188 protein-coding genes and 5 tRNA genes (2 of these 193 cut by a window edge) are annotated in these 230,686 nt (G+C 43.1%); 107 read left to right on the forward strand and 86 right to left on the reverse strand.

From position 1 onward, the window contains the following. The 4 genes from B2746_RS19955 to B2746_RS19970 all read left to right on the forward strand — a co-directional run. Window positions 1-732, forward strand: partial view of an amidohydrolase family protein gene (locus tag B2746_RS19955; RefSeq protein WP_290798081.1) — the final stretch only. Its footprint begins 2,694 nt before the window's first position; the window shows 732 of its 3,426 coding nt (coding positions 2,695-3,426); its start codon lies off the left edge, out of view; the stop codon is at window positions 730-732. A 349-nt stretch (window positions 733-1,081) separates the two neighbouring features. After that, window positions 1,082-1,450 carry a PadR family transcriptional regulator gene (locus B2746_RS19960; RefSeq protein WP_290798084.1) on the forward strand — a complete coding sequence of 123 codons (369 nt, stop codon included), beginning with the start codon at window positions 1,082-1,084 and terminating at the stop codon, window positions 1,448-1,450. 28 nt (window positions 1,451-1,478) lie between these two features. Then, window positions 1,479-3,752 (forward strand): PspC domain-containing protein, encoded by a 2,274-nt coding sequence (locus B2746_RS19965; RefSeq protein ID WP_290798089.1) that lies wholly within the window; start codon window positions 1,479-1,481, stop codon window positions 3,750-3,752. 137 nt (window positions 3,753-3,889) lie between these two features. Then, window positions 3,890-4,567, forward strand: a complete 678-nt coding sequence (locus B2746_RS19970; protein WP_290798092.1) for a response regulator transcription factor — start codon at window positions 3,890-3,892, stop codon at window positions 4,565-4,567. Here the strand turns inward: B2746_RS19970 and ggpS are convergent. Together ggpS and B2746_RS19980 are read right to left on the reverse strand one after the other, a co-directional pair. Continuing rightward, window positions 4,542-6,797 carry a glucosylglycerol-phosphate synthase gene (ggpS, locus tag B2746_RS19975; protein ID WP_290798095.1) on the reverse strand — a complete coding sequence of 752 codons (2,256 nt, stop codon included), beginning with the start codon at window positions 6,795-6,797 and terminating at the stop codon, window positions 4,542-4,544. The genes B2746_RS19970 and ggpS overlap by 26 nt on opposite strands. A 10-nt stretch (window positions 6,798-6,807) precedes the next feature. Next, window positions 6,808-7,806: an NAD(P)H-dependent glycerol-3-phosphate dehydrogenase gene (locus tag B2746_RS19980; RefSeq protein ID WP_290798097.1), complete on the reverse strand. Its 999-nt coding sequence runs from the start codon at window positions 7,804-7,806 to the stop codon at window positions 6,808-6,810. A gap of 156 nt (window positions 7,807-7,962) precedes the next feature. Here B2746_RS19980 and gcvT point away from each other — a divergent pair, with 156 nt between their 5' ends. The 4 genes from gcvT to B2746_RS20000 all read left to right on the forward strand — a co-directional run bounded on the left by gcvT (window position 7,963) and on the right by B2746_RS20000 (window position 11,503). Further along, window positions 7,963-9,048, forward strand: coding sequence for a glycine cleavage system aminomethyltransferase GcvT (gene gcvT / locus B2746_RS19985; protein ID WP_290798100.1), 1,086 nt, complete (start codon window positions 7,963-7,965; stop codon window positions 9,046-9,048). A 114-nt stretch (window positions 9,049-9,162) separates the two neighbouring features. Further along, window positions 9,163-10,242: a mechanosensitive ion channel family protein gene (locus B2746_RS19990; RefSeq protein ID WP_290798103.1), complete on the forward strand. Its 1,080-nt coding sequence runs from the start codon at window positions 9,163-9,165 to the stop codon at window positions 10,240-10,242. A 30-nt stretch (window positions 10,243-10,272) separates the two neighbouring features. Beyond that, window positions 10,273-10,743 (forward strand): SRPBCC family protein, encoded by a 471-nt coding sequence (locus B2746_RS19995; protein ID WP_290798106.1) that lies wholly within the window; start codon window positions 10,273-10,275, stop codon window positions 10,741-10,743. Window positions 10,744-10,765: 22 nt separating this feature from the next. Next, the gene (locus B2746_RS20000; protein ID WP_290798109.1) at window positions 10,766-11,503 is read left to right on the forward strand and encodes a 2-phosphosulfolactate phosphatase; all 738 of its coding nucleotides are present in this window, start codon (window positions 10,766-10,768) and stop codon (window positions 11,501-11,503) included. Here B2746_RS20000 and B2746_RS20005 read toward each other — a convergent pair. Further along, entirely contained in the window at window positions 11,487-12,053 is a 567-nt protein-coding gene (locus B2746_RS20005; protein WP_290798112.1) for a GNAT family N-acetyltransferase, read from the reverse strand. The two genes, B2746_RS20000 and B2746_RS20005, sit on opposite strands and share 17 nt — an antisense overlap. 87 nt (window positions 12,054-12,140) lie before the next feature. On the opposite strand from B2746_RS20005, the gene feoB reads away from it, so the two are divergent. Next, window positions 12,141-14,252, forward strand: coding sequence for a ferrous iron transport protein B (gene feoB / locus B2746_RS20010; RefSeq protein ID WP_290798114.1), 2,112 nt, complete (start codon window positions 12,141-12,143; stop codon window positions 14,250-14,252). Here feoB and B2746_RS20015 read toward each other — a convergent pair. The 7 genes from B2746_RS20015 to B2746_RS20045 all read right to left on the reverse strand — a co-directional run bounded on the left by B2746_RS20015 (window position 14,249) and on the right by B2746_RS20045 (window position 19,803). Then, a complete protein-coding gene (locus B2746_RS20015) occupies window positions 14,249-14,860 on the reverse strand; it encodes a thioredoxin family protein (protein ID WP_290798117.1) in 612 nt (203 codons plus the stop codon). The two genes, feoB and B2746_RS20015, sit on opposite strands and share 4 nt — an antisense overlap. 16 nt (window positions 14,861-14,876) lie before the next feature. Then, window positions 14,877-15,281 carry an arsenate reductase ArsC gene (locus tag B2746_RS20020; RefSeq protein ID WP_290798120.1) on the reverse strand — a complete coding sequence of 135 codons (405 nt, stop codon included), beginning with the start codon at window positions 15,279-15,281 and terminating at the stop codon, window positions 14,877-14,879. Between the two features lie 8 nt (window positions 15,282-15,289). Further along, window positions 15,290-15,736: an arsenic resistance N-acetyltransferase ArsN2 gene (arsN2, locus tag B2746_RS20025; RefSeq protein WP_290798123.1), complete on the reverse strand. Its 447-nt coding sequence runs from the start codon at window positions 15,734-15,736 to the stop codon at window positions 15,290-15,292. Between the two features lie 10 nt (window positions 15,737-15,746). Beyond that, a complete protein-coding gene (locus tag B2746_RS20030; RefSeq protein WP_290798126.1) occupies window positions 15,747-16,592 on the reverse strand; it encodes an arsenite methyltransferase in 846 nt (281 codons plus the stop codon). Window positions 16,593-16,643: 51 nt separating this feature from the next. Next, complete coding sequence (locus B2746_RS20035; protein WP_290798129.1) at window positions 16,644-16,985, reverse strand: ArsR/SmtB family transcription factor; 342 nt, start codon at window positions 16,983-16,985, stop codon at window positions 16,644-16,646. A gap of 164 nt (window positions 16,986-17,149) precedes the next feature. Then, complete coding sequence (locus tag B2746_RS20040) at window positions 17,150-19,423, reverse strand: helix-turn-helix domain-containing protein (RefSeq protein WP_290798132.1); 2,274 nt, start codon at window positions 19,421-19,423, stop codon at window positions 17,150-17,152. A 29-nt stretch (window positions 19,424-19,452) separates the two neighbouring features. Further along, on the reverse strand, window positions 19,453-19,803 hold the full coding sequence (locus B2746_RS20045) for a single-stranded DNA-binding protein (RefSeq protein WP_290798135.1): 351 nt from the start codon (window positions 19,801-19,803) through the stop codon (window positions 19,453-19,455). A 193-nt stretch (window positions 19,804-19,996) separates the two neighbouring features. Between B2746_RS20045 and B2746_RS20050 the strand changes: the two genes are divergently transcribed. Next, window positions 19,997-20,422, forward strand: a complete 426-nt coding sequence (locus B2746_RS20050) for a hypothetical protein (protein WP_290798138.1) — start codon at window positions 19,997-19,999, stop codon at window positions 20,420-20,422. On the opposite strand, the gene B2746_RS20055 is transcribed toward B2746_RS20050, so the two are convergent. Further along, a complete protein-coding gene (locus B2746_RS20055; RefSeq protein ID WP_290798141.1) occupies window positions 20,369-20,827 on the reverse strand; it encodes a hypothetical protein in 459 nt (152 codons plus the stop codon). The genes B2746_RS20050 and B2746_RS20055 overlap by 54 nt on opposite strands. 122 nt (window positions 20,828-20,949) lie before the next feature. On the opposite strand from B2746_RS20055, the gene B2746_RS20060 reads away from it, so the two are divergent. Beyond that, window positions 20,950-22,221, forward strand: a complete 1,272-nt coding sequence (locus tag B2746_RS20060) for a serine hydrolase domain-containing protein (protein ID WP_290798144.1) — start codon at window positions 20,950-20,952, stop codon at window positions 22,219-22,221. Here the strand turns inward: B2746_RS20060 and B2746_RS20065 are convergent. After that, the gene (locus B2746_RS20065) at window positions 22,211-23,044 is read right to left on the reverse strand and encodes an amidohydrolase family protein (RefSeq protein ID WP_290798147.1); all 834 of its coding nucleotides are present in this window, start codon (window positions 23,042-23,044) and stop codon (window positions 22,211-22,213) included. The two genes, B2746_RS20060 and B2746_RS20065, sit on opposite strands and share 11 nt — an antisense overlap. 39 nt (window positions 23,045-23,083) lie before the next feature. Here B2746_RS20065 and B2746_RS20070 point away from each other — a divergent pair, with 39 nt between their 5' ends. From B2746_RS20070 to B2746_RS20090, 5 genes are all read left to right on the forward strand, one after another. Next, window positions 23,084-23,653 (forward strand): helix-turn-helix domain-containing protein, encoded by a 570-nt coding sequence (locus B2746_RS20070; RefSeq protein ID WP_290798149.1) that lies wholly within the window; start codon window positions 23,084-23,086, stop codon window positions 23,651-23,653. A 91-nt stretch (window positions 23,654-23,744) separates the two neighbouring features. Continuing rightward, on the forward strand, window positions 23,745-25,967 hold the full coding sequence (locus tag B2746_RS20075; RefSeq protein ID WP_290798151.1) for a heavy metal translocating P-type ATPase: 2,223 nt from the start codon (window positions 23,745-23,747) through the stop codon (window positions 25,965-25,967). A 10-nt stretch (window positions 25,968-25,977) separates the two neighbouring features. Further along, window positions 25,978-26,190 carry a heavy-metal-associated domain-containing protein gene (locus tag B2746_RS20080; RefSeq protein WP_290798153.1) on the forward strand — a complete coding sequence of 71 codons (213 nt, stop codon included), beginning with the start codon at window positions 25,978-25,980 and terminating at the stop codon, window positions 26,188-26,190. Window positions 26,191-26,193: 3 nt separating this feature from the next. Beyond that, window positions 26,194-26,652 carry a DUF3347 domain-containing protein gene (locus B2746_RS20085; protein WP_290798156.1) on the forward strand — a complete coding sequence of 153 codons (459 nt, stop codon included), beginning with the start codon at window positions 26,194-26,196 and terminating at the stop codon, window positions 26,650-26,652. Window positions 26,653-26,659: 7 nt separating this feature from the next. Next, window positions 26,660-28,837 carry a multicopper oxidase domain-containing protein gene (locus B2746_RS20090; protein ID WP_290798159.1) on the forward strand — a complete coding sequence of 726 codons (2,178 nt, stop codon included), beginning with the start codon at window positions 26,660-26,662 and terminating at the stop codon, window positions 28,835-28,837. Here B2746_RS20090 and B2746_RS20095 read toward each other — a convergent pair. Then, window positions 28,831-29,505: a VOC family protein gene (locus B2746_RS20095; RefSeq protein ID WP_290798162.1), complete on the reverse strand. Its 675-nt coding sequence runs from the start codon at window positions 29,503-29,505 to the stop codon at window positions 28,831-28,833. The genes B2746_RS20090 and B2746_RS20095 overlap by 7 nt on opposite strands. Before the next feature lie 101 nt (window positions 29,506-29,606). Between B2746_RS20095 and B2746_RS20100 the strand changes: the two genes are divergently transcribed. Further along, window positions 29,607-30,914: a M20 metallopeptidase family protein gene (locus tag B2746_RS20100; RefSeq protein WP_290798165.1), complete on the forward strand. Its 1,308-nt coding sequence runs from the start codon at window positions 29,607-29,609 to the stop codon at window positions 30,912-30,914. A gap of 55 nt (window positions 30,915-30,969) precedes the next feature. On the opposite strand, the gene B2746_RS20105 is transcribed toward B2746_RS20100, so the two are convergent. The 5 genes from B2746_RS20105 to B2746_RS20125 all read right to left on the reverse strand — a co-directional run bounded on the left by B2746_RS20105 (window position 30,970) and on the right by B2746_RS20125 (window position 41,336). Further along, a complete protein-coding gene (locus tag B2746_RS20105; RefSeq protein WP_290798168.1) occupies window positions 30,970-32,802 on the reverse strand; it encodes a GxGYxYP domain-containing protein in 1,833 nt (610 codons plus the stop codon). Window positions 32,803-32,832: 30 nt separating this feature from the next. After that, window positions 32,833-34,482 (reverse strand): RagB/SusD family nutrient uptake outer membrane protein, encoded by a 1,650-nt coding sequence (locus B2746_RS20110; RefSeq protein ID WP_290798171.1) that lies wholly within the window; start codon window positions 34,480-34,482, stop codon window positions 32,833-32,835. A gap of 18 nt (window positions 34,483-34,500) precedes the next feature. Next, window positions 34,501-37,512 (reverse strand): SusC/RagA family TonB-linked outer membrane protein, encoded by a 3,012-nt coding sequence (locus B2746_RS20115; RefSeq protein WP_290798174.1) that lies wholly within the window; start codon window positions 37,510-37,512, stop codon window positions 34,501-34,503. A gap of 23 nt (window positions 37,513-37,535) precedes the next feature. Next, window positions 37,536-38,633 (reverse strand): LamG-like jellyroll fold domain-containing protein, encoded by a 1,098-nt coding sequence (locus tag B2746_RS20120; RefSeq protein ID WP_290798176.1) that lies wholly within the window; start codon window positions 38,631-38,633, stop codon window positions 37,536-37,538. Window positions 38,634-38,795: 162 nt separating this feature from the next. Next, window positions 38,796-41,336 (reverse strand): hypothetical protein, encoded by a 2,541-nt coding sequence (locus B2746_RS20125; protein WP_290798179.1) that lies wholly within the window; start codon window positions 41,334-41,336, stop codon window positions 38,796-38,798. 156 nt (window positions 41,337-41,492) lie between these two features. Between B2746_RS20125 and B2746_RS20130 the strand changes: the two genes are divergently transcribed. From B2746_RS20130 to B2746_RS20140, 3 genes are all read left to right on the forward strand, one after another. Beyond that, window positions 41,493-42,107: a hypothetical protein gene (locus B2746_RS20130; RefSeq protein ID WP_290798183.1), complete on the forward strand. Its 615-nt coding sequence runs from the start codon at window positions 41,493-41,495 to the stop codon at window positions 42,105-42,107. Window positions 42,108-42,199: 92 nt separating this feature from the next. Continuing rightward, a tRNA-Phe gene (locus tag B2746_RS20135) sits at window positions 42,200-42,272 on the forward strand. Between the two features lie 274 nt (window positions 42,273-42,546). Continuing rightward, a complete protein-coding gene (locus B2746_RS20140) occupies window positions 42,547-43,341 on the forward strand; it encodes a hypothetical protein (RefSeq protein WP_290798186.1) in 795 nt (264 codons plus the stop codon). Window positions 43,342-43,358: 17 nt separating this feature from the next. Here the strand turns inward: B2746_RS20140 and B2746_RS20145 are convergent, their stop codons facing one another. Continuing rightward, entirely contained in the window at window positions 43,359-43,817 is a 459-nt protein-coding gene (locus B2746_RS20145) for a JAB domain-containing protein (RefSeq protein WP_290798190.1), read from the reverse strand. Between the two features lie 86 nt (window positions 43,818-43,903). Between B2746_RS20145 and B2746_RS20150 the strand changes: the two genes are divergently transcribed. Continuing rightward, complete coding sequence (locus tag B2746_RS20150) at window positions 43,904-44,164, forward strand: hypothetical protein (RefSeq protein WP_290798193.1); 261 nt, start codon at window positions 43,904-43,906, stop codon at window positions 44,162-44,164. 41 nt (window positions 44,165-44,205) lie between these two features. Here the strand turns inward: B2746_RS20150 and B2746_RS20155 are convergent, their stop codons facing one another. The 12 genes from B2746_RS20155 to B2746_RS20210 all read right to left on the reverse strand — a co-directional run bounded on the left by B2746_RS20155 (window position 44,206) and on the right by B2746_RS20210 (window position 58,308). Beyond that, the gene (locus B2746_RS20155) at window positions 44,206-45,219 is read right to left on the reverse strand and encodes a DUF3871 family protein (RefSeq protein WP_290798195.1); all 1,014 of its coding nucleotides are present in this window, start codon (window positions 45,217-45,219) and stop codon (window positions 44,206-44,208) included. Beyond that, on the reverse strand, window positions 45,203-46,081 hold the full coding sequence (locus B2746_RS20160; protein WP_349680620.1) for an AAA family ATPase: 879 nt from the start codon (window positions 46,079-46,081) through the stop codon (window positions 45,203-45,205). The genes B2746_RS20155 and B2746_RS20160 overlap by 17 nt, the downstream gene beginning before the upstream one ends. Window positions 46,082-46,376: 295 nt before the next feature. Further along, window positions 46,377-46,649 (reverse strand): hypothetical protein, encoded by a 273-nt coding sequence (locus B2746_RS20165; RefSeq protein WP_290798198.1) that lies wholly within the window; start codon window positions 46,647-46,649, stop codon window positions 46,377-46,379. A gap of 100 nt (window positions 46,650-46,749) precedes the next feature. Continuing rightward, on the reverse strand, window positions 46,750-47,325 hold the full coding sequence (locus tag B2746_RS20170; protein ID WP_290798201.1) for a hypothetical protein: 576 nt from the start codon (window positions 47,323-47,325) through the stop codon (window positions 46,750-46,752). A gap of 9 nt (window positions 47,326-47,334) precedes the next feature. Continuing rightward, window positions 47,335-47,778 carry a hypothetical protein gene (locus B2746_RS20175; RefSeq protein ID WP_290798204.1) on the reverse strand — a complete coding sequence of 148 codons (444 nt, stop codon included), beginning with the start codon at window positions 47,776-47,778 and terminating at the stop codon, window positions 47,335-47,337. Between the two features lie 12 nt (window positions 47,779-47,790). Further along, the gene (locus B2746_RS20180) at window positions 47,791-50,778 is read right to left on the reverse strand and encodes a type I restriction endonuclease subunit R (protein ID WP_290798207.1); all 2,988 of its coding nucleotides are present in this window, start codon (window positions 50,776-50,778) and stop codon (window positions 47,791-47,793) included. Between the two features lie 21 nt (window positions 50,779-50,799). Then, window positions 50,800-52,059 (reverse strand): restriction endonuclease subunit S, encoded by a 1,260-nt coding sequence (locus B2746_RS20185; protein ID WP_290798210.1) that lies wholly within the window; start codon window positions 52,057-52,059, stop codon window positions 50,800-50,802. A 606-nt stretch (window positions 52,060-52,665) separates the two neighbouring features. Beyond that, window positions 52,666-54,381: a type I restriction-modification system subunit M gene (locus B2746_RS20190; protein ID WP_290798213.1), complete on the reverse strand. Its 1,716-nt coding sequence runs from the start codon at window positions 54,379-54,381 to the stop codon at window positions 52,666-52,668. A gap of 435 nt (window positions 54,382-54,816) precedes the next feature. Beyond that, window positions 54,817-55,803, reverse strand: coding sequence for an AAA family ATPase (locus tag B2746_RS20195; protein ID WP_290798216.1), 987 nt, complete (start codon window positions 55,801-55,803; stop codon window positions 54,817-54,819). A 154-nt stretch (window positions 55,804-55,957) separates the two neighbouring features. Further along, window positions 55,958-56,353 carry a hypothetical protein gene (locus tag B2746_RS20200; RefSeq protein ID WP_290798219.1) on the reverse strand — a complete coding sequence of 132 codons (396 nt, stop codon included), beginning with the start codon at window positions 56,351-56,353 and terminating at the stop codon, window positions 55,958-55,960. 231 nt (window positions 56,354-56,584) lie between these two features. Beyond that, the gene (locus B2746_RS20205; RefSeq protein WP_290798222.1) at window positions 56,585-57,058 is read right to left on the reverse strand and encodes a hypothetical protein; all 474 of its coding nucleotides are present in this window, start codon (window positions 57,056-57,058) and stop codon (window positions 56,585-56,587) included. A gap of 125 nt (window positions 57,059-57,183) precedes the next feature. Then, a complete protein-coding gene (locus B2746_RS20210) occupies window positions 57,184-58,308 on the reverse strand; it encodes a tyrosine-type recombinase/integrase (protein ID WP_290798225.1) in 1,125 nt (374 codons plus the stop codon). A 67-nt stretch (window positions 58,309-58,375) separates the two neighbouring features. On the opposite strand from B2746_RS20210, the gene B2746_RS20215 reads away from it, so the two are divergent. The 3 genes from B2746_RS20215 (at window position 58,376) to B2746_RS20225 (ending at window position 59,761) form a co-directional block, all read left to right on the forward strand. Next, a tRNA-Phe gene (locus tag B2746_RS20215) sits at window positions 58,376-58,448 on the forward strand. A 255-nt stretch (window positions 58,449-58,703) separates the two neighbouring features. Continuing rightward, on the forward strand, window positions 58,704-59,168 hold the full coding sequence (locus B2746_RS20220; protein WP_290798228.1) for a mobile mystery protein A: 465 nt from the start codon (window positions 58,704-58,706) through the stop codon (window positions 59,166-59,168). Further along, window positions 59,159-59,761 (forward strand): mobile mystery protein B, encoded by a 603-nt coding sequence (locus B2746_RS20225; protein ID WP_290798231.1) that lies wholly within the window; start codon window positions 59,159-59,161, stop codon window positions 59,759-59,761. The genes B2746_RS20220 and B2746_RS20225 overlap by 10 nt, the downstream gene beginning before the upstream one ends. Window positions 59,762-59,764: 3 nt before the next feature. Here the strand turns inward: B2746_RS20225 and B2746_RS20230 are convergent, their stop codons facing one another. Beyond that, a complete protein-coding gene (locus B2746_RS20230) occupies window positions 59,765-60,904 on the reverse strand; it encodes a DUF4932 domain-containing protein (protein ID WP_290798234.1) in 1,140 nt (379 codons plus the stop codon). 170 nt (window positions 60,905-61,074) lie between these two features. Between B2746_RS20230 and B2746_RS20235 the strand changes: the two genes are divergently transcribed. The 4 genes from B2746_RS20235 to B2746_RS20250 all read left to right on the forward strand — a co-directional run bounded on the left by B2746_RS20235 (window position 61,075) and on the right by B2746_RS20250 (window position 65,179). Next, window positions 61,075-62,310: a hypothetical protein gene (locus B2746_RS20235; protein ID WP_290798236.1), complete on the forward strand. Its 1,236-nt coding sequence runs from the start codon at window positions 61,075-61,077 to the stop codon at window positions 62,308-62,310. Between the two features lie 369 nt (window positions 62,311-62,679). Further along, window positions 62,680-63,225, forward strand: coding sequence for a hypothetical protein (locus B2746_RS20240; protein WP_290798239.1), 546 nt, complete (start codon window positions 62,680-62,682; stop codon window positions 63,223-63,225). A 332-nt stretch (window positions 63,226-63,557) separates the two neighbouring features. Further along, the gene (locus B2746_RS20245) at window positions 63,558-64,622 is read left to right on the forward strand and encodes an XRE family transcriptional regulator (protein ID WP_290798242.1); all 1,065 of its coding nucleotides are present in this window, start codon (window positions 63,558-63,560) and stop codon (window positions 64,620-64,622) included. 35 nt (window positions 64,623-64,657) lie between these two features. Further along, window positions 64,658-65,179: a PIN domain-containing protein gene (locus B2746_RS20250; protein ID WP_290798245.1), complete on the forward strand. Its 522-nt coding sequence runs from the start codon at window positions 64,658-64,660 to the stop codon at window positions 65,177-65,179. A gap of 48 nt (window positions 65,180-65,227) precedes the next feature. Here B2746_RS20250 and B2746_RS20255 read toward each other — a convergent pair whose 3' ends face one another. Both B2746_RS20255 and B2746_RS20260 read right to left on the reverse strand, forming a co-directional pair. Next, window positions 65,228-65,572, reverse strand: coding sequence for a hypothetical protein (locus B2746_RS20255; RefSeq protein WP_290798248.1), 345 nt, complete (start codon window positions 65,570-65,572; stop codon window positions 65,228-65,230). A 199-nt stretch (window positions 65,573-65,771) separates the two neighbouring features. Next, window positions 65,772-66,623: a LysR substrate-binding domain-containing protein gene (locus B2746_RS20260; RefSeq protein ID WP_290798253.1), complete on the reverse strand. Its 852-nt coding sequence runs from the start codon at window positions 66,621-66,623 to the stop codon at window positions 65,772-65,774. Between the two features lie 96 nt (window positions 66,624-66,719). Between B2746_RS20260 and B2746_RS20265 the strand changes: the two genes are divergently transcribed. From B2746_RS20265 to B2746_RS20275, 3 genes are read left to right on the forward strand one after another with little or no spacing between them, the layout of a single operon-like run. Beyond that, the gene (locus B2746_RS20265; RefSeq protein WP_290798256.1) at window positions 66,720-68,063 is read left to right on the forward strand and encodes a proton-conducting transporter membrane subunit; all 1,344 of its coding nucleotides are present in this window, start codon (window positions 66,720-66,722) and stop codon (window positions 68,061-68,063) included. A gap of 9 nt (window positions 68,064-68,072) precedes the next feature. Next, window positions 68,073-70,307, forward strand: a complete 2,235-nt coding sequence (locus B2746_RS20270; protein ID WP_290798259.1) for a DUF2309 domain-containing protein — start codon at window positions 68,073-68,075, stop codon at window positions 70,305-70,307. A gap of 28 nt (window positions 70,308-70,335) precedes the next feature. Next, window positions 70,336-70,635: a hypothetical protein gene (locus B2746_RS20275; RefSeq protein ID WP_290798262.1), complete on the forward strand. Its 300-nt coding sequence runs from the start codon at window positions 70,336-70,338 to the stop codon at window positions 70,633-70,635. A 9-nt stretch (window positions 70,636-70,644) separates the two neighbouring features. On the opposite strand, the gene B2746_RS20280 is transcribed toward B2746_RS20275, so the two are convergent. Continuing rightward, complete coding sequence (locus B2746_RS20280; RefSeq protein ID WP_290798265.1) at window positions 70,645-71,775, reverse strand: RtcB family protein; 1,131 nt, start codon at window positions 71,773-71,775, stop codon at window positions 70,645-70,647. 149 nt (window positions 71,776-71,924) lie between these two features. Here B2746_RS20280 and B2746_RS20285 point away from each other — a divergent pair, with 149 nt between their 5' ends. After that, window positions 71,925-72,806, forward strand: coding sequence for a hypothetical protein (locus B2746_RS20285; protein ID WP_290798268.1), 882 nt, complete (start codon window positions 71,925-71,927; stop codon window positions 72,804-72,806). 58 nt (window positions 72,807-72,864) lie between these two features. Here the strand turns inward: B2746_RS20285 and B2746_RS20290 are convergent, their stop codons facing one another. From B2746_RS20290 to B2746_RS20315, 6 genes are all read right to left on the reverse strand, one after another. Beyond that, window positions 72,865-73,962 (reverse strand): slipin family protein, encoded by a 1,098-nt coding sequence (locus tag B2746_RS20290; RefSeq protein WP_290798271.1) that lies wholly within the window; start codon window positions 73,960-73,962, stop codon window positions 72,865-72,867. A 312-nt stretch (window positions 73,963-74,274) separates the two neighbouring features. After that, window positions 74,275-74,335, reverse strand: a tRNA-OTHER gene (locus tag B2746_RS20295). A gap of 178 nt (window positions 74,336-74,513) precedes the next feature. Beyond that, window positions 74,514-74,993 carry a ribonuclease H-like YkuK family protein gene (locus B2746_RS20300; RefSeq protein WP_290798273.1) on the reverse strand — a complete coding sequence of 160 codons (480 nt, stop codon included), beginning with the start codon at window positions 74,991-74,993 and terminating at the stop codon, window positions 74,514-74,516. Between the two features lie 29 nt (window positions 74,994-75,022). Further along, a tRNA-Ser gene (locus B2746_RS20305) sits at window positions 75,023-75,107 on the reverse strand. Between the two features lie 23 nt (window positions 75,108-75,130). Then, window positions 75,131-75,203 (reverse strand) — tRNA-Gln (locus tag B2746_RS20310). A 449-nt stretch (window positions 75,204-75,652) separates the two neighbouring features. After that, entirely contained in the window at window positions 75,653-77,209 is a 1,557-nt protein-coding gene (locus B2746_RS20315) for an MFS transporter (RefSeq protein WP_290798276.1), read from the reverse strand. 117 nt (window positions 77,210-77,326) lie between these two features. Between B2746_RS20315 and B2746_RS20320 the strand changes: the two genes are divergently transcribed. The 4 genes from B2746_RS20320 to B2746_RS20335 all read left to right on the forward strand — a co-directional run bounded on the left by B2746_RS20320 (window position 77,327) and on the right by B2746_RS20335 (window position 82,036). Next, on the forward strand, window positions 77,327-77,869 hold the full coding sequence (locus B2746_RS20320) for an NADPH-dependent FMN reductase (RefSeq protein WP_290798279.1): 543 nt from the start codon (window positions 77,327-77,329) through the stop codon (window positions 77,867-77,869). A 94-nt stretch (window positions 77,870-77,963) separates the two neighbouring features. Next, window positions 77,964-80,402 carry a TonB-dependent receptor gene (locus B2746_RS20325; RefSeq protein ID WP_290798282.1) on the forward strand — a complete coding sequence of 813 codons (2,439 nt, stop codon included), beginning with the start codon at window positions 77,964-77,966 and terminating at the stop codon, window positions 80,400-80,402. A gap of 18 nt (window positions 80,403-80,420) precedes the next feature. Next, window positions 80,421-81,383, forward strand: a complete 963-nt coding sequence (locus B2746_RS20330; protein WP_290798285.1) for an NAD(P)-dependent alcohol dehydrogenase — start codon at window positions 80,421-80,423, stop codon at window positions 81,381-81,383. A gap of 23 nt (window positions 81,384-81,406) precedes the next feature. Beyond that, complete coding sequence (locus tag B2746_RS20335) at window positions 81,407-82,036, forward strand: Crp/Fnr family transcriptional regulator (protein WP_290798288.1); 630 nt, start codon at window positions 81,407-81,409, stop codon at window positions 82,034-82,036. 37 nt (window positions 82,037-82,073) lie between these two features. On the opposite strand, the gene B2746_RS20340 is transcribed toward B2746_RS20335, so the two are convergent. From B2746_RS20340 to recQ, 3 genes are all read right to left on the reverse strand, one after another. After that, window positions 82,074-84,224, reverse strand: a complete 2,151-nt coding sequence (locus B2746_RS20340; protein ID WP_290798291.1) for a PQQ-binding-like beta-propeller repeat protein — start codon at window positions 84,222-84,224, stop codon at window positions 82,074-82,076. 43 nt (window positions 84,225-84,267) lie between these two features. Continuing rightward, window positions 84,268-86,937, reverse strand: a complete 2,670-nt coding sequence (locus B2746_RS20345) for an FG-GAP-like repeat-containing protein (RefSeq protein ID WP_290798294.1) — start codon at window positions 86,935-86,937, stop codon at window positions 84,268-84,270. 82 nt (window positions 86,938-87,019) lie between these two features. Beyond that, a complete protein-coding gene (recQ, locus tag B2746_RS20350; RefSeq protein ID WP_290798297.1) occupies window positions 87,020-89,308 on the reverse strand; it encodes a DNA helicase RecQ in 2,289 nt (762 codons plus the stop codon). Window positions 89,309-89,487: 179 nt separating this feature from the next. Between recQ and B2746_RS20355 the strand changes: the two genes are divergently transcribed. From B2746_RS20355 to B2746_RS20410, 12 genes are all read left to right on the forward strand, one after another. Continuing rightward, entirely contained in the window at window positions 89,488-90,456 is a 969-nt protein-coding gene (locus B2746_RS20355; RefSeq protein WP_290798299.1) for a KpsF/GutQ family sugar-phosphate isomerase, read from the forward strand. Beyond that, window positions 90,456-91,538: a mannose-1-phosphate guanylyltransferase gene (locus tag B2746_RS20360; protein WP_290798301.1), complete on the forward strand. Its 1,083-nt coding sequence runs from the start codon at window positions 90,456-90,458 to the stop codon at window positions 91,536-91,538. The genes B2746_RS20355 and B2746_RS20360 overlap by 1 nt, the downstream gene beginning before the upstream one ends. A gap of 108 nt (window positions 91,539-91,646) precedes the next feature. Next, a complete protein-coding gene (locus B2746_RS20365; protein ID WP_290798304.1) occupies window positions 91,647-92,033 on the forward strand; it encodes a RidA family protein in 387 nt (128 codons plus the stop codon). A 33-nt stretch (window positions 92,034-92,066) separates the two neighbouring features. After that, on the forward strand, window positions 92,067-92,990 hold the full coding sequence (locus B2746_RS20370; protein WP_290798307.1) for a helix-turn-helix domain-containing protein: 924 nt from the start codon (window positions 92,067-92,069) through the stop codon (window positions 92,988-92,990). 173 nt (window positions 92,991-93,163) lie between these two features. Continuing rightward, complete coding sequence (locus B2746_RS20375) at window positions 93,164-94,309, forward strand: methionine aminotransferase (RefSeq protein ID WP_290798310.1); 1,146 nt, start codon at window positions 93,164-93,166, stop codon at window positions 94,307-94,309. 13 nt (window positions 94,310-94,322) lie between these two features. After that, window positions 94,323-96,101, forward strand: coding sequence for a chloride channel protein (locus B2746_RS20380; RefSeq protein WP_290798313.1), 1,779 nt, complete (start codon window positions 94,323-94,325; stop codon window positions 96,099-96,101). A gap of 51 nt (window positions 96,102-96,152) precedes the next feature. Beyond that, window positions 96,153-97,502: a TIGR00341 family protein gene (locus B2746_RS20385; protein WP_290798315.1), complete on the forward strand. Its 1,350-nt coding sequence runs from the start codon at window positions 96,153-96,155 to the stop codon at window positions 97,500-97,502. Between the two features lie 91 nt (window positions 97,503-97,593). Next, window positions 97,594-98,283: a response regulator transcription factor gene (locus tag B2746_RS20390; protein WP_290798318.1), complete on the forward strand. Its 690-nt coding sequence runs from the start codon at window positions 97,594-97,596 to the stop codon at window positions 98,281-98,283. 1 nt (window position 98,284) lies between these two features. Continuing rightward, window positions 98,285-99,667: a sensor histidine kinase gene (locus B2746_RS20395; RefSeq protein ID WP_290798320.1), complete on the forward strand. Its 1,383-nt coding sequence runs from the start codon at window positions 98,285-98,287 to the stop codon at window positions 99,665-99,667. Between the two features lie 89 nt (window positions 99,668-99,756). Further along, the gene (locus B2746_RS20400; protein WP_290798322.1) at window positions 99,757-101,133 is read left to right on the forward strand and encodes an HAD-IB family phosphatase; all 1,377 of its coding nucleotides are present in this window, start codon (window positions 99,757-99,759) and stop codon (window positions 101,131-101,133) included. An 8-nt stretch (window positions 101,134-101,141) separates the two neighbouring features. Further along, on the forward strand, window positions 101,142-101,981 hold the full coding sequence (locus tag B2746_RS20405; RefSeq protein ID WP_290798325.1) for a universal stress protein: 840 nt from the start codon (window positions 101,142-101,144) through the stop codon (window positions 101,979-101,981). Window positions 101,982-102,004: 23 nt separating this feature from the next. Then, complete coding sequence (locus B2746_RS20410) at window positions 102,005-103,615, forward strand: tetratricopeptide repeat protein (protein ID WP_290798328.1); 1,611 nt, start codon at window positions 102,005-102,007, stop codon at window positions 103,613-103,615. Between the two features lie 71 nt (window positions 103,616-103,686). Here the strand turns inward: B2746_RS20410 and chrA are convergent, their stop codons facing one another. The 3 genes from chrA to B2746_RS20425 are packed head-to-tail and all read right to left on the reverse strand — an operon-like array spanning window position 103,687 to window position 111,139. After that, entirely contained in the window at window positions 103,687-104,934 is a 1,248-nt protein-coding gene (gene chrA, locus B2746_RS20415) for a chromate efflux transporter (protein ID WP_290798330.1), read from the reverse strand. Window positions 104,935-104,946: 12 nt separating this feature from the next. Then, the gene (locus B2746_RS20420) at window positions 104,947-107,880 is read right to left on the reverse strand and encodes a PD-(D/E)XK nuclease family protein (protein WP_290798332.1); all 2,934 of its coding nucleotides are present in this window, start codon (window positions 107,878-107,880) and stop codon (window positions 104,947-104,949) included. A gap of 16 nt (window positions 107,881-107,896) precedes the next feature. Next, window positions 107,897-111,139, reverse strand: a complete 3,243-nt coding sequence (locus B2746_RS20425; RefSeq protein WP_290798334.1) for a UvrD-helicase domain-containing protein — start codon at window positions 111,137-111,139, stop codon at window positions 107,897-107,899. Between the two features lie 98 nt (window positions 111,140-111,237). On the opposite strand from B2746_RS20425, the gene B2746_RS20430 reads away from it, so the two are divergent. Then, window positions 111,238-112,605, forward strand: coding sequence for a deoxyguanosinetriphosphate triphosphohydrolase (locus B2746_RS20430; protein WP_290798337.1), 1,368 nt, complete (start codon window positions 111,238-111,240; stop codon window positions 112,603-112,605). A 212-nt stretch (window positions 112,606-112,817) separates the two neighbouring features. Here the strand turns inward: B2746_RS20430 and B2746_RS20435 are convergent, their stop codons facing one another. From B2746_RS20435 to B2746_RS20445, 3 genes are read right to left on the reverse strand one after another with little or no spacing between them, the layout of a single operon-like run. Beyond that, window positions 112,818-113,717: a serine hydrolase gene (locus tag B2746_RS20435; protein ID WP_290798339.1), complete on the reverse strand. Its 900-nt coding sequence runs from the start codon at window positions 113,715-113,717 to the stop codon at window positions 112,818-112,820. A 33-nt stretch (window positions 113,718-113,750) separates the two neighbouring features. After that, a complete protein-coding gene (gene nadD / locus B2746_RS20440) occupies window positions 113,751-114,320 on the reverse strand; it encodes a nicotinate (nicotinamide) nucleotide adenylyltransferase (RefSeq protein ID WP_290798341.1) in 570 nt (189 codons plus the stop codon). A gap of 7 nt (window positions 114,321-114,327) precedes the next feature. Further along, on the reverse strand, window positions 114,328-114,585 hold the full coding sequence (locus tag B2746_RS20445; RefSeq protein ID WP_290798344.1) for a FeoA family protein: 258 nt from the start codon (window positions 114,583-114,585) through the stop codon (window positions 114,328-114,330). Between the two features lie 25 nt (window positions 114,586-114,610). Here B2746_RS20445 and ybeY point away from each other — a divergent pair, with 25 nt between their 5' ends. Both ybeY and mnmG read left to right on the forward strand, forming a co-directional pair. Continuing rightward, on the forward strand, window positions 114,611-115,054 hold the full coding sequence (gene ybeY / locus B2746_RS20450; RefSeq protein ID WP_290798347.1) for an rRNA maturation RNase YbeY: 444 nt from the start codon (window positions 114,611-114,613) through the stop codon (window positions 115,052-115,054). A gap of 557 nt (window positions 115,055-115,611) precedes the next feature. After that, the gene (gene mnmG / locus B2746_RS20455) at window positions 115,612-117,480 is read left to right on the forward strand and encodes a tRNA uridine-5-carboxymethylaminomethyl(34) synthesis enzyme MnmG (protein WP_290798350.1); all 1,869 of its coding nucleotides are present in this window, start codon (window positions 115,612-115,614) and stop codon (window positions 117,478-117,480) included. A gap of 70 nt (window positions 117,481-117,550) precedes the next feature. Here the strand turns inward: mnmG and B2746_RS20460 are convergent, their stop codons facing one another. Continuing rightward, on the reverse strand, window positions 117,551-118,690 hold the full coding sequence (locus tag B2746_RS20460) for a DEAD/DEAH box helicase (protein WP_290798353.1): 1,140 nt from the start codon (window positions 118,688-118,690) through the stop codon (window positions 117,551-117,553). Window positions 118,691-118,848: 158 nt separating this feature from the next. Next, window positions 118,849-119,865, reverse strand: coding sequence for a quinolinate synthase NadA (gene nadA / locus B2746_RS20465; RefSeq protein ID WP_290798356.1), 1,017 nt, complete (start codon window positions 119,863-119,865; stop codon window positions 118,849-118,851). Window positions 119,866-120,522: 657 nt separating this feature from the next. Between nadA and B2746_RS20470 the strand changes: the two genes are divergently transcribed. Both B2746_RS20470 and B2746_RS20475 read left to right on the forward strand, forming a co-directional pair. Beyond that, window positions 120,523-122,634 (forward strand): peptidylprolyl isomerase, encoded by a 2,112-nt coding sequence (locus B2746_RS20470; protein WP_290798359.1) that lies wholly within the window; start codon window positions 120,523-120,525, stop codon window positions 122,632-122,634. 97 nt (window positions 122,635-122,731) lie between these two features. After that, on the forward strand, window positions 122,732-123,235 hold the full coding sequence (locus tag B2746_RS20475) for a DUF2480 family protein (RefSeq protein WP_290798362.1): 504 nt from the start codon (window positions 122,732-122,734) through the stop codon (window positions 123,233-123,235). A gap of 111 nt (window positions 123,236-123,346) precedes the next feature. On the opposite strand, the gene B2746_RS20480 is transcribed toward B2746_RS20475, so the two are convergent. From B2746_RS20480 to dnaN, 4 genes are read right to left on the reverse strand one after another with little or no spacing between them, the layout of a single operon-like run. Then, window positions 123,347-124,075: a 3-deoxy-manno-octulosonate cytidylyltransferase gene (locus B2746_RS20480; RefSeq protein WP_290798365.1), complete on the reverse strand. Its 729-nt coding sequence runs from the start codon at window positions 124,073-124,075 to the stop codon at window positions 123,347-123,349. 28 nt (window positions 124,076-124,103) lie between these two features. Continuing rightward, the gene (locus tag B2746_RS20485; RefSeq protein ID WP_290798369.1) at window positions 124,104-124,922 is read right to left on the reverse strand and encodes a sterol desaturase family protein; all 819 of its coding nucleotides are present in this window, start codon (window positions 124,920-124,922) and stop codon (window positions 124,104-124,106) included. Window positions 124,923-124,977: 55 nt separating this feature from the next. Next, window positions 124,978-125,382 (reverse strand): DUF2007 domain-containing protein, encoded by a 405-nt coding sequence (locus B2746_RS20490; protein ID WP_290798371.1) that lies wholly within the window; start codon window positions 125,380-125,382, stop codon window positions 124,978-124,980. A gap of 9 nt (window positions 125,383-125,391) precedes the next feature. Further along, a complete protein-coding gene (gene dnaN, locus B2746_RS20495) occupies window positions 125,392-126,507 on the reverse strand; it encodes a DNA polymerase III subunit beta (protein ID WP_290798374.1) in 1,116 nt (371 codons plus the stop codon). 152 nt (window positions 126,508-126,659) lie between these two features. Between dnaN and B2746_RS20500 the strand changes: the two genes are divergently transcribed. Genes B2746_RS20500 through B2746_RS20515 form a run of 4 tightly spaced genes read left to right on the forward strand, consistent with a single transcriptional unit; the run spans window position 126,660 to window position 129,623 of the window. After that, window positions 126,660-127,139 carry a regulatory protein RecX gene (locus tag B2746_RS20500; RefSeq protein ID WP_290798377.1) on the forward strand — a complete coding sequence of 160 codons (480 nt, stop codon included), beginning with the start codon at window positions 126,660-126,662 and terminating at the stop codon, window positions 127,137-127,139. A 45-nt stretch (window positions 127,140-127,184) separates the two neighbouring features. Beyond that, complete coding sequence (locus B2746_RS20505) at window positions 127,185-128,042, forward strand: nitrilase family protein (protein ID WP_290798379.1); 858 nt, start codon at window positions 127,185-127,187, stop codon at window positions 128,040-128,042. Continuing rightward, window positions 128,035-129,135: an N-acetylglucosamine-6-phosphate deacetylase gene (gene nagA, locus B2746_RS20510; protein ID WP_290798381.1), complete on the forward strand. Its 1,101-nt coding sequence runs from the start codon at window positions 128,035-128,037 to the stop codon at window positions 129,133-129,135. Before B2746_RS20505 ends, nagA begins: the two co-directional genes overlap by 8 nt. A gap of 11 nt (window positions 129,136-129,146) precedes the next feature. Continuing rightward, complete coding sequence (locus tag B2746_RS20515; RefSeq protein ID WP_290798384.1) at window positions 129,147-129,623, forward strand: Dps family protein; 477 nt, start codon at window positions 129,147-129,149, stop codon at window positions 129,621-129,623. On the opposite strand, the gene B2746_RS20520 is transcribed toward B2746_RS20515, so the two are convergent. Genes B2746_RS20520 through B2746_RS20530 form a run of 3 tightly spaced genes read right to left on the reverse strand, consistent with a single transcriptional unit; the run spans window position 129,603 to window position 132,970 of the window. Then, complete coding sequence (locus tag B2746_RS20520) at window positions 129,603-131,108, reverse strand: S41 family peptidase (protein ID WP_290798387.1); 1,506 nt, start codon at window positions 131,106-131,108, stop codon at window positions 129,603-129,605. The genes B2746_RS20515 and B2746_RS20520 overlap by 21 nt on opposite strands. Window positions 131,109-131,150: 42 nt before the next feature. Then, the gene (thiL, locus tag B2746_RS20525; protein WP_290798390.1) at window positions 131,151-132,185 is read right to left on the reverse strand and encodes a thiamine-phosphate kinase; all 1,035 of its coding nucleotides are present in this window, start codon (window positions 132,183-132,185) and stop codon (window positions 131,151-131,153) included. Between the two features lie 5 nt (window positions 132,186-132,190). After that, on the reverse strand, window positions 132,191-132,970 hold the full coding sequence (locus tag B2746_RS20530) for an inositol monophosphatase family protein (protein WP_290798393.1): 780 nt from the start codon (window positions 132,968-132,970) through the stop codon (window positions 132,191-132,193). Between the two features lie 53 nt (window positions 132,971-133,023). Here B2746_RS20530 and B2746_RS20535 point away from each other — a divergent pair, with 53 nt between their 5' ends. Both B2746_RS20535 and B2746_RS20540 read left to right on the forward strand, forming a co-directional pair. Further along, window positions 133,024-134,109, forward strand: coding sequence for a glycosyltransferase family 2 protein (locus B2746_RS20535; RefSeq protein ID WP_290798396.1), 1,086 nt, complete (start codon window positions 133,024-133,026; stop codon window positions 134,107-134,109). A gap of 38 nt (window positions 134,110-134,147) precedes the next feature. Then, a complete protein-coding gene (locus B2746_RS20540; RefSeq protein ID WP_290798399.1) occupies window positions 134,148-135,665 on the forward strand; it encodes a GH3 family domain-containing protein in 1,518 nt (505 codons plus the stop codon). Here B2746_RS20540 and corA read toward each other — a convergent pair. Both corA and B2746_RS20550 read right to left on the reverse strand, forming a co-directional pair. Continuing rightward, on the reverse strand, window positions 135,662-136,825 hold the full coding sequence (gene corA / locus B2746_RS20545; protein ID WP_290798402.1) for a magnesium/cobalt transporter CorA: 1,164 nt from the start codon (window positions 136,823-136,825) through the stop codon (window positions 135,662-135,664). The two genes, B2746_RS20540 and corA, sit on opposite strands and share 4 nt — an antisense overlap. 23 nt (window positions 136,826-136,848) lie before the next feature. After that, on the reverse strand, window positions 136,849-137,508 hold the full coding sequence (locus B2746_RS20550) for a hypothetical protein (RefSeq protein WP_290798404.1): 660 nt from the start codon (window positions 137,506-137,508) through the stop codon (window positions 136,849-136,851). A gap of 234 nt (window positions 137,509-137,742) precedes the next feature. On the opposite strand from B2746_RS20550, the gene B2746_RS20555 reads away from it, so the two are divergent. Genes B2746_RS20555 through mtgA form a run of 3 tightly spaced genes read left to right on the forward strand, consistent with a single transcriptional unit; the run spans window position 137,743 to window position 139,726 of the window. Then, window positions 137,743-138,381, forward strand: coding sequence for a LysE family translocator (locus B2746_RS20555; RefSeq protein WP_290798406.1), 639 nt, complete (start codon window positions 137,743-137,745; stop codon window positions 138,379-138,381). Between the two features lie 15 nt (window positions 138,382-138,396). Beyond that, window positions 138,397-138,960: a hypothetical protein gene (locus B2746_RS20560; protein WP_290798408.1), complete on the forward strand. Its 564-nt coding sequence runs from the start codon at window positions 138,397-138,399 to the stop codon at window positions 138,958-138,960. A gap of 52 nt (window positions 138,961-139,012) precedes the next feature. Further along, window positions 139,013-139,726 carry a monofunctional biosynthetic peptidoglycan transglycosylase gene (mtgA, locus tag B2746_RS20565; protein WP_290798410.1) on the forward strand — a complete coding sequence of 238 codons (714 nt, stop codon included), beginning with the start codon at window positions 139,013-139,015 and terminating at the stop codon, window positions 139,724-139,726. On the opposite strand, the gene B2746_RS20570 is transcribed toward mtgA, so the two are convergent. From B2746_RS20570 to pnuC, 3 genes are read right to left on the reverse strand one after another with little or no spacing between them, the layout of a single operon-like run. Continuing rightward, the gene (locus tag B2746_RS20570) at window positions 139,727-141,412 is read right to left on the reverse strand and encodes an ArnT family glycosyltransferase (RefSeq protein WP_290798412.1); all 1,686 of its coding nucleotides are present in this window, start codon (window positions 141,410-141,412) and stop codon (window positions 139,727-139,729) included. Window positions 141,413-141,444: 32 nt separating this feature from the next. Beyond that, window positions 141,445-142,002, reverse strand: a complete 558-nt coding sequence (locus B2746_RS20575) for an ATP-binding protein (RefSeq protein WP_290798414.1) — start codon at window positions 142,000-142,002, stop codon at window positions 141,445-141,447. Beyond that, a complete protein-coding gene (pnuC, locus tag B2746_RS20580) occupies window positions 141,999-142,631 on the reverse strand; it encodes a nicotinamide riboside transporter PnuC (RefSeq protein WP_290798417.1) in 633 nt (210 codons plus the stop codon). The genes B2746_RS20575 and pnuC overlap by 4 nt, the downstream gene beginning before the upstream one ends. A 46-nt stretch (window positions 142,632-142,677) precedes the next feature. Here pnuC and B2746_RS20585 point away from each other — a divergent pair, with 46 nt between their 5' ends. Next, complete coding sequence (locus tag B2746_RS20585) at window positions 142,678-143,808, forward strand: saccharopine dehydrogenase family protein (RefSeq protein WP_290798420.1); 1,131 nt, start codon at window positions 142,678-142,680, stop codon at window positions 143,806-143,808. A 4-nt stretch (window positions 143,809-143,812) separates the two neighbouring features. Beyond that, window positions 143,813-144,229: an OsmC family protein gene (locus B2746_RS20590; RefSeq protein ID WP_414655288.1), complete on the forward strand. Its 417-nt coding sequence runs from the start codon at window positions 143,813-143,815 to the stop codon at window positions 144,227-144,229. Here the strand turns inward: B2746_RS20590 and B2746_RS20595 are convergent. The 6 genes from B2746_RS20595 to B2746_RS20620 form a co-directional block, all read right to left on the reverse strand. Then, entirely contained in the window at window positions 144,204-145,370 is a 1,167-nt protein-coding gene (locus B2746_RS20595; RefSeq protein ID WP_290798426.1) for an NRAMP family divalent metal transporter, read from the reverse strand. The genes B2746_RS20590 and B2746_RS20595 overlap by 26 nt on opposite strands. Next, a complete protein-coding gene (locus B2746_RS20600) occupies window positions 145,367-146,086 on the reverse strand; it encodes a 5-oxoprolinase subunit PxpA (protein WP_290798429.1) in 720 nt (239 codons plus the stop codon). Before B2746_RS20600 ends, B2746_RS20595 begins: the two co-directional genes overlap by 4 nt. Window positions 146,087-146,096: 10 nt before the next feature. Beyond that, complete coding sequence (locus B2746_RS20605) at window positions 146,097-147,074, reverse strand: biotin-dependent carboxyltransferase family protein (protein ID WP_290798431.1); 978 nt, start codon at window positions 147,072-147,074, stop codon at window positions 146,097-146,099. Continuing rightward, window positions 147,061-147,789 (reverse strand): 5-oxoprolinase subunit PxpB, encoded by a 729-nt coding sequence (gene pxpB / locus B2746_RS20610; protein ID WP_290798433.1) that lies wholly within the window; start codon window positions 147,787-147,789, stop codon window positions 147,061-147,063. Before pxpB ends, B2746_RS20605 begins: the two co-directional genes overlap by 14 nt. A gap of 10 nt (window positions 147,790-147,799) precedes the next feature. After that, window positions 147,800-148,396 carry a NifU family protein gene (locus B2746_RS20615; RefSeq protein WP_290798435.1) on the reverse strand — a complete coding sequence of 199 codons (597 nt, stop codon included), beginning with the start codon at window positions 148,394-148,396 and terminating at the stop codon, window positions 147,800-147,802. 98 nt (window positions 148,397-148,494) lie between these two features. After that, complete coding sequence (locus tag B2746_RS20620; RefSeq protein ID WP_290798436.1) at window positions 148,495-148,887, reverse strand: MerC domain-containing protein; 393 nt, start codon at window positions 148,885-148,887, stop codon at window positions 148,495-148,497. Between the two features lie 125 nt (window positions 148,888-149,012). Between B2746_RS20620 and B2746_RS20625 the strand changes: the two genes are divergently transcribed. Both B2746_RS20625 and B2746_RS20630 read left to right on the forward strand, forming a co-directional pair. After that, entirely contained in the window at window positions 149,013-149,660 is a 648-nt protein-coding gene (locus B2746_RS20625) for an SCO family protein (RefSeq protein ID WP_290798439.1), read from the forward strand. Window positions 149,661-149,669: 9 nt separating this feature from the next. Then, window positions 149,670-150,092: a Fur family transcriptional regulator gene (locus B2746_RS20630; RefSeq protein ID WP_290798442.1), complete on the forward strand. Its 423-nt coding sequence runs from the start codon at window positions 149,670-149,672 to the stop codon at window positions 150,090-150,092. A 234-nt stretch (window positions 150,093-150,326) separates the two neighbouring features. Here B2746_RS20630 and B2746_RS20635 read toward each other — a convergent pair whose 3' ends face one another. The 4 genes from B2746_RS20635 to B2746_RS20650 form a co-directional block, all read right to left on the reverse strand. Then, entirely contained in the window at window positions 150,327-152,042 is a 1,716-nt protein-coding gene (locus B2746_RS20635) for a M3 family oligoendopeptidase (protein ID WP_290798445.1), read from the reverse strand. A gap of 10 nt (window positions 152,043-152,052) precedes the next feature. Next, a complete protein-coding gene (locus B2746_RS20640) occupies window positions 152,053-152,682 on the reverse strand; it encodes a DUF5606 domain-containing protein (protein ID WP_290798447.1) in 630 nt (209 codons plus the stop codon). A gap of 61 nt (window positions 152,683-152,743) precedes the next feature. After that, entirely contained in the window at window positions 152,744-153,493 is a 750-nt protein-coding gene (locus tag B2746_RS20645; protein ID WP_290798448.1) for a LytR/AlgR family response regulator transcription factor, read from the reverse strand. A gap of 1 nt (window position 153,494) precedes the next feature. After that, a complete protein-coding gene (locus B2746_RS20650) occupies window positions 153,495-154,577 on the reverse strand; it encodes a sensor histidine kinase (RefSeq protein WP_290798451.1) in 1,083 nt (360 codons plus the stop codon). 58 nt (window positions 154,578-154,635) lie between these two features. Here B2746_RS20650 and B2746_RS20655 point away from each other — a divergent pair, with 58 nt between their 5' ends. Genes B2746_RS20655 through B2746_RS20670 form a run of 4 tightly spaced genes read left to right on the forward strand, consistent with a single transcriptional unit; the run spans window position 154,636 to window position 156,547 of the window. After that, window positions 154,636-155,049: a DUF1761 domain-containing protein gene (locus B2746_RS20655; protein WP_290798454.1), complete on the forward strand. Its 414-nt coding sequence runs from the start codon at window positions 154,636-154,638 to the stop codon at window positions 155,047-155,049. Between the two features lie 52 nt (window positions 155,050-155,101). After that, entirely contained in the window at window positions 155,102-155,485 is a 384-nt protein-coding gene (locus tag B2746_RS20660; protein ID WP_290798457.1) for a VOC family protein, read from the forward strand. Between the two features lie 47 nt (window positions 155,486-155,532). Continuing rightward, window positions 155,533-156,033 carry an SRPBCC family protein gene (locus B2746_RS20665; RefSeq protein ID WP_290798461.1) on the forward strand — a complete coding sequence of 167 codons (501 nt, stop codon included), beginning with the start codon at window positions 155,533-155,535 and terminating at the stop codon, window positions 156,031-156,033. 43 nt (window positions 156,034-156,076) lie between these two features. After that, window positions 156,077-156,547 carry a DUF6265 family protein gene (locus B2746_RS20670; protein ID WP_290798464.1) on the forward strand — a complete coding sequence of 157 codons (471 nt, stop codon included), beginning with the start codon at window positions 156,077-156,079 and terminating at the stop codon, window positions 156,545-156,547. Window positions 156,548-156,712: 165 nt separating this feature from the next. Here B2746_RS20670 and B2746_RS20675 read toward each other — a convergent pair whose 3' ends face one another. From B2746_RS20675 to B2746_RS20685, 3 genes are all read right to left on the reverse strand, one after another. After that, window positions 156,713-157,282, reverse strand: coding sequence for a DUF1579 domain-containing protein (locus B2746_RS20675; RefSeq protein ID WP_290798467.1), 570 nt, complete (start codon window positions 157,280-157,282; stop codon window positions 156,713-156,715). A 62-nt stretch (window positions 157,283-157,344) separates the two neighbouring features. Beyond that, window positions 157,345-158,271 (reverse strand): 1-phosphofructokinase family hexose kinase, encoded by a 927-nt coding sequence (locus tag B2746_RS20680; RefSeq protein WP_290798469.1) that lies wholly within the window; start codon window positions 158,269-158,271, stop codon window positions 157,345-157,347. 4 nt (window positions 158,272-158,275) lie between these two features. Next, window positions 158,276-158,929, reverse strand: coding sequence for a DsbA family protein (locus tag B2746_RS20685; protein WP_290798472.1), 654 nt, complete (start codon window positions 158,927-158,929; stop codon window positions 158,276-158,278). Between the two features lie 109 nt (window positions 158,930-159,038). On the opposite strand from B2746_RS20685, the gene B2746_RS20690 reads away from it, so the two are divergent. Then, entirely contained in the window at window positions 159,039-160,559 is a 1,521-nt protein-coding gene (locus tag B2746_RS20690; RefSeq protein ID WP_290798475.1) for a carbon-nitrogen hydrolase family protein, read from the forward strand. Here B2746_RS20690 and B2746_RS20695 read toward each other — a convergent pair whose 3' ends face one another. The 3 genes from B2746_RS20695 to B2746_RS20705 form a co-directional block, all read right to left on the reverse strand. Beyond that, window positions 160,560-161,168 carry a YdeI/OmpD-associated family protein gene (locus B2746_RS20695; protein ID WP_290798478.1) on the reverse strand — a complete coding sequence of 203 codons (609 nt, stop codon included), beginning with the start codon at window positions 161,166-161,168 and terminating at the stop codon, window positions 160,560-160,562. A 28-nt stretch (window positions 161,169-161,196) separates the two neighbouring features. Continuing rightward, complete coding sequence (gene polA, locus B2746_RS20700; RefSeq protein ID WP_290798481.1) at window positions 161,197-164,028, reverse strand: DNA polymerase I; 2,832 nt, start codon at window positions 164,026-164,028, stop codon at window positions 161,197-161,199. A gap of 133 nt (window positions 164,029-164,161) precedes the next feature. Next, window positions 164,162-165,358, reverse strand: coding sequence for an ATP-binding protein (locus B2746_RS20705; RefSeq protein ID WP_290798483.1), 1,197 nt, complete (start codon window positions 165,356-165,358; stop codon window positions 164,162-164,164). Between the two features lie 470 nt (window positions 165,359-165,828). On the opposite strand from B2746_RS20705, the gene B2746_RS20710 reads away from it, so the two are divergent. The 3 genes from B2746_RS20710 (at window position 165,829) to B2746_RS20720 (ending at window position 168,899) form a co-directional block, all read left to right on the forward strand. Then, window positions 165,829-166,146, forward strand: a complete 318-nt coding sequence (locus tag B2746_RS20710; protein ID WP_290708146.1) for a hypothetical protein — start codon at window positions 165,829-165,831, stop codon at window positions 166,144-166,146. Between the two features lie 190 nt (window positions 166,147-166,336). Beyond that, entirely contained in the window at window positions 166,337-168,073 is a 1,737-nt protein-coding gene (locus B2746_RS20715) for a DUF4091 domain-containing protein (protein ID WP_290798485.1), read from the forward strand. A 13-nt stretch (window positions 168,074-168,086) separates the two neighbouring features. After that, window positions 168,087-168,899, forward strand: a complete 813-nt coding sequence (locus tag B2746_RS20720; RefSeq protein WP_290798488.1) for a glycoside hydrolase family 16 protein — start codon at window positions 168,087-168,089, stop codon at window positions 168,897-168,899. A 90-nt stretch (window positions 168,900-168,989) separates the two neighbouring features. Here B2746_RS20720 and B2746_RS20725 read toward each other — a convergent pair whose 3' ends face one another. From B2746_RS20725 to B2746_RS20740, 4 genes are all read right to left on the reverse strand, one after another. Further along, window positions 168,990-169,424: a hypothetical protein gene (locus B2746_RS20725; RefSeq protein ID WP_290798491.1), complete on the reverse strand. Its 435-nt coding sequence runs from the start codon at window positions 169,422-169,424 to the stop codon at window positions 168,990-168,992. 15 nt (window positions 169,425-169,439) lie between these two features. Further along, window positions 169,440-169,928 (reverse strand): hypothetical protein, encoded by a 489-nt coding sequence (locus tag B2746_RS20730; protein WP_290798494.1) that lies wholly within the window; start codon window positions 169,926-169,928, stop codon window positions 169,440-169,442. 174 nt (window positions 169,929-170,102) lie between these two features. Then, on the reverse strand, window positions 170,103-170,750 hold the full coding sequence (locus B2746_RS20735; RefSeq protein WP_290798496.1) for a hypothetical protein: 648 nt from the start codon (window positions 170,748-170,750) through the stop codon (window positions 170,103-170,105). Between the two features lie 2 nt (window positions 170,751-170,752). Continuing rightward, entirely contained in the window at window positions 170,753-171,256 is a 504-nt protein-coding gene (locus B2746_RS20740) for an RNA polymerase sigma factor (RefSeq protein WP_290798499.1), read from the reverse strand. Between the two features lie 174 nt (window positions 171,257-171,430). On the opposite strand from B2746_RS20740, the gene B2746_RS20745 reads away from it, so the two are divergent. The 4 genes from B2746_RS20745 to B2746_RS20760 are packed head-to-tail and all read left to right on the forward strand — an operon-like array spanning window position 171,431 to window position 180,968. Next, window positions 171,431-173,920 carry a glycoside hydrolase family 95 protein gene (locus B2746_RS20745; RefSeq protein WP_290798502.1) on the forward strand — a complete coding sequence of 830 codons (2,490 nt, stop codon included), beginning with the start codon at window positions 171,431-171,433 and terminating at the stop codon, window positions 173,918-173,920. A 54-nt stretch (window positions 173,921-173,974) separates the two neighbouring features. Continuing rightward, window positions 173,975-176,914, forward strand: a complete 2,940-nt coding sequence (locus B2746_RS20750; protein ID WP_290798505.1) for an FAD-binding and (Fe-S)-binding domain-containing protein — start codon at window positions 173,975-173,977, stop codon at window positions 176,912-176,914. Beyond that, complete coding sequence (locus B2746_RS20755) at window positions 176,914-178,323, forward strand: hypothetical protein (RefSeq protein ID WP_290798508.1); 1,410 nt, start codon at window positions 176,914-176,916, stop codon at window positions 178,321-178,323. The genes B2746_RS20750 and B2746_RS20755 overlap by 1 nt, the downstream gene beginning before the upstream one ends. Window positions 178,324-178,340: 17 nt before the next feature. Continuing rightward, window positions 178,341-180,968 carry a glycoside hydrolase family 2 protein gene (locus B2746_RS20760; RefSeq protein WP_290798509.1) on the forward strand — a complete coding sequence of 876 codons (2,628 nt, stop codon included), beginning with the start codon at window positions 178,341-178,343 and terminating at the stop codon, window positions 180,966-180,968. Here the strand turns inward: B2746_RS20760 and B2746_RS20765 are convergent, their stop codons facing one another. Further along, on the reverse strand, window positions 180,969-182,267 hold the full coding sequence (locus tag B2746_RS20765) for a hypothetical protein (RefSeq protein WP_290798512.1): 1,299 nt from the start codon (window positions 182,265-182,267) through the stop codon (window positions 180,969-180,971). It abuts the gene before it with no gap. A gap of 426 nt (window positions 182,268-182,693) precedes the next feature. Here B2746_RS20765 and B2746_RS20770 point away from each other — a divergent pair, with 426 nt between their 5' ends. The 16 genes from B2746_RS20770 (at window position 182,694) to B2746_RS20845 (ending at window position 207,455) form a co-directional block, all read left to right on the forward strand. Further along, window positions 182,694-183,224, forward strand: a complete 531-nt coding sequence (locus tag B2746_RS20770; protein ID WP_290798515.1) for an RNA polymerase sigma factor — start codon at window positions 182,694-182,696, stop codon at window positions 183,222-183,224. Between the two features lie 53 nt (window positions 183,225-183,277). Continuing rightward, window positions 183,278-184,219 (forward strand): FecR family protein, encoded by a 942-nt coding sequence (locus B2746_RS20775; protein ID WP_290798518.1) that lies wholly within the window; start codon window positions 183,278-183,280, stop codon window positions 184,217-184,219. A 167-nt stretch (window positions 184,220-184,386) separates the two neighbouring features. Next, window positions 184,387-187,818 (forward strand): SusC/RagA family TonB-linked outer membrane protein, encoded by a 3,432-nt coding sequence (locus B2746_RS20780; protein ID WP_290798520.1) that lies wholly within the window; start codon window positions 184,387-184,389, stop codon window positions 187,816-187,818. An 11-nt stretch (window positions 187,819-187,829) separates the two neighbouring features. Continuing rightward, window positions 187,830-189,242 (forward strand): SusD/RagB family nutrient-binding outer membrane lipoprotein, encoded by a 1,413-nt coding sequence (locus B2746_RS20785; RefSeq protein ID WP_290798523.1) that lies wholly within the window; start codon window positions 187,830-187,832, stop codon window positions 189,240-189,242. An 8-nt stretch (window positions 189,243-189,250) separates the two neighbouring features. Further along, window positions 189,251-191,344, forward strand: a complete 2,094-nt coding sequence (locus tag B2746_RS20790) for a S9 family peptidase (RefSeq protein WP_290798526.1) — start codon at window positions 189,251-189,253, stop codon at window positions 191,342-191,344. Between the two features lie 22 nt (window positions 191,345-191,366). After that, entirely contained in the window at window positions 191,367-193,787 is a 2,421-nt protein-coding gene (locus B2746_RS20795; protein WP_290798529.1) for a serine hydrolase, read from the forward strand. A 134-nt stretch (window positions 193,788-193,921) separates the two neighbouring features. Further along, window positions 193,922-194,809 (forward strand): SMP-30/gluconolactonase/LRE family protein, encoded by an 888-nt coding sequence (locus tag B2746_RS20800; RefSeq protein ID WP_290798532.1) that lies wholly within the window; start codon window positions 193,922-193,924, stop codon window positions 194,807-194,809. Between the two features lie 14 nt (window positions 194,810-194,823). Then, window positions 194,824-196,536, forward strand: coding sequence for an IlvD/Edd family dehydratase (locus tag B2746_RS20805; protein WP_290798535.1), 1,713 nt, complete (start codon window positions 194,824-194,826; stop codon window positions 196,534-196,536). 14 nt (window positions 196,537-196,550) lie between these two features. Next, window positions 196,551-197,318 carry an SDR family NAD(P)-dependent oxidoreductase gene (locus B2746_RS20810; RefSeq protein ID WP_290798537.1) on the forward strand — a complete coding sequence of 256 codons (768 nt, stop codon included), beginning with the start codon at window positions 196,551-196,553 and terminating at the stop codon, window positions 197,316-197,318. A 9-nt stretch (window positions 197,319-197,327) separates the two neighbouring features. Further along, on the forward strand, window positions 197,328-198,158 hold the full coding sequence (locus B2746_RS20815) for a sugar phosphate isomerase/epimerase family protein (protein ID WP_290798540.1): 831 nt from the start codon (window positions 197,328-197,330) through the stop codon (window positions 198,156-198,158). A gap of 10 nt (window positions 198,159-198,168) precedes the next feature. Then, on the forward strand, window positions 198,169-198,942 hold the full coding sequence (locus B2746_RS20820) for an SDR family NAD(P)-dependent oxidoreductase (RefSeq protein ID WP_290798542.1): 774 nt from the start codon (window positions 198,169-198,171) through the stop codon (window positions 198,940-198,942). A 17-nt stretch (window positions 198,943-198,959) separates the two neighbouring features. Further along, the gene (locus B2746_RS20825) at window positions 198,960-199,814 is read left to right on the forward strand and encodes a fumarylacetoacetate hydrolase family protein (RefSeq protein WP_290798545.1); all 855 of its coding nucleotides are present in this window, start codon (window positions 198,960-198,962) and stop codon (window positions 199,812-199,814) included. A gap of 11 nt (window positions 199,815-199,825) precedes the next feature. Next, entirely contained in the window at window positions 199,826-202,639 is a 2,814-nt protein-coding gene (locus tag B2746_RS20830) for an FAD-binding and (Fe-S)-binding domain-containing protein (RefSeq protein WP_290798547.1), read from the forward strand. 108 nt (window positions 202,640-202,747) lie between these two features. Beyond that, the gene (ppsA, locus tag B2746_RS20835; protein WP_290798550.1) at window positions 202,748-205,186 is read left to right on the forward strand and encodes a phosphoenolpyruvate synthase; all 2,439 of its coding nucleotides are present in this window, start codon (window positions 202,748-202,750) and stop codon (window positions 205,184-205,186) included. 4 nt (window positions 205,187-205,190) lie between these two features. After that, entirely contained in the window at window positions 205,191-206,372 is a 1,182-nt protein-coding gene (locus B2746_RS20840) for a Gfo/Idh/MocA family protein (protein ID WP_290798553.1), read from the forward strand. 30 nt (window positions 206,373-206,402) lie between these two features. After that, entirely contained in the window at window positions 206,403-207,455 is a 1,053-nt protein-coding gene (locus tag B2746_RS20845) for a sugar phosphate isomerase/epimerase family protein (RefSeq protein WP_290798556.1), read from the forward strand. 14 nt (window positions 207,456-207,469) lie between these two features. On the opposite strand, the gene B2746_RS20850 is transcribed toward B2746_RS20845, so the two are convergent. After that, on the reverse strand, window positions 207,470-208,363 hold the full coding sequence (locus B2746_RS20850; protein ID WP_290798558.1) for a helix-turn-helix domain-containing protein: 894 nt from the start codon (window positions 208,361-208,363) through the stop codon (window positions 207,470-207,472). Between the two features lie 187 nt (window positions 208,364-208,550). Between B2746_RS20850 and B2746_RS20855 the strand changes: the two genes are divergently transcribed. The 13 genes from B2746_RS20855 to B2746_RS20915 form a co-directional block, all read left to right on the forward strand. Then, entirely contained in the window at window positions 208,551-211,892 is a 3,342-nt protein-coding gene (locus B2746_RS20855) for a beta-L-arabinofuranosidase domain-containing protein (protein ID WP_290798560.1), read from the forward strand. A 30-nt stretch (window positions 211,893-211,922) separates the two neighbouring features. After that, complete coding sequence (locus B2746_RS20860) at window positions 211,923-212,435, forward strand: hypothetical protein (RefSeq protein ID WP_290798563.1); 513 nt, start codon at window positions 211,923-211,925, stop codon at window positions 212,433-212,435. A gap of 125 nt (window positions 212,436-212,560) precedes the next feature. Next, window positions 212,561-215,716, forward strand: coding sequence for a SusC/RagA family TonB-linked outer membrane protein (locus tag B2746_RS20865; protein WP_290798565.1), 3,156 nt, complete (start codon window positions 212,561-212,563; stop codon window positions 215,714-215,716). A gap of 29 nt (window positions 215,717-215,745) precedes the next feature. Continuing rightward, entirely contained in the window at window positions 215,746-217,359 is a 1,614-nt protein-coding gene (locus B2746_RS20870; protein ID WP_290798567.1) for a RagB/SusD family nutrient uptake outer membrane protein, read from the forward strand. Window positions 217,360-217,385: 26 nt separating this feature from the next. Continuing rightward, a complete protein-coding gene (locus B2746_RS20875) occupies window positions 217,386-218,477 on the forward strand; it encodes a glycan-binding surface protein (protein WP_290798570.1) in 1,092 nt (363 codons plus the stop codon). Beyond that, window positions 218,477-221,530 (forward strand): PVC-type heme-binding CxxCH protein, encoded by a 3,054-nt coding sequence (locus B2746_RS20880; protein WP_290798573.1) that lies wholly within the window; start codon window positions 218,477-218,479, stop codon window positions 221,528-221,530. Before B2746_RS20875 ends, B2746_RS20880 begins: the two co-directional genes overlap by 1 nt. 27 nt (window positions 221,531-221,557) lie before the next feature. Continuing rightward, window positions 221,558-222,922 (forward strand): neutral/alkaline non-lysosomal ceramidase N-terminal domain-containing protein, encoded by a 1,365-nt coding sequence (locus B2746_RS20885; RefSeq protein WP_290798576.1) that lies wholly within the window; start codon window positions 221,558-221,560, stop codon window positions 222,920-222,922. A gap of 2 nt (window positions 222,923-222,924) precedes the next feature. Then, window positions 222,925-223,797: an endonuclease/exonuclease/phosphatase family protein gene (locus B2746_RS20890; RefSeq protein WP_290798578.1), complete on the forward strand. Its 873-nt coding sequence runs from the start codon at window positions 222,925-222,927 to the stop codon at window positions 223,795-223,797. A 2-nt stretch (window positions 223,798-223,799) separates the two neighbouring features. Beyond that, window positions 223,800-227,099, forward strand: coding sequence for a glycosyl hydrolase (locus tag B2746_RS20895; RefSeq protein ID WP_290798581.1), 3,300 nt, complete (start codon window positions 223,800-223,802; stop codon window positions 227,097-227,099). A 38-nt stretch (window positions 227,100-227,137) separates the two neighbouring features. Beyond that, window positions 227,138-228,070: a 3-hydroxyacyl-CoA dehydrogenase family protein gene (locus B2746_RS20900; protein WP_290798584.1), complete on the forward strand. Its 933-nt coding sequence runs from the start codon at window positions 227,138-227,140 to the stop codon at window positions 228,068-228,070. 17 nt (window positions 228,071-228,087) lie between these two features. Further along, window positions 228,088-229,503 (forward strand): GntP family permease, encoded by a 1,416-nt coding sequence (locus B2746_RS20905; protein ID WP_290798585.1) that lies wholly within the window; start codon window positions 228,088-228,090, stop codon window positions 229,501-229,503. A gap of 11 nt (window positions 229,504-229,514) precedes the next feature. Beyond that, window positions 229,515-230,288, forward strand: a complete 774-nt coding sequence (locus tag B2746_RS20910) for a 3-hydroxybutyrate dehydrogenase (protein ID WP_290798587.1) — start codon at window positions 229,515-229,517, stop codon at window positions 230,286-230,288. 13 nt (window positions 230,289-230,301) lie between these two features. Next, window positions 230,302-230,686, forward strand: partial view of a CoA transferase subunit A gene (locus B2746_RS20915; RefSeq protein ID WP_290798589.1) — the 5' portion only. Its footprint extends 338 nt past the window's final position; only the first 385 of its 723 coding nucleotides appear in the window; its start codon is at window positions 230,302-230,304; the stop codon falls past the right edge of the window.

Below are 230,686 nucleotides of genomic sequence, written 5' to 3' on the forward strand. Positions count from 1 at the left end.
GCCGCCCGTAACCAGGGTTTACATCCCACAACAGAAGGGGGATTGAATTTCAAATTGAATATGACCAACCTGATTGATGGTTATCCCGGCCACGAACATTCCTTACCAATATATCCGCTTTACAGGGATGTTACAGGTGCTATTGCGAAAGCCCAGATGGCAGTGACTCCAACCTTACTGGTTTCCTACGGTGGTCCCTGGGCAGAGAACTTTTATTTCCAGACAGAAAACCCCTACCATAATAAAAAGATGCAGCATTTCATGCCGTATGAAGAGCTGGCAGCTAAAACCCGTCGGGTTCAGGGCTGGTTTCTGCCCGAAGAGCATGTCTTTCAAAAACATGCGGAAAGCATGAAATCACTGGTAGAGCAGGGAGCCCTTGCAGGAGTTGGAAGTCATGGCGAATTCCAGGGACTCGGTTACCACTGGGAACTATGGTCCATGCAAAGCGGAGGGATGAGTACCCATAATGCATTAAAAACCGCTACTATTCTGGGGGCAAAAACTTTGGGACTGGATAGCAATCTGGGCAGTATCGAATCCGGTAAAATCGCGGATCTGGTAATTCTTGATTCCAATCCGCTGGAAAATATCCGGAACACCAATTCCGTGCGCTGGGTGGTTAAAAACGGGCGTTTATACGACGGGAATACAGCAGATGAGCTCCATCCCCGTCAAAAACCTCTCTCCCGTGAAGAGTTTTCTTATCCTACCCCAACCCCCCGCAACTAATTTCACCCGACCGGTGCCACCGGTCGGGTGGCACCGGTCGGGTGAAAGGGCGCGCCGTTTAACCCCGAAAAACGCCGTTCGTCGAATGGCATAAATTTTTCTGAAACTCAGTCAAAACGATAAAAGTCTTATCCAGACTGCATTTCGCGTTAAACCAGTTATTGTTCAATCAAGATTACCTTCGTTTGTCCGGTACTTTATTTTGCATAGTACTGAAACTTTCCATAGATTTGTGTTGTCAAAGGTATAGAACAGGGCTGGTGGCCATTGGCGAATGAACCTTATCCAAACACGTAAACCTTATCCCCTCGCCTTCACCGCCACCAGCCCTTTTAAAACAAAGAATGCCATGAACATAGAAAACACTCAAAGCCAAATGCGGAAAGGGATACTGGAATTCTGTATCCTGTCAATTATCCGCCGGGGTGAAGCCTATCCAAGTGATATTGTGGATGAGATGCGGGCAGCCAACCTCCAAATTCTGGAAGGCACGCTTTATCCACTGCTTACCCGCCTCAAAAATGCAGACATGCTCACCTATCGCTGGGTAGAAAGCAATTCCGGTCCTCCCCGGAAGTACTTCTCCCTCACCGAAAAAGGAGAGGCCTTCTACCAGGAACTGGAAGCAACCTGGATTGAACTGGCCAACGGTGTCAAGGCATTAACCAGCAAATCCGAATTACTTCCCAATATTCCTGATAACCCAACTACCAACTAATACTTCAACCTGCTAATACTTATCAATTATGAAAAAGGTCATCAATATAAACTTCCACGGTCGGGTGATTCCTATAGAGGAAACCGCTTTCGATCTGTTGAAGCAATATACCGAGAGCCTGCGTCGCTATTTCGCTAATGAAGAGGGGCGCGATGAGATCATCAACGATATCGAAGGCCGGATCGCCGAGTTATTCTCTGATCGTCTGAAAAAAGGTGCAGTTTGCATTACAGATGAAGACGTGAACACCATTATCGCCAGTATGGGACGTCCAGAAGAGCTGGAAGCAGCCGAAGCCGACGTCTTCACCGCAACCGGTATGGGAAGCAGCACCGGCTCTTCTGCCAATCAGTCTGCCGGATACCAGGGCAGCAGTTCCTCATCCGGCACAGGATCAACCTTTACAGGCAGTACCTATAGCAGTGGTAATTTCCGCAGAGGAAATCTTTACCGCAATGCAGATGATAAAATCCTCGGTGGTGTGTGTAGCGGACTGGCCAATTACCTTGGCATAGACCCTGTGATTATGCGAATCATCTTCGTATTGCTCGCCGGTGCGCTGTTCTGGGTATATATCCTGCTCTGGATCATTGTCCCCTCCCAATCACTCAGCTCCAATATCACCAAGCGCCTGTACCGCAATCCGGATGATAAAGTCATCGCTGGTGTAGCAGGAGGTCTGGCTGTATATTTCAATATCGCCTCCTGGATTCCCCGCCTCATTTTTGCCCTCCCCCTTATCCTGGGCATCATCGGCAGCGGATTCAATGCCTTCTTTTGGGATTGGGATTTTATGATTGGTCCACGTATCATTTCAGGCGGATTAGGCTCCACCCTGTTTGTTGTGTACCTCGTACTCTGGATCGCTGTACCCTATGCCACCACTGCCGCTGAAAAGCTGGAAATGAAAGGCGAACGCATCGACCTGAACTCTATCCGCGATACCGTTAAAGGGGATCTCGAGTCTTTTAAGACCCGCGCGCAAAACTGGGGCGCGGAAGTAAAACAAACCGCCCAACAGTTTAGCACCCACGGCAAAGCATTCGCTGAAGAAGCTGCTCCTGTTGCAAGAAGGGCCGGATCCGGATTGGGATATGCAATCGGTATGTTATTCAAAATATTCTTTTTTGTTATCGCCGCCATAGTTGCCATCTCCTTATTCTTTGCCCTGCTCGGAATTCTGTTTAGCGGGATGGCCATCTTCCCCATCAAGGATTTCTTCCTGGAAGGTTTCTGGCAAAACAGCCTCGCCTGGTCAAGTATCATTCTTTTCATGGGAGTACCCATCATTGCCCTGATTACCTGGCTGGTACGCCGCATCATGGGTGTGAAAAGTACCAATAATTACCTGGGTTACACCTTCGGCGGACTATGGGTGATCGGCTTGTTCAGCTTTATTTTTCTGGCGGGATTAATGGCTCGCAATTTTAAAAATCGCGCCGGTGTGGAACATACTGTTACCATGCAACAACCCAGCAACGACAAACTCTTTGTGGAAGCTGTTGGTAATAATATCCGCTACTATGGTGATGACTGGTTCGGCATCGAATGGGATGAAGATGCGCCTTTCTATGGTATCAACCGCGATAGCCTCATGCTTAAAACCGTTCGGTTAAACGTGGTGAAAAGCAACGATAGTAACTTTCATGCCTATACCATAAAATTCAGTCGCAGTAACACCAATAATAAAGCCAAAGAACTGGCAGAACATATCGAGTTTCCCATCAATCAACTGGACAGTGTATTACAATTGCCCAGAGGATTTGTAATCACCTCAGGAGATAAATTTCGTAATCAGCAGGTACTTGTTGTTATAGAAGTACCTATCGGAAAAAGAATTGAAATCGACCGCAGCATAGAAGACTTCGAATGGTTCAATGTAAACATGAACCGCAGAAGAGGTTTCAATGTAAGCTGGGATAATAACTGGGACGACTCCTATTCATGGGACAATAACATTGAATATGTAATGACCCGCGACGGATTGAAACGCGTAAGCGATTTCTCTGAAAAAGAACTGAAAGAAGGTAAGTTCAAATTTAAAATCGATGACAAAGGTGTAACCATCGAAGGAGAAGGTGAAATTATAGACAGCAACAAAGGGTATGAATATAAAGGCCCCGATAAAGACAAACCCGTTAAAAAAGATACTGGTAAAATAAAAGCAGAAATATCTGTTACAAAAAATGAAGATGATGAATCCAACTCCGGCTACCTGCCTTCTATGAATTCATTGCCCTCTTTGCCCAGTACAGATATTGATGCAAGTCCCCTGGTTATTTTAACCTCCTTGCTGAGATAAAAACACCCCTATTCTATATGCCAACCCGGCCGCCGCATCGATGAGATGGAAGGCGGGGTTGAAGTTGGAACATCCCCGCTTTTTCCAGGCGGGGATTTTTTTATTTTCTTGGCGATTTTACTTGACATTTGCCTTCTATGAATAATGAGCAGCCTGCCAACCTTCAGATTGCTATGATCGATGATCATAATCTCCTGCGCAACGGATTAGCCAAAATCATCAACGAATTTGATGGCTTCGAAGTAAGTATCCAGGCCAATAATGGCAGGGAATTTATTGATCTTATGTCTACCCGCAAAAAACCAGATATTGTACTGCTGGACATAAATATGCCGGTAATGAACGGATACGAAACAGCTAAATGGATTAATTCCCATTTACCCGGCACCAAAATGCTTGTATTGAGCATGCTGGATACCGATTACGCTTTTATCAGGATGATCCGCCTGGGTGCGCGTGGTTTTATGATAAAGGACAGCCATCCTGAACAATTTTATCGCGCACTGGTTCAATTACGTGATGAAGGCTTTTACATGAATGAGATTCTAACTCCCCGTATGGCGAATCGGCTGAAAGCTGACCATAGCCAGGATACCGGAATAACCCAGGATGGTCAGCCCAACCTATCAGCGAAAGAAATCGAATTTCTCAAACTGGCATGCACCGAAATGACCTACCGCGAAATAGCCGCTGCAATGGGCATCAGCATAAGAACTGTTGACAGCTATCGCGATGTTCTGTTTGATAAACTGGCCGTTACCACCCGCATCGGGCTGGTGCTTTATGCTATCAAAAATGGTATTGTAATGATCTGATGGATTCCATCTCCTGCATAAAATCATTACTCCAGTAACTGATATCATAATATTGAACCGTATCAAATAATCGACCCATTCGCATATCCCGTTCTTCCGGTTCCATCAGCAGAGCCTGTAACAATACCTCTTTCAAAGAACGTTTATCATATGGGTTGGTTCGAAGGGCATAGCCCATTTCCACCGATACTCCTGCAAACTCAGATATGATAAGTACCCCTTTGTCGGTTTCTTTCAATCCCTGTACTGCCACAAATTCTTTGGCTACCAGGTTCAGTCCGTCTCGCAGCGGTGTGATCCAGGCAATATCAGAAACAGCATAATAGGCTACCAGTTCTTCAAATGGAAATGATCGAAAGAAGAAATGGATCGGCGTCCATCCAATACGGGAATATTTCCCATTGATTTTGCCAATTGCCTGCTCCAGTTCCTGTTGAACCTTATCATATATCTTCATGCCCTTTGCCGGAGGAGTACAGATATTAATCAACTCCACTTTTCCATGAAACTCCGGATATTCTTCCAGGAATTCCTGGAATGCATAGATTTTTTCCAACGGACCTTTTACATAATCCAGGCGCTCCACACTAAGGACGATTTTTTTATTTTCCCCAACCTGATTCCTCAATTGCTGCACCAGGTTATTCCGTTGTGCTTTTTCAAAACAATCCTTGATATACCCGGTATGTACGCCGATCGGATGAGCCCCCAGCTTCACTTTCCTGGACCCTGCCTCAATCAGTCGGGGCATTTTTTCAATTCCTAACGGACAGCTATAGCTGAGAAAACGCTCGGTGCAGTTTTGCTCTTCCAGAACAGTTACAGGAAGCAGGCTCTTTACAACATCCACAAAATTTACTGCATAACGGGGAATATGGAATCCGATATAATCGCATTGCAACAGACTTCCAATAATATCACCCCGCCATGGAATGATATTAAATATATCTGCCGGTGGAAAACTGGTATGATGGAAAAAAGCAATGTTCAGATCCGGTCTTAACTGACGAAGAATTCCAGGAACCATCCACAGATTATAATCATGAATCCAGACATTCGCTCCATAATCCGCTTCACTCGCGGTTTTTTCTGCAAAGAGGCGATTAATCCTTACATAATGATCCCAATGATCATGATTAAAACTTGCTTTATCAATAAAAGAAAAAATTGTAGGCCAGAATGCTTCTTTTGAAAAGACTTTATAAAAGAGCTCAACTTCTTTTTTGGTTAGACCAATTCGTCCGGCCAGTAAATGCGGATATTTCTCTTCATCAATGTACATATTCCTCAACTTTGTACCGGTTTTCTCCACCTCTTCCCAGGCAATCCAGGTACCGGAACGGCCGCCACTGAAAAACCCCATTAGTGATGGAATAATACCATTCGGACTCGTTGGCGGAACATGTTTTTTCTCTCCGTTTACTTCCCTGATTTCATAGGGAAGCCGGTGATACACCATCAGCAACTGATTTTCTCCCGCAGCCGGCAATTCATTGCTTTCTTCTGCAGCAGGATCATATTGATTGAAGGCACCAAATGCACGGAATGCTTCCAGAATACCGCCACAACCCGCACGTTCTGCCTGATAGATGAGTGATTGTCCGGCTGTTGCTTCAATCAGCGCCGGTTCAGCAGCACCAACCACAACCCCTTTATAACCGGTTTGGTAGAGCGATAAGTCATTCAGTGTATCTCCCGCCACCAGAATCTGGTCTTCCGGTACATTCAACAATTTTACCAGGTGCTTTAATGTAAATCCTTTATTCACACCGGGGGGTAATACATCCAGAAATTTACCTGCAGATACCAGCACATCACAACCAAGATCGGCTGCTGAATGCTTCAGTTGTTCCATATCGGTTTCGTGATCGAAGAAATAAGAACTTCTTCGGGTCATTGGTACTTCCTGACGACGTAATCCGGGAATATCTTTGAGGCGATTATTTACAACCAGAGATCCTGGCCACCTGTTTTCTATTTCCGACTGAATGGGCTGAATGGGTTCCAATGTTCGGCCATTCACCACCGTTGCACCCACATCACAAATAATATAATCAGGATTGGGAATTACAGGATCATTCAGAAGAGGAATTACGGTTTCCAATCCTCTTCCGGTAACAAATACGAGTCGAATTGTTGGATTCTCGCGGATAACCCGGTACAATTGCTGTTTGTCAGCACTCTTCCCACCTAAAAATGTTCCATCCAGATCGGTCGCTAATAATAACATACTATCTATTTTATCTTAAATAATGTTCAAGCAGCCTCATTTCATTAAACGGTGAGGACTGCTTATATAATATCCGGTAAACCGCAGAAAGTAGCGGTAACTGGAGTTTGGCAGCTTTCGCTAACTGGTACAAACCTTTTGCTGCCGGATAACCTTCGGCCACCATTTGCATATGAGTTTGTGCCATTTGAACGGAATATCCCCGTCCTATTAATTGTCCGAATGCTCCATTCCTGCTGAATCCTGAATAGGCTGTCACCAACAGGTCGCCATAATAGGCTGAGTCATTCATATCTCTTGGGGCCGGATGAAGTGTGTCTATCAGGGTTTTTGTTTCTCTTAGGGCGTTACTTATAACCACAGCAAGAAAATTATCACCAAAATTCATACCCCTTACAATACCGGCAGCAATACCTACTACATTCTTCATAATCGCCGTTAATTCAACGCCCATCGGATCATCGTTGGTGATCACTTTCAGATAAGGCGATTGAATAGCAGCAGCTACATCATCCACGGTTTTTGTCGAATGGCCAGAAACCGTGAGATAGGTTCTTCTGCCCATGGCAATTTCCTCCGCATGACAGGGTCCGCCTAATACCAGGCAATCCCTTGGATTCATTCCCAGTTTTCTGGCCAGAAATAAGGATGGAATTTCTCCGTTTCCCGGAACCACTCCTTTAATTGAAACAAGTAATTGTTTCCCCCCCGGTAAAGGATCTTCCCAATCTGCAAGCGTGGCTTCCAGATAGGCCGAGGGTACGGCAAATAAAATATGGTCAGCGGCATCAATCGCAGTTTCAACCGATGAAACCGGATTAATTGTATCGAGATTAAGCGACAGGTAATTCAGATAATGTTGCGGACTCCGATGCAGTAATATATGATCCACATGGGCCGGCGACCGCAATAACCAGGTCACCTGAACACCGCTTTCTGAGAAAATTTTTACCAGGGCAGTTGCCCAACTTCCACTGCCAACTATACTGATTTTTTGTAATGCAGGCATGCCGCAAAGGTAGTCCAGAATGCCCGGTTTATCGGGATGCAATCCTTCTCTTAATTTATAAATATTTGATAATCAATTTAATAGACAGCTTATTTTAATGGTATTTTCATATAAAGCAGTTTCCCGCTACTTTTGCGCCACACCAACAGCAGGCCAATGAAAAATACCCCCTTTACAGCTAAACATCTGGCACTTGGTGCCAAAATGGCTCCCTTTGCAGGTTATAATATGCCCATCTCCTATACAGGCATCAATGATGAACATGCCGCCGTTCGCACCAATGCCGGCGTTTTTGATGTGAGCCATATGGGAGAATTTATCCTGAAAGGTTCCGGCGCGCTGGACCTGATTCAGCGGGTGACCACCAATGATGCCTCCAAACTCACCAAAGGCAAGGCACAATACAGTGCATTAACCAATGAAAATGGTGGTATCGTTGATGATCTTATAATTTACTGCATTGAAGAAAATCAGGTATATATGCTGGTGGTGAATGCCAGCAATATTGAAAAAGACTGGAACTGGATCAGCCGCTTTAATACGGAAGGGGTTGAAATGCACAATATTTCCGACAAAACCTGTCTGCTAGCCATACAGGGTCCCAATGCCACCAAGATTTTACAGTCTCTAACGGAGATGGATATCCTTAATTTGAAATATTACACGTTCGCAAAAGGAACTTTTGCCGGAGTTAAGAACGTCTTGATCAGCGCTACCGGTTACACCGGATCAGGTGGGGTTGAAATTTATTTTGAAGACAGCGATGGTGCTGCTGATAAAATCTGGGATGCCATATTTGAAGCGGGAGCCGCATCCGGAATAAAACCAATTGGCCTGGGCGCAAGAGATACCCTTCGCCTTGAAATGGGCTATTGTTTATATGGAAATGATATTGATGATAGCACTTCTCCGCTCGAAGGCGGTTTAGGCTGGATTACCAAATTCACCAAAGAGTTCACTGCCAAATCTATTCTCGAAGAACAGAAAGCAACAGGTGTTCAACGCAAATTGGTTGGATTTGAAATGATCGATAAGGGCATTCCCCGCCATGATTACCTGATCTCCGATGCGGAGGGAAATACAATCGGAAAAGTGACCAGCGGAACACAGGCGCCCAGCCTGCAAAAAGCCATTGGAATGGGCTATGTAACTACTCCTTTTGCACAACCGGACACAGAAATTTTTATCCTCGTTCGTGATAAAAAATTAAAAGCAAAAGTGGTTAAACTTCCTTTTAGTTAATCGTTAAGATCTCAATAGAAAGACCGCATCGCTCCTGTGTTGCGGTCTTTTTTTGTAAGTTTGCACCTACTACACCCACCGCCTGCCGTTTATTTTTCATTAAAAATTTCACTCATGAGAGAATTGCTGAACCAACGTTTTTGGGGTAATACGTACATGGCCTATATCATAGCAGCAGCCGGAATCCTGATTGCCTGGATAGTAGTGCGTATGATTAAAAAATATGCCATCCGCAAATTGCAAAAACTGGTATCGACTACTGATAATCAGTATGATGATATGATCATTGAAGGTGTGGAGAAATTTGTAATTCCCTATGCCTACCTGTTGATTAATTACAATATTATCACACATCTGATACTTCATCCCAACCTGGCAAATATTCTTCGGGTAGCTATCACTGTTATAACTCTTTATTATTTCGTTCGTCTGGTAAACCATGTACTGGAAGCCCTTATCAAAGGGTTTATGGAAAGAAGAAAAGAAAGTCCCGAACGAATCCGCCAGTTAAGAGGTGTTATGCTGGTATTAAAAGCCATCGTATGGTTCCTGGGTTTAGTATTATTGCTCGATAACCTTGGATACGATGTGGCAACTATCATTGCCGGTATGGGTATTGGTGGTATTGCCATTGCACTGGCCGCACAAACCATCCTGGGTGATTTGTTCAGCTATTTTGTCATCTTCTTCGATAAGCCGTTTGAAATCGGTGATTTTGTAAACGCAGAGGGAAAAATAGGAACTGTTGAATATATTGGTATCAAAACTACCCGGATCCGTAGTATCACAGGAGAGCAGGTAATCGTTTCAAATACCAAACTCACCAATTCAGCCCTTCATAATTTTAAACGCATGGAAAGAAGGAGAATCGCTTTCACCATTGGCGTTACTTATCAGACCTCCGCTGCCAAATTAAAAGAGATTCCGGGTATTATTGAAGCTGCTGTAAAATCGCAGGAGATTGCCGCATTTGATCGCTCGCATTTATCCGGCTTTGGTGATTTCAGCATCAATTTCGAAACCGTTTATTTTATTGATACTCCCGATTACCTGGCATATATGAATGCCCAGCAAGCAATTTATCAGAACATATTTGAAGTATTTGAAAGCAATCAGATCGATTTTGCCTATCCAACGCAAACACTCTTTCTGGAAAGAGCTAATCAGGATAAATCAGCCAATACAGTAGAGTAAAGCCCCGTCGATTTTGTATCTTTTCATTTTATGCCCAAAATTCATCTGACCTGTTTTATTCTGGCACCTGTTGAACGGGTATTTGACCTTGCCAGAAACATTGATCTGCATAAAAAATCGATGGCTCATTCGCAGGAGCAAGCAATAGCCGGTACAACAAATGGACTGATCCAATTAGGCGAAACAGTTACCTGGAAAGGAAAGCACCTCGGCAAAACCCGCTTTCATAAATCAAAAATCACGGCATTTCAGTCCCCAATTCATTTTACTGATGAAATGGTGGAAGGTGATTTCAAGTCCTTTGTTCACACACATCATTTCAAGAAAGTGGAAAACGGCACTATTATGATTGATGAGCTGATGTACGAAGTGCCCTATGGCCTGCTAGGCAGGTTGGTAGATCGGTTTTATCTTTTTAACTACCTTGTTAAGCTGTTGGAAACCAGAAACTTATTTATAAAACAAACCGCAGAATCCGAGAGATGGAGGCAATTTTTATAACAGCACCCTATCTTTGCACCCCATGAATAATCGCCCCAGCCTCTATACCTCTTTGTCACCAGCCCTTTTACACCTTTATGATGTAAGGGAAAGCATTGTTGTAATCATTGATGTCTTACGCGCTACCTCCACCATCGCAACAGTCCTGTACAATGGGGCCAGTTCGGTTATTCCGGTGGATTCCGTGCCACGTTGTATTGAGCTGGGCGGACAATTAAGCGCTATTACTGCAGGTGAGCGGGATGGAAAAGTGGCTCCCGGCCTGAGTTATGGAAACTCTCCTTTTGAATATCCCCGTTCCTTTGTTGAAAATAAAACCGTGGTGCTCACTACCACCAATGGAACCAAGCTCTTACATATGGCGTTGAATAACGGGGCACCAACCGTGATTACCGGTTCCTTCCCCAACCTCACTGCTGTATGTGATTTTCTTGTTGATCAGAAAAAACCTGTCATCCTGGGATGTGCTGCCTGGAAAGACCGCTTCAATCTGGAAGACACCCTTTTTGCGGGCGCAGTAATCAATCGCATTAAAGAACATTTTGATATTAATTGCGATTCTTCCCAAATGGCCGAATCTCTCTACCTGGAAGCGAAAGATGATTTATATGAATTCATGAAAACTAAAAACGCTTCCCATTACCACCGACTTACCGGATATGGCCTTGAAAAAGATATCCGATATTGCCTTCAACCGGATGGAGCCAATGTACTGCCGCTTTATGTGGAAGGTCGTCTGGTGGTTAAATCAGCGCTTTAGATAAAACATAAGTAGTTAACCCGACTGCTGAACTGCCGGATGCAGCTACACTAAAACCGGATTTTTCATAAAAGCCGATACTGTTCTCATTTTCAGTACTCAGCCAAAGTTCTTCCAGTCCCGCATCGCGGGCCTGTTCCGTGCAACTTTCGAGTAACCATTTACCATAGCCCCTGCCACGAACACTGAAATCAACCGCCAGCAACCAGATATAGCCAAAATTCTTTGCCAGGTTTTGGATAAGGGCTTCGGGCTTCTGTTCATGCGCATGAAATCGTTCCCAGGCTTCCAGCACATAGGCAGGTTGTCCGGTCATTTTAAAGGAATCAATCTGTGGCGGAAAAGAAGTTCCCGGAATCCATGCCAATACACCTGCATTACCTGGGGCCAGTAGTATTTCCCCCTCTGTAAGGCAAAAATCAAGCGCTGCATTAAAATAAGCTTCCATACCACGCAGGCGCTGAGCCTCTGTTCCCTGAAAACTGTATCGAAAAAGGGGATCCTCATTGAAATTACTGGTTAGCAAAAGTGTACACTGAAGCAGGTTCATTCTGCAAATATCTGAGAGTCTTCCCGAATTCGTAAGCGGAATGCTTGCCGGAATGGTATTTTTGCACACTTAACAGATCTGAACGGCATGATTCAAATAGGATTAGTAGGCAACCCTAATAGTGGAAAAAGTTCGCTTTTTAATGCATTAACCGGGTTGAATCAAAAGGTGGGAAATTTTCCGGGAGTTACTGTAGATAAAAAAACAGGCGCCTGCGATCTTGGCGACCAGCTCAAAGCCTCCCTGATTGATCTGCCCGGCACCTACAGCCTATACCCTAAACGCGGTGATGAATGGGTGACTTATCAGGTTTTGATGGGACAGGATAAGGATGTTCAACTCGATATGCTGGTGCTGCTGGCCGATGCCAGTAATCTCAAACGGAATCTGCTTTTTGTTTCCCAAATAATTGATCTGAAAATTCCGGTTATTGTTGCCCTTACAATGATGGATCTTGCCCGAAGCAAGGGTATCGAAATTGACCTTGAGGGACTGGAAAGAGAATTGGGTGTACCGGTTGTGGCAGTGAATCCGCGTAAATCAAAAGGCATACCGCAGCTTAAAAAAGTAATGGCAGCAACAGCACGTGGACAGTATAAAGCACCCGCTTTTGATTTTATACCGAATCAGGAGCTTTCAACCAGTGCCGTTACAGTTGTAAAACAACTGGTACCCGGACTCAGTGATTACAAAGCCATTCACTACCTCATCAATCACGAAAGTTTCGATCTGACTCCGAAGATTCAGAACGAAATTGAAGCAACAGAAAAAGCCCATGGCTTTAATCCCACCAAAACGCAGGCGGAAGAAATTCTGCAACGTTATGCCCGAATCAAAATCATAATGGGTCAAACCGTTGCGGAACCAGACCCCCTGCATAAAAGCATCCTCACCGATAAATTGGATAATATCCTGCTCCACCGGGTTTGGGGTTATCTTATCTTATTGGGTGTTCTCTATCTTTTATTCCAAAGTGTATTTCTGATTGCTCAATATCCAATGGATGCCATCGAATCAGGTTTTGGTGCACTGGGTACCTGGCTGGGCGAAGTTTTACCGGCTGCCTGGTGGAGCGATCTTCTCATCAATGGATTTGTTGCCGGCCTGGGTGGTATCGTGATTTTTGTACCACAGATTATGATCCTCTTTGGCCTGATCACTATATTGGAAGATACCGGTTATATGGCCCGCATCAGTTTCTTAACGGATAAACTCATGCGAAAAGTAGGGCTGAATGGAAAATCAGTAATGCCCATGATCAGTGCCTTTGCCTGCGCGGTTCCGGCTATTATGAGTGCAAGAAATATTGAAAATACCAAAGAGCGATTACTGACCATTCTTGTAACACCCCTTATGAGTTGCAGTGCCCGGCTGCCCGTTTATACCATTTTGATTGCACTGGTTATTCCGCAGAAAATGATCGGCGGATTGATAAGTCTCCAGGGATTAGTCATGATGGGGCTTTATCTGCTGGGTATTTTTATGGCGATGGCGATTTCCTGGATCGCGAAATGGTTTATAAAAAATAAAGACAAAAGCTTTTTTATATTGGAATTGCCGATGTACCGGGCACCGCGTTGGAAGAATATTCTGACTACCATGGTTCAGAAAGCACAAATATTTGTAGTGGATGCGGGAAAGGTAATTATGGTAATCAGCCTGCTTTTGTGGGCAATGAGTAGTTATGGTCCGGGTGACCGAATGGAAAAAATTGAAAATGAGTATGCTGCCCTTAAAGCAGCTCAACCCGAAGCAATTCAGGTACTGGATAAAGAAGAAGCATCTGCAAAACTGGCAAATTCCTATGCGGGCATTTTGGGCAAATCCATTGAACCGGTTATTGAACCATTAGGTTATGATTGGAAAATCGGAATTGCCCTGATCACTTCCTTTGCTGCCCGGGAAGTATTTGTAGGTACAATGGCAACACTTTACAGTGTGGGGGAATCTGATGATGAATCTGGTTTATTGCTGCGGGAGAAAATGCAACTGGAAAAAAAATCCGATGGCAGTCCTGTTTACAGTTTGGCCACCGGATTATCGCTGATGGTATTTTATCTGCTGGCGATGCAGTGTATGAGCACACTGGCAATAGTGAAGCGTGAAACCCGGTCCTGGAAATGGCCAATGATTCAGCTGGCTTACATGACCGCTCTGGCCTATTTCACCAGCTGGCTTGTCTACGTCCTCGCCTCCTAACTTTCACTTTTCTTTTTTTTCACCTCCTTCATAAACTCCGCCGCCGTTTCAACCCCTTTATTCTTAGCATACCAGCCATGCAGCTGGTTGTATAATTCTTCTTTCGGGACTTCACCCTTTGCTTTAAGCGATTCAAGCAAATGCTGAGCAGTTGTTGGGCGGGGCCCCCAACTTCCTAAAACATGTAGTTCTTCCCCATCCAGCAATATTGTTTTCGGAATGGAGCGGGTACCGTTGGTCAGGAACTGGTCAATGATTTCAGGATTTTCATCCCGCAGAATCAATTTGTGCTGAATCAATGGATTAACGGCCGCCAGTTTTTCAATTATTGGAACAACCTGAGCAGCATCACCACACCAGCCTTCTGTAATGGTTAACCAAATCATTGGTTGTTCAAAAGCCAAAAGCTCCTGTTCCAATTTCTCCGGTACAACCCAGGTTTTATCCCAGCGATTCATACGCTGGATATTCAATCGGGCATAATCAACCAGCCATTCATCCTGATTGGGTCCGGTGGTTTTTCCCTGTGCTATGAGTTCATCGAGTTTTTTTCTGTATTCGGAATAGGATACTGCATTGTCAATAACAACATCATTCAAATAATTCATCTTTTTTCGTTTTCAATTAAGCTACGGCAAGCTTCGTCAGGAGGGCTTTCACCTGATCGCGAATATAATCACGAACTTCATTGAACTGGGCCGGCTCCATATATTTGGGATCGGGAATCTGCCAGTCGATGAATTCTTTTGCAGGCATCCAGGGACATGCATCCCCGCAACCCATGGTAACTACTACATCAAATGGGGCGAATTGTTCAACCTCGGTTAACGACTTGGAATCATGCGCACTGAGATCATATCCCAGTTCTTTCATTGCTGCAATTGCTTTGGGATTGACAATGCCGCTGGGTTTACTCCCCGCACTGTACGCTTCTACCTGATCGCCTCCCAGGATTCTTGCAAAAGCCTGACTCATTTGGCTTCTGTTCGCATTTTCAACACAAACAAAAAGCAGTTTCTTTTTATCCATTGGTTTTATTAAAGAGTAATTGATTTATACATAATCACGGAACTAGCCGGACAAAGACCATTCATTTCTCTTGAAGTTCCAACAGATGCTGGTAATTCAGATGTACCAATTTGCCGGAAGTTTTTCCTGGTAAAATAAGCAGACGCAGTATTGGTAATCAGAAAGAGCTCGCTTAGGCCCAGTTCCTTTCCTCTGGCCTCCACCTGTTCAACAAGTCGGGATGCAATGCCCTTACTTCGCTCTTCCGGAAGCACGATCATTGATCTGAGTAAACCATAAGGTGCATAAAGATCAAGGCCTATTAATCCAACTGGTTTTCCATCTGCTTCAGCTATCCAGAAATTTTCAAGGTCTGGTCGCAGGTCTTCCGTCGGTAACTGACTTGATTGAAGCAATTCAATAGCCCGACTTAAATCGCCAGGTGTTGCATTTCTGATGTTAATATACTGTTTCATCTGTTTGAATTTAACAACATCCGCTGCCTGGCTCACAGCAGGCTACTGGTTTTTCTGCATATACAGTGATGCTTTTAATGGCCAGTTTTCCTGATTTATAATCGGCGATCTCCTCTTCAGAAAGGTAGTTCCTTAACACATCATCTGGAATACTAATTAACTTTTCCTTTTGCACGGTGCTGTTCTTAAATCCGGTTTGAGTGATAAAATCCAGGTATTCCGATTTTTGAATTGCGCCGCTAACACAACCTGCATATAATTCAGCTATCTGTTTCCATTTCTCCGGAATTTCTCCTTCCAGTACAATATCTGAAATAGAAAAATGAGCTCCTGGTTTCAGTACCCGGTAAATTTCTTTGAATACAGCCCGTTTATTCGGAACAAGGTTCAGCACACAATTGCTCACGATTACATCCGCAACATTTGCAGTAACCGGCATTTGTTCGATATCACCCTGACGGAATTCAACATTGTTATAACCCATTTTCTCCGCATTTGTCCGGGCTTTTTCAATCATTTTATCGGTAAAATCTATACCAATCACTTTCCCTTTTTCACCAACAATGGAGCGGGCTACAAAGCAATCATTTCCTGCACCACTGCCCAGGTCTATAACTGTATCACCTTCTTTTATCTGTGCAAAAGCGGTTGGTAATCCACATCCCAAACCCAGATCTGCATCTGCTACATATCCGTTGAGTTGGGTATAATCATCCGACATGATGGAATACACCTCATCTCCACAGCAGGAGGCAGTTGCCCCGCAGCAGGAGCTGGTGTTTTGTTCAGTGGATTGTTCGGCAATAGCGCTGTATTTTTCGCGAACCAATGATTTGAGTTCCTGATCGTTTTGCATATTTTCTTTTTTATAGGTGTTTAAATGAATTTGAGACAGATTCAAAAGGAATTAATCGCAACAGGAGTTGGCCGCCTGTTTTATCTGAAGATCACCGAAGAATATCCGGAAATCTTCCATTGCCTTTGTAAAGCTTTGCCAGTTGATGCAATAGCAACTTTTAGGGCCATCGATGGTACCTGCTATCAATCCAGCCTCTTTCAATTCTTTTAGGTGTTGAGAAACCGTGCTTTGAGCCAGTGGCAATACATCCACCAATTCTCCGCAGATGCATTCATTGCGTTTGGCCAGTTCTTTCAGAATAGCCAGCCGGGCAGGATGCGCCAATGCTTTTGCAAATCCGGCAAGGGATTGCTCCTCTGAGGAAAAAGCTTCTTTTTTATTGATTGCCATAAGAATCGTTTTATTACGATGAGTAGAGTCAAAACAAAAGGCTTCTGATCTTTTATATGTATATCGCAAATATACGATTTAGTGTATTCGATCCAACTATTTTTTACTTTCATTCTGCAGGCACACTGCTCCCTAAAACAACAGGTTAATTGATTATCAGCAGTTTACACTTGTTTTTTCGATTCCTTTACCGACTCTTGTTCCTGAAGCCAGGAACTATAAGCAAGAGTTGCCTTGATTTGGGTATAACTGATGGAATCTCCCAAATGCTCCTTTAATGGCCCTAACTGCGCTGACCCCAATTTTTCCACACCTGCCTTAACCAACGATCTAATTTCCTCGCTCACCAGATAATGCGGCTCCAGATCGCCCTGCAATATTCCCTTAACCAAATGACCCTCTATTGTTGAGATGGCAAACAGCCTGATTTCCGCAATTTCTCGTATGCTCATTCCCTGTTTGCATAAATCCAGACTTTCTTTTACTGAAGATCCCGGCTCTTTCCGGGGTTCTTTGGGCCCCTCTTTTTTTACTTTTTTCTCCTCACTATTTTTTGTTTCGACTTTCCTCTTTCCCAGGCCTTGTATCAGATCACTGATCTCATTTGTCGGAAGCATATTTTTTAACCCTTCTGCAATTGGAACCACCTGCTCCATTTTTTTCCTGCGTAGATCGATCGCCTCCATTAACTGGTTCAGTTCCCGCTGGTACTTGGTTAACCGGGGTTCCTTTTTCATTGCTATCCCATGCTCTTCCACCAATTTGATCAGCTCATTAAAAAAGGGCGCAAAGTATTGGACGGCATCCTTGCTACGTTGAAATAGATAATCACCGTTAGCTCCCTCACTATTCAATAATTGTGACCTGAAATGATTGACTGTTTTGGCTGCAACCTGCTGCATTTTTTGCACTTTCTCCTGAAATAACCGATAGGCTTCCAGCATCTCCCATTTGGAAACACTGGTTTTTTTCTCAATTTCATGGTACCAGTCGGCCGCCGAAGTTTCCAATCCATCCAGACTAAAGCACTGAATAAAATAATCCAGCACATACTCCCGCTCTGCAGAAGACAAGGCTTGCTCCAATGCAGATTCCGGCAACTCCGATCCGGTAAAGGAAATTACACGCTCATCCGTCTGAATGGCAGAAATTGGTATCCTTGTTTTTAATACCAGCCCTTCCAACCCGGTTAGCCGACTGAGCGCTACATATACCTGTCCGGGTGCAAATGCTGCCCCCGCATCTACTATCGCCTTTTCAAAGGTTAATCCCTGGCTCTTGTGTATGGTAATTGCCCATGCCAGCCGAACAGGATACTGGGAAAAGGTTCCCAGTTCTTCTTCCTCAATCTTATCCTTTGCTTTATCCAGTTTGTACCGGATATTTTTCCAGGTCTCCTTCTCAAGAATAAGTGGAACATCCTCTCCCGGAAAGCCGACCTGAATCTGCTCATCGTCCAGGGCCTCCACCACACCAATCTTGCCATTATAAAAACGACGGAATTCTCCCTTATCATTCTTGATGAACATAATCTGCGCACCAACCCTTAATTCCAGCACCTCTTCAGCCGGATATGATTTTTCACCAAAATCACCCGAAATTTCAGCCTCGTACCGGAACAGATTTCCTTCCAGCCGGTTTAACTCCTGCTGATTAATTGAATCAGCCCGACTATTATGTGTACTAAGCGTTATATAATGCTCCTCCTTACCCGACTGAAATCCCGGCTGATAATGTTCGTGCAATGCATGCCAGCTGATCTGATCCAACTGGTTATTCCGCACTTTATTCAGCAGTTCAATAAAAACCGGATCCGTCTGACGATAGATCTTTTTCAATTCAATCACAAATGGCTGTGCCTCCTTCATTACAGCAGCATCAAAGAAAAAGGGACTGGCATAATGCTCTTTTAAAAAAACCCATTCCTTATCCGATACAACCGGAGGCAACTGCCATAAATCACCAATAAACAACACCTGAACTCCGCCAAATGGCAGCTGTGGTTTTTTTCTGATAAATCGCAATACTGCATCCACCGCATCCAGCAGATCGGCACGCACCATGCTCACTTCATCTATTACCAATAACTCGAGCTCCTGAAACAAATCCCGTTTCGGTTGTGAGAAACGAAGATTTCGCAGCATACTCGCTTTATTATTAAATAACTGCTCTCCTGAATCGGGAATAGAGCCGGAAGGGACAAAAGCCCCCAGCGGCAATTGAAAAAAAGTATGCATGGTTACACCCCCTGCATTGATCGCCGCTACACCGGTAGGTGCAACCACTGCCATCTTTTTACTGCATAATTCCCTAATGGTCTTTAAAAAGCTCGTCTTACCAGTACCCGCCCGCCCTGTAAGAAATACAGAGCGGTGGGTATGAAGTATAAAACGCATGGCAAGATCCAATGGCCTGTTTGTACTGTCGTGACTTGTCATCGCCGTAAAGCTACAGATCATCTCACAAATCAGGCCTCGACCTTTTTAGGCTGGCGGATCACACTAAAATCAAACACCGTAATTTCAGTTACATAGCGTTTAAGCCCATCACTATCCACATAATTGTGGTATGAGATTTTCCCCTCCACTGAAATCTCTGCTCCCTTACGTACCTCCATTTCTACTCTCTCCGCCAACTTTCCCCAGGCTATCAGATTATGCCATTGCGTTTCTGTCACCCGCTCACCCTGGCCATTCTGATAATTGTCATTGGTTGCAATTTTAAAATGTGCCACTTTTTTTCCGGTTGTTGTTTCCTTGATTTCCGGATTGGATCCTAAATGTCCAATCAGAAACACACGATTGTTCTTCTCACTCATAACTCGGTTTTTGTTGCAGGCATTCCGCCCGCCTTGTTAAAGAATCAGTTTCTGCTTCTTTGATAAAGCAGCGTGTAAATTTGATTGGAAAGGAGAAAATTAAACGACTGATAAGTGTTTAAATCATAAGAATACCGTTATTAAACGCTTGTTTGGAAAATCGGATCAGGGTATTTTGGAAAAAAATTAAACAATGCATTCTATAGAACCCCTCCGCAACTGCCTCTGGTGCAAGGATGCCCTCCGGGGCAGATCCGATAAAAAATTCTGCGACTCTATCTGCAGAAATGCCTACAATAACAAGCTGGAACATTCTTCTGCCAACCTGATTAAAACAATCAATTACGCATTAAGAAGAAACAGGAATATACTGGCAGATATTTACGAACAGGCAGCGCCCGATTACACCGTTTCCAAAGAAGTATTGGTGTATAAAGGATTTCAGTTTAAGTATCATACCGAAGTGATCGACCTAAAAAACCCGGTACCCCTTTTCGTCTGTTACGATTTTGGATACCAGGTATTGCCGGAGGAACAGGTTCAGATCCTGCCCATTTCAAAAGATTTATTTGGATCTTGGCACTCGGCCAACGGATCTCGGCGGGGGGACAGGGTTTAATACCGCTTTTAATTCATGTAATTTCATCTTGTCCGCCGATTTCACCTGAACCGGTACATTCGATAAGGATTTTTTCTTTTCCATCTCCTTGTGTAATTCATATTTGGTGTCAGCCGGACCTAAAATTATTACTGACTCAACCTTCGCTAATTTTCCCACTACTTCCTTTAAAAATGCTTTCCGTTGCTGCTGTAGCTTATTTTGGGCATGCTTCTCCTGATTCAATTTAGCACCAAACAAACGGTTCTTGTTCGAACCTTCGCCATCAAAACGAACACGCGTATCAATTTCTGATTGAAGTGATTCCGTGCTAACACTGCCTTCTTCATCCTTACACGCTATTACCGCTTTTTGTAAATCAATCCAGATCGCATACTGCAAACAATTGTTGTTTTTCTTTTTCATACCACTGATTTTGTGGAAGAAAAAGATACGATTTTTTTATGGCATGATAACTTGCCGGGTAACCAAATTGGAATGATTGTAGTCATACCTGCCAGTCACTAAAATCAACTACATCATTTACCATGAAAAAAAACATCTTCCCGGCCCTTGGTTTATTCCTCTCCTTATCCTGTTTTGCACAAACAACCGATAAGATTTCACAACTTCAAACCCTGGCCCAGGCTTACATTACAGCGCATAACAATACCGATACCCTGCTATATAACCAATGGCTGGATCAGGCAAATTGGGAACAAGCTTTAAAGCTTCGCAAACTTCAGGGCTTCAAAAATGGCGCTCGTGGGGTCGGTGCTTTAGAAACTGTTAAAATAAATCCCATTTCTGACAGCTCAGTACAAATCCTGGCTAAAGACAGACAATTTGATGGCTGGTGGAAAATAATGGTATACACCAATACAAATACCCAATTTAAAGACCGCACCTTACAACCACACCGGTTCAGCACGGAACTTATGCAGCAGGGTCTTCTTTCAACTGAAACTATTCAAAAGCAGATCGACAATTACCTTGCAACCAAACTTCAACCCTTCTCCGGTGAAATACTAATTACAAAAAATAATGTGCCGGTCTACAAGAAAAAAATCGGTCAGACGAATTTATACGGACTTGCCTCTCTTAGTAAACTTTTTGCTGCTGTTGCAATTCTTCAACTGCGGGACGAGGGTAAACTTGCGCTCGATGATTCCCTTGCAAAACACCTTCCCTTTATAAAAAATGCAGCCATTCGTTCCATCACTATCCGGCAATTATTAACCCATAGTTCAGGTTTGGGTGATTTCTTTCAGCACCCGGAATATGAACAATTGAAAGCAAGCCTCAAAACTGATGCAGATTTCCTTCCGCTGCTTGAATCGGATCAGGTCCGTTTTGCTCCGGGAAGCAAGTGGCAGTATAGCAATAACGGGTTTGCATGGCTCGGAGTTTTAGTTTCCACCTTATCACATCAAAACTATGAAGACTACCTTGTGCAACATATATTCAGGCCGGCTGGTATGAACGAAACAAGTGTTCAAAACGGATCAGGTGGTGGTAAGTCCACCGTTCAGGATCTGAACAATTTCAGTCAGGCCCTTCGCAACAGCACTTTACTCAACAAATCAAGTACCAAAGAATTACTCACCTATACATTCAACGAAGAATATGGACTAGGATCCGAACATGCTCAAATAGGAACAGAACATATAATTGGACACAGTGGGGGATATATAAAAGTATGTACCGAGTTGAATATCTACACCATCTCAGGTTATAACGTTATAATTCTGTCGGATGTAGACCCTCCTTTCGCGCATTTCCTTTCCAACAAAATAAAGGAACTGCTGATCAGGAACTAAGTTTGTAAAACCGATTGGCATTACCTCCCCAGAAAGCAGCCTGTTCATCCAAACTTAATGACTGAACATAGTTTCCTGCGAGATCAACCACCTGCTTATAGGAACCTGCAACCAGACAAACCGGCCAGTCGCTGCCAAATAAAAGCCGTTTGGCTCCGAATGCCTCCAATGCCACATCAAAATAAGGATAGATCTGACTGGCAGTCCAATGCTGCCAGTCAGCTTCTGTTATTACACCGGAAATTTTACAATACAAATTTTCCATCTCTCCCATTCTGTACATGTTTTCCCGCCAGCCTGCAATATCACCCGCTTTAATATAGGGCTTCGCTATATGATCCAGCACAAATGGCTGATCGGGACAGGCTTTAACCAATGCAATAGCCGCATCCATCTGATCAGGTTTAATTAAAATATCATAGGTAAATCCATGCTTGCCTAACTCCTTAATCCCTTTTATTATTTCTGGCCGGCTCAAATAATCTGCCGGCTCAGCCTGCGCTATATGCCGGAAGCCTTTCAGCTTAGGCATTTTTTTTAACTCTGTTAACTGTTCGGATAAATCCGCAGCAGGCAAATCTACCCATCCAACTACCCCTTTGATAAACGGTGCGCGATCCGCCGCATCACAAAACAAATAATTCTCTTCCTGGTTCTGATTTACCTGCACCAGCACGGTTCCATCTATTCCTGCCTCCCGTATTATCGGTTCAAAATCAGCCGGTGAAAAACTACGTTGAATAACTGCCATGGAATCATCAATCCAGGCATGTAAAACGGGATCATAGTCCCATATATGATGATGCGCGTCAATCTTTAGCATAATCCTAAAATACAATGATTTAGTTTTGCAAAACCACACATGCAGTTATTTATTAAAAATATGGTTTGTGATCGCTGTATCCTGGTGGTACGGCAGGAACTGGATAAACAAAATTTATCCTATCGGCAAATTCAGTTGGGAGAAGTAGAGCTTTCTACCATTCCTACGACAGAACAGTTGGAGAATTTTCGTTTGTCGATGGATGCGCTTGGTTTCGAATTACTGGATGATAAAAAATCAACCCTCGTTTCAAAAATCAAGACCGTTCTACTTCAGCTAATCCATAACAAGGAACAGGCAGAACTAAACACTAAAATATCGGTCCTGCTTGCCGAAGAATTACACCACGATTATTCTTACCTCTCTTCCCTTTTCTCTTCCATTGAAGGAATTACCATTGAAAAGTATGTTATTGCACAAAGAATTGAACGCGCCAAGGAATTACTTCTTTATGATGAGCTTTCATTGAGCGAAATTGCTGATCAGTTGGGTTATAGCAGTGTGCAGCACCTCTCGCTGCAGTTCAAAAAAATAACCGGACTCACCCCCACCCATTTCAAACAATTGCGGGAAAACAAGCGCAAACCGCTCGATCAGGTAGGCCAATAATTATATAACAGATACTGGTGATTGTATAACAATAGATCCTGCAGGGGGGCGGACCTTTGCCCTATTAGCAAACGCACCTAAATTCAGATCTATGTCGGTTCTACTTAAAAAAGAAAGCTATCCTGTATTGGAGATGACCTGTGCTGCCTGTGCGGTGAGTGTGGAATCCATGCTGAAGTCGGTAGCCGGTGTATCCGATGCGGGCGTCAATTATGCCAACCAGTCTGCCTGGGTAAGCTACGATCCGGCAATAACCGGACCTGAACAATTCCGCCAAACGGTTCAATCAATCGGATACGATCTGGTTATTGAAAAGGAAAATCAACAGGAAATTCAGGAAGCCTCCCAGCAGGAGCATTTTAAAGCCATAAAACAACGAACCACCTGGGCATCCCTTCTTTCTGTTCCAATTGTTGTGATCGGAATGTTTTTTATGGATATGCCCTATGGTAACTGGATTATGCTCCTGCTCTCTGCACCCGTTGTGTTCTATTTCGGTCGCTCTTTTTTTATCAACGCATGGAAACAGGCCCGTCATAAAAAAGCCAATATGGACACCCTCGTTGCCCTAAGCACTGGTGTAGCCTGGATATTCAGTGCCTTCACCACCATTTATCCTGAGTTCTGGCATGCAAGAGGCCTGCACGCCCACGTATATTTTGAGGCTGCCGCAGTGGTTATTGCTTTTATTTCCCTTGGTAAACTATTGGAAGAAAAAGCCAAATCAAATACCTCCTCCGCATTAAAAAAACTGATGGGATTACAACCTAAAACGGTAACCCTCGTTATGGAAGACGGACAGTTCAGCGAACTTCCCATCAGCGAAGTAAAAAAAGGCAATGTATTATTGGTAAAACCAGGTGAAAAAATTCCTGTTGACGGAATTGTTACCAGCGGATCTTCCTATGTGGATGAAAGTATGATCAGCGGAGAACCTGTTCCTGTTCTCAAAAATTCGGGTGAAAAAGTGTTTGCAGGCACCATCAACCAGAAAAGCGTATTCCGGTTTAAAGCAGAAAAAGTAGGTGCAGAAACCGTGTTGGCGCAAATTATTAAAATGGTACAGGAAGCCCAGGGATCCAAAGCACCGGTTCAAAAAATGGTGGATAAAATCGCAGGGATATTTGTACCTATTGTAATCGGTATCGCCCTCCTGAGTTTTGTAAGCTGGTTGCTGCTTGGTGGCGATAATGCGTTTACACACGCCCTGCTTGCTGCCGTTACGGTTTTGGTAATCGCCTGTCCATGTGCACTAGGCCTGGCAACGCCCACTGCAATCATGGTAGGTATTGGTAAAGGGGCAGAAAATAATATCCTCATCAAAGATGCCGAAAGCCTGGAATTAGCCCATTCCGTGAATGCTGTTGTGCTCGATAAAACCGGAACCATTACAGAAGGCAAACCCAAACTGGACTTCCTGCAATTCCTGAACGGCACTAATGCAGAAGATCTGAAATCAGTATTACTTTCCATCGAAAAATCTTCTGAACATCCATTGGCTGAAGCCGTAGTTCAATTCCTGGAAGAAGAAGGAATAAAAACCATTCCGCTTGATAAAACGACCAGTATCACCGGTATGGGAATTCAGGCACAGGTAAATGGAAAACAATATACCATCGGTAACCGGAGATTAATGGACCAGCAAGGAGTTCAATTTGTCAAAGAACAGGAAACCTTAATCGAATCTCTCCAGAAAAAAGCCAAAACAGTGATCGTTTTTGCAGAGGATAAAAAAGCTGTTGCAATTCTGGCGATAGCCGACCAAATTAAAAGCGGTTCTGCTCTGGCTATCCTAACCCTGCAAAATGCCGGTATAGAAGTCTATATGTTAACCGGCGACAATCAACAAACAGCTGCTGCCATTGCAAAAGAAGTTAAGCTGACCAATTATAAGGCTGAAGTGATGCCATCTGATAAAGCAGCTTTCATACAGCAACTTCAGTCAGCAGGCAAGGTTGTGGCGATGGTTGGAGATGGCATTAACGACAGTCATGCATTGGCTCAGGCAGATGTCAGTATCGCCATGGGAAAGGGATCTGATATCGCTATGGATGTTGCCAAAATGACCCTTATTGGTTCTGATCTGAACAGCATACCAAAAGCCCTGAAACTTTCCCGAAAAACAGTGGCTACCATCCGCCAAAATCTTTTCTGGGCATTCATCTATAATATTATTGGCATCCCGATTGCAGCGGGAATACTATATCCCTTCAACGGTTTCCTTTTAGACCCAATGATTGCCGGAGCCGCTATGGCGCTGAGCTCCGTAAGTGTTGTCGGCAATAGTTTACGATTGAAATTATCAAACATTTAAAACTTAAAAAATGGACAAACTACAATTTAAAACCACCATCAAATGCAGTGGTTGTATCGAAAAAGTAACACCTTTCTTAAATGAAACCGCAGGACAAAAAAACTGGGAAGTGGATCTTCAGGATCCTGCCAAAGTGCTTACTATTCCCAATTCAGAAAATATAACTTCTGCCAGCATTATCAAAGCACTGGAAGATGCCGGTTATAAAGCTGAAAAAATATAAATCATGAAAAATTTTCTATTATCCATGGCAATTTCCGGGTTCAGTGTAATGGCTGTACAGGCCCAGGAAAGTCGGAATGAATTATTATCTGCCTATTACCAGTTGAAAGATGTACTCGTTCAGGGTAATGCAAAAAAAGCTGCGGAGCAGGCCGGTTATTTTATCAAACTGGTCAATCAATCGCCTTTGAATGAAATCAAACCTTTCAAAGATGCCTTATTGAAGGATGCAGGTAAAATTGCAGCAAGTGCAGATATCAACAGCCAGAGAAAAGACTTTGCTCCTTTCTCCAATACCATGATCCTGTTTGCCAAAGCAGCCAAACTCGATAACCAGGCTATTTATGTTGACTATTGTCCCATGAAAAAAACCTACTGGCTCAGCGCTGATAAAGCGATTAAAAATCCTTATTACGGTGCTACCATGTTAACCTGCGGATCCATTACAGACACCCTTCAATAAAAAGATCATGCGTCTCCTCCTGTTGGTTTTCTCAATGATAATAGGCGTTCGTGTTATGGCCCAGCACCATAACACGAACTCCACCAGCCGCCTGCCTTTTCGTACGGAAATCGGTAATAAAATTGTGCTGCACCTATACCTAACAGACAGTCTCGTGCAGTACACCAATAAAAAGGCCCGGGCTATTGCCATTAATGGAACCATTCCGGGTCCTACCCTGCATTTCACTGAAGGTGATACTGCAGAAATTCATGTGCACAACGAAATGCATATGGAATCTTCCATTCACTGGCACGGACTGATACTTCCCAACGAACAGGATGGTGTGCCCTATCTTACAACAGCGCCCATCAAATCTGGAGGAACGCATATCTATCGTTTCCCTATCAAACAAAACGGTACCTACTGGTATCATTCACATACCATGTTGCAGGAGCAATCCGGTATGTATGGCGCTATTGTCATTCATCCCAAAAATGCTCCGGAAGAAAAAGAACAGGTCGTACTGCTGAGCGACTGGACCAATGAAAATCCGCATCAGGTAGAACGATCCTTACATTTCGCAACCGACTGGTATGCCATCAAAAAGAAAGCAACGCAAAACTATGCGCAGGCTATCCGTGAAAAACAATTGGGTACCAAACTGGAAAATGAATGGAAACGTATGCTGGCGATGGATGTTAGCGATGTCTATTACGATTTATTAACCACCAATGGTAAACCGGCCGATTATAGAAAAGATCTCAAAGGCGGTGATACCATTCGCCTGAGGGTGATCAACGGAAGTTCCTCCACCTATTTCTGGTTGCAGTTTGCCGGTGGTAAAATTTGGGTGGTGGGTTCAGACGGACAACCCGTAGAACCCGTGGAAGTGGATCGGTTGATAGTAGGTGTATCGGAAACCTATGATGTTAAAGTGGTGCTCCCGGAAAACGGCTCATTTGAATTCAGAGCCATTTCTGAAGACCGCACCAATTATACCAGTATCTGGCTGGGTGAAGGAGAAACACATGCTGCACCCGGATTGGGGCGACTCAATTATTTCGCCGGCATGAAGATGATGAACGATATGACCAATGCAGATGGCAGTATGCATGATATGGGCATGAACATGAGCCTGCAGCAGATGGATATGAATACGGTCATGTACCTCGAAATTGCTGACAGCAATCAACAACTGATAACCCTGAATTATGCCATGCTGAAAGCACCGGCCAACACCACCCTGCCCGCCGGCCCCGTTCGCGAACTATTATTTGAACTAACAGGCAACATGAACCGATATGTTTGGACGATGGACAATAAAACAATTTCAGAATCCGATAAAATTCTAATCCGCAAAGGCGAAAATATCCGCATCATTTTAAAGAATAATTCCATGATGCGACACCCCATGCATTTACATGGCCATTTTTTCCGGGTTGTAAATGGACAGGGTGAACAAGCACCCCTGAAAACCGTGCTGGATATTATGCCGATGGAAACGGATACCATTGAATTTCATGCATCCGAAGAATACGGCGACTGGTATTTTCATTGTCACATACTTTATCATATGATGGCGGGCATGGGGCGAATTTTTACCTATGAAAACACCCCACCCAATCCGCAATTACCCGATGCGAAACAGGCTTTGAAAAAAGTATATCGCGATGACCGTCGTTTTTATCTGGGTGCACAAATAGGGCTGGAGTCCAACGGATCGGATGGGGAAATCATGCTGGCCAATACCCGCTGGTTACTGCAAACTGAATGGCGACTGGGCCTGAATGCCCGAAAGGGATTTGAAAATGAAGTGCATATCGGTCGCCTGATTGGTAAACGACAGTTCCTGATGCCCTATGTCGGATTCGACTGGCGCTATCGCAAGGATTCCGAGCCGGAGAAAAATATATTCGGCCAGGCGAATACAAAAGACCAGCGTGCAGCAGTCTGTTTCGGAGTACAATACCTGCTGCCCATGTTGCTGCGCGCGGACGCCCGTATTGATACAGATGGAAGGGTTCGTGTTCAGTTGGGACGGGAAGATATTCCTATCAGCAGTCGCCTTCGAATGAATTTGCTGGTGAACAGTGATAAAGAATACATGGCCGGATTCCGTTATATCGCAACGAAATATATATCCGTCTCCACCCATTATGACAGTGATATGAGCTGGGGAGCGGGACTGACCTTCACTTATTGAGCCGCCAGAAATGTAAACTGCATATCGTCGTAGGTAAAATCGGTTCCCTTGCCATCCATTTCAACGGTGAGCGAAAGCGCAACAGCCGGGTCTGTGGTAGGAAACCAGTTTCGGCCAATGGAGGAAACAATCAATAACCCTTCCTCATCGCCCAGGGCCTGAAAACCGGGTCCGTAGGACTTCCAAACAGGAGCATTCGTATGTTCCTGAACAGCCCTTACAAATGCTTCATTATTCGCAACAGGAAGACCCACCTCACTAATATTCCAGATGGAGGCAGGGTTGAATTCCTCCGGAATCGGCCCGTCTTCCAAATTGAATCGGGCAATAAATTCCAGAATGTTTCCATCCGGATCTCTGAAATAAACGGAATAGGCATTCCAGTCGGGGAAGTCAATTTCCTCCTGGCCATTGTTTAAAATCAGGGGTATTTTCTTTTCATGCAGAAACTGAATGGCATCGCCGTATAAAGCAGGATGAATATTGAATGCGAAATGATAGCGCTGATCCGGGTTTTTTATTCCCTTTTCTATAGTCAGTCTGGAGGCACCAATCTTAATCTTTACACCATTTTCAATTGGTTCCTGCAGCAGGTCCAATTGATCCCGATAAAATTCCAGCAGCCTCTCCGGATCAGGTGATTTGATCTTAATATTATTGAATTTCATATACTTTTATTTGCGTCTGCAAGTTCCTCGAGCTACAGATTAAACAACATGAACCAGTTCAAGTTTTCAAAGTAGATAACTTTAGACAATAATTACATGACATGCAGATGGCTTATAAAGCAGTATCGATTCTTTTTTTTGGATTAATTTTAAGTATTCCCGTTTCCGCCCAGCTCAACTTATCCCAGTTGGAAAATTCTATAAAAGAGAAGCAGCATACCTATTCTGCCTGGTATCAATACCTGCATGCCAATCCGGAACTAAGTACCAAAGAAATCCAGACTGCTGCCTTTTTGAAAAAAGAGATGAAAGCATTGGGCTGGGAATTGGTTGATTCACTGGGTTATCAAAGTTTTGCGGCTGTGCTAAAGAATGGAAATGGTCCCACTATTCTGTACCGTACCGATATGGATGGATTACCATTGAAAGAATTAACCGGACTGCCTTTTGCCAGCACCAATTCTGCCATGCATGCCTGTGGGCATGATCTGCATATGAGCAGCTGGCTGGGAACCGCACAGATAATGACCCAATTGAAAAAATCCTGGTCGGGCACACTGGTATTGCTGGCGCAGTCTGCCGAGGAAACCGGGCAGGGAGCCAAAAAAGTGGTCGCCTCCGCAAACTATAAAAAACTACCGGTGCCCATGGCTCAAATCGCTTTACATGATCATGCGGAATTGTTAGCCGGACAAGCGGGCTTTTGTGATGGCTATTCAATGGCGGCGGTGGATATGCTGAATATTACGGTTTTCGGAAAAGGCGGACACGGGGCCATGCCCAATAAAACCATTGATCCGGTGGTGCTTGCATCGCAATATGTGCTGGCAATGCAAACAATCGTGAGCCGTAACCTGCCCACTACAGAAAACGCAGTGGTTACCGTAGGCGCCATTCAGGGAGGCACAGTGGGCAATATTGTACCGGATCAGGTGGAGCTACGACTTACGATCCGCTCTTTCAGCAAAGAGGCGCGCCAATTGATTTTTGATCGCATCAAAACAATCGGAAATAACCTGGCCCTGGCAGCCGGATTGGACAGTACCCGTTTGCCTGTTTATAACTTACTGGATATGTCGATTCCATCCGTTTACAATGATCCCGCTCTCGGCGCCCGGCTTCGCGCCAATTTGCAGCGGCAGCTGGGAGATTCGGCCATTGCCACCGTAGCACCGGTAATGATAGGGGAAGATTTTGGGGTATACGGGCAGCAAGCGCAGCGTATTCCTTCCTATATCATGTGGTTAGGAACGGTAACTCCCGAGCGGAAGAAATTGGCCCTTTCGGGGGCGATGGAACTCCCCTCTTTGCACTCTCCGCGGTTTGCGCCGGATTTTGATCCTTCAATTGAAGGTGCGGTCAAAACTATGAGCCTGAGCTTGTTGAATCTCCTGCAAATTAAAGATTGAAAAAGCTGACCCTTGCGTATTTAGGTACCGCAAATACACATGGGTCAGCCAACCCCTAAAAGTATTTCTTTAAAATTTCCGTCGTTTGCTGTGGCTGTTTTTTCATACGAAGCTGCCAGATCATTTCTTCTACGTTCACAACCCTTGTGTTTTCATTCAACCGTTCGGCGCACCAGCGGGCAGGGTCCACACCTCGCACCGATCCGCCATTATTTTCCTCCAACAGATCCGCTGAACTGCCAATATTTTTAAACGAAGACCAGGCATGTACGATTACTGCACTGGCATTGCCCGATTGTGCGGCAGCCAACTCATTCAATTTGGAAGCTATATACGCCGGCGTTCCTTCATTGCTGTTATTGCGGTTACCATGATTCCAGATTGAATACCGAACAGTAACCACAGGAATCTGAATACCCTGACTGTTTTCAAACCACATCACATCTCCATTTCCACCTGCATAAGGTGTGTATTGCACAGCTATCACACCGGTAAGCTGATCATTCTGACTTATAAACGCCTGAAACGCTTCTTTCGCTTTTTCGGATTTCACATCATCACAAAAAAGTCCCAATACCTTTGTGCGATGTTGCCGCATATGATGACTCACTTTATCCGCCAATTGTCTTAGCAAACCTGAACGATCCTTATTCTCCGCAAAATTATCCGCATAATAATATCCACCGCCACCGTATTCTACTATGGATGTTTTTGGATGTTGTGCTGCCAATAGGCGATCCAGTTGAATCGGACTCAGCATCGCCAGATTTGCAATTGGTAATCCAAAACTCATATTAATGTCACCAGCACCTGCGTTTCCATAATAGGAGGAATTATTGAAATCATTCATCATCCACATAACATTGTCCCCATCTGACAACAGAAAACTTGCGTATGATTTAGTGGTATCATAGTTGATAAACTGCGGGTTGGTTACCTTGGCAAGTCCTGAGATCTTGCTCTCATAATCAGCCGACATCATCGTAGCATTCCAGGCCCAGTCGAACGGCACCATCAGGTTTCCGGATTTCGATACCTTCTCCACAAAAGCTTTTTCATCAAGTCCCTGTTCCCATCCCAATACAGGAGATAAGGGTTGAAGTGAATTCAGCACCTCCTCAAACAAAGCATTATTATTTCCGGCAGCCGGATTGGCATATTCCTTATTTAAATTCATCAGCATCAGTTTATGTGCAATGGCATAACCTTTCTGATTTCCGGTTAGAGTTGGCATAAGTACCATCGCATTTTTATTGCACTGGTCTTTGAATTCCGTCCAGGCGTCCTGCGGACCTTTTTCCCTTGCATCATATTTCATGGTATAACCAAGGTCTTTCACCCGCTGTTCATATTCCACATCCACAATTATTGAACGATAAACATGGGCTGCTACGGTTGCAGCAGATATACTTTCCTGTTTATTTACATCACAAAGTATATATCCTTCAATATGGCTTTTTACGTTACCATGGTGTTGAATTAATTCCCAGGTAGATTGGTTGCCTATATGTGACATCCCCAGTCTTTTTGCCACTTCCGTATAGTTTGAATTGGGATCCTGGGTCCATACCATGGTTTCACTTCTGCCTTCGTTCACCGCAAGCGCGGTTACTCCGATAATCGATTCTGCCAGTATATGATTGCGCAAACTATTGTTGTTGCTATTATTGTCATTACTGCGTGAGTCCACCACCAGCCAGTAATCCTTTCCCATTTTTTGTTTGGGAATCCAATATTGTCCTTTATCAGCAACGGCATCGTATTGTTCGTTGTAAATAAAGGTACTGTCTGTTACCGGCCTGTCACCCGGATTTGGCCGATCGTATTTATGGCAGGCAGAAACTGTTGTGAGAGCTGCCAGCCCAACAAGTAGTATCATATTTTTCATTATTTCAGATTAAATGGTGAGCGCCATGGATTAATACCCGGTGTTTTGGGTTAATCCGCTTAATTTGTTGATTTCATCCTGAGGTATTGGCCGCAGCAAATGGATGGCTGATAAATTATTGGTTGCCTTCGCCTGCGGATTATTGGCAAGGGTACGTTCTATCAGTTTGCCTGTTCTTTTAAGATCAAACCAACGATCATATTCTCCCAGCAATTCACGGGCTCTTTCATCCAATAAGATGTCCATATCAATATCAGAAAGTTCCATATCATCCCGCAGTTCATCATTAATAGCAGCTCTTCTTCTAACTGCATTCATTCGCTCCAGCGCTGTATTGGTGGCACCTGCACCCAAATGCGCTTCTGCAGAAAGTAAATACGTGTCAGCCAACCGGTATACTACCGCTTCACGTGAACCCGGACCCGTCCACAGAATTTTTGTATCCTTGAATTTTTTCAGAATCGGCATTTTATCTGAGCCCTTTGCTAATTCCGGATTGGAAGCCAATTGAGGGTACCAGAGATAATTTCCTTCATTGTCTTTGAATGGAATAAATTCTTCAGCACCTATTGTGTTACCTGAACCATCGTTCCAAACCGGCATAAACAAACCAGGCTCTCCCAATCTTGGATGATCCGGATTGTTGATGGTAAAACTTCGTTGAAAACTGGCTTCATAACGGCTGTCCTTAGACGGATCAAACAACTCATGTACCCGTGGATTAATCCAGAATTCCCGCTGCATATAAGAATAATCCTTTTGAGCTTCAATAAACATGGAAGGATAAAAGCAGTTTATGCAAAACCCAAACATGCTTTGCAAGGGATTTCCACCACCCACAAAATTTCGATCACTGGTATATTGTATAGAGAATATCACTTCTCGGTTTGCCTGATTATTTTCATCAAATACACTTGCAAAATTGGGAAGCAGGGTAAACGTATTACCTGCATCATTAATGATCTGATCAAAATATCCGGCGGCTGTTGTAAAATCTGAACTGCTTCCATAACTGCGATAGGCTCGGGTCAAATAGATTTTACCCAGCAACTGATACACCGCTCCTTTACCTACCCGGCCAGTTTGTGTTGGCTTCATCGGCAGGTGATCCTGAATTGCCGTTAATTCTTCAAGCATAAAGCTGTAGATATCGGCTTCCGGCTGCCTCGTTACAGTTGTAATAGGAGTGGTTGATTCTTCAATCAGCAAGGGCACAGGACCAAATGTTTCTACGAGGTAATAATATGCAAGCGCCCGCAAAAATTTTGCCTCGGCCTGCATGGTGGTGTATTCGCCAGCACTTAATCCCTCCATTTCCGGCTTCATGCGATTCAACAGAATATTGGTTTCCTGTATCATTTTATACAGGTTATTCCAATATCCTCCAACCACACCTGCGGTGCTGTTAAATGTATTGTCATAGGCATTGAACATTCGGGCATCCGGATTATCATCTGCAGCCAGATAAATATCCGTTCCCCAATATTGAATCTTGGCAGTATTGTAATGCCCCCTCAGTTTGCTGTATACATCTACCAGCAATTTTTCAACTCCCTGTTTGGTATTGAAAAAATCATCCGTGGTATAGGATGGATTTTTAGTATCCAGAATTTTATTGCAACCAGCCATCAGGGTGCCACTCACCACCAGACCGACCAGCATTTTTTTGAATGATTTCATTGTTGCTAATTTTTTGGATTAGAGGGTTAGATTTACACCCAGTGTGTACATAATGGGCATGACAGATAAATTGCTGTAGGGGTTTTCTCCAATGGATTCAGGATCAAATCCTTTATACTTTGTAATTGTAAACGGATTCTGAACCGTCGTATATACTCTTAGTTGTTTTGCTTTAAGCCTTGAAATGGCTGACTGATTGAAGGTATATCCCAGGTTTATATTCTGGATTTTTACAAAGTTTCCACTTACATGTCCCAATACCTGTGTGTGTAAGGAAACAGCTCCAATTCCCGGATACTCATTGCTTCCGTTCTCCGGTGTCCAATAATTGACATCCAGTTTATTCCAATGCTCATTGTCCCAGGCAGTGAACATATAAGTAAACTGATCATTGTACAAACCACCTTTGCGTACATAAACAAATACAGAGAAATCAAAATTCTTATAGGTAATGGTATTGGTCATACCGCCCGTCCAATCCGGATTTGGTGAACCCAATACTTTCATATCGCGTTCATCAAAATTTCCATCGTTATTGACATCCTGAATTTTTATATGTCCGGGTGCCTTACCTAACACGGCGGCAAGGTCTTTTTCATTTTCCTGCCAGATACCCTCGAACTGATAATCATAGATTACCCGAATCGGTTGTCCGATAAACCAGCGGTTAGCCACATCACTGGCTTTATCGCCATAGAGATCTACAATTTTATTTCGGTTACGGCTAAAAGTTAAATTGGTTCTCCAGGTGAAGTTTTTACTGGCTATGTTGATGGTATTCAATCCTAGCTCTACTCCCTGATTGGAAGTGGATCCTATATTTTCCAGATAAGAAGAATAACCATTTACATTGGCTACTCGGCGTTCAAAAATGAGATCCCGGGTAATTCGTTTGTACACATCTACCGTACCACTGATTCGGTTTTTCATCAAACTGAAATCAAGCCCTGCATTCCATTCTGAAGTCATTTCCCATTTCAGGTTTGGATTACCAATTTCTCCACCCAGTCCAAATCCGTTGATACCGAGATTTCCGAAATTATATCTCGACATGGCCAGACGAGTTTGTGTAACATCATGCCGAACATTGTTATTCCCGGTTAGTCCATAACTCACCCTAAGTTTCAAATCATTCAGCCAGTCTGCCTGTTGTAGGAAATTTTCCCTGGAAAGATGCCATCCCAATGCTGCAGAAGGCATCATACCCCAGCGGTTACCAGGTGCCAGTCGCGATGAACCATCATACCGGTTGGTTACTGTTAAAAGATACTTATCCTTAAACGTATAATTGAGTCTTCCCATAAATGAAACCAGGGAAGATTCCCAGTAATTGGACGTCACATCGGTGATCTGATCAGCTGTTTGGATGGCATGCCAGTCTGAGTTATAAGGAAGTCCATCTCCCCGCATTCCGGCTGCTTCATGCTGGTCTTTCTGAATGCTAAACAGGCCAATGAAATGGAATTTATGATCCTCTCCCAATTGTTTGCGTACGGTTAAAATATTATCCCAAACCCAGTTCATATTACTACCGGTACCCTTATATGCTTCCGCCGGATTAACGCCTGCTTTTGCCTGCGTCATAGTGCCTTTGAACGTACCGTAGGTGTATGCATCGTATTGCATGGCTACCTGTGTTTTGAAACTGATGTCCTTAATAGGTGTCACCTCCAGATAGCCCATTACATTGAGATAGGTTTCATCCCGCTGCCTGATATCATTCTGCATATCCATCAGCGGATTCACTTTACTGGAAGTTGGTTGTGCGCGAAACAGCAGGTTGCCATCCTTATCATATGGACTCACAATCGGCGGAATAAAATAGGCATTAATCAATGCTTCAGAAGAACCTTCATCAATTTTTACTTTGGAAGCATAGGTATTGAAGCCCATTTTGATGGAAGAATTAAAGCGCTGCTCCAATCCCAGATTAGCGGTTAAGCGATCAAATTTTTCTCTGCCAACAATACCGTCTTCACCCAGGTATCCAAGGCCGAAGGTGTAAGAGGTTTTGGCTGATCCGCCCGACGCAGAAATATTATGATTATTGATCATCCCGGTTTTCAACACCTCTCTCGACCAATCATAGTATTCTCCAAACCGTACCCGCTCTTTTTCTTCCGGGGTTAAAAAATCAGGGCGACTCAGAGAACTGGGACCATATTTATTGGTCCAGAGTGCTACCCGATAATCAACATACTCCAGACCATTACCTTTCGAACCAATCATATCAGGTATGCGCGCTGCAGCTTTAAGGCCTGCAAAACCATTGTAGTTGATTTCAAAACCATCTCTTCTTCCGGCTCCTTTGGTGGTAATAATCACTACTCCGTTGGCACCTCTTGATCCATAGATGGCTGAAGAAGATGCGTCTTTCAGTATTTCAATAGATTCGATATCCGCTGAATTCAAATGCCGCATCCCGGTGGTGGAAGGCACCCCATTGATAACATACAATGGTTCATTGCTGAAATTGAAGGAATTGACGCCGCGGATTTCAATATTAAATCCGGCACCCGGACGGTTAGAAGATTTAATCGCATTCACCCCGGCAACCCGACCATTTAATGCCTGAGATATGTCGGAAGTCATCGCCTTTTGCAACGACTTTCCGTCAATACTGGCAATGGCTCCGGTTACATCTTTTTTCTTAATAGACCCGTATCCTATTACCACCACACCGTCCAGTGTGGCATCTGATTCGGTCAGGGTTATGGTGATGGCTCCTGTTACTCCTGCAACCTGCAGTTCCTGATTTGCAAATCCCATATTGGAGATTTCCAGTAGGGCATTGGCGGCGGCGCGAAGTATGAAGCGGCCATCCTGATCGGTAACGGTTCCCTGATCGGTTCCTTTCACCACAATAGAAACACCAACCAGTGGCTGATTTTCCTTATTAACGATGCGTCCCCTGATTTCTTTAATAGTTGCTGATTGCTCTGTTGTTTGTGCGGCAACCGGCAACGCTGACTGCAGGCAGCAAAACATCAGCAAGACTGCACCCACTCGTGCTGTTATGGCAAGTTTCATGTGAAGATTTTTAATTGATGGGGTTATTTGGCGGGCATCCATTTATGGGATCCTATAATGCGGGCATTATATCGTCCGGTTTTATCCGGATTAACGGCAGGATCCTGCGGCACTTCGGTGAAATCCCAGGCGCATTGCAACTTTGCTTCAGTACCGTTAACTTCTGTGGTCATCAACGACTTCAGTTGTTCCGGTGTTTTGGCTTCGTTCCACATTCTGAATTTTTTCATATACCCGGTCATGCACCTGGAAGGGTGATAGGGATCTATGAATGCCCTCATTTTTCTTCGGCTGGATGGCAACATTGGTGCAGGCGATCCTCCCAGAATAATATCATTGTTCTTCTGCCAGTAGAGCTCTCCATTTACATAGAGTTTCATATGATACGGACGATCATCACCAGGAGCTATGGCCGCATTAATATCCCATACCAGCGCAATATGGTTCCACTCGCCAAAATTCTGCGGATAGGCTCGGGCCTGTTCCAGTACGCCGGGACCGCAACCCATACTTGCCCGAAGATTACCGGATCGCTGGAAATGGATGTTCCAGCCTTCAAATTTGGCATTGGGCCAGGCCGATTCAGGTCCTTCTGAAGTGGTGCCCACCAATGTTGCCATCTCAAAATCCAGGAAGTTTTCATCGTATTTAGCCCATAGTTCAATGGTATAGGTATTTGAATTGGAATAAGCCAGCTCATCACCAAAATCGATGGAGCCCTGCTGATTCAGTCCAAATACCTGCAACTCTCCGGCACTGCCCGCAGGCAGGGTAAAATTGAAAGACTGAAGAAATTGAGTCATAGCCTGATCCGCCTTAACGCAAATATTGTCTACCTCATATTGAAGTACATACTTACCGGCACGGGCGTAAGAAATGCCGGTTTTAACCTCCTCAAAAGCGGCGGCCAACTGGTCATAACTGGCCTGAGGATAGGTATAATCCTCCGTACCAACGCGTGCAGTATCTAAAATTGTTTGAATGCTGGCCAGCTTTTCTTCGGTACAGGTGAGTACCAGCGGCCTTGTTTTATCGAATGATTTTACACAGCCCGTTCCAACTCCTGCAAGAATCAGGAGAATAAGCGCGAGGAAGTAACGGGGTCGTTTCCATTTTTCCATATAGCAATTAATTTTAATAATAAAAGGACGGGAGTTCGTCCTGCAATCTGGAGGTGAATAAACAAAATGACAGTTTAGTAAAGGGGTTAATTTATGGGTTAACCGGCTAATAAAATTTATTAACCCCTTGATAATGTGTGAGAACGAGAAAGTGAAACAGACCTAAACCTGTGCAACCTGTTCAAATGAGGGGGTAAAGGCCTGTCCCAGCGAGCGCTGGTATTCAGCCTGAAATGCCTCGTATTTCTTTCTTGCCGCTTCCATGCCCTTGGTTTTTCTGAGATAAACCAGCTGGTAAGAAAGTGCCAGCTCATGAAAGGGATCGGCCATATGAATTATTTTGGCCAAAAGGTAATAGGACTGGTTCCAGTTATCAGCCCGTACCGATGTTGAAATTGTTGCCGCAGCTTTCTTTACCAGCAGACTTTCATATTCAAATTTATATTCATCCAAAAATGCCTCCTGCAGGTTGGTGAAAAGCGGACCTCGTTGCAGCAGCGGTAAATAGGCTAACAGTTGAGGTGCCGGCTGCTCGTTATTTGGTTGCTGTAGAAAATCCAGCACCTGGTAATAATCACAGAAAAAGCCGGCTTCCAGTTCCAGGAGGTAGGCATCATTTATATAATTCAACTGAATGCCTTCCCATTCCATCAAAATATTACGTAAAGCATTAATGGTTACGCCTCTTATGTTTTTGGTGCTGGCCATATCCCGCTCTGGCCATAAGGTGGAGGAGATCAGGCGCGAGCCAACACCTTTTTTACCGGCACGGTTCGATACAATCAATAATAGAAAAAGCTGCCTGATTTTCGGACTGAAAAGATGTGAAATATCCATGCCTTTTTTATCAAATGCAAGAAAATCTCCGAGCAGGTACACGGCATTTTGTTGGGGTTGTTCAATTTCCTCCTTCCGTATTTCTTCTTTTGCTACCGGAATAGCCGGGCTCATCTGCTTTTTCAGATCGGTCCGTTTTCTTCTGCTAATCCAATACAGTGCAATAGGAACCAGCAAAAGCAGCCACCACCATTTTCCCGAGCCTTTCCAGATCCCTGTTTCCTGGCTTTGTGCGTTGAAGGCAACCGGCGGATCTTTTAGCGTATACACGAACAGGTTGGAAGCTGCTGCATTCCAAAACTCCTGAACCAGACAAACCAGTTCGCCCGATTCGGCATTTCGATACAGGTTGATTTCAGTTTCAATTTTTTCTGAGGTAATGGGGATAGAATCGCTTACAAGTTCAAACTGACCGTCGGCTACTGAAAATTTATACAATTGCAGTGCTGATTTGGGAAGATGATGCGGATATCCCAATACATAAAAATGCGAACCATCCGCATCCATCAGTAAGTTGGATGCCGGTACCCAAAGTTGTTCGGGTAATGATTTGTCCCAAAGTTTTTTGATGCGTCGCTCCTTTATTTGAACGTGATAACAATCAAAATAATTCCGGCCTCCTACTACCTGCTCACCGGTTGGATTTCCAAACCCACCAAACAACAGGAATTCGCCGTCCCTGCCCGTCGGTCCCATTGCAGCAAAAAAGCGAGGATCAATACTGTCTCCCTGCATGGGAAGTTGTTGCCACCTGTCTGTTGTTGAATCATATCTATAAAAACCATTGAAATACCGGAAAGAGCCATAGCCACCAAAGAGAATCCAGCTACTATCCTGTTGGATCAGGTTATGGTGATGGCGTTGCTCAGGCAAATAGGCGGTTCCAATAGGAGTCCAGCGTTTTTTTTCAATATCAAGCAGGGCAATGGTGGTATCACCAATAGGCAGATTATTGGCTTCGTACACCCATAACTGTTGCCTTAGGCTATCCCAGCCGCTGCGAGCAAGTATCAGCCTCGAAATAGGCAGTTTGTTTTCATATCCAAAACTCGCAGAGGCACCGGTTGTCAATTGAAAACTGAATAAACTATCCTGTGTGAAGGCAACTACCTGGTTTTGTTCCGGTATGAAACTGGCACCAGCCACCTTCGTAAAGGAATGGCTTACCCGTTTTTTCCAGTAATGAGCTTCCTTGATCAGCCAGTTGGGATTATCCACTTTCCCTGTAATTGCACCGCTTGAATTGTGAACGGCATTCCCATCCCATTCATTCAGCGGAAATAACCAATCCTGCGCAGCACCATTCAAGCGGAGGTTTCGGATAGCCATAGCTGGTACATCGGTATAAGTGGAATAACGGCCGAAAATTAATTCAGGGGCTATACCGGGTTGCAGTCCAAGTTTAGCAGACTGATACGGCTGCTGATTGATTTTAAGTTGAACCTGATCCGTTTCAAGATTAAAATGCACCTCAACCGGGATCCAGGTGCCGTTTTCAATCCAGGATTTTTCTAACGGGAGTTTTAATTTGGTTGCTTCCTTATCGATATTGAAATGCAGCCAGGGGGTTTGATCATCTTCCAGCCGGAAACTCAGGCTATAGGATTTATTCCGGGGATCAATAAGCGTGAAAATATACCCGAATTGTTGTTTTGAATAAAAGGAAAGATCAAAGGCAATGGTAAGTTCCCGGTTAAATTTTGGTGCATTTCCTGCAAAAACAGCATAAGAGGTTCTTTCCCGCACCAGCCGATCATTGGAAAAGAAGCCCAGCCCCTGTGCCTGCGCAGATTCTATACGGAAGAATACGATCAGGGTAAAAAGAATCCAGCCAGCTCCTTTTATTTTATCACCACACCAATTCATTATGGGTAAAGATACAGAACCTACGTCTTCAAGATCAGTAACATGCGGAGCTAGGTAGAAGTCTGTAAAACAGGGGTCGTAAAACCGACCGGAATTATTCAACACATATTTCGGGGAACACAGGTGGCGTTTCTGTGCCGAACCCTATTTCGTTTTATGACACAGATAAAAAACATTCTGCTGATTTTGTTGCTGGCTGTTGGTTGGACAGCCTGCAGCAAAACAGGGGAAAAACCGGAGCCGGTTCAGGAAACCGTTCCGGTCGAAGACAGTACTGTTTCCGGTTTTAAAACCTACACCATTCAGGCCGGACAGCATTATGCCACTGAAAACCCGATCCAGGAGCTGAATGGAACTGAACTTGCTTTTGCGGTTCGATTTGACAGCAGTTGCCGCTACGAAACCAAAAACCCGGAGAACCAGGATGATATCAACAAGTTGATGGGCTTTAGTGACAATGGCTTTCAGCACCATGAAAACAGTGCGCGGGTGGGATGGCGCTGGAAGAACAGGAAAATTGAGTTATTTGCCTATTGTTATGCGGGCGGGCAGCGGAGTTTCAGCCTCCTGGGCAAAACATCCATAGGCGATACCCTGCAACTGGCCATTAAACTGAGTCCGGCCGGATATGAGTTTCAATTAAACGGGGTTTCCACCTTTATGAAACGATCAGCCACCGGCAGCACCATCAGGGGTTATTTATTGTATCCTTATTTCGGCGGTGATGAGCCGGCCCCTCACAGAATGCGGATGGAGATTTTCAGGTATTAAAGCCAGCTTGTAAAAAAAATGTTGATAACCCGAGGTATTTTGTTGAAATCCCCCTATTTTTGCGTCCCGATTGATGATAAATCAGTCAGGATGGTGCGGTAGCTCAGTTGGTAGAGCAAAGGACTGAAAATCCTTGTGTCGCCGGTTCGATTCCGGCCCACACCACGAAAAAGCCCAGCAAATGCTGGGTTTTTTTTATGCCCAGAACCCAGCACTAGTAAGGGTTTTGTGAACTTTCGATAAGTCTGTCGGGTTAAAAATACAAACTTCCTCGGTTAAGAGAAAGTGTTTGTTTGAAGGTGTAAGTGACGCATCTACTGACGCATCTGGTGACGCATCAGGGTTAATAGTTAAAGTCAAGTTTTACTTCAACAAGAAACCTGAAAAACGACCAAAGAAATGACCTGTCTCGCCTGTATATTGCGAAAAATCTTCAATTATGGATAAGCACTTCCGCATCAACCAGGTTTTGGAACGTTACTTTCAACAACATCCCAAAAGTGGGCGTATAATGGCTAAAGATCTCATGCCAACGTTTATCCGGGAAGGTGTATTTAGTAAAGATGACCAAAACGGGCTTCCAATTCGAAACGTATTGCGGGAACTTGACAAAAAGAAACAACTGCATAAGATACCTTATGTGATCGCAGATCGTAAAGCTGTTAACACCAACTGGTTCTTTGCTCCCGTAAACCGCTCTAAACAACCGACTGAAAGCTTACCTGAGAATGTCGATCTTAAAACCACTTCTAGTCCAAACAACCGGACAAAGAAAAGCAGAACCAATCCCAGAAACCATAGCGATGAACATTACATAATTGATCTGTGTGATGAAGTTGCAGGAGTCAAAGCTTTACGTCAACACAATTTTTCTTTTCTACTAGGAGACCCTGGCATTCGAGGAAACAGAGCTGCTTTGCCTGTTGATGCATGGTATGAATCTTTAAACTTAGTTGTTGAATACCATGAGCGACAACATTCGGAAGCAGTCAGGGTATTTGATAAACGCTCCACTGTAAGCGGGGTTTCTCGTGGAGAACAACGAAAGATCTATGATCAAAGAAGAATCTCTGTCCTTGACGAGAACAAAATCGCATTGGTAATTCTCTCCGTGAATGAGTTTGATCATGACAGTAGCAAAAGATTACGACGAAACAGAGAAAAAGATCTTGCTACCGTAAGATGCAAACTGACACCATTCATCAAAGAAAGAAATAAGGATGCAGATTATTGATGCTGCATCCTCTCTTATTACAACAACCCATCATCCGCAAAACTGAAGTACTCTTGGTCCCGACCGGTTAGTATCAGGTGATCCACCAGGGTGATGTCCATGAGTTTCCCGGATTCTTTGATCTTCCGGGTGAGTTCTTCATCTGCCCGGGAAGGTTTCAGATTACCTGAGGGATGATTATGTGCGATAACCATACCTGTCGCAAGCACCTTTAGCGCAGTGGCCAGGATCAGCCGGATATCGGCTACGGTTCCGGTAATTCCTCCAGCTGAGCATCGGTATGCAGCCATGACCCGGTTGTTCCTGTTCAGGTACAAAACCACGAACTGCTCCTGCAAAAAGACGGTGTTGGGTGCAAAATGCTGACGTATGACTTTGAATGCTTCTGCTGAGGTGGTGATCTGTGGCTGATTGTTCCAATCACTGATCGGGATGTAGGACACTTCTAATTCAGCAACTTTTGTGAGCTGTTCCATGGGGTAAATTTTTTGGTGAAAGAATCGCTGTGCTCGATACGGTGTTCCTGGAGATTCCTTATCTTCTTTATACAACCTTGCATCCTATGAAACCGTTATCCCTAAAACCTGGTCGTGTACAACCGGTCCAGGAGCACCATCGTTTTATTGATTCGCTCAAAGAAGTCTTCACCACCTACCGCGATGAGATTGAGCTACCCTCGTTTGTGGAATCCAAAATCGATAAGCTGTCAAACCTGCTCAGTATGCCAAGCCTCTCGCAGGTTCAGATAGTTCAGATCCAGCAAGAGTACAGTTCCATCAGTCATCGTTTTCCGGTACCGATGCCGGCTCTGATCAACGAGTAATAAAAAGGACCACCACCCTATGTAGGAGATGGTCCTTCGGTTCACTGTAGGTACCAGGATGCTGATTTTCCGTCCAGGGCATCCTGTAGCTGATCCACCAAGGCGGCAGCATTGAGTGTCTTGGGAAGAAACGCATCGATGTAACTGGCTTTGTTGGCTCCAGTAAACAGGTTCAGCAGTTTCCAAAGGTTAACCGATCCATCTGCATCACGGCAGAACGATTCATCCTGGTAATAGTCCCGGCAAACAGCACCTACCTGCTGGTCTCCAAAGAGTAACGGTGGTATACCGGACCGATGTCTGGAGGGCAAGTAGTTGTATAGCCGGCATCGTCCAATAAGCTGTGCAAACTGTCGCTCGGTTAAACTGTAGTTAGGGAGCTGCTTCAAGCGTTTAACATGCTGAACCGCATCGTAGGATCTCAGTGCCATATATACCACATCGGATAGTTCTTCCAGGCTGCAAATTTTTAGATTACCGACGTACCCATCTGACCATACCTTCATGTTCGTACATGCTTTGTTTTGGAACCCAATGAATACGGTGAAATGCTCGTCGTTACCCTTTCGCCCGAAGAGATTGTCCAGGTTGTAGGATTTTACCCCGCCTATGGTCAGGTTGATCCGGTTACCGTCAATGTCTTCATGGATCGTTGGGATCTCAATGGCAAACATCATCCGCTCGTAGTAAATCGTTCGTTCATGGTCCAACAACTCTGCTGCTGGCTTAGTCTTCGCTTCCGGAATGCGGCCCTTGATGGGGTGTGATAATCGGATGGCTGGTTGTAAAATACGTTCTCCACGGAAGCATTTTCCCACCGCATCCTGGACAGTAGCGATAAAATCAACGTGGTTGATGAGTGGCTCTGAATCTTTAGCGAACACCGGGATGATGTGTTGAGTCTGTATTTCAGCCAGGCTGCTCACGATGGTGTTGGCTTCTATGAAACCTGCCGCACTACTGATTTCTGTGGATGCTGGTTCTTTCCAGGGTAGATGCTGGAGATCAACGTAATCGATGTTTTCGATAAGTGAAGAGTTAGTTACGAACAACATGTTTGTTGGTGTTTACGGTTTGAGTAATCAGGTTTGCTCTTGCCTGTAGCACTTTACGTCGGGCTACAAAGCGCTCATGGAACTGGAGCTGTTGTTCCGGTTTCGATTGGTTGTAGATGCCGATCAGCTCATCGATTGTTTCTGTGGCAGCGATTCTCGTAAGTGTTTCATCTTCCCCTTCCTGGCCAGGAGAGGTTTCATGATCGCACCATGCAGCCAGGGCGTTGCCAACTCCGGTTGTTAGCTTGAATTCCGGTTTCCCAGCAAAGAGAGAGGTGCGGTCTTTGCTGGCTATGGCGTTGTGTTTGATGTCCAGTTCCAATAACACTGTTAACTCATAGTCCAGCCCATCGCGCTGGATGGATTTCATGCCGACTTTCTCCGGTACCTGCTTCCCATGCTTCTCGGTGAGTACATAATCGGTTTTGGTGCGTAGTGTCAGGATCGCGTGGCATTTACTCTGTAAGATGGCGTTGATAAAAGCTACGTGCCGTGGAGTCACTTTTCTCCAATTGGTGAAACTGTTTCCAGGTAGGGAAGCATGGTAATCCAACAGGTACTCCCAGGCATGGCTACCCGAATCGATGATGATGACTTCCATCCCCGAATTTTCGCAAAGCTGGATCGCTTCGATGTACTTCTCAGGTGTTAGAGGAGCAGTGAGCTGGACGGTGTTAAAGTGTCCCAGGTGTGCGTACAGGTTGGATGAAGCCGCTTCGCTGTCGATGACAGCAATCTTTGACCAGTCGTTACAGAGACCAAACGCCACTTTGAGTGCTCCCATTGTTTTACCGGATCCGGATGGACCTTGTATGCCAAGACGCATCTTGGCTTTTTTCCGGTTTGCTGTTTGTAGTTGCATGATTGTTGGTTTTGAATGATGCAATACCTGGATGTAGTCACCAGGTTATATCAGCGTTGATGCGGTGTTCGCAAAGCGGACAGAAATGTTGTTGGAAAACTTGGAAGGTTTAAACTTTCGGGGTGTACGGAATTAAAGATTTTTGAACCCAGGGGGTAGAGACCCGGCTACAAGAGGCCGGGGGTGGTTAATGGAGGGTATCTGTCAGACGCTCGCTTACATAAAACCCACAGCGTATGGATTCTACATATATAATAAGAGTTCGTACGGTGTGTGTAATGTAGACCTGGAGTTGTTATTTACGATGCGGTTTTCGGTAGATCTTGCCAACACGGATGAGGTATTGGTTGTTGCGGGTTGAGAAACCATCGAAGCCAGTGATCATCCTGCGCGCATCTTTGTGGTAACCGTTGATGAATTCGATGCGGTCGTAATCTCTACGCTTTCCGTTTTCATCAAAGAGTCGGCTTGTCCAGAAAGGTGTTACTTCCCGGTACTCAATGGTCTTGTCACCAGATGCGATCTGATCGAAGTACTGAGCTTTGATAACGATCTTCAAGGTGGTCATAGCCATATAGTTACTGTGTATTGTGTTGTTTTTTGTTGAAAATCCTACTTGTAGATAAAGTACCTGTTCTGAGATAGATGGTCATAAGCTCTCTTTCTTCTCAATTGTCAGCAGCCACCCCTATAATAATCGCAAGTATTAGAACAATTACAAGGATGAGATAAAAGAGACCTTCATTACTTGTAGTATCGCTTTTAAAAACTTCCGGTTCTTTTTGTGGCGGCACCAGGTCTTTACTTAAAACTTCAATTTTCTGACCCGAATCAAGGTGTGCGTCGGTTACTCCAGTTATGCTGTTGGCCTTACTTTTGAGATACTCCTGTAAATTCAGATCGGGAATCACCCGTTCGTTTACCAAAATAAAGGGTATGTCAGCGGTACCGTCCTTTTTTAGAATCAACACCCCTTCATCGATAAAAGCGTGTTTCAGCAAAAGTTTTTCGACTGATGTATCGATCAGCAAAGACTTGGCAGCTGATATGTACTTCCAGGTACCCAAAGTTACCGATCCATTTACGGAAAGTACAAGCTCGTTAGACCTCATGAAGATGTACTGATGACGGTTCCCTGACTCATCCGTAAAGATCCAAGGTTGATCTATGAACAACTCCTGTTGATCCAACGATTTACTGATGGATTCCAGGCGGGGGAGAAGGTTTTTAAGCCAAACTAGCATGCTCTAAATTTATGCAAAACTTTCTTCTGAGTAGTCGTCATGATCCGGGAAACTCCCGTACCTGCCGTTATCTCTTCTTGTGTGATCTGACGTCCACGTTTTGGGTGAATATACAGTACTGCCTCCTTTATTTCCTTTGCAGTGGGAAAGATGGTATGAGTACTTTGTGTAGTTGTACTGAGACTTCCCGCATAGTGGACATGTGAAGTCTCGGTCAATGTGTCCCCGGTCATTAATTTTCCCGGAAAACCGTTCCTTCTCTTTTTTTGGCTTCTGTACTGGTGGTAACCCTACTGGGAGTGCCTTATACTGGTGGTATACAGAGTCAAGTCTTTTTCTTACACCCTCTTCAAGCTTTAAGCCAGGTGTTCGTTTTAGCAATATCAACCTGTCTATAAGTTCCTGGATCTGGTCATTGGCTTCCTTTAGTTCTTTATACTTTTCATAGTTCATGATGGAAAGGTTTTATCCCCGTAATCTGGTGTATACCTGTTTCAAGATGTAGTCGTTGATCACTCCTCGAACTTTCTCATCATCCATCAATCGCTTAAACAACTCTCCATTGGAGTCCATCCGATCAATCCACTTTCCTAAAATCACTTCCTCGAACGGGTAGCGGAAGTTTTCCATACTGTTGGATTGAGCCTGGACAGCAAGCTTTTGGTCCGTGATGCAGTCTTCAATGACCTGCTCTATAAAGAGTCGATCCGCATCAGAAAAATCAGTGCCAAACCGGTTGTTTACGGTTTTGATGATCTCAGATAATGGAGCACGATCATCTTTTGCCCACCGTAACCCAGCTTCTCCAATGCCATCCAGTACACCGGATTCATTGTTCAGCTCAATAAAGACGTTGTCCTGTACCTTTTGCAACCTGTAGTATTCCAGCGATAGTTCATCACCATTCAAACTAAATGGTTCAGTGGTTGATCCCTTGGGTAAGACTCGCTCCAGGAACCTGCAGTAAGTGTAGAATTTTTCCAGTTCTATATCGTGCAGATTTACCACCTGCGAAATAAAGCTGTAGTATCTGAGGAATACCTGGACGGAGTGCTTGAAATCTTCCTGGTTAGCTGGTGCTGACAGGTCATCGCCTTTCGTGGCAGGTAGCGCTTTAAAGCGTTCCACTGCATGACTCGTGAACCCATACAAGCTTTTATGATCTTTGGCTTTAAAGTTGGGTGAAAAGTAGACTTCGCATAGTCGGTCAATTTCAAGCCCCCAAATCACCTGCGCCTGTTCTATGCGGTGCTTAAGATCATATATATGGTTGGGGTCTGTTGATTCTTCGATGGTTGTCAGTTCATAATACGGTTGAAAGGAAGCCCGGATCTCATCTGTTTCATTAACGAAGTCCAGAACAAAGGTATCGTCTTTCCCTGGGCAGGTTCGGTTTAGCCTGGATAGCGTCTGAACGGCTTTAACACCGGATAACTTTTTGTCAACATACATCGTATGGAGTAAGGGTTGATCGAAACCGGTTTGATATTTCTCAGCAACAATCAGGACGCCATAATCAGAGGAAGCAAACCGGACAGGTAGCTCTTTCTCCCCAAATCCATTCATCTCCGACTCTTTGAACTCCAGTCCTTCGGAGTTTACTGTTCCTGAAAACGCAACCAGTGTTCTGAGATCTGTATATCCATTTTCGGTAATATATCGATCAAACTCCTGCTTGTAGCGAACGGCATGTAAACGACTGCTCGTAACCACCATTGCTTTGGCGCTTCCACCAATTTTGGTTGAAGTAACTCTCCGAAAGTGTTCAATAATAACTTCTGTCTTTTGTGCCAGGTTGTGTGGATGCAGGGAAACAAAGCGGGCGACTGCTGAAGTGCCTTTCTTTTTGGGTATTTTGGGATCGTCTTCCAGTTGTTTATTCAGCTTGAAATAGAGCTTGTAGGTGGTGTAGCCTTTCAGTACATCCATAATGAAGCCTTCCTCTATAGCTTGCCGCATCGAATACAAGTGAAACGGAGCTGGTTTGCCATCCCGTCCCTTGGTTCCAAAGATCTCCAGCGTTTTGGCCTTTGGCGTTGCTGTAAAAGCGAAGAAAGATAAGTTCTGTTGCTTACCCCGACTCTCCATCGTTTTTCGGATATAGTCCTCGCTGCTCTCTTCATCTGGTTGGTCTGCTTCTTCTGTGGCAGCTTGTTCCAATGATCCGGCACTGAGTACTTCTTTCATTTTTCGACTCGCTTCCCCTGTCTGAGAGGAATGTGCTTCATCGACAATAAGCGCGTAGTTCCTTTTGGGAATATCACGGATGCTCTCTAGAACTACCGGGAATTTTTGCAAAGTGGTAATGATAATGTTTGTTCCTTTGAAGAGTGCGTCAGCCAACTGACTGGAGTCTTTATCGATCTTTTCAACCATTCCCATCTTATGCTCAAACTGGTAAATGTTATCCTGTAGCTGTCTGTCCAGTACTTTCCGGTCAGTCACCACAATAACGGATTGGAATACCCGCTCATCCTTGGAGTTGTGTAAATTCGAAAGACGGTAAGCCAACCAAGCAATGGAGTTACTCTTACCGCTGCCAGCACTATGCTGTATCAGGTAATTCTTTCCAGGGCCCGTCACTTTGGAGTCAGTCGTTAGCTTTCGTACTACATCCAACTGGTGGTATCGTGGAAAGATGATGGATTCTTTGCGGATAGTTCTTCCGCCAATTTCCTCTTCTTCGATCTTTAGGTGGACAAACTTTCCGATTATATCCAGCCAGGAGTTTTTTTGCCAAACCTGTTCCCATAGATAGCTGGTACGATACCCGGCTTCGTTGGGTGGATTACCGGCACCATTTTGAAAACCCTGATTGAAGGGGAGAAAGCGAGTCTTTCCACCATCCAGCTTAGTAGTCAGGTAAATCAGATTAGGATCGACAGCAAAATGCACCAGTGCGCGTTGTTTAAACCGGAAAATGGGATCATCGTTATCCCGGTCAAATTTGTATTGCTTCATCGCATCCTCTACGGTTTGGCTGGTCAGTGGATTTTTCAATTCAACAGTTGCCACCGGAATCCCATTCAGGAAGAGCACCAGGTCTAATTCGTTTTCGTTTTTAGTGGAATACCGGATCTGACGGGTTACGGTAAGGATGTTTTTATCATACAGCTCCCGGGCCGTTTCATTCAGGAAGGTCTCTGGTTGGAAGTAGGCTAACCGAAATTTTACTCCATAATCAACGAAGCCGTTGCGTATGACATCAAGGCTCCCACGGTTGTTCAGTTCTTTCACCAGCCTGTTGATCAGGTTCGTGTCTGTATTTTCACCGTGGATCTCATTGATGCGGCTCCATTCTTTCACCTGGGTTGTTGAGAGGAATTCTAAAACAGTCGATGTGTCCAAAGCAAGCACCCTGTCGTAGGTTGCCGGACTACCCAGGCGGTACCCACCCGATTCAACCAGGTACTCGGTGATTGCTTGTTCTAGGAGTAGTTCGGTGTGCTTCATGTGATAAGATTCGGTTTAGGTTTAAAGTACGCTGCGTTTGCCAGTAACGACTTCGTTGATGAGTGATGTGCGATATTCTTGAAGAAGTTGTATTTCTTTTTGGATTTTGGTTATGGTTCCTGTTATCTCTATGTTTTTTCTATCAACAAATTCACAAATGGACCTTTGTTCTTGAGGATCTGTAGGGTAGCAGACCAAAAAATTTTGGAAAAGAGGAAGACGTAAACTATCGACAGTTGATTTTGCATTCCACCGTAACACTTCTTTCCAAAAATTTGAACGGAGGTAATTGAAGAGGAGTTTCCCATTGATCTGATTAAACTCACTTAGAACGTAAACTCTTTGGTGTACATCAAATTTACCAACATAATAGTGGAAGACTTTACCTACGCCAACGCCATCGCCAGCTGTTAATATCGCTTCACAATCAAAGCTATGTGTGTTAATTTGTTCAACAGTCTGTGATCGGACGTAAAAAGGATAAGTACCAGCTTCGCACCGATCTTCTGTATTCTTAGACCCAGTCTGAATTTTACAAAGATACCGCAGCTTTTTAAGCACCCAGTGCTTCGGTATACTTCCCAACCATTCAACACCAGAATCTTTAAGCTGAACCGAATCATCCAGGCCGCGGGTTACTGCTTTGTTGATAAGTGCTGTACGTTCCTCCTGTAGTAGCTGTATTAACCGTTCTTTCTTTACGATGGTTTCATCAATAAGAGTGGTTTTTACAGCGAGGTATGATGAGATAGCTTTTTGTTCAACTTCGGGGGGCAATATAAACTTGACGTCTTTCAGCTTTTCACTGGTTAAGTGAGCGATACTGATTCGGTTTACAATTGCATCAAAAAGCCCCTTTTCTGCAGCTATAAAAAAAAGATAAAGAATGTACTTTGGATCATGCGGATCATTTACTCTTACTATGTGGACTGAATTTTGCACGTAACAAGCTTCTAACTCTGCCGCCCAAATGCAAGATCGTCCGACTTCTCCTCCTTCGCTTACAAGTAAGTCCCCAGTCTGAATTTGAAGTTTCTCAGCCTCTATAGGACTAAACCACATTTCTTTCACATCACTAATGTCAGGTCTAAACCACCTGATATTTTGTGCTCGCAAGTATGGCAATTTAACAAAGCCAGGTTTCTGTTCGGGTGTAAGCATTTTACCCAAAATAGCTGTTGCTATCCGTTTTAACGGCAAAACGGTCCAGTGCTCTGGTATTTCTCCTATCCACTCCTGCCCCGATGGCTTATATTTTTTGTATTGTTTTATCTTCTTCATCGGGATGAGTTTTCGAGTGCTGGATAAAGTGTAAGAAACTTACCAAACGACCATAGTGCGTCATCTACTTCTTTCCTTGTATGATGAGAACAATCACTGTGTAGGGATTGAAAGAATGGCACGTAGTTCGTTACAAAAAAGCTCAAAATCCCAGCTGCCTTTTTTTCCTCATTACTATCACTACGTAAATACCGGTATGCCCTATAAACATGCTGATCAAAAATTGGAGTTTTATCAGGTTGGATCACGTGCTTAAGGAAGATTTGCCAAACGGGGGTAATCCATCCAAAATGCTCACTGAAAGAGTCCTCATCAAACTGGTTGCGTAGGTGATTTATGAGCTCGATTTTCGAAATGATCCGGTTAAAAGTGGATTCTTTCCTCTGACTGAGCCGCATCCCGTTTTTCCAGCAGAAAAGCTTGTAAAGATCAGTCCTGGTGAAGCTTTCCAGATTGATGTTTTCAGTGTACCATCTCATGTTAGGATAAGTGTATTGGCTTTTCCAGAAGTCCACAAATTCATCGGCACTTGAATCCGCTGGTTTAAAGATGATTAATCTGTTGTTTGCTTTGGTTGTCATGCCGGCTGTAATGTTCAGACTTTGTTTAATCCAGGATCTGATGGATCAAACCATCTGTTTCCTTTTCAAGGTTCAGAATATCTTTCCGGATTTCTTCCAGTGATCGCAGGTCTTTGAACTGATAAAAATACCTGGTGAAATTGATTTCGTACCCCACTTTCGTTTTTTCTGCATCAATCCAAGCATCTGGCACGTGAGGAAGTACCTCTCGGTTAAAGTACTCCATGATATCTTCCTTCAACGGTACGTTTTCATTGTCCCTCAGGTCCGCATCAGCTTTGATCTTTCCTTTTTTATCCTTTACAGGCTTGCCACCTTCGAGCAGGGGACGTTCTACCGTTAAGCGGTAGTAACCAAAGTCTTCATTGTCAAAAATTTTACAGTACTCACCTTCAGAAAAGTCACCGTAGATCTTAGTTATTTCATTGATATGATCAATGGCGATCTCGTTGCGCTTGTTACCCAGGCTCCTGGTCATTTTTCGGTAAAAGCTGGTTGCATTTACCAATTGGACCTTGCCTTTCCACTTCTTTTCTTTTTTGTTGGTAACTATCCAGATGTAAGTTGAGATGCCTGTGTTGTAAAATAACTGATCAGGCAGCGCAACAATCGCTTCCAGCATATCACTTTCGATGATCCAGCGTCGGATTTCACTTTCTCCACTTCCTGCCCCTCCTGAGAATAGCGGTGATCCGTTAAAAACGATTCCGATGCGGGAGCCGTCTCCAGAATGATCCATCTTTGAGATCAGGTGTTGTAAAAAAAGCAACGACCCATCTGAAATCCTTGGTAAGCCAGCTCCAAACCGACCAGCGAATCCTTTTTTGTCATATTCATCACGGATTGCTTTCTCGGCCTTTTTCCATTCAACCCCAAACGGTGGATTAGCCAGCATGTAGTGAAACTTGTTATCTGGTAGTTTATCCTCCGTAAATGAGTTCCCATTTTTAATGTTATCCGGCTTCTGTCCCTTAATCAGCATTTCCGATTTGCAGATCGCATATGACTCCGCATTTAGCTCCTGACCAAAGAGCTCCAGTCGGGCATCTGGGTTCAATTGCTGTACGTATTCTTCAGCTACCGATAGCATTCCCCCGGTTCCTGAAGCACAATCGTATAGGGTTTTAACGATCCCTGCTTTGCTTAAAATTTTACGATCATTGATGAAAAGCAAGTTCACCATCAACCGTATTACTTCCCTGGGGGTGAAGTGTTCACCAGCGGTTTCGTTTGAGATTTCCGCAAATTTACGGATCAGTTCTTCGAAGACATAACCCATGCTCATGTTGTCGATGCGAGCAGGGCTCAGATCAATTTCCTGAAACCGCTTTGTTACCGCAAAGAGTAAGTTGTTGGAATCTAGCTTTTGGATTTGTTTTTCAAATTCAAACTTTTCGAAAATATCGCGGGTTTGTTCTGAGAAACCGTTGATGTATTCCTGCAGATTGGCAGCAAGGTGTCCGGGATCGCCAATAAGTTTATCGAAGTCGTATTTGGACCGGTTGTGGAACTGCAATCCGGCTGCCTGGTTAAGCACTGGGTCGATATTCTGAATTCCAGCTCCCTTTACTTTTTCGTATCGTTTCAGGACCGCATCTTTGGTGGGCTTAAGTACTCCGTCCAGGCGACGTAGTATAGTGAAGGGAAGGATGACCTTACCGTACTCAGCCTGTTTGTAATCACCACGGAGTAGATCCGCTACTGACCAGATGAAGTTGGCAATTTCTCGAAAGTTGTTCATGTTTTAAGGGGGGGTAACTGTGTAAAGGATCTGTGTTCAATTAAAAAGTCCAAACCAAGGAAGGTTATTATCATCTACCACCGTTTTTTTCTCTGAATTCGGCTTCAAAGAAAAGACCATATTGGTTGTCGTGAGTATACGAAATCTGGGAAACTGTACGTGACTCATTCTGCTTCAGGGGATTAAGTTTATTCGGTTGCGCTACAAAGTAAGTATTTTTCGGACTGCTTCAAAGTGAACAAGTTAAAGGCTGCTCAGCTTTCCAGGAAGACATGGAGTATTCTTCTACCTTACCGCTTTTATGGGAGAATATCAAAATGGTCCCACTGGACCAAGCCCCTGGCAAGGAGTGGGACGGGACAGAGGTAAGTAAAAAAAGTTTAATATATCTCTTCTTTTATATTGTCCCGTCCCAACTCTTTACTGGGGGTTGGGTCATGAGCCGCTAACCTTTACACCTTCAAGTGAATATTTAACACCGGCATTTGTTAACATACGGCCTACCGTTGACTTACTTATTTTATTACCCTCAGAGGTTAATTTCTCGGCAATCTCCCTGGTAGAAAGTCCTTCTTGTTCTAACTCAACAACCCTGGAAAGAAGCTGAGCATCATTCGACTTTCCAGTTGGTTTTCCTTTTTTCAAGTCCAGCTGGGTTCCTGTAAATTCAAAAGCAAGCGAAATCGGATTAACTTCCAGTTGGTACCCGATCTTTTTCTGAACCTGTGAGTAATTATTACCCTTGAGGATTCGGAGTATCCGGTAGTCGTCGTTATCAGGATCGAACCTGAGGTCAATTACACTCCTGCTTGCTGATTCAATTGCTTGAGAACCGAGTATGCCTTGCTTACCAGAGTCTTCCTTTTGCGCTGATTTGTTTTTGTGGTGGACCATGATGATCGGTACCTTAAACTTGTTACTCAGCTTTTTAAACGGTTTTAGATAATTTCTGACAGAAATGGTGTTATTCAAGTCTCCGTTGAAGTGATCCGAGAATACGTCGAGAATTATCAAACCGAGTGGCAACTGTTGAGCAAATTTTTCCAGGTTTGATGGAAGATCTCTCAATTCTTCATTAACGATAAACAAGTTGTTTAATAAGGGCTGTTCTGCGGGGTCAATGTTATACAGCGATATTCTCTTTTTTAACTGACCAGCACCATCTTCCGTAGTAATGTACATTGCTCGGTTTTGAGTTGGATCAAGTTTTAATCCAACAAAGTTGTCCCGTCCGAGAGCCACAGCCATGGCAAGCTGAAATGCAAAAAGGCTTTTTCCAACCTCTGATTCACCAACCAGGAAGGTAATTCCTTCGCTTGGTATAAGGCCATCAACTAGGTTGGAGTCGTAATTATTGGGGTCATTCAGGATGTCAAAAGCTGTGTTTGAAAAGGCTTTGGGCAGGTTGGGCAGAGTTTGCATAAGAGCGGGGTGTTGTTTTGTAATAAAAAAATCTTGTAACAGATTTGAAAAGTTGTTGTTGTTTGCTGACTTGAATCGAGTACTTCTGATTCGTAGCTTGTTGACTTTGATCTGGAGGGGGTCGGGTATTCATGTTTTTGCTTTATGTTGAGTGTTAAAAATTTACGATGATCCGGTCCGGTTGAATTTCAACTGATTTCGCTTTACTGTCAATTGTGACCGTGGTTCCATTTACAACGAACTTGTAAGATCCGTTTGACGGTAAATTGACTGTGTGTTCACTAGAGAATTGCTTCGTTGGAAACGGTTGCCCTGTAACACCACGAAAAAAGTTTGGAGCTTTTTCAGCAGCCCTTTCGATGAAGCTCTGCGGACGCCTTCCTCGTATGTCAGGGAAGTTCCACCCTTGTTTTTTCCATCTCCCTTTGTGGTAATGAATGGTAGACACAGCAACATTGAACTTTTGTGCAATTTCTTCGGGTGTAAGCCCTGATTTTGCAAGCTCAAGAATCTGCTGTAGATCCTCCATTGAGAGATGTGGTTTTGACATAATAGTTTTTTTTAAACTGTAGAGCTTGTTCTATGACAGTCAATTAACAGTCTGATTTCGTGCGTCACAAACATAGAACTTTGGACAACATCTACAAAATAATTTTCAAAAAGATCTACAAATTTGTGTGTGATCTACAAAGCTGCTAAGTGTTTTCGATCAGCTAAGTGGGGAAAAAGAAGTCCTGATATTTGGAAGAAGATGAAACCCCACCGAAGTGGGGCTTTATCATTATCGCAACTGGAGGTTTTCAAACTTTCCGTTTTCGATAGGAACAGTTTTCCGTTGTCCGTTTAACAGTCTGTAGCTCATCGTTCCGCTTAACGTCCCTGAGTGATACTTGGCATCTTTGATCCTGGTGATCTTTACAGTACCGGTTCCACGGAAGTCCATAAGTCCATCCAACTGCCAGTCAAAAAGATTCTGATCATGGTATTCTCCGGTTTGTAGTACGCTGGAAGAAGCAGTATTTGTCCAAAAATTGACAAACTCCCTATCCCGCTGTGCTACGAACCTGAACCCGTGCTTATCGCTGTTGTTCGAGTAAACAATGTGACATCTGTGGTGACCTTCGAAAGCAAAAGTTTTCCCGTCCAGTGTAAATTCTAGTGTTGCTTCAGGAATCGATGCTTCTTCTTTTGACTTGGAACATCCGACCAGGGTTACGGTTGCTGCAACAACAAACAGCATCATCATCTTTTTCATCTTTTGATTTTTTTAATGCCTACTCTATGATCCGGTTTTCGGCTACTCCCGGTTTGTTCGTATATAGCTGATAATCAGCAGGTTGTATATCCTCTTGGTATAGATCCATCCGCAGAGCGTATCGGTTACAGTTCGAGTAGGTGTACATGGTCATCATTTTGCTCGACTCCAACACTTCGCAGATATGTAAGAGTAACTGTCAATGAGCTATGCCCCATTAGGTTCTTCACGACAAAAGCATCTTTCGTTTTTTTGTAAATCTCCACAGCTGCAGTATGTCGGAACGAGTAGAGAGTGTGCGATCGTTCTACCAGGGATTCTTTTTTGAGTTCAGGTTTTATCCTGGACCATAGCGTTGAGAAGTAACTGACGTTTAGTTCTTGTACCGTTCCAGTGAAAACGTTAGCTTCAGGAGGTAGATCCATTACACCGTGGTCAATAAGCACTTCACGTACAAATCTGGGAATGGCAACTGTTCTGATCCTTTTGCCTTTATTTGCATTTCCAGCAAGCGTGATGTGGGTGATACTCTGGTCAATATCGGATCTTTTAAGCTTTCGGATTTCCTGGTGGGGGCGTAGTAAGCAACCATACATCAAGCAACAGCAAAGATGAAGCTTGGGACTTTTCGAAGCGATGATACTTAAAACTCGGTTAAGCTGGTTTCTCTCATATGGTTTGTGAAGCGTTGCCTTTTCCCTTACCCGTTTGATTTGTTTCACCGGATTTTCGGAGATCACTTTCTTTGATTGAAGAAGAGAGAATAATGCTCCCAGTGTTCTTCTTTTGGTCATGTAATAAGTTGCTGATGTACTGAAGCAGGATAGAAACTCTTGCATTACCCTAGGTGGAAGCTGTTTTAAAGCAACCGACTCCACCTTTTTCTCTCTCAAAAACTGATGCAGTTGTCGACATACAGTGATCAGGTCACGTTTGTAAGATGCACTAAAATCTACCCTCTCTAGTTCCCTGGAAAGCCAGGTCGGAAGCTGCCGAATGCTTATTGACTCTGCTACGCTGTGTTCCGTAGGCACAGAAACCCAGCCTTTCTCGAGACGTTTTCTAAACTCAAAAAGCAGGTGTTTGAGTGCCTTTTCGCGATTCCTGGGATCTTTCTGGTGATTCGGGAAACAGTCGATACCGAGAGCGCTTCCATTGTAAAGCCGCACCCTGGTCCCGTTTACATAAGAAAGAACATAGCCTCTTTTGGTGGGGTCCTTGAGTCCCACGATCTTTGGTTCTGAGAACATGATTTTTACGGTTTAGTGACGCATTGGGTGACTCACCGTAACTCTCAAAACCCTGTAATGCAGTACTGGTGCGGTAGCTCAGTTGGTAGAGCAAAGGACTGAAAATCCTTGTGTCGCCGGTTCGATTCCGGCCCACACCACGAAAAAGAAGCAGTTACGGAGTAAAATCTGTAGCTGCTTTTTTTTTGTGCAACATTTAAGTGATTGTTTGATCTTGGCTATAATCCTAATATTTTATTTACACGTTATCGCAAGCTGAGAGGTCTTCTTCTGGGAACTGCTGAATGTTCGGTGCAAAATTATATATTCATTTATAAGGTTATACCCTTATTTTTATTATTGTATTTTAAGGTTATAACCTTATTTTTATAGCTTAAAACATACCAATAAAAATTATGAAGGGCGCTAATAATCTACTAGTTGTCAGGCAATTAGATAAAAAATTAAAACGATTTAAACCTTTGCAGAAGTCTCCTGCACCATCTGAAGGATGGTTAAAAGCAATACGCAAATCTTTAAATATGTCTCTAGTGCAATTAGGTAGTCGAATATCAATTACATCCCAAAGTTTGAAAGAAGTTGAAAACCGGGAAGTAAACGGTACAGTTACGTTGAACAAGCTCAAAGAGGTCGGTGATGCTTTAGGGCTTCGCCTTGTATACGGTTTTGTACCCTATGAAGAAACACTTGAGAAAATGATTGAGAAGAAGGCCTCTGAAATAGCCAGGAAAATCGTAACGCGAACTTCTATATCCATGAAACTTGAAGATCAGGAAAACACTCAAAAGCGACTTAATCAGGCAATTAAAGAATTGACAGAGGAACTCAAAAGACAAATACCTAAAAGTTTATGGGACTAGTTTTACATTACGAAGAAGGTCAAACGCCTCTTGATGAAGATGAAAAAGAGGGTTTGCTTATTCCCTCTGTTACAACAAGAAGAGAATTAGATGAGGTTGAGCAAAGAAATATTGAAGAAGCCATTCGATGGACAATGGAACGAAGGAAAAGATTTACTGCAACTGAAATCCTAACTGAACAATTCAATAAAGAATTACATAAACGAATGATTGGTGATGTTTGGAAATGGGCAGGCACATTCAGGAATTCAAATAAAAATATAGGTGCCGATAAATTTCAAATTAGCACTGAATTGCGTACCCTTTTAGAGGATTGTACGTTTTGGATCGAGAATAAATCTTTTAGTGAGGATGAAATTGCTATTCGATTTAAGCATCGCCTGGTATCTATTCACTGTTTTGCCAATGGCAATGGAAGACATTCACGTCTCATGGCAGATATTATCGCCGAGAAAATATTTGCAAGAGAAGTATTCTCGTGGGGTGGACAAGATTTAGCTCAAACCGGAGAAATCCGTTCCACCTATCTGGCAGCATTGCGTGCGGCTGATCAGGGGAATTACAAGAAACTTATAGAATTTGCAAGGATGTAATTTTTATTGCGTTTTGCACCATTCAATCAGTTCTGGATATAACTCGCTAATTTTCTTGGTGGGATTATTTTTTCTTATTCTCAACAACGCATCATTTAATTCTTTCATTCGGGGGAATCCTCTATCCTTCATTAGTGCGTTTACCCCATTATAGGCAAACAATATGGATGACTCATCCGCTGCAAATTTTTCATTGCAGTAAAGATAAAATACCGCATAGGTCATGTATTCATCAAATACTCTTTCAGGTGTTGGATAATATTCTGTTCCTTCTTTCGATGTATCAACCCACCTCGCCCTTTCACTGAAGGCAATATTTATTTCCTTCTGGTAAGCTTTGGTTGGTTTTGCCACATAGTTATGGTCGATCTCAGTGAACATAATACGCGTACTGAAAATTTCATTTTCTTTATCACTCATTTCTGCCGACCGGTCAATTGGTGGTAACACCATCATGATTTGCTTAAAGCCATTACTCTCATAGCTGGTTGTATAATTAAGTCCATTTATTAAAGGAGAACACATAATGGTGTAGTTATTAACTCCGGATTCAAAATTTTTCTCCAGCCAGTTCCATTGTTCCTGAAGGTTGGCCAGTTCATTGTATTTTGCAATCAATCCTTTATAAAACGGTTTTTGACGTTTATAAAACTTTCTAAAACCTGTTTTTACTGCAAACGCTTCTATTTGGTTTTTATAAGTAGTAATTGGGTTAACCGATATTTTTGTGTGCGACGATACACTTTGAGCGGGAAACAGATAGTTTCTGTCCTTAACTAGTTTATTTCCTTTGAAATTATAACTCAGTGCATTCCCTGTTAGAAATATATATTGAAGTGGATTTGATTTGATAAGAGAGTCAATAACAAGTATAATTTTTTCGCTTTTGTATTGTTTGAATGCAGCCAGAACATCCTGATAATACGGTCCCTTTTGTTCAACCATATCATCATTATCTAATCCGATTTCTGTTAGGGCAATCATTATATGGATTAGCTCCTTTACTTCATCTATCTCAATTCTGGCCACTCCCTGATTCTTTGCCTTAAACTTTTTATCGAAATTCACCTTCTTAAATTCATCCTGGCCGAATAAATTTGAAATAGAAAAAACAAGGATCCATAAAACAAATAGCCGTTTCATATTCTTTGTGTGTTTACGCTGTAAAAAAATTGCCGCGCAAAATTAAATAGAATAAATGAAGTTTGACTAACGGTTGTAGCATGCGCGCATTTTGAACCTTAATTTCCGTTTTTAACTTTTTTCTATCAACGATCTTGCAGTTTGTTTTCCATTGCTAAAACTGCCATAACATGAAAAGAAAATTGCTTGTCGCATGTACGATGTTCGTTAGTCTGATGATGTCAGCATTTGCCAGTCCCGGTAAGAATATCAAGGACTTTAATGTGTCTCCAAAAAACGATGGCAAAACAAATTCCCGAAATCTGCAAAAAGCAATTGACTGGGCCAGTAAATCCGGAGCAGCCCTCTGGGTGGAACCCTCCAGTGAACCCTATGCGCTTGCAAGTGGTTTGATTCTGAAGAATAATGTTTCCATTATAGGTGTACATGGACCGGTACCAAGAGCAACCGCTCATCCTGCCAAAAATGCACCGGTGGGCAGTGTGTTTAAAATTGAAGATGCAGCGCATCCATTATTCATTGTTGAATCTGCCACACAGATCAAAGGAATTCAGTTTTGGTATGCCCATCAGGAATTAAAAGATCCTGCTAAGATCATCAAATATCCTCCTACCATTCAGGTAAGCAAAACCAGCAGAACAGAGGGCGTTACTTTATCAAACCTGACTTTTTATGGAGAATATGTTGCGATGGATTTCAACGCAACTGAAGAGTTTCCCTGCGAATTGATTTTGATTGAACAATGTTATGGTTACCCGTTAAGCGGAGAATTTATTCGCATTAACTTTTGTTATGATATTCCCCGGTTCCTGCATTGCCATGTAAATCCGAGTATCATGCGGCAGATGAAACTTGGCTTTTCAAAAGCTATTGTAGATGCCGTTATTGCCAATAAAACATTTGCATACAACATCAATAACACGGATAATGCGCAGCTGATTGATATCTTCACCTTTGCAACCTGGGGCGGCATCTATCTGGGAGATGAAAGCTATGGTCAGTTGACCAATTTCAACCTGGATTGTGTTACTGTTGGTTTGCATAAAGCAGGAAATAACACGAAAAACAGAAACTGGCAAATAGCCCAGGGTTCCATTATTGCAAATGCCGGTACCTCTGTGGAAAATATTCATCCGATTATTATTGAGGGGCAGGGCCATACTTCCATTACCAATGTAGAAGCGTTTAGTGGCGATAATCCGGCCCTGACCAATTCCGGCGAATCCGTTGATTTCATGGAAGTGCGTGGAAAGGAGAAACTGACTATTTCCTTATTTGGTTGCCGGATGCGCAACTATGTTTCAAAGAATCCTTTCACCATAAATAATCCGGCAGCCATAATTCAGGCCGTAGCCTGTATTGATAAGGAGGAGCAGCTTTATAATGTTATTATCAACCGGCAATAAGCTCTAAAACCGGATATTCCGGTTTAAAAGTGTACCAGTTCTTGAAACAACGGTAGATTTACTAAATTCATTTATACACTATATCTCATACAGAGAGATCGATCAATTTTATATAACCCAATTGCCCGGTTTGTTCCCTTGGAAACAACAGCTGAAATCCTAATTGGCTCTTGAAAATATTACAACTGCCTTTCTGGAAAGACATTCTATCTGATTGTTTTAATTTTTTACATAAAATTGGTGAACAGCAGTTAAGTCCTCATCTCTTTGAATCCTTACAGCAGACTACTATCGAACTTTTTAATACCCGATCCGAAGAGGATAGGTACTATGATATTAAATGGAAGGATGTAATTTCTAAATTTGATTATGATAGTAGAAATCGCACCTGAAAAACTGCACTCATTTGGTTTACATGCTAATACCATTGTAGATTTCAATAAATGGCTAATTACTGGCTCCGGTACCGACAGAGAAAGCCTTGGAACAATAGTTACAGAGCTTTTATATGAACTCCTTGAACAATGGTCTGTCAATAACAAAACGATGGATCAATGGACACATGCTGAATGGAAAGATTTCGGGAATATTATTTTTATTCATGCATATAATGAACCTGTTGAAGTCATGCTTCATATTGGCATGAACGGGGAAGGAATTTACTTACAAATGAATACCAGGTTTCAAGAAACGGTTTTTTATGAGCTGTCTGATAAAGTAAAATCCGTTCAATTACAATTATCAACCCTTGGTGAGTTTGAGTCTGGTGATGATAATGATGATTTTCTACTATTGTGGTCATATGAAAAATATTCAATTATTGATATCCTAACCAACGGTACTATTGCATTTTCATTAATGTATCAGTTGTGCCTGGAACTAAATCAAGCTGATAAGTTGTTATTTGGTAAGTAGATTTAATGCTAAGTACTTCCATCGGCGGCTTCCGCCAGCCGGGTTAACATTCTGGAGCGCACCAAAGGTTGCCCTTTCGGTCATATCAAAACAGCAAGCTTTTTCAAACCTTTCTAATTTGATGCAGTAAAGTAGTTTGATATCGTTTGGGGCAGCTATGGTGGTTGTAAAGATTATTGTAACCAGTGTAAATAAGAAAAAACGGCTGATTGGGACGAATAAGTCAGTTACACAATTGGTTAAAGTTACAAATATGAGTTACAAGTCTTAATTAAAATGACTGTTTTGTCAACCTAAACATATAATTTTGCAGTTCAAAAAGGATTTACACAATGGAAACTAAAGCACTATTTGCGGAAAGATTTAAGTCAGCCCGTCTGATGAATGGTTTCTCATTGCAAGATTTGGCTGATGCATTAGGCGGTACTCTATCTCGCCAGGCATTGCATCGTTATGAAAAAGGAGACGTTATTCCGGATGCAGAAAAAATCAATTTGCTTAGCAAAGCGCTACATATTAGTCCTGATTATTTCTTTAGAACTACTAAAGTTGAACTCAGCGATATTGAGTATAGAAAATTAAGCAGAATGCCACAAAAGGAAGTGGCAATCATTAATGAAACCACCAAAGAATACCTTTCCCGCTATTTAGAATTAGAAGAAATTATTGGGCTTCCTCATAGTTTTGATAATCCTTTAAAAGATTTCGGGGAAATTAGTACTTATGAGCAGGTAAATAAAGCGGCTCAACAATTAAGACATAACTGGTCTTTAGGTACCGGCCCGATATTTAACATCGTTGAACTTTTAGAAGATAAGAATATAAAAGTTGTAAAGCTGAATGTGAAAGAAGATTTTGATGGTTTGCAAAGCTATGTTAATGGTACTATTCCTGTTTTAGCATATAATGAAAGAAAAGCCAATAAACCGGATAGAGTACGGTTCACCCTGCTGCACGAATTAGCTCATTTGCTATTGGTATTTGCAGCTATTACTGAAAAAGAAAAGGAAACTTTATGTCACCAGTTTGCCGGGGCAATGCTACTTCCTGAAGAAACTATTAAAGCCGAGTTAGGCAATCATCGCACTAAGCTATCTACTTTAGAATTGGGTAATATTAAAAAACAATATGGCATTTCAATGCAGGCCATTGTAATGCGGGCAAAAGTTTGTGGTATTATCAATGAGAATTACACCAAACAATTCTTCTTTTTAATAAGACAACAAAACTGGAAAGTAGATGAACCTGTAGAATACCATGGAATTGAGGAAAGCAATCGCTTTGAACAACTATTATTCAGAGCGTTGATTGAAGACCAAATTTCAATGTCCAAAGCAGCTTCATTAACTAATCGGTCTTTGGCTGAATTTAAAAAACAATATCAGCCAATGTTTTAAAATTTATACCCAAATGCCAACCAGCTGACCGAGGAATGAAACTGATAATAGCTGTTACAGACGCTTGCATTTTTATAGACCTGTATGATCTGGGTCTTGTCAATTCGTTTTTCCAACTTGATCTGGAAATTCATACTACCATTTCAGTTTATTTCGAATTATATGCTGAACAGCAACAAATTTTAAAAGCCTATCAAACTGTTGATAGGCTTACAGTTCATAATCTACAAGAAGAAGATTTTCTTCAAATTCAATCAGAATCGTATCCTAAATCTTTATCTGAAACAGATAAATCCGTTTTACATGTTGCGAATAAATTAAATGCCTGTGTTTTGAGCAGTGATAAAACAGTTCGTAATTGTGCTAAAAATAAAGACATTGAATTCCATGGTATGATTTGGATATTTGATAAACTCGTTGAAGCAGCTATTCTCACAAAGAAACAAGCCGCTCAAAAACTTGAAGAATTAGTGGCAACTAATTTTATTTTTCAAAATAATAAGACTTTAGTTGCAGAGATTGAAAAAAGGCTAAAGATCTGGAAACAGAATAGCTGATTTCTACTTTTTTTGCCAGTTTTCTGTTTGGTTTATAAATTATGCTCCCTAATTGTTAACAACCGGTCTTGCCGGTATCTTTAGTATCTTATCTTTCTCCCCTTTGTTTGTTATGTAATCGCCGATCAGGGTGGAATAGACTTTTCCCTGTTCAATTTGAAGTGCAATGGCGACTGCCAGTTTCCATTCCGGGTTATTTATTATTGTTTTAGCATAATGGGCGGCATCCGCCATGAGCTCATTTGCTGCCAGTTTTTTGGCACTGGGCTTCTTTTTGCTTTTAGCCGGTAAGGCCGCCATCACCGTTTTGTCTTCGTATTGCTTGATTACTACGTTACCCAATTTGCCGGAGAAACCCGAAAGGGGATTGGTTGGTTTTTTATTGTAGGCCATAGATAAGGTTTTGTACGCTTAAGATACACTATTCTCTGTACTAAGTCGGCTCCATCTACCGTTTATTTACCGTCCACCAACCGTTCATCTACCGTTCATGAACCGTTTTATAACGGTAGATGAACGGTAGATAAACGGTTAAAGAACGGTTGGTGAACGGTTGGTGGAGCCGACTTAGTACAAGGATACTACCAGCTTACTAGGGCTTTAAGCGTTCCACCACAAACTTCTCCAGTGAGTTTACAGCCAGGTTTTTACTGTGGTGTTTGAGGAGCGAAATATGCGTATCGGCCAGTTTGGGTAACAATTTTTTGGTTCGAATAATCTGCAGGTCTTCCGGTATCATATTGCGGGGCAAAACGGTAATACCCATGCCTGCCTTTACCGCTGCTACCGTTCCTGCATAACTATGGCTGGAAAACACAATGCGCCATTGGCGGTTTAATTTCTCCAGCGACTGAATTGCCCTGGCCCGGTATACACAGGGTTGTGGTGATAAGACCAGGGGCACCGGACTGTCTTCCTCCAGATTCAGCAGATTCCTGTTCCCCACCCATTCCAATACCTCCGACCATACATCCATACCATTGGGGAAATCCTCCGGTTTATTCATTTTCACCAATACCAAATCAAACTGCTTTTTCTTAAAGCGCGCAAAAAGATTCAGGGTGAGATCACATTCCACCTTCAGCAATATGCGCGGATGCAGCGAGGCATACTCCGACAATACATCCGATAAAAAAACACTGGCAAAATCTTCCGGTAAACCAAATCGCACCTCCCCCTGCAATTCAGGATGCTTGAACCGATCCATCGCATCCCGGTTTAACTGCACAATTCTCTTTGCATACGACAATAAAATTTCACCTTCCGCTGTAAGCGAAAGATGCCTGGATCGCAGGAACAATGCTTTTCCCACCTGATTTTCCAGCTTGGTTATCTGCTGACTGACCGCCGACTGTGTGCGCGAAACTTTTTCCGCAGCACGTGTAAAACTTCCTGTTTCGGCTACGGCTATAAAACATTCCAGTGTAAGGGAATCAAAACTCATTATTAGATTTTCTTATTTTAAGTATTAGAATTAAGCGTTTTTCTAATAAACAAACCTAGGATATTTTTGCCCCCGTTGCAAAACAAACTCAACCAAATGAATCAATTCCTAAACGCGCTCAGCACCTGTTTTCATTTTGACACACTTGCCTTTGTAATAATGGCACTGGTTGCACTGGTAGCCCTCACCATTGGTTCCTTTTCACTTCGTTACCTCCGGGGCGATCGGCAACAGGCGGCCTTCTATTTAAATCTGACTGCACTCGTCCCAACCATCTTTCTGATGGTGGGTGCGGATCATCTCCTTCTGCTACTGGCCACCTGGGCCATCAGCAATGGTTTACTTACCCGGCTCATGCTGCACAAAACAGAATGGGAAGCAGCAAGGCAATCCGCCCTGCTTGCGCGCAGAAATTTTATCCTGGGTATTGCTTTCCTCGCTGCCGCATTCCTCCTGTTTTATCAGCTCACCGGAGAAACTTCTCTGCAGGCGATCCTTGCAACATCAATGGATCCTTATTGGAAAATAACCGGTTGTTTACTGGTGCTTTTAGCTGCTATGACGCAATCTGCACTATGGCCCTTCCATCGCTGGTTAACCAGCTCGCTGAATTCGCCTACACCTGTTTCCGCACTCATGCACGCCGGATTGGTTAACGGTGGTGGTTTCCTGCTGGCAAGATTTGCTCCCCTCTATCTGAAAGAGCCGGTCCTATTAAACATCCTATTTGTGGCGGGAATGATAACCGCCTTAACCGGCACCCTGTGGAAACTGATGCAAACGGATATCAAGCGCATGCTGGCCAGCAGTACCATGGCACAAATGGGTTTCATGATTGTGCAATGCGGCCTCGGACTTTTCCCTGCAGCTATTGCCCACCTCTGCTGGCATGGCCTGTTTAAGGCAAATTTATTCCTGGCTTCCGGCGCTGCTGCCAAAGAAAAACGACTTGACCTGGATTATCCACCTGCTGTAAAAGACCTGCTCATCGCCCTTTTTTGCGGAGCAATAGCTGCCTGCATGTTTTCCCTCAGCAGCAATAAACAGCCGGGCGTATTCGATACCGAATTGTTTCTCCAATTTCTTGCACTCATCGCAGGTGCCCAGTTTACCCTGCCCATTATTCGGAGGAATGCCAAAACAGGATGGATCACCGGTATATTTGCTGCCCTGTTAATGGGTTCTTTTTACGGAGGCAGCATCTACCTGATTGAACAGGCCCTTGTTCCAGTAGGAATTTCAATGCCGCAGGAACTGAATCTGCTGCACTTTTTGGGCGCCGCCTGCCTCTTGATTTCCTGGCTTGCGCTCTTGTTTATACGGCCGGTTAAGAACCAGTCCTATCCGGATTGGTTGCTGAAAATCTATGTTCGACTCCTGAACGCCAGTCAACCGCATCCAAAAACGATTACCACCCATCGCAATAGTTATCAATTTTAAATCGGACAAATGCTAACAACCACTTTAAAGCAGGAACCAACGCTTGCTTTTCAACCTGCCAGCCAACCCACCCTTGAACAAGCCATCAGGAAAAGCTGGTCAAAAATTGCGCCCTTCTGGCCGTTAAAAAACCTCCTGGCAGTCAACCCGTTGGCCGGCTTTGAAGACCTGCACTTTGAGGAGGGCCTTCAACAGGGAGCCGCCTATTTTCAGCAACCGGAATTGCCGGTGGGTATGCAGCTGGTTAATCGCGCCTCCATTAAATGGTTACAGGCCTATTTTGATGAGGGACAAGCTACCATTCGAATGCCGCACCGAACACAGGGCTTTTTAAAAAGCACCCTTTCCCTGTTTCGGTTTGATCAGCAACTTCATCAAAACAATCCACAGCCTATTGAATGGCTGCGACAACTGCCACAAAAACCAATAGCGCTTATTGATGAAGCACTGTCTTTCCTTACTATAAACCGGGAGGAGCAGGAAGAATTTCTTACCCTGCTTCTTACCACACTGCCAGGATGGGCTGCTCATATTCAATACCGAACAAATTGGGCAGATAAACAGGACGCCCATCATCCACATCCGGTTAGTCAGATAGAGTACCTCGCGTTCCGGCTGGTACTTACCTGCCTGCTCTGGCCAGAGGCTAAGGACATACTCCGGTGGCACGCCAATGCCTTGCAAAAAACGGATACCACTGATTTCTACGGATCCATCCTTCAAAACGAAACTGCCTACCAACAATCGCTTTTAAAACAGCTTGGGATAAACCGCTTGCCCCAGCAGAAAATACCTCCCCGTGCACAATTGGTTTTTTGTATCGATGTACGATCAGAACCTTTCAGAAGAGCGCTGGAAGCCCAGGGCGATTACGAAACCTATGGTTTTGCCGGATTCTTTGGGGTGCCCGTTTCTGTTGAAAATTCGGTTACTGCGGAATCCTATGCCTCCTGTCCGGTTCTGCTGAAACCTGTCTGTTCCGTAGAAGAAAAGCCGGTTGGTTCAACGTCTGCCTATCGGAAAGGCCAGGAAAACATACGGGGAATCAAAAAGCTCTATCAGTCTGTGAAATATACTTTCACAACTCCCTTCAGTCTGGTGGAAGCACTGGGACTTGCAAGCGGGTTATGGATGGGTCTACGCACTTTCTCCCCCAAAGGAGCCGCCTCTCTTCAGTCTTCTGTGCAGCAACTACTTGCGCCACAGGTGGCTGTTCGGCCGGTTATTGACAGTATACCTCTGGAGCAGCAGGTTCAATTTGCAGGAGGGGCATTAAAGCTGATGGGACTGACGGAAAATTTTGCCCCGCTTGTTGTTTTTTGTGGCCATGGTAGTGAAACCGTTAATAATGCCTATGCATCGGCATTGGATTGCGGTGCCTGCGGAGGCCGGCACGGTGCACCCAATGCACAGATTCTGGCAGACATACTAAATAATCCATCTGTTCGGGAGGAATTACAAAAACAGGCGATAGCTATTCCTGCCGATACACATTTCATAGCAGCAGAACATATTACTACCACAGATGAAGTACGGCTCTACCATGAACAGCTACCTGATACCTTAGCTGAACAGCTACTGGAGCTGCAAAACGATCTTGAAAAAGCCGGCAAGCTGAACAGCCGCTGGAGAATTGCTGAAATGGATCCTACAACAACGGGAGAGCAGGCATCCAATCAGACAGCGTTGCGTGCTAAAGACTGGGCCCAGGTTCGGCCGGAATGGGGATTGGCAAGAAATGCTGCCTTCATAGCCGGACCCCGGTGGCTGACCAAAGCTATCAACCTGGATGGCCGGTCCTTTCTGCACTCCTATGAATGGGAAAAAGATACCGATGGTTCCTCCCTCACCACCATTCTAACAGCACCGATGGTAGTGGCGCAATGGATTAACGCACAGTACCTGTTTTCTACCATGGATAATGTAGCATTTGGCGGAGGAAGCAAGATTACCAAAAACATCACTGGTAAAATCGGCATAATGCAGGGAAACGCCAGCGATCTGATGCATGGCCTTCCCCTGCAATCGGTTTACAAGTCGGATACCGAGCCCTATCACCAGCCAATGAGACTGACAACGATTGTGTATGCACCTACATCCCGCATTGACCGAATCATCCGGGAACAACCCATTTTACAGAAGCTTTTTGGAAATGCCTGGGTGCATCTGATCTGTTATGATCCACAGAATGAAGCCTATTATCACCTGAACGAAGATCTTACCTGGACATCTATAGTTCTATAATTTTTTAATCAACTTAAAATCTACAAAAATGAACCTGCAGCAAAACAACTTTACCCTTCTTAGTGGCACTTTTTCTGAAGCAGATGCAAAAGAAATTTTAACCACCCTGTTTGCAGATAAAATTCAGTTCCACCGGCTTAAAAGTTTCAGCCATGAGGAGCGATTCGGCAAACCGGATCCACATGCAGCAGAACGTATTCCGGTCTTAAAAAAGACCCTTAAAGAACTTGTTGAATGCCTGAATGCATTCGATTCCGAAACCAGCTTTGAAATCCATGCGGATATTACCATTAAGCCGGTTGTGTTTGCTGCAGGTAAGGAAAATTGAGTGCAAGGTTTAAATTTCTGAATACTTAACCGTAGCAACCGGACTGGTTTTTGTTACCAGTTTCAGATAGGGTTGTTGAGCAAGCATATCTTCGGAGTCCTTGTATGCAAAATCAAACTCCTGAATATATCCGGATGGAAATTCACCACTACGGTTCAGTAATTCCGAAAATTGCTCTCGGTAGGCTTTACGTTGCTTTTCCTTCAGTGTTGTTCTCCAGTATTTCATCGCATTAAAGCGGGATAGTTTTCTACCCGCTCCATGTGAACAGGAATACAACGCATCTGCCAGCGCAGGCGAATCTTCGGCTTTTACCAGGAGGCTTCCCCTCGACATCGAGAGTGGAATAACCACCGTTTTACCGGCTTGTATTTCGGTACTTCCTTTCCGATGGAGAATCTTATCCCTTTCAAATCGGATATGATTATGTATGGAATCTTCCAATTGATAAGAAGTGCCATGAAGCTCTCCGTATTCTGGTAGCTGACGGAAATCCGCCTGAAGGTAGGTAGCACTGATGCCTTCTTTCCTGCAACGAACATATCCGGCCTGCTGAAGAAATATCAGTGTCTTAATGCAAAATGCTTTCCGTCTCTGATACCCATATTCCAAAACTGATTGGTAGTATTCCCTGAATTCTTCGGAGAGATAGGAAACAGGAATATAATCCAGCTCCCTGCCCTGTTCATAGGAAAAGGTTCTGGTCAGTTCCACACAATCCTGATACAACGCAATACCTCTATTACGTGTACCTGTATGGCAAAGAATGTATACATGGGTTTTATCCTCTTCGATGGAGAGAAAATGATTGCCACCTCCAAGGCCCTCATCTGTCATGCGCTGATGAGCAAAATCAAAGGCACGGTAATGGTTCTCCTTGCTGAATGGTTTCAACCAGTCTTCTTTGCTGATCCTTAGATACATAACCCCGCAACCGATATCCTTTCCGGTAATCAGCGGGTAGCAATAACCGGTAGTTTCAAAGGCGACACCAACAGGCAGCGCTTTTTCCTGACAGTAGTGAATATCCGGATAAGCATTGATTCTTTCAAGATTGGGGCGTTCGGCATACTGACGCAACTGCTCCAACGCATTTTTTTCTACGCTGTTGGTATCGCAATAAAATCCAATAGATTTCATTGTCCTTAATTTTATAATAAAAAAAGATTAATTCTTGGGGCCTTGGTAGGAACATCTGCCCCTTGCATAGATGTCAGCAGCCGAACGTATTTTCGGTGTTGCAAAATTATTTATTCTTTTTAAATTTCCAACTACTTAATCAGGATTAAATGAGTTTCGACCTGTTTTTTTATAAAAAAAAGAAATCCCTCTTAACAAAGGAAGATATCACAGTTTATCTTGATGAGCAGATTTCTCGTGAGCATGAAAAGGCAAGTGAATGGTTCTATGAAAATCCTGATACAGGAGTATATTTTTACTTCGAATTGTCCAAGCCTGATTTGTTCAATGAAAATCCAGAAGAATCATTACCTGATTTTGAAGATCTGCATTTCTCCTTCAACCTGAATTTTATGCGACCCGATTTTTTTGGAATGGAAGCATTCAAATTTGTTCAGGAATTAATTACTGTGTTTGATTTATATATTCTTAATCCTCAGGGAAATGCCGAAGTCCCGATAAAAGAATCAGAAACCAGTTTATTTCAAAGTTGGCTCAATGGCAATAAATGGGCAAGTATTGATTATTTTAAAGAAATAAAAGCTTCCTACATTCATCCTGGAAAATCTTCTAAGGTTTGGCAATACAACTATAACAAAAATAAGTTGCAGAAAGAATTAGGGGATGTATACTTTGTTCCAACAATATTCTTCTTACGAAAAAAAGAAAACAATGAAGTCATTACATTATCAACCTGGTTTCAGCATATTCCTACTGTAATTCCACCTGCAGATTTTTTTCTACTTGGTAAAGAATACAAACATTGGTTTAAAACTGTAAAAGAATCCATTCTGGTTGATTATGATACCCTGATTAAAACATTTGATGGTGATTTTGAAGACTATACTCCAGATGGAAGCAAAATTATTCATCCGGAAATAGCTGAAAAAATCGGAAATAAATTCAATAGACTTCGCTCCTCACTGCATCTGGAATCTTTTGCAGAAAGTATTCCGATGGAAAATCTTTTTAATTATCGGCCTGAGATATAAATAGCGGAGACTAGTTAGCCTAATCTCCGCCTGTAAAACTGATTCCTGCTTCAGCTCTCTATTTAGGCGTGAAGATCTCCTTCAACTGCTCTACCAGTTTTCCGTTGCCGCTTACACTGATACTGCTGATTTTGTCTGCGATCTTTTCCACGTATTCCATCTCCTTCAATTTCCATAACATCGCGTTTTCTTCCATCAGTTTGGCAGTGTTCAGCAAACTCCGGGTGCTGGCAGTTTCTTCCCGACGCATGATGGTATTGGCCTGTGCCCTTTTTTCGGCAACCAGTACCTGGTTCATGATCTCCTTCACATCACCGGGTAAGATGATGTCCCGAATTCCGAAACCACTTACTTCCACACCCAGTGCCGCTGCACTGCTTTGTACCCGTTCCAGTATGAAAGGCGCCAGGGATTCTTTTTTCTCCAGCAATTCATCCAGGCTGAATCCAGCTACATATTCCCGCAGGGCTAACTGAATGGTGATATATAACTGACGTTCATATTCCTTGTTTTGTAACAGGGCTTTTTCGATATCCACCACTTTGTATTGTGCCCATGCGTTCATTCGCAGTGCTGCTTTATCGCGAGTCAGAATTTCCTGTCCGTTGATCTCCATTTGTTGTTGCCGCAGATCTGCTTTGCCGACGAAAATGTTGATGCTGTTTTTCCACCAGGAATAGACACCGCTTTCCAACATACCGATATAGTTTCCATCCATGAAAAGCACGGCTTTTTCATAGCTCTCCACAGTTACGGTACGTACAAAAGGTGCAACCAGTTTGTTGGACAATACTGCCCGATTCAGGTCTTCCGTAATTTCAGCTTTGCTGATATCTGCTTTGATAAATGCATAGTTAACGACTCCTTTCCAGAACGCATATCGTCCGGTTGTTAATACTGCATTCAGTAAACCATTAACATACTGCAACACCACCTCAGTATCCTTTACTTCCACTACTTCCAGTAAGGAAGCCAGTTCATTATGCTGCAACAGAATGTTTAATTCCATAGGAGCAAAAAACTCAAGGGTAGTATTATAGATCCGCACTTCTTCGCCCTTCCAGAACCAGTAGTTTCCTTCTTTAAACACTTCTTTTAAAGCGCCGTTTTTGAATACCAGCCCCAATTCGTAGGCTTTTACTTTTACATTTTTCATCTGTTTCCTTTTTTGTTTTGGTTTAAAACCAGGATGCGGGAAATCCATCGATTACGGACGATTGCTTTTCCTGTTATTGAGCTGTCAGTTCCATCCTTTTGTTCATCCTGCAGGTCGGATGAAAGCAAAGGCAGGAAGTGATCGCCTTAAAACAGGTCTGTTCAATCGTGCTGGTTCCTGACAGATAGTTGGACTTTCCAACCAGCTTCCGGCATCCTGCTTATTTTCTGGTCACCATTTTTTGAGAAGCGGTGTACTCCTTCATCCAACATCCACAGTGTTGTGTTCTACCACTGAACTATCACGATTTGATTCGTGAGCAGGATTCGAACCTGCGCGTGTAAGGCTAATGCTCTAACCAAACTGAGCTATCTGTTTTACCAGAGGAGGAATCGAACCTCCGACCCTTAGCTGATGGCAAGTAGTACGCAATTACAACAACAGCATACAGCTGGTTACTACTGCTGCACTGTGGGGCTATTAAAACCCTCACCTGGTTTGTATGGTAAAAGCCACTACCTGTCTCCCCGTTAAGGAAGCTTTTTAGTATTTTATTGAACTACTTTATTGGCACAACTGCTGCTGGCGAATGCATGGGGTTTTGCGCGAAAAGCAAATCCCATCCCCATGATATAACCCATGGCTTCTTTCAATGCATCATTGCTTTTGAAACCCGGATTGGTATTGATATCCGCATGCAATTCCATATCAACGCCATACAGGGTACATATCCTGCACAACCGATAGGCCGCATCAATACTTTTGGAAACCTCCATCAGCATCCGTTGTTTGATACTCATTTTCCAATGGGTGATTTCAGGCAGTATATACATAAAGCCGCCTTTCCCTTTCCGAATGACTACAATCACTGTTGCAAACTGCGTTAGCCGGCCTTTCACCTGACTATCCGTACCAATGCAGATCTTTAATTCATGTCCGGCTGCTTTCTCGCGAACAATCATTTCCCTGATTTCGTCTTCAATTGGTTGCCTGATCCGCTGACCATCCAATTTTCTCCATTGCTGTTCCATTTTAGTTTTGTTTAAAATTTTCATTCTTGCGGAGAGTGTAAGAATCGAACTTACTTAGCTGTTACACCAACCTGGACTTAGCAAGTCCGTGCCTTGCCGATCGGCCAACTCTCCATTTACTATCCATTTTCACCTTGTTGTTGAGGCTGGATTCGAACCAACATTACCAATGCCAAAAACTGGTGTGTTTATCCCTTACACTACTCAACATTGCACAAAAAAACCCGGTCACTTCTGGTGCGACCGGGTTGATTTATAATACATAGATTCTTATGTATCCATACAAATTTCTTCCGGTCGTATTCGACTGTATACTTCATCCAAACTGATCATTACAAAACGTAAACTTTGCTGCACAAGCTCATTGCTGCACGGAAAGTTTAGCCCCTTCTGCCAGTTAATAAATCGATTATGTATTGTTATCCGTTTCAATTGTTTTTCTTTAATAATGCACAATAAAAAGCCCCGCAACTCAGGCGGGGCGTATATTTCAGAGAATTTAATGCTTCACTGTGGTAAATAAATACATGCCCCGGAACCCGAACAATAGTCCTTCTGACTAAAGCGATTCAGTAGTTCAATATGTTGTTGTAGTTGTTGCACGTAATTTTTATTTTGCAATGCAAAGATGCAATTCTTTTTTTGATAACACCAAATAGTCAGGCCATTATTTTTTCTTCTGTTCTTACTTTCCCCAATTTCGTTAATGCCAATGCAATCAATACCACCAGCATCAACACACTTACCCATGCACTGACATGCATACCCGATAAAAAAGATTGTTGTGCGCCATTTAATAAAACATTTCCCTCTGCCTGATTTAACAAGGCTGCCTCATTTACTGCAGCACCCAATGTTTGTGTTGCGTTGGATACACTTGCTTCGGGAACACCATCAAAATTTTGCTTAAACATGGTTGCGCGATAAATAGCTGTGCCCAAACTTCCTAATACGGCCATACCAGTTGCACCCCCAAACTCTGCACTGGTTTCTGAAATAGCACTGGCTGCACCTGCACGTTCCGGCGGTGCTGATCCAATTACCAGATCTGTTGCCATCGTAACCACCGGCGCAAAGCCAATGGAGGTAAAAAACATCGCCACTACGGTCCAGATGACAGAACTGTTGGCATCCAGTCGCGCGATGATAACAAACCCGATTATCGCAAAGACCAGACTGGAGGCAATCAGTTTGGAAGGTGGTAATAACTTCAACATCGCGGGGCCTTGTGTGGCACCCAGCATAAATCCTGCAAAGGAAGGAAGGGCCCATAGTCCGGATTCCAGCGGCGTTAATCCCAATACCAGTTGCATGTATTGATAGGTAAAGAAAAAGGAACCAAACATCACAAAACATCCCACCCCGTATAAGGTCAGGGAGGCACTGAATGTCGGAATTTTGAATAAGGCAATATCAATCAACGGATCTGCTAATTTTTCCTGTCTGCGTAAGAAGATATATCCTACCAATAATCCACCCAGTATGGCTGCAATCCGCATCAGACTGATTCCGTAGGTGGCTATTTCTTTCAATCCGAAGATGATTAATAAAACGGAAATCAAAGAAAGCAATGCACTTAATAAATCCAATTTTCTTGCATTCGGATCTTTGAATTCAGGTAACAACTTCGGACCGGTTAACAATAATAAAACCATCACCGGAATCGCAATCAAAAACACGGAACCCCACCAAAAATATTGCAATAGTATTCCTCCGGCTAAAGGGCCAAGTGCCCCTCCGGCTGCATAACCCAATGCCCAGAGTCCAATGGCTTTGGTGCGTTCTTCCGGTACCTGGAACATATTGCTTATCAGTGATAGGGTAGAGGGGGCAATGGTTGCACCTGCAATCCCCAATACCGCACGGGCCGCAATCAGCGTTTCTGCAGAATTGGCAAATGCTGCCAGTAAGGAGGCCGCACCAAAAAATGCCGCGCCTATCAGCAAGAGTTTTCTTCTTCCAATCCGATCACCCAGATTACCCATTGTAATTAAAAATCCGGCTACCAGAAATCCATAGATATCCATGATCCACAATAACTGTTCACTGGTAGGGTGCAGGTCTGCACTCAATTGCGGTACCGCCAGATTCAATACAGTGAGGTCCATCGAATACAACATACAGGGTAATGCAATTACCAATAATCCCAGCCATTCTTTGCGGGTGGCTTTCTTTAAACCCGGTTCGTTTATTTGTGTAGCAGTTGAAGAAGTCATGGATAAAATTTGGTTGGAGAAACAAACTTATATTGAAATTCAGTTGGCACCAGGGTGTATTTCTGTCTTTATTCGGGTTGAATGCGTCAGGGCACTATTTTTGAATAAAATACCTGTATGAAAATAGTCCTCATTTCCGGAAGCGCAAGACCTAAGCGGCAATCACATAAAATAGCAATGGAGACCTTTAACCGGCTCCGGTCAATGGAAACTATTCAACCATCCCTGCTTGATGTTCGTGAAAACGCCCTGCCCCTGCTGGAATCCATTTACCGTACACATCCCGCACCTACAGATACTATGCATCACTGGAAGAAAGAACTGGATCAGGCCGATGCCTTCCTGCTTGTATCGCCTGAACACAACGGCAGTTATTCCGGTGCACTTAAAAACTCGCTCGATTACTTCTTTGAAGAATACAGCGGCAAACCAATGGGGATTATCACCGTCTCTGCCGGAGCCCTCGGTGGTATCAATGCCGCTATGGCATTGCAACATTTTTGTTTGAAAGTAGGCGGATACCTGATGCCGGCTTTTCTTATAACCCCTAAAGTGCAAACGCTTTTTGATGAAGATGGAAACCTGATGGACGAGTCGTACTCCAAACGGCTTGATAAGTTCCTGCTCCAGTTTATTGAATTCTCCCAAAAATTTAGCTGAGGAATATTTTATTTGCCTCCCGATCTTATCCCAAGTCAAGAAAATACTGGGGTTTAAGAAATTGTTTTGTACCACAATTTCTTAAACCTTTTTTATGAAACGTATTTCGTCCCTGCTGTTCTTTTTACTGTTATTAACGGCAAACTGTCTCGCGCAAAACAGCCAACAAACGATCCGTGGTACCATCATCGATACAGATAACAAATTACCGGTTCCCGGAGTCACCATCACGCTGGAGAAAGACCTCTCCATTTACAATACGGTAACGGATGCGCAGGGTAATTTTCGGTTTGAAGCACTGAGTATTGGCCGGTATAGTTTATCTGCCAGTTCGGTAGGATTCGATAAACTGGTGCTTCCCAATCTGGTGCTGACAGCAGGAAAGGAACTGGTGCTTTCGCTCAGTCTTCAGGAAGCGGTTACCAGCTTAAAAGAGGTACTCGTTACCATTGACAAAAACAAGGGCCAGGCATCCAATGACATGTCGCTGGTCAGCAGCCGGTCTGTTTCACCGGAACAAACCAATCGGTACGCAGGTGGCTTCAATGATCCCTCGAAAATCCTATCCAATTTCGCCGGTGTTGCCAACACGCAGGACGGCAGCAATGATATCATTGTACGGGGCAATTCTCCCAAATACCTGCAATGGCGATTGGAAGGTGTACAAATCACCAACCCCAACCATTTTTCTGACCAGAGCTCGGTAGGTGGTTCGATCAGTACACTCAATAATAACCTGCTCGCCAATTCGGATTTCTATACCGGAGCATTTTCAGCAGAATTCGGAGATGCGCTTTCAGGCGTATATGATGTTAAACTCCGGGCCGGAAACAATGAAAAATTTGAGTCCATTGTTAGCCTTGGTATTATAGGAACGGATCTGACATTCGAAGGACCGTTCAAAAAGGGCTACAAAGGTTCCTTCCTGGTAAACTATCGCTATTCAACCGTTTCGCTGCTGGATAACCTTGGGCTCTTTAATGATATTGATGGCGTGCTGAATTTTCAGGATGCTGCTTTTAAGGTGGTCCTTCCCACTAATAAAGCCGGCACCTTTTCAATTTATGGACTGGGTGGTATCAGTAATTTTCGGTTCAATGATGTAAATCCGGCACTCTGGCAAACTCCCGGTAACCGGTTTATTCGGAATAAAACAGGAGAAGATTTTAAAAAGAAGTCGCACCTGCTAAATGTAGGATTAAACCATACGCTCACCCTTAACCGAAATAGCCATTTATTCACTTCACTCACCTATTCCAGTGAAGGAATTAAAGATGCCGTTTATGAAAACTTTCTATTTAAAGTGTACGATGATAATGGAAATTATATCAAAGATTCTGTACGAAACAACCAGCTGAATTTCGATGGGGGAATAAAAAAATCAACCTACCGGGCTGAGTTGACCTATCACCATAAATTCAATGCCCGTCATAAAATTCAGGTTGGTACCAAATACGGATTGCAGCAATATGATTTCAACCAGTCGATGTTTAAAGACAGTACATCCATCCGTTCCACACTGGTTGATTTTAAGGATAACCTATCCACGATCCGAAATTTCATCAACTGGAAATTTCGAATCAATGAATCCTTCAGTACGGTTGCGGGTGTCCATAATATGAATGTATTACTGAATAAAAAATCAACCATTGAGCCACGCTTTGCATTGAACTATAAACCCAATCGCAACAGTACCTGGAGCCTGGGTTATGGCAACCACAGTGCGATGGAAAGTATTCATCATTATTTCACCCGCATTGAAAATCAAAACGGCCAGGTTAGTGAACCCAATAAAGACCTCGGGTTGCTGAAAGCAAATCATTTTGTATTAGGCTATGAAAAAAAGCTTAGTAAAAATCTGCTGATTAAACTGGAAGCTTATTATCAGCAGCTGTACAATCTGCCGGTGGCAAATTCCGATACCAATATTTTCAGCACGATCAATGAAGGGCTCGATTTTCAATACGTGGATCTGATCAATAAGGGAAGCGGGCAGAACTATGGTATTGAATTAACATTGGAGCGATTTTTTAACCGCAATTATTATTACCTGATTAATGCCTCTGTTTATAATTCAACCTATAAAGCGTTGGATGGTATAAAACGTAATACCCGTTTCAACGGTAACTACCTCGTGAATGCCTTGTTCGGAAAAGAATTTCCAAAACTGGGAAAGAAGCAGAACAAAACATTCGCAATCAATAGCCGCTTATTCTTTGGTGGAGGAAAAAAACAAATTCCGCTGTTACGCGATGCATCAGGTAATCTTGCGGTGGATGCCCCTAACAATCAATATGTTGATTATTCCAGAGCTTACAAAAATGGACTGGATGATCTGTATCACCTGACCATCTCGTTTAGTTATAAAATTGATATCCGCCGAACTACACACGAGATCTTTCTCAACATTGACAATGTAACCAATAACAACGCCCGGTTAACCGAGTTTTATGATCCGTCGGAGCCTGGATCTGTTGGTTATATGCGCCAGTCCTCTGCCTTTCCTAATCTGCTTTACCGTATTTATTTTTAACTTGGTGAATAATAAAAAATGAAAGCTGCTGTACGATATAATTATTGCCCGCCCGATGGACTGACGATTCGTGAATTACCCATTCCTTCTATTCGGTCGAATGAAGTGCTGGTGAAAGTGAAAGCCACTACTATAAGCCGCACCGATTGTGGTGTGCTCACCGGAAAGCCCTATGCGATTCGTCTGTTTACCGGATTATTCAAACCTGCTCTGCCAATTACCGGGACTGATTTTTCAGGTGTTGTAGTAGCACGTGGTGAGCAGGTGGAGCAATATCAGGTGGGTGACCTGGTCTATGGATTTTTTGATCAGGGACTTTCCACGCACGCTGAATATGTTGCAGTTCCAATTACTAAAGCCATTCTGAAAAAACCGGAACATATTACGTTTGAACAGGCAGCCGCCAGTTTGGAAGGGGCACATTACGCCTATTATTTTCTTGATAAGCTTAAGCTTTATGCAGGAGATTCTGTTTTGGTTAACGGAGGTACCGGTGCTATTGGAAATGCAGCCATTCAATTCCTGAAGCATAAACAGGCTCGGGTAGTGGCAACCTGTGAAACAGCCTTTGTGGATTATCTGTATAAACAGGGCGTGGATTATGTAATTGATTATACGCAGGAGGACTTCACCCAATTTGATGAACAATTTGATGCCGTATTTGATGCAGTGGGCAAAAGCAGTTTTGGTAAATGCAAACGGCTGCTGAAGCCTATTGGTGTGTATGTTTCTTCTGAATTGGGTCCTAATTGGCAAAATCCGTTACTGGCACTGGCAGCTCCATTGATGCCAGGAAAAAAAGTACGTTTTCCCTTACCCTTTTCTATCAACAAAAGCATGCAATACATCAACGAACTGATTGAAAAAGGGGCATTCACGCCGTTGATAGACCGAAACTATCTGTTGGATGATATTTCAGAGGCGTTTAACTATGTGATGAGCGGAAAGAAAAAAGGGAACGTGATCATCCGCTTTGATTAATTTTGCAGGATCAGTTATGACCCATGCAACCTGAAACCAATCCATCCAAATTAAGCTCCGCAAATGAGGCAGATCAAGAATTGTGGGCGATTCAGCAATCGCTTTTGCAATCACCCTATAACCTGCCTGAAGAGAAAGATTTTTTTGCCGAAAAAATTGAAATCCGGCGTGTGCCAAAAGGTGAATTCCTGATAAGTCAGGGACAACGACTCTTTTGTTCCTATCATCTTTTCAAAGGCTGCGTCCGCGAATATTATGTGAAGGACGGGGAGGAAAAAACCATTGCCTTTTACACCGCGGGTGATAGTTTGTATGATGGTGGGGATAAACAGAACCAGGAGCCCAGTTCAGTAAATTGGGAAACCGTTTCGGAATGTATTGTTTCTGTATTTACGCATGAAGTGGAAAAGGAAATGTATCGTCTTTTTCCCCGGTTGGAATCCTTATGCCGGATGGAAACGGAAAAGCAATATTCCCGCTATAAAAAATCATTGCATCATTATTTGGATTCAAGTCCGGAAGAGCGATATGAAAACCTGATTGAAACTAAACCCGAGCTATTTCAACTGGTTCCTTTGTATCATATCGCCAGCTACCTCGGCGTTACACCGGAATCACTCAGCCGCATCCGCCGCCGCATGAAACTTTCCTAATTTTTCACCCGACCGGTGGCACCCGACCGGTGGAAAATTAAGGCAGGGCAAAAGCGATATAGCTGTCGTGGCCTTTTTTGCCCAGCTTGCCGCCGCCGCAGGCAATTACGATGTATTGTTTTCCTTTTACGGTATAAACAGATGGAGTTGCAAAACCGGGTGCAGGCAAATCCGCCTCCCACAAAACCTCACCGGTTCGTTTATGAAAAGCGCGGATCTTACGATCGCTGCTGGCAGCAATGAAGACCAATCCGCCTGCCGTTACAACCGGACCTCCATAATTCTCGGTGCCAGTTTCCAACCCTTTTGCTTTTAATTCAGGATATACGCCCAATGGTTTTTTCCAGGCAATTTTTCCGGTTGATAAATCAATCGCATTCAGGGTGCCCCAGGGAGGCGATACTGCCGGATAACCTTCTTTCGTCAAAAACTTATGATAGCCCGTTGAAACATACGGAAGCTGGAAATAGGAGTCCTCTTCGCGAAGCGGTGTTTCATATCTTGCTGAACTCCTTTTTTGATCGCCTTTTATATAAAGCGCTACCGCTTTGCGCTCCTGCTCACTGAGATGCGCAAACGAAGGCATCATTCTTCTGCCTGTTATCAATAATTCCATCAGTTCAATATCACTGTATTTTTCACCTGCCTGTAGTAAAGAGGGATTATTTCCCGTACCCTTCTGATCTGCACCATGACATCCCATACAGGAGGCCCTGTATATGCGATTACCCGCCTGCCAGATCGTTTCCTTCAAGGCCTGCTGCTTTTTGTCCACCATGGTTAGAATCCAGGGGATTTCATTCGCATTAACATACAGCAGGTTCGTTTCCGGATCATAGGCAGGTCCACCCCATTCTGCACCTCCGTCAAAACCGGGGAAAATTAGTGTGCCCTGGCGGGATGGCGGATCAAACATACCGGCATGCCTTGTTTTGTTGAAGCGTTCCCGGATCTCCGCCTGCGACTCAGGCGATACCAGCCTGTTTAAATCCGTTGCTGTGATATGCTGACGAACAAAGGGTTCCGGAAATTCAGGAGCCGGTTGGGTAGGAGAGAGGACTTCGCCCGTTAAATCAGAATCAACCGGAACTGGTTTCTCCGGTATAGGATAGAGGGGCACTCCTGTAGTTCGATCTAACAGAAATACATAACCGCTTTTGCTGACCTGTGCAAGTGCATCTATTTTTTTTCCCTCTTTATTGATTGTAAGTAATACCGGTGCTGTTGGCAGATCACGATCCCAAACATCATGATGCACCGTCTGGTAATGCCAGATCCGCTTACCGGTAGCCGCATCCAGCGCAAGAATGCAATTAGCATATAAATTCGAGCCTACCCGTTTGCCTCCATAAAAATCATACACGGCAGATCCCGTTGGAACATACACTATTCCGCGTTGTTCATCCAGACTAAAGCCAGCCCAGGAATTGGCGCCGCCCACATACTTATAAGCCAGGCTATCCTGCCATGTTTCAAAGCCCGGTTCTCCTGGTTGAGGAATGGTATGAAAGATCCATCGCCGTTTACCGGTATGTACATCATAAGCGCGGATATGTCCGGGTGCCGCTCTGGATTCCTCTGCAACGCGCATGCCTATAATGATCATATCCTTATAAATAATACCCGGACTGGTGGATGCTATATACAGATCAGCAGCTTCCTGATCGAGGTCTTTATGTAAATCGATTTTACCCGATTGCCCGAAACTGCGAACAGGTTGTCCATCGGCCGCATTGATACAGTATAAAAATGAATTGGCGGAATAAAACAGCAACTGTTCATCCCCGTTTGAATAGTGTGCCAGTCCACGGGCAATATTGAAAGAGAAATAACCTTCTCCCTTTACTTCCTGCCCTTCACTATCGGTTACCGGATCATAGATCCATTTAGGGTGGCCGCTTCCTGCATCCAGTGCAAATAATTTCAACTTGGGACTGATGCCGTACAACACGCCATCCACCACCAATGGATTCACCTGAATTTGTGTGGAAGAGTCGGCATCTCCTGTGTGATATTCCCAGGCCTGTGTTAACTGATGAACATTATTGGTATCGATTTCCAACGCGGCAGAATAGCGGTTGTTTTTGTTGGACCCTCCGTAAACCGGCCAGTCGAGGTTGGATGGCTGTTGCGAACAGGCACCAGCTAAAATTGTTGCCAGACATATAACTCCCAGAGATTTCTTCATTCCCCAATATACATCACCCGTCGGGTACCCGACGGGTGATGCCTTACTCCTTTATGATTTTGCGGATAAAAAACCGATCGTTTCTTTCATCAAAAAGCTGGAGCAGGTAGATACCCGGGCGTACCTGCTGCAGGTCAATTGCAGTACTGGATTTATTTGTACGGATAGCGGTGATTTTTTTTCCGGATAGATCAAAAACAGTAATTGACAATTGCAATAGTTGAGGGTTGTTAATGTACAAATCTGATCTGAGTGGATTGGGATGAATGCGTATTCCTCCCTGTAATTCCAACGGATCAATTGAAGTAACAACAACCTGTTTCTCTTCTGACAGTTCACTTATACAGGCCCCGGATTTTACCTGAACTGAATAAGTTCCTGATTCAAAAACGGTAAGCTTTTGTTGAGTTGCACCAGTTATTGCCTGTCCGTTAAAAAACCACTGATTTCCTGAAACCGCAGAGGATGTCAGCAGATTACCCTGAACAGTTATGACAGGTTTGGCTGGTGTTTGAAATACCTGAATCGCTACGGAGGCTGTTACGGTTCCTCCTTTATTGGTAGCACTAACGGTATAGGTACCTGAACTGGTGACAGTTAAACCGGAATCAACTGTAACCGGACTTGTATTCCAGGAATAGATACAATCACTGCAACCGGCTGAGGAGGCAACCAATCGAATGGATGTTCCGGAACATGCTTCCTGTGCGGGTTCAGTAACGATTACCGGAACGGCCGGGGCAGGGGGCTTAGCAATCATTCCATCGTTTTGTGGAGCCAGAAAGAATCCGCTGAATCCGGTAACATCAAAACTTACTTCCCATAATTCTTCCGCAGTGTTCCATACAATCTTGTTATCATCGGGATTGATTTCAATCCCTGCATCTGCATAATCAGCCGGATGATTTGAACCTACTGAATGTCCACCATATTTATACACTCTCAAATTTGCTTTGCCAATGGCATCATTCGGACCTGTAGGCAAATTCAGGTCATCCGGCTTATAGGCATTGAATTCTGTAAAATCCTCCTGTTTAAAATATAAGGTAACGGTAGCTTTTGCAGTTGAGCCGTTCTGTTCCGGATTAATTTCATAGTGCCGACGAACAAAGGGGGCATTATTATGCGTGCGAATGGAATCATCCAAAAACATGGACTGATCGATGTAGCCAGCTGGGGGAGAGTCTGGCGAGAGTTCAACTTTCGCACTATTTGTACCATTTTGTAATAATATAACACTTCCATTATAATACCCTAAACCAACAATTAAATCTGGAAGTCCATCCTGATTTAAATCACCATCTGCTAATGATAATGCAGAAGCATTTCCCATAAAAGAAAATTCGACTGGAGGGTCAAATGAAATATTGTCAGCACTACTTATATTTTTTTGAATAAATAATGTCCTGCCACCTGTCTCGCTATTATTATTTTGACTATCAAAACAAATATTTATCAAATCACGAATTCCATCACCATCCAAGTCAGCAAAAGATGATTCTAATGAATTTTCAGAGACATTAATAATTGTTTTGTTTGAAAATTTCAATTCGGATAAGCTGCTTATATTTTTATAAATATACATTGTCATTTCTGAGGGTGAAATAAGATAAATGTCCTGTTTTCCATCACCATCAATATCTTCAGCAGCCTTTAAGAAATTGTGAGATTTTGGTCCTTCTAATTTAAATTCCGTCCTTAATTTATCTGACGATATTGGATCACCAACATTGTGTAAATTTCTAATTATCTGAACCGATTTTGGCGAATTTTTTTCGACGAGAATAAGCTCTTTTATGTTATCGCCATCAAAATCACAAGCTAGTATAGGCAAGTCAGTTTGTGGATTAGAAAATAGAACTGGTTCTCCGAAATTAATACTTCCTGATTTACTTAAGTTTGGATATACCAAAAATCCTGACTCCGTAATTTCAATTATATCAAGTCTCCCATCTCTATTAATATCAACTATTGAATGCTCTTTTAATAATTGGTTTGATGAATCATGTCTAAGTTGTAAAACAGATGTGTAACTAGAATCTGAAACACCAGTTATTTTTTGATAAATTTCCAATACGTAGGTACTGCTATAAATAATTTCCAGTTCTCCATCTCCATTCAAATCTTGAGCTGTTGATAAAAACCCATAAAAACCTCCAAATTTGGTGCCTGAGGAAAACTTAAAGTTTCCTTCATTTTCAACTTGAAATATTTTACTGTTTTTTATTTGGTCAGTAACTAAAAATTCCAGTTTTCCATCATTATTTAGATCTGTTGTAGAGGTTGAAAATGGTGTAACAATATCATCAATATAACTCCTTGCCAACCGCAAAGACCGCTTCCCCAACGTTTTACCCAAACTCTCAAATCTAACCCTGAACAAATAATCCGTAATTGTGATCAGCCCATCCTTACTCGTCACAGATAATCGCTGGCTGTTCATCCCCACTGGAATCCGAATGGATAATTCCGTACTGGTTGCTGATAAAACCGGACAAAGAATTCCGCCCATGCGCACTAAATTTTCAGCAGGTGTAGTCGAAAAATTTTTACCATAAATGGTTACAATAGTACCAATTGGGCCGGATAAGGGTGAAATACCTGTAACAACCGGAACACGTTCCGATAAGTTCAGCGAGTCCTGCGCCTGAACTACAGCTATAAAACTAAATGAAAGGAGAATTAATAGATAGAAGCGATGCATTTTAAACATGCCGCACAAGAAACAACATTTTCCCTGAAATTCAAATCATTGGCTTCACCGGTCGGGTGGCACCCGACCGGTGGAAAGGAGATTACATGCCGTATTGGGCGAGGAATTTGATGCGCATTATTTTGAGCTGCTCCCAGGAGTAATTGCTGTCTGCCATTTCCTCCTGTGCTACCTGCAGGGAAGAGGTTTCGCAACTCTTGAAATAGTCGAGAATTTCTTCCTGATCATACTCATCCAGCATTTCATCAATTGCATAATCGAGGTTCAGTTTGGTACCACTGGCAGCGATGGTTTCCATCTCTTCCAAAAGCGTATCTAATCGCAGTTCCTTATTCTTTGCAATTGTTTCGAGTGGAATCTTTTTATCTGTCTGTTGAATTATATAAACCTTGAGGCCGCTTTTGTTCACCACACTCTTCATCACAAAATCATCCGGCCGCTCAATATTATTGTCTTCCACATATTTTGCAATCAGCTCCACAAAAGGCTTACCATAGCGGATCGCTTTTCCCTTGCTCACTCCCTGACATTTATCCAGATCCGCAACAGCTGTTGGATAAAGCGTTGCCATATCCTGCAAGGATGTTTCCAGGAAAATCACAAAAGGAGGTAGGCCTTTTTTCTTGGCTTCTTTCTGACGCAATTCCTTCAGCAGTTCAAACAGTTTTTCATCTGTTGCAGAAACAGGACCACCACCGGTTTCAATGGCTTCCTCATCATCTTCATTCGCATCTTCATATAAATTGTTCAATACAATTTTGAAACTCTTCGGTTTCTTCATGAAGGTTTCTCCTGCTTTGGACAATTTCAATACACCATATTCTTCAATATCCTTGGTGAGCATTCCGGCCAACAGCAACTGCCGAATCAGGGTTGCCCAATAATGATCGGGCTGATCCTTACCTAAACCAAATTCATCCAGGCCATTATGGCGATACATCTGAATCTGCGGAGTCATGCGTCCAATCATTACATTAACGGTATAATCCGTAGCAAAGCTTTCATCCAGTTTTTTCACCAGCTTCAGCACTTTCGCCGCATCGTCTTTGGCTTCTACCTGCTCTTTTGGATGTTTACAGTTATCGCAGCCACCACAATTTTCCTGTTCCCATACTTCACCAAAATAACTCAGCAGAATTTTTCTGCGGCATACACCGCTTTCTGCATATGCAACGGTTTCATTAATCAGTTGAGCACCCACTTCACGTTCACTTAATGGCTTATCGCGCATCAGGTGTTCGAGCTTGGCCACATCTTTATGAGAGTAATACAGGATACAATGCCCTTCCAGTCCATCCCGACCGGCACGGCCCGTTTCCTGATAATAGTTTTCAATACTTTTCGGAATATTATAGTGAATCACAAACCGTACATCCGGCTTATCGATTCCCATACCAAAAGCGATGGTAGCCACAATTACCTGGGTATCTTCATTCAGAAACTTATCCTGACGTTCTGCCCTCAATTTGGAATCAAGTCCCGCATGGTAAGCAACCGCCTTAATTCCATTTGCAACCAGCACTTCCGCCAGCTCTTCCGTAGTTTTCCGGTTAAGCGTATAAATTATCCCGCTTTTCCCTTTATTCTGCACTATATACTTGACCATGTTCCGGATCGTCTGATCCTTTTTGATCTTCGGCTGGATTTCGTAATAAAGATTGGTGCGGTTAAAAGAAGAAATAAAGATCTCCGGATTACGCAAGCCCAGGTTCTTCACAATATCACTCTGCACTTTTGGGGTAGCCGTAGCAGTTAGCGCGATGACAGGTACTTTTTCATTGATGACATCCATCATTTCCCGCAGCCTTCGATATTCGGGTCTGAAATCATGCCCCCATTCTGAAATACAATGGGCCTCATCCACCGCAAAAAAACTGATCTCCAGATCGCGAAACAGTTCCAGGTTTTCTGCTTTGGTCAGGGTTTCCGGAGCCACATAGAGCATCTTGGTATGGCCCTGCTGTAAATCAGCATGCACTTCCCGGATTTCTTTCTTAGTTAAGGTAGAGTTCAGAAAATGTGCCACATCGTCTTTGCTGCTGTATCCCCGAACCAGATCCACCTGGTTTTTCATTAAGGCAATAAGGGGAGATACAATAATAGCCACACCCGGCATAATCATCGCCGGCAATTGGTAACAAAGACTTTTTCCGCCTCCGGTTGGCATAATCACAAACGTGTCGCGGCCAGCCATCAGGTTTTGAATAATCGCTTCCTGCGAACCCTTAAACTTATTGAACCCGAAATATTCCTGTAATGATTCAGAAAGAGATAAATCAGCATTATGCGGCACCGCTGGTGCTTTAACTATTTCCGGTTTGATACTTGCTTTTTTAGCAGGGGTTTTCCGGGGTTTTGATGATGTTGACATGTACGTATATTTTCAAACTCACTTGAAGCTGAACCCTCATAAGTTAACGAAAAACTGGCAGTGGTAGTGGCGCATTTTCAAAGGACGGCGAAATTACAAAAAAAGCGGGGGGAAAAACACCCTAATTTGTTAATAAAGGGTGGTCCTTGGGCAAATCTCCTATTTTTGTGCCGCCATTTATGAATACGGATCAAATTCTGGCCATTGGCCGTCGCACAATTGAACTGGAAGCCAGTTCCATAGCCGGATTACTGGCCTTTCTGAACGAAGATTTTGTTCAGGCAGTTCAGGCGGTATACGAGTGCCAGGGCAGACTGGTAATCAGCGGAATAGGAAAAAGCGCCATCGTTGCGCAAAAGATTGTAGCTACGCTCAATTCTACCGGTACGCCGGCTGTTTTCCTGCATGCGGCTGATGCCATTCATGGCGATCTGGGCATGGTCCAGGAGAATGATATCGTATTGATTATCAGTAAAAGTGGCGAGAGTCCGGAGATAAAAGTGCTGGTGCCTCTGATAAAAAACTTTGGCAACAAACTGATTGGGATGGTTGGACAAACCCAGTCCTTTTTAGCTCTCCAGGCTGATTTTGTTTTGAACACAACGGTATCCAAAGAAGCCTGTCCAAATAACCTGGCTCCCACCAGCAGCACTACGGCGCAGATGGTAATGGGCGATGCGATGGCTGTTTGTCTGATGGAAATGCGGGGTTTTAATGGAGCCGATTTCGCCAAATTCCACCCCGGTGGCAATCTGGGTAAACGACTTTATCTGAGGGTAAAGGATCTCTATGTTCAAAACCAGCGGCCCGCAATTTCGCCGGATGCCAAACTCAAAGAAATCATTGTTTCAATTTCAGGTAGCCGACTTGGAGTTACTGCGGTAATTGACAATGAAGAACGGGTGCTGGGTGTTATTACAGACGGAGACCTGCGCCGAATGTTGGAAAAAGAATCCGACCTGGTTGCCATACATGCTGAAAATATCATGACCCGCAACCCTAAGCAGATCGGACCAACGGCAATGGCAATTGAAGCACTTGATCTCCTTCGAAAACACGATATTACACAATTGGTAGTGGTGGACCCCAATCAGCACTATCTCGGCGTTTTACATTTACACGACCTAATAAAAGAAGGCCTTTTATAATGAACAAACATCACTATGTGGCCATCATGGCCGGCGGAATCGGAAGCCGCTTCTGGCCAATGAGCCGCACCAATTACCCGAAACAGTTTCTGGATATCCTGAATACGGGTAAGACCCTGATCCAGTGGACCTATGACCGTTTTGCCGATTTTATCCCTAAAGAGAACATTTTCGTGGTTACATCCGAAGAGTATTCCGGCATCGTAGCAGAACAACTGCCCGATTTGCCGGTAGCCAATATTCTAGGAGAACCTTCTCGCAAAAATACTGCCCCCTGCATTGCCTATATTTCCTTTAAACTGATGCAGATGGATCCGCTGGCCAGCCTGATTGTTGCGCCATCTGACCACCTGATCCTGGATAATACCGCTTTCCGTAAGGTTTGTCTGGAAGCCCTGAGTTTTGTGAACAAACACAATGCGTTCATTACCCTGGGTATAAAACCAACCCATCCAAATACCGGCTATGGATATATCCAGTTTGAACAGCATGCAGTAACGGATAATGTGTATAAGGTTAAAACCTTCACTGAAAAACCCAATCTGGAACTGGCGAAAACCTTCCTTGCCAGCGGGGAATTTCTCTGGAATGCGGGCATTTTCGTGTGGCAGGTTAAAAACATTCTGACAGCTTTTGAAAGATACCTGCCCGAAATGTTTGAGGTCTTTGTTGCCGAAAAAGACAAATTCAATACGGTGGATGAAAAGCCCGCGCTGGATGCCATTTATCCCCAGTGCACCAATATCTCAATTGACTTTGGAATAATGGAAAAAGCTGATAATGTGTATGTTATCCCCTCTTCATTTGGTTGGAGCGACCTTGGTACCTGGAACAGTGCCTACGATAATTTTGAGAAGGATTACCTGGAAAACGCCGTTGCAGGAAATAATGTGGTGGTGATTGATGCCACCAAATGTATGGTGCATGTACCCAATGAAAAACTGGTGCTCCTGCAGGGATTGGACGATCACATAGTAGTAGATACCAATGATGTATTGATGATCTGCAAAAAGGACAAGGAACAGGAAATAAAAGAGTACGTAAATGAAGTAAAACGAAAAAAAGGGGAGAAATACCTCTAAATTCTTTTACCACTCATAAAAATTAACAAAATGCCATGACCTGAAAAGTCATGGCATTTTCTTTTTACAGTTAACATTGCAGTGGACCAATTCCAGAAACCGCATCCAATGACCAGATACAACTACGCCTCAGGGGCCCCCTGGGAAGACATTGTTGGGTACAGCCGGGCTGTTAAAGTCGGAAATACCATCGAAGTAACAGGAACTGTTGCCATCAATGAACACAATGAGCTGGTGGGTGAAGACGATGCCTACCAACAAACCCGATTCATTATTCAGAAAATTTCCAGAATCCTGGAGCAGGCAGGTGCCGGCTTAAAGGACGTGGTAAGAACAAGGCTTTATGTTACTGATATAAGCCGATGGGAAGAATATGGCCGTGCGCATGGAGAGTTTTTTGGATCCATCAAACCATGCACCACCATGGTGGAGGTAAGTGCACTTATATCTCCGGAATACCTGATTGAAATAGAAGCTACAGCCATTTTGGCCTGATAAATACAGAACCTTATTAAACCTTACAGAGAAATGCAAAAGCAGGTTGCTTACTACGAAAACCTGGTAGAATCCTTTCGCGATACCAGCGCGCTGGAACCCAATTCGCCTTATTTTGATATTCTTCGATTTGAAGATATTCCGATCCGGCTGCAGGACGCATCAAGCAGTCCTTTTCGACTCAATGCTTTTGTAGTTGGAATCGTAACCGATGCAGAATTTAAACTAAGCATCTCCAACGAAGTATATGATGTTACCGGAAACCAGATTTATTTTACCTCTCCCTGGCATATCCGCCAATATATGAATATTGAAAAATGGAACGGTCTGTTATTATTCTTTACCCCGGATTTTATCTTTCAATACCCACAGGGCGAATACATTTTCCGTGAGTTCCGTTATTTCCATACCGAAAACGGCGTATTGTTTAAGCCGGAAGGAAGCCGTTTAATGAAATTGCACCAGCATCTGGAAGCGATGTATAATCTTCTTCGAAGCAATCACCCCGAACGCTTTAAGATGTTATACCACTACCTCAACATTTTCCTGTATGAATGTAAGGATGCGCTGTCAGATTCAGCACTGCCCAATTCAGGAGGAAAAGACACTACATTGAATAATTTCCTGCAGGCACTGAACACCTATTTCATTGAGTTGAATAAAGGCAAAATGGATAAGCCACTCACCCTTAAATATGTGGCCAATGAATTGCACCTGCACCCAACTTATTTAAGCAATCTGTTGAAACAGCAAACCGGTAAAACCGCCGCACAACTGGTTAGGGAGCGCCTGATTCTGGAAGCTCAATCGCTATTGAAAAATACCGATATGACCGTAGCTGAAGTTGCTTACTACCTTCATTTCAAGGACAATTCCAATTTTGCGAAATTTTTCCGGCATCAGGTGGGAATCAGTCCTTCTGACTACCGGGATAAGGCAAATTCTTCAAATGATTAAAAACTACCACATAAACTCATACTAGTACCCTCCAATGCAGAACAGCCTGATGTATCTTCAGCATGCAGTCTGTTAGCAGCGGATTGTAAAACCTCTTTCTTCATGCAGGTTTTAGGGTGGTCCTTGTAGAGTCCTTCACGGGACTCTATTTTTTTGGCCCCTATCTTTGGCAGATGCAGCCAATAGTTTCCAAACTTCCCGGTAAAGGAACCACGATTTTTACTACCATGAGTTCGCTTGCAGCAGAACACCATGCGATTAACCTGGGCCAGGGTTTTCCTGATTTCCCTATGGATTCAACGCTTACCAATGCAGTAAACACAGCTATGCAAAAGGGGTTCAACCAATACGCACCAATGGCGGGATGGCTGCCCTTGCGCGAGGTTCTTGCAGAAAAAATAAATTTCCTCTACCACCAAAGCATTCATCCGGATACAGAAATCACCATAACTCCTGGTGGCACTTATGCCATTTTCACTGCATTAACCACCATTCTTCAGCCGGGTGATGAAGTTATTGTACTGGAACCCGCCTATGACAGTTATGTGCCGAATATTCTGGCCAATAATGCCAAACCCATTCTTGTTCCGCTGAATCCATCAGATTTTTCCATTCCCTGGGAATCTATTCGCAAAGAATTAAATCACCGTACCAAAGCAATAATCATAAATAGTCCGCATAATCCAACCGGAACCATCTGGTCAGAATCAGATATGTTGATATTGCAGGAACTGGTTGTTCAATATCAACTCTATCTGATTAGCGACGAAGTATATGAACACCTTATTTTTGATGGCGCATTGCATCAATCTGTTCTTCGGTACCCGGCTCTGTTTCAACGAAGCTTTGCCTGTTTTTCCTTTGGAAAAACTTTTCATTGCACGGGATGGAAAATCGGTTACTGTGTTGCACCACAAAACCTGATGGAAGAGTTCAGAAAAATTCACCAGTATAATTGCTTCAGCGTACATACACCTTCACAGGTAGGCATAACCGAATTTTTAAAGGACCGGTCCAGTTATCTGCAACTGGGTCATTTCATTCAGGAAAAGAGAGATTATTTCGTGGAATTAATGAAATCCACCCGTTTTACGCTTCTTCCGTCAAAAGGTAGTTACTTTTGTTGCGCAGGCTATGATCGAATAAGCGAGCAGGGCGATCTGGAATTTGCCCGGCAGCTTACCCTGAACCATGGCGTTGCTACAATTCCGGTTTCTGCATTTTACCAGGTTGCAAAACCGAGCCCATACATCCGTTTTTGCTTTGCAAAGAAAAAAGAAACGTTGGAAGCAGCGGTTGAAAAACTAAGCCTTGTATAATTTATTCATGCACATGAAAAAAATTGTACTGCTTTATAAATATTTACTGACTTACCTGCGCCAACGGTTAAACCGGCTGCAATACATGATGTTTGTTGCAGTAATAACTGGATTGATTGCAGGCTTATCTGCCGTGCTATTAAAGACCTTTGTTCATTTCCTGCAGGAGTGGATCAATCGGCCGGTAAAAAACGACTGGATCTACCTGTTTTTCCCTACCCTGGGTTTGTTGATTGTCGTCTTTCTTACCAATCGATTTTTTCATGGTTATATAGAAAAGGGAGTAGCAATGGTATTGCGCAGCATTGCCGGAAAAAGTGCTTTCATCCCTTTATCTGATTCCTATAAACATATAATCACCAGTGCCTTTACAGTGGGATTGGGTGGCTCAGCCGGACTGGAAGCTCCGATTGTAGCAACCGGCTCTGCCATTGGTTCCAATACCGGCCGGATACATGGAATGGAATACAGGGAGAGAAGTCTGCTGCTGGCATGTGGTGCAGCAGCCGGAATTGCAGCTGTGTTTAATGCGCCAATTGCCGGTGTAATTTTTGCCATCGAAATATTGCTGACAGAAACCATTGTCAGCTATTTTATTCCGCTGATGATTGCAGCAGTAACCGGCGCACTTTGCTCAAGAATTATTTTACAGGAATCTATTTTATTCAATTTCCGATTACGTGAAGCATTTGATTATAACAATGTTCCCTTTTATATTTTGTTAGGCTTTGCAGCCGGATTTATATCCTTGTATTATGCCCGGGTTTTTAAAGGAACGGAAAAAAAGATGCATGCGCTGCATCCCCGGCCTTATCACAGAGCAATCCTTGCCGGACTCTTCCTCGTTGTTTTAATGGCCGTATTTCCACCTTTATTTGGTGAAGGATACAATACCATTTCATTGCTCGCAAGTGGCAATCCGCAGGGCGTGGTGGAAAAGTTTATCGGGCGCGATTATCTGAATGATTGGGGCTTCTTATTTTTCGCCGGAGCCATTCTATTATTGAAACCGGTTGCAACCGGAATTACACTGGGGGGCGGTGGTAATGGAGGAAATTTTGCCCCATCACTTTTTGTGGGCGCTTATCTTGGCTTTTTTATTTCGCGCCTCGCCAATAATACCAAATGGCTGCAATTGCCGGAAGCCAATTTCAGTCTGGTTGGAATGGCAGGTGTGCTCAGTGGCGTGATGTATTGTCCGTTGACCGCCATCTTCCTGATTGCTGAAATTACCAATGGGTATGAATTGTTTATTCCGCTGATGCTGGTTTCTGCTATTTCGTTCTTCATAGTAAAACACTATGAACCCTATTCCATGGAAACCAAACAACTTGCCATGGAAGGTAGAATCTTCACCCACCGCAAAGAGGATAATATACTCAGTCAGTTGAAAGTAGCCGATTTCCGGCTTGAATTATATGATACCATCCAAATTGATCAGAGTCTGGCAGACCTGGTAGGTCTTATCAATACATCCAACAGAAACCTGTTTGCTGTAACTGATAAGGACAACCGATTTACCGGAATTGTGGAATTGAATGATTTGAAAGGGAGATTATTTGATCCGGTCGGATTATCTGAAACAAAGATTAAAACCTATGTGAAGAAAGCGCCAGCCCTGATTACACCCGATGATTCCATGAAAAAAGTGATGGAAAAAATGGATATTACCCAAAGCTGGTACCTGCCCGTGCTGAATACAGAAAAGGAGTTTTTAGGGTTCCTTTCCAAGACCAGTATATTTGAAAAGTACAGAGAGGCACTGGCCAATCAGGCGGATTTATATACATAAATGGTGAATGGTGAGAGGTGAGAGGTGAGAGGTGAAATAAAAGTTATTGATATGAGTACAGCAAGTCGGTTTATTAAATGGTTTTTGTGGGATCGGTTTAATTTGCATGGTGATGCGGCACCTCCGGAAGAGAGCATTGAATCTTTCAAACGAAATGTCGATTTTAAAGGAACCAATCTCTGGATTCTCATATTTGCCATTTTCATCGCCTCCATCGGACTCAATGTTAACTCCACTGCAGTAATCATTGGTGCGATGCTTATTTCTCCGCTGATGGGTCCGATTATGGGTTTTGGTTTGGGTATCAGCATCAACGACTTCCAACTGGTAAAACGTGCGTTGAGAAACCTGGGCATCGCTGCGGTTATAAGTATCTGTACTTCCACCATCTATTTTTTATTGAGTCCGATCAGCGATGCACAATCTGAATTGCTTGCTCGAACTTCCCCCACTCTATACGATGTGCTGATTGCACTTTTTGGCGGACTGGCCGGAGTGGTAGCAGGTACGAGAAAAGAAAAGAGTAATGTAATTCCCGGGGTGGCCATCGCTACCGCACTGATGCCACCCTTATGTACAGCTGGATATGGAATTGCAACCGGACAGTGGCAGTTTTTCCTGGGTGCTTTTTATCTGTTTATTATCAACAGCGTATTTATCAGTCTTTCTGTAATCCTGATTGTTCGTTTTCTGAATTTTCCAAAAGTCAAATACATAAATGATTCAGAAAGAATCCGTGTAAGAAACTATATCTGGATCATCACACTGCTCACCTTATTACCAAGCATCTATTTTGCCTATCGGCAGGTTGAAAAGAATATTTATACAAAGAACGCCATTCGTTTTATTGAGCATGAAATGCAATTTAATGAAGCTACCCTGCTCAGACAGAAAATTGATCCCTCGCTTCATAAGTTGGAATTGGTATATGTGGGAATTACCGTACCGGATAGTATCATCAATGCAAGGAAAGAGCAGTTACCGAAATACGAACTGGCAGGAACGGAAATCAATATCCGACAAATTGGGATTACCGATAGTTCAAGAATTGCAATGCTGAAAGCAACCCTCACAAAAGAGGACCAGGGCACTGAATTGACCAAAGCCAACTCAGAACGAATTCAGGAATTGGAAACGCAGCTCAAGGTCTACAAAGAGTCAGAATTGGACCGAAAAAACATGTTTACGGAAGCTGTTGCCATACAACCCCAAATAAAGGGACTGGCAATGGAGCAGGCGATCCTGGTTTTACCTGAAAACAAATCTGATACACTTACCCTCGTTTACCTCGAATTCAACCGAAAGCTGAACCTCCAGGAAAGCAAACAGGTCAGGAGTTGGCTGGAAGCAAGATTGAAAACCAGTCGATTCAGAGTAATTGGGCAACCTGCGCTGCCCTGATACCCCTTTTTAATCAATTTATAATTATTGGGGCACGGTGCCAAGAGGGTATTCTGCCTAATTTTACAGGTGAACTACTTGCAACAGTATTATGCATGATATCAGTATATTATTGGTTGAAGACGAAAAAAAAATCGCTGAGACCCTGAAAAAAGGCCTGGAAGAACAGAACTACCAGGTTGAAATTGCCGGCGACGGTGATACGGGCCGCCTCCTGTTTGATAATCAAAATTATGACCTGATACTATTAGATATCAACCTGCCCGGCATGAACGGTTATGAATTGCTTCAGCATATACGCGGGGTAAACCAGCAGGTACCCGTACTGATGCTGACTGCACTCAGCAGTACAGAAGATAAGATTGAAGGGTTTAATTCCGGTGCAGATGATTATATTGTAAAACCTTTTGATTTTGCCGAACTGGTTGTACGGATCAGGGCATTGATTAAACGGGCGCAACAGGCAGCCCCGGTTGGTAAAAGTCTTCGAATTAATGACCTGGTAATAAATCTTGATAGCAAAGAAGTATCAAGAGCCGGGAAACCAATTCAACTGACTGCCAAAGAATTTCAATTGCTGGAATACATGATCCGGAACAAAAACAGGGTGGTATCGAGAGCTGATATAGCATTGAATGTCTGGGATATCGATTTTGATACGGGCACCAATGTAATTGATGTGTATGTCAATTTCCTTCGGAAAAAAATCGATCGGGATTATGATCAAAAACTCATTCATACCCAGGTAGGAATGGGTTATGTGTTGAAAGAAAACGCCTAATTTGACGATACGCATCAAAATAACACTGCTGTTTTCGGTTCTGGTAACAGTACTGTTATTGGCCACCTCCTTTTCCGTTTATTATTTTTCTTCTCTCGAACGATCCGCCGTTTTCAAACAACGTTTATCCGGAAGGGCACATAATGCCTCACAGTTATTTACTATCCTCGGAGATACCAGCCAGGCATTACTTCAGAAAATTGATGCCAGTAATGCCCGCTTCTTTTCAAGAAAATCGATCCGTATTTTTTCTGTAGATAAGAAACCACTGTATGTCTTCAACACAGCACCGGAGGACGACTTCTCTGTTGAGCCATCAATCATAAATGATATCATATCAAAGAAAGAATTTTCCTTTAAAATTGGTGATCGCGATGCATTTGGTCAATTCCTGAAAACAAGCCGGCAAAGCATTGTTATCATTGTAACAGCCTATGATGCAGACGGTCACAAATGGTTATCTGATCTCAAAAAAATTCTTGCACTTACCATGGTGGCAGGTATATTGTTGAGTATACTGATTGGAACACTTTTCTCAAGGCAATTAATCAAACCAATTGCCAATATCATAGAAGAGGTAAATAATATTTCAACCCATAATCTTTCTCAACGAATAGATGCAGGAAGCGGACAGGATGAACTATTCCAACTTGCCAATACATTTAATGATTTGCTCGACAGAATGCAGGAATCCTTTACCATCCAGCGGCGATTTATTTCCAATGCTTCTCATGAGTTATCGACACCACTCACATCAATTTCCTCCCAGCTGGAAGTTGCCTTGCAAAAGCAACGATCAGAAGAAGAGTACAAGTTGGTAATGATATCCATCCAGGAAGATGTACAGCAAATGCGACAGCTCACCAAGAGCCTCCTGGAAATTGCAAAAACGGGACATAAGGGAAGTATTGAGCTGGATGAAATCCGTTTGGATGAAGTTATCCTTAAAGTAACAGGCGCCGTTCAAAAACTTTCACAGTCTTATCAGATTCAACTCAACTTCGAAGAGTTTCCCGATGATGAAAGTAAGTGTATGGTATTCGGGAATGCAGACCTGCTCTTTAGCGCTTTAAAGAACATAGTTGAAAACGGATGTAAATATTCTCCGGATCATACCAGTCATATTAAACTCAAATTCACCGGAAAGGAACTGATCACCGAAATTTCCAATCAGGGTGACATCATTGCACAGGAAGAAATAGAACATATTTTTCTCCCATTTTACAGATCTCCGAATAAAGCACATCAAAAAGGATTTGGATTGGGGCTGGCACTCGCTAAACGTATCATTAATTTGCACAAAGGCCAGCTGGAGGTTAATAGTACCGAAGGTCAGGGTACTATTTTCCGCGTAATTCTACCCGCGGCTTCCTTGTTTCGCTGAGAAAATCTCCTTTTAATTTGGTTTTAATCCGAGTTTAATCGGGTCTTAATACCCAATTACCATATTTGAAGACTTGAATTTGTGCAACTATGGTAACAATAATAATTCCCGCTCTGAATGAAGCGCAGACAATTGCCCAGGTGGTGCGCTACTGTCTCTCGCAGCCGGTAGTATCCCAGGTAATTGTGGTGGATGATCAGTCGGTGGATGATACAGTTGCACTTGCAAAGGAAGCAGGAGCAGAAATAATCCTGAGTGCTGTACGAGGAAAAGGTATTTCAATGAAAGAAGGCATTCAGGCTGCCAGGAATGAACACCTTATTTTTCTGGACGGGGATATAGAATATCCGCAAGAAACCATCGAACTGCTGGCCAAGCCACTTCTTGAAGATGAGGCTGATTTTATAAAAGCCACTTTTTCAAGGAATGCAGGCCGTGTAACTGAATTGGTAGCGAAACCACTCCTCAGCATTTTTTATCCGGGACTTGCGCATTTCAGTCAGCCCCTCAGTGGAATGATAGCCGGCAGAAAACAGTTTTTTGCCAGAATTGAATTCTTTCAGGACTATGGGGTAGATATCGGGATCCTGATTGATATGTTTTTAATGCGGGCACGTATAAAGGAAGTAGCAATCGGACATATAGAGAACAAAAGCAAACCCTGGCATGCACTGGGAAAAATGAGTCGGGAAGTTACAAGAGCGATCATCATGAAAGCCATGCGGCAGAAAAACGAACTCGTAAATCTGAACGAACTCGAACTCGTGAACCTGATTTCTTCCGAAATGAAATCGGTGATGGAAGACCAGGTAATTCACATGAAAAAGATGGTTGTTTTTGATATGGATCATACCATTCTTAAAGGGAGTTTTATTGAAGCATGCGCCGATAAATATGGGTTCCGTAAGGAGTATGATATCATCCGCATACACGAAAAGGATGCGTCCGCTTTCACGAAAAGAGTTTCGCTCCTGTTAAAAGGGCTCAGTATGGATGATCTGCTTCAAACAGCAACGGAGATTCCAATGATTGATGATATTCAGTCGGTGGTTGCCATGTTGAAGCAAAGAGGTTATCTGGTTGGCATTGTCAGTGATAGCTACCATCTGATAACAGAATATGTAAAAAACAAAATTGGGGCAGATTTCTGTTTGTCCAACCAACTGGAATATTTTGAAGGGAAAGCAACCGGCGAAGTTCGCATCCCTTCCTATTTCTATCATAATGAAGAAAGTAGTTGCACGCACCCGATTTGTAAAACCAATGCATTGCGGCATTTATCCAAACGCTACGAAATACCATTGGACAATTCCATTGCAGTAGCAGATGGTGAAAATGATCTCTGCATTATTGAACAGGCTGGTGTTGGTATCGCTTTTTGTACCACTAATGATCTGGTTCGTTTTGTAGCTGACGGAGAAATTAATGAACCTGCTTTCTCAAAAGTTTTACAATACGCAAACTAGTGGCAATTATGGAAAAACTATTAAAACAGTTATTGGTTGTGGTCGATTTTTCTGACAAAAGCAGACAGGTGCTGGACAGTATCATTCCAATGGCGAATGAACTGAAATGCGATATTCATCTGCTTTATATTGTACAGCCTACTGTTTTACCTTTTACAATTAATTCTCACCAGATAATTGCTGTAAAATCAGACCAGATAGCTTTGGCTACCAGCAGGATGATGGCCTTGCAGGGAGAATATATTCCCCTGATGGAAAAGGGTCGTTTTATTTACAGTCATGTGGCAGAAGGAGGAATGGAACGAACCATCCGAACCTTTACTATGAAACATGAAATTGATCTGGCCATACTCACTTACCGGCGTCGCTTTGCCTGGAGTAAATGGCTGAACCGCATCAATATCAACCGGCTAACAAAAAAGATTCAGTGCCCCATATTGAATATACCAGAATCAACCTCAATTCATCATATAAGAAATATCGTATTACCTGTTACCAATGTACTGCCGCTTCGTAAAATCATGTTTGCGAGTTATCTGGCTCAATACCATGATGCGAGAATCCATTTGGTAGCATTAAAAGATAATCAGGAAGGGGAGGAGTCAAAAGATAATTCCTATCTCTATAAATCGTATCAGCTGCTTCGTGATAATACGGATCTGGCAATTGAATGTCACCCTGTTAACGGAGAGAATATTGCTAATACCACACTACAGTATGCAGAAAGTGTAAATGCAGATCTGATTGTGGTACAACCAGGTAAAGAAGCCGAATTACCCGGAGTATTAAACGCTATTTTTTCACGCTTTTTATTCTCAGCCTCGCGCATTCCGGTGATGGCTGTTTAAATAAATACAAAACACGAGTAACAATGAGAACAATTTTGATCGCTGGATTAACGGTTATGGCCTGTTCCGCTATGGGCCAGTCGATTGAGGAGGCAAAACAACACCTGTATCACGATCGGCTTCAAAGTGCAGAACAGATTTTACAGCAGGTGCTTCCGCAGGAAAAAGAAGCCTATTACTGGCTGGCTGAAGTATATCTGGAAGACAAAAAAGTAGACAAGGCAAAATCTCTGTTGAATTCCAATGCAGAAATTCTGAGTGCACATCCTTTGAATAAAGTAGCGTTTGGTAGCGTATTGCTGGCTGAAAATCAAACAGCCGAAGCAAAAGCACAATTCGATCAGGCACTGAAAGATGCCAATCGTAAAACTGAAGTGGAGGTATTGAAAGCAATTGCCCGCGCGCATGTGGAAAATAAAGCAGGTGATGCCAATACTGCTATTCAGCTTATCAGTCAGATTAAAGATAAAAGCCTGGATGCTGAAGCTGTTACATTAAGAGGAGATGCGTATCGCAAACTGAACCAGGGCAGTGAAGCAGCAAAAGCCTATATGGAAGCATTATTAATGGATGAAAAATATGCGCAGGCTGCCTATAATCTGGGTAAAATTTACATGACCCAGCAGAATAGCGAGATGTTCCTCAAATATTTCAATCAGGCAGTTGCAGCTGATCCAAAATTTGCTGCTGCTTATTATGAACTCTACTACTACTATTATTTCCGTGATGTAAATAAAGCAAAGGAATATCTGGATCTTTATGTGGCTCATACCGATCCCAGCATTGAACACCAGTACATGAAAACAGATCTCATGTATGCTTCTGCTAAATACGATGAAGCAATTTCAGGTGCCAATGCAATCATTGAAAAAGAAGGTGACCAGACAAGACCCCGCCTGTATAAATTGCTGGCCTATAGTCATGATGCAAAAGGTGATTCAACCAAAGCCTTTGAATTACTGAATACCTATTTTGCTAAAGAAGTAGATAGCAATGTAGTAGCCAAGGATTATGACCTGCAAGCCAAATTGTATAAAAAAATGGAGCAGGATTCATTGGCAGCACAGGCATGGGAAAAAGCCATTTCCATCGATACCGTGGTTAATTATAAGCTGGAATACATGCAGCAATTGGCTCAGCTATATAAAGAAAACAATGATCGGAGCGGAGAAGCAAAATGGCTGGCCAATATTTTCGCAACAAAGCCCGAGCCCAATAACCTCGACCTGTATAACTGGGGATTAGCACACTATGCTGCTGCAGAATTCCATCAGGCAGATACGGTTTTTGGAAAATACACCGAGAAATATCCTGATCAGGTGTATGGTTTTTACTGGAGAGCTAAAAGCCGCGCACAGATTGACACTACCATGGAGCAGGGTCTGGCTGTAGCGGATTATAAAAAAGTTGCTGAAATAGCAGAAGCCGATAAGGAAAAAAATAAGAGTCTGCTGATTCAGGCATACGGCTACCTCGGCGCTTATGAAGCAAATGTGACGAAAGATTATCCAGCAGCATTGGGTTGGTTTGAAAAGATTCTGGTTGTACAACCGGATAATGCGGATGCACAAAAATTTGCAGATATTCTTAAAAAATGGATTGAAGAAGGTAAAGGCCAAACCAAGGCCGAATAAATACATAGATTTTTCTCAAACCGCAAGGTTGGTTTTTTGGGTGTGGCCCCTCTTTTCAAAGAGGGGCATTTTTATATAAGTACCCCCAACAATAAACAGGCGATAACAATTACAGGGGAGGGGAGTCGGGAATAATGAAGTGTCAGCCAGGTTGCCACAATAACAGCCAGGTTCATCCAGCCATGATCGGCCCATTCCGGTACCGGAATATCTTTCAACATATAAAGTGTGGAAGCAACCAGAAATCCAACAACCGAGGCATTGATTCCCTCCAGCGCCCGGAATACAATAGCGTATTTTTTCAGGTTATTCCAGACAGGAAAAAAGAATAGTACCAGCAAAAGACTTGGTAAGAATATTGCCACCGTACCAATTATACATCCAAGTATCTGCCAGCCCGCACCACGGTCACTCATCGCAATACCACCCATATAGGTTGAAATGGAAAAAACCGGTCCGGGCATAGCCCTTACAATGCCGGCACCCGTATAAAAATCATCCCGGTTTATGCGTAAAACATTCGGGTTCCGCTGCATAACTTTTTCTGATTCCGGACGAACTACAAATTGTTCGTACATCATGGCCACCAATACCTGTCCGCCTCCAAAAACAATGCTTCCAAATCGATAGGTATTTTCAAAGAGGTTGATCGGCCGACGGTTTTGCCAGTCGTTCTTACGGGCCAATTCAGAAACAAATCCGGCTATTAGAAAAACCAACACAAATAACCAGATATTGGCCCATTTGATTTTTTTGCGATTCCCTTCCGCCTGCGGAATGCGGCGATCACTCAGATTGGTCACAAACCCGCCTACAACAATCAAAAGCGGAATCATCCAGGGAATTTTAAAGAAAACAAAACTAAGGGTTGCGCTGGCCAGGAGTATAACCCGGGTTATTGTATTATGGATCGCCAGCCTAAAAGCAACAGTTGATGCATACGCAAGAAACCCAATGGTCATGGGCGCGACGTATTTAAACACATCATGCTGCAATTCCTTATTATTGAAATAGCGCAGTAAAAAGGAAAGCGCTCCCATTAAAAGGCTGGCCGGAAAAATCCAAACCAATAAGGTTAGAATAGCCAATGGAATTCCTCCCCGTTTATACCCCACCAGTGTCAGTACCTGGGTGGAGGATGCACCAGGCAGCATCTGACAAAATGCATTATAATCCAGCAGCTCTTCATTGGTAATATCTTTACGCTCATGGACAAAGGTTTTCAGCATCATCCCGAAATGACCCTGCGGACCGCCAAAAGCAGTCAGACTGTGCAGCAATACTGCCTTTAAAAATGGGATATGCCGAACTAATACCATTCAACTACTAATTTACCTTCCACAGATTTTTTGATAAGGACAATATTCGCATTTTTCCCGACGTGTCGTCTGATCAAATGGCTGATTGCGATTAAAAATTTCTTCTACCGTTTGCTGTAATTGGTTCATCAGCTCCGGTACCATTTCCCGGATGCGATGATTGTCCAGTTTTGATTTTATCCCGGATTCTACAAAACGCCAGTCAAAATCGGTCCCGTCTTTCCGCATCGAACGGACATCATATAAACCAGCATTCACGGCCGGTGCTTGCCTTTGTTCGCGCATCCAGTCTCTTTCTCCCTGCTCTTCTTTCAACGCCTGTCCCTCAGGCTTTCCTGCTACCTGCATTATTTTCTGGCGTAGCAATTCTGCATACAAAAGGGTTTGCAGCGCCGCTTTATTCCGATCGGCCCTATCCCGCATGAACAGGGTATCAACTGAACGAAATTCTTTTTTATCACTACCGGTTTTATAATCTATAATCCGGTAAACCCCCTCTTTCTGATCAATCCGGTCGATATACCCGCCTAACCGGATCGTCCAGTTTTCACCATTCACTTCCACCGGAATGGGAAATGAAATTTTTAATTCCTGATCCACCAGGGTAAACGGTGCCCAGGCTTTATCCTGTTTCAAAATTTCTTTCAGGTAGGTTCTCACCACTTCTTCCACCACTCTCAGGGTGCCTGTGTATTCTACCCGATGCGTACGATCCTTCGCCAGTTCATGACCAAGAGCTTCCTGTAAATACGGATCCACCTGACTCTGCAACCAGTCAAAATCATCCGGTTCAACCAATTTGCTGCTTTTCCTTTCTTCCAATCCACGGTAAAGAAATTCAATAGACCGGTGCAACAGGTTTCCCAAAACCCGGGGTGAAATTTCTTCTTCCAGTTCTTCCGGCTCCCGGATCGATTGCACCTGCTGAAAGTAAAATCGCAAACGACAATCAAGGTAGGTATTAATTGCAGAGGGACTGAGCATCATTTTTTCGGATGCGTACTTCCGCATGGTTTTCATCACAGCCTCCTCTTTTTCTATTACGATAGGTGGCTTGGCTTGGGGTACAACCTGTAAATGAACCGTTTTTTTTAGTAGCGGAATATCTGTTTCATATTCCAACTGCGTGAGAAACCTGCTTTGTTCTGCCAGTCCTTTTTCATCCACGGTGGAATTATATAAACAGGTCATTTTTTCAGATCGCTGCAACAAGCGGTAAAATACATAAGCGAAAATAGCATCCTGGTTTTCCAGCACACTTAATCCATAAGCCCTTCGCACACTATCCGGAATAAAAGTAGGCGCTGCTGCTTTTTTAGGTAAGATCCCTTCGTTTACATTGAGCAGTATAATGTTTTTGAAATCCAGCGCCCGGCTTTCCAGCAATCCCATTATTTGTAAGCCTTTCAACGGTTCTCCTTCCAGAGGAACCGATTGTGACCGCATCACTTGCAACATGATTTCACCAACGAAAGAAATACTTAATTCCTCCTGAAAACTTCGTAAAAGATCGTCCAGTCTGTTTAGTTGAAGTTGGGCCGCCAGAATAAGCTGGGTATCCAGTTCCGTACTTCTTTCCAATTCAGGTACTGCTGCCTGCATTTCCAAAACTTCCCGTACCATGGAAATCAGATCCAGCGGATGCTGGACCAGTTCCATTGCCTTTTTTAAGCGGATATCCTGGAGCTTTGCCCAGGCAGCAGCAGGAATACTCACCAGCGATTTTTGTTGTATCTCTTCGGCTAATTCTTTCGCTTCCGATACTTTATATAAATAGGGATGCTGTACCAATTGCAGTAAAGGTCGAAAATACACGGAGCGACCTTTGTTTTGCAACAGCGATTCCTGCACATGTACCATTGTTTGGATCAACGAATAGAGAGGTGATTGCAATAGCCCATAACCCATCGTGATATTCACCTGTTGAATCCATTCGGGCAGGGCATGCAAAACAGGTAATAACTGATTTTCATCTGCGAGTAAAACCGCCGTTTGCTCCGGTTCTTCGAGTAGGGAGGGGATTTCTTTTAATAAAGCCGGAAGCATACGTACCTGGGCTGCATTTCCTTCAGCTGCAATCAACTGGATCGGCCGGTCTTTTCTTCGAATACTATTTTCTATTGGAAGCTGGTTTCTGAATAAACCCAGATTGCGGCGAAGAAAACGACCGGCTTCCTGTAATTCATCTTCTATATAATGTATGTCCGTATCAAAATAAAAGAGGGCCCTTCCTTCTTCCTGCCATTTTTGTAATACCTGCAGTTCCGCCCGGTTTAATGCATTGAATCCAACAAATACCAGTTTTTTCCACTTGTTGGGAAAATCATCCGTATCAAAATCTCCTGCAACCAGACTCCTGTAAATCATGCCTGTTGTAATCAATCCACGTTGCCTGAGTTTTTCACGAAACAACTCAAATACTGCCGGCAGGTTTTTCCATAATTGCAGAAAACGTTCTTTCTGCTGACTCAGTTTTTGCACGGAAAAATTCTTCCAGAAATTCTGCAGATAGTTTAATTGCTCCTCTGTCAGATAATCCAATCCCTGATCAATGGCTGCCAATTCTGCCAAATTGCTGTATAAGTCCTTTATTGAAACTACATTGGATTCCAGCTCTGTAAAATCATTGAGCAGGATTTCGCCTAATGGATAAAATCGTTCATAGGGAACCACCTGAACAAATTCTTTCTCCAACACCTCCCGGTAGGATTCATACAATAAAAATGAACAAAGCAGCCGATCAGCCGGTAAACCCTGAGTGGACTCCTGTATGAATTCATGAATGGTAAAAATATCCGGACTCCAGATAGGAGTATCCAGCTGTTTACCAAGGTGCTGGCGAAAATATGTAGCCGGACGTTTATTCGGAAATATAATCGCACAATCTGCAATGGAGGATCCGAATTGCCGGAATAAATGGGTAGCTACTGATTCAAGAAAACTCATTTTAATTCATTACACGTTATCCAAATAAATTTCCCTGATGATTGGCTAAGGCAGTTAATGGAACCAGCGACTGGTTATAGCCGTAATAAATAAATGCCTGTATGGATGGATAACCCATTTGCTGCAACAATTCCTTATACTGTTTTAATTGCTTTCCATGCGAAGCTGCAGTTTCCTGGGTAAACTTAAAATCCAACAGAATCGTTTCTTTTTCTCCAACAAGAATTTTATCCGGTCTTCTGATTGAACCACCGGGTAATAAAATAGCTTTTTCATTCAGGGTTGTATAATCTCCGCTAAACCAGGTGAACAATTGGGGATGTTGCAATGCTTTCAACACAAACTCTTTAACCTGCTCCCATTGTTGCGTAATTAAAAGTCCTTCCAGTTGCATTCGTTGCAGGCAGTTGTCTAATTCAGATGGTCCACTGATCCGTGACAATGCCAGGTGCGCCAATTGTCCAATTTTCTGTTGGTCAGAATAGGCAGATTGAAGAATCTGCTCCGCTTTACCAGGTTCTCTCAATGCCATAACATGATGAGCAGAATTGGAAACCAGGGGAATTTCTAACTCATCTTCTCTGTTTTTAATAGAGCTATCCGGTTTCAGATTTCCTTCGATTATAAATGAATGCTGTTGCTGAACTCCCTGATACAGCAGGTCTGCAATGGTGGACATGCCTTTTGCTTCTGTTGATTTTGACGGCAGGGGTGCCATCAGATAGATTCCCTGACGAGCTCTGGTTAATGCAACATATAGAAGATTCAATGCATCCATCCTGCTCATCAGCATTTCTTCAAAATAGTCGTAGGCAAATTCCGTTTTTCCAAGTGATGATTGAATATCCACCGGTAATACTTCCAATCCGGAACCATCGTTTTGCCAATCGCACCACAATAATCCTTTATCCGATTTTAGTTTCCAGTCTGCATAAGGTAATAACACCACATCAAAAGCAAGTCCCTTTGATTTATGTATGGTCATAACCTGGATGGCATTTTCTCCGCCGGCAAGAGGAAGTGCCTTGTTTTTTCCTTCTTCCTGCCACCAGGTAATAAAATCCCGGATGGATGGTTTCCCTTTGCTGCTGAAGGAGTTTACCAGATCACGAAAAGCCAGCACATAGGCTTGTTCGTTCGCCCATTCATCCAACTGGAATTGTTGGATGATGGTTTCTGTTGCTTCGTACAGGGATAACTGTAAGAGCTGGTTTTTCTCTTTGGAAAAGGCTGCTGGCAACAGATCCAGCTGATGATTGATTTCCTTTCTGTAGAGAATGGGTTGATTGATTTCCATACCCAGGCGCATTGCATTAGCCTGGATCAATTCAACACGGGCGATATCATCTTTTTCATTCAGCAGAAAACGAAATGCTGCAATAATCAGCTGAATGGCTGGTGAGGCACTGATCAGCAAAGCATCAGAAGAGATCAGGTTATATTCCCGGGCACGGGCAGCCGAACTTTGTTTATATTCCAGCAGCAGGCTGATTACCCTGCGGGCATCTGCATTATTGCGGGTTAAAATAGTAAGCTGGCTGGGCTTTAGTTTTTTATCTACCAGCAATTCATCAATCAATTCACATATGCGGGCTTCTGCGGCTGGCTTCCAGGAAGAGGGAGAGCGGGCGTCTTCTTTTTCATAGAAACACACTTCAACTGCCCCACCTTCTTCACAGTTCGGTGGTTTTTGCTGAACTGCATCTTTATAGGCATCTTCTATTATGGTGAAGTACTGATTTCCATGCAGTCTTTGTAATATTTTTTCATCGCTTACTTCACTCATTTCAAGTGAAAAATCCTGCTGCAATAAATTCGGCAGGGTACTAAAGAGCGAATTATTAAAATCAATAATGGCAGCTTTGCTCCGATAGTTTTCCTGCAGGCTGGCTTCGTATACCAGTTGTTTTCCGATATCCTGCTTAACCTGGTGTTGCAGTAATCGCCAATCTCCATTTCTCCAGCGATAGATAGATTGTTTTACATCGCCCACTACCAGATTAAATGCTCCAACTGATACCGATTGTTCTACCAATGGTTTAAAATTCTCCCATTGAAAGCGGCTGGTATCCTGGAATTCATCCAATAAAAAATGCTGATACCGGTTTCCAATTTTTTCATAAATAAAAGGCGCTTCATTGTCTTTTACCAGTTCACGAAGCAATTGTTGTGTATCAGAAATCAGCAACACATTATTATCGCGCCGGTATTCACTTAACTGTTCTGCGAGTATGCGAAGCAGGCTCAGGTTATTAAGTTTACGAAGTACGGCAATTGCTGTTTGATAAGACAATTCCTTTTCATTATAATAGTCCAGTGCTTTTCCCAGTAACTCATTTATCGCAGGATAGATACCTTCAACATTCGCTTTACTTTCTGCTGAGGCTTTTGCGGCCGTCCAGTTTTGCAGATTGTCGCGGGCTTCCAAAACAGTTTTGGTGGCTGTATAATCCTTTCGTTGAATTTTATTGAAATAGTTGATGAATCCTTTTTCTCCCCTTGAAAAATCAGACAGCGCAATTCCGGAATTTTTCAATAATTCAGTTGCTTTCTGTCCATATAAAAGCATGGTTGCTTCAACTGATTTCTGTGTGGATTGCAGAGTCTTTTTTAATTCCTCGAAAACACGCGAAGGATCTTCCAGCTGGCGCATGTTTTGTTCAAACCGATAAAATCTTTCCTGAAATATTTCTCCTGCAAGAGATAGTAATTCAGATCGGAAATCCCAGTTTTGTCCGGCTTCAATTCTGTCTATGGCGATTGTTTTTACCCAATTCAATAATTCCTGATTGGTTTCCAACAATTCAAAAAGTCGGTCAGCCAGTTCCTCTTTTACAATATCCTGATTGAGTTGTAATTCGAATCCGGCATCCAGTCCGATTTCAAATGCAAAGGAGCGAATAACCTGCTGAACAAAACTATCGATGGTGTTGACAGAGAATTTCGCATAATCGTGCAGGATAGTCCGATAAACAGCATCTGCAGCAAGCTGAAGTGTTGCCGGATCCTGCAATGTTGGAATTCTTTCCTGAATAATACGGGCATAGGGGGTGGCACTTCCGAGGGCAATCTTTTTTAGTTCTCCCAGGATCCGCTCTTTCATCTCCTCTGTGGCCTTATTGGTAAAGGTTACAGCCAGGATTTCTCTGTACTTATGCGGATATTCAAAAAGAAGACACAGGTATTCTGATGCCAGTAAAAAAGTTTTACCGGAGCCGGCGGAAGCCCTATAAATATGCAGGGGTTCAGTATGCAACATGAGCGGGGAATAATCTAATCAAACTTATTGATTAAATGGCAGGCAGAAAATTGGAGCAGCTATTTATTTGGTGAATCCGTATTTACCTTTGACGGATGATGAACTGGAATACATGCTTTTCAAATGCGCGATTTGGGCAGGAGTATAAATCTGATCAGCCAAGAACGGCTTATGAGCGGGATTTTGATCGATTGATCTTTTCGGCAGCTTTTCGTCGCTTACAGGATAAAACCCAGGTATTTCCATTACCCGGACCGATTCTTGTTCATAATCGGCTCACGCATTCGCTGGAAGTGGCCAGTGTAGGCCGTTCGCTGGGAAAATTGGTGGGACAGCGGCTGGCAGATCTGGTGGAGGTGGAGACTTCACGTGAATTTTATCGTTCTGAATTATCAAGTGTAATTGCGGCAGCCTGTCTGGCGCATGATATTGGAAATCCATCCTTTGGTCATTCGGGTGAATCGGCCATTTCTGCTTATTTTTCTGAATCGGCAGATGAACTGATAAATGGTAAAGCGCTAAGAACCCATTTCAGTGCGGCAGAGTGGCAGGATCTTACAAAGTTTGAAGGCAATGCCAATTCCTTTCGGATTCTGACACATCATTATGCGAACCGGCAGCAGGGTGGATATCAATTAACCTACAGCACATTGGCGGCGATTGCAAAATACCCCTGTGAATCAATCGCAGGTGATGGGTCAGCAGTACATCGTAAAAAATATGGTTTCTTTCAGTCAGAAAAAGAGAGTTTCAAAAAACTGGCAACTGCGCTGGGCATGGAAGCGGAGCAGGAGAATCCCCTTTCTTTCCGGCGGCATCCATTTGTATATTTGGTTGAAGCGGCCGATGATATTTGTTACCGGGTAATTGACTGGGAAGATGCACATCGCTTAGGTATTTTGGATAGTACAACTGCTGTGGGGGCTTTGCTTAATTTAGTAAAGGCCGGCAGAGGTAACAGGATGGAACGGATCCATGCAACACTGGAAACTTTGAAAGAAGATGCTCGTGAGCAACTCGCCTTTTTAAGGGCGATGTGTATCAATCAGCTGGTGCAGGCATCCGTAGAAATTTTTATACAAAATGAATCCGACATACTAACCGGAACCTATAACCGATCTTTGCTTGATGACGTAGAACCCGCTATGGCATTGGCTTTGAGGGAAATCAACAAGATAACGGTGAAGCGTATCTACAACCATGAATCCGTTGTAAAAATAGAGCTGGCCGGGTATGAAGTAATGCATTCTTTATTAAGTCATTTTATTCCTGCTGTTTTAAATGACAAACCAAGTCACCGGGAGAAAAAGGTATTACAACTTCTTCCGGACCAGTACCGGGAGGAGGGAAGTGCTGCCTATGGAAAAGCCTTAAACGTAGTGGATTTTATTGCCGGCATGACCGATTCCTATGCAATGGAGTTGTATAAGAATTTGCGTGGAATCAGTTTACCTACGCACAGTTGAGGGGGCAGGAGGGAGAGGGGAAGGCGTTTTTCCTAGTCTGTCTCGTCCTAATATAGCTATACAGGTTAAAGAATACATCCTAAATAAGGTTATCAAGAACTTCTGTAACACCTTATTCTCACTAGATGGAAATGTTTTAAAATAGGTCAGCCGCCTGAATCTGCAGGAAGGTTAATTTTTATTAATTAATTGATTATCAATATATTATAAAATTATTTACTTTCTTTCCCTCCTCCTCTCTCCCTTCCACCATACTCTTCCCAGAGCAAGCGGGCCAGTTGTCGGGCCAATACCCATCCTGCGTTATTGGGTTCCCAGCTCGTATCTTTTTGATTTTTAGTAATTATGGAAAATATATAGGGACCATTGGGGGCCATTACCAATAAGGTTTCGCTGCGGGAGGCATCTACTGCACCATTTTTTGAAGCAATAAAAACAGTTGGTGGATGTACGGAGATGGCTTCTTCATCCCAGAAATTACGACCCATTATTCTCAACATTTGTGCGGAGGCTTCTTTACTCACCAGTTTACCCTGGTACATAAGTTCCATCAGCCTGACCATTTCCTTTGGAGTTGTTTGACCCCATCCGTATAATTGCTGATTTTCTTTCCTTCCTGGCGTTCTTGAGTTTACTCTTGTATGAAGAAAACCCATACTATCAAGAAGGGTATTGATTTGAGTTCCTGTTCCGGCCAGTGATTGTAACCAGAGACTGGCGGTATTATCACTGGTGGTCATCATCAGCATGATGACTTTGGCAAGCTGGATGGTTTCTCCATCTTTGAAAGAGCCAAGAATATCTTCCCCTTCATACAGAAGTGAATCGCGATAAACCAGCGGTTGGTGGTAACTCAATTCCTTTTGCTCCAGTTTATTCATGATACCAATTAAGATAGGTACCTTAATCATACTGGCTGTTGGAAAAATGGAATCTGCCTGATAGGACGCTATTTTACCAGATGGCAGGTGTTTTACATAGATCCCAACATCTCCCTCAAATCCCGCCGTCAGCTGGCGCAGCCTGGCCTCCAGTACTTTATCAGTTTTTTGAGCTACAGAAGATATTGATAAACAAACGAATAAGAATAAATTTAAGAGCTTATTCAGCATATGTATGATTTTTTATCGGGGTTTGGCAGGATGCTATCTGTAATAGCCATTCTTCTCGATTTCTTCCCGAACCGGTTCCGGAACAAGGTAATGTATATCTTTCCCGCTTTTAATCTGCTCTCTTATAAAGGTGGCTGAAATATCGAGGAGAGGGGCTTTTACCTCTGTGAGTTTCACTGGCAGTTGACTAATAACTGGAAATCCTGGTCGCGGATAAACATACAATTCATACCGTTCTACGAGGGTTGCTGCATTTTTCCATTTATGCAGGTTCTGAAGGCCATCGCTACCCATCACCAGACAGAATTGATGTTGTGGAAATTTTTCTTCCAGGTAAGCCAGGGTATCAATGGTATAGGAAGGCCGGGGCAAATGAAATTCTATATCTGTCACCTTTAATCTGTCAATTCCCTGAACAGCGAGTTTCGCCAAATGCAGGCGGTGGTATTCATTTAATAAACCATTGGACGGCTTGAATGGATTCTGAGGAGATATAACCAGCCAAACCTGTTGAAGATCAGTCTGATAGGCTATCTGGTGGGCAATAATGCAATGCCCGGTATGAATTGGATTAAAAGAACCAAAATACAAACCTATTTTCATGTCCCACTTATACTAGTTCTTCCACAAAAATATTGCGCGCCTCATCCAGGCGGAGGCTGAGGTTATATCCTGAAACAGTTATAGCGATCGGATCCCCCAGTGGAGCAATTTGTTCTACCCTTATTTTTTCACCTGGTACACATCCCATTTCCATCAGCTTTAAGAATATTTCATTATTCTCAAAGCTTTTTATTACGACCGTACGGCCGATTCCTATATCAGATAATCGTTTCATGCTAACTTCACCAAAACTATGACCGCCCATTCAATTTATTTTACGAATTAAGGAAATGATGAACAAAGCTACCGATAATATATCCTTTCACTACATATCAAAGGGATTTAGCTTTCCCAATAGAAACCAATGTAAAGCCTTTTTGTTGAAATTGTTTCGTAAAGAAAAAACTCAGCTGGAGCAGCTCAATTATATTTTCTGTAGTGATGAGTACCTGTTAAGCATTAATCGTGATTTCCTTCAACATGATTTCTATACGGATATCATCAGTTTTGAAATGGCAGATAAAGGCCACCCCTCCCAGGGTGAAATCTATATCAGTGTGGACAGAGTGCGTGAGAATGCCAATTTACATAGAGAATCCTTTCAGCGGGAGCTTCATCGGGTCATCTTCCACGGTGCCTTACACCTTTGTGGCTATCGGGATAAAACAAAAAAAGAAGAATTGCTGATGCGCCAAAAGGAGGAGGAGTACCTGAGCTTGTATTTTAAACAGTAAAAATTCCCCTGCACTCAGATCGATTATTCCACGGTTTCCCATGTTCCACGTGAAACAGTTTGTTAATAGTTGATTCCATTGGCGGCCACCCGTTTGGAAACAAGCTTCAACGTCTCCATTTGACCATAACCAATACTACCTGGTAAGCGACCAACTAATTTCTTGTGCTGAACAAGTTTAGGGTGATATATTACCTGTAGATACCTATACCCTTGTACATATTAATAGGTACAATTAAACCTTCTCATATCTGTTAATCAAATAAACCCTTCACCAAAACCGAAAACTAATACCATCCTGATATTGAACGCGACTATTCCAGGTTCAGAATTGTTTATTGCAAACCAACCAACTGTTATCTCTTAATTCTATTAGCACCCTAATTAATCTGATGTGCCTGCTTTCTTACCCTTTCAGCTCTCTCCCATCTCCTAATTTCCTCCTCCCATCTCCCTCTTTCCATTACCCTTCCTCCTCCGTTCCACGTGGAACAACCGCAACATATTATTCCTCTGCTTTCTTCTGCACAACGTATTTTTGCACCTTAAATCTTTATCATGTTTCCTGAGTATGATGTAATTGTGGTAGGAGCCGGACATGCGGGTTGCGAAGCAGCAGCAGCAGCAGCAAATCTGGGCAGCAAGGTGTTGTTGATTACAATGAATATGCAAACCATCGCACAGATGAGTTGTAATCCGGCTATGGGTGGAATAGCAAAAGGACAAATTGTTCGAGAAATTGATGCGCTGGGAGGGTATTCTGGTATAGTAACTGACCGATCCACCATCCAGTTTAGAATGTTGAATCAGTCAAAAGGACCCGCCATGTGGAGTCCCAGGGCACAGAATGATCGGATGTTGTTTGCCACCACCTGGAGAGAATTGCTGGAACAAACCCCCAATGTGGATTTTTATCAGGATATGGTAAAAAGTCTGATAGTTAAGGATAATAGGGTGGCTGGAGTTGTAACCGGGTTAGGGCATCAGATAGTTTCAAAAGCAGTGGTAGTAACGAGTGGAACCTTTCTAAATGGAGTAATACATATTGGCGAAAAAACATTTGGTGGTGGGAGAGTGGCAGAAAAAGCAGCTACCGGCATTACAGAGCAATTGGTAGAACTTGGCTTTGAATCAGATCGGCTTAAAACCGGAACACCTCCCCGCATAGATGGAAGAAGCCTGGATTACTCTAAAATGGAAGAACAAAAAGGAGATGATACGATTGTTGGTTTCAGTTATCTTCCTCAACCCCTGGTAAAAGCAACTGAACAAAGGAGTTGTCATATAACCTATACCAACTCCCAAACTCACGAACTTTTAAAAACCGGCTTCGACAGAAGTCCGATGTATACCGGCCGAATAGAAGGAGTGGGACCAAGGTATTGTCCGAGTATAGAAGATAAAATCAATCGGTTTGCTGATCGCGAAAGACACCAGATCTTCGTTGAACCCGAGGGTTGGAATACGGTAGAAATTTATGTAAACGGATTTTCTACCTCTCTTCCGGAAGATGTTCAATATAAAGCACTGGTATCCATCCCGGGATTTGAGAAAGCCAAAATGTTCCGTCCGGGTTATGCCATTGAATACGATTATTTTCCACCTACTCAATTGACTTATTCCCTGGAGACAAAATTGATTTCCAATCTTTTCTTTGCCGGACAAATAAACGGAACAACCGGATATGAGGAAGCAGCCTGCCAGGGTTTGATGGCCGGCATAAATGCACACCTCAAAACAAAAGAATTGGCACCCTTTATTCTTAAAAGAAGTGATGCCTATATCGGCGTTTTAATTGATGACCTTATTTCAAAAGGAACGGAAGAACCTTATCGCATGTTTACCAGCAGGGCAGAATTCAGGACATTACTTCGCCAGGATAATGCTGACTTGCGATTAACTGAAGCAAGTTTTAGAATGGGACTTGCATCACAGGAAAGGATGAATCTTGTACTTGCTAAAAAGCAGGGTACAGAAGAAGTAAAAAAAATCTTACAGGATTTTTCCATTGAACCGGCAGAAGTCAACAGTTTTTTGGAATCAATAAAATCCGCACCCATCAACCAAAAACAAAAAGCATCACAATTGTTGCTTCGTCCAAATTTATCTATGAAAGAATTGGTGAATGCAATTCCAAGATTACATGATGCGCTGGTAACTCAACCACCGGCTTCTGTTGAACAGGCAGAAATCCAATTGAAATATGATGTCTACATAGAAAAAGAAAAAGAACTGGTGGGACGTATGAATCAAATGGAAAGTCTGGAAATTCCAGACAGTTTTGATTATACAAAAGTGGCTGCCATCAGCAACGAAGCCCGGGAAAAATTAAAAAGAATTCGTCCCAGAACACTTGGCCAGGCAAGTAGAATAAGCGGCATAAATCCAAGTGATGTTCAGATTCTGATGGTGTATATGGGCAGATAAAAAAAGGCTGAAATACATTATATTTATTAATAATGTATTTCAGCCTTTTATTTTTTTACCAAACAGGTACTTATACTAATTCAGCCACCTCCACCTTACGGAGAGGAATCTTTTTACCAATTAACTTTTCAATATCCCTGAGGTATTGCCTTTCTTCTCTGTCGCAGAATGAAAAAGCACGACCACTGTTTCCAGCACGGCCGGTTCTGCCAATCCGGTGAACATAGGTTTCAGGAACATTCGGCAATTCAAAATTTACCACAAAAGCCAGTTCATCAATATCGATTCCACGTGCAGCAATATCAGTAGCTACCAATGCTACAATCTTACCCTCTTTAAAATCAGATAATGCCCGCTGTCTTGCTCCCTGGGTTTTATCACCATGGATGGCAGCAGATGAAATACCAGATTTTTGCAGGTACTTGGATAGCTTATCAGCACCATATTTTGTACGGGTAAAAACAAGAACAGTCGAAATTGACAGGTCTCGGATGATTCGAACCAGACCGTCTCTTTTTTCCTCCTTATCCATATAAATCAACTCCTGCTTAACCAGATCAGTTGTGGAAGATACAGGTGTCACAGCAACGGTTTCAGGATTTACCAAAATCCGTGCAGCCAGTTGTTTAATTTCATCCGGCATGGTGGCAGAGAAAAACAAGGATTGACGCTTCGCGGGAATGAACTGAAGAATCTTTTTAACATCATGTACAAATCCCATATCCAGCATTCTATCCGCTTCATCCAAAACAAAATAACGGATACTGTCAATCGACAACAAACGCTGTGATATCAAATCCAGCAAACGTCCGGGTGTAGCGATTAATACATCCACACCACGTTGTAATTGTTGAACCTGCGGAACCTGAGAAACTCCGCCAAAAATTGCCATGCTTTTGAAGGGAAGATACTTTCCATAATCACGGAAACTTTCCTCTACCTGGATAGCTAATTCACGGGTTGGTGTCAATACCAGCACCTGAATACCACGAACGGGTTTTTGCTCTTTTTTATCTTCTTCCATCAATTGTAAAACCGGAATAGCAAAACCAGCAGTTTTACCAGTACCAGTTTGAGCACATGCCAGCAAATCTTTACGCTGACTAACAATGGGAATTGCTTTGCTTTGAATGGGGGTAGGATTGGAATATCCTAAATCGTTCAACGCCCTGAGAATAGGGGTTGAGATCGCTAATTGCGAAAAACTCACAGTAAATAATTTAATTTAAAAATGAAGGCTAACTCAAGCCTTAAGCGTCTTAGAAACGATACAACCAGAACGAGAAGGTGGGAAATCGCAATAGCGGCAGCGAAAATAAGAACAGCAAAGCTACTGCTTTGCTGTGGATAAACCTGTTAATATTTTATTTAGCCTCCCAATCCGGCTGCTTTGCTGATCTCCAGCATGCGATCAATTGGCTTTTTGGAAGCAATGCGTAATGCCTCGTCCATAGTAATTTCAGGTGTTTCATACTCCATACAGAGGTAAAGTTTCTCCAGGGTATTAAGCTTCATATGCGGACAATCATTACAAGCGCAACTATTGTCGGGTGGTGCCGGAATAAAGGTTTTTTCAGGACTAGATTTCTGCATCTGATGTAAAATGCCTGTTTCCGTGGCAACAATGAACTCTTTTGCAGAATCCTGCTGTGTGTACTTCAGGAGCTGGGTTGTGCTCCCTATGAAGTCCGCAATGCGCAACAAGGGGTCTTCACACTCCGGGTGCGCAATCAATTTTGCCTCCGGATGCCGAACCTTCAATTTGGTAATTTTTTCGAGACTAAAAATTTCATGCACCATACAGGCTCCGTTCCACAGAACCATATTCCTGCCGGTTTTCTTGTTGAGATAAGCACCCAGGTTTTTATCCGGTGCAAAAATGATGGGCTGATCAACCGGAACACTTTCAATGATTTTTTCTGCATTGCTGCTGGTGCAGATGATATCGCTCAGTGCTTTAATATCAGCAGTACAGTTGATATAAGAAATCACGATATGATTCGGATGCTGTTCCTTAAACGCCCTGAACAAATCTGCAGGAGCTGAATCGGCCAATGAACAGCCCGCATTCAAATCAGGCAATAATACCTTCTTGCTGGGATTTAAAATTTTTGCAGTTTCCGCCATAAAATGCACACCGGCAAAAACGATGATATCCGCCTGCGTTTTTTCTGCCTGCTGGGCCAAACCCAAACTATCCCCAATATAATCTGCCACATCCTGAATATCCGGTTCCTGGTAATAATGTGCCAGGATAATGGCGTTTTTTTCTTTTTTGAGCCGCTCAATCTCCAGAAACAAATCCAATGTAGGATCCAACTCGATATCCAGAAAGCCAACTCGGGAAACATTTTTTCTTGCATCTTCCATGTTAATAACTGCCATAGTATATACTATATAATATTTTATAAAAAATAACCTATTACTATTAGGGCTGTGGATATGGGGATAAGAACTTTTTAAAAGCTTGGTAATGTAATAAAGGCCTGGTTATCCACATCAATCCACAAGATACAAACAGAACCAATGCTGCTATCTCCCTAAGTTTTGCCTCTTTATAAACAACGGTGGATTACGAATCCACTGTATAACAAAACTACTACCTTCCTGTTAGTTGAAATCTAATAAATCAATGGTTGTTCGACCAAAATGGAAAAAGCCGGGAGCATGCCTGAACTTATTGGTAATCTATCCCCGAATCAAAAGCAACAAAAGGCGGTTTATCCACGAAAATTTGGCTTCATTAACATTTGACTGTGAATTAAGGTTTCACAAATGCCCATTTTTTACAATTTTCCCTGAAATCATTAGGTCTCCAGGGCATAGCAATTGATAAATTACGTGAAACAATTTTAAAAATTAATATTCAACTTTGTAATAATGTTTCATGTTTTGCTACTAATAAGCAGAGCAATCAAATCGGTGAAAGGCAGAATTGTAGCGTATTTCCGGCTTTTTCCACAATTTGTTCATAAGTTGGAATTCCTTATTTTCGCTCCTCATTTTTTTGCTAATAATATAATAGTATAATAAGAACGCACCATGTCGATCATTCAAAACATCAGGGATAAGGCAGCTTGGCTTGTTTTCATTGTAATTGCTTTGAGTTTATTGGGTTTTTTATTGATGGATTCTGTATCAGGCGCCCGTGGGCGTGATCTGTTTGGAGGAAGCCAGTCATCTCTGGGCTCTGTAAACGGAAAGGAAATCAATTATGTTGAATATCAGAAACGTCTTCAACTTCAGGAAAATCAATTCCAGCAACAGGGTTATCCGATTAATGAACTGATGCGGCAGAATATACAGGAGCAGGTTTGGAACCAATTCATTGAAGAGAACGTGCTGGAAGCTGAATATAAAAAATTGGGACTTGCAGTTACAGCTCCCGAAATAAATGATATGCTGTTTGGTGATAATCCTCCTCAGGATTTTCGTCAGCAATTCACCAACGAGCAGGGGCAATACGATGCCAATAAAGCAAAGGAAGCCATTGATGCGTTGAAGAAGCAGAAGAATAACGAGATGACAAAAAACTTCAATGATGTGTATTTGCCGGCTTTGGCAGGTGCGCGTTTACGTGAAAAATATACTGCTCTTCTTGGTAACACATATTATATACCAAAATGGATGGCTGAAAAAACTGCTGCTGAAAACAGCCAGATTGCAGCTATTAAGTTTGTTGCAGTTCCTTATACTACAATCAGTGACAGCCTGCCAGAAATAAAAGTAACGGATGAAGATATTACTGCTTTTATTTCCAAAAGAAAGGAAGAGTTCAAGCAGGAAGGATCTCGTAGCATCAGTTATGTAAGCTTTAGTGCTGCCCCAACTGCGGAAGATACTTTATCGGTTCGTACCAATTTGCAGAATCTCCGGGATGAATTTGCCAGTTCAACTGATGCAGCTGTGTTTTTATCCAGAAATAACAGTGATGTTCCATTTTTTGACGGATATGTTTTAAAATCCAGACTTCAGGTTCCCAATGCGGATACGATTCGTAATCTGGCAGACGGCGCGGTATATGGACCTTATCTGGATGGAGGAAATTATGTGCTGGCGAAAATGTTGGGTAAACGCTCCATGCCGGATAGCGTAAAATGCCGCCATATCTTAATTAGTACACAAACAACACCCGATAGCGTTGCAAAGGCACGGATTGATTCTATTGCCGGTGCTATTCGTGGTGGATCCAGTTTTGCTGCATTGGCTGCTCAATTCAGTGAAGATCCCGGTAGTAAGGATAAAGGAGGTGAATACGATTTTGGCTCACAGCAAATGGGTAACCTGGCCAAAGAATTCGGCGAGTTCATTTTTTATGGATCTACTGGAGATAAAAAAGTGGTAAAGACAGATTTTGGCTACCATTATATAGAGGTATTAAATCAAAAAGGTTTTGAGCAGGCATATAAAGTGGCCTATTTAAGTCGCCCGGTTATTGCCAGTCAGCAAACGGAGAATACCGCTTCAGGCGCAGCCAATCAGTTTGCAGGTGAAAGCAGGGATGCAAAATCCTTCAATGCCAATGCAGAAAAAAACAAGCTTACCAAACTGCTGGCACAGGAAATCAAGCCAAATGATATAATGGTACCCGGATTGGGATCCAGCCGTCAGCTGGTTCGTTGGGTGAATGAGGCGTCCATCGGCGATGTTTCTGAGCCCTTTAGTGTGGATGATAAATTTGTGGTGGTAATGCTGACTGAAATTTCCAAAGAGGGATTGATGGCGGCTGCAAAAGCACGTTCTTTGGTTGAATTCCAGGTTCGCAATCAGAAAAAAGCAGAAGCAATTAAAAAGAAAATTGGAACAGCTTCTACCCTGGATGCAGTAGCTGCAGCTACTTCTCAAGCTGTATTAAGTGCCGATAGTGTACGTTTTTCTTCACCGTTTATTCCAAATGTGGGTCAGGAACCAAAAGTAATTGGTGCTGCCTTTAACAAGGCATTCCAGTCTGCAGTTTCTGCTCCAATTGCAGGAAACGGAGGGGTTTTCGTTATTAAAACAGAAACTGTAGGAGCTGTATCTGATGGTGGAGTAAATGCGGAAGAGCAAAGAAAAGCGAACATGCTACAAATTCGCCAGTCTGCAGGATTCCGTGCAGTGGATGCACTTCGCAAATCGGCAGATGTTAAAGATCAACGCTCAAAAGTTCTTTAATTTATAATGAGTTAATGAAAAGGGACCTCCAACAGGGGTCCTTTTTTTATTTAGTAACTTTGTAATCCGGAATTTGTTAGATAATAAAACAGTTTGTATGGCGGATACTATTATTAATAAAGTAGCTGAAAGTGGATTGATTACGCTGGATCTGGATGCATATTATCCGAATCAGGAAATAAAGGTGTTTGATTTAGCGGCGCATCTGTTCATGGGTTTGATTCTGAAGGAAAAAGACTTCCGCGCTGCAATGAAGGAGCTGGATTGGGAAATTTACAGAGGAAAGCTGGTGACTGTTACTTGTACGGCTGATGCCATCATTCCGATGTGGGCTTATATGTTGGTGGCAACCTATCTGCAACCAGTGGCTGCAGAAATTTATCAGGGAACTGAAACGGAGTTTCGTAAAAAACTATATCTGGATCGGCTGGCTTCTTTGGATTTGGCATCCTTTTCTGATAAGCGATTGGTAATCAAAGGCTGCGGTGATCTTGCTATTGGCGAATACGTTTATTTCGAAATCACACGGCTACTTTTGCCGCATGTCCGCTCTATCATGTACGGAGAACCCTGCTCCACTGTTCCGGTTTTCAAACGTTAGGTGTCAGACAGGTGTTAGAACGTTGTTGGAGAGACGTCAGACAGGTATTAGGATGTTGTTCTAACATGTATCTGACACTTCTCTAACAGCGTTCTAACACCTGTCTGACACCTAAAAGGATTTCAGATACTCAGCTGCTTTGACCAAATCCTCCGGAGTATCAATATTAACCCCAAGGTATTCTGTAACTACCATCTTTAGAGGAATTCCATTTTCCAGGTAACGCAGGCACTCAATCTTTTCCGCTGCTTCCAGTGGAGTCATCGGCCAGGAAGTAAAATTCAGAAGAGCCGATTTGCGATAGGCATAGACGCCCACATGCTCATACCAGATAACCGGAGGCTCCGTGCTGCGCGGATATGGTATGGGGCTACGGCTGAATAGAAGCGAATTTCCAAATTTATCAACCACCACCTTTACTACATTCGGATTTTTCACCGCTTCCGCATCGTGCATTTCCTGCATCAATGATCCCACCTGAACAGCAGGATCCTTAAAACTGGCCAGCAGATTTTCAAGCGGAGCCCGTTTCACAAAGGGCATATCACCCTGTACATTCAGAATGATATCCACCTCCATGTTTTCAATTATTTCAGCAATCCGGTCACTTCCGCTTTCATGGGCCCGTTTACTTCGATACACTTTTCCCCCCGCAGCCACTATTTCCGCCTCAATAATATCGCTGTCCGTAACCACACTTACCTCGTCAAATAAGCCGGTTGCCACCGTATTTTCATATACCTTCCGAATTATTGTCGAATCTCCCAGCGGTTTCATTAATTTTCCCGGAAACCGTGTTGCATCATACCGCGCAGGAATCATCGCTATGCTTTTCCCCATCAAAAATTATTTTGAAAACAAAGATGCATCAATAATCGGTTTTTATATCCTTATTGAAAGGAATCCTGAACTGGTAACCCAAATCCTCATCCGTCCTGTCTTCCAGTACATCCAATCCATACCGTAAACCAGCCGGATCAACATACCGGAAAGTTCCGAACAACCGATCCCAAACAGAAAAAATATTTCCATAATTCGTATCCGTAAGCGGTCGCTCAAAATGATGATGCGCTTTATGCATATTAGGAGAAACAAAAATCAGACTGATGGGATAATCCAGCCATCGGGGAACCCGGATATTTGCATGATTAAAATGTGTGAACAAAGCGGCACAACCCCTATATAAAAAATAAAGCCACACCGGAGTGCCAATTACCAGAATCCCAATGATTGTACTGGTTTCACGAAACAACCACTCACCCGGATGATGCCTGGTTCCTGTCGTAACATCCACCTTGGTATCACTGTGATGCACCATGTGAAATTTCCACATAAACTTTATCCGGTGCATGAACCAATGGGGAATGTACTGACCAAATAAATCCATGAGTAAAAGCCCAACCAAAATTTGTAACAAGCTATTGAGAGGAAACCATTGTAATAATCCCCATTGGTTCTCAACAACCCATGCACAGAACCAAATTGTAACCAATCCGAATATCAGGTTTAAAACTAAAGTGGTCGATAAAAAAACAAGATTAACACCCGCATGCCGAACACGGTTGAAGGAAAATTTAAAAAGTGGATAATACCCCTCCAGCAACCAGAAAAAAATCATTCCACCCATCAGAAGTAGTATCCGATGACCGGAAGGGATGGTAGCCCAATAAGCAAAAAATTCTTCCATATGGCAGCATTTGGTAGAACAAGTTACCAAAGACAGCCAATCAGAAAATCAAAAATCAGGAAAATTGACCCAAATCATCCGCCCGGCGACCACAGGACCGACAAATAATTTCAGAACTGAAAACACTTTCATTGATACCACGCAACCGATCCACCAACCGCTTACCCCATCCCGGAAGTTTAACCAAGGCCTGACGCTCCAGTGATTTACTTCCGCAACCCGGACAAGCAAGCGTTTTTATATAGGCATCTTCCGCGCTTTCCAGAATTTGCTGGGCGCGGCTCAGGTCAGTGTCCAGCACCATCAGTTTAATGCCGCCAAGGGCGGGACTCAAAAATGGATCAATCGTAACCGTATGTTCATCTTTGAGATGACAATTGATTCCACTATCAACCAACAGGTTCAATTGTAAGTTGGCTTTTATATAATTGTCGTATGAACGGATCTGTGAAAAACGCATGAATTGAAATCAGGCATTCAGCATCAAGGGCATCACCAGCATCAACAATTCCTCATTTTCGTCGGCTTCCATTGGTTTGATAATGCCTGCTTTGGTAGGAGTTGATAATTCCATGCGAACCTCATCGCTCTCCGCGGCATTCAGCATTTCAATCAAAAAACGGGCATTAAATGCAATGGCGAGGTCTTCTCCATCATACTGGCATTTCATGCGCTCATTTCCCTCAAAGCTGAAATCAATATCCTGCGCAGCCAATTGTAATTCACTGCCGGAAATACTCAATACTACCTGATTGGTACTTTTATTGGAGAATACACTTACACGACGAAGGGCACCCTGAAAATCAGACTTGGTGACAATCATTTTGTAGGGATTATCAGCCGGGATTACCACTTTATAATCGGGAAAGCGCGCATCAATCAAACGGCAACTCATCTGGGTATTCCCATGGGTTACAAAAAGATGATTGCTATTATAACTTACCGTAATTACATCATCATTATCGGGCATGGCCGATTTCAGGATATTCAGGGGCTTTTTGGGCACGATGAAGGAATCGCTTTTCGGACATTTAACATCTGTGCGCTTGTATCGAACCAGGCGGTGCGCATCCGTTGCAACAAACTGAACAAAATTTTTATCCAGTTCGAAATAAACCCCAGTCATAGCCGGACGAAGATCATCGCTGCTAACGGCAAAGAGGCTTTTGTTTATTCCTGTAACCAGGGCACTGCTGGTCATCTCGAATGAAGTGGTATCATCGGCTGAAGGTTCTTTCGGAAAATTATCCGGATTCTCCCCCATCACCTTGTACTTACCATTGTCGCTGGTCATTTCGATTCCGAAATTTTTGTCAATGGTGAACGTCAATGGTTGATCCGGAATATTCTTTAAGGAATCAATCAGAATTTTTGCAGGAATACAAACCCTGCCATTTTCCTTGGCCTCAATATCCATCTGAACCCGCATCACCGTTTCCAGATCGGTGGCCACCACATTCAATTTGTTTTTATCTATCTCAAAAAGGAAATCTTCCAGAATGGGTAAAACAGTATTTGCATTGATAACGCCACTGATCTGTTGGAGCTGTTTCAATAAAGCCGAGGAACTAACGATGAACTTCATAAAACGGTTGCGATTTATAAGGGACGAAACTAAGGAAATTCGGGCATTCTGCTATTGAAGATGTAAGATCTCAGTGAAACTCATCCCTTCAATTGCAGGGATGTTAAAAAAATGGGTTTTTTCCACATCCTGTTTTACTGGAACTTTACTGCATGATTCAGGGAAAACGACTCACTCCCGACCAGGCACTCCAAAAAGCCCGCCATTATTGCGGTTATCAGGAACGCTGTCACCAGGAAGTAAAGACCAAATTATTCGGGTTTGGACTTAACCGCCAGGAAGTGGACAATGCACTTTCCACGCTGATTGAAGAAGATTATCTGAATGAGGAGCGATTTGCCATTCAATTCGCCGGTGGTAAATTCAGAATGAAAGGCTGGGGCAGGAGCCGGATCAAAATGGAACTCAAACAACGGCAGGTTAGTGAGTACTGTATTAAAAAAGCGATGAAGGAAATCCCGGATTCTGTTTATTTTACTACCCTCGAAAAATTAGCGCGAACCCGATGGGAGAGCCTGAAAGACGAGGATAAACCATCGCGCCTGCGCAAAACCCAGGATCACTTAATATATAAAGGATACGAATGGGACCTGATAAAGGAAACCTTAAAAGGATTGGAATCCCAGATATGATTCGTTTGAATCCCTCCCTGTGCAACTAAAGAATTAATTTCGAACATGTCTTCTCTAACAATTACCACTATTCAATCGGCCTTACACTGGGAAGATCCGGAAACTAACCGCCGGATGTTCGAAGAAAAAATGGATGCGGTTGCTGAAAAAATGGAGCTGGTGATTTTACCGGAAGCCTTTACCACCGGTTTTTCAATGAATCCCGTAAAATTGGCGGAGCCCATGAACGGACCAACACTGGACTGGATGAAAAGGGTGGCAGCGCGGAAAAAAATTATTCTGACAGGTTCGGTTTTCATTGAAGAGGGTGGTCAGTATTTTAATCGCCTGCTCTGGGTTTTACCCAATGGACAGGTGGGTCAGTATGATAAAAGACATCTCTTTGCTTATGCCGGTGAGGATAAGCAGTTCAGTGCCGGCCATCGGCGATTGGTTGCTTCGGTCAAAGGCTGGCGCATCTTCCTTCAAATTTGCTATGACCTGCGTTTCCCCGTCTGGAGCCGCCAACAAGTTCCTTCCCACCCGCCGGGTGCCACCGGTCGGGTGCCACCGGTCGGGTACCACCCGCCGGGTCAAGCGGAATATGATCTGCTTATTACAGTGGCCAACTGGCCGGAGCGCAGAAACCAGGCATGGAAAACCCTGTTAGCAGCAAGGGCAATTGAAAACCAGGCTTATGTTGTGGGTGTTAACCGGGTTGGCGAAGACGGAAATGGAATTTATCATAGTGGAGATTCGATGATCCTGGATCCACTTGGCAGCCACCTCTATCTTAAAGAACACCAGGAAGATATTTTTACCATTACACTGGAAAAGGAAAATCTGGATAAAATCCGCCAACAATTACCGTTTCTTGGAGATGCAGACGCCTTTACCATCTTAAACGAACCCACTGATGTCTGAAATACAACAGTTTCACTTTACCAATGGCCTTATTTTCACCGGCGATGAATGGCATACCCAAGTTGCTATCACGGTAGAAGAAGGCAGGATCACTGAGATCGACCCCCACCCGCCGGGTGCCACCGGTCGGGTGCCACCGGTCGGGTGGATGGATCTGCAGGGTGGATACCTGGTGCCGGCATTTATTGATGTACAGTTATATGGGGGAAATGGACAACTTTTTGGAGTTCGACCCAGCGTGGAGGCAATCCAGGCAACAGTCGATTATTCAAGGAAGGGCGGCGCTCACCTGATCCTGCCAACCGTAGCAACCAATGATAACAGCATTGCACTGGCCGCTATTGATGCAGTAAAGAAGTACTGGCAAATTGGTGGCAGTGGTGTTTACGGAGTGCACCTTGAAGGACCCTTTCTCAACCCATTAAAAAGAGGCGCCCATGTATTGGAAAAAATACAGCAACCCTCTATGGAAGCCCTTAAAGCACTGGTGGAGCCCGGCCGAGGCATCATAAAAATGATGACAATCGCCCCGGAACTCTTCCAGCCGGATCAAATTGACTACTTATTGGAAGCAGGAATCATCCTCTCAGCCGGACATAGTAATGCCAGTTTTGAGGAAGCCAATACCGGATTTGACAGAGGCATCAGTACCTGTACCCACCTGTTCAATGCCATGTCGCCCTTGCAACACCGGGCACCCGGACTTGTTGGCGCCATCTTTTCCCACCCTTCTGTAGCTTCCAGTATAGTGCCGGATGGCTATCATGTTGATCCGGCAGTTATAAAAATGGCCAAACATCAGATGGGGGAGCGTTTATTCATCATTACCGATGCCGTAACTGAGAACCAAACAGGGAATTATTTGCACCAGTTGCGGGGAGATCATTACACATTACCGGATGGAACCTTGTCCGGGTCTGCGCTCACTATGTTAAGTGCAGTTCAATTTTGTGTAAAAAAAGCCGAAATTTCGTTGGTGGAAGCTCTACGAATGGCCTCCCTTTATCCGGCAAGAGTACTAGGCATTGATAAGGAATGGGGCAAACTGGCAGTCGGTTACAGACCGGAATGGTTTTGGATACCATCATTTTAAAATATATAACCATGGCAAAATTAAATGCAATCGGATTGGATGAAGCAAAAGCTGCTGACCTCTCCGGCCGACTCAATACCTTATTGGCAAACTACTCTATATTTTATCAAAATACGAGGGGCTATCATTGGAATATCCGTGGTGAAAAATTCTTTGAACTGCATGTCAAATTTGAAGAGTTGTACAATGACCTGCTGTTGAAAATAGACGAAATCGCAGAGCGGATTCTTACACTTGGTTACTCACCTGCGCACAATTATTCAGATTACCATACCATGGCCACTATCAAAGAAAGTAAAGAAGTGGCGGATGGAATGAAAGCAGTAGAAAACATTTTGCAATCTTTTCAAACGATAATTGGTCTGCAACGCGAGCTGCTCAAAATTTCCGAAGACGCTAATGATGAAGGAACCAATGCGCTGATGAGCGACTATATCCGTGCGCAGGAAAAACTGGTATGGATGTACTCAGCGTTTTTGAATAATTAACTGACGAACCGTCTCCACCTTCAGGTCGCGGTTTTCAATAACGGATTGACGGGTTGCTTTCACTTCTATATCCGGAAGCACTCCCCGTCCATCTTTCACCGCATTTTTATTGATGACCAATCGAAATTTTGGTAATCGGAATCTTATACCTGTTTCGGGTAACCGAACATCCGGAATAAACCAGGCAGAATTACCATAAGCAGCACCGCCGGTCTCTTCTCCGATCAATGTAACATTGGACTGACCTTTAACAGTAAGCGCAAATATGGCTGCTGCAGAAAAAGAATTTGGTCCGGTTAGGACATACACTTTTCCCTTATATCGATCTCGCAAAGCCGGTTTGAATTGCTTTCTTTCAAAATACCCAAAATGATAAAATCCATCTGCTTTTTTCTTTGAAATAAAGCGCATGAAAATACCTGTTACACTATTGTATCGTATATAATTTCCGTACCTGCTCTTTCTTTTAACAGCATAAAGTGAATCTGCCAGTTTAAAAGGAGTATTTCGGATTTTTTTTGTTAGTAAAGTTGAATGCGCAACATTTCCACCACCATTACTGCGAATATCAATTACAAGATGCTGAATATTAAACCTGCGTAAATCTTTAAACGCCGAACGAAAAAATGATTTTAACTGATACCCGTTATTAAAGGTATTGACTGTCATATATCCTGTCGATAAGCCGGTATCAATTTGTAGAGATCTTGCCCGGTCCAGCTCATTTGCCCGCTGTTCACGACGCTTTAACTGTCTTCTTATTTCAGGTAATATTGGTTTCCTTGAACTATCTTTTTTTGGCGGATCAACCAGATTAAATACAGTTTGTTGTTCCCTTCCCAAACTGTCGAGATATCCCAATTGATAAGCCGGAACATAACCGGCAACCAATCTCAGCCAGCCTCCAAAAGCCCCCCTGTTACTAATAGTTTGCATCAGGTAATTTTCATTATTGCCATCCTGCGGAATATGCAAAACAAGGCTGTCAACAATCCGCTTAATGGGGGCGCCATTTAAACTGGTCAGAATAGTGCCCCGGGCTAATTTCAAATTACTGCGCTGAATATAATTATTCAATACCACCGTGTCCCGGTCCAGTACTTTGATGGAGATGGGAAATTGCGGAAGTTGGGCGGTATCCAAAAAATGCAGAAACTTTCGAGAATAACGCGTACTTGTATGACCACATTTTATTTTCGCTATAACATAACTCAATATGGATCGAAACTGCGGTTCCGTCATGGAATCATTCAATTGGCGGTAACCCCAATCAAAATAATAATCCATGCTGTCTTTCGCAGTGTACCAGTATAAAGAAGGGTGTGATTCTTCAAGAATATTTCTAAACAACCGATAATCTTTTTGCAACTGCTCCTTTGCATAAGGAGTTGATGGAGACCAGCTTTTTTTCGAAACGACACAACTTTGAAGACTGGCTATTACCAGTCCGATCAAAAAAACAAGTCGATAACGATGGGTAAGCATGAATTCCCGATACAATTAGGATAAGTGATAAAGTCCTTCAGATTATTGTTCTTTAAAAGCGTTCCAACCCTGGGCGGTAATCTTGAATTTATTGCCCCCTTTGGTGATGATATTGGCACCTGCTTCCGGCTCCGTCATATAACCTACTACACTGATCTGTTCATTCAGCACCAGTTTATCATATTCTGACTGAGGAATGGTGAAAAGCAATTCATAATCCTCTCCTCCACTCAAGGCACAGGCAGTAGGGTCAAGTCCGAATTTAAACGCGGCTTGCCGGCTGTCTTCATGAATCGGAATTTTCTCTTCATACAATACACAACCGAGTTCGCTTTTTTTGCAGATATGCAGGATTTCAGAACTGAGTCCGTCGCTGATATCCATCATGGCTGTTGGACGAATGCCATTTACAGCAAGAAATGCAGTAATATCCTTTCTTGCTTCAGGTTTTAAGAGTCGCCCTACGATATATTGTTCATTCTCCAGATCCGGTTGAATCTGAGGATTTTCCAGATAAATTTTTCTTTCCCTTTCCAATAAAGTGAGTCCCAGAAAGGCGGCACCCAAATCGCCACTAACACAGAGCAGATCACCTTTTTGAGCGGTAGAACGTTGTACAAACTGATCCGGTGCCACTTCCCCAATGGCTGTAACACTGATTATAAACCCACTTTTGGAGCTGGATGTATCTCCGCCAATCAGATCTACCTGATAGGCTTCACAGGCAGCATATACACCTTCGTAAAATTCTTCCAATGCTTCCACACTGAACCGGTTACTTATAGCTATGCTTACAGTGATCTGCGTGGGGCTTGCATTCATTGCATAGATATCGCTTAGATTCACCACTACCGACTTATAGCCCAGGTGCTTGAGTGGTGTATACATCAGATCAAAATGCACTCCTTCCACCAGCATATCAGTGGTGACAACCGTCTGCTTTCCAAAATGATCAATAACTGCAGCATCATCGCCTACACCCAGTATCGATGAGGCATTGGTAAACTCAATATTTTTGGTGAGGTGTTCGATCAGTCCGAATTCACCCAAACTCGAGATATCCGTTCTTGTTTCCATTCAACTTAGTTTTTTTTACCGTTAACCCAAAGCAGCATGTCTTCATGAATCTTTCCATTGGTTGCCAGAATAAAGGGCTGATAAGGAGAATAATAGGTACCCGTAAAGTCGGTTACAATCCCACCGGCTTCTTCCACCATCAAAAATCCTGCAGCACTGTCCCATGCATTGAGTTTGTGTTCAAAAAAGCCATCAAACCTTCCGGCAGCTACCCAACATAGATCGATGGCGGCGGATCCAAGTCGGCGTACCGGAACCCCTCTGCGGATAAAGCGTTCAAAGCATTCCAACGGACCATTCGGCATATCCAGAAATGTATAGGGAAATCCGGTTACCAGGCAACTGGTCAGGACTTCAGCTTTATCACTAACATGGATAGGTTTACCATTTAATGTTGCACCTTTTCCTTTTTCTGCCAGGAAAAATTCATTCATAATGGGATTATAAACTGCGCCCATCGTAATTACGCCATTTACTTCCAATCCCACGCTCACACAGCAAATGGGGATTCCATTTGCAAAATTGATGGTGCCGTCAATCGGATCAATAATCCATTTATAGGGAGAATTGGTGGCCATTTCTCCGGACTCCTCGCTCAAAATGAAATGATCGGGATAAACGTCCTGAATAGCAGCAATTATGGCTTTTTCTGCGGCATGATCTGCTTCTGTAACCAGGTTGTTAACACCTTCCTTGTTGGATATGGCCAGATCTTTCTGATTAAAGAATCGCTCCAGCTCAGCTGCTCCGGCCCTGGTGGCCTTGATAAGGGTTTCCAATAACATCGGACAAAGCTAAGTCGCAAAGCCGATATAAAAATTACCAATAAATTCGTGCTATGCAGTTGTCTGTGATCATTGTGAACTATAATGTGTGTTATTTCCTCGAATCCTGTCTGTACTCCGTACAGGCGGCAATGAAGGGAGTGGAAGGTGAAATAATTGTGGTTGATAATGCTTCATCAGATAATAGCCATGCATATCTTCCGGCCCGATTCCCGCAGGTCCGTTTTTTCTGGAATGAACACAATCTGGGTTTTTCCAAAGCCAATAATATGGGTGCAGGAGTTGCAAATGGAGAATATCTCCTGATTTTAAACCCGGATACCATTTTGCCGGAAAGCTGTATTCAAACTGCCCTTGATTTCATACGCTCTCATCCGGATGCGGGGGCCCTGGGTATGCGGATGTACGATGGACGATTTTGTTATCTGCCCGAATCAAAACGGGGTTTACCTACTTTGACTACGGCGTTTTTTAAACTGAGCGGATTAATTCATCTATTTCCGAGGAATAAACTAATAGCACATTATTACCTTGGTGATCTTTCTCCAGAAAAGGTTCAGGAGGTGGATGTGCTGGCCGGAGCATTTATTTTTATATCCCGGAAGCTTTACCTGGATGTGGGTGGCTTTGATGAGCGGTATTTTATGTATGGGGAAGATATTGACCTGAGTTATTCCATCACCCTGGCCGGACATAAGAATTATTATCTTCCTAATCCCGGTATTCTTCATTTTAAGGGTGAAAGCACCGTTCGTACAGCAGAAAATGCCCGGCATTTTTATGAAGCAATGCAGCTCTTTCGTCATAAATATGGTAAAAAAACCAGCTGGGTAAGCCGGCTTCTGGTGAAACTGGCTATCGGAATCAGAACGGTTAGAGAAAAAATCAGAGGAACCGGCCCTGTAAAAAAGGCTATTTCCAAGCCCCTGGCAGCATTTTCTCTATGTAGGAAACTTTCCGATTATGATCCGAATACGCCGACTATTTTTTTACCCGGACAGCCATATACTCTCGAAGAATTATTCCTGGAATTGAAACGAAGTCCTCCAAAAACCACTATTCGGTTTAAATGGCCGGAGGCAACTGCGATTATTGGAAGTGATGATCCGGATGAAAGGGGAGAAATAATTTTGGAATAAGTACTTTTGTTTTTCAACCTAATATCTTACACACCCGAATGGCCCTGATTGAAATTACTTTACCAAAGACGATTGCCAAGGCCTTACGCCTGCCGGAAAGCTCTCCCCGCAGGCAACAATTAAAGGTGCTGAAAAAGCTGCTGAAGAAAGCCCGCTTCACTGAGTTCGGTCAGCATTATCGGTTTGATGAAATTATGCTCAGCAAACATCCGGGCAAGCGGTTTCAACAATTGGTTCCAAGTCACGATTACAATTCAATCTATAAGCAATGGTGGCATAAAACGCTGGAAGGCAAGCAGGATATCTGCTGGCCCGGAAAGATTAAATATTATGCCCTTTCATCCGGCACGTCAGAATCTGCCAGCAAATACATTCCGATTACGGAGGATTTACTGGCAGGGAATCGCATCGTGATGATCAAACAATTGTTTTCACTACGACACTATAATAATATACCATTTGGCAACCTGCGTAAAGGATGGCTGATGCTGGGTGGCAGCACCCAATTACAAAAGAGTCAGGGTTATTATGCAGGTGACCTGAGTGGCATAACTGCGAAAAAAGTTCCTTTCTGGTTTACACCTTTTTATAAACCGGGAAAGAAGATCGCCAAAATGACCGACTGGAATGATAAACTTGAAGAAATAGTAGAAGAAGCGCCCAATTGGGATATCAGTTTTGTGGTGGGTGTACCTGCCTGGATCCAGATGTGCATGGAAAAAATTATTGAGCGGTATAAGCTGAAAACCATTCATGATATCTGGCCCAATCTTTCCTTTTTTGTTCATGGGGGTGTTTCTTTTGAACCCTATAAAAAAGGATTTGAACAATTATTGGCCAAGCCTTTAACCTATATTGAAACCTATCTGGCTTCCGAGGGTTTCATTGCTTACCAGGATCGTCAGGCTGCCAGGGGAATGAAACTCAGCATAAATGACCATATCTTTTTTGAATTTGTTCCCTTTGATGATGAGAACTTTGATGTGGAAGGCAATCTGATGCCTAATCATAAAGCCTTTATGATTCATGAAGTTGAAGAGGGTAAGAATTATGCCATCCTACTAAGTACCGCTGCAGGTGCCTGGCGCTACCTGATTGGTGATACTGTACGTTTTACCGATGCAGCAAGGGGTGAAATTGTAATTACCGGTCGAACCAAACATTTTCTTAGTCTGGTTGGTGAACACCTCAGTGTTGATAATATGAACCGCGCTTTAAAAAAAGCAGCGGAAGAGCTGAATGTTTCTATTCCGGAATTTACGGTCGCCGGTATTCCGCATGGAACTTTTTTTGCCCATCACTGGTATGTAGCGTCTGATGATAAAGTGGATGCCAACTTACTTCGTGAAAAAGTTGATGAATATCTCATGGAGCTGAATGATGACTATGCAGTGGAAAGAAAAAGTGCATTAAAAGAGGTTTTTCTGGATGTGTTACCAGAAGATCGATTCATGCAATTCATGGCATCCAAAGGAAAAGTTGGCGGACAGCATAAATTTCCCAGAGTTTTGAAGGGTAAAATGCTGGAGGACTGGCAGGCATTTCTCAGCTCCTAGAACCATCCCCTTTTACGGAATAACCACAACATATAGATTGGAATAATAAGCATAAGAACAACCGCGATATAAAATCCATTTTTATCGTGCAGATAGGGAATCCGATCGAAGTTCATTCCAAATATTCCGCCAATTACAGTGGCCGGTGCCAGTAAACAGGTCACAATGGCCATTACCTTCATCACTTCATTCATTCGAAGGTTTACATTGTTGATATAGAGATCCTGCATGTTGACCATAACATCGCGGTAGTTTTCGCATAGATCATAGGCCTGCATGATATGATCATATACATCTTTGAAATATTTGGTGGTGCGATCATCCAGTAATTCACTTTCACTGCGAATAATTCCATTTAATAAATCACGAACCGGAGCGATATTTCTTTTCAATACAATCAATTCTTTACGAAGGGAACTGATTCTGGCTAATGCCCGGTTATTGGTACTTGCAATTACCTGTTCTTCGAGATCTTCAATTCGCTCACCCAGTTTCTCCATCACAGTAAAATAATTATCCACGATCATGTCCAGCATGGAATAGCAGAGATAATCGGCTGATCGTTGGCGGATCTTGGAATTACTCAGCCGAAGTTTATCACGCAGCGGATTAAACACATCCCTGGATGCATCTTCCTGAAAACTGATGACAAAATCCTTTCCCAAAACAATGCTGATCTGTTCCTGCTCCACGGTTCCTTTAATTTCATTGAAGTACAGCATGTTTAACAGACAGAATAATACATTCTCCACCTCATCCATTTTGGGTCGCTGCTGAATACTCAGAATGTCTTCAATCAGTAAGGGATGTATTTCATAATGAGCACAAATCAGCTCAACATCCGATTTTCGGATGCCATCAATATTGATCCAGCTGATGCGATTGCTCTGACGAAATTGAAAACAGGGCTCCACTGCTCTGAATTCATGCTCCTCCATTGCGTGCGGATTGTAATCGTATACATACGTTCGCACTTCCCTTGCCTCTTCCCGATGCGGCAGAATGGTTGGGTTAACTTTCAGTATCTGCTTGGTTCGATCGGTGCCAAACAGGTTTTTGATACCCAGGTAGCGAAGGTATTTTTTTGTGGGCCTGGTAATGGCAGTTTCAATGGTTTCCCGAATCATAAAAAATGGCGATCTGCTAATGCAGATCGCCATAAAAATAACTATTTAATAGGTACTTAATTCTCGTCTTTGCAGGTGCACTCATCGCAACAACCGGTGCTGTAGGTCATATTGTAGTACCAGCGACCCTGGGTTTTGATGGGTCCGTCTGCCAGGCAATTTCCGCCCCAGGCTGTTTCGCCCTTTTTATTGGCAATACCATCAACGTGAACATATACATACAGTCCTTTACCGCTGCAATCAAGTGTGCCGGATGTTTTGATTGAAGAGAATGGTATTGTTACAGTATACCAGGTATAAGAAGGATCCACCGTCAATTTAAATGGAAACTGTCCGGGAATCGGGGTGCCTTTATTTGTTGTTGGCAGATCAACCAGGTTGTCGCCCACCCAGATCTTTACGTTATCACTAACCGCCTGGAACCCTTCCAGAGAATTGATAATCACGTAAAGGTTATTGTCATCATTTCCAATAACCACTTTCCCGGAATTGATGGTTTGTCCCGCCCAAAGACAGAAATCACGGGTTTTACAGAAAGTTACTGCACTTGCGGTGTTTGAAGCGGTTCCAACTACACCTTCCATCGTGGATAGTGAATTGGCTCTTTCCGTTCCATTTTCTGAATCAGCAGATTTCTGGCAGGATGAAATAACAAGACTTAATGAACTGATCAATAACAAGGCAATTGTGCCTTTTGTAAAATTTAAAAGTCGCATACATTTAGTTTAGAGTGGTAAATAAATAGCAAAGGCTATTGGAAGAGGTATTCAACGGATATGCGACTAAGCAGCGCCAATTTCGAAGTAGGGTTTTATTGGACGGTCTGAGGTAACTGGGTAAATTTCTTCAGACAACAAAGCAAATACAAAGTTTTCAATCATGCAAGAGAATTTATAAAGTTTCTGCCGAATGTAACAGGAACGAGTATTTTTACGTTTCTGAATTTTCACATGATTGACGCATTACTAAAAGGATTGGCACTGGGAAGTATTCTGGCTTTATCTGTCGGACCTGTAATTTTTACCATCATCAAACAAAGTTTGAATAATGGCAGAGAGGGCGGATTCAGCTTTGTTGCAGGGGTATGGGTAAGCGATATTCTGTTGATTATTCTCAGTAATGCGTTTTCGGAATGGGTAAAAGCCTTGTTACAATACAAACAAACGATTGGATATATTGGGAGTTTGTTCCTGATTGCAATGGGTTTTTTTTATCTGTTCCTGAAAAAAGTACAGTTAAACCAGCAGGCTAACGGGGAGGAACAGCGCTTTCGCAAACGTGATATCGCAAAAATTTTCAGTTCTGGCTTTTTGATCAACAGCCTCAATCCAAGTGTGCTGCTTTTCTGGCTGATCAATGCAACGGCATTTGCTGTAACGCATTCCTTCCGCGACAGGGTTCTAATTTTCACTGTCTGTATGCTTTTTAATATGCTGGCCGATGCGCTCAAGGTTTTACTGGCAGGAAAACTCAGAAAAAAACTAACCCTACACAATCTTTCGCTGGTAAATAAAATATCCGGTGTAATATTGGTTGGATTTGGTATTGCCTTACTATGGGGCATTGCTTTTCACCTGGAAAATGTCTGAATGAAACGATTACCTATGCGAAGACTGCTCCTTTTGATCGGTATAGCTTGTTGCTCCAGTTCGGTTATGGCGCAGATGGGTGATTTCATTTCTCTCAAAAGATCCAATAACCGCCACCTGGCTAGCTACTTTAAAGGCAGCCGCATTGAATTTCAACATGTAAATGGACAGTTGATAAATGGACCCATTGAAGATGTCCGCAACGATTCCATTTTCGTCCGCCAATGGCAGATCGTCAGTTATATTACCCAGCTGGGTACTTCAAAAGTTGACACCCTTGGTTCATTAATATTCGGTCTTCATTATCAGGAAATATTCCGAATCTTTCATAATAAAAAGCAGAGCTGGGGTTTTGTGAGAAATGGAAGCATCTTTATGATTGGCGGCGTGGGATATGCCGTACTGAATGTGATTAATGGAGCCTATCGGAAAGAATCAATCGGTGATTCTGAAAATTTACGCTCTCTGGCAATTGCCGGTGCTGTGGCAGGTGGTGGATTGTTATTGAACCGCCTGCATAGACACCGGGAAAAAAACGGAAAAAACTATAAGATTATTTACGTGAAGATGACGAACTAGTCAGCCTTATCATTTTCCCTATATTGCAGCCGCAACAATTTCAGGCTTTTCCGTGAAGACAAAAGGTTTAGTTCCCCGTATAGGAAGATTTCTAAAAAAACTCCTGCTCATTTTAGTGATTGGGCAATTTCTCTATATCCTCCTTTTAAAATGGGTTAACCCTCCTGTAACCATAACTCAGCTGGCAAATTGGGTGGGTGGATATGGTCTGAAGCGTGACTATGTTGACTTTGAGGAGATGTCCTATTATGCAAAGCTGGCTGTCATTTCTTCAGAAGATCAGCTTTTTGCGGATCATTCGGGATTCGATTGGAAAAGCATCGAAAAGGCGATGAAGTACAATGAAAAAAAGCCTAACAGGGTGCGTGGCGCAAGTACGATCAGCCAGCAGGTTGCAAAAAATGTTTTTCTATGGCAGGGTCGATCCTGGATCAGAAAGGGACTTGAAACATATTTCACATTCATGATTGAATTGATCTGGGGAAAACAGCGAATCCTTGAAATGTACCTGAATGTCAGCGAAATGGGCTCCGGAATATTTGGTATTGAAGCAGCTGCACAAGCCTATTTTAAAAAACCGGCTGCAAAACTGAACAAATCGGAAGCTGCAAGGATTGCAGCCTGTTTACCAAATCCAAAAAAGTTCAAGGTTCAACCTGCCAGCAGGTATGTTACCAGCAGAGGCTGGGTGATTCAGCGTCAAATGAATAACCTGGCCGGTGATGATGAAATCAAGGCAATTATTGGACCCTTTGCAAAAAAATAATCAGCGAATTTCTATCTTCATTGCTGCACTGTTCTGTGAATATTGATTTGGTATAGACGTTGGTATGCCCAGTTTTAAAATATATTGACCCGGTTCAAGAGAGATGGAATCTCTGCTGGTTAAATGGTAATTGTTTAGCTCTGCTTTTTCTGCTCTCAGGCTGAATCTTTGTACCATCAATTTGCCTACAAAAAGGTCAGCGATCATTCCATTTTCTTCAGAAAAACCAGTAAGCATTTTCTCAAATGCTGGCATGGATTCTTTTGATACTTTAACTGTTAATTTAAGTAGGTCTCCTTTTTTTCCTTCTGCCGGTGTTTGAACTACTGTTAACTGTATATGTGAAAACGATTGAAGATTACTATCAACAACGGCTGTTATTGGTCCGCGTACCGTTTCAATTTGAAAGGAGCCGGTCATTGAGGTGAGACCATTATCTGCCAGTAATACAGTTCTGCCCTGCCAATCTCTTTCAATTGGCCAGAAGTTGTAATTGTTTCTTCGATAATTGGTGGTATTGATGGCAAAACTTGTATCACCTGAATAAAACCAGTATTTGGATGGACGTTGATAGCTGTTCAAAAACACGACGGGTAAATTGTTGGATTTAGCTTTTATAGCAGAAGCCCAGGCAGCATTTCCATGCAATTCATCTTTAAAAATTCTGGTCAATGCTGAAATATCTGATAACATATAAAGACGTACAATCACCACCAGAACCAGAGACGGGGCCAGTAATTTAAAAATCCAGCTGCGTTGTTTCAGATTATCAGCAAGCCATGCATGTGATAATATGATTACCGGAACCAGGGCTGGCACAGTCCAGTTGGCTTCGACCCTGCCTTTGAACGTACTGATCAGAAAAAATCCGTAAAATCCCCACATACTCCATTGAAGTGCACGTGAATATAGATTTATTGTTTTGTACTGATTGGCAGCCTTTAATAAGAAAAAACCAATCAATGGTCCGGCTAGCAGAATTTGTCCAGCCACGTATTCCAATGTAAATGCAAACCTGTATACCGGTGCGTTTCTTTCTTTCAAATGATATGAAACGGAAGGGAAATCATGAACATATTGCCAGTGAAGATGTGGATAGAATAAGGCAACACCGGTAATTACAGCCAACCACGCCCTTGGGTTTAATGCCAGTCGCAAGTTGCTGAGTACAGTAAAGAGAATGATTAATATGCCATGATATTTACTATACAACATACCGGCCATTACAATACCCAAAAGCAGGCCCTGTAGCCAATTGTCCTTTTCAATGAATCGTTTGTATTGCCAGAAAAACAAGGCTGTAAAAAATGTAAGCGGAATATCCGGAACAGCGAGAATACCTCCAATTTGTAATACACCCATGCTTGCCGTGATAACATAAAATAGTGCATCGTCTTTCTTAACAAGCAGTTGATGGACCAGCCAAAGAGTGGCAGTATTCATAAGAGCCATAAAGAATCGAACGCCCAGCTCATTTGGGAAAACCAGATAACCCAGTTTTATAAGAATTGCAATCATTGGTGGATGATCAAAGTATCCCCATGCAGGGTATTGACTATAAACCCAATAATAGGCTTCATCATGCAACAATTCGGTACCAAAGGATTGAACCAGGTTGATAAATAACCATCCCAGGTAAAACCATAGAGCCGGTCGGCGCTGAATGGAAGAAGTCAATACATTCATGTTGTTGGTTTCAGCTGCAAAAATAAGGGAGCTTAGCGGGTGAGCAAGTTATCTATGACCCGAATGGCTGCCTGGCTTCGCTCCTTGCCAATACCTGCAATTAAAGACCAACTGGTATTTTGCCTTTGCAGTATATCATAATAATGTTTGAAAAGCCGTTCCCGATTTTCAAGATCAGGGTATTCACGTAATTTATCGTATGTCCAGGGAAGATCAGTTTGCATCAACAGGTAATGATCATATTTTCGGTTGACAACTTCATTTAAAATAAAAGGATCACATTTCTGAAATACGAATTCCGACCAAACCTGCATAACCATCATATCGGTATCTACAAACAGGATGGAAGCCTGATCTCCTGCAGCTTCGGATAATGCACGGGCTGTTTTTTCTTCCGATTCCAGTTGTCCTTTTGCAATTGGAATCAGATCTTCATATGTATACGGACGACCTAAGTTGTCGAGATATTCTCTAGCGTATTCCGGTACCCATGCCGTTGCAAAACGGTTGGAATAATACTCCGATAATTCCTGGGAAAGGGTGCTTTTACCGGTAGACTCAGGTCCAACTATCACAATTTTCTTCATCATTGCAGCGGCAATTTAGCGCTTTGGCTCTTAAGTTTCCATGATTGGAGTCCGGCAATTGCAAGGATTGTTAGTATAACAAACTGAAATCCCGTAAATACATATCCCTTAGAATAGTAGAGTGGTACGGAAGCGATATCTGTAATGATCCACCAATACCAACTCTCCACTTTTTTTCTGGCCATCAACCACATTCCGGTATAGGCACTGGCGCTGGCAAATGCATCTGCCCAGGGAATTGCTTCAGGTGCAAATTCTTTTTTTAACCAGGTCAGGCTAATGAAAAGCACTACATAAAAAAGCAGGAAAAAGAGGAGCTGGTTTATCCATTCCTTTCTGTTTGAATGGGTAATTTTCAACTCGGGACTATTATCCGGAGATTTTTTAGCCCAGAGCCACCATCCATAAATACTCATGATGGTATAATAAAGATTTACGCTGGCTTCACCATACAAATGACCTTTAACACTTAGGTAAATAAATATCGTGGTGCTGATTAAACCTACAGGATATAGTAGAATATTTTCTTTCCTGCTATATATCACACTCAGAATTCCTGTGGTTACCGCTATAAATTCTAAAGCCGTGGTCTGCATCAAACCAGCCAGGAATTGTTGCCAAATCGTTTCCATTCGCTAAAAATGCGTCAGAATTTTTAGATTGCCGGAAATTCTTTACATGAAAATAGCTGTTTTAGGTGCCGGAATGGTGGGCAGAACCATTGCAGCTGATCTGGCCGACCGACATGATATTCACTCTTTTGACAGAGATGAAACTGCCCTTCAACAGTTGCACCGGAGAGCTTCGGACATTTCTATTCAGGTTGCAGATCTTTCAGATTTTTCTTCCTATTCAGTGTGGTTGGCTGATTTTGATCTGGTGATTATCGCTGTTCCCGGATTCATGGGATATAAATCCCTCGAAGCGGTTATTCAGGCTGGAAAATCAGTAGTTGATATTTCGTTTTTTCCGGAAGACGCAAGGGGGTTGGATGCATTAGCCAAATTGAAAGGAGTTACTGCAATTACAGATTGTGGCGTTGCACCCGGAATGGGAAATATTATTCTCGGCCGTTATAATGAGGAAATGAAGGTACAACGCTTTGAATGTTATGTTGGCGGATTGCCACTCATTCGCAAAAAGCCGTTTGAATATAAAGCACCTTTTTCACCGGTGGATGTAATTGAAGAATATACCCGCCCGGCACGACTGAAGGAAAATGGAGTGATCGTTACAAAGCCTGCTTTGTCGGAAAGAAGCCTGATGAACTTTGATGGAATTGGAACCCTGGAGGCATTTAACACGGATGGATTGAGATCGCTGCTGTATACCATGCCGCATATTCCTGACTTAAAAGAACAAACGCTGCGTTACCCGGGACATATAGATTTGATCCAGGCATTGCAACTGGCAGGGTTTTTTAGTAATGAATTTATTGATGTTAAGGGGCAGGCAGTTCGGCCGCTTGATCTAAGTTCTGCTTTGTTGTTTAAGGAATGGAAGCTTGGAGAAGAAGAACCTGAGTTTACGGTGATGAGGGTAATTGTGGAGGGGCATAAGGAAGGGAAACGAATGCGGGTTGAATACAATCTGCTGGATCGATACGATGAGCCAACAAAAACATCTTCCATGTCTCGTACAACGGGATATACCTGTACTGCGGTGGCAGAATTGCTTGTCACCGGCCAGTTCAACGAAAAAGGAGTATTTCCTCCGGAACTTGTTGGAAGTAATTCGGCCTGTTTTGAATTTATCCTGCGTTACCTAACCAATAGGGGCGTAAATTGGGAAGGCATTATCAACTATTAAAAATATAACCATGATTCGTAAAGCAACTGCCGTTTGGAACGGCTCCGGTAAAGAAGGAAAAGGGCATCTCACTACTCAAAGTGGTGTACTGAGTGAAACTCAATATTCATTTGGATCTCGTTTTGAAAGTGGAATAGGCACCAATCCCGAAGAGCTGGTGGCTGCTGCACATTCCGGCTGTTTCACCATGAAACTAAGTTTCGTGCTGAGTGAAGCTGGATTTACCCCCACCTCTCTGGAAACTACCTGCGATATTACGTTTGAAAATGGAGCAGTTACCAAATCTCATTTGAAAGTAAAAGGTGTGGTACCTGGAATTTCTGCAGAGAAATTTGAAGCTTGTGTAAAAGACGCCGAGCAAAATTGCCCGATCAGCAAATTGCTGAATACAGCTATCAGTTCTGAAGCAACACTTGGATAGAAGCCCAACTGAGCAATACGGCTATCAGCCATCCGATACTTGTCAGGATTTTCGGATGTTGGTAGCCGTTTTTATTTTTATGGATAGATAGGAGCAAAATAATCAGGGAGATTGGTAAAATAAATCCATTTACAAGGCCAGCTGACAATAGGAGCTGCACCGGTTTGCCCCAAACCAGAAAAACTACTGTTGAGCAGAGTATAAAAATAATAGTTCCTTTTTCCGGATTCCGTTGCAACCAGGGCATATATGTACGAGCAAAAGAAATAGAGGTATAAGCGGAGCCTAAAATCGAAGTGATTGCCGCACACCACATAACTATTCCAAATAAACGAAATCCGGTTTCACCGGCGGCCTGCCGAAAAACAGCTGCTGCCGGATTAGCAGAATCAAGCACAATGCCCCTGCTAACCACACCCAATGCTGCCAAAAACAATAAATAGCGCATAATGGACGCAGCTAGTATGCCGGTGGCAGCAGAAGATCGAACGGAAGGCAAACTGATGTTTTCGACACCTGATCCTTCCAGCATTCTGTGAGCTCCGGCAAAACAAATATATCCGCCTACAGTGCCACCAACAATAGTAAGTAATGCGGTATAATCAAATCGGCTGGGCCGGAAAGTTTCAGTAACCAGATTTTTAAGAGATGGCCCGGATGAAAATGCGACGTAAGCGGTTAATACTATCATCAGTATGCCCATCCATTTAACAGCGGCATCCATGAATGGCAGAGCTTTGTTTTTGTTGAATAAAAGAAGCAATAATAAAGCAACACTGATTCCGGCACTAATACGGTTTGGGATCCCTGTTATTGTTTCCAGACCAAGTCCGGCACCGGCAATATTTCCAATATTAAAAGCAAATCCACCTGTTACTATAAGCAAAGTCAGGAGTTTTCCCAATCCGGGAAGGAGTTCATCTGCGACCTGATTGGCTGTTTGTTTTCGGGCAAAAATGATCTGCCAGATATTCATTTGAACACCGATATCCAGTAAAATTGAAATTAAGATGATACAACTGAATCCGGCAAGCAGGTTCTGAGTAAATACGGTGGTTTGGGTTAGGAAACCCGGACCAATTGCCGAGGTAGCCATTAAAAAGGCCGCAGCCCAAAAGGCAGATGAGCTGTTTTTTTTCATAGTTGCGGAGATGCTTGAAGATATTGGTGAACAGCTTTTGCCAGTTCAATGGCGGTAGGTCCATCCCCATGAATACAAATAGTATCAGCATGCAGCTTCAAGGCTGTATTTTCAATGGTATAAACCTGCTGAGAGCGAACAAGTAAATCAACCTGTTTCAGAACATCGTCGGTATTTTTAAGAACGGAGTTGGCAAAGCTACGTGGAGCAAGCTGACCGTTTGAAGTATAACGTCGGTCTGCAAAAGCCTCTTCTTTTACAAGGAGTCCGGCTGCCCTGCCGAGTTTTGCCAAAATGCTGTTGGATAACGCAAAGAGATGAAGGGATGGGTTGAATGTTTGTATAGCATCTATAATTGCCATAGCAATTACTGGATCTGTGCCAGCCTGATTGTAAAGTGCTCCATGCGGCTTTACATGTACCATGGGATAGTCTGCCTGCCGGCAAATTGCATCAAGCGCTCCTAACTGATAGCTTATCAGTGCTTTGATTTCAGCAGGCGGCATCTGCTGTGCTTTTCTTCCAAAATTGGCCCGATCGTTCCAGGAGGGGTGTGCCCCAACATGAACGCTTAGTTTTTTTGCCAATTCAACTGTATTGGCCATTTCGGCGGGTGATCCGGCATGTAACCCACAGGCGATATTTGCTGAGTTGATAAATGGCAGGATGGCTGCCTCACAGCCAAAACCCTCACCGAGGTCACAATTAATATCCATTACAGGAGTTTTAGGAAAAATAAAGATAATAGTCGCGCGTGAGCTGAAGCAGCTGTTTTTCCTGAGCAAGTAGCAACTTTTCTGCTTCATCCAATGATACTTGTTTGAAGTGGATAGGAGTATCCAGGCTTTGTTGCGCAGCGAGATGCAGATCAGCCTGAATTATCTGACCTATGCGTGGGTACCCGCCGGTAGTTTGAGCATCTGCAAGAAGTATAAGAAGCTGACCATCCGGACTCACCTGCATGGTGCCTGGTAATACAGCCTGCGAGAGTAATTCGGAAGGGTTTATCCGTTGAAGTTCAGGGCCGATTAATCTGGAACCCATTCGATTGGATAAGGCGGAGGGCAGAAAGCCGGATGATTGTAGGAATCCAAGTGCTTCTCCTGAAAACCAGTGATATTCTGGTCCGGATATAAAACGAACTTCTTTACTGGAATAATCGGGTACTACGGAAAGGCTTAATCGAACCTGATGATGATGGGTTTCCTTTAAGAGATAATCTATTATTCGCTGACCGTTTTCGTCCGGGATCAACGTAATTGGCAGGTGATCTCCCGAACGGAGTGGCCTGCCATTCATACCACCAATTTTACTTGCCAGGTGTGTTGATCGGCTTCCATAAACAGGTGTTGATCTAATTCCGCCATGAACAGATAGATAGGTAAAGCCTGTTTCTTTTGGAAAAAGTTGCAGGAATTCGCCTTCTTTTATAAGGAAGGGCTGATAAAAAGGAATTGGTTTTCCACTTACATAAGCATCGAAACCTTTACCCGTAAGTGCGAGTAAACAGGTTCTACCAAAGCTGGCGCTGAACGCTCCTCTGCTAATTTCGAGGCATGCAGCATTGCTTTCATTTCCTGTCAATAAGTTTCCGAGGCGGGCGGCCAAAGGGTCCATGAAGCCGCTTACAGGTAATCCCCGGTTCCGATGCCCGAACCGTCCCTGGTCCTGTATGGTGGTAATACCGGATTTAAGGATTCGCATGCTGATTGAGGTATTGAAAAGTTTCTAAATCGATGCGGGTAAAACGAACGGTGTCGCCTGCTTTAAACAGACAGGGTTCGGATTCTTTTGTATTAAAAACGAGGAGGGGTGTTCGACCAATGATCTGCCATCCCGCCGGAGAGGAATTTGGATAAATACCCGTTTGTTTACCAGCGATGCCGACAGATCCGGCTGGAACCTGCAAAGCGGGACTGCTTTTCCGGGGCATGGCGAGCGTATCGGGCAAGATACCCATATAGGAAAACCCGGGATTAAAACCAATCATGAAAACATACCAGTCCTGCGCGCAATGGGCATGAACAATTGAATCGGGATCAGTTTTATGAAAGCCGGCAACAGCATCAAGATCCGGAGCCAGTGGCCCTTCATAACAAACAGGTACCAGATGATGTGTTCCCTTAAAAGGTTCCTGTGCAATTTGCGAGAAGTCTTTCAGGTTCTGTTTGATCCGGTTTAAAACAAAGGCCAGCGGTGATGGCTGGCCTTCTGAAAAGAGTTGCCTGGGATCAAAAAAAACCGACAGGCTATTATAAGTTATACTGGTATCAATAAAGCCAGAAAAAGGAGATGTATGAAAACGTTGTTGAAGACGAAGTAAAACCTGATTTGCTTCTATAGCAATTTCCTTCCCATATTCTATGGTAATGGCTGATTCAGCAATCGGATAAATATGGAAGTGGTCATCATTTGCCAAAACGGAAAGTTTATTCTGCTTCTGCCACAACTTCTTTTACTTCAGGAATCATACGTTTCATCATACCTTCAATCCCTGCTTTCAGGGTAATCATGCTACTTGGGCAACCAGAGCAGGAACCCTGCATCATCAGATTAACTACCCCATCCTGATAGCTTTTGAACTGGATTGCACCACCATCCATTTCAACAGCTGGTTTTACATAATTTTCCAGCAATTCCTTGATCCGCTTTACAACGTCGTCATCATCGGCACTAACTTCATTACTGCCCTGAGGTTTTAGAGCTGCTACCTCTTCTTCATTTACCACCACTTTTCCCTCTTCCAGATAATCTTTCAGGAATTGACGGATAGAAGGGATAACATCACTCCATTCGGTTTCCGGAGTTTTTGTCAGCGTAACAAAATTGCTGGCAACAAAAACACTTTTAATAAATGGGAATCCAAAGAGTTCAACAGCAAGGGGAGAGGCTTTCGCACTTTCCATATCAGGCAGGTCGATACTTCTTCCTGGATACAGGAGTTTGTTGGCAACAAACTTCATGGTTTCCGGATTGGGAGTCATTTCTGTATAGATGCTGATAACGGGGTTTCCGGTTTTAATCATAGTTCAACACGTTTAACTGCAAAAATAACAAATGCCAGCTGGCAATGTTTGTGAATTTAGGAAATCTTAGGGAATCTGCCTTTGAATGGGTCTGGTAGTCAATGATTACAGTCGCTCGTATGGCAATGATTGGCTTTCCGACAGAGCTGATAATTGCGAAAGTGGGCGTAAATGACAGCAATTACGGCTGGAACCAGAAACCAGATCTGAAGATCATGCCAAACCTGCTTTGCAAGAAGTAACAGAATTCCAACACCAAAAATAATATAGGGTCCGGATTTATGGTGATGGCGTTTGTACCCATGCCATAGGGCGTTGGCTCCGATAATAAAGGCGATGAATATCATTAAATACTCAAATGCTTCATTATCAATGATATTTGTTCCAAATATAGGCAGGCTGCTAAGCAGCAAAGGTAAAATAGCACAATGGATCGCACAGGCGACGGATGTTGCAATACCCAGGGCGTCCCAGTTAATCTTAAATGACATCGGACGGCAAAAATAAACAGATGCAACTTTGTTGCAAAATAAATCTTCTTAACAATTAGATCTGTTCAGCCGACCGGTGCCACCAGTCGGGTCAGGGGATCAAATAAGGGTGTAAATTTGCAAGCATGAGTAAGAAAACGATTTTTTTTATAGGGTTTTTTGCTGTTTTGTTTGTCGGGTTTGTTTTTGCGATGACAAAATTATTGCCGGGTTTTGGTGAAGTGAAGATGCCGGTTTTGAGCTATGTCCAACCATTTCGCTTTAATGATCAGCATGGAAACTCCTTTACACAGGATCAGGTTCAGGGTAAAGTGTATGTGGCGGAGTATTTTTTTACTACCTGTCCGGGTATTTGCCCCAAAATGAATACCAACATGAAAAAAGTGTTTGATCAATACAAAAGCAATCCTGAATTTTTGATACTGTCGCATTCGGTTGATCCTGCGGTCGATACAGTAGCAAGAATGAAAGTTTATGCAGATTCTATGGGTGTCAATAATGCCAATTGGTTTTTCCTGACCGGGCCTAAAGACAGTTTATATCTGGCAGCCCGTGTGAGTTATTTGTTAGATGATCCAAAGAATAATAATGAACGGATTGAGGATCAGTTTATACATACACAATTTTTTGCTTTGGTCGACAAAGCGGGTCGTGTACGCAGAATTTATGATGGTTTGAAAAAAGAAGAAGTTGATCAGATGATCAATGATATTCCAGTATTATTGGAAGAATCTGTAACGGATGCATCACGATTACCCAAATCAACGTTCTAATCAAATTTTATGCAGGAAGCCATACAGGATATCTTAAAGAAGAATCAGTTAAGCATTACAGGCAGCCGGGTTAAAATTCTCGAATTATTTCTGGATCAGCCTGGTGCATTGGCACATGGTGATATAGAGCGCAGGACTGGTGAAAAATTTGATCGGGTTACGGTGTATCGTACGTTACAGGTTTTTTTGTCCAAAGGAATAATTCATTCCATACCAACTGCAGATAATAGTGTACTCTATGCATTGTGTAAAGATGAATGCGGAGAAGGCCATCACCATGATAATCATGTTCATTTTGTTTGCGATAAATGTGGAAATACCGTTTGTCTGGATGAAGTAACGGTGCCGGTTATACGCTTGCCGAGAGGATATAAATCCAGCCAGATCCAGGTGGTGGTGAATGGTAAATGCAAGGCCTGCTCGCGTGACTAAACGAAAAAGTGGTGGATAAGTTCTTTCTGACAAATGTCAATAAAACAGGGGTAAAAATAAAGCCCCGATGTAGACACACCGGGACTTTTGGTTAAGGCTCTGATTAGTAGCTATTTTAAGAATCCGTTAGGATTCGTTTGATCTTTCTAAGTGTTTTCTTGTACAAATATATTGTTATAAATCATTCTTTTCAAATTTTCCATATACCCTAATGTGGGTATTTTTCAAATCTGTTTAAAGTTTTCGCATCTCTGCTGCCACAAAGTCCATCAATGTTTTAACACGGTTTGAACCAAGATCAAAAGGAATACCTGCTGCCTGGTATAATTCAGGTAAAGTGCGGGTTCCGCCTAAAGAAAGAGCTTTTGAATAATTGTCTAAAGCCTGGTTTTTGTCACCTTTGAACTGCATCCACATACCAATCGCTCCCAATTGGGCAATTCCATACTCAATATAATAGAAAGGAACTTCAAATAAATGGAGCTGGCGTTGCCAACCGAATTTGCGAAACTCATCCAATCCTGATAAATCAAGTACACCGGTAGCAAACTCATCGTTGATTTCTAGCCATTTATTTGCTCTTTCGTCTAAACTATGTTGGGGGTGTTCATACACCCAATGTTGGAACTTATCAATTATCGCTATCCAGGGGAAAATAGTAATTACTCGTTCCAACTGGTGTTCTTTTGCACGTAACAGTTCTTCTTCTTTATCAAAAAAACTGTGCCAATAATCCATACTGAACAATTCCATACTCATGCTTGCCACTTCAGCAATTTCCATCGGGTATTCTTTGAATGCCGAAAGCCGCAATGGGTGGGCAAGGAAGCTGTGAATGGCATGACCGCCTTCATGTACCATTGTTGTAACATCATGCATTTGTCCGGCAGCGTTCATGAAAATAAAAGGAGCACCACTTTCAGCCAGTGGACAATTATACCCACCCGGAGCTTTACCTTTTCGGCTTTCGAGGTCAAGATGCCCCATTTTTTTCATAGTTACCAGGCAGTCTGCAAAAAGAGGACGGAGTTCTCGGAAGCATTCGATGGTTTTTTCGAGTAATTCTTCACTTGTTTTGAAGGGGCGAAGAGGTTCGATTCCATCGGGTTCAGCTTCCGTATCCCAGGGGCGAAGGGTATCCAGCTTAAGTTTGGCTTGTTTCTTCCGATAAATTTCTGCAACCAGGGGTACCACATGCTGTTTTACTGCTTCATGAAAAGCGAAACAGTCTTCTTTTGTATAATCAAAACGGCCCATTTCTGCGAATTTGTAATCGCGGTAATTGGCAAATCCTGTATTGAGAGCAACCTGATGTCGCTTTTCTACCAACTGACTAAAAAGCTCATTTAGTTGTTCGCGATCCTGGTACCGACGTTCCTGTATGCTGCGGTATACAGCCTCCCTTTTGGTACGGTCGGGATGTTCCAGGAATTTAGTAGCCTGTTGAAGCGTATATTCTTTGCCATCAAACGTAACCGTCATTTTGCCAGAAATAACGCCATATTGTTGGGCTAATACAGAAAGATCCGCCTGAAGAGGGATATTTTCTTCCCTATAAAGATCAATTGACTTTTTTACTGACCGGAGATAGGTAAAATATTCTTGCTGATCGAGTCCTTTAGTGTATTCATTGCTGATCAGCTTTCTGTTTAGTTGATCGGCATAAGGCTGGATTTTCGGTTGAATTTCCATCACGAAAAAGGTGAAAGCTTCTTCCAACGCTTTATTTTCTGTGTCGCAGGTCATGCGAATCTGGCGCCAGCAGGCATCTTCGCTGATGACCGCTTCCAGCTCACTACAATCAGCCATCCATTTTTCGAGTTCATCGCTGGAATGAAGGGGCCTGTTGAGCAGGTCCATAAAATAGGGTTCAAGTACATCCCAGGTAGTAATGGTAAATTCCTCGGTCAGGAACTGCCGGGGCGCTTTCTGAATATTGGCGATAGACATAATTAGAGTCTTATTCTTCTGATTTTTTCTTACGGGCCGCTTTTTTCGGCTTTTCTTCGGTAGTTTCTTCAGTTAGGTCAGAACTGGATTCAGCTGCTTTTTTAGGAGCTGCTTTTTTCTTTGCTTTAGGTTTTTCCTCAGCTGTTTCCTCTTCTTTAGAAGTCGTTTCGGCTTTTGTGGCTTTATCTGCTTTTTTCGTTTTAGCAGTAGTTTCAGCTGCTTCAGCAACTTTACCCTCTTCGGGGCTTGCATCAGCTTCAGGAAGAATGAATTCGATGTTGTTTTTGTCGATGATTTCAAACCATTTCACCATCTTTTTCATATCGCTGGCATAGACTCTTTCGAAATCCATATCAGGATATGTTTTTTCGAAATAGGCCTTCAAACCATTGCCATCTTTACTATCAGGAAGCTCGCGGCCAGTGGTTTTCATGGCTTTAAAGATTTCCACAAGATTTATATTATCACGCTTGGTATAAATTTCAATGCTCTCCAGGTGAGAGAAATTGTGCTTACGCGACGACACGAATTTGGTAGTCTGATCATCCAGTGAGCGAACGATCGCTCCATCGGTTTTACTGGCTACTAATTCAAACAATCCGGGTAATCCGGTTACGGCAATGATTCTGTTATATTCCATATCTACAAAATTGTAAGGGAGGTGCAAGATAAAACAAATTCCTTACCCGGCGGGTGGGGGATCAGGCGTCCAGCCATTCTTTGAAAGCCGCAGTTTGTTCTGAACTTATCAGGACATCCTCCGGGGCGGCAGGGTGCAATTCGACCAATAACTTGCCCTTACCTATAGATTTTAATTTCTTTATGGAATTTATATGGGCCAGAAACTGCCGATTTAGACGAAAAAACTGGGCAGGATTAAGTTCCCTTTCAATATCACTCAAAGATTTATCAAGCAGGTATTTTTGTCCGCCTGCATCTACCAGACAAACCATTTTGTGGGCGGCATAAAAAAAAGCGATTTCTTCTGTTTTAAGTGCGATATAGTCAGTGCCTCTTTTAATGAGCCATCGTTTTTTAAACTGGTCAGGATTTTTTCTAAATTTCTGAAGTTGTTCGAAAGAGTTTGAAAAATGTGCTTTAAGTAGTTCATATTTCTGTAGGGCAGCCGAAAGTTTTACCTGAGCAATCGGCTTTAACAGGTAGTCAATACTGTTATGTTCGAATGCATTTTGCCAATAATCATCGTATGCCGTACAGAAAATAACCGGACAATCGAGTTTTACCTCATCAAAAATGTGGAAAGATTGTCCGTCGGTCAATTCGATATCCATAAAAATCAAATCGGGGTGCGGGTGGGATTTCAACCATTGGACCGATTCTTTAACCGTTTGCAGAATTGAAAGCAGCTCCAAATCATTTCGTAATTGAAAAAGCGCTTCAGATAAGCGCTCAGCTGCGGGAAGTTCATCTTCAATGATTAATATTTTCATATCAACGCAGGGTTAAAAGGGGAAGCCGTACAAAGAAAAAGCCATTCCCTTTTTCAATTGTCAGGGGGATTGAAGTAATTAGCATAAAGCGTTCGAGCAGATTAGCAAGCCCGATGCCGCTGGTTTGACGGAGTTTTTTTTCCCGGATTTCATTGGATACGGAAAGTTGCCCATTTGATTCGATGATATTGATAGTAAGTGGCTGTTTTTTGGAAAACTCATTGTGTTTGATGGCATTTTCGATAAGAATTTGCAATGAAATTGGTGGAAGGAGGTATTTATCCAGACAATCTTCCTGAATTTCTTTTTTAATAATGATACAATCGCTAAAGCGGATTTTTAAAAGAGCGATATAATTATCCATGAAGCTGAGTTCTTCCTTCAGCAATACAAGATCACGGGATTTATTCTGGAGGATATACCGATAGACTTCTGCCAGATTATCATTGAAAATTTGCGCTTTTCCGGGATTGGAACTGATCAGGTGGCTGAGTGTGTTGAGCGAATTGAACATAAAATGTGGATCAATCTGGTTCTTGAGTGCCTGCAATTCAGCTTCCGCTCTTGCTTTTTCCAGACTTGCGTTTCGCAGAATTTCAGATTCGGATTCCTTTACAAGGAACACCGTTTCATAAACATGAACTATAAAGATTACCGAAATAAGAATGATCAGAGTATTATTCCAGATAGCAGTCCAATTGATTTGTGCCTCTAGAAAGAGATGAAACCAGCCAACTAGCAGGAGTATAGTAATTGGGATCGTAAAAAAGGGGATTACGAGCAGGAGGGCAAAGATTTTTTTTACCGGTTGATTGAACCAGTTGAAATAAGAGCGGAGGGTAAAGAGCAGAAACCGGTTTCCTTCCCAAACAACAAATGCCAGGCCTATTGTATAAAGGAAGCTGAGTTTGATTTGTAAGAGACTAAACAGTTGAAAGGGGACAAAAGAAGTTAGCAAAGGAATAGCTATTCCGCAAAAAGGAATGAGGATCACACGGAAGCCGATATCGTTGATCTTATTTCCTTCCTGTGGAAGTTTTGTCGGGGAAAATTCGGGTTTGGTCACCCTGACTTCCGGGTTCATGCTGGTTCACTTGGTCTATGTGAATTTAGCTAATAGTTTAGGAATCAAAACAAGTAATATGGATATAAGCAGCATTAACTGGCTAGCCGTTTTGGTAGCGGGATTATCCGCTTTTGTGGTAGGGGGAATCTGGTATTCGCCGGGTTTATTTGGAAATACCTGGATGCGGGAGTCGGGATTAACTGAAGAGCAGATTCGTTCAGGTAATAAGGGAAAGATTTTTGGATTTACGGCTGTTTTTTCTTTATTGATGGCGGCTAATCTCGGAATGTTCCTGGTAGATAGTGCGGAAATGAAAACGGATATTTCATGGGGAACAATTGCTGGATTTTTGGCTGGTATCTGGACCTTTTCTGCCATTGCGATTCATAGCTTATTTGAATTGAAATCCTGGAAACACATTCTGATCAATGGAGGCTATTCTCTGGTTGCACTCACGCTGATGGGGGCAATCATCGGTCTCTGGAGGTAAGTGTCAGACAGGTGTTAGAACAATGTTAGAACACGACGTTAAAATCAAGTATATGTCACAACATGCAATCAGCTGGTTTGAGATTCCAACTTCCAATCTTGGGCGGGCACAGAAATTTTATGAAACTATTTTTGGCTTTGAAATGGTAGCTATGGATATGCCAAATTTACCAATGCGGATGTTTCCGGTTACTGATTTTACTTTTATTAGTGGCGCTTTAACCTATGCCCCTGATTTTTACCAACCACAGTCAAATGGCAGTTTGATATATCTGAATGCCAATCCAGACCTTCAGCTGGTTTTAGATCGCATAGAAGATGCGGGCGGAAAAATTCTGGTACCTAAAACGGAAATAGCTGCTGATATTGGATTTATGGCTGTATTTCTCGACTCCGAAGGGAATCGGGTAGCTTTGTACTCTGTACCCATTCAATAAAACCGGTAAATCCGAAGTTTGCTTTAGAATTCATAAATTATTACAGCATGAGTTCAGAAGATTGGAGCCGTTTTACAGTTCGCATAAATGTGAAAGCAAGGAGAAGCGATCTTTATGATGCTTGGTCTACCCGTGCAGGTATGGAATATTGGTTTTTGAGAAGCTGTGAGTATGTTGACAGGAAAGGTTATATACTGGATCAAGAAGAGCTGGCAGGTGAGGGTTGCCAATATACTTTTTTATGGTTTGGTTATCCTGATGAGGTTTTTGAACTGGGAGAAATCCTGGAAGCAAATGGGCAGGATCTCTTCAGGTTCCGTTTTGGAAATGCTGGCATTTGTACTGTTCGATTATTATTGGCTGGAGATGAACAGATTGTAGAATTGGTACAGGATCATATTCCCGAAGATGAAAACTCAAAATTCAAGTTCCATATTGGCTGTAAAACCGGCTGGACCTTTTATTTATCCAATTTAAAAAGCCTGTTTGAGGGAGGAATAGATTTAAGAAACCGCGATTGCAATCTTCAGGAAATGTTAAACTCATAAGGAGATGTTAGAATACAGTTCTAACATCTGTCTGATACCTACTATGAAATCAATAGTTTTTATACTCCTTTTATTTCTTGTAGCAAAGGATGAACCGGAATTAGTAACGGATCAATTTAAGGAATTGTACCGTTTGGAAGGCCGATGGCAGCGGTTGGGAAAATCAAGTCCTGAATTCGAGGAATGGAAACTGGTGCAATCAAATTTACTGGAAGGCAGGATGTATAAAATTAATGGCAATGACACGATTGTATCAGAAGAGACCCGGTTGGTTGAGATAAATAATGTGATATTGTATCAGGCGAAAGCTTTTAATCAACCGGATCAGGGAAGAATAAATTTCAAACTGACTAGTCATGCTAACGATGAATTTATTTTTGAAAACGCCACACATGATTTTCCAAAAAGAATCGTATATCAATTCAACGGATCAGATTCCCTTCATGCATGGGTGGATGGAGGACAGACAGATAATAGCAGCCGGATCGATTTCTTTTTTCGAAAATTAAACTGAAACTGGTAGTACTATTCAGTGCAAAATCGCAAAAACAAACATAACAGACACACGTAACCGATATTTTGATTTCGCTATGGAGATAGCAACTTTAAACTACTAACATCACGTAATGACAGGAATACCAATAAGTTGCCGGCTATTGTAGAATCAACAAATAGATGATCAAAGTTTTGTAAATTTTATTTCCATTGTTTTAATCTCTATTCCATCCTGGACCATGAACATTTCCATCAACTGATTTTTATCATCAATAAATTTCAGAACCTCCCGAACCTTCATATCTTTTCCTGTCATCGGGTCTACAGAACTGCCATAAAAATTTATTGCTTTGCTTGCAGGATCGTACTGGCCCTCCAGTTTCATCACCCCGGATCCGAGATTATCAATCCAGGTACTGATAAATATTTTTTTTGCATTATCATATCCGGTTATTCCAATTCCTTCCATTGGCATTCCCATAAAATCTCCACTATATCGGGCTTCCTGGTATCGGCCACCAAGAATCATTTTATTGTTCATTTTACCGGAAGACTTTACAGGAGGCGATCCCGGATCCATCCATAGGCTCATTTCTGTTTTCCACTCTCCATCATCTTTTGCGAGTAAAGCATGCATATCTCCAGGGGTCATATAGGCCTGCCAGGCTTTCATCATTTCATCCTGGCCAGATTGTGCGTTGGTTACTTGAATAAGGGTGATCAGGCACCCAATTAAAAAGGATAGCCGTTTCATATAATAAAATTTCTTAAAGTTACAACTATGTCTGATTAGGAATCCAATTATTGTAGAAAAAATTAATGTTTTTCAAGCCAATTATATAAACGATCAACATCAGAGGTATTAAACAGTTTTGTGCCTGGATTCATAGTTGCAGCCGTTCCGCAGGCCACACCATAACGGATCATTTCGATCGGTGAGCCGCCTTTCGACAGTTGGTAGGTGATTCCGGCTACCATTGAATCACCTGCTCCTACCGTACTTTGCTTCTTTACAGTTGGTGCAGGAACCTGGACAACCTCATCTGCTGTAACAAGCAATGCACCCTGTGCCCCAAGAGAAACAACCACTACTTCACACCGACCCTTTTCCAGCAGTTTTTGAGCGGCGTCCACCACCTGATCGGTTTCTAAAGCCGCTAGTCCGACTAACTGGCTCAGTTCATGAAGGTTAGGTTTGATAAGAAAAACGCCTGCTTCCACAGCCAGTTCCAGCGGTGTTCCTGAACAATCAATAATAGCCTTTGCACCTATCTTTTCTGCGAGCAACGCCAGCCTGGCATAAAAATTTTCACTAAATCCGGGAGGAAGGCTGCCACTTCCAACAATAATAGAGGGCTTTTCGGGCAGGTTCTGAACGGCGTCAAGTAGGGCAAGTTCTGTTTCAGTTTCTAGTGTTGGTCCGGGTAAAACAAACCTGAACTGATTATTACTTTGTTTTTCAAGAACAACCAGATTTTCTCTGGTTTCTCCCCGGATTGCGACCGTAGAATAGGTAAGACCCTCTTTTTTCAAACAGGATTCCAACTGCTGTCCATTAAATCCTCCGCTTGTGATAAGGGCAAGATTAGGTGCACCTAATCGCATCAATCCTTTACTAACATTAATTCCACCACCACCGGCTTCCACCACCAATTCACTACAGCGAAGCTTCTTCTCCGGAATTAGCTGATTGGTCCGGGTGCTTTTGTCAACAGCAGGATTCGGAGTTACCGTAAGGATCATAGCATTAGTTTTTATTTAAGTCGGCTAAGACGGCTTCAATTCGCTGAATAAGTGCAGCTTCTTCCGTATAACCCCGGGCAAGCATAAAAAACCTGCTTTCACTAACCTGAATCAATACGCAGGGATAACCTGTAACCTGAAGCTGTTTGCAAAGTTGGAATTCGTAATAGGCTTTTTCTTTAAACTCATCGGATTTGAGCTTTTCATAAAACTCATCCGGGTTTATTTCATACTTCGCCAATAAATGGCGGTACGATTCATTATCACATAAATCACGTCCTTCAAAATGAAGTGCATATTGCAAATCGGCCGCAAATTCAACCTGACGGTTCGGATAAATTTCTTTAAAAACGCATAAAGCAATAGCAGGTTTTTCCGAATGAGGATACCAATCGCTCTGATCGGGATGGAAGATATGCCATAGATAATCTTGGCCGAATCGAATTCCGGTTAATTCCTCCACCGACTTATATGCTTCAGAAATATAACCAGCCATGACCCCAATATGACGCGGCTGGTCGGGCAAAATCATTCCGCCGGATAATACTTCAAATGCAACCTGATCGGCATAAAGCATTTGAATTTTTTTAATTACGGGGCTAAAACCATAACACCAGCCACAATAAGCATCGTAACAATAATAAATAATAGGGGTCATTCTGCAAATTACTGGCTTTCACTGGTAATTTTAGGCAGGATTAATGAGATCTTAACAACCTTCCGGTCTTACGGGGGTTAATTGTTTAACTTACAGAAAAGGCAGGTATATGGAAAACGCAACAATAGAAGTCAGGAATTTAACAATGGCGGATTACCAGGAATTGAAAGAATCAATGATTGAGGCATATGCGAGTATGGGGGGACAGTATTGGGGGGAAGAATCGCTGGAAAAATTGATCCGTAAATTTCCACAGGGACAGATTTGTGTGGCGCTGGAGGGCAAAGTGGTTGGTTGTGCATTAACATTGATAGTTAATTTCAATCGATTTGGGGATACCCATTCCTATCGTCAGGTAACCGGAAATTATACATTTGATACCCATGATCCCAAGGGCGATGTTTTATATGGAATAGAGATGTTTATTCATCCTGAGTATCGTGGTTTACGATTAGCACGTCGTTTGTACGATGCCAGAAAAGTTTTGTGTGAAAATTTAAATCTGCGCGCAATTGTTGCTGGTGGACGTATCCCGGGTTATAGCAAATATGCCGACCAACTGACTCCTCGGGAATACATCGATAAAGTAAAACGCAGGGAATTGCATGATGGTACCCTTAGTTTTCAACTCGCCAATGATTTCCAGATAAAAAAGGTGATGCAACATTATCTTCCGGAAGACAAAGAATCACGCGGATACGCTACCCTGTTGGTTTGGTATAATGTCTATTATGAGCCAAATAGCAATGTGCTTAAAATGCGTAAAGATTTTGTACGAATCGGTTTGGTTCAGTGGCAGATGCGTCCGTATAAATCAGTAAAAGATTTATTGGAACAGGTGGAGTATTTCGTGGATGCAGTAAGTGATTACAATTCTGATTTTTGTCTGTTACCGGAATTATTCAACGCTCCGCTTATGGAGCAGTTTAATAACCTGCCCGGACATGCTGCTATCAGGGAATTGGCTTCGTTTACGCCGGATATTGTAGAAGCCTTATCCAAACTGGCGATTTCATACAATGTAAATATCATTGGGGGATCCATGCCTTCATTGCGTGATGGTGAATTATATAATTCATCCTATTTTTTACATAGAAACGGACGAATCGATTCCTGCGATAAAATTCATCCCACTCCATCTGAAGAATATGAGTGGGCAATAAAGGGGGGAGATAAAATAAAGGTGATTGAAACGGATGCCGGCAAAGTGGGCGTTTTGATTTGCTATGATGTTGAATTCCCGGAATTATCACGACTGCTTGCTGATCAGGGAATGCAAATTCTTTTTGTTCCATTTCTGACGGATACGCAAAATGCCTATAACCGGGTGCGTTATTGTGCTGCTGCAAGAGCAATTGAAAACGAATGTTTTGTTGCCATAGCTGGTACGGTTGGAAATCTTCCAAAAGTTCACAACATGGACTTGCAATTTGCACAATCGGCGGTATTGACACCATCAGACTTTGCATTTCCCGTGAATGGAATTAAAGCGGAGGCCACTCCAAATACGGAAATGATCATCGTTTCCGATGTTGACCTAACGTTACTTACAGAACTGCATGAATATGGAAGTGTAACAACGCTAAAAGATCGGCGACATGACCTGTATGAACTTCGCTTATTGAAGTAATCAGCTGGTTTGATATTTCCAATTTCGGTTTTTGCCATCCGCGATCCATTCAACTGCCTGAGAAATTCGTTTATAGCGGGTGGTCTCGGTTTTTGCTTCCGTGATCCATTCGATGTATTCTTTCCTGTTACTGTAACTGAATTTATCAAACACTTCCCATGCACGATGATTTTTACGAAGGGCTTGTTCAAATTCTGTTGGAAGCATACATTCTTTATGGTTACTTCCAGGTTTACGTGGAATCCTGATACCCTGTTCATTGAGCCACATTGCCTCAAGAAGAAGAGCAGGAAAATTAGTTGGAAGATCCTGGATTGATTTGATAGGCCCTAAATGTCCCATTGATTTTTCCTCCGCTGCATGCTGTAGCAGTATGGGGTCATTCATTAGCGCTGCCTTCCAAAACGTAAAAGCACAATGATTTTTAAATGCTGCGAAACTGCAAAGCAAGGATTTTTTGTATTCGAAATGTGGAAATCCCCATTTGACAGTTTCGATTACATCCGGGCAAATTCTATGAATTAGCTCCCGTATATGCAACAGGATTGGTTGAGCAAATGGCTGTGCCCGGGCAATATAATCGTCTATTCGCTGGTCTTTTTGCGACATACCCTAATTTACGCAATTTCCACGGCATTTAGTGAGCTTCCAGCCAGCTGGCGCCTTGTCCGACTTCTGCTATTACAGGTACGTCATTAGGTAAAGCAAGAGCATTTTGCATACAATCAAGAATTAATGGCTTCAAACGGTCTACTTCTTCGATCTGCGCATCAAAAACCAACTCATCATGCACCTGAAGAATCATCTTGCTTTTGAGTCCGGATTTTTTAATTGCTTCATGCATTGCACTCATTGCCAGCTTGATCATATCTGCTGCTGTTCCCTGGATAGGCGAATTGATCGCATTTCGCTCAGCGAATCCCCTTACGGTAAAATTGGAAGAATTAATATCCCGAAGCCAGCGTTTCCTACCCATCAGTGTTTGAACATATCCGTGTTCTTTTGCAAAATTTACCGTCTCATCCATATACCTCGTGATGCCACTGAACTCCTTTTTATAGTTATCAATGATTTCTTTTGCTTCTGTACGTGAAATTCCAAGGTTATCAGCAAGTCCGAATGCCCCCTGGCCATAAATAATTCCGAAGTTTACACTTTTGGCTTTTCGTCGCATTTCTTTTGTAACCTCGGATTCATCTATACCATAAACCTTTGCTGCGGTTGCTGTATGGATATCCTTACCCTGGCGAAACGCTTCACACATATTCGGATCCCCACTAATTGCTGCAACAATCCTGAGTTCGATTTGGGAATAATCAGCTGATAGTAACGTGTGATCCGCATCTCTCGGAATGAAAGCTTTTCGGATTTCTTTTCCTCTCTCAGTACGGATTGGAATATTCTGCAGGTTAGGATTATTGCTGGATAACCTTCCGGTTACGGCAACAGCTTGTGCATAGGAAGTATGAACCCGTCCTGTTTTACGGTTTATCATCAGCGGTAGGGCATCTACATAGGTTGATTTTAACTTGGTTAACTCCCGAAATGCAAGGATATCATCAACAATCGGGTTCTGGATGGCAAGTTTGGCGAGTACATCCTCTCCGGTTGCATATTGTCCGGTTTTAGTTTTTTTTGCTTTGGGATCCAGCTTCAGCTTTTCAAAAAGAACTTCACCCAGTTGTTTTGGCGAAGCAAGATTGAATCGCACGCCAGCTGCAGAATAAACCCGTTCCTCGGCAGCTTTAGCATCTTTCTCCAGATCCTTTGAATAATCCAGAAGAAAGCCTGTATCTATCCGAATTCCTTCAAATTCCATATCAGTCAAAACTTTCACAAGCGGATTTTCCACTTTTTCGAAAACAGATTTGACTTCAAGTGAGTCCAGAAGCGGAACAAATTTTTGTTTTAACTGAAGGGTTATGTCGGCGTCTTCGGCTGCATAATCCTTGGCTTTTTCAACTTCAACATCCCGCATATTCCCCTGATTCTTACCCTTTTTCCCAATCAATTCCTCAATATGGACAGGTTCATATCCCAGGTATTTGGCACTAAGTAAATCCATGCTTCTTTTACCTTCAGGTTCAATAACATAATGAGCCAGCATGGTATCAAACAATTTACCAGCCAATTCGACACCATACCATTTAAGTACAAGCAGATCGTATTTGATGTTTTGCCCTACCCAGGTTTTGGATAAATCTTTAAAAAGTGGATTAAAAAGATTCAATATTGTTTTTGTCTTTGTTTGATCAGCCGGACAAGGAACATAAAATCCGGTATGTGGCTGCACAGAAAAGGAGAGACCGACAAGCTCAGCATCATTTGGATCTATACTTGTGGTTTCAGTATCAAAGCATATTTCGGATTCCAATGCAAGTCTCTTGACCAGTGCTTCAATTGCGTCAACGCCATCAACCAATTCATATAAATGTGGTGTATTTTGAATGTTTTTTTCTACGATTATTCCGGAATTACCTTCAATTTCATCCGATTCGGCCGGAGAGGAAGTTGATCCGCCATTTTTTGGCGTGACCACTGTATTTCCAAATAAATCAGTTTGAATACCCTGCGGCGCGAGGTTAGGGGTTAAAATATCTTCCCCTAATAAGCGTTTTGCAACGGTTTTGAATTCCAGCTCCGTGAAGATTTCTTTCAAAACGTCCTTATTCCATTCTTTCAGTCGGAAATCTTCTTCATGAAATTCTACTGGAACTGTGGTTATGATAGTGGCGAGTTTTTTTGATAAAATGGCAGAATCTCGGCCATTTCGAACTTTTTCACCAATTGACCCTTTAATTGAATCTGCATTTTCCAGTATATTTTCCAGGGTTCCAAATTCATTTAAAAGTTTCGAGGCTGTTTTTTCACCCACTCCGGGAATACCTGGGATGTTATCGACGGCATCTCCCATGAGACCAAGCATATCAATGACTTGGTCCACTGATTTGATATTCCATTTCGAACAAACCTGTTCAGGTCCCATGATTTCAATATCGCCGCCCTGATAACCAGGTTTATAAATTTTAATTTTATCTGAAACCAATTGGCCATAGTCTTTATCAGGTGTGACCATGAAAACATCGTAGCCCGAAGCTGCCGCCTGTTTTGAAAGAGTTCCTACTACATCATCTGCTTCAAAACCATCCAGTTCAACCACCGGAATATTGAATCCGCGGATAATTCGCTTGATATCAGGAATAGCCAGAAGTAAATCTTCAGGTGCATCCTGTCGGTTGGCTTTATATTCTGCAAAATCCGTATGACGCTCTGTAGGTGCTTGAGTATCAAAGCATACGGCCATATGGGTGGGGTTACGATTGTTGATTAATTCAAGTAATGCATTCGTAAATCCAAACTGTGCATTCGTATTTTTGCCCTGTGTCGTAATTCGCGGACTACGAATAAGCGCATAATATGCTCTAAAAATAAGGGCCATAGCATCGAGTAGAAAAAGTCTTTTGTCCATGGAACAAAGATAGGAGACAGAGTAGGAAAAGGAGAAAAAGGAGACAGGGGAGGAAAAGGAGAAAAAGGAGACAGGGGAGGAAGAGGGGAAAGGGAGGCAGGGGAGGAAGAGGGGAAAGGGAGAGAAGCTTATATTAGAGGCGAAGTGCAGAAAGTTTTAATAAAAGCTGAGGGAGTGATATAAGAACACAATTCATTGATTTTAAATCTGTTAGCACTTCTTCTGGTATTCCATTGAGGATTAAATCATGCTGAGGAGTAGCGCCTTGAAGAAGGTAATTTTTGCGTGTGTGCAGATTAGTGAAACAATTACGAAGTCCCCTTGAAATGAGTGGAACTGTTCCGGGTTGAATGCAAATACCAAGAACAAGTTGTTTAGGTAATTCCGATTTGCTCATTTTTGTTATAATCAATTGAACTTCGGCTGAATGTTGGGTCCGATAATAATATAATGTATACCTGGAAGGTAAAACTTTGGCAACCTCTTCAATTACATATGCCTCCCAGGAATCAGGCTGACCAATGGACTTGCTTAAGGATCGCAAACTTTGGATACCACGTAAATAGTGTAAAATCCCGGTATCCCGAAAATAGATTTTAGGTGCACGTATTAATCGTTTAGTGCTGCCATCAGGAAAAAAAGCTGGTAATAAACGAATTAACATAGCAGCTTCAAGAAACTTTAAATAACGAAATACAGTTGTACTACTTACTCCAAGTGATTTTGCAATTTGATGCGAGTTCAAAACCGTTCCATTTAATTGAGATAAAATCTGCAAACAATTTTCAAGCTTCTCAGAGTTTAATTGATGGCCAGTTATAAGGGTTGTATTTCCAGAACAAATAAGGCCAATAATTCGGGAAATGCGATTGTTCAATACCCGAAGAGATGGAGCCGTCATAAGACCAGGAAATCCTCCTTTAAGCCAATGATTCCAAACTGAATAGGATCCGGACTTACTTGCATCAAGTAATGAAAGAGGAAAAACTTCTTTAATAACAACTTTTCCAGGAAACTTAAAAAATCGAAAAACTGATTCAAACCGATAATCAAGGGTTAAAATAAATTTTGGTTGTTTTCTGGTTGAAGATTGAAATCGGAGAATATCATCCAAAATACCGGGTAAAAACTCTATGGACTCAAAAATGATGCATTCAGTGGAATGTGCCGCAAAGAAAAGTTGAGGATGTCCTAATTTTTTACGATCTGAATTTTTTGATAAATCTAATGATAAAACTTTCCGTCGAAACTGTTTGGCGATTTGGTCGGAGAGAAATCTTTTTCCAACCATTTTGGCCCCTGTGAGGACTAAAATCTGATTTTTTGTCAAAATCCGGCTTAAATGCCGGATAAATGTTTGCTGGCTCATGGTTTAAGGAAAATTCAATCGAGTAAATCTAATATGCTATATTTAATTTACTCAAAATTGATTTCCCCAAATTATCCCCTTTTATAAAACCAGAAATTCAAAATCGATTGTAAAAATTGAAAAGATTTTCAATATAAAATTTACTGCCTGTAAAGAATCTGGGAAGCATCGTATCAACGCCAGATAATTATTAAATTTTGGAGCGTTTTAAATCGCTTTTATAAGTTAAAAATAGAGTCTAAAAAATAATAGTTGGATGATTAATGCTGTATTATCAATAACTATACCATCGGCTGTAACCATTGATTTTACTGGTATTTTGGGAAACTGGTAAAAGCATTAACATTTCTATAATACATTTCTGGCACAATGATTGGATTTACTATCCTGTCATCAAACAATTCATTTATCCAATTAAAAAAATCATGAGTATGAAAAAGTTACAAATTACCGCCTTAGCGCTTGGAATTGCAACAGTTAGTTTATTTTCTTTTAAAGATGTAAATACTGCCACTGTGAAAGGGACTGTAAGTCCGGCTGAAGGAGCTACCCAGGCATGGGCTTTATCCTCAGTTGATACTGTTAAAGCTCCGATTGCAAACGGTGCTTTTGAGCTCAAGAACATGAAAGCTGGTACCTATCAGATTGTAATTGAGGCAGTTGCACCTTACAAGAACACTGCTAAGGATGGTGTAGAAGTAGCAGAAGGTGCTACAGTTGATGTAGGCGAAATCAAGCTGAATCAATAAGTTAAATTCGTGCTCATTGAGTGCGGATGTGCTACCTTGAGTATAACCGGTATCGCTAAGGCGTGCCGGTTTTTTAATTTTATACCAGTTCTGTTAATCAACCGATTGCGTCAATTGTGTTGGCGAGGAAGATCTACCACCTATTCGATCTAACTTTCCACTTCAATATTTGTAATATCAATTGACTCTTATGCTTTTCATTCAACGCCTGTTTGTTTGTCTCGGGATTTTTATCTTTTTGCTTTCTGGTTGTGTGCAACCTGGTGATGCAGGATTTATTTCCACTGATATAAGGCTAGTAAATACTCAATCACAAGAGAAAGATTCAGCAGTTAATCCAATTTTCCATGATGGGCAGGTTATTGACGTGAAAAATGTATATAGCAATAATCATCTAAAAGAAAAACAGAAGATCTCGGCCTGGAGAGGAGAACGTGTTCATGTACAGGTGGCTATGAAAACTACTGCCACAAAAGAAAAGCAACTATTTTCGTTGAGCCTGTCTCCTTTGGTAAATGCAAAAGGGGATAGTATTTCTACCAGGCAGATCAAAATCCGTAGCATAGGGGAAGTTCTTACGGATGAATTCCATGGAGGGTGCGGGTATCGCAAAGACCCAGCAGCTTTTGCATCTTCCCTTGTTACGGACCCTTTGCTAAATCAAAGTGAAATAAAGGCCGACAGCGTTGCTTTTTTCTGGATCACTATTCAGGTTCCGGAAGAAACTAAGGCAGACTCCTATACTTCCACTATAAAAACGAGTACCGGAGTAAACCTCCTGTTACAAATTGATGTAAAACAACGGATTTTACCTCCGCCAGCTCAGTGGTCATTTGATCTGGACTTATGGCAACATCCTGCGGCAATTGCAAGGGTTCATAATGTACCGCTATGGTCAGATGATCACTATGCAGCCATGAGACCCTATTATGAGGAACTTGCGGCAGCGGGCCAAAAAAATATCACGGCCTCAATAGTTCATGAGCCCTGGGGTCACCAAACATTTGATGATTTTCCATCCCTGATTAAATGGACTAAAACTAAAGCAGGAACATGGACCTATGATTTCACCCGATTTGACCAATATGTTGAATTCGTAATGAATTGCGGAATAAAAGAGCGAATAAATTGTTATTCAATTATCCCCTGGAAAATGATGGTTCGTTATTATGATGAAAATTTGGGAAGAGATACCAGTGTTGCAACGGAGATAAATACTCCAGCCTATGCAGCAACCTGGAAACCAATGTTGCAGGCGTTTACCCAACATCTGAAAGAAAAGGACTGGTTTTCTATCACAACAATAGCTATGGATGAACGACCAATGCCAGCTATGCAAAAAGCTATTGGCTTATTAAAATCAATTGATCCCGACTGGAAGATTGCCCTTGCAGGTGATTATCACCCTGAAATAGAAGCTGATATATTTGATTATTGCGTGGCATCCCGCTGGATTCTGGATTCAGCAGTGTTGAATAAAAGAAAGCTTTCAGGTAAGCCAACAACCGTTTATACCTGTTGCACCGAAGAATACCCCAATGGTTTTAGTTTTTCACCACCAGCAGAACATGTTTACCTGGGTTGGTATGCACAGGCAAAAGGATTTACTGGCTATCTGCGCTGGGCGTACAATAGCTGGACAAAATCACCATTGGAAGACAGCCGGTTTACGGCCTGGCCAGCAGGAGACACGTATCAGGTTTATCCTGGCCCGGTTAGCAGTATCCGATTTGAAAAATTGATTGAGGGCATACAGGACTTTGAAAAAATCAGGATCCTTAAGGAGGAATTCGTTAAAAATAACGACCAGGAAAAGTTGAATAAATTGAATGAGCTAATGAGTGAATTTGAAATAAGTGATCTGAGTAAAAATTCTGCACGTTCAATTATTGAAGCAAGTAAAAAGAAACTCATGGAACTTGAATAAACAAAGTCCTATTATGAAAAATCTCCTGCATCTTTTCCTTACCTCTGCAACCATACTGCTGTTGACAGGATTGATTTCCTGTCGCAGCAGTCAAACTGTATCTGCAACAGATAGTCGGTTTAAAAATTTGATCTGGAGCGATGAGTTTAGTCAGCCCTCCTTGGATACTACAAAGTGGACCAGAATTTCAGCTAACCAGGCCGATTGGGGTCGACATATGACCAAAGAAGACAAGGTTTTCGGATGGGAAAATGGTATTTTGATTCTAAAAGGAATCCGAAACCCAGATACCAGTAAAGATAAGCGTCCATTTCTAACCGGTGGTATTTATACGAAGGACAAGTTTAGCTGGACCTATGGGAGAATTGATATTCGTGCTAAACTGGAAGAAGCGCAAGGGGCATGGCCTGCATTCTGGATGCTAGGTGCTAACACAGTTCATGGGAAATATCCACGAAATGGAGAAATTGATATAATGGAACACCTCAGTTTTGAAGACAGTATTTACCAGACGGTCCATTCCTATTATACATTAGAGCTGAACGAAAAAAAGAATCCCCCTCATTATGGAAAAGCAGCCATTAACCGAAATGAGTTTAATGTATTTAGTTTGGAATGGACACCGGAATTTCTAGCTTTTAAACTTAATGGGAAAGAGACATTCCGATACCCGCGTTTGGCAGGTGTGGATCCAAGCCAATGGCCGTTTGATCAGCCGTTTTATTTATTGCTTGATCAGCAGTTAGGAGGTTCATGGGTAGGAAAAGTTAATGCTGAGCAATTACCAGTTAATATTTATGTGGACTGGGTTAGAATTTACCAATAGGCTAAGCTATTAGATAAAGAAAAAGGGCCAAATTGAAGGCCCTTTTTCAGTTGTTGAACAAAATGTATGAATTACATTTTAATCTAAGCACTAGAGTGACTCAATCGGATTAACTACCGAGAGTATAAAATAATAGCGATTTCCTTTTCCGGTTGGCCAGATTAGTTCATCACCACTTTGCATACCCCATAATGCTGCTCCCATCGGACGGAAAACACTATCACTATGAAAAGCTGTTGAGCCAGTTTCAGGAAGGTTTAATCGGTAACTGAAATTCTGTTTCGCCACCTGGTCTCGTAGCAGAATGTTGGAATGAATTCTTGCTACTCCGGTAGGAAAATTTATACCATCTAAAATGGAAGCTGTTTTAATTTTTTCCTGCAGGGTATTTATTTCCGGCCATTGTGGGTGATGAGACATAAGATACTCTACCAGCACTACATCATTCTTCAATAAAACAATGGGTAAGGGATGCAATAATGGTGCGCGTCCGGCTTTAACCGGTCGGTTTGTTTGAACAGACATATTTATTTATATTAATTATTGATATTGTTCCAGGCTCAATTCATCCAGCTGTTTGAGAAGGTTGATTTTTCTTCGCCAGTAGGCAGCTTTTCGTAATAATTGGGTAGCATCTAAATGATTATCCGTTTTGTTTGAATAAAAACTCAGTCGTATAGCAGATTGATCATTCATTGTACAGTTCAGTAAAATGCCTGATATGATATTGTTATCATTAGATTGTTTTTCAATTGAACATTGTTCAAGTTCTTCAATGAGCAAGATCTTATGAGTGTATTGATTTCCAATGAAGTGCATAAATAAAAGCACCCCCTGGTGATAGTCAATTCCTATAACACGGTCGCTGAAAAATTCAAATAAATCCATTTGAAATCCGCTGCTTTTGCAGAGTGCCTGAAATTGGGCATTCCTTTGATTTGATCTTAGTTTTATTTTCCAGACACTAAAGAGCAATAACAGAAGGATACCCGTTGCCACAAAGGCAAGGAGCTGATATTCCCATTTCATAAATTAAAAATTTGTAAGCGTAATTGGATCAGAAAGAGATCCTGTCAAACGAAGAATCCCCGACTACAGAAGATGAGTCGGGGTAAACGTATTAAAGTCCTTGAGCGCTGAAAAATAGTAAATCATTCAGGGCGAATATAGATCAATTGTCCTGCTTGATTCCCTAGTGATTTGTTAAGAAAGAGTCGGCAAGTCTGCTTCTTTCAGAATGGTAGTTGCCTTTTTTATAGTTGCAAATTCACCTTTGCTGACAAACCAGCGAAACCATTTTTTTTCATGATTTCGGTAATGAAGGTTTCGAAAAGCCCACCAACCCAAACAGGCTTGAACAAACACTACAGGTACATGAATACCCCAGAAGGTTTCCGGAGAGGAATGCATCCATTCCGCACTCATATGCCAGGTTGAAAATACAGGTAATTGAAGCAATAGAATTCCTAAGACCCGAAGGTTGGAAGTTGAAAGCAGCACTAGTTTTTGTTGAGCTTCAATAATCGTATTACTGTTATCAAACTGATTTAATAGGATCAGGTGTTCAATATAAACTATAATGGCATAGGCAGAAACAATAAAATGAATTAGTGCAGATACAACGAAGGCTAATTTGGACCAGCTGAGTGAATGGTAAATCAAAAACCCGATAAAAGATAACCAAAGAATTCCAAATATAATACCTGTCCACCTGGTTCGTCGAACCGAGTTTAAAGCCGATGATGCTTTCATTAGTTGAATTTCCTGCAGGCATTTTTTATTCATTTTTAGGGAAGCATCCAATTTCTGCTGGTATGTTTTCCAGATTTGTATAAGTTCTGTTTCTTGCATAATCAGGTATTTTTTGCGTTTAATTGCAACCGCCATTTTTCTTTAATGCGGTTAACTTTTGTGGCGATATTGGTTTCTGACAACCCTAATATGGCTGCCATTTCCCGGTATGGTTTTTCCTCCAGGTAGAGTAAGATGATGGCCTTATCCAATTGATTCAGTTCTCCGATCAGTTTATAGAGGAAATCAATTTCAGTTGTAGTAGCGATTTGATCCGTCGGAACCAACAGAAGTTCTTCGTCAAGTGCTGCTGTTGGATGGATTCGCCGGTTTTCTTTTCGTAAATGACTTATTGAAACATTTAAAGCAATCCGATAGATCCAGGTTGAATACTGGTATTTCCGATCATATTTATCAAAAGACCTCCAAAGAGCAATGGTGATTTCCTGAACCAGATCCTGGCAGTCATCGGGAGAATTTGTATAGGAACGTGCGATCTTATATAGTAAGCCCTTATAACTTTCCAGCATTTCTGTAAATACTTGCTTTTGATTCGGTTCATTCATCCGTTACTTTCTGGTGTTCTTTCCATATTATTCGCAGCAGAGGTTAAAATATCACAAAATCGGGCTGTTTTTTATGAATTTCTTGCTAATTGGTGAAGATTCAGGTGAAATCTGTCGAAAAATTCCGATACTATTCTGTTGCTGGGGAATATCTTTAGAACATAGAGTTTCCATATGAATAAATTTGCCATTGCTTCCCTATTATTGATAGGGCTGAATGCTTTCCAAAACAAGTGCCATTCGCAAACGAACAGCTCCGGCACTACCAACAACAGTTCAGCGCATACGCTGCGATTTAAACAGGCTGCCCGTTATTTTACCGAGAGTTCACCGGTAGGAAATGGCCGGATGGGAATCATGCAATTTGGAAATCCGAATCGGGAGCGACTTGTCCTGAATGAAATATCAATGTGGTCGGGTGGTCCGCAGGATGCTGACCGTGAAAAGGCACATCAATTCCTTAAACCTATACAGGAACATTTGGTGGCTGGTCGTAATAAAGAAGCGCAGGCATTATTGATGAAAGAGTTTATAGCGAAAGGAGCGGGATCGGGTCATGGCAATGGAGCGAATCAAAAATATGGCGCCTATCAGATTCTGGGGGATTTACTTATTACCTGGAGAGATACTGCAGGTCCGGTATCCGGCTATAATCGGGAACTCGATTTGAAAACTGCGGTTGCCCGAACGCGTTATAATCGTGATAATACTACCATTACAGAAGTCTGCTGGGCGGATTTTACAAATGATATTTTATGGGTACGTATTCACAGTACAAAACCTGGCGGAATCAACCTGGCTCTGGATCTGTTTAGAAAAGAAAATGCAAATACCAGCGTTTCCGGCAGTATGTTACTTATAACGGGACAATTACCCAGCGGAAAGGATAAGGGGCTTCGGTTTGCGACAGCAGTACAACCTGAAATAATTGGCGGTACAATGCGGGAAGATAAATTGGATGGCCGGCCGGTAATCCGAATTGAAAATGCAAATGAGTTAATCATTAAAATAACGGCAGCCACCGATTATGACTATGCGAAATTTGCCATAACCGGATATGACCCGATGCCTGTGGCACTAGCTTATTTGAAATCCGGACTCAATTATAACAGAGCGCTTGAAAAAAATATTAGTGTTTATTCGGGATTTTATCAGCGGAATCAATGGACCATGCCGGAAAATCAGGAAGTGGTGGGATTGAGTACGCAGGAAAGATTGGAGCGATATTCCAATAACCCGTCGGGTACCCGTCGGGTAGATCCAACACTTCCGGTCTTGTATTATAATTTTGGCCGGTATTTGCTGATATCCTCTTCGCGGCCGGGGTTGTTACCGGCGAATCTGCAGGGATTATGGGCGGAAGAATACCAGACCCCATGGAATGGTGATTACCACCTCAATATTAATATTCAGATGAATTACTGGCTGGCGGAAACAACCAATCTTTCCGATCTGGCTGAACCCTTGTTCCGGTTTATAAAAGCACTGGTGCCGAATGGAGAAAAAACAGCCAAAGCATATTATAATGCAAAAGGCTGGGCGGCGCATGTAATTTCAAATCCCTGGCTCTATACTTCACCCGGAGAAGGAGCTGAATGGGGCTCAACCCTTACCGGAGGGGCGTGGTTGTGTGATCATATCTGGGAGCATTTTCGGTTTACAAAGGACACCGCATTTTTGCGCGATTATTACCCTGTTCTGAAAGGCTCTGCCCAGTTTTTGCAGTCGATTCTGATTGAATCACCCAGGCATGGATCTTTGGTAACAGCGCCGTCCAATTCACCGGAACATGCCTATATTATGCCAACTGGTTTCAGAGGGAATACAGTAATGGGGCCAACCATGGACATGCAGATTACCCGTGAATTATTTGGTGCATGTATCCAGGCAGCAGGTATTCTTAAAACGGATGAGGCCTTCAAAAAGGAGTTGGAAAGCATCCTTCCCCGGTTGGCACCCAACAAAATTGGGGCTGCCGGTGATCTCAACGAATGGCTGGATGACTGGAAAGACGGGGAACCAAAACATCGCCATGTTTCACATTTATACGGATTGCACCCTTATGATGAAATAACCCCATGGGCAACGCCTGAACTCGCCGCTGCAGCCAGAAAAACACTTGAGCAACGGGGAGATGATGGAACCGGCTGGAGCAAAGCCTGGAAAATCGCATTCTGGGCTCGCCTGGGCGATGGTAACCATGCATTTGAACTAGTACGGCAATTATTGAAACCAGCTACCAGTTTGGGCACCAATATGTCTAATGGCGGCGGCGTTTATCCTAATTTGTTCTGTGCCCATCCTCCCTTCCAGATTGATGGCAATTTTGGAGGAACGGCCGGTATGGCAGAAATGCTGATGCAAAGCCATGGCTCAGAAGGGGTGATCCGATTACTCCCTGCATTGCCATCGAATGCCGATTGGGCAAGCGGTTCCATAACAGGATTATCTGCCAGGAACGGGTTCGAAGTGAGCATAAATTGGGAAAAAGGACGGCTTTTAAATGCCGGGCTGCTATCCCTCCAGGGAAATTCCTGTAAAATCTGGCTTCCAAAAGGGAAACGCCTGACAAGCGAAACAGGCTCTACGATCGCTTCTTCGCAAAATCAGGACCGGGTAGTTGAATTTAAAACCGTTAAAGGAAGACGTTATCTGGTGCAATAGGCAGAACCTCGAAACAGAATGTCGTAAATTAGCGCCGCAAGCAAACCAATCGACATGATTCAAGAACTGCAGCAACTGAGCCGGCAATTAGAAGGTGAATTGTATTATGATGCTGCGATGCGTACTCTTTATGCAACGGATGCTTCCGCTTATCGCGAAATGCCGCTGGCGGTTGCTATTCCAAAACACGAGCAGGATATAAAGACGCTGATCGCTTTTGCAAGGAAAAATAAGACTTCGCTGATACCCCGCACAGCGGGTACTTCATTGGCCGGACAGGTAGTAGGGTCAGGAATTGTGGTGGATGTGTCCAGAACCTTTACAAAAATTCTTGAATTAAATAAGGAGGAACACTGGGTGCGGGTACAGCCGGGTGTTGTACGGGATGAACTGAATCTGTTTTTAAAACCCCACGGACTGTTTTTTGGTCCGGAAACCAGTACCGCTAACCGTGCAATGATTGGCGGGATGGTAGGAAATAATTCCTGTGGTTCCAATTCTGTGGTTTACAGAAGTACAAGAGAGCATTTGCTTGAAGTCAAAGCGATTCTAAGTGATGGGTCGGATGCCGAATTTAAAGCCCTAAATCTGGATGAATTTCACGCAAAATGTGAAGGGGATTCGCTGGAGAGTCAGATCTATCGTCGGGTTCGTTCACTGCTTAGCGATTATACTAATCAGGATGAAATCCGTCGTGAGTTTCCGAAAAAAACAGTGGAGCGAAGAAATACCGGCTATGCAGTGGATTTGTTACTGGAGACGGCTCCCTTTACTGCAGGACAACCTGATTTTAATTTCTGTTCTCTGATAGCAGGTTCCGAAGGAACCCTGGCATTTTTGACGGAAATCAAAGTGAATGTAGTGCCTTTGCCTCCTAAGGAAACCGGTTTGCTATGTGTGCATTTTAATTCAATTGATGAGTCATTAAGGGCCAATCTGATTGCATTGAAGTATCGTCCGAGTGCCAGTGAACTTATTGATCATTATATTCTGGAATGCACCAAACAGAACCGAGAGCAAATGCAGAACCGGTTTTTTGTACAAGGCGATCCGGGTGCCATTTTGGTAGTGGAGTTTGCGCGTTCAACCAGAGAAGAAATAGAAGCAGCTGCTGCTGCCTGTGAAACTGAAATGCGTGCAGCGGGCCTGGGCTATCATTTTCCATTGTTGTTTGGAACAGATACTAAAAAGATCTGGACACTGCGTAAAGCCGGCTTGGGACTACTTTCTAATCTGCCGGGTGATGAAAAGGCAGTTCCGGTGATTGAAGATACGGCGGTGGATGTGGAGGATTTGCCCGCCTTCATCCGGGAATTTAATGAGATTTTGACCAAACACGGATTGTATTCCGTGCATTATGCGCATGCGGGATCAGGTGAATTGCATTTGAGACCGATCATCAATTTGAAGACAGAAGAAGGGAATCGAATGTTTCGGGTGATCGCGGAAGAAATAGCAACGCTGGTAAAAAAATACAAAGGATCGCTCAGTGGTGAACATGGAGATGGGAGACTGCGTGGTGAGTTTATAAAACAAATGGTGGGAGAGAAGAATTACCAATTGCTTAGAGAAATTAAAAAAGTCTGGGATCCTTCCAATATTTTCAATCCAAATAAGATTGTTGATACACCTCCGATGGATACGATGTTGCGCTACACTCCCGGACAACAAACACCTTCCTTCAAAACGGTGTTTCGTTATCATAATCAGGATGTATTACAGCATGCGGAGCAATGTAATGGATCAGGAGATTGCCGGAAAACGCATCTGAGTGGCGGTACGATGTGTCCATCCTATATGGCTACCCGAAATGAAAAAGATACAACAAGAGCGAGAGCTAATATTTTGCGTGAGTTTCTGACAAGATCCGAAAAGGCCAACCGGTTTGATCATGAAGAGATCAAGGAGGTAATGGATTTATGCCTGAGTTGCAAGGCCTGTAAAAGTGAATGTCCGTCGAATGTGGATATGGCCAAACTGAAAGCCGAATTTTTACAGCAGTATTATGATAGCAATGGAGTGCCATTACGAAGCAGGCTGATCGCGAATTTCTCGTTGTCCGCAAAGCTGGGTTCCATCGCACCCGGACTTTACAACTTTGCCATGACAAATAAGGTGGTGAGTAAATGGGTTAAAAATTTTGCGGGATTTGCACAGGAAAGATCAATGCCTACACTGGCAGGCACCACCCTCAGGGCCTGGTTCAAAAATCATCATCCGCAGCTGGAGAACCTAAATGAAAATTCACCGCGAAGGGTGTATTTGTTCTGTGATGAATTCACGAATTACAATGATGTGGAAATCGGGCAGAAGGCGATCCTGTTACTGGAACGATTGGGCTATGAGGTGGTAATTCCGGAGCATGAGGAAAGTGGAAGAAGTTGGATGTCGAAGGGATTAATCCGTCATGCAAAAGGAATTGCCAACCGGAATATTGCGAAACTTAGGCCCTTGATTTCAGATGAAACACCGTTGATAGGAATTGAACCATCAGCTATATTAACATTTCGTGATGAGTACATTGATTTGGCTGATGATGCGTTACTGGAAGATGCACGGGCACTGGCCCAACATGTGTATATGATAGATGAGTTTATTGCAAGGGAAATCAGTATGGCCAGGATTTCGCCGGAAAAATTCACCAAAGAAAAACGGTCCATAAAGCTACATGGACATTGTCAGCAGAAAGCGATTTCATCCGTTGGTCCATCTGTTCAATTATTATCCCTTCCTGAAAATTATACAGTCGAAACAATACCTTCCGGCTGTTGTGGTATGGCCGGCTCTTTTGGCTATGAAAAGGAACATTATGAGATTTCCATGAAAGTGGGAGAATTGGTTCTCTTGCCAAGTGTTCGATCAGCATCAGAAGATACAATTATTGCAGCGCCTGGAACTTCCTGCAGGCATCAGATAAAGGATGGAACGGGAAGAAAAGCGAAACATCCGGTGGAAGTGTTGTATGAGGCGTTGGAAGTGAAAACGATCATTTAATGCATAAAAATAAATCGGCCAGTATAAATCATTGGTTTAATCTGTATTATAAACAACTCAGATGGTTTATACTGGCGATTATAGCTTTGCCATTTTTAGCGATTTCATATTTTGTTCATCCAATGGGGGATGACTACTGGATTACTTCATTGGTAAGAGAGCATGGATATGTTGAAGCTCAGATCATGCTTTATAAATCGATTACAGCGCGCTATACATTATTAGCCATAGCTGGAGCCAGTCCGCTTAGTTTTGGCAATTTTTGGTTATATAAAATCATACCTCTTATTTATGTATTTCTTTTTTGGGGAATACTTTCCTACTTTTTTCAATCATATATATGTAAAGTGGCGAAGAATGCTGATATTTTTTTCCTTAGTGCTGTTATAACTGTCACTTATTTGGCAGTGATGCCCGGACTTGGTGAAGGAGTTTTTTGGTTTTCTTCACTGGTCTCCTACCAATTTGGGATCTTGTTTTTTCTCTTATGGCTGGCATGCTGGAATTGGTATTACAGGTACAAAAGTGGAAGTCTATTTTACGCTGTGGCAACCTGCACGCTATTGGTAATGTTATCCGGATTAAATGAATTGTTTGCAATGTTGGCCACAGGATTAATTTTTATAATACTCAGTATCAAAATTTATTCAGGTAAAAATAGCAGGCTGGAATATATAATGTTGATTCTTATTGCTGTTGCCTGGTGGTTCTTATTAAGCGCACAATCATTCAGTGACAGGTATGTAGCAGTACCCAAAAAAAATGAAATTGCAATTGTTAGTGCAGTTGGTTACGCAATTGCACAAGTTGGGTATCATGTACTCAAATGTCTATTAAATCCGTTTTTGTGGATCGGATTTTTACTTGGGGCCGGAGCTTTTGAGAGACTTTTACCATACATTCAAGTCGACCAAAGAATGCTTAAAAAAAGGGCACTTTTACTTTTTTTTACTTGTGGAATTTCCATGTTGTTAGTTTCGTTTATGACCTATTATTTTATTGATATCAGGCTGGTACCTTTACGGGTTACGAACCTTATTATTTTTATTTTATTTTCTGCGTTGTTGTTGGCAGGTATGTTGGCATCTGAAAAACTCAGGCAACACAGGTATAACAAATTGCAACAAATCGTTTATCAATTCAGGTTCCTGATAATTACCAGTTTTTTTTTGATTGGTTTTTTTACGAAAAATAATGTCAGCGCTGCTTATTCCGCACTTGTCAGTGGAGAGTTGAACCGTTATGACCAGCAAATGAAAGATCGATACCAGCTGTTGAAAAATTGTCAAACGGATACCTGTAAACTACCTTTGTTAAAGGATATTCCTATTATTATACGCTACTCGATAGTAGATAATGATCCGCATTTGGCGGAGTATTTTAGAAAAAAAATTGTATATATAGAATGAAGGAAAATATCATGTGCATGAAATATTTATATATTCTACTGGGATTAATCCTATGTAACCATACCTATGCGCAAAAGGCGTATGAACTTAACAATGGTTGGAAATGTGCTCCTGTTTCACAGGTTCAGGAAGATGGTAAACTTATTTCCGCACCTGATTATGTACTGAATAATTGGGAACCGGCGGTTGTACCCGGAACGGTTCTGACAACCATGCTGGAAAATGGGAAAGTACCGGATCCGTTTATAGGTATGAATAACACCAGGATTCCCGATATCTATCATACGGGTGGTGCTTATTATACCTATTGGTTTGTGAAAGATTTTACGGAGAAAATTGCGGTTGGGGAGAATGTTTGGTTACATCTGCGAGGTGTCAATTACAGTTGCGATGTTTTCGTTAATGGTCAGAAGCTTAACAGGGAGCGTCATCATGGAATGTTCCTGCGTCAGTCCTATAATATCAGCAAGTATATAAAATCTGATGGAAAGAACCGGCTGGCCGTAATTGTTTATCCTCCGGCTGAACCCGGTAATCCGAATGGTGGTCAGGGTGGTGATGGCACTATTGCAAAGAATGTAGCGCATCAGTACGTGGCAGGTTGGGATTGGATCCAGCCAATCCGTGATAGAAATACAGGTATTTGGGATAAGGTGCTGATTGAAAAAACCGGCAGTGTTAATATTCAAAATCCTCATATTGTTACACTTGTACCGGGAAAAAGAATGCCTGACAGCGATCAGCAGCCGGCTACCTTAAAAGTTGCTGCCGAATTGAATAATAGTTCAAGTTCTTCTGTTAGTGGCCAGCTTCGTTATTCTATCAATGGAAAAACCATCACTAAAACAGTTGTCCTGAAGCCGAATGCAGTAACGGAAATTAAGTTACCGGATCACCAAATCATGCATCCAAAACTGTGGTGGCCTAATGGGTATGGCGAACAATATTTGTATCCGCTGAAAATTGAATTTATTTCAGCAGGCAGGGTTTCGGATGAGGAACATTTACAGGTTGGTGTTCGGGAAATCAAAGCAGACTGGAACAGCACCACAAGAAGCAAACAAATTTGGGTAAACGGACAACCTGTATTCATTAAAGGAGCAAACTGGATCATATCTGACGCTATGCTTCGGTTTAGTAAGGAACGATATAATGCGGAGATCCGTTTCCATCGTGATATGAATCTCAATCTGATCCGGATCTGGGGAGGAGCAATCTCTGAACGGCCGGAGTTTTATGAGGCCTGTGATAAATATGGATTATTGGTAATGCAGGATTTCTGGGGTTCGGGTGATTGCAATGGTCGGTGGGTAGACCCAATGAAAAAAGATGATCAATGGACAAGGAGAAATTATCCGGATGATCATAAACTCTTTCTAACATCAGCAGCTGATCAAATAAAAATGATCAGAAACTATGCATCACTCGCTATGTGGTGTGGCGGTAATGAAATCACCTTACCACAGGATATTCAAACCCCGTTGCGGGATTCCATTTTACCGACATTGGATGGTACGAGATGGTTTGTTGATTATTCGAATTCAGATGATATGTCCTTTAATTTTCTGGGTGGTAATGGAGACGGCCCTTACGGCATTCAACAGCTGAAAACTTTTTTCAATCACCGTACCTGGCCGTTTAATTCTGAAATCGGATCAGTTGGTACAGGTGATTATCAGTCGCTCGAAAGATTTTTACCAAATGAGAATATGGTGCCGCCTGATTATACTGCGGAAACAAGAAAGGAAATAGTTGACTCTGTTTGGCAATATCACAAGTATATTGGTTATAATAACCATATCAATGCGTATGGAAAAACGGCTGATTTAAAAGAGTGGGCGCGTAAAGCGCAGTTGGTAAATTATGATCAGTACCGGTCTCTAATGGAAGGGTTCAGTTCAAGAATGTGGGAATGGTATACGGGCGTTATTATATGGAAAACACAAAATCCATGGACAGCATTACGGGGACAGATGTATGATTATTACCTTGATCCGAATGCCTGTTTATATGGATTGAGAAAAGGATCTGCGCCGATCAATTTCTTTTTCAATCATGCTGATACCAGCTTGCATTTAATCAATAATACCTTCATTCATCAATATGATCTGATGCTGGTAATGAGTTTGTATGATAAAGATGGAAAGGAAAAAAGCCTGGGACAGGTTTTTGCAGAAATAGGACCTTCCACGAGCCGGATTGTAACACATCTCAACAGACAGATTCGTGAGGCAACAAAGGAGGAAGGTGCATTTCTTTCATTGAGGATTCTAAATCTCAAAAAAGAAATAGTATCAGATAACCTGTATTGGTTGCCGGATGCTGAAGGCAATTATTCAGGCCTGAGCAGGATGCCAAAAGCCGATGCACAAATTAATGCAAGGCTGGTAGGTACCGGTAAAATTGAAGTGAGTATTACTGCACCTGCAGGTGGACCAATTTCTTTTTTCAATCGTTATTCCTTAGTGGATCCTGCCACCAAAAAGCGTTTGTTACCGGTATTTTATGAGGATAATTATGTGTCGGTTTTACCGGGACAAACAAAAAAAATATTGTTGGAATTTACTGAGGCTGGTAATAAAATGCCATTGGTTGCGGTAGAAGGTTGGAATCAGGGTGAGCAGTTTATTGAAGTGAAGAGATAATTATTTCTTTACAAATTCAACAACATAAGTGGAATAGTACTTGCCTAAATCGGAGTATTTAAAAAACAAACGGGCTTTTTTGCCGAGTCTTAAACTGGTGCGTTTTGACTTGATATCTTCCTCTGTATTCATTGGTTGCAGAGAAGGATACCAGAGTACATGTCCGGGTTTTTCCAATAATTTCTTTGGGGCTGACCAATCCTGGGAATTGGTGCCTTTTCCAAGGTCCTTGTGCTTGTTGAAGGAGATATACAATTCATCCCCAATCCATGATTGTCCCTCTACCTTACCCATGAGCATAACCCAGCATTCCAGGTATTCATTCCAGCTGACAGACGGACCCCAGTGAAAGCCTCCGGTAGGAGAGGAGGCAGGTCCCCCACCAGCAGATGGAGGCATTTGCAGAGCTGCAATGGGTTTCCCGATTCCGTCCCAGTTTGCAGCAAAAGATTTTCCATCCCAGCGTTGGGCTTTGCCAACAGGTTGATCCAAATCTGCAATGGCAATTCGTGCTACACTAATGCATTGTCCCGCCCATTCTTTCAGGGCGTCATAGGTTGCCGAATCATACACACCGGGATAACCGTATTCACCATAAAACAGATAAATAGAATCACCGACTGCTACTGCGGATGGGTCGCCAACACCGCCAGCGAATGTTTTGGACGTATTATGGGGTTTCAGGATCATTCGGGCTTGTTTATCTTCTATAAAAAGTCCACGATTTTCCCAGTTCCATCCGCCATCCACAGATTTCATCACACCAATGCGGCAAACGGCAGCTGGAGTAATACGTTCGGTTAATCCCAATGGCCATTTATGATCGATATAGCCTTCTCTTGTAATTGAATCGTAGGGAAGGGTTTCCGGATAGTTTTCATTATGATAAATTGCGTACAAGGTTTTACCTGACACATCTTTCGTATCCTGATACACTGTTTCGAACCAGATAGCTCCGTGTAAGCCGGGCTGTCCTACCGGGGCATTTTTTGGTAAGCCCGGGGTAATATAAGCACTGGCGGGATTACTAAAAGCTTCATCTGCATTTTGTCCGCTGGAGAATTTAAGATCATTTGCCGGGCTCCAAACGGGGTCTTCACCGTATTTACCGGGAAATATGCGGAAGGTATCACCAATCCAGGCTTCTGCCATATTACAATCCACGAAGTTATTGAAGTGAAAAGTATCGGTATCAAGCAATTTAAAACCGGGATTAAATTCTTTTGAAGCAGGCTGATTGGTACAGGAGGTTATTAAAACCAGACAGGCAATAGTGATGGCAGTTTTGGGTTGTTGCATGAGGCCAATTTGTAAGTACTGTATTAATATACGACAATTCGCTTGCAGGCAAAAAGAAGGTTCAATCAAATTAATTAAGTAATTGTAGTTTATTACCTGATCCTATAGAGGGTCATTGAAGTATTTAGAAAGATTAAATCGCGAAAAGAAATGTATTGGATCAGATTGACCTTTCTTGTATTTGGGGTTATAACATTAATATATTTCGGTACAAAGGATATGCTGTTTTATTTCTTCTTGCATTGTTATTTACAGGAATCAATCTTTATATAGTCTTATTCAGAATGAAGACTGTCCAATAAAAAAGTTTAAATAAACTTCAACTTAAGGCATCGCACAAAAAAATATATGACAGCATGAAAATTTTTCAGGCTATTTTTTTATTAATTTCATGTGAACCAAGACTACTAATGAACTGTGAAAGGCGTGACTGATACTTATAGCCTCCATTCAGGTAAGGAAATGGAAAATGAATTTGAAGTATTATTCAAAGAACATAACCAATCCGTTTACCTGCTCGCCTTTAAGGTTACTAAATCACACCAGCAGGCTTGCGATATTATGCAGGATGTGTTTGTGAAATTATGGGAATCAAGGCTTCAGTGGGAAGAAATCCGCAATTTTGAAGCCTGGTTACATCGGGTTACCCGCAATCGTCTGATAGATTTTCTTCGAAAAGTAGCTGCAGATCATCGGCTTCAGGAAAAATTATGGAATACGTTGCAACTAAATCAGGAATCTTCAGAAACAGCGTTGGATTTGAAAGAGTCTGCCGCGATACTTCAGGGAATAGTAAATGAATTACCCCCCCAACGTAAGCTTGTGTATCAGTTAAGTCGGGATAAAGGTCTTAATTATAACGAAATTGCGGAGGAATTATCAATATCCCGTCATACTGTCAAGAATCAATTATCCAATGCTTTAAGATTTCTGCAAAAAAAGTTGACCCTGGAATAGGAACATCTCATCACATCTTCGTCATATAAGAAGATGTCCATAACATCATCCCAATGAATCAAAGGTTTAAGCACCTGTTCAGGAAATACCTGGACAACAGTTGTAGCAGGGAAGAATTCGACGAATTATTTGCCTATATGGAACAACAGGGAGATCAAAACTCGCTGGATGGACTATTGGAATCGTTCTCGGAAAAGCAGGAGCCTATCGAATCTCTGCCCGGAAAAAGACTGTTGCCACGTATAGCTGTAGCAGCATCGATACTGGTTGTGCTTTCAGGAGCAGTTTGGTGGTTTAGCCAGCAGAGGAGCTTACCTGTAAAGGATGTTTTAAATAATAGTGTTGCATCTGTAACAACGATTTCCAGGTCAACTGAAAAATCCGAATATAAATACCTGTTGTTGCCCGATAGCACACAGGTGTGGTTAAATGCTGACAGTAAGCTGGATTTTCCGGAAAATTTTGATAATAAAAAAAGGATAGTGCATTTGAAAGGGGAAGCGTATTTTGATGTAAGGCATGCAGATAAAATCCCTTTTATTATTTATACAGGAGAAGTTAGTACAGAGGTGCTGGGGACAGCTTTTAATATCAAGGCTTATCCGGATATGGAAAAGATAACGGTATCTGTTAAACGTGGAAAAGTGAAAGTGAATTATGCAAATAAACAGGTAGCAGTATTGACGAAAGGGAAAGAGGTGGTGATAGGAAATCTGAATAAAGAAGCGAAGGAGAAACCGGTAAAGGAAGAATTAACGGCTGGCTGGCAGGAAGGCAATCTGGTATACGACGACTATAAAGTTGGTGATATTCTGGCAGATTTAGAAAGGGTATATGATGTAGATATTAAGGTTGGAAGTCCCGAATTAAAGGAATTGCGGGTTACTACAACCCTGAAAAGACAATATGGAGTGGAAAGTGCGCTGGAGATATTAAGCAGGTTAATCGGGACGGAGATAACCATTAATAATGGTTCCTATATAATTAAAAAATAATGAACAAACACATGAGTATTACCTAAAACAACAAAAAAAGACCGCTTCAGGGGCAAACTGTCGCGGTCTGGCTTAAAAACTGTTTGAGAACATTTAAACCAATCAAAACTATGAGTTTTATTTCAAAAACGCATGGGTGGACTTCGCATTGCGTTCAAGTACTAGTTATGAGAGCATTGACCCTGGCAATCTTGTTAACCATTAATGGTGTATTAATGGCCGAACGCTCATCGGGGCAGGATCTGAGTAAAATCAGGATTTCCATCAACCTTAAGAATGTTCCGCTGAAAGCAGCCTTGAAAAAAATTGAAGGATCTACGGATCTGTCTTTTTCTTTCAAAACAGCTGATATCGTCCATTTCAGAAGCATCAGCTATTCCGCTGAAAATATCAGCGTTGATAAACTGCTGAATGTGCTTTTCGAAAATACGGGTCTTGATTATGAAGTAATGAATTCCAATATAATTATTCGAAAGATGGCTGAAAAGGCAGCTCCGATAATTACCCGCACTGAGGCAGAGTTTGAGGGGGGAATCAGGGGACGGGTGATTAATAAAAGGGGAGAGCCTGTGGCGAATGCATCCATCCTGGTAAATGGAATAACACAAGGAACTGCTGCAGACCAGGAAGGCAGATTTTCTTTATCCGGCTTAAAAGCAGGGACCTATACACTGGTTATTTCTGCGGTAGGATATGGAAAAATCGAAAGAACCGTAACGGTAACCGATAACAATATTGCTTCCCTTGATATTGTGATGACTGAAGACAATGCAGATATGGCGGAAGTAACAGTAACAGCACTTGGTATACGAAGAGAAAAAAGAGAATTGGGTTATTCTGCTCAGGAAGTGAAGGGAGATGCATTGGTTGCGAGCCGCCAGCCGAATATTGTAAATGCATTACAGGGGCAGGCCGCTGGTTTGCAGATTAACTCCGGTGGTGGTGCACCCGGGCAGGGGTCAAAGATTATTTTAAGGGGATTGAACTCACTGGACGGCCAAAGAGAATTTCAACCTTTATTTATTATTGATGGTATTCCGGTAGACAACACTACGGATGTTTCAGATGGAAGTGCATTATATGGCATCAGTAATCGAGCAGCAGATATCAATCCCGATGATATAGAGTCCATAAATATTTTGAAAGGTGGAGCAGCGACTGCATTATATGGACTGCGTGCATCAACAGGTGCAATCGTGATTACTACAAAGTCTGGTAAGGCTGGAAAGCTAAGAGGTTCAATTACATCTACCTATGGTATTGATGAAATCAATATGTATCCTGAAACACAATCAAAATATACACAGGGTTGGATGGGTGTATATGATCCAAGTAGTTTCTGGCCAACCACTGGTCCATCAATTGAAGATGCAAAAGCAATTGACCCAACCCATCCGGATAAAATTTTTAATAATTTCAAACATGGATATAAAACTGGGAACTCTTTCCGGAATTCTTTAAATATTTCTGGTGGTTCAGAACGGGCAACATTTACCGGAACCTTTTCTCAGTTTAATCAGGAAGGCATAATGCCCTTTACAGATTATAAAAACTTTTCAGTTAAAGTTGGCGGTGAATTCAAGCTTTCTGAGAAAGTAAAAATAGGAAGCAGCCTTAATTATGTCAAATCCGGTGGTCGTAGGGGAAATGCAGATCGCTATAATGAAAACCTTACTTATTTTTCTCCAAGATGGGATATCTGGGATTATATCAATGACAATGGTACACAGAATACTATAGTAGGGTCTGGAAATGATAACCCTATATATGTTTTAAGGGGAGTGGATTACAGAGATAATGTGGATCGAATGATCACCAATACTCACATTTCTTATGCACCTGCTAAATGGCTGGATATCAACTATCGTTTTGGCGCAGATATTTATAGTGATGGGAGAACATCCAAATCACCTGGCCCAATGGGATTACCAGATGAAATTTATCCGGCCAGTGATTTCGGGTTTGGAAATATTTCTGAGTACAATGCAAGAAATACTATTCTAAATTCGACCCTGATGCTGAATTTTAAAAACAAAATTGGCAAGCATCTGAATTCTTCTCTCAAGCTGGGTCATGATCTGTTTTCTAGAAAACGTACCACAGTTTATGCAAATGGAGATACACTGGTGGTTCCTAATTTCTATAACCTGAATAATGCGAAACGTGTAACAGGTTCCAATACACTACGTGAATATCGAATCATTGGTTTATTTGCAGACTGGACCTTAAATTGGAAGAATTACCTCTATATGACCCTGACTTACAGGAATGATTATACATCATCTCTTATTAAAGAGAACAGATCGTTCAGTTATCCATCTGCCAGTCTGAGTTATATATTTTCTGAAACCTTTAATCTTCCCGACTGGTTTTCTTTTGGTAAAGCCCGTGTATCTGTTTCAAAAATTGGAAAGGATGCACCTCCTTATGCAACTTCTTCAGGATATTCTCTAGGTTCACCACTCAATAACAATGTAATTCCTTTCTTCCTCCAAACCAGAACCGGAGACCCATTGTTACGGCCGGAGTTCACAACTTCATATGAGGGTGGAGTTGAACTTAAATTTCTGCAGAATCGTTTAGGTATAGATTTTACCTATTATAATAATACAAGTAAGGATCTTATCCTTCCTATTAAAGTACCTGTTACAAGTGGATTCGATGAGATTTATCTTAACTCTGGAAGTATTCGTAACAGAGGTGTTGAATTAAGTATTTCGGGTACACCTGTTCAAACCAGAGATTTTACCTGGGATGTACGCGCCAATTTTACGTCCAACAAGAATACCGTATTATCCATCTATCCTGGTTTAACCGAAGTAGTTGCTGGAAGCCAGTTTGGCTATCTAAGTTCTACTGTTACACAGAAATATATTCCAGGTTTCCCGGTTGGTGCATTATTTGGCAGAACATACCAGCGATATTATGGTGATAAAACAGAAAATCCCATCATGCTGGAAGAAGATTTGCCAATTATTATTGGAGCAAATGGTTTTCCATTATTGAATCCTGCTTCTAAACAACAGTATATTGCTAATTCTCAACCAAAATGGATCGCCAGTTTAGGAAGCACGCTGAGGTATAAGGGACTTAGCCTTTCCTTTCTATTTGATACGCACCAGGGTGTATATCGGTATAATCAGTTAGCAAACTTCATGGGGGCATTTCTGATGCATAAAGGATCAGAGAACAGGAATGATATTAAAGTATTTGATGGAGTTCTTGCAAATGGTAATCCAAATACCAAACCCGTTTGGCTTGGTCAGGGTATGGGCCCGGATGGAGTAAATTATGGTAATGGGTATTACCGTGATAATTACCGGGGATCGTCTGAAAACTTCATTGAGAATGCGTCCTGGATCCGGTTAAGAAATCTTAGTTTGGGTTATACAATTCCATCAAATATTGTATCAAAATCTGGCTTTTTAACTGGTGCTTCTGTTAGCTTCACTGGAAATAATCTTTGGATACAAACCAAATGGAGTGGATTTGATCCTGAATCCAGTTCTACAAGTTCGGGCAGCATTGTTGATGGTTTTTCCGGATTTACCTATCCTGCGACCCGCAGTTATCTTGTTTCCCTCAATCTTAATTTCTAAAACAGGTAACAATGAAAAGACTTAATAATTTTATACTTATAAGCATATTATTTTCCTTTATCACTGGTTGTAGTAAATACCTGGATAAGCTGGATGATCCTAATCTCGTAACAATTCCACCTTTAAATGGATTGTTAGGGCACACGACCTACAATACAGGTTACAATGTTTATAGAATGGGTTATAATGCTTCTTATTTCGCCCAATACCAGGCATCAAGTACAAAAGGGAGTGATACTGAAATTTACAACGAAGTGGATTATTCTACGACCTGGACAGCCTTTTACAATAACATGATGAATATCCAGCAAATGTTGACAAAGGCGGAAACTGATCAGGCATATCATCATATAGGTGTGGGTAAAATAATGATGGCCTACCAATTAAATATGTTGATTATGTCATTTGGTGATGTGCCTTATAGCGAAGCATTAAAAGGGGGTGAATTACTTTTACCTAAATATGATGATCAGTCAGTGCTGCATTCCACCTGTATGACGCTGCTTGATGAAGGCATAGTTGAACTGCAAAAAACAGGTGCAAGCCTTAACCTGGATGCAGCAAGTGATGTAATTCATGGTGGCAACACAGAAGCCTGGATTAAAACAGCACAGGCACTAAAAGCCAGGTTCATGAATCAGTTAACCAGAAAGGCATCCTATAATGCAAACAATGTTTTAACCCAATTAAACAATACCTATACGTCCAACTCAGACGATGCCATGATGACGGTTTTCCGTGGTCGTAGTCCCTGGAACCAGGTAGCTTACAACAACACTGTTTTATTATTGGATGGCTGGCTGAGTGAGCAATTTGTGGATGCATTGGATGGTACCACTTTTGGTGTTGAAGATCCCCGTTTGCCTCTCATTGCTACCTTAACCCAGTTTGGAGATTATCGCGGTACACCCAATGGAGCCGGCAGAATTGGAACCGGAACGGATGATGAAGAATCTTACCTTTCTGTTGATGGCTATTATTCCAAAGGCAATGCACCGCTTGCCCTGGTTACTTATGCAGAGATGAAGTTTATTGAAGCAGAAGCAGCATTCCGCGCTGATGATAAACCAAGAGCCTATGCAGCTTATCTGGCCGGAATCGACGCACATATGACTAAAATTGGCGTTGCACCGGCTGCCAAAGCCGCCTATATAAATGAAGCTTCCGTTAGTGTGGGAGAAGATAATATTACTTTGGAACTGATTGCCAAAGAGAAATATGTGGCTATGTTCCTGCATCCCGAAGCCTGGGTGGATGCTCGGCGATTTGATTATAATTATGCGGATTTTGAACTGCCGGAGGGTGCTGTTTTAAACACGTTTATCCGTCGCCTCGCTTATCCAACGGTGGAATTCAGCCGCAACGGTGCCAATGTTCCGGATATTTCCGGATTGGATGAAAAACTGGCATTTGATAATCCTTAATGAATGGAATGATACGACAAGGCCTGGTTAGTTTTTTATTCATGGTTTTTTCGCTTGCAGTAAACGCGCAGGAATTCTCCATGGAATCCGTCACCTCCTATCCCTTTCCTTCGGAATTAACTGCGGCTGCATCCGGATCAAGAATTGCAGTGGCACTTAACGAACTGGGAATGCGAAATATTTATGTGGCAGAGGGTCCGGATTTTAAGTTAAAAAAAATAACTTCTTTTGACCGGGATGAGGGATTGGAAATTAGTTGTGTTCGTATATCACCCGATGGCAAATGGATTGTTTTTGTTCGGGGGGGCGATTATGGCGCATTTGATGAAACCATACCAAGGAATCCTGCATCATCACCTGTACAACCAAAAGTACAGGTGATGAGCCTTCCTTTTGAAGGAGGCATGCCTCAGATTCTTGACGAAGGCATGGAGCCGGTTTTTGATCCAACAGGCAGGTTTGTTTTGTATGAGAAAAATGGCGCGTTATGGGAAGCTGCAATCGATGGCAGTACAAAAGCGCATAGAAAATTTTATGTCCGGGGTTCGGTTAGTCAATATAGTTATTCACCTGATGGCAGGCAGATTGTATTTGTAAGCAATCGACGTGATCATTCCTTTATAGGAATCTATACCGATTCCATTCAACCGATTCAATGGATTGCACCCTCTGTAGCCAGAGATGTCTCACCCAGATGGTCACCCGACGGAAAACAGCTGGTTTTTGTTCGCCGAAATGCGGCAGGAGGCCGGCCTGATTCCATTACAGTACGCAGGCATCAGCCCTGGTCTGTAATGATTGCCGATCCATTGACAGGAATAGCAAAAAAAATCTGGACAGCTCCCAAAACACTTAGAGGCTCTTTCCCAGGTACACAGGGAGGAACCAATTTGCATTGGGCTGATGGAAACCGCATCGTCTTTGTTTCCTATATGGATGGATGGCCTCATATCTATTCAATTCTTTCTGATGGAGGTACTCCGCTTCTTTTAACAAAGGGAAATTATATGCTGGAGCATATCAGGCTGAGTCCTGATCGCAAATGGCTGATTGCTGCTGCCAATACCGGTCCCGATAAAGATGATCTGCATCGCCGGCATATTGTAAAAATCCCGGTAGATCGCTCAACTGTTGAAGTGCTTACGCCTGGGAACGGGATTGAAGCCCTGCCGGTAATTACAGGGGATCAACAACATATCGCTTTTATTAGTGCCACCGCCCAACGTCCGGGTATAACCGCAATAATGCCATTCAAAGGCGGACCTGTCCGATTGGTTGGCGCAGCTAATCTTCCGGCTGATTTTCCGGTTGCCGCAATGGTTATTCCTAAAGCGGTAAGTTTTCGCGCATCGGATGGCGTATTGGTGCACGCGCAATTATTTGAACCGGCAGGCGGGGGTATTTCAAAAAAACCTGCTGTCGTATTTATCCATGGCGGGCCACAACGACAAATGCTGCTCGGCTGGCATTATGGTGATTATTATTCCAATACCTATGCGCTTAATCAATACCTGGCTAGTAAAGGGTTTGTGGTATTGTCTGTAAATTATCGGTTAGGCATCGGGTATGGATATGAGTTTCAATACCCGCGTAACTGGGGAAGCTATGGTGCTTCAGAATACCTGGATGTAAAAGCAGCGGGAGACTGGCTGGCCCGTCAGTCCTTTGTGGATGCCAATCGGATAGGTACCTATGGCGGTTCCTATGGCGGCTATCTGGTGGCACTGGCTCTCGGAAAAGATTCCAAATTATTTAAAGCAGGGGTGGATGTACATGGCGTACATACCAATAAAGAAGATTATCCTTCTTTTGATGGAGAACAAGCCCCTGATGCTGCCTATGCCCGAAAAACAATCTGGACATCCTCACCGGTAGCATGGGTAAAAAGCTGGACCTCACCCGTTTTATTTATTCATGGTGATGATGATGGCAATGTACCGTTTTCCGAAACAGTGGATCTGGTAAAACGATTTGAACAATTGGAAAAACCCTATGAGAGCCTGGTGATTCCGGATGAAACACATCACTGGATGCGGTACCATAACCAGGTACTGGTTGATAAAGCGGTGGCTGAATTCCTTCAGCGAAAACTAATGAAATAATCAGGTAGTAAAAATGAATAGCATGAAACGAATCAGGCATTTCCTTTTCGGAATGGCAGGTATTTGTATGGCAGCAGCCCCCTTATCTGCTCAAAAAAAACAGGCAGTAGTACCACCCGGAATTGATGCCTATATCAATAAAGTAATCAACTCCCTGAATGTGCCCGGCGTAGGAGTTGCTATTGTAAAGGATGGTAAAGTGGTATTGTCCAAAGGATATGGCGTAAAGCGAATGGACACAAAAGAACCGGTGGATGACCAGACACTTTTTCTGATTGCGTCCAATAGTAAAGCATTCACTGCTACTTCACTGGGGCTGCTGGTGGAAGATGGTAAAATAAATTGGAATGATAAGGTAATCAAACACCTGCCCTGGTTCAAGATGAGTGATCCGTATGTTACGCAAAATATAACCGTTCGCGATTTATTGGTGCATCACAGCGGTTTACCTGCCTATGCAGGCGATATTATGTTATTCCCTCCGGCAACCTTCAGCCGAAAAGAGATTCTGGAGAAGCTGCCACAAATTCCGCTCCGGTATGATTTTCGAACCGTATATGCCTATGATAATATTTTATACGTAGCTGCCGGTGAATTGATATCAACGGTATCGGGAATGCCCTGGGAAGAGTTTGTGCAGGAAAGGATCTTTAAGAAAGTGGGCATGAAGGAAAGTGTAGCGCGATATACAGATATAAAGACTAAATCCAACTTTTCGTTTGGGCATGCCCGCTCGTATAATCAGGTAAGAATAGTTGAAAACTTCCGGGAACAGAATATTGGAGATGCTGGTAATGCCGCCGGGGGAATTGTTTCCAGTGCATCAGATATGGCCAATTGGCTGATTACTCAACTTGATTCGGGTCGTACACCATTAAAGCAGCGGGTACTCACGCCTGCAGCAACAGTTGATTTATGGAAAATAATCCGCCCCATGCCGATAAGCAAAGTGGATTCATTGATTCGTCCGTCTCAATCCGATTTCTGGGGCTATGCCTCGGGATTTCGTTCCTACAATTATGGTAAATATAAAGTGATTGGACATGGCGGGGCTTTATCCGGATTCGTATCCCAAATTGCCATGGTACCCGATTTAAATCTGGGCGTGGTGGTGTTGACGAACCAGGCATCAACAGCCGCTTACTGGTCGATCATTTATCAGGTGCTCGATTATTATATGGGAAATTCATCCTTTGACTGGCTGGGTGGTTATAAACGGATACAGGATTCGGCAGTGGCAAGAGCACTGGCGAGAAAAAAGGATCTAAGCATTACCAAAAAGCAGGGTGATCAGCCATCCCTGCCTTTATCCGGATATACAGGTAATTTTATGGAGCCTTTATTGGGCAGAGCTACCATTCGGGAGGAGCAAGGCGGACTGGTACTGCGATTTGACAATACTGCACATTATGTGGCAGACCTTCGCTATTTCCAATATAATAATTTTATAGCCACATTTAGAGGCATGGGACTACCTACAGAGGCCTATGTTTCTTTTGGGTTGAAAGCAGACGGCAAGATTGACAGGGTTCGGATCCAGGTAGATGATCCCGCCTCACAACTTGATTTTTCGGAGATGGAATTAACTCCCATAAAAGAGAAAAAAATGGATTCAGTTAAATTGGATAAGACATTGAGGGCTGAAATGGCGAAATACCCGGAAGCTGGATTTGCTGTGGCATTTAAAGATCTGGGGACAGGCCAAACTTTTTTTATAAACGAACAGATGAATTTTCATGCAGCCAGTACCATGAAAACTCCGGTTATGATGGAAACCTATAAGCAGGCTGCGGCTGGAAAATTTTCATTGCATGATAAGATTGTGGTTAAGAACAGCTTTACCAGTATTGAAGACGGATCGGTATTTAGTGTGAGTCCGGCGGATGACAGTGAATTTGAATTGTATCAGTTAATCGGGAAAGAATTGCCGATTTCGGATATCCTCCACCGTATGATTACCAAAAGCAGCAATCTTGCAACCAATATTATTATCGATTTGGTGGGCGCAAAAAATGTGATGGCAACCATGAAGGAGATGGGGGCTAATCAGATTCAGGTGTTGCGTGGAGTGGAAGATAAAAAAGCCTATGAAGCAGGTAAGAATAATACAACGAATGCGTATGATCTGATGCTGCTATTTGAGCAATTGGGAAATGGAAGTTTTGTCAGCAAGATGGCCTGTGCAGAAATGATCCGGGTATTACAGGATCAGTATTTCAGGGATATCATTCCGGCTAAATTGCCTGTTGATGTACGGACAGCTACGAAAAGCGGTTCAATTACTAAAATTGCGCATGATTCCGGTATCGTGTATTTGCCGGATGGCCGGAAATATGTGGTGGTATTGCTGTCGAAAGGAATTGAGAATCAGGAGGAAGCTAAAACTTTATTGGCAGGCCTCTCCAAACTTATTCACGATCAATTTACTGCTCCGAGTCCCTGATACTTTTCCGCCCTTATAAACCTATAAAATATTCCGTTAGGGGCAAGGTAAAGGAGTGATATATAATGTGAAACAGGTTATACTTTTGAGGGCCCTGCTGAACTATTTTTACTGCATATTCCGCAGGAAAAAACATGAAAGCAACTGTTTTATATACATCTGGCTGCCAGCTCGGTGAAAGCCCGCTGTGGCATGCCGGCAGAAAAAGCTGTTTCTGGGTCGACATTGAAGGAAGGTCTTTCTATGAAGGCAATTGGGAGCAGGGAAATATCTGTCGCTGGCAAATGGACAGTCGGGTGTCTTTATTGATTGAAGGAGAGAGAAATCAGCTTATTCTGGGTATTCAGGGAGGTGTTGTCTATTTCAACTTGCAATCGGGTCGAATTAATTGGGTTACGAAACTGGATACCAATTGGGCGGGTTATCGATGTAATGACGGGGGTAGCGATGCCAAGGGACGCATCTGGGTTAGCACAATCGATCTGGCACATCGTGAAGGAAAAGGCAGCCTTTATCTGGTATATCCTGATGGAGGGTTTGAAAAGAAGTTAAGTGGACTGAGTATCCCCAATGGAATGGTCTGGTCACCCGATAATAAGCGGCTATATTTTGTGGATAGCATTACGCGAGAAGTTTATTCCTATCTATACGAGCATAAAAATTCCGATCTTACTTTAGAAAAAGCGGTCATCCGTATTCCGCCAGATAAAGGATTGCCCGATGGAATGGCGATGGACAGTGAAGGAATGTTGTGGGTAGCACTCTGGGGCGGATTTGGGGTCGGCCGTTTCAATCCGGCAACGGGCGAAATGCTTAGTTTTGTTGAAGTTCCTGCTCCTCAGGTAAGTTCCTGCGCATTTGTTGGAGAGCACCTTAATTTGCTGATGATTACTACCGCGCGGACAGGTCTGGATGCATCGACCTTGCAGCAATACCCTAATAGTGGACATGTTTTTATTGTTAACCCCGGTGTAACAGGTGCACCGGTTTTCTCATGCAGGATGGAACCTGCGACTATTTAATAAATTCGATTAGCATGCAAGGAGAACTAAGAAGTCAACAATGGTTTGGAAAGGAAGGAAAGGATGGGTTCATATACAGGGCCTGGATGAAAAATCAGGGTATACCTGCTGATGAGTTTAAGGGGAAGCCGGTAATTGGTATCTGCAATACCTGGTCGGAGTTAACACCTTGCAATGCACATTTCAGAGAGTTGGCAGAATCGGTAAAGAAAGGTATTCTTCAGGCAGGTGGATTTCCGGTGGAGTTTCCGGTGATGTCAACCGGAGAAACGTTGATGAAACCAACAGCCATGTTGTTCCGTAACCTGGTAAGCATGGACGTGGAGGAATCAATCAGGGCAAACCCATTGGATGGTGTGGTATTGCTTTGTGGTTGCGATAAAACGACGCCATCTTTATTGATGGGTGCCTGCAGTGTTGATATCCCAACTATAATAGTATCGGGAGGTCCGATGTTAACTGGTAAGTATCGCGGTAAGAATATAGCTACCAGTGATGTTTGGCGGTTTACAGATGAATTGCGCGCAGGCAGTATGACGGAAGAAGACCTGAACGTTGCAGAGGCTGGCATGTGTAGAAGCCAGGGGCATTGTGCTGTAATGGGCACTGCTTCGAGTATGGCATGTATGGTGGAAGCATTAGGGCTGTCGTTACCTGGCAATGCAGCCATCCCTGCAGTAGATTCCAATAGAAAGGTATTGGCACAATTATCTGGCCGCCGTATAGTAGATATGGTGCACAAGAACATGAAACTTTCAACGTTGCTGACGCGCGAAGCATTTGAAAATGCGATTATGGCGAATGCAGCAGTCGGCGGGTCCACCAATTTTGTGATTCACCTGATGGCGATAGCCGGCCGTATCGGTGTTCCGTTGGATATCCAGGATTTCGACCGGTTATCTGCTAACATTCCCCTGCTTGTAAACCTACAACCTTCGGGAAAATATTTCATGGAAGACATGTATTATGCGGGTGGATTACCTGCTGTTATGAACGCCCTGAGAGCCCATCTGCATAAAGATACCTTGACGGTAAACGGACGGACGGTGGGAGAAAACGCATTACTGGATGCAACTCTTAATCCAGATGTTATTTCATCTATGGAAAAGCCGTTTAATGAACTGTCGGGAATCGTGGTGTTAAAAGGGAATCTGTGTGAATCGGGAGCGATTCTGAAACCCTCTGCTGCGAGTAAGTCTTTACTTCAACATACCGGACGTGCAATAGTATTTGAGAATATTGAAGATTATAAATTACGCATCGATGATCCTGCATTGGATGTAGATGAAACCTGTGTTCTGGTATTAAAAAATGTGGGACCGAAAGGGTATCCGGGCATGCCCGAAGTAGGCAATATGAGCCTGCCCAAAAAATTACTCGAAAAAGGAATAACCGACATGATCCGGATATCAGATGGGCGGATGAGCGGTACCGGATTTGGAACGGTTGTACTCCATGTAGCACCTGAAGCGGCTGCCGGTGGTACCCTCGCTCTGGTGCGCGAAGGAGATATGATAACACTGAATGTTGCGGACAGACGATTAGATGTGTTGCTGGATGCAGTAGAACTGGCAAACCGCAAAGCCGCCTGGACACCTCCTTCGCACGATTACAAACGGGGATATGTTCACCTTTACATAAATAACGTGGAAGAAGCCAGTCAGGGTGCAGATTTCGGATTTCTTAAAGGAAGTTCGGGAAGCGAAGTGGCGAGAGATTCCCACTAAAATAGGTACACATTATGAAAAAGGAACTATTGGAAGCGAAGACAGCGATTGTTACGGGTGCAGGCCAAGGTATCGGGTTTGAAATTGCCCTTTTACTGTCCCGAGAAGGTGCTGCAGTTGTGTTGAATGATCTCGATCCGCACTTGGGCGAAAAAGCAGCGGAAACAATTTGCCAGGAGGGAGGGAAATGCATTGCTGTTAACGGCGATACCGCAAATGATGAAGTATTGGATCGGATGATTGCGACGGCGATAGAACAGTTTGGACACCTGGATGTGGTGGTTGCCAATGCAGGCGTTACACTTTTTGGAGATTTTCTGACTTATCCGGCATCCTCTCTTTTTGAAGTATTCCGGGTGAACCTGGGTGGTTCATTCTTCCTGGCTCAACGGGCAGCCAGGCAAATGATCAGCCAAGGAAACGGCGGCTCCATATTGTTTACTTCTTCTGTTACAGGACATCAGGCACACAAGGATCTGGCTGCCTATGGCATGACAAAAGCCGCGCTGGAAATGCTGGCAAAAAATCTGGTAATTGAATTATCGCCTTACAAAATAAACGTGAACACAGTTGCACCGGGTGCAACACTAACAGAAAGAACGATGGGCGACCCGGATTATGATGCAACATGGTCTCGCATTACACCCATGGGAAGGCCGGCTACCACGGCAGATATTGCGCATGCCGTGTTATTCCTGGTATCAGATAATGCACGTCATATAACCGGTCAAAGCCTGGTTATTGATGGAGGCTGGACTTCTGTTAGCCCCTCACCATTTTAAAGATCAGACATGAAAAAAATTGTACCTGGACTACTATTGTCCATCGCTTTACTATGCCTGGAGAGTTGCAAATCAGCTCAGCAGGAATGGACACCCGAAATTGGTGTACAACTCTGGACCTTCAAGGAATTTACCGTTGAGGAAGCATTACGTAAAGCAGACAGCGCCGGATTGAAGAATATTGAAGTGTTTGATGGACAACTGTTGCAATCTGGTTCAGACGCAAAGTTAACGCCATCCATGACAGCAGAATCAGAAGCGGCCCTGGTATCGATGGCCAAACAGGCAGGTATTCGTATCAGTTCGGCTTACTTGGCTGCCCCGGCAGATTCAACGCAGTGGCCTGTTGTATTTGCCTTTGCAAAAAGATTAGGGCTATCGTATATCACAATGGAACCGTCGGCAGATGCACTCGATCATATTAACCAGTTGGCTGGTGAGGCGGGCGTGCCCATTGCGCTCCATAACCATCCACGCGGCTCTAGCTACTATTGGCACCCCGATACCGTCTATTCGGTTATACAACACCGTTTGAACCTGGGTGCTTGTGCCGACATCGGCCATTGGGGGCGAAGCGGGCTGGATCTGGTGCAAAGTCTTTCAAAGCTGAATGGCCGTATTTTAGGTGTTCATGTGAAAGATATTACAGAACCTGGACAGGTGGACGCAGCGGATGTTCCTATGGGAGAGGGGAAGCTGGACCTGAAACCTGTTCTGACAGAATTAAAAAGACAGCACTTTAAAGGTGTATTGGTAATTGAGCGGGAAGGAAACTGGCTGAACAATACTTCTGAAGTAAAAGCAACAGCCGATTTAATAAATGATTTGCGGAAAGACTGAAATCGAAATTATGTTTAACCTGGAAAAGAAAGTAGCCATTGTAACAGGGGGAGGCAGTGGCATAGGGCAGGCAATTTCAACATTGTTTGCCAAACAAGGAGCTTTTGTTGTGATTATGGATATTCAGGCTGCTGCTGCCAGGGAAACAGTAGCAGCCATCCATAACTCCGGTGGTCAGGCAATGTATAAAGCATGTGATATTGCTGATCCGGAAGCTGTACAGGGCGCAGTGATCAGCCTTCGCCAGGAGTTGGGCAGGTTAGATATATTGGTAAATAATGCCGGCATTGCGCATGTTGGTTCAGTTGAAAACGCTACCAGTGAAGATATTGACCGTCTCTTGGCGGTGAATGTGAAAGGCGTAATACATATGATTCGTGCTGTGGTGTCATTTCTGAAAGAAAAAGGAGGCGTAATTCTAAATATGGCTTCGGTAGCATCGCAGGTTGGATTGGCCGATCGGTTTATTTACAGTATGACCAAAGGCGCTGTGGTTGGCATGACACTATCTGTTGCAAAAGACTATTTATCCTTCAATATCCGCTGTAACTGTATTTCACCCGCCAGAGTGCACACGCCGTTTGTAGACGGATTTTTGCAAAAAAATTACCCTGGCAAGGAAGCAGAAATGTTTGCTAAACTGGAAGCATCGCAACCTATCGGACGAATGGGCCAGCCAGCAGAGATTGCTGCATTGGCACTTTATCTCTGTTCTGATGAAGCGTCTTTTATCACAGGATGTGATTACCCGATTGACGGTGGATTTACCAAACTGAATACCTGATTATAAAAAATTGTGAAATGAAATTGATACGTTTCGGCAACCCCGGGGCAGAAAAACCGGGTGTACTAACGGATACAAATAAACGAAAAGATCTGTCTGATTATTTCAGTGACTGGGACCGGAATTTTTTTCGGGAAGGTGGCCTTAATAAACTGCAGCAGGTTTTGCAGGAGCAGGGAGATACGCTTCCGGATATTCCGTCAAAATTTAGATGGGCTTCCTGTGTGGCAAGGCCCGGTAAAGTGATTTGTATTGGTTTGAACTATTCTGATCACGCTGCAGAATCGGGTATGCCCGTGCCATTGGAACCAATTGTATTCCAGAAAGCAGCAAACACGGTTGTGGGGCCCTATGATCCCATTCTTATTCCGAGGGGTAGCGAAAAAACAGACTGGGAAGTTGAGTTGGGAATAGTAATTGGGAAAGATGCACGATACCTTCCATCTGTAGAAGCAGCTAAAAACTCTATTGGAGGATATTGTATTTCTCACGATGTGTCGGAACGTGCTTTCCAATTGGAAAGAGGTGGGCAATGGACGAAAGGAAAATCCTGCGACAATTTTAATCCGTTGGGACCCTTCATGGCTACTGTAGAAGAGTTTCGTGACGTACATGCACTGAATATGAAATTGCTGGTGAACGGAGAACAGATGCAGCAGGGAAACACCAGAACTATGATTTTTGATTGTTACTACCTGGTTCATTACTTATCACAATTCATGACACTGGAAGCCGGTGATTTGATTTCAACCGGTACGCCACCCGGCGTGGGCCTTGGCATGAAACCAGCACGTTACCTAAAAGCAGGTGACCGTGTATCGGTAGAAATAGAGGGCCTGGGAAGTCAGGAACAGGTTTGTCTGCCCGCTTAAAGACAACTACAATGCTTACTGCGCTGAAACAATTATTACCGGCTGAACGTATTAAAACCAGTTTATTAGACAGGGTTTCTTATGCGGCAGATGCCGGCTTTTATTACTTATTGCCACAAGCAATAGTGCAACCGGTTTCGGAAGAGGAAATAGCGGCCTTGTTCAGCTATGCACAGGAAGCAAAAATTCCCCTGGTGTTCAGAGCAGGCGGTACCAGCTTATCGGGCCAATCCATTACAGATGGCCTACTGGTGGATCTCAGCAGAGGGTGGAAGAAAGTAATGCCTGATGAATCAGGAAAAACAGTAACTGTAGGGCCTGGTGTAACGGGTGCCATAGTAAATGCGCGGCTACGAAAGTACCATCGAAAAATTGGGCCAGACCCGTCAAGCATCAGCGCTGCGATGATGGGTGGAATTCTCTCCAATAATGCAAGCGGAATGTGTTGTGGCGTGGAGCATAACTCCTACCATACCACGCGAAGTATCCGATTTATTTTACCCACGGGAGAGGTTTATTCGACAGATAATAAAACAGACTATCATCGCTTCCTGATCAGTGCAACTCAATTGGCGGAAGAACTTATCAGCATAAAGAAAGAGATAAGTTTTGATACGGCACTCTATTCTAAAATCCGCCAAAAATATACCACCAAAAACACAGTGGGGTATGCGCTTAATGCCTTTCTTGATTATGAACATCCGTTGGATATATTTGCCCATCTGCTGATTGGAGGAGAAGGTACACTGGCATTTATTTCCGAAGCAGTAATGGACACTATCCCAGACAAACCGGAAAAGAGTACAGCACTCATTTATTTTCCAACAATTTTTGCCGCATGCGAAGCCATACAACCGCTAAACGAGGCAGGCGCAGCGATGGTAGAACTGATGGATCGCGCTTCCTTAAGAGCCATTGAGTTGCTTCCCGGCATGGATCCCTTTGTTCAAACCCTGCCATCAGCTGCCGCTGCATTGCTAATTGAATTCCAGGAAGAAAACCGGCAGGATTTAGATAACAGGGTGAAGTGTTTTTTGGAGCAATCCAACACTTTATCGCTGCTTAACAAACCTTGTTTTACCACCGATCCGGTACAACGGGAATACTTCTGGAAAATTCGGAAAGGACTATTTCCTGCAGTGGGTGCTGTGCGGGCGGCCGGCACTACCGTAATTTTGGAAGACATAGCGTTCCCCTTACATAATTTGGGTGCTGCTATTCTTTCTCTACAGGAATTGTTTCAATGTTTTGCTTATGATAATGCCATTATTTTTGGTCATGCAAAAGATGGAAACATACATTTCGTAGTTACGCAGGCATTTGACACACCAGAAGAAATTAAACGATATGATCATTTTATTAGGCAACTGGTTGACCTAGTAGTGAATCGTTATGACGGAACGTTAAAAGCGGAACATGGTACGGGTAGAAACATGGCTCCCTTTGTAAAAGCAGAATGGGGCGCGGATGCGTTTGCGTTGATGCAGCGAATCAAGAGAGTAGCCGATCCTTCCGGATGCCTTAACCCCGGTGTTATTATTAACGAAAACGAAGCGTCTCATATCCAACACCTGAAGCAATTACCGGTGGTAGAATCGGAGGTGGATAAATGTATCGAATGCGGATTCTGCGAACCGGTTTGCCCGAGTAGAGGATTGACCATGACACCACGTCGAAGGATTGTGGCTAGGAGGGTGCTGGCTCAGGTAAAACTTAAGGGTGATAAGAAGTTGGAACAGGAATTGCTTGAACAATATCAATATAATGGTTTGGAAACCTGTGCCGTGGATGGGTTATGCGCAGGCGCCTGCCCGGTTAATATCAATACCGGCGATTTGGTAAAAAGATTAAGACGTGAGCAACATGGAGTTTGGTCGAATAGATTGGCCTTGCTAATTGCCCGGCGGATTGCGGTCGTAGAATGGTGCGCACGGCTGGCTATTCAGATGGGCGGTTTTGTAAATAAGATCGCGGGAGCACAAACCATGACTACTATTACGACCAAACTCCGAAAGCTAATTCCTGCCTTACCTATATGGTCTGCTCAACTTCGCCGTCCACCCGTTTGGAAAGCAACACCTGCAACACAGGCAGCAGATATACTTTATTTTCCCGCCTGTATTTCGCGGTTGCTGGGTGGCTCGCCAACCGGCAAAAAGAATCAGTTGGATACATTTCTTGAGCTGGCTGAAAAAGCGGGTATTGGTGTTAAGGTAGGCGATAATTTAATGGGTAGTTGTTGTGGACAGATCTTTCATTCAAAGGGTTTGAGTAAAGCCTATCAGCACACTGCCAATGATATCGTAGATCGTTTATGGAAAGCAAGCAACGGTGGTACATTGCCGGTTGTTATTGATATCAGTTCGTGTGCGTTTACTTTTCAAGGAATTGAATCGGTATTGTCAACAGAAAACAAGATTCGTTTCAAACAGATCCGTTTAATGGACAGTATTGATTTTTTGCATGAAATGGTTTTACCATCGTGTAAGGTTGGTGTTAAGAAAGAAAAGGTTGTTCTGCATCCGGTTTGTACACTCAAAAAAACAGGGACGGAGGAAAAATTCAAAGCCATTGCACAAAAATTTTCGAATGAAGTTATTTGGCCTGCACAAGCTGGTTGTTGCGGTATGGCGGGTGATCGCGGATTTCTTTTTCCTGAACTAACAGCCTCAGCTACTCAGGCAGAAGCAGAAGAAGTTCGAACCTATTCCGCTGATGGTTATTATTCAACTACACGTACCTGTGAAATAGCCATGACCGATGCAGTGAAGAAAAATTACGAATCACTTCTTTACCTCGTGAATGAATGTACAGAACATAGGTAACCAGGTTAAACAACCGGATAATACTATGATATTTATTTGCAATTGCCCGATCTAGATTTGCATTATTCCCACCTCAGTATTGCCAACAAAAACTGCAAATCTCAAATAATGAACACGAATAGTCTAATTGTTCCCCTTCACCATGTGGGGATGCAACACCTTGAATATGTAGGAGGTAAAAATGCATCCCTGGGTGAAATGCTGCAACACCTAAGTCCGCTTGGTATAAGGATTCCAAATGGCTTCGTAATAACCGTTCGCGTGTACAAACTATTTTTACAATCGAACGATCTGGAGCCGGCGATTAAATCTATCATCAAAGAAATTGATTTTGAAAACCTGGAATCTTTACGGAAGGCAGGTAAAAAAATCAGGCAGATGATTCGCAACACAAAATTTCCAAAGGATATAAGTGAGCGGATTATCGACTCCTACCTGCATTTGTCTGAGGAGTATAAAATCCAGGATGTAGACGTGGCTGTTCGCTCTTCTGCAACAGCCGAAGACTTACCCGATGCATCTTTTGCCGGGCAGCAGGAAACGTATCTGAATGTACGTGGACCGGCTTCCCTGATTGATGCAGTTCGGAATTGTTTTGCTTCTTTGTTTACTGATCGTGCTATAAGTTACCGTGAGAATTTCGGATACAATCATTTTGATCTTGCCCTTTCAGTTTGTGTTCAGAAAATGGTACGATCAGATCTGGCCAGTTCCGGTGTTGCTTTTTCATTGGATACCGAAAGTGGCTTTAAAGACGTGGTAGTGATCAATGGTTCCTATGGGCTTGGGGAAATGGTGGTGCAGGGTGCGGTATCGCCCGATGAATTCATTGTATTTAAACCAACGTTGAAAGGTGGATACCAGTCTATTATTGAACGCAAGCTGGGCAACAAGGATAAGATGATGATTTATGGTGATAACCCTGATGAACGCGTTACCATTATACCTACTGAATCTTATATGCGCACAAAATTCTGTTTGGAAGAAGACCAGGCCCTGCAACTGGCAGATTGGGTTGTACGAATTGAGGACTATTACACAAAGCTAAAAGGATATTGGTGCCCGATGGATGTGGAATGGGCGATTGATGGAAAATCCAATCAGTTGTTTATTGTACAGGCAAGGCCGGAAACGATTCATTCGCAAAAGAAAAAACAGGTGTTTACCGAATACCAGATACATGATGCAGGCAGAGAAGAGCGGTTGGTATCGAAGGGAATTGCTGTTGGCGATAAACTCGCATCTGGTCAGGTAAATATTTTGTACTCGCTTGATAAGCGGGTGGCAGATGGGCACGAATTTAAAGCAGGTGATGTATTGGTGACCGATATGACCGATCCTGACTGGGAGCCGATAATGAAAAAAGCGTCTGCTATCATTACCAATAAAGGTGGAAGAACCTGTCATGCAGCAATTGTTGCGCGCGAAATGGGTGTGCCTGCAATCGTAGGTTGTGGCAATGCTACCGATTTGTTGAAGAATGGTCAGTTGGTTACGGCCTCCTGCGCAGAAGGAGATATTGGTTTTATTTATGATGGTGTGCTGGAGTTTACAAAGACTGAAGTGGATCTGACACAGCTTGCTACCCTGCGTACTCCGCTGATGTTTAATGTAGGTTCTCCGAATATGGCATTTCATTTTTCTCAATTACCAAACCAGGGTGTAGGGTTGGCCAGAGAAGAATTTATCATCAACAATTTTATTCAGGTGCATCCGATGGCGTTATTACGTCATAAAACACTGGGTGATGCAGCACTGTCGGAAAAAATTGAGCAGTTGATTGCTGGTTTTGAAAATGAAGAAACATTTTTCATTCATAAACTTTCCTACGGAATTGCCCGTATTGCCGCTGCGTTTTATCCGAAAAAAGTAATTGTTCGTTTTTCTGACTTTAAAAGCAATGAGTATTTTAATTTATTGGGTGGCAAGTATTTTGAACCGTCTGAAGAGAATCCAATGATTGGCTGGAGGGGTGCGTCGAGGTATTATTCCGATGCGTATAAAGACGCGTTCAAAATGGAATGTAAAGCGATCCGCCTGGTGAGAGAAACAATCGGGTTGAATAATGTGGTAGTGATGATTCCATTTTGCAGAACTGTTAATGAATTACTGAAAGTGCAGGCTGTTATGAAAGAGTGTGGGTTGGAACGTGGAAAGGAAGGGCTGGAAATTTATCTCATGGCTGAGTTGCCATCTAATATCCTGATGGCTGATGAATTTGCAGATCATATCGACGGATTCTCCATCGGCTCAAATGATCTTACACAATTAACGTTGGGGCTTGATCGTGATTCATCATTGGTTTCTCATTTGTTTGATGAAAGAAATGAAGCAGTAAAGAAGATGATTGAGCAATTGATCAGGGTTGCAAAAAACAGGAATGTGAAAGTAGGTATTTGCGGTCAGGGTCCTTCAGACTATCCTGATTTTGCTCAGTTTCTGGTAGAGCAGGAAATAGATAGCATTTCTGTTACTCCGGATTCTCTGGTAAAAACAACCCTGGCCATACAGGCGGTTGAAGCAAAGCTATTCACTAACAAAGCATAAAGAAATGAAAAGAAAACTTCGTATGGGCATGATTGGTGGAGGAAATGATTCCTTCATCGGTGGAATTCACCGCATGGCGGCGAATCTCGACGGCCTAATTGAATTGTGCTGTGGTGCACTAAGCATTGTACCTGAAAAGGCAATTGAATCGGGCCGTCAGCTTTTTCTTCCGGAAAACAGAATCTATCTTACTTATGAGGATATGATTCAGCGGGAAGCGGCACTTCCCCCGGATCTGCGAATGGATTTTGTAACGATTGTAACGCCCAATCACGCACATTTTGCACCTGCTATGATGGCGCTGGACCATGGATTTCATGTGGTCATCGAAAAACCGATTACGTTCTCCCTGGAAGAGGCCCGTCAGCTGGAACAGAAACAGCGCGAAAAAGGTTTGTTGCTTTGCCTTACGCATACCTATTCAGGTTATCCTATGGTGAAACAGGCGCGGGAAATGATCAGGTCGGGCCTGTTTGGCGAAATCCGCAAAGTATGGGTGGAGTATCCGCAGGGATGGTTGAGTCAGTTATTGGAAAGAGAAGGAAATGCACAGGCATCCTGGCGTACGGATCCGAAAAAAAGTGGCAAGAGTGGTTGTATGGGAGATATTGGAACGCATGCTGCGCATCTGGCAGAGTATGTAACGGGCCTGCGAATAACCGCAGTTTGCGCAGACCTGAACACCTTTGTTAAAGGACGCCAGTTGGAAGATGATGGAAATGTACTGTTGCGGTTCAATAATGGTGCTGCCGGTGTATTGATGGCATCACAGGTAGCTGCCGGAGAGGAAAATGGTATCCGCATCCGCTTGTATGGGGAGACGGGTGGTTTGGAATGGTACCAGCATGAACCCAATTCACTGCAGGTAAAATGGAGAGATGCTCCCCTTCAGGTATTGCGTGCAGGCGCTAATTATGGTGGCAGACTTTCCTCTTTTGCATTGCAGAATTGCCGCACACCGGGTGGTCATCCGGAAGGTTATATAGAAGCATTCGGAAATATCTACAGGAATTTTGCATTAAGCCTGTCGGCCAAACTCGACGGAACCCATGCCACGGCAGAAATGAGCGATTATCCTGGTGTGGTCGATGGAGTTAGAGGCATGGTGTTTATTGATACGGTAATTGAATCAGGTGAAAGCGAAACCAAATGGACCGCTTTTCCAGAAACCCGGCTGACCGATTAATTTGATCCATCTTTAAAAACAACGATTGCTATGACAACAATAAAAGGTCCGGGTATTTTCCTGGCACAATTCATGGGTGAACAAGCCCCCTTCCATACCCTCGAATCAATTTGCCAATGGGCAGCAGGTTTGGGGTTCAAAGGCGTGCAACTACCAAGCTGGGATAACCGGTGTATCAATTTGCAACTTGCTGCCGAAAGCAAAACCTATGCTGAGGAGGTAAAAGGAATCGTATCCGCAGCCGGATTGGAAATTACGGAGCTGTCCACTCACTTGCAAGGTCAACTGATTGCTGTACATCCTGCATACAATGAATTATTCGATGGGTTTGCGCCGGCAGATTATCACGGTAATGCACAAGCGAGAACAGCCTGGGCGGTGCAACAGCTAAAATATGCTTCAAGAGCCTCAGCCAATCTCGGGCTTACGGCACACGCCACATTCAGTGGAAGTCTTTTATGGCATACAGTTTATCCCTGGCCACAAAGACCTCCTGGTTTGGTGGAAACCGGATTTGGCGAATTAGCCAACCGGTGGCGCCCGATACTGGATGAGTTTGACAAATACGGTGTGGATCTGTGTTATGAAATCCATCCCGGAGAAGATCTGCACGACGGGGTTAGTTATGAACGCTTTCTGGATGCTGTGAACGGGCATGCCCGTGCGTGTATATTATACGATCCCTCACATCTTCTGTTGCAATGTATGGATTACCTCAGCTTTCTTGATATTTATCGCGATCGAATCCGTGCCTTTCATGTAAAGGATGCAGAATTTAATCCTTCAGGAAGGCAAGGAGTTTATGGCGGTTATTCGGGGTGGATTCAACGGGCAGGAAGATTTCGCTCCCTGGGTGATGGCCAAGTTGATTTCAAATCAATATTTAGCAGATTGACAGCCAATAATTTTTCGGGATGGGCTGTAATGGAATGGGAGTGTTGCCTGAAACATCCGGAAGATGGTGCAAAAGAAGGAGCTGCCTTTATAAAAGATAATATTATTAGGGTAACGCAGAAAACCTTTGATGATTTTGCTGCCACCGGAAACAATGAAGAACAAAACCGACGACTATTAGGACTATAGGCCGGTGTTAAGCATTAAGCCACAAGCCCCTTTCTTATACTTATTTTGTATTGGTAGGGGCTTTGGTTATTATGGTCTTTGAAGACTTTACAGAAATGAGAACTGGAACTATACCCACAGGCGTAGGCGATATCGGAAATGGACTGATCTTTTTCCAGCAATAATTTCCGTGCATGTTCCATGCGAAGGTCTTCGAGGTATTGAGAAAAACTTTTCTTGGTTCGATTCTTAAAATACCGGCAGAAAGATTGCTCCTTCATGCAGGCTACAGAGGCAATCTGTTTCAGTGAAATATGCTCATGCAGATTTTCTTTCAGAAATTTGATCACCTCAATCAGGCGATCTGAATCTGTGGCTTCAATAGTTGTAAGGTCGGAGTTTACAATAAAGGTTTTTTCTTCCGAAATGGAAATCAGGTGCATAATCTGTAGCAATCCCTCCACTTTTTCAAATCCTGTTTTTGTGGAAAGCGCCATCAGCTTATCTGCAATAATATTTCGGGTTTCACCCAGAATTTTGATTCCTTTCGATGCCTGCTGAATCATTTCCCGGATTGAATCGAACTCCTTCATTGACTCAAAAAACTGCTGGAACATTTTGGGGTTGAAGTAAGTAACAATAACCTTCGACTGAAGGTTAGAATTCTCTTCATAAAAAGCAGCATCACTGAGCCAGATATGCGGTACATAAGAGCCAATGAACACCATATCACCCGATTCGAACATTTCAACCTTGTTGCCGATAATGCGCTTGCCGAATCCTTCCAGAACAAAAACAAGTTCTAGTTCAGGGTGTGCATGAAAAGAAGGTTGTGAATGATAAGGAGAAGCAAGAAATGGCTGACTTCTCATATCTACATGCATGAAGTCATTGATCAGCGGTGTTATTTCAGTCTGTAAAAGCCTCATCCTAGGACGAATTAGTCGCAAAATAGAAAGTAAATGAAAAGTAAACATTATTTCGGAGATCTAATAATAAATTATCACGGTTTTGTCATGACCAGGGGAAAATGTTAAACAGATAGCATACCGGGTTAACTACAGAACATTTTAGTTGCCATTGATTCAGTTATTTTAAAGCATAAATTAATGCGTTGTGAATAGGAGTCTGATCTGCCTGGTTTTGGTGTGTATCGGTGTAAGTGCACTGGGAAAAAAGAAGAAAGCGCATTGGCATTCCTGGTGGAACACGGATTGGAAATACCGCCAATGGGTGGCTATTGATCCGGCTGGTTCAACCGAAACCATGCGGAATATACCTGTTTCGGTTCGGTTAACAGATGCACTGTTTGCAAGCGCCTATGCGAGTTCAAATGGAACAGATATCCGCGCGGTAGACAGCAACGGGCAACTACTTCCTAGCCAATTGGTTCGTTTTTCAGCGAATGATGTGCGATTACTGATTCGGTTACCCCAACTCAATAAAACAGCAGGACAGGGATTTTTCCTTTATTTCGGTAGCTCCCGGTTGGAATCATTTTCACCGGCTCTGGTACTCGATAACAGCTATTGGCTCTATACACCGCTTGCCGGAACGCTCGAAAATTTAGCGGGCCGCCCTCTTTCTATCAGCAAACAAGGTTTTGTAGTACAAAACGGATGGACAGCCGGGTTGATAACGGGTAATTCTTATCCCTGGATCAGTTTAAGCCGTCAATACCGTGGATTTCTGGAACTGATTTCTCCCGATGCGGATTTGCGGACTGGTATTATGCTGGCTGCAAGAATTCGTCCGACGGCGAGTACTACCATGAGCCTGTTTTCCAGCAATGGTTTTCAGGTTTTTCTGGAGGGCACAAAATTGGTGGTAGAAACAGAAAAAGGCCGGCTAACACTACCGGGTATCCGTTCTGGAATCTGGCAGTCGGTTGTTATTGCTGCAAGTGCAACCACCGGACAATTAAGTGCTTCAATTGGCGGTAACAAACCGGTTAATCAACAACTAATTCCTTTTTCAATTCGCACGGATACAATGCGTATCGGTCGCCATATGAACAATGGCGATAGTACACAATTTGATGGTGACCTGGAGGAGATGAGCATTCAGAACGCGTATCCGTCGGATGATTATTTACGCGTGATAGCCCGAAACCTCGATGAAAACGCAGCATTTTTACAGGTACAGCATCCCGAAACCCAATTGGGTATTGCCTTGCCCCCCGCGCCGCAATTGGTTCGTCCGGCCAATGGTGCGCAATCCCATAAACCAGACGGAATAGTATTGGAGTGGTTGCCGGTGCCGGGTGCAATCGGGTATGAAATAGAACTTTATCGCGAAGCTCAGCCGGCGAAAATCTGGAAACGCTTATCAGCAGGAAATCAGCGGTCATTTAAGATTACCCACGAAATGGCTGGTCTATCCAGCCTGTTGTGGACGGTGAGGGCAGTAACAGAGAATGGTAAATCTATCGATGGCCACCTGGCTAAACTTGATTTTATTCAGTCGGGCAGTGATTTGCCATCTCTAAATCCTAAGCGCGCAACGTTTAGCCGACCCGAACAATTCACTATTCAGTTGAATGGGTACCTGCAAAGCAGGGTACATCATCTTCAACAATACATGATTGATTTTCCCAGGCGAAATCCGGGTTTGTTAAGAATGCTGCGCGATCGTCCCGAAAAAGATATTCCTGATTGGGCGGGCGTGTTTCCCGGGCAATACCTTAGTTCGGCCCAGTTAACCTGGCGTTTAACAAAAGACCCTGAATTAAAGAAAAATATTGATCAATATGTGCTGGATTTATTGAAGACACAACGGGCAGATGGATATATGGGACCGTTTACTGATTTGAACGGGCCGCTTTCTTTATGGAATCATTATGCCATGGTTTGCGGACTCATTCATTATTATGAGGATACAAGGTTTGACCCCGCACTTCAGTCAGCGATCAGGATTGTTGATTTGGTAAAGAAAGAATTTGGTGCAGGCGGAAAATCCATTCCTAAGACGGGTGGGGCCAGCGAGGCGATCAGTCATGCTGTTGCGTTGGTATACCGGGAAACCAAAAATCCCGAATATTTCCGTTTTGCCACCTACCTGATGCACGAAGCCTGGAATGAAAATGGCGGTGTTGCGTATTATCAATTGGGCGTAGATAAAAAGCCGGTTGCCGATTTTCCGGTGCGTCGCTGGGAAGGTATTCATAATATTCAGACGTTGGGCGAAATGTATTGGGTTACAGGAAATCCTTCCTATAAAAAAGCTATGGAACATTTGTGGCATACGTTACGGAAAACGGAACGACATGCTACCGGTGGTTTTTCAACAAATGAAGGACTGCTGGGAACACCGTATCAACACGGTACTATCGAAACCTGTTGTACCGTAGCCTGGACCTTATTATCTACCGATATGTTGCGGCTTACCGGAGACTCGAGGGTGGCCGATGAGTTGGAGTGGAGTACGTTGAACAGTGCATTGGGATCGATCCCGTTGGATGGCGGCTGTTCTTCTTATGGTACGCAACCAGAAGGATTTCGTCGTTTTTGTGAACTCCGACAGGGCCCATCCGATGGCATCGAATTGAATTGTTGTTCCTCCAACGCGCCGAGGGCTATTGGCAACATTGCTAACTGGGCGTTGCTGGAAAACGCTGGCGGTTTGGTTTTGAATTATTACGGCCCTTCTACATTAACAACGAATGTGAAAGGAAATAATACGTTCAGCATACAGCAGGAAACCAGCTATCCGGAAGACGGCAACATTCGCTTACATATTTCCTTAAGCCAATCGCAAAAAATACCGGTACAGTTACGGATTCCGCAATGGTCTATAAATAACACTATATTATTGAATGGAAAAGCCTTGCCGGCACCCATGGCAGGTACTTATTACACAATAGACCGCAAGTGGAAAACCGGTGACCTGATTGAACTGATACTGGATTTTCGTCCGCGCGTACGCGCCGGAGAAGAAGTGTACAGCGGTAAAGTGGCGATCTACAAAGGGCCGATTTTGTTGGCCCAGGACATGCGGTATTCAACGAATCAACCACCTGCACAGCTTGATCTTCGCTCTTTGAAAATCGAATCACTGCCCACGGCAGACGACGAAAAACAGCCCTGGCTTTTGATAATGGTTCAGGATGCTGCAGGCAAAGAATGGCAATTTTGTGATTTTTCCAGTGCAGGGCAGCAGGGTGGTTATTATCGTTCTTGGATTGATGCAGTAAATATTCCGCCAGCACCATTTTACCAACAAGAACCATCTACACCTAGTCTGTTGCAATGGAATAAATCTCAGGGTGCGGCCTCCTGGACTATACTTATATCTGACAGACCGGATTTTCGCAACGCGAAAAAAGTAAACGGTCTCAGTAAACCCGAATATTCTACTGTGGAACTGAAACCAGGCAGGTATTGGTGGACGGTTCAGGCCGAAAACGAGCACGGTGTTCAGATTTCGGATAATCCTTCCCGTGAGTTTATAAAACGGTAATTTCTTTTAATATATACTAAATCAGACATCATGACCCGACTGCAATCGTTGTTTTTTCTTTTTGCTTTATTCTTAAGTGTAAACGCTTCAGCGCAATTCTCTACTATTAATTTGGATACGGTAAATATTCCGCGAACAGTTTTTGCTGAAAAAAGCGGTGCGCTAAAACTCATCGCAGAAAAGGGCACGGGAATAGGATTAGATATTGCGTATATGCCTGAATGGAGGGCGTTTGGCTGGTTTACAGCAAGTTCACGTGTAGAATGGTATGTAGTGGTGGAAAAAGGCGGCACTTATGATGTAACACTTGAGTGGTCTGTATCTGATGAAGAATCCGGTAAAGGTTTTGTAATTGAGTTTGGACCACAGACAGTAAAAGGGAAAGTGGGTAAATCGGGTTCATGGGAAACCTTTAAAACAGTTTCAGTTGGCCATGTGAAGTTAGCGGCAGGAAGTCATCGAGTGGTGTTCCGTCCGTCTGTTGATTTTGGTTTGGGAGCCATTCTTGACCTGCGTGAAATACGATTAAACCCTGCTCAATAAAGATAAAATAGCATAAAAAACCACAACGGTTAATTTATTGATATAACCTGCAAAGCAACCGACATTTTCTGTTCCACATTTGGATTAAGTTGGACTTTATTATTCAAAACTAAACTGCTTTTAGTATGAGATTCTTTTATTTGGCGGCAATCATCGGCCTGCTTTTTCTCTTTACCGGCGCTTCATCAGCATATGCGCAGGATAAGGAGGTGAGTGGAACGGTGAAGGATGAGGAAGGCAAACCTCTTGCGGGCGCTGCGGTTACAGTGAAAGGCACCCGACAGGGTACCAGCACGGATGCTCAGGGGAAATTTTCCCTCCGCGTTCCGTCAAACCGCACAATAATCAGCATAAGTTACACCGGTAGAAAAACAGAGGAAGTGGATGTCTCAAAAGCCACCAGTGTTTCTGTAAAATTGGCTTCCACGTTCAATTCACTGGATGAAGTGCTGGTAATTGGTTATGGTACTACACGGCGAAGAGATTTAACCGGATCGGTTACATCTGTTTCGGGAGCTGATATTCGCAAAGCTGCGCCTGTTGACATTGTATCTGCTATACAGGGCAGGGCAGCAGGTGTTCAGGTAAGAACAAGTGACGGTGCACCAGGTGCAGGTATCAATATCCAAATTCGGGGTTCAAATTCGTTTACCTCCAGTAATCCATTATATGTAATTGATGGAATTCCTTATGGAGGAAGCAATGGTTCACAAACGCCCGGATCGAGCGGTGGTAGTGCCCAACAGGTAAATGCGCTGGCATCCATCAACCCGAACGATGTTGAATCGATTGAAATTTTAAAAGACGCATCAGCTACGGCTATTTACGGATCACGCGGTTCCAACGGGGTGGTTATTATTACTACCAAAAAAGGTAAACTCGGTCCGGATAAAGTAGAATACAACGGCAATGCGTCTGTTAGCAAACCTGTTCGTAAACTGGAAGTATTGGATGCCTACCATTATGCCTTGATGCGGAATGAAGGACAACAAACTGCCAATGACCTCACGGGCACCAATACGCAATTGCCATTCGATGGTGAAATGCAGTTTTATCCAATTGCCAACCGTTTTGTACGGGCACCCTTACCCGAAGAGTTTATAGGAAAAGGTACCAATTGGCAGGATGTTATCTTTCAGAACGCGATGACCCAAAACCATACAATTTCTGTTTCAGGAGGTAGTAATGCAGGCAACCATTTGCTTTCCTTCAACTACCTGAACCAGGAAGGTGTGATCATCGGATCTAAGTATGATAAGTTCAATATCCGGGCGAACCTAAACCGGAACATCCGCGACTGGCTGGTAGTAGGTACCAGTATAAATTTTGCGCGTGAAACCAATAATATGGTGCGTACCAACATAACTGATAATACGTTTGCCGCGGGGGTTACAAGATCCGCGCTGACATTTATGCCAACTGCGGAAGTCATCGATAGTCTTACTAATACCGAAACAGTAGTTGCCAATTTGGTGAATCCATACCTCTATACTAAAAAGATGTATAACAAGATCCAGAGTACATCAATTTTCACATCCTCTTATCTGGAAGCAACACTGGCAAAAGGGTTGAAATTCAGACAGAATGTGGGCTATTCGCTTTTCAGTGGCAGAAGAGATGAATACATTCCGAAGGTGGTGAGCATTGCCGAAAACGGAGTAGCTTTTATAGGCGACGGATCCTGGCAAGCAATTGCGAGTGAAAGTGTTTTGAACTACCATAAAATAGTTAATAAGCACAATATTGGCGCAACTGTTGGTGGAACCTTTGAAAAATGGATTTCCGAATCGAGGTACAATAAGGTGTCTAATTTTCCTACCGATTTCTTCTTAACCAACAATTTTGGTGCTGCAACGGGAATTCCGATTGTGAGCAACGGCAAATCAGGAAATACCTTGGCATCTGGGCTGGCGCGTGTTAACTACAACTACGACAACAGATATTACCTGACGGTAAGTTTCCGTGCAGACGGATCGAGCAAGTTCTCTAAGAATAACAAATGGGCTTATTTCCCCTCTGCTGCTTTTTCATGGAATGTAAAAGGAGAAAAATTCCTGAAAGAATCTGACCTGGTGAGTGAGTTAAAACTTCGTTTGAGTTACGGTAAAACAGGAAGCCAGGCTATTGGTGCGTATGAAACACAGAATAAGTTGAGTCCTGCACTATACCCGATTGACGGTGCATTGACTTCTGGATTTGCAGACAATCAGCCGGGTAACGACAACCTGAAATGGGAAACCACCGATCAATATAATATTGGTTTTGATCTGAGTTTTTTCAATAACCGATTAGGGTTGGTTGGTGATTTCTATCATAAGGAAACGTATGACCTGCTGCAATCAATCATTATACCGGGTAGTACAGGATTTACCTCCAAAAGGGTAAATGCGGGTGCGGTACAAAACCGAGGAATTGAATTGACGTTGCATGGTTCTCCCATTCGTAAAAAAGATTTCTCCTGGGATGTGTCATTGAACTATTCCTCCAACAGAAACAAGATCTTATCTCTAATGGATGGCGTAACAGAGCAATTTGCCAGTCCGCTCGACCACCGTGCTTCCAGTGTTCCCTTCATTCAGAAAGTAGGGTATCCAATCGGAGCGTTGTACGGACGTGTGGAAGATGGATTGTATCGTAATGAAGCGGAGGTGAGAGCTGTTCCTGAAAATGCCGGTTTAACAGATGCTGCTATCAAGTCTCTGGTAGGAGAAATCCGGTATGCTGATTTGAACGGAGACGGTGTGGTGAACGACCACGATCGCCGGATAATTGGTGATGTTAACCCCGACTTTTTCTTCGGATTCAACAATACATTAAATTATAAAAATTTCGACCTGAATATTTTTGTCAATGGAGTTGTAGGTGGCGATATCATCAATATGAATAATACGTTCCTGAATGATTTGGGAGGAATGTACAATACATTGCAAGATGCATATGATACCCGTTGGACACCAACGAACTGGGAACATTCCACCACACCTAAAGCATGGTTTACCTATACCCGTAATTTTTACATTACAGAGCGATTTATGGAGGATGCAAGTTATGTCCGTCTCAGAAACCTGTCACTGGGCTATACATTCCAACTTGCTCATACCCGTTATATCGATCGCCTGAGGGTATATGCCAATGCGTCGAACCTGATAACCATCACCAATTACAAAGGATACGATCCTGATGTAAATGCGTTCGGTGATAACCCGGCAAGACGTGGGGTAGACTATGGCTCTTACCCAATTTCAAAAACATTTAACCTGGGTGTACAGGTTGGGTTCTAAACTGGTTTGATCAACGAAAAATTCAGTGTATGAAAAGGATATTTCTCCTCGGTTTTTTTACAACCACCTTGTTGGCATCCTGTAAAAAACAACTTACAGAAGAGTCGTATGACTTTTTGGTGCCTACTTCTTTTTATAAAACGGAAGCAGATGCCAATGCTGCTATTGTAGGCGTTTATAATATGCTATTGTCAAATGGACTGTATGGTAATTTCTGGCAGTATGAAAATGATACAGATCATGCATCGGGTCCGGCCTGGTTTTTCGGGCATATTGGCCATGGCAACTACCTGGGATTTTGGGGAACTGATGTTCCCTGGAATGATCGCTACCGGATGATTGCCCGTGCAAATTCAGTGCTGGAAAATGTGGAAGGAATGGATATTGACCCCGATGTACGTCAACGCGTATTGGGCGAAGCTTATTTTTTCCGCGCCTTTTGTTATTTTGATCTGGTTAGGCTTTATGGCGGTGTTCCTATTAGGCTGGCAACGGTTGCTTCCGACAAAGAACCGGCTGATATGGGTAGAGCCACAGTAATGCAGGTGTATGAGCAGGTGATCAGTGATCTGAAGCAGGCAGAAACCATGTTGTTTCCGTATCAGGATCCCCGATCAGGAGGTATAGGCCGTCTTACCAAAGATGTTGCGTCTGCACTTCTGGCTAAAACCTATGCAACTATTGCCTCAGGAGCATTGAGTGGTGTTGTAATCAATGTACTCACTGAGCGTATTGCAGACGGTGATAACAGACCCTATGCCAGCTATCCGTTCACAAAACGGGTTGTTATTGGTCATGAAGGTGTGAACAGCGCCGAGTATTATGAACTGGCAAGAGCGAAATCTGCTGAAGTGATTGCTACCAGCGGCCGTACACTGTTTGAGAATTTCATGGACAATTTCAAAATCCCGAATAAACACCGAAATGAAAACATGCTGAACGCCGAGTTCTATGGTGCCCTTTTACCGGAAGGTGCGTTGGTGCAGGTATACAGCGGATTTCAATTGTTTGGACCCGGTACGGGTGGTGGCTGGTCCTGGGCAACCAGAGCCTACTATAACAATTTCCTGGAGCATGGAACCAAACAGGATGAGCGGATTTTACATGGTATTAATCACCAGCCAACGATACTTGGAAAATTCTATTTCCCCGAGGAGGATACCGAGTATGCTGTTGATGGATATACCTGGAGAAAGGAAGAAGATAAAGCATATACCACCAAATATGATGACGTAGCGCAGAAAGTGCTGGGTCAGGGAAATGCACGTTATCCAATCCTTCGCTTATCAGACGTTTATCTAATTAATGCGGAGGCCAATAACGAATTGGGCCATATCGGCGATGCCTATACTTCGTTAAACGTTGTGCGCCGCAGATCCAATACGTTGGATGCTACAATCAATATGAACAAAGACCAGATGCGTTCTTTTATTCTGGAAGAAAGAGGACGTGAGTTTCTGTTCGAAAGCAACCGTCGTTTTGATCTGATGCGTTGGGGAATTTATATGGATGTGATGAATTTCATGAATGTGGATCGTTTTAATGTAACGAAGGCACGTAATGAACGATCTCTTTTACTGCCAATTCCGCTTTCTGAAATCAATTCCAACAAGGAGATCAACGAAAATAATCCGGGATGGTAACCTCTTCCCAAATCAAAACACTGTATATGAAAAGCATATTCAAATATACCCTGCTCTGTTGTGTGCTGGCTGCAGCCTTTGTTTCCTGCGGAAAGGAAAAAGACTCACCTGATGGCCCACCCTCCATCAGCCGGGTTGCTACTTCCATTAATCATGCTGCCAATATTTCAAGCGGCGATATGAATCAATGGATCCTGATCATTGGTACTAACCTGAAACTAACACAATCGGTTTTTTTCAGTGATCTGGAAGTGCCTAGAGAAAATATCTATGCATCTGATACGCTGGTGTCGGTAAGAATCCCGCGCAAGGTTCCTGCTGAAGTAACCAATACCGTAAAAGTGGTGACCAAAGCAGGCGAAGCGAGTTATAATTTCATATTAAACACTCCACCGTTTGTGGTAAAGGGACTTCGGAATGAACATACTTTGGCGGGAGATACCCTTGAAATAATGGGCGATTTCTTTGATCTTTATTTTACTGCAGAAGGCACAGCGGTAAGTTTTACCGGTGGTGTTACAGCACCCGTTGCCGCACTGGCAGCTGAGTATATTAAAGTAGTAGTACCGGCTGGCGCCGAAATGGGACCGGTAACCGTACAGGGACCGGCACCATTGAATTCAACCTTTTCTACCAACAGCAGCTGGTACCTCGATACGCGGAACATGATTATCGTTCATCCAGTAGTGGCACCGGCTACAGGCATGGTTAGCAGCCACCCCGATTTTCCAAAAAACCCCGGCCTCATGATGGTGAAGCAGGGTGCTTATTCAGCCTGGGGATGGGATGCATTTTTCACCTCTTACATCAACTGGCCTGCCGGGGCCATGGGAGCGAATAAAACCAACTATGTAATGAAGTTTGAGATGAACACCAAACTGGCCATTACCAAAGGAGATATCATTTTCAATATTGCCGATTATTATTACCGCTGGCCCTATAATTATTTCGGGAAACCACTCGATACCAAAGGCAAATGGGAAACCATTACCCTGCCATTGGATATCGCATCGCACCCCACTGATAATTATGCCTGGTTTGGCTGGTTGTATTCGGATGGCGAATCGAGAGAAAGCAATTTTGCCATTTCGAATTTTAGAGTAGTACCCAAAAATTAATGCGTTATAAGATGGATTTAAACTGGAGAGCAGGAAACCGTTGGGCCCGGTCGTGTATGTACATGGGAGTAGCGGTTATTATGATGGCGGCGGCATGTAAGAGCAAGCCCAAACTCAGCAGTGGATTAACACCGAAGGAAGCCCTGGCTACCTTTGCGTTGCCAGATGAGTTTAAAATTGAGTTGATAGCAAGTGAGCCGCTGTTGTCAGACCCTACTGACATGGAAATTGACGAGTATGGGCGTATGTATGTGGTGGAAATGCACGGTTACCCGCTCGACCAGAGTGGTACAGGGAAGGTTCGCATGCTGACCGATGAAGACGGCGATGGTGTGATGGATAAAAGCACGGTGTTTGCAGAGGGCCTGAATCTGCCGAACAGTATCATGCGCTGGAAAAAAGGCTTGCTGGTTACGGACGCGCCTAATCTGCTGTATTATGAAGATGCAGACGGTGATGGGAAGGCCGAGCGTTGCGATACGCTGGTAAAAGGTTTTGCCTTATCTAACCCGCAACACAATGTGAATAGCCCGGTTTATGGTTTGGATAACTGGGTTTACCTGGCGCATGAAGGAGCTACCGCAACCCGGGAATACAAAGAAGAATTCGGAGACCTTGGTACCGAAATTTTTTATCCCGGTAAGCCGGATGCTGCGCGGCTTCCACAGAATGCCAGTGGCAGGTCAGTTCGCCTGAACCCCGACAAACATTTACTGGAAACAACATCGAGCAATACGCAGTTCGGTCAGGCATTTGATGCCTGGGGACGGCGCTTACTGGTAGCCAATGCCATTCACGTATATCACGAGGTAATGCAGGCTGGTTATCTGCAACGTAATCCATACCAGGTTGTTTCCAATGCAACACAGAATTTGTCTGACCATGGCGATGCCTGTGAAGTATTTCCTACTACCACCAATCCACAAACGCAGTTATTGACTGATGTGGGCGTAATAACATCTGCCTGCGGTTTAACCGCCTATCTTGGTGGCGCATTTCCTGATGCCTATAATAACAACGACATCACCTTTGTTACCGAATCGGTTAGTAACCTGATTCATGTTGACCGATTGAAAGATACCGGTGCAAGTTTTACTGCGAGTCGGGTATTGGAACGGAAAGATTTTCTGACGTCCACCGACAACTGGTTTCGTCCGGTGAATATGTATGTTGGCCCCGATGGCGCACTCTATGTAGTTGATTATTACCGTCAGATTATTGAACACCCCGAATGGATGGGTGATGAAGTAATTGAATCGGGCGAATTGTATAATGGAACCGATAAAGGAAGAATTTACCGGATTTCCAGAAAAGATGCGGGTCCGGCTGACTGGACCAAGAACCTCAAACTGGGCGATGCTTCTGCCGCTGAACTGGTAGAGAAACTGGCCAGCCCTAACAGCTGGTGGAGAATGAATGCACAGCGGTTGCTGGTAGACCGTGGCGGAGAGGAGGCGGTATCAGCCCTGAAAGCAATGGCGGTTCGCACAGATGCAGCTTTTGGAAGATTACATGCATTGTGGACCCTGAACGGACTGGGAGCGCTTCAGCCTGATTTAATTATTCAGGCCTTGAAAGATCCGGTGGCCGGTGTACGGGAGAATGCGATCCGGTTATCGGAACAATTTCTTTCCAATGCAGGCGTGGTGCAGGCATTACTGTCATTGAAACAGGATGCTGATGCCAAAGTGCGGTTTCAGCTTCTATGTACACTTGGTTTTATTAATAGTGCAGATGCTTCCAGCGTACGCAACGAGTTGCTGTTTCGCGACCTGAATGATAAATGGGTGCAGATTGCTGCGTTGTCTGCCAATGCCACCCAAACAGCTTCTCTGCTGAATGTGGTATTGGAAAAATATCAGCCACAGAACCCCGCCTACGCATCGTTGATTCAGCGCTTGTCATCCATTGTGGCAACCGTTGATAAACCTGCTGATATTCGCCGGTTGGTGGAAAGAGCGGTTAAATCGGGAACTAAAGAAGAGAGTGCCCTGCAGGCCGCCTTATTGGAAGGCATTGCACAGGGAACCAAAACCACCAATTCTGTTTTCAAGGGAGAGCAGGCTTTACTGGTCAAAACATTTTTTAATCACCCTTACAGCAATGTGCGAAAAGCTGCTTTCCGTATGCTGAAAGTAATTGGCATTCCGGATGAAGCTGCCGCACAGGCTGCCATTCAACAGGCAATTGCTGTTATCAAAGATGCTTCCAAAACAAAGGAGCAGCGGACTGAAGCAGTTGACTTTTTATCACTTCGAAATCCGGCTTCCAACAAGGATCTGTTACTGGGGCGGATTCAGGAGAAGGAAGAAATGTCTGTTCAATTGGCTGCCTTACGCACATTAAATGCAATTCCTGATACCACGGTATGTCATTACCTGCTTACCAAATGGGAAACCCTTCCTTCTGGTGTGCAGGATGCAGGGTTGGCAATGTTCATGATCAATCCTGAACGTTCCAACATGTTGTTGACTGCAATTGAAACCGGAAAAGTGCAACCTCTGTCACTGGGGTGGCCGCGCACTCAATGGTTATTAGGAAACCCCGATGAAGGTATTCGTACCCGTGCAAGACCGTTGCTGGGCAAACAGGATACAGAGAAAGTTATCAAAACCTATCAGGCATCTTTAGAAAAGAAAGGTGATCCTCAGAAAGGGAAAGGTATCTATGAAATCAATTGTTCGCTCTGCCATAAGGTAAGGGGCAAAACAGGCCTTGATTTTGGACCTGATCTGGGATCGGTTAACAACTGGTCGGCAAAAGCAATTCTGGATAATATACTTTCTCCGGCTGCGTCTATTGCTCCGGGTTATGATTTATGGTCTGTTGAATTAAACAGTGGTGAAATTCTGCAGGGTATTCTTGCATCAGAAACGCCTACGGCAGTTACCATCCGGTTATCACCGGGAAATGAAAAAGCAATTTCAAGAGATGAGATCAAACAATTGAAAGCGTTGAATATGTCGGCAATGCCACCCGGGCTGGAAGCGAAGATCAGTGTAGAGGATATGGCACATCTGCTGGCATTTTTAAAGCAGGGAGAACAACAGTAATATTTTTTTGAACCTAAAATGACTGATATGCATAAGGCTTTTCCGAATATGAAATTCCCGGGCAAAATGGGTTTGCTGTGCCTGGTGTTCCTCACCTGGTTTGGTACAACTGCTTTAGCGCAGTCTGCATCAAGTCCGTCATCCTTCAGAGCAGCAGTGGTAAAAGTGGATATAACGCCCGACGAGCCCAAGCAACTGCTGGGGTATCAGGCACGAAAATCTACTGGAATCCGCGATCGGATCTATCATAGAATTCTTGCGATGGATGATGGCCGCCGTCAGTTTTTTCTGGTGTCATCAGATCTCTGCATTATTTCGCCTGTTGAATACGATCGCGTGGCGGGTTGGCTGAAAAAAGAACTGGGCATTGATCCGGTAAACGTTTGGTGGACAACCACCCACACGCATTCTGCGCCGGAAGTTGGTCACCCTGATATTACCAGCGTATTTATGCCGGAGCGGTATGAGCATGCGGTAGATACCGTATATACTGATTTTGTTGGCCGCCAGTTATTGGAGGGAATAAAACAGGCTCAGCGTAACCTCGTTCCTGCAAAACTTGGAATCGGCTGGGGGCATTCGAATGCCAATATCAATCGCCGCGCCCGTTTGATGAATGGTAAATCGACACTGGGAATTGACCCTGATGGGCCGGTAGATCGCAAGATCGGTTTAATTAAACTCGAAAAACTGGATGGCACCCTGCTGGGCACGGTTGCCAATTATGCCATGCATGGTACGGTGTTGGGAAATAAAAATATGCACATCAGCGGCGATGGCCCGGGTGTGGTAGCTGAATATGTAGAGAAGCAATCCGGAGCACCGATGTTGTTTATCAACGGCGCCGCAGGAAATATTGCACCAATTTACAGTACAGGAACAGGCGAAGTGCTGGAGCAATTCAACCTGATGCTGGGAGATAAGATTCTGGATGCCTCCAAAAAAATTGCAACCGGAACAGACGTTAACCTGCATGCCGGTGAAGTGATTCTGGAAACACCCCGCCGCCCTGATCTCAGCTGGCCACAACGATTGGCAAAATTCAATCGCACTACCAAGGCGGGCGAGCATTTTGTACGAATGCCTATCAGGTTTTTCAGAATAAATGATGAACTGGCAGTATGGGGAGCTCCTGTGGAATTGTTCTGTGAAATTTCCAATGAAATCCGCGAGCGGTCTCCATTTCCCAGCACCTTCTATTTCGGTTATACCAATGGATGGTTTGGTTACCTGCTTCCTGAAAATGAATGGAATTGGGGAGGTTATGAGCCAACTGTATCAAGTGTAACTCCTAAAGCTGCTGACGATCTCATCAACCTGGTAATGAATTACCTGGAGGGTGATTTTCGGGCTCCGTTGAAAACTCCCAAATCTGTTAAAAACCGTAAGTAAATATGATGGTTTCCGTTAAACGTAGTTTTTGTGGCATGCTGCTGCTTTTCCTGCCCACAGTTCTCTTATCGCAATCTGGTTTTGTGGTGTTGAATTACAATGTACTGGAAGGCCTGCAGCAGAAGCAGGAACGGAAACTTGCATTCACGCAATGGGTGAAAAAAATTGATCCGGCGATTGTGTCGTTTCAGGAATTGAATGGCTTCACACACAGATCGCTGGATTCATTCAGCCGAAGTTATGGTCACCCCTATTCGGTATTGTTGCGTGAAAATGGTTATCCCGTAGGGCTCAGTTCGAAATATCCATTGGAACAGGTGGAACGGGTACAGATTGATCAGTATGTAGGGTATATATATGCGAAGGTCAATCGCTTGTACCATGTGTTCGTAGTGCACCTGGACCCCTTTAAAGCACCCAATCGGTTAAGGCAAATCAATTTTATTTTGGAGAAAGCCAATGCATTGCCATCGGATGAGCCGGTATTGATTATGGGAGACTTTAATAATATTTCACCCGTTGACAGCCTTGCCTATGCTGATTCTGGAAGAATACGGCGTGCGATTGCCATGAAACAGGAAGGGTTTGAGTTGCAGAATATGCGAGATGGGGAGTATGACTATTCTGTTATTGATGCAATGATTGCTGCCGGATACCTTGATAGCAATGAATTAGGCAAAAAAGGTTTTACTTCTACCTGTCCGACAAAAGGGTATAAGCATAAACCAACTTACTGGGGAGGCCCTTCCCGAATTGATTATATCTGGTTAAATCCTGCTGCCCGCAAGCAGGCTGTTCGGTTTAGTATCCGTAAGGATAAAGTGACGCATAACCTATCAGATCATTATCCACTCCTTTTAACATTGAAAGAATAAAGATGCAGCATCCTGGTAATTTTTTAGCAGGTATTTGCCTGCTGATCTGTGGTACAATTTATTCGGGTAACACATATGCTCAGGCGAAGGATCAAAAGCCTCCGCTGTTGCAAAAATGGAAATCGGTGGAGTTGGTTAAAGGGGGCAGAATTGATGCCATCAAAGCCCTTGGTGGTTCAACTGTTGCCTGTGCAACCCGCGGTGATCAACCCGGAAAATTGTTTATCAGCTACGATTACGGACGAAACTGGAGATGGATAGCCACGCCTGCCAGAGCGAATATTACCTGTATTGCCGAAACAGGTAATACACAGAATTTTTTTTTACTTACAGGAGAAAGCGAGGTACTTAAAACCATAGACGGAGGAAGATCCTGGCAGAAAATGACCAAACTAACGGTCAACAATAGTCGCGATGGGGCCCAGGCGAGCTATGGCATCGTTTTTACAGAAAAAGGCAGTTTACTCGTTAGCAGTACCGATACCGATGGTGGTCATATTTACCGGTCAACCGATGAAGGAAAAACATGGAAGGATGTAGGCAAAATCGGTACCAATGCATTGTATCGGTTTGAGCAGGCTGGTGGTCGGTTGCTTGTAAACAGTTTTGATGGCAAGCTGTATGTAAGTGATGACGATGGAAGGAATTGGAAACTACAAACCGCGCTTACCAGTGAACCCTTGTTTGCCACGGAATATGGCGCATCCGGTGTTTTACTGCAGGCAGATAAAGCAGGTACAATTTTTCGCAGCACCGATATGGGTGGTAACTGGACCAACGCCGGGAAATTTAAAGGTGCGGCGGATGATTTTATATCGGTTGGATATGGGTTGGTTTATTATTCCACCTACACTGAAGGAGAGGAAGTCTACCTGTCAACCGATGACGGTCTGCAGTGGCAGCCGGCCGGCCGGGTACCCACTGGGGTTACAGGAGACTGGCTCGACCATGGGGTAAGTTTGGAAAGCAGAGACTCGGTAATTGTACTGGCAGGTACCGTAAAAGGGTTTATTATTCGTACAGCCATGCATAGGGATAGTCTGCGCAAACAGAGCGGCTGGAAAAGAGCAGAAGCCAAAACAGCCATTGATACACAGCAGATAGTTAAAAGAAGTCCGCGTATTCCTGCCCTGAAATCAGGCAATCAGCTGCCGAACAGTTCATTTGAAGAGGGCTCGGGTGGATGGTCTTCCCTGGGAGAACACACAGGATGGGGTGGAGATCTTACCAGTTTATATGGAACGGTTGTAAAAACAAAATCGGTTGATGGTGACCGTAGTCTGCAAATAGAGTTGGGCCCGGGTAAAACCCATGTCAGTTACTATGATTGCTGGCCTGCTGCACGGGTGGTGCAAAAAGCGCCACTGGCTGCTAATATCGGTTGGTTGACCGTAACGCCTGGTAACTGGTACACCCTTTCAGTTTATATGCGTGCAGACAGGGTGGGCGTTCCTGCGCGTTTGCAACAGGAGTACGGGCTATCTCCCTACTACGGTCAAAAAGTGCTGTCTGAAAAAAAAGAGGTTACACTTACGAAGGAATGGAAGCGGTATAGTTTCAGCATGCAGGCGAAATCGGCCGAACTTTTTATTGCAGTAGGCCCGGCGTTGAAAAATGAACAGGATGAGGCGGTGGTATGGATCGATGCCATTCAACTGGAGGAGGGGCAGGAAGCCAGTTCCTATAAGCCACGTCTTCAATGGGAGTTTGAACTTGCCTCAACAAAATTTGGGAATATATTTCACCTGGGGGAAACGCCGAAACTGCAGGCAGGGTATTCGAACAGGAATAAACTTGCACAGAATCTGGTGGTAGAGCAGGAACTGACCGATTTTTTTGGCCAGGTTATTTCAAAGGAAGAAAAAAAACTACGCTTAAAAGGCGGTTCCGCTGAACAATTCCAATGGAATTTGCCGCTGAAAAAACCCGGTTTTTACAAAGCAAAATACACCTGGGTGGAAGGCGAAATAAAAAGAGAAAAAGTTTTCCGGCTGGCGATCATTCAACCCTATCTGGCCGATGATGCACTGTTTGGTGTAAATCATGCTCCTGTAACAAAAGAATTGGGAAAGGCATTACAGCAGGCCGGATTGAAATGGGCCCGTAACTGGTCAGTTAACTGGGGTTGGCTGGAACCTGAACCGGGAAAACTGTCCTTCGCGACTTCTGATCAACAAATTAACCGGGAGCTGGAAGAAGGGTACAAGGTACTGCCAATCGTTCCGCCATTACCTGCTGCCGGTTGGGGTTCGGTTGCGCCGGATAGCATCAAAGATTATTTATGGTACCGGATGGCCTATATGCCTAAAGAGCCGACAGCATTGATGAATTTTATTCAGAAGGCAGTACATCATTATAAACCTAAACTGGACTATTACGAGTTCTTGAACGAGCCTGTCTGGACCTCCTTTTGTTTGCCGGGTAAAGCGTATAAAATTCCTGGTGCGGATTATACACCGTCAGATTATATTGGTTTGCTGAAAAAAGCCTACCCCACCATTAAGCAGGCCTACCCACAGGCAAAAGTGTTGGGCGGGTTCAGCGCTGAGCCATGGCGTTATATGAAAGAGTTTTTTGCGGAGGATGGGTTTAATTCTATTGATATTCTGAATATTCATAACTACGGTATGCATCGGATGCCGGAACATTTTATTCCTGAAATGGATACATTATTGGCTATGATGGATCGTCATGGGGGTCGAAAGCCGATCTGGATAACAGAGTTTTCGTATTATGCTACCGATGATCATCCCTGGCTGCCCTGGATTGCGCCACCAAATCATTCATCGGCCAATTTGCTGCTGGAAAATGAGCAGCAGGGTGCAGACTGGACGGTGCGCTTTAATATTATCAAACTTGCAAGAGGGGTTGATAAAATATTTTATCACCAGGGTGCAGAAGGTATGATGAATGAGGGCGGCAATAATCTTGAACTGGCGCTGATTACAGAACTGGGGCAACCCCGCAAACTGTACGTTGCGCAGGCTGCACTTGCCAGCTTTCTGGGTGCTGATACAAAATATATCGGGTCAATTGATAGTCCTTCATCCGAAGAATTACAGGGCTACGCATTTGAAAGTGGAAAAAAAGCAGTGTTGGTGGCCTGGTTGCCGGAAACATCAAGGCAAGCCTATACCATTCCCTTACCGGAAGGCGTAAAACTATTTGATGTAACCGGTGCTGAAATCAGCAATAGCCGTGTTGCCTGGTTACACCATTCACCTGTTTACCTGGTGGCTGATATGCCGGCGCAGGAATTATTGCAGAAGACAAAAGCGGTTGCTTACAATCCGGCCTATTAATCTGGCAGTATCGTTGGTTCTGCCGCTATATAAAAAAGATGGAAAAAATTCTGGTAATTGGTACAGGCACCATGGGTCATTCAATTGCCCTGCAAGCTGCCTGGTGTGGATTGGAGGTATCGTTATACGGTCTGAATTCGGAAGAGCTGGAGAAAGCAGCCAAAGAAATTCATAACAAGCTGCAGCTGATGCTGGACAAAGGTCTTATTGCGGCGGACGAATTATCCGGAATAGAAAAAAGAATACTGCCTGTTACCAATCTTGAAGCGGCTGCACAAATGGCCAGCTTCATCATTGAGTGTATTCCGGAAGTACTTTCACTGAAAACAGCAATTTTTAAAGAGTTGGATCAATGGTGTTCGGAAGATGTTGTGCTGGCGAGCAATACTTCCGGCCTGCTACCTACCGCAATTGCTTCGAATATGAAGCATCCCGAACGTTTTCTCGTTACCCATTTTTGGAATCCGGCTCATCTGGTGCCGCTGGTAGAAGTAGTGGGCAGCCCTGCAACAAGTGCCAGTACATTGGAGCGCGCCACCAATCTGTTGAAAAAAATGAACAAAAAACCGATTTTGGTAAAAAAGGAAATACCGGGTTTTGTGGGTAATCGCCTTCAATTTGCACTGTTTCGGGAAGCGCAGTTTCTGTTGGAATCTGGTGTTGCTTCCAAAGAAGATATAGATGCTGCCATTCGATTTGGAATCGGCAGACGTTTGCCCGAGTCAGGTCCGCTGGAATCAGCAGATATGGGTGGACTGGATGTATATACTGACATTCTCCGGTATTTACAGCTATGTAATACAGATGGTCCTTTGCAGGTGCTGGAAGACCTGGTTTCCGACGGCCATTATGGTACAAAGTCAGGAACTGGCTTTTATGATTGGACACCTGAACGGAAACATGCAATGGAAGGGGCAAGAGAAGCGACCCTGATTCATTTCTTATTGAAAGACCGGGCTGCCGGATTATAGATCATTAAACTTGTTGTATGGATATTCTGATCATCCTGCTGTCTTTGACATTTCTGATGTTCGTCGCTTATCGCGGTTTTAGTGTCATATTGTTTGCTCCCATTGCTGCGCTCTTAGCAGTGGCACTGACCGGTCCGTCTTTGGTGCCCGTTTTTTTCTCGGGCATATTCATGGAAAAACTGGCGGGCTTTATCAAACTTTATTTTCCGGTGTTTTTACTGGGTGCCATTTTTGGCAAACTTATAGAGATGTCGGGTTTTGCCCGTTCCATTGCTCATTCGATTATACGGGTAATTGGAGAAAAGAAAGCGATGCTGGCAATTGTAGTTGTGGGTGCCGTACTAACCTATGGCGGGGTATCATTATTTGTAGTTGCCTTTGCACTTTATCCGTTTGCTGTTGAATTATTTAAACTTGCTAATATTCCTAGGAGGCTGATTCCGGCTACGATTGCATTGGGTGCCTTTACGTTTACGATGGATGCCATGCCTGGTTCACCACAGATCCAGAATATTATTCCCACCACCTTCTTCAATACAACCACCTGGGCTGCTCCCTGGCTGGGTTTAATCGGAAGCATATTTGTTTTTACATTGGGTATGCTCTACCTGGAATGGAAACGTAAAAAAGCAGTCAAAGCCGGAGAAGGGTATGAAGCAGGGGTGTCATCCGGTTTGAACGCGGGCATTGCGCTTCCTGCAGGCCCGGGTGAAGGCGTATTGCCTTCAGTTTCCCTTGCCGTGTTGCCCCTGTTATTGGTTGGAATTTGTAATAAGCTGTTCACCTTGCTGATTCTTGACCTGTATGAAAGCAAATTTGATTTTTCGACTATTGGTATCAGTGATGTGCAACCGATTGATGTGTCTAAACTGGCTGCAGTGTGGGCTGTTTCCGGTGCATTGATTGTAGGTGTCATTACTGTTTTACTGACTGCATTCAATACAGTAAGGCAAGAATTCAATTCGGGCATTCAAACCTCTATAGGAGGCGCCATGCTTGCCACCATGAATACCGCTTCTGAATATGGATTTGGAAGTGTAATTGCGGCCTTGCCGGGTTTTAAACAGATTAACCAGGGCCTGGCCAATGCCGTCAGTGATCCGTTGGTGAATGAGGCCGTAACCACCACCAGCCTTGCTGGAATTACCGGGTCGGCTTCAGGCGGAATGAGCATTGCCCTGGCTGCTATGAGCGAAACCTATCTGGAACAGGCGGCTCAACATGGTATTCCTAATGAAGTATTGCACAGAGTGGCATCCATGGCAAGTGGTGGAATGGACACACTGCCCCATAATGGAGCAGTTATTACTTTATTGGCAGTAACAGGATTAACACATCGCCAATCCTATATTGATATTTTTGCCATGACCATCATCAAGACATTCGCAGTATTCCTCATTATTGGCATCTATTATTTCACGGGCATTGTTTAATAATTACAGATATGAAAAAGAAAACCGTTTTAATTACCGGCAGCACCAGTGGAATTGGATTGGGCATTGCAAAAGGCTTTGCTGCTAAAGGATATCAATTGGTTTTTAATGGCCTGGAATCGAATGGTGCATCCATTGCGGCTGAAGTAGCGGGTGAACACGGTGTCGATTATATGTTTTCTGCTGCCAATATGCTTGATCCGGATGCCTTGAAAAAAATGGTAGAGGAAGCAACGGCAATGTTTGGTGGAATAGATATCCTTATAAACAATGCAGGTATTCAGCATGTAGCGCCGATCGAAAGTTTCCCCGACAATAAGTGGTACGATATTATTGGAATCAATTTGCATGCAGCCTATCATCTTACCAAAGCTGTTTGGCCTTATATGAAGGAACGACAGTTTGGCCGTATTATTAATATTGCCTCTGCTCATGGGCTGGTTGCCTCTGAATTTAAAAGTGCCTATGTTGCAGCCAAACATGGGCTGGTGGGCTTTACCAAAACGGCGGCGTTGGAAGGAGCTCCCTTCAACATAACCTGTAATGCCATTTGTCCGGGTTACGTAAAAACCCCTTTGGTAGAAAAGCAAGTGGCTGATCAGGCCCTGACACACGGTATACCGGAGTCGGAAGTGGCGGCCAAAGTAATGTTGCACAAACAGGCCGTAAAATCGTTTGTTCCGGTAGAGGTATTGGCGGAAATGGCGCTGTTGCTTGCTGTAGAAGGATCAGGAACAATTACCGGCACCGCCATACCGCTGGATGGCGGTTGGTCGGCGCAATAGAAAAATAATTAGTATGATCAATAAAGTGGTGCAATCGGTGGATGAAGCCATTGATGGAATTGAAAATGGAATGACACTGATGTTGGGTGGATTTGGGTTATGTGGCATACCTGAAAATTGTATAACTGCGCTGGCGAAAAACGGTGTACAGGAACTTACCTGTATTTCTAATAACGCCGGCGTTGATAATTTCGGAATCGGTTTGTTATTGCAAAACCGGCAGGTAAAAAAAATGATTGCTTCCTATGTAGGTGAGAATGCAGAGTTCGAACGTCAGCTATTAACAGGTGAACTGGAAGTGGAACTTATACCACAGGGAACATTGGCTACCCGGTGCCTGGCGGCGGGGTATGGCATGCCTGTTGTGTTTACCCCGGCCGGCGTAGGAACTGAAGTGG

Origin of the sequence: Flavihumibacter sp. UBA7668, assembly GCF_002483205.1 — a bacterium.
Lineage (GTDB): Bacteria > Bacteroidota > Bacteroidia > Chitinophagales > Chitinophagaceae > Flavihumibacter.

Bases quoted from the DNA above. Each gene is read 5' to 3' on its own strand.
- B2746_RS19960 (WP_290798084.1), top strand. From the start codon at position 1,082: ATGAACATAGAAAACACTCAAAGCCAAATGCGGAAAGGGATACTGGAA.
- B2746_RS19965 (WP_290798089.1), top strand. From the start codon at position 1,479: ATGAAAAAGGTCATCAATATAAACTTCCACGGTCGGGTGATTCCTATA.
- B2746_RS19970 (WP_290798092.1), top strand. From the start codon at position 3,890: ATGAATAATGAGCAGCCTGCCAACCTTCAGATTGCTATGATCGATGAT.
- ggpS (WP_290798095.1), bottom strand. From the start codon at position 6,797: ATGTTATTATTAGCGACCGATCTGGATGGAACATTTTTAGGTGGGAAG.
- B2746_RS19980 (WP_290798097.1), bottom strand. From the start codon at position 7,806: ATGCCTGCATTACAAAAAATCAGTATAGTTGGCAGTGGAAGTTGGGCA.
- gcvT (WP_290798100.1), top strand. From the start codon at position 7,963: ATGAAAAATACCCCCTTTACAGCTAAACATCTGGCACTTGGTGCCAAA.
- B2746_RS19990 (WP_290798103.1), top strand. From the start codon at position 9,163: ATGAGAGAATTGCTGAACCAACGTTTTTGGGGTAATACGTACATGGCC.
- B2746_RS19995 (WP_290798106.1), top strand. From the start codon at position 10,273: ATGCCCAAAATTCATCTGACCTGTTTTATTCTGGCACCTGTTGAACGG.
- B2746_RS20000 (WP_290798109.1), top strand. From the start codon at position 10,766: ATGAATAATCGCCCCAGCCTCTATACCTCTTTGTCACCAGCCCTTTTA.
- B2746_RS20005 (WP_290798112.1), bottom strand. From the start codon at position 12,053: ATGAACCTGCTTCAGTGTACACTTTTGCTAACCAGTAATTTCAATGAG.
- feoB (WP_290798114.1), top strand. From the start codon at position 12,141: ATGATTCAAATAGGATTAGTAGGCAACCCTAATAGTGGAAAAAGTTCG.
- B2746_RS20015 (WP_290798117.1), bottom strand. From the start codon at position 14,860: ATGAATTATTTGAATGATGTTGTTATTGACAATGCAGTATCCTATTCC.
- B2746_RS20020 (WP_290798120.1), bottom strand. From the start codon at position 15,281: ATGGATAAAAAGAAACTGCTTTTTGTTTGTGTTGAAAATGCGAACAGA.
- arsN2 (WP_290798123.1), bottom strand. From the start codon at position 15,736: ATGAAACAGTATATTAACATCAGAAATGCAACACCTGGCGATTTAAGT.
- B2746_RS20030 (WP_290798126.1), bottom strand. From the start codon at position 16,592: ATGCAAAACGATCAGGAACTCAAATCATTGGTTCGCGAAAAATACAGC.
- B2746_RS20035 (WP_290798129.1), bottom strand. From the start codon at position 16,985: ATGGCAATCAATAAAAAAGAAGCTTTTTCCTCAGAGGAGCAATCCCTT.
- B2746_RS20040 (WP_290798132.1), bottom strand. From the start codon at position 19,423: ATGACAAGTCACGACAGTACAAACAGGCCATTGGATCTTGCCATGCGT.
- B2746_RS20045 (WP_290798135.1), bottom strand. From the start codon at position 19,803: ATGAGTGAGAAGAACAATCGTGTGTTTCTGATTGGACATTTAGGATCC.
- B2746_RS20050 (WP_290798138.1), top strand. From the start codon at position 19,997: ATGCATTCTATAGAACCCCTCCGCAACTGCCTCTGGTGCAAGGATGCC.
- B2746_RS20055 (WP_290798141.1), bottom strand. From the start codon at position 20,827: ATGAAAAAGAAAAACAACAATTGTTTGCAGTATGCGATCTGGATTGAT.
- B2746_RS20060 (WP_290798144.1), top strand. From the start codon at position 20,950: ATGAAAAAAAACATCTTCCCGGCCCTTGGTTTATTCCTCTCCTTATCC.
- B2746_RS20065 (WP_290798147.1), bottom strand. From the start codon at position 23,044: ATGCTAAAGATTGACGCGCATCATCATATATGGGACTATGATCCCGTT.
- B2746_RS20070 (WP_290798149.1), top strand. From the start codon at position 23,084: ATGCAGTTATTTATTAAAAATATGGTTTGTGATCGCTGTATCCTGGTG.
- B2746_RS20075 (WP_290798151.1), top strand. From the start codon at position 23,745: ATGTCGGTTCTACTTAAAAAAGAAAGCTATCCTGTATTGGAGATGACC.
- B2746_RS20080 (WP_290798153.1), top strand. From the start codon at position 25,978: ATGGACAAACTACAATTTAAAACCACCATCAAATGCAGTGGTTGTATC.
- B2746_RS20085 (WP_290798156.1), top strand. From the start codon at position 26,194: ATGAAAAATTTTCTATTATCCATGGCAATTTCCGGGTTCAGTGTAATG.
- B2746_RS20090 (WP_290798159.1), top strand. From the start codon at position 26,660: ATGCGTCTCCTCCTGTTGGTTTTCTCAATGATAATAGGCGTTCGTGTT.
- B2746_RS20095 (WP_290798162.1), bottom strand. From the start codon at position 29,505: ATGAAATTCAATAATATTAAGATCAAATCACCTGATCCGGAGAGGCTG.
- B2746_RS20100 (WP_290798165.1), top strand. From the start codon at position 29,607: ATGCAGATGGCTTATAAAGCAGTATCGATTCTTTTTTTTGGATTAATT.
- B2746_RS20105 (WP_290798168.1), bottom strand. From the start codon at position 32,802: ATGAAAAATATGATACTACTTGTTGGGCTGGCAGCTCTCACAACAGTT.
- B2746_RS20110 (WP_290798171.1), bottom strand. From the start codon at position 34,482: ATGAAATCATTCAAAAAAATGCTGGTCGGTCTGGTGGTGAGTGGCACC.
- B2746_RS20115 (WP_290798174.1), bottom strand. From the start codon at position 37,512: ATGAAACTTGCCATAACAGCACGAGTGGGTGCAGTCTTGCTGATGTTT.
- B2746_RS20120 (WP_290798176.1), bottom strand. From the start codon at position 38,633: ATGGAAAAATGGAAACGACCCCGTTACTTCCTCGCGCTTATTCTCCTG.
- B2746_RS20125 (WP_290798179.1), bottom strand. From the start codon at position 41,336: ATGAATTGGTGTGGTGATAAAATAAAAGGAGCTGGCTGGATTCTTTTT.
- B2746_RS20130 (WP_290798183.1), top strand. From the start codon at position 41,493: ATGACACAGATAAAAAACATTCTGCTGATTTTGTTGCTGGCTGTTGGT.
- B2746_RS20140 (WP_290798186.1), top strand. From the start codon at position 42,547: ATGGATAAGCACTTCCGCATCAACCAGGTTTTGGAACGTTACTTTCAA.
- B2746_RS20145 (WP_290798190.1), bottom strand. From the start codon at position 43,817: ATGGAACAGCTCACAAAAGTTGCTGAATTAGAAGTGTCCTACATCCCG.
- B2746_RS20150 (WP_290798193.1), top strand. From the start codon at position 43,904: ATGAAACCGTTATCCCTAAAACCTGGTCGTGTACAACCGGTCCAGGAG.
- B2746_RS20155 (WP_290798195.1), bottom strand. From the start codon at position 45,219: ATGTTGTTCGTAACTAACTCTTCACTTATCGAAAACATCGATTACGTT.
- B2746_RS20160 (WP_349680620.1), bottom strand. From the start codon at position 46,081: ATGCAACTACAAACAGCAAACCGGAAAAAAGCCAAGATGCGTCTTGGC.
- B2746_RS20165 (WP_290798198.1), bottom strand. From the start codon at position 46,649: ATGACCACCTTGAAGATCGTTATCAAAGCTCAGTACTTCGATCAGATC.
- B2746_RS20170 (WP_290798201.1), bottom strand. From the start codon at position 47,325: ATGCTAGTTTGGCTTAAAAACCTTCTCCCCCGCCTGGAATCCATCAGT.
- B2746_RS20175 (WP_290798204.1), bottom strand. From the start codon at position 47,778: ATGAACTATGAAAAGTATAAAGAACTAAAGGAAGCCAATGACCAGATC.
- B2746_RS20180 (WP_290798207.1), bottom strand. From the start codon at position 50,778: ATGAAGCACACCGAACTACTCCTAGAACAAGCAATCACCGAGTACCTG.
- B2746_RS20185 (WP_290798210.1), bottom strand. From the start codon at position 52,059: ATGAAGAAGATAAAACAATACAAAAAATATAAGCCATCGGGGCAGGAG.
- B2746_RS20190 (WP_290798213.1), bottom strand. From the start codon at position 54,381: ATGAACAACTTTCGAGAAATTGCCAACTTCATCTGGTCAGTAGCGGAT.
- B2746_RS20195 (WP_290798216.1), bottom strand. From the start codon at position 55,803: ATGCAAACTCTGCCCAACCTGCCCAAAGCCTTTTCAAACACAGCTTTT.
- B2746_RS20200 (WP_290798219.1), bottom strand. From the start codon at position 56,353: ATGTCAAAACCACATCTCTCAATGGAGGATCTACAGCAGATTCTTGAG.
- B2746_RS20205 (WP_290798222.1), bottom strand. From the start codon at position 57,058: ATGAAAAAGATGATGATGCTGTTTGTTGTTGCAGCAACCGTAACCCTG.
- B2746_RS20210 (WP_290798225.1), bottom strand. From the start codon at position 58,308: ATGTTCTCAGAACCAAAGATCGTGGGACTCAAGGACCCCACCAAAAGA.
- B2746_RS20220 (WP_290798228.1), top strand. From the start codon at position 58,704: ATGAAGGGCGCTAATAATCTACTAGTTGTCAGGCAATTAGATAAAAAA.
- B2746_RS20225 (WP_290798231.1), top strand. From the start codon at position 59,159: ATGGGACTAGTTTTACATTACGAAGAAGGTCAAACGCCTCTTGATGAA.
- B2746_RS20230 (WP_290798234.1), bottom strand. From the start codon at position 60,904: ATGAAACGGCTATTTGTTTTATGGATCCTTGTTTTTTCTATTTCAAAT.
- B2746_RS20235 (WP_290798236.1), top strand. From the start codon at position 61,075: ATGAAAAGAAAATTGCTTGTCGCATGTACGATGTTCGTTAGTCTGATG.
- B2746_RS20240 (WP_290798239.1), top strand. From the start codon at position 62,680: ATGATAGTAGAAATCGCACCTGAAAAACTGCACTCATTTGGTTTACAT.
- B2746_RS20245 (WP_290798242.1), top strand. From the start codon at position 63,558: ATGGAAACTAAAGCACTATTTGCGGAAAGATTTAAGTCAGCCCGTCTG.
- B2746_RS20250 (WP_290798245.1), top strand. From the start codon at position 64,658: ATGAAACTGATAATAGCTGTTACAGACGCTTGCATTTTTATAGACCTG.
- B2746_RS20255 (WP_290798248.1), bottom strand. From the start codon at position 65,572: ATGGCCTACAATAAAAAACCAACCAATCCCCTTTCGGGTTTCTCCGGC.
- B2746_RS20260 (WP_290798253.1), bottom strand. From the start codon at position 66,623: ATGAGTTTTGATTCCCTTACACTGGAATGTTTTATAGCCGTAGCCGAA.
- B2746_RS20265 (WP_290798256.1), top strand. From the start codon at position 66,720: ATGAATCAATTCCTAAACGCGCTCAGCACCTGTTTTCATTTTGACACA.
- B2746_RS20270 (WP_290798259.1), top strand. From the start codon at position 68,073: ATGCTAACAACCACTTTAAAGCAGGAACCAACGCTTGCTTTTCAACCT.
- B2746_RS20275 (WP_290798262.1), top strand. From the start codon at position 70,336: ATGAACCTGCAGCAAAACAACTTTACCCTTCTTAGTGGCACTTTTTCT.
- B2746_RS20280 (WP_290798265.1), bottom strand. From the start codon at position 71,775: ATGAAATCTATTGGATTTTATTGCGATACCAACAGCGTAGAAAAAAAT.
- B2746_RS20285 (WP_290798268.1), top strand. From the start codon at position 71,925: ATGAGTTTCGACCTGTTTTTTTATAAAAAAAAGAAATCCCTCTTAACA.
- B2746_RS20290 (WP_290798271.1), bottom strand. From the start codon at position 73,962: ATGAAAAATGTAAAAGTAAAAGCCTACGAATTGGGGCTGGTATTCAAA.
- B2746_RS20300 (WP_290798273.1), bottom strand. From the start codon at position 74,993: ATGGAACAGCAATGGAGAAAATTGGATGGTCAGCGGATCAGGCAACCA.
- B2746_RS20315 (WP_290798276.1), bottom strand. From the start codon at position 77,209: ATGACTTCTTCAACTGCTACACAAATAAACGAACCGGGTTTAAAGAAA.
- B2746_RS20320 (WP_290798279.1), top strand. From the start codon at position 77,327: ATGAAAATAGTCCTCATTTCCGGAAGCGCAAGACCTAAGCGGCAATCA.
- B2746_RS20325 (WP_290798282.1), top strand. From the start codon at position 77,964: ATGAAACGTATTTCGTCCCTGCTGTTCTTTTTACTGTTATTAACGGCA.
- B2746_RS20330 (WP_290798285.1), top strand. From the start codon at position 80,421: ATGAAAGCTGCTGTACGATATAATTATTGCCCGCCCGATGGACTGACG.
- B2746_RS20335 (WP_290798288.1), top strand. From the start codon at position 81,407: ATGCAACCTGAAACCAATCCATCCAAATTAAGCTCCGCAAATGAGGCA.
- B2746_RS20340 (WP_290798291.1), bottom strand. From the start codon at position 84,224: ATGAAGAAATCTCTGGGAGTTATATGTCTGGCAACAATTTTAGCTGGT.
- B2746_RS20345 (WP_290798294.1), bottom strand. From the start codon at position 86,937: ATGTTTAAAATGCATCGCTTCTATCTATTAATTCTCCTTTCATTTAGT.
- recQ (WP_290798297.1), bottom strand. From the start codon at position 89,308: ATGTCAACATCATCAAAACCCCGGAAAACCCCTGCTAAAAAAGCAAGT.
- B2746_RS20355 (WP_290798299.1), top strand. From the start codon at position 89,488: ATGAATACGGATCAAATTCTGGCCATTGGCCGTCGCACAATTGAACTG.
- B2746_RS20360 (WP_290798301.1), top strand. From the start codon at position 90,456: ATGAACAAACATCACTATGTGGCCATCATGGCCGGCGGAATCGGAAGC.
- B2746_RS20365 (WP_290798304.1), top strand. From the start codon at position 91,647: ATGACCAGATACAACTACGCCTCAGGGGCCCCCTGGGAAGACATTGTT.
- B2746_RS20370 (WP_290798307.1), top strand. From the start codon at position 92,067: ATGCAAAAGCAGGTTGCTTACTACGAAAACCTGGTAGAATCCTTTCGC.
- B2746_RS20375 (WP_290798310.1), top strand. From the start codon at position 93,164: ATGCAGCCAATAGTTTCCAAACTTCCCGGTAAAGGAACCACGATTTTT.
- B2746_RS20380 (WP_290798313.1), top strand. From the start codon at position 94,323: ATGAAAAAAATTGTACTGCTTTATAAATATTTACTGACTTACCTGCGC.
- B2746_RS20385 (WP_290798315.1), top strand. From the start codon at position 96,153: ATGAGTACAGCAAGTCGGTTTATTAAATGGTTTTTGTGGGATCGGTTT.
- B2746_RS20390 (WP_290798318.1), top strand. From the start codon at position 97,594: ATGCATGATATCAGTATATTATTGGTTGAAGACGAAAAAAAAATCGCT.
- B2746_RS20400 (WP_290798322.1), top strand. From the start codon at position 99,757: ATGGTAACAATAATAATTCCCGCTCTGAATGAAGCGCAGACAATTGCC.
- B2746_RS20405 (WP_290798325.1), top strand. From the start codon at position 101,142: ATGGAAAAACTATTAAAACAGTTATTGGTTGTGGTCGATTTTTCTGAC.
- B2746_RS20410 (WP_290798328.1), top strand. From the start codon at position 102,005: ATGAGAACAATTTTGATCGCTGGATTAACGGTTATGGCCTGTTCCGCT.
- chrA (WP_290798330.1), bottom strand. From the start codon at position 104,934: ATGGTATTAGTTCGGCATATCCCATTTTTAAAGGCAGTATTGCTGCAC.
- B2746_RS20420 (WP_290798332.1), bottom strand. From the start codon at position 107,880: ATGAGTTTTCTTGAATCAGTAGCTACCCATTTATTCCGGCAATTCGGA.
- B2746_RS20425 (WP_290798334.1), bottom strand. From the start codon at position 111,139: ATGTTGCATACTGAACCCCTGCATATTTATAGGGCTTCCGCCGGCTCC.
- B2746_RS20430 (WP_290798337.1), top strand. From the start codon at position 111,238: ATGAACTGGAATACATGCTTTTCAAATGCGCGATTTGGGCAGGAGTAT.
- B2746_RS20435 (WP_290798339.1), bottom strand. From the start codon at position 113,717: ATGCTGAATAAGCTCTTAAATTTATTCTTATTCGTTTGTTTATCAATA.
- nadD (WP_290798341.1), bottom strand. From the start codon at position 114,320: ATGAAAATAGGTTTGTATTTTGGTTCTTTTAATCCAATTCATACCGGG.
- B2746_RS20445 (WP_290798344.1), bottom strand. From the start codon at position 114,585: ATGGGCGGTCATAGTTTTGGTGAAGTTAGCATGAAACGATTATCTGAT.
- ybeY (WP_290798347.1), top strand. From the start codon at position 114,611: ATGATGAACAAAGCTACCGATAATATATCCTTTCACTACATATCAAAG.
- mnmG (WP_290798350.1), top strand. From the start codon at position 115,612: ATGTTTCCTGAGTATGATGTAATTGTGGTAGGAGCCGGACATGCGGGT.
- nadA (WP_290798356.1), bottom strand. From the start codon at position 119,865: ATGGCAGTTATTAACATGGAAGATGCAAGAAAAAATGTTTCCCGAGTT.
- B2746_RS20470 (WP_290798359.1), top strand. From the start codon at position 120,523: ATGTCGATCATTCAAAACATCAGGGATAAGGCAGCTTGGCTTGTTTTC.
- B2746_RS20475 (WP_290798362.1), top strand. From the start codon at position 122,732: ATGGCGGATACTATTATTAATAAAGTAGCTGAAAGTGGATTGATTACG.
- B2746_RS20480 (WP_290798365.1), bottom strand. From the start codon at position 124,075: ATGGGGAAAAGCATAGCGATGATTCCTGCGCGGTATGATGCAACACGG.
- B2746_RS20485 (WP_290798369.1), bottom strand. From the start codon at position 124,922: ATGGAAGAATTTTTTGCTTATTGGGCTACCATCCCTTCCGGTCATCGG.
- B2746_RS20490 (WP_290798371.1), bottom strand. From the start codon at position 125,382: ATGCGTTTTTCACAGATCCGTTCATACGACAATTATATAAAAGCCAAC.
- dnaN (WP_290798374.1), bottom strand. From the start codon at position 126,507: ATGAAGTTCATCGTTAGTTCCTCGGCTTTATTGAAACAGCTCCAACAG.
- B2746_RS20500 (WP_290798377.1), top strand. From the start codon at position 126,660: ATGATTCAGGGAAAACGACTCACTCCCGACCAGGCACTCCAAAAAGCC.
- B2746_RS20505 (WP_290798379.1), top strand. From the start codon at position 127,185: ATGTCTTCTCTAACAATTACCACTATTCAATCGGCCTTACACTGGGAA.
- nagA (WP_290798381.1), top strand. From the start codon at position 128,035: ATGTCTGAAATACAACAGTTTCACTTTACCAATGGCCTTATTTTCACC.
- B2746_RS20515 (WP_290798384.1), top strand. From the start codon at position 129,147: ATGGCAAAATTAAATGCAATCGGATTGGATGAAGCAAAAGCTGCTGAC.
- B2746_RS20520 (WP_290798387.1), bottom strand. From the start codon at position 131,108: ATGCTTACCCATCGTTATCGACTTGTTTTTTTGATCGGACTGGTAATA.
- thiL (WP_290798390.1), bottom strand. From the start codon at position 132,185: ATGGAAACAAGAACGGATATCTCGAGTTTGGGTGAATTCGGACTGATC.
- B2746_RS20530 (WP_290798393.1), bottom strand. From the start codon at position 132,970: ATGTTATTGGAAACCCTTATCAAGGCCACCAGGGCCGGAGCAGCTGAG.
- B2746_RS20535 (WP_290798396.1), top strand. From the start codon at position 133,024: ATGCAGTTGTCTGTGATCATTGTGAACTATAATGTGTGTTATTTCCTC.
- B2746_RS20540 (WP_290798399.1), top strand. From the start codon at position 134,148: ATGGCCCTGATTGAAATTACTTTACCAAAGACGATTGCCAAGGCCTTA.
- corA (WP_290798402.1), bottom strand. From the start codon at position 136,825: ATGGCGATCTGCATTAGCAGATCGCCATTTTTTATGATTCGGGAAACC.
- B2746_RS20550 (WP_290798404.1), bottom strand. From the start codon at position 137,508: ATGCGACTTTTAAATTTTACAAAAGGCACAATTGCCTTGTTATTGATC.
- B2746_RS20555 (WP_290798406.1), top strand. From the start codon at position 137,743: ATGATTGACGCATTACTAAAAGGATTGGCACTGGGAAGTATTCTGGCT.
- B2746_RS20560 (WP_290798408.1), top strand. From the start codon at position 138,397: ATGCGAAGACTGCTCCTTTTGATCGGTATAGCTTGTTGCTCCAGTTCG.
- B2746_RS20570 (WP_290798412.1), bottom strand. From the start codon at position 141,412: ATGAATGTATTGACTTCTTCCATTCAGCGCCGACCGGCTCTATGGTTT.
- B2746_RS20575 (WP_290798414.1), bottom strand. From the start codon at position 142,002: ATGATGAAGAAAATTGTGATAGTTGGACCTGAGTCTACCGGTAAAAGC.
- pnuC (WP_290798417.1), bottom strand. From the start codon at position 142,631: ATGGAAACGATTTGGCAACAATTCCTGGCTGGTTTGATGCAGACCACG.
- B2746_RS20585 (WP_290798420.1), top strand. From the start codon at position 142,678: ATGAAAATAGCTGTTTTAGGTGCCGGAATGGTGGGCAGAACCATTGCA.
- B2746_RS20595 (WP_290798426.1), bottom strand. From the start codon at position 145,370: ATGAAAAAAAACAGCTCATCTGCCTTTTGGGCTGCGGCCTTTTTAATG.
- B2746_RS20600 (WP_290798429.1), bottom strand. From the start codon at position 146,086: ATGGATATTAATTGTGACCTCGGTGAGGGTTTTGGCTGTGAGGCAGCC.
- B2746_RS20605 (WP_290798431.1), bottom strand. From the start codon at position 147,074: ATGCGAATCCTTAAATCCGGTATTACCACCATACAGGACCAGGGACGG.
- B2746_RS20615 (WP_290798435.1), bottom strand. From the start codon at position 148,396: ATGATTAAAACCGGAAACCCCGTTATCAGCATCTATACAGAAATGACT.
- B2746_RS20620 (WP_290798436.1), bottom strand. From the start codon at position 148,887: ATGTCATTTAAGATTAACTGGGACGCCCTGGGTATTGCAACATCCGTC.
- B2746_RS20625 (WP_290798439.1), top strand. From the start codon at position 149,013: ATGAGTAAGAAAACGATTTTTTTTATAGGGTTTTTTGCTGTTTTGTTT.
- B2746_RS20630 (WP_290798442.1), top strand. From the start codon at position 149,670: ATGCAGGAAGCCATACAGGATATCTTAAAGAAGAATCAGTTAAGCATT.
- B2746_RS20635 (WP_290798445.1), bottom strand. From the start codon at position 152,042: ATGTCTATCGCCAATATTCAGAAAGCGCCCCGGCAGTTCCTGACCGAG.
- B2746_RS20640 (WP_290798447.1), bottom strand. From the start codon at position 152,682: ATGGAATATAACAGAATCATTGCCGTAACCGGATTACCCGGATTGTTT.
- B2746_RS20645 (WP_290798448.1), bottom strand. From the start codon at position 153,493: ATGAAAATATTAATCATTGAAGATGAACTTCCCGCAGCTGAGCGCTTA.
- B2746_RS20650 (WP_290798451.1), bottom strand. From the start codon at position 154,577: ATGAACCCGGAAGTCAGGGTGACCAAACCCGAATTTTCCCCGACAAAA.
- B2746_RS20655 (WP_290798454.1), top strand. From the start codon at position 154,636: ATGGATATAAGCAGCATTAACTGGCTAGCCGTTTTGGTAGCGGGATTA.
- B2746_RS20660 (WP_290798457.1), top strand. From the start codon at position 155,102: ATGTCACAACATGCAATCAGCTGGTTTGAGATTCCAACTTCCAATCTT.
- B2746_RS20665 (WP_290798461.1), top strand. From the start codon at position 155,533: ATGAGTTCAGAAGATTGGAGCCGTTTTACAGTTCGCATAAATGTGAAA.
- B2746_RS20670 (WP_290798464.1), top strand. From the start codon at position 156,077: ATGAAATCAATAGTTTTTATACTCCTTTTATTTCTTGTAGCAAAGGAT.
- B2746_RS20675 (WP_290798467.1), bottom strand. From the start codon at position 157,282: ATGAAACGGCTATCCTTTTTAATTGGGTGCCTGATCACCCTTATTCAA.
- B2746_RS20680 (WP_290798469.1), bottom strand. From the start codon at position 158,271: ATGATCCTTACGGTAACTCCGAATCCTGCTGTTGACAAAAGCACCCGG.
- B2746_RS20685 (WP_290798472.1), bottom strand. From the start codon at position 158,929: ATGACCCCTATTATTTATTATTGTTACGATGCTTATTGTGGCTGGTGT.
- B2746_RS20690 (WP_290798475.1), top strand. From the start codon at position 159,039: ATGGAAAACGCAACAATAGAAGTCAGGAATTTAACAATGGCGGATTAC.
- B2746_RS20695 (WP_290798478.1), bottom strand. From the start codon at position 161,168: ATGTCGCAAAAAGACCAGCGAATAGACGATTATATTGCCCGGGCACAG.
- polA (WP_290798481.1), bottom strand. From the start codon at position 164,028: ATGGACAAAAGACTTTTTCTACTCGATGCTATGGCCCTTATTTTTAGA.
- B2746_RS20710 (WP_290708146.1), top strand. From the start codon at position 165,829: ATGAAAAAGTTACAAATTACCGCCTTAGCGCTTGGAATTGCAACAGTT.
- B2746_RS20715 (WP_290798485.1), top strand. From the start codon at position 166,337: ATGCTTTTCATTCAACGCCTGTTTGTTTGTCTCGGGATTTTTATCTTT.
- B2746_RS20720 (WP_290798488.1), top strand. From the start codon at position 168,087: ATGAAAAATCTCCTGCATCTTTTCCTTACCTCTGCAACCATACTGCTG.
- B2746_RS20725 (WP_290798491.1), bottom strand. From the start codon at position 169,424: ATGTCTGTTCAAACAAACCGACCGGTTAAAGCCGGACGCGCACCATTA.
- B2746_RS20730 (WP_290798494.1), bottom strand. From the start codon at position 169,928: ATGAAATGGGAATATCAGCTCCTTGCCTTTGTGGCAACGGGTATCCTT.
- B2746_RS20735 (WP_290798496.1), bottom strand. From the start codon at position 170,750: ATGCAAGAAACAGAACTTATACAAATCTGGAAAACATACCAGCAGAAA.
- B2746_RS20740 (WP_290798499.1), bottom strand. From the start codon at position 171,256: ATGAATGAACCGAATCAAAAGCAAGTATTTACAGAAATGCTGGAAAGT.
- B2746_RS20745 (WP_290798502.1), top strand. From the start codon at position 171,431: ATGAATAAATTTGCCATTGCTTCCCTATTATTGATAGGGCTGAATGCT.
- B2746_RS20750 (WP_290798505.1), top strand. From the start codon at position 173,975: ATGATTCAAGAACTGCAGCAACTGAGCCGGCAATTAGAAGGTGAATTG.
- B2746_RS20755 (WP_290798508.1), top strand. From the start codon at position 176,914: ATGCATAAAAATAAATCGGCCAGTATAAATCATTGGTTTAATCTGTAT.
- B2746_RS20760 (WP_290798509.1), top strand. From the start codon at position 178,341: ATGAAATATTTATATATTCTACTGGGATTAATCCTATGTAACCATACC.
- B2746_RS20765 (WP_290798512.1), bottom strand. From the start codon at position 182,267: ATGCAACAACCCAAAACTGCCATCACTATTGCCTGTCTGGTTTTAATA.
- B2746_RS20775 (WP_290798518.1), top strand. From the start codon at position 183,278: ATGAATCAAAGGTTTAAGCACCTGTTCAGGAAATACCTGGACAACAGT.
- B2746_RS20780 (WP_290798520.1), top strand. From the start codon at position 184,387: ATGAGAGCATTGACCCTGGCAATCTTGTTAACCATTAATGGTGTATTA.
- B2746_RS20785 (WP_290798523.1), top strand. From the start codon at position 187,830: ATGAAAAGACTTAATAATTTTATACTTATAAGCATATTATTTTCCTTT.
- B2746_RS20790 (WP_290798526.1), top strand. From the start codon at position 189,251: ATGATACGACAAGGCCTGGTTAGTTTTTTATTCATGGTTTTTTCGCTT.
- B2746_RS20795 (WP_290798529.1), top strand. From the start codon at position 191,367: ATGAAACGAATCAGGCATTTCCTTTTCGGAATGGCAGGTATTTGTATG.
- B2746_RS20800 (WP_290798532.1), top strand. From the start codon at position 193,922: ATGAAAGCAACTGTTTTATATACATCTGGCTGCCAGCTCGGTGAAAGC.
- B2746_RS20805 (WP_290798535.1), top strand. From the start codon at position 194,824: ATGCAAGGAGAACTAAGAAGTCAACAATGGTTTGGAAAGGAAGGAAAG.
- B2746_RS20810 (WP_290798537.1), top strand. From the start codon at position 196,551: ATGAAAAAGGAACTATTGGAAGCGAAGACAGCGATTGTTACGGGTGCA.
- B2746_RS20815 (WP_290798540.1), top strand. From the start codon at position 197,328: ATGAAAAAAATTGTACCTGGACTACTATTGTCCATCGCTTTACTATGC.
- B2746_RS20820 (WP_290798542.1), top strand. From the start codon at position 198,169: ATGTTTAACCTGGAAAAGAAAGTAGCCATTGTAACAGGGGGAGGCAGT.
- B2746_RS20825 (WP_290798545.1), top strand. From the start codon at position 198,960: ATGAAATTGATACGTTTCGGCAACCCCGGGGCAGAAAAACCGGGTGTA.
- B2746_RS20830 (WP_290798547.1), top strand. From the start codon at position 199,826: ATGCTTACTGCGCTGAAACAATTATTACCGGCTGAACGTATTAAAACC.
- ppsA (WP_290798550.1), top strand. From the start codon at position 202,748: ATGAACACGAATAGTCTAATTGTTCCCCTTCACCATGTGGGGATGCAA.
- B2746_RS20840 (WP_290798553.1), top strand. From the start codon at position 205,191: ATGAAAAGAAAACTTCGTATGGGCATGATTGGTGGAGGAAATGATTCC.
- B2746_RS20845 (WP_290798556.1), top strand. From the start codon at position 206,403: ATGACAACAATAAAAGGTCCGGGTATTTTCCTGGCACAATTCATGGGT.
- B2746_RS20850 (WP_290798558.1), bottom strand. From the start codon at position 208,363: ATGAGGCTTTTACAGACTGAAATAACACCGCTGATCAATGACTTCATG.
- B2746_RS20860 (WP_290798563.1), top strand. From the start codon at position 211,923: ATGACCCGACTGCAATCGTTGTTTTTTCTTTTTGCTTTATTCTTAAGT.
- B2746_RS20865 (WP_290798565.1), top strand. From the start codon at position 212,561: ATGAGATTCTTTTATTTGGCGGCAATCATCGGCCTGCTTTTTCTCTTT.
- B2746_RS20870 (WP_290798567.1), top strand. From the start codon at position 215,746: ATGAAAAGGATATTTCTCCTCGGTTTTTTTACAACCACCTTGTTGGCA.
- B2746_RS20875 (WP_290798570.1), top strand. From the start codon at position 217,386: ATGAAAAGCATATTCAAATATACCCTGCTCTGTTGTGTGCTGGCTGCA.
- B2746_RS20880 (WP_290798573.1), top strand. From the start codon at position 218,477: ATGCGTTATAAGATGGATTTAAACTGGAGAGCAGGAAACCGTTGGGCC.
- B2746_RS20885 (WP_290798576.1), top strand. From the start codon at position 221,558: ATGCATAAGGCTTTTCCGAATATGAAATTCCCGGGCAAAATGGGTTTG.
- B2746_RS20890 (WP_290798578.1), top strand. From the start codon at position 222,925: ATGATGGTTTCCGTTAAACGTAGTTTTTGTGGCATGCTGCTGCTTTTC.
- B2746_RS20895 (WP_290798581.1), top strand. From the start codon at position 223,800: ATGCAGCATCCTGGTAATTTTTTAGCAGGTATTTGCCTGCTGATCTGT.
- B2746_RS20900 (WP_290798584.1), top strand. From the start codon at position 227,138: ATGGAAAAAATTCTGGTAATTGGTACAGGCACCATGGGTCATTCAATT.
- B2746_RS20905 (WP_290798585.1), top strand. From the start codon at position 228,088: ATGGATATTCTGATCATCCTGCTGTCTTTGACATTTCTGATGTTCGTC.
- B2746_RS20910 (WP_290798587.1), top strand. From the start codon at position 229,515: ATGAAAAAGAAAACCGTTTTAATTACCGGCAGCACCAGTGGAATTGGA.